Source organism: Streptomyces sp. SJL17-4 (assembly GCF_036826855.1).
Classification (GTDB): domain Bacteria; phylum Actinomycetota; class Actinomycetes; order Streptomycetales; family Streptomycetaceae; genus Streptomyces.
In genome coordinates this window covers 4,752,523-4,978,326 of record NZ_CP104578.1, presented here as the reverse complement: position 1 = coordinate 4,978,326, position 225,804 = coordinate 4,752,523, and the positions used below count along the sequence as shown (strand labels likewise).

General features: G+C 70.7%; 208 protein-coding genes and 6 rRNA genes (2 of these 214 cut by a window edge). 86 read left to right on the top strand and 128 right to left on the bottom strand.

The genetic code is table 11. The features are described 5' to 3' along the window. The 3 genes from N5875_RS22455 to N5875_RS22445 form a co-directional block, all read left to right on the top strand. Positions 1-42: the 3' portion of a hypothetical protein gene (locus N5875_RS22455; RefSeq protein WP_338495565.1), read on the top strand. It extends 435 nt beyond the left edge of the window; 42 of the gene's 477 nt are visible here — the last part of the coding sequence; its start codon lies off the left edge, out of view; its stop codon occupies positions 40-42. A gap of 478 nt (positions 43-520) precedes the next feature. Then, positions 521-1,606 (top strand): DUF262 domain-containing protein, encoded by a 1,086-nt coding sequence (locus N5875_RS22450; protein ID WP_338495564.1) that lies wholly within the window; start codon positions 521-523, stop codon positions 1,604-1,606. A gap of 2 nt (positions 1,607-1,608) precedes the next feature. Beyond that, positions 1,609-2,256, top strand: a complete 648-nt coding sequence (locus tag N5875_RS22445; protein ID WP_338495563.1) for an MAE_28990/MAE_18760 family HEPN-like nuclease — start codon at positions 1,609-1,611, stop codon at positions 2,254-2,256. Between the two features lie 112 nt (positions 2,257-2,368). Here the strand turns inward: N5875_RS22445 and N5875_RS22440 are convergent, their stop codons facing one another. The 4 genes from N5875_RS22440 to N5875_RS22425 all read right to left on the bottom strand — a co-directional run bounded on the left by N5875_RS22440 (position 2,369) and on the right by N5875_RS22425 (position 4,377). Next, the gene (locus N5875_RS22440) at positions 2,369-2,713 is read right to left on the bottom strand and encodes a hypothetical protein (RefSeq protein ID WP_338495562.1); all 345 of its coding nucleotides are present in this window, start codon (positions 2,711-2,713) and stop codon (positions 2,369-2,371) included. Further along, positions 2,710-3,381, bottom strand: a complete 672-nt coding sequence (locus N5875_RS22435) for a GntR family transcriptional regulator (RefSeq protein ID WP_338495561.1) — start codon at positions 3,379-3,381, stop codon at positions 2,710-2,712. The genes N5875_RS22440 and N5875_RS22435 overlap by 4 nt, the downstream gene beginning before the upstream one ends. An 8-nt stretch (positions 3,382-3,389) precedes the next feature. Next, on the bottom strand, positions 3,390-3,614 hold the full coding sequence (locus tag N5875_RS22430; protein ID WP_338499234.1) for a hypothetical protein: 225 nt from the start codon (positions 3,612-3,614) through the stop codon (positions 3,390-3,392). 484 nt (positions 3,615-4,098) lie between these two features. After that, positions 4,099-4,377 (bottom strand): hypothetical protein, encoded by a 279-nt coding sequence (locus tag N5875_RS22425; protein WP_338499232.1) that lies wholly within the window; start codon positions 4,375-4,377, stop codon positions 4,099-4,101. Between the two features lie 78 nt (positions 4,378-4,455). Here N5875_RS22425 and N5875_RS22420 point away from each other — a divergent pair, with 78 nt between their 5' ends. Continuing rightward, positions 4,456-5,208, top strand: a complete 753-nt coding sequence (locus tag N5875_RS22420) for a GntR family transcriptional regulator (RefSeq protein WP_338495560.1) — start codon at positions 4,456-4,458, stop codon at positions 5,206-5,208. Between the two features lie 299 nt (positions 5,209-5,507). After that, positions 5,508-5,930 carry a DUF6578 domain-containing protein gene (locus tag N5875_RS22415; protein WP_338495559.1) on the top strand — a complete coding sequence of 141 codons (423 nt, stop codon included), beginning with the start codon at positions 5,508-5,510 and terminating at the stop codon, positions 5,928-5,930. A gap of 6 nt (positions 5,931-5,936) precedes the next feature. On the opposite strand, the gene N5875_RS22410 is transcribed toward N5875_RS22415, so the two are convergent. Next, entirely contained in the window at positions 5,937-6,404 is a 468-nt protein-coding gene (locus N5875_RS22410) for a DUF4240 domain-containing protein (protein WP_338499231.1), read from the bottom strand. Positions 6,405-6,702: 298 nt separating this feature from the next. On the opposite strand from N5875_RS22410, the gene N5875_RS22405 reads away from it, so the two are divergent. Next, positions 6,703-7,140 carry a hypothetical protein gene (locus N5875_RS22405; protein WP_338495558.1) on the top strand — a complete coding sequence of 146 codons (438 nt, stop codon included), beginning with the start codon at positions 6,703-6,705 and terminating at the stop codon, positions 7,138-7,140. Positions 7,141-7,214: 74 nt separating this feature from the next. Here the strand turns inward: N5875_RS22405 and N5875_RS22400 are convergent, their stop codons facing one another. Further along, a complete protein-coding gene (locus N5875_RS22400) occupies positions 7,215-8,900 on the bottom strand; it encodes an MFS transporter (RefSeq protein WP_318210946.1) in 1,686 nt (561 codons plus the stop codon). Between the two features lie 363 nt (positions 8,901-9,263). Further along, complete coding sequence (locus N5875_RS22395; RefSeq protein WP_338495557.1) at positions 9,264-11,552, bottom strand: serine hydrolase; 2,289 nt, start codon at positions 11,550-11,552, stop codon at positions 9,264-9,266. A 194-nt stretch (positions 11,553-11,746) separates the two neighbouring features. On the opposite strand from N5875_RS22395, the gene N5875_RS22390 reads away from it, so the two are divergent. From N5875_RS22390 to N5875_RS22380, 3 genes are all read left to right on the top strand, one after another. Continuing rightward, on the top strand, positions 11,747-12,445 hold the full coding sequence (locus tag N5875_RS22390; RefSeq protein WP_318210787.1) for a GPP34 family phosphoprotein: 699 nt from the start codon (positions 11,747-11,749) through the stop codon (positions 12,443-12,445). A 245-nt stretch (positions 12,446-12,690) separates the two neighbouring features. Continuing rightward, on the top strand, positions 12,691-13,551 hold the full coding sequence (locus N5875_RS22385) for a helix-turn-helix transcriptional regulator (RefSeq protein WP_318210786.1): 861 nt from the start codon (positions 12,691-12,693) through the stop codon (positions 13,549-13,551). Positions 13,552-13,714: 163 nt separating this feature from the next. Then, positions 13,715-13,915: a DUF397 domain-containing protein gene (locus N5875_RS22380; RefSeq protein WP_266892984.1), complete on the top strand. Its 201-nt coding sequence runs from the start codon at positions 13,715-13,717 to the stop codon at positions 13,913-13,915. 113 nt (positions 13,916-14,028) lie between these two features. Here the strand turns inward: N5875_RS22380 and N5875_RS22375 are convergent, their stop codons facing one another. Continuing rightward, a complete protein-coding gene (locus N5875_RS22375; protein ID WP_338495556.1) occupies positions 14,029-14,856 on the bottom strand; it encodes a hypothetical protein in 828 nt (275 codons plus the stop codon). 92 nt (positions 14,857-14,948) lie between these two features. Here N5875_RS22375 and N5875_RS22370 point away from each other — a divergent pair, with 92 nt between their 5' ends. Both N5875_RS22370 and N5875_RS22365 read left to right on the top strand, forming a co-directional pair. After that, positions 14,949-15,731, top strand: a complete 783-nt coding sequence (locus N5875_RS22370) for an SDR family oxidoreductase (RefSeq protein ID WP_318210784.1) — start codon at positions 14,949-14,951, stop codon at positions 15,729-15,731. Between the two features lie 174 nt (positions 15,732-15,905). Then, positions 15,906-17,450: a sodium:solute symporter family protein gene (locus tag N5875_RS22365; RefSeq protein ID WP_338495555.1), complete on the top strand. Its 1,545-nt coding sequence runs from the start codon at positions 15,906-15,908 to the stop codon at positions 17,448-17,450. Between the two features lie 32 nt (positions 17,451-17,482). Here N5875_RS22365 and N5875_RS22360 read toward each other — a convergent pair whose 3' ends face one another. The 5 genes from N5875_RS22360 to N5875_RS22340 form a co-directional block, all read right to left on the bottom strand. Continuing rightward, the gene (locus tag N5875_RS22360) at positions 17,483-18,601 is read right to left on the bottom strand and encodes an ADP-ribosylglycohydrolase family protein (protein ID WP_338495554.1); all 1,119 of its coding nucleotides are present in this window, start codon (positions 18,599-18,601) and stop codon (positions 17,483-17,485) included. A gap of 125 nt (positions 18,602-18,726) precedes the next feature. Next, positions 18,727-21,312: a bifunctional FO biosynthesis protein CofGH gene (locus tag N5875_RS22355; RefSeq protein WP_338495553.1), complete on the bottom strand. Its 2,586-nt coding sequence runs from the start codon at positions 21,310-21,312 to the stop codon at positions 18,727-18,729. Between the two features lie 42 nt (positions 21,313-21,354). Continuing rightward, the gene (locus N5875_RS22350) at positions 21,355-21,750 is read right to left on the bottom strand and encodes a DNA-binding protein (protein WP_338495551.1); all 396 of its coding nucleotides are present in this window, start codon (positions 21,748-21,750) and stop codon (positions 21,355-21,357) included. Further along, positions 21,747-22,043 carry a hypothetical protein gene (locus tag N5875_RS22345; protein ID WP_318210779.1) on the bottom strand — a complete coding sequence of 99 codons (297 nt, stop codon included), beginning with the start codon at positions 22,041-22,043 and terminating at the stop codon, positions 21,747-21,749. The genes N5875_RS22350 and N5875_RS22345 overlap by 4 nt, the downstream gene beginning before the upstream one ends. Before the next feature lie 40 nt (positions 22,044-22,083). Next, positions 22,084-22,914 carry an LLM class F420-dependent oxidoreductase gene (locus tag N5875_RS22340; RefSeq protein ID WP_318210778.1) on the bottom strand — a complete coding sequence of 277 codons (831 nt, stop codon included), beginning with the start codon at positions 22,912-22,914 and terminating at the stop codon, positions 22,084-22,086. A 99-nt stretch (positions 22,915-23,013) separates the two neighbouring features. On the opposite strand from N5875_RS22340, the gene N5875_RS22335 reads away from it, so the two are divergent. Next, entirely contained in the window at positions 23,014-24,492 is a 1,479-nt protein-coding gene (locus N5875_RS22335) for a CehA/McbA family metallohydrolase (protein ID WP_338495549.1), read from the top strand. A 22-nt stretch (positions 24,493-24,514) separates the two neighbouring features. On the opposite strand, the gene N5875_RS22330 is transcribed toward N5875_RS22335, so the two are convergent. Beyond that, complete coding sequence (locus N5875_RS22330) at positions 24,515-25,183, bottom strand: hypothetical protein (RefSeq protein WP_318210776.1); 669 nt, start codon at positions 25,181-25,183, stop codon at positions 24,515-24,517. 114 nt (positions 25,184-25,297) lie between these two features. On the opposite strand from N5875_RS22330, the gene N5875_RS22325 reads away from it, so the two are divergent. After that, positions 25,298-26,038: a GNAT family N-acetyltransferase gene (locus tag N5875_RS22325; protein ID WP_318210775.1), complete on the top strand. Its 741-nt coding sequence runs from the start codon at positions 25,298-25,300 to the stop codon at positions 26,036-26,038. Here N5875_RS22325 and N5875_RS22320 read toward each other — a convergent pair. Continuing rightward, complete coding sequence (locus tag N5875_RS22320; RefSeq protein WP_318210774.1) at positions 26,022-26,513, bottom strand: GNAT family N-acetyltransferase; 492 nt, start codon at positions 26,511-26,513, stop codon at positions 26,022-26,024. The two genes, N5875_RS22325 and N5875_RS22320, sit on opposite strands and share 17 nt — an antisense overlap. A gap of 68 nt (positions 26,514-26,581) precedes the next feature. On the opposite strand from N5875_RS22320, the gene N5875_RS22315 reads away from it, so the two are divergent. After that, the gene (locus N5875_RS22315; protein WP_318210773.1) at positions 26,582-26,797 is read left to right on the top strand and encodes a hypothetical protein; all 216 of its coding nucleotides are present in this window, start codon (positions 26,582-26,584) and stop codon (positions 26,795-26,797) included. Positions 26,798-26,885: 88 nt separating this feature from the next. On the opposite strand, the gene N5875_RS22310 is transcribed toward N5875_RS22315, so the two are convergent. From N5875_RS22310 to N5875_RS22275, 8 genes are all read right to left on the bottom strand, one after another. After that, the gene (locus N5875_RS22310; protein WP_318210772.1) at positions 26,886-28,451 is read right to left on the bottom strand and encodes an APC family permease; all 1,566 of its coding nucleotides are present in this window, start codon (positions 28,449-28,451) and stop codon (positions 26,886-26,888) included. 239 nt (positions 28,452-28,690) lie between these two features. Continuing rightward, a complete protein-coding gene (locus tag N5875_RS22305; RefSeq protein WP_318210771.1) occupies positions 28,691-30,142 on the bottom strand; it encodes an aldehyde dehydrogenase family protein in 1,452 nt (483 codons plus the stop codon). Next, the gene (locus N5875_RS22300) at positions 30,139-31,878 is read right to left on the bottom strand and encodes a D-aminoacylase (RefSeq protein ID WP_338495548.1); all 1,740 of its coding nucleotides are present in this window, start codon (positions 31,876-31,878) and stop codon (positions 30,139-30,141) included. The genes N5875_RS22305 and N5875_RS22300 overlap by 4 nt, the downstream gene beginning before the upstream one ends. 503 nt (positions 31,879-32,381) lie before the next feature. Continuing rightward, positions 32,382-33,506, bottom strand: coding sequence for an LLM class flavin-dependent oxidoreductase (locus N5875_RS22295; protein WP_318210769.1), 1,125 nt, complete (start codon positions 33,504-33,506; stop codon positions 32,382-32,384). Between the two features lie 106 nt (positions 33,507-33,612). Then, the gene (locus N5875_RS22290) at positions 33,613-34,374 is read right to left on the bottom strand and encodes a glucose 1-dehydrogenase (protein ID WP_318210768.1); all 762 of its coding nucleotides are present in this window, start codon (positions 34,372-34,374) and stop codon (positions 33,613-33,615) included. 11 nt (positions 34,375-34,385) lie between these two features. Continuing rightward, a complete protein-coding gene (locus N5875_RS22285; protein WP_338495546.1) occupies positions 34,386-35,303 on the bottom strand; it encodes an LLM class F420-dependent oxidoreductase in 918 nt (305 codons plus the stop codon). A 221-nt stretch (positions 35,304-35,524) separates the two neighbouring features. Further along, a complete protein-coding gene (locus N5875_RS22280; RefSeq protein WP_318210766.1) occupies positions 35,525-36,508 on the bottom strand; it encodes a hypothetical protein in 984 nt (327 codons plus the stop codon). Between the two features lie 441 nt (positions 36,509-36,949). Beyond that, entirely contained in the window at positions 36,950-38,167 is a 1,218-nt protein-coding gene (locus tag N5875_RS22275) for an amidohydrolase family protein (protein ID WP_318210765.1), read from the bottom strand. A gap of 232 nt (positions 38,168-38,399) precedes the next feature. Here N5875_RS22275 and N5875_RS22270 point away from each other — a divergent pair, with 232 nt between their 5' ends. Beyond that, on the top strand, positions 38,400-41,645 hold the full coding sequence (locus tag N5875_RS22270) for a BTAD domain-containing putative transcriptional regulator (RefSeq protein ID WP_338495545.1): 3,246 nt from the start codon (positions 38,400-38,402) through the stop codon (positions 41,643-41,645). A gap of 217 nt (positions 41,646-41,862) precedes the next feature. Then, positions 41,863-42,105: a hypothetical protein gene (locus tag N5875_RS22265; RefSeq protein ID WP_318210763.1), complete on the top strand. Its 243-nt coding sequence runs from the start codon at positions 41,863-41,865 to the stop codon at positions 42,103-42,105. A gap of 239 nt (positions 42,106-42,344) precedes the next feature. Here the strand turns inward: N5875_RS22265 and N5875_RS22260 are convergent, their stop codons facing one another. Both N5875_RS22260 and N5875_RS22255 read right to left on the bottom strand, forming a co-directional pair. Beyond that, entirely contained in the window at positions 42,345-43,013 is a 669-nt protein-coding gene (locus tag N5875_RS22260; protein WP_338495544.1) for a hypothetical protein, read from the bottom strand. A gap of 149 nt (positions 43,014-43,162) precedes the next feature. Continuing rightward, positions 43,163-44,719: a FadD3 family acyl-CoA ligase gene (locus N5875_RS22255; RefSeq protein ID WP_338499230.1), complete on the bottom strand. Its 1,557-nt coding sequence runs from the start codon at positions 44,717-44,719 to the stop codon at positions 43,163-43,165. Between the two features lie 90 nt (positions 44,720-44,809). On the opposite strand from N5875_RS22255, the gene N5875_RS22250 reads away from it, so the two are divergent. From N5875_RS22250 to N5875_RS22235, 4 genes are all read left to right on the top strand, one after another. Continuing rightward, positions 44,810-45,952 carry a lipid-transfer protein gene (locus N5875_RS22250; RefSeq protein ID WP_318210761.1) on the top strand — a complete coding sequence of 381 codons (1,143 nt, stop codon included), beginning with the start codon at positions 44,810-44,812 and terminating at the stop codon, positions 45,950-45,952. A gap of 13 nt (positions 45,953-45,965) precedes the next feature. Then, entirely contained in the window at positions 45,966-46,391 is a 426-nt protein-coding gene (locus tag N5875_RS22245; protein ID WP_318210760.1) for an OB-fold domain-containing protein, read from the top strand. After that, positions 46,388-47,173 carry an enoyl-CoA hydratase/isomerase family protein gene (locus tag N5875_RS22240; protein WP_318210759.1) on the top strand — a complete coding sequence of 262 codons (786 nt, stop codon included), beginning with the start codon at positions 46,388-46,390 and terminating at the stop codon, positions 47,171-47,173. Before N5875_RS22245 ends, N5875_RS22240 begins: the two co-directional genes overlap by 4 nt. A 72-nt stretch (positions 47,174-47,245) precedes the next feature. After that, entirely contained in the window at positions 47,246-47,890 is a 645-nt protein-coding gene (locus tag N5875_RS22235) for a hypothetical protein (RefSeq protein ID WP_338495543.1), read from the top strand. Between the two features lie 49 nt (positions 47,891-47,939). Here N5875_RS22235 and N5875_RS22230 read toward each other — a convergent pair whose 3' ends face one another. Next, positions 47,940-50,408 carry a PQQ-binding-like beta-propeller repeat protein gene (locus N5875_RS22230; RefSeq protein ID WP_338495542.1) on the bottom strand — a complete coding sequence of 823 codons (2,469 nt, stop codon included), beginning with the start codon at positions 50,406-50,408 and terminating at the stop codon, positions 47,940-47,942. A gap of 138 nt (positions 50,409-50,546) precedes the next feature. Further along, positions 50,547-51,332 carry a VOC family protein gene (locus N5875_RS22225; RefSeq protein WP_318210756.1) on the bottom strand — a complete coding sequence of 262 codons (786 nt, stop codon included), beginning with the start codon at positions 51,330-51,332 and terminating at the stop codon, positions 50,547-50,549. A gap of 341 nt (positions 51,333-51,673) precedes the next feature. Between N5875_RS22225 and N5875_RS22220 the strand changes: the two genes are divergently transcribed. After that, on the top strand, positions 51,674-52,321 hold the full coding sequence (locus N5875_RS22220; RefSeq protein WP_030315615.1) for a TetR family transcriptional regulator: 648 nt from the start codon (positions 51,674-51,676) through the stop codon (positions 52,319-52,321). 145 nt (positions 52,322-52,466) lie between these two features. On the opposite strand, the gene N5875_RS22215 is transcribed toward N5875_RS22220, so the two are convergent. Continuing rightward, a complete protein-coding gene (locus N5875_RS22215; protein WP_338495540.1) occupies positions 52,467-52,937 on the bottom strand; it encodes a nitroreductase family deazaflavin-dependent oxidoreductase in 471 nt (156 codons plus the stop codon). Beyond that, positions 52,938-54,140 (bottom strand): acyl-CoA dehydrogenase family protein, encoded by a 1,203-nt coding sequence (locus N5875_RS22210; protein WP_338495539.1) that lies wholly within the window; start codon positions 54,138-54,140, stop codon positions 52,938-52,940. Between the two features lie 105 nt (positions 54,141-54,245). On the opposite strand from N5875_RS22210, the gene N5875_RS22205 reads away from it, so the two are divergent. The 4 genes from N5875_RS22205 (at position 54,246) to N5875_RS22190 (ending at position 57,866) form a co-directional block, all read left to right on the top strand. After that, complete coding sequence (locus N5875_RS22205; RefSeq protein WP_338495538.1) at positions 54,246-55,493, top strand: acetyl-CoA acetyltransferase; 1,248 nt, start codon at positions 54,246-54,248, stop codon at positions 55,491-55,493. A gap of 146 nt (positions 55,494-55,639) precedes the next feature. Next, positions 55,640-56,920, top strand: coding sequence for an FAD-dependent monooxygenase (locus tag N5875_RS22200; protein WP_338495537.1), 1,281 nt, complete (start codon positions 55,640-55,642; stop codon positions 56,918-56,920). Further along, positions 56,917-57,582 (top strand): pyridoxal 5'-phosphate synthase, encoded by a 666-nt coding sequence (locus N5875_RS22195; RefSeq protein WP_338495536.1) that lies wholly within the window; start codon positions 56,917-56,919, stop codon positions 57,580-57,582. Before N5875_RS22200 ends, N5875_RS22195 begins: the two co-directional genes overlap by 4 nt. Positions 57,583-57,617: 35 nt before the next feature. Continuing rightward, a complete protein-coding gene (locus N5875_RS22190; protein WP_318210750.1) occupies positions 57,618-57,866 on the top strand; it encodes an SCO4226 family nickel-binding protein in 249 nt (82 codons plus the stop codon). Between the two features lie 24 nt (positions 57,867-57,890). Here N5875_RS22190 and N5875_RS22185 read toward each other — a convergent pair whose 3' ends face one another. The 4 genes from N5875_RS22185 to N5875_RS22170 form a co-directional block, all read right to left on the bottom strand. Next, on the bottom strand, positions 57,891-59,756 hold the full coding sequence (locus N5875_RS22185) for an AMP-dependent synthetase/ligase (protein WP_318210944.1): 1,866 nt from the start codon (positions 59,754-59,756) through the stop codon (positions 57,891-57,893). A 136-nt stretch (positions 59,757-59,892) separates the two neighbouring features. After that, positions 59,893-60,537, bottom strand: coding sequence for a TetR/AcrR family transcriptional regulator (locus N5875_RS22180; protein ID WP_318210749.1), 645 nt, complete (start codon positions 60,535-60,537; stop codon positions 59,893-59,895). Positions 60,538-60,641: 104 nt separating this feature from the next. Next, a complete protein-coding gene (locus tag N5875_RS22175; protein ID WP_338495535.1) occupies positions 60,642-61,979 on the bottom strand; it encodes a dicarboxylate/amino acid:cation symporter in 1,338 nt (445 codons plus the stop codon). Between the two features lie 391 nt (positions 61,980-62,370). After that, positions 62,371-62,631, bottom strand: a complete 261-nt coding sequence (locus N5875_RS22170; protein ID WP_318210747.1) for a DUF4229 domain-containing protein — start codon at positions 62,629-62,631, stop codon at positions 62,371-62,373. 144 nt (positions 62,632-62,775) lie between these two features. Between N5875_RS22170 and N5875_RS22165 the strand changes: the two genes are divergently transcribed. Both N5875_RS22165 and N5875_RS22160 read left to right on the top strand, forming a co-directional pair. Further along, positions 62,776-63,309 carry a GNAT family N-acetyltransferase gene (locus tag N5875_RS22165; protein WP_338495534.1) on the top strand — a complete coding sequence of 178 codons (534 nt, stop codon included), beginning with the start codon at positions 62,776-62,778 and terminating at the stop codon, positions 63,307-63,309. Positions 63,310-63,399: 90 nt separating this feature from the next. Beyond that, a complete protein-coding gene (locus N5875_RS22160; protein ID WP_338495533.1) occupies positions 63,400-64,278 on the top strand; it encodes an AraC family transcriptional regulator in 879 nt (292 codons plus the stop codon). Between the two features lie 58 nt (positions 64,279-64,336). Here N5875_RS22160 and mqnE read toward each other — a convergent pair whose 3' ends face one another. Further along, a complete protein-coding gene (mqnE, locus tag N5875_RS22155) occupies positions 64,337-65,500 on the bottom strand; it encodes an aminofutalosine synthase MqnE (RefSeq protein ID WP_030324380.1) in 1,164 nt (387 codons plus the stop codon). 48 nt (positions 65,501-65,548) lie between these two features. Then, entirely contained in the window at positions 65,549-66,004 is a 456-nt protein-coding gene (locus N5875_RS22150; protein WP_030324379.1) for an Lrp/AsnC family transcriptional regulator, read from the bottom strand. Between the two features lie 113 nt (positions 66,005-66,117). Between N5875_RS22150 and N5875_RS22145 the strand changes: the two genes are divergently transcribed. Further along, on the top strand, positions 66,118-66,255 hold the full coding sequence (locus N5875_RS22145) for a hypothetical protein (RefSeq protein ID WP_318210744.1): 138 nt from the start codon (positions 66,118-66,120) through the stop codon (positions 66,253-66,255). On the opposite strand, the gene N5875_RS22140 is transcribed toward N5875_RS22145, so the two are convergent. The 5 genes from N5875_RS22140 to N5875_RS22120 all read right to left on the bottom strand — a co-directional run bounded on the left by N5875_RS22140 (position 66,252) and on the right by N5875_RS22120 (position 70,435). Beyond that, a complete protein-coding gene (locus N5875_RS22140; RefSeq protein WP_318210943.1) occupies positions 66,252-66,923 on the bottom strand; it encodes a UbiX family flavin prenyltransferase in 672 nt (223 codons plus the stop codon). The two genes, N5875_RS22145 and N5875_RS22140, sit on opposite strands and share 4 nt — an antisense overlap. A 64-nt stretch (positions 66,924-66,987) precedes the next feature. Next, positions 66,988-67,293 (bottom strand): GNAT family N-acetyltransferase, encoded by a 306-nt coding sequence (locus tag N5875_RS22135; protein WP_318210942.1) that lies wholly within the window; start codon positions 67,291-67,293, stop codon positions 66,988-66,990. A gap of 369 nt (positions 67,294-67,662) precedes the next feature. After that, positions 67,663-68,586: a menaquinone biosynthesis prenyltransferase MqnP gene (gene mqnP / locus N5875_RS22130; RefSeq protein ID WP_318210742.1), complete on the bottom strand. Its 924-nt coding sequence runs from the start codon at positions 68,584-68,586 to the stop codon at positions 67,663-67,665. Next, complete coding sequence (locus tag N5875_RS22125) at positions 68,583-68,981, bottom strand: hypothetical protein (RefSeq protein WP_318210741.1); 399 nt, start codon at positions 68,979-68,981, stop codon at positions 68,583-68,585. Before N5875_RS22125 ends, mqnP begins: the two co-directional genes overlap by 4 nt. Then, a complete protein-coding gene (locus N5875_RS22120) occupies positions 68,978-70,435 on the bottom strand; it encodes a menaquinone biosynthesis decarboxylase (protein WP_338495531.1) in 1,458 nt (485 codons plus the stop codon). The genes N5875_RS22125 and N5875_RS22120 overlap by 4 nt, the downstream gene beginning before the upstream one ends. 89 nt (positions 70,436-70,524) lie before the next feature. Here N5875_RS22120 and N5875_RS22115 point away from each other — a divergent pair, with 89 nt between their 5' ends. Next, positions 70,525-70,920 carry a PLD nuclease N-terminal domain-containing protein gene (locus N5875_RS22115; protein WP_338495530.1) on the top strand — a complete coding sequence of 132 codons (396 nt, stop codon included), beginning with the start codon at positions 70,525-70,527 and terminating at the stop codon, positions 70,918-70,920. Position 70,921: 1 nt separating this feature from the next. Continuing rightward, positions 70,922-71,803 carry a LysR family transcriptional regulator gene (locus N5875_RS22110; protein WP_318210738.1) on the top strand — a complete coding sequence of 294 codons (882 nt, stop codon included), beginning with the start codon at positions 70,922-70,924 and terminating at the stop codon, positions 71,801-71,803. Here the strand turns inward: N5875_RS22110 and N5875_RS22105 are convergent. Both N5875_RS22105 and N5875_RS22100 read right to left on the bottom strand, forming a co-directional pair. After that, positions 71,709-72,635 (bottom strand): DMT family transporter, encoded by a 927-nt coding sequence (locus N5875_RS22105; RefSeq protein ID WP_338495529.1) that lies wholly within the window; start codon positions 72,633-72,635, stop codon positions 71,709-71,711. The genes N5875_RS22110 and N5875_RS22105 overlap by 95 nt on opposite strands. A gap of 162 nt (positions 72,636-72,797) precedes the next feature. Then, complete coding sequence (locus N5875_RS22100; RefSeq protein WP_338495528.1) at positions 72,798-75,038, bottom strand: hypothetical protein; 2,241 nt, start codon at positions 75,036-75,038, stop codon at positions 72,798-72,800. A 271-nt stretch (positions 75,039-75,309) separates the two neighbouring features. On the opposite strand from N5875_RS22100, the gene N5875_RS22095 reads away from it, so the two are divergent. Continuing rightward, the gene (locus tag N5875_RS22095) at positions 75,310-75,804 is read left to right on the top strand and encodes a class I SAM-dependent methyltransferase (RefSeq protein ID WP_338495527.1); all 495 of its coding nucleotides are present in this window, start codon (positions 75,310-75,312) and stop codon (positions 75,802-75,804) included. A gap of 137 nt (positions 75,805-75,941) precedes the next feature. On the opposite strand, the gene N5875_RS22090 is transcribed toward N5875_RS22095, so the two are convergent. From N5875_RS22090 to N5875_RS22080, 3 genes are all read right to left on the bottom strand, one after another. Continuing rightward, a complete protein-coding gene (locus N5875_RS22090; RefSeq protein WP_318210734.1) occupies positions 75,942-76,373 on the bottom strand; it encodes a hypothetical protein in 432 nt (143 codons plus the stop codon). Positions 76,374-76,918: 545 nt separating this feature from the next. Beyond that, entirely contained in the window at positions 76,919-77,269 is a 351-nt protein-coding gene (locus tag N5875_RS22085; RefSeq protein ID WP_338495525.1) for a hypothetical protein, read from the bottom strand. A 470-nt stretch (positions 77,270-77,739) separates the two neighbouring features. Further along, positions 77,740-78,018, bottom strand: a complete 279-nt coding sequence (locus tag N5875_RS22080) for a hypothetical protein (RefSeq protein WP_338495524.1) — start codon at positions 78,016-78,018, stop codon at positions 77,740-77,742. Between the two features lie 197 nt (positions 78,019-78,215). Here N5875_RS22080 and N5875_RS22075 point away from each other — a divergent pair, with 197 nt between their 5' ends. From N5875_RS22075 to N5875_RS22050, 6 genes are all read left to right on the top strand, one after another. Then, positions 78,216-78,491 (top strand): GntR family transcriptional regulator, encoded by a 276-nt coding sequence (locus N5875_RS22075; protein WP_338495523.1) that lies wholly within the window; start codon positions 78,216-78,218, stop codon positions 78,489-78,491. Further along, positions 78,488-78,772 (top strand): winged helix-turn-helix domain-containing protein, encoded by a 285-nt coding sequence (locus tag N5875_RS22070; protein WP_338495522.1) that lies wholly within the window; start codon positions 78,488-78,490, stop codon positions 78,770-78,772. Before N5875_RS22075 ends, N5875_RS22070 begins: the two co-directional genes overlap by 4 nt. Before the next feature lie 31 nt (positions 78,773-78,803). Then, positions 78,804-79,256: a nucleoside deaminase gene (locus N5875_RS22065; protein WP_318210727.1), complete on the top strand. Its 453-nt coding sequence runs from the start codon at positions 78,804-78,806 to the stop codon at positions 79,254-79,256. Next, on the top strand, positions 79,249-80,169 hold the full coding sequence (locus N5875_RS22060; protein ID WP_338495521.1) for a 2-oxoglutarate and iron-dependent oxygenase domain-containing protein: 921 nt from the start codon (positions 79,249-79,251) through the stop codon (positions 80,167-80,169). The genes N5875_RS22065 and N5875_RS22060 overlap by 8 nt, the downstream gene beginning before the upstream one ends. A 119-nt stretch (positions 80,170-80,288) precedes the next feature. After that, a complete protein-coding gene (locus N5875_RS22055) occupies positions 80,289-82,382 on the top strand; it encodes a hypothetical protein (RefSeq protein WP_318210725.1) in 2,094 nt (697 codons plus the stop codon). 4 nt (positions 82,383-82,386) lie between these two features. Then, positions 82,387-83,958 carry a hypothetical protein gene (locus tag N5875_RS22050; protein ID WP_338495519.1) on the top strand — a complete coding sequence of 524 codons (1,572 nt, stop codon included), beginning with the start codon at positions 82,387-82,389 and terminating at the stop codon, positions 83,956-83,958. 6 nt (positions 83,959-83,964) lie between these two features. Here the strand turns inward: N5875_RS22050 and N5875_RS22045 are convergent, their stop codons facing one another. From N5875_RS22045 to hemL, 8 genes are all read right to left on the bottom strand, one after another. After that, positions 83,965-84,498 carry an SRPBCC domain-containing protein gene (locus N5875_RS22045; RefSeq protein WP_338495518.1) on the bottom strand — a complete coding sequence of 178 codons (534 nt, stop codon included), beginning with the start codon at positions 84,496-84,498 and terminating at the stop codon, positions 83,965-83,967. Between the two features lie 46 nt (positions 84,499-84,544). After that, a complete protein-coding gene (gene ccsB, locus N5875_RS22040; protein ID WP_318210722.1) occupies positions 84,545-85,627 on the bottom strand; it encodes a c-type cytochrome biogenesis protein CcsB in 1,083 nt (360 codons plus the stop codon). After that, positions 85,624-87,426, bottom strand: a complete 1,803-nt coding sequence (locus N5875_RS22035; protein WP_338495517.1) for a cytochrome c biogenesis protein ResB — start codon at positions 87,424-87,426, stop codon at positions 85,624-85,626. Before N5875_RS22035 ends, ccsB begins: the two co-directional genes overlap by 4 nt. A 5-nt stretch (positions 87,427-87,431) precedes the next feature. After that, a complete protein-coding gene (locus N5875_RS22030; RefSeq protein ID WP_030324331.1) occupies positions 87,432-88,169 on the bottom strand; it encodes a cytochrome c biogenesis protein CcdA in 738 nt (245 codons plus the stop codon). Positions 88,170-88,173: 4 nt separating this feature from the next. Beyond that, complete coding sequence (locus N5875_RS22025; protein ID WP_318210720.1) at positions 88,174-88,779, bottom strand: TlpA disulfide reductase family protein; 606 nt, start codon at positions 88,777-88,779, stop codon at positions 88,174-88,176. Positions 88,780-88,856: 77 nt separating this feature from the next. Next, positions 88,857-90,143, bottom strand: coding sequence for a hypothetical protein (locus tag N5875_RS22020; protein WP_318210941.1), 1,287 nt, complete (start codon positions 90,141-90,143; stop codon positions 88,857-88,859). Between the two features lie 273 nt (positions 90,144-90,416). Further along, entirely contained in the window at positions 90,417-91,118 is a 702-nt protein-coding gene (locus tag N5875_RS22015) for a histidine phosphatase family protein (protein ID WP_318210719.1), read from the bottom strand. Then, complete coding sequence (gene hemL, locus N5875_RS22010; RefSeq protein ID WP_318210718.1) at positions 91,115-92,461, bottom strand: glutamate-1-semialdehyde 2,1-aminomutase; 1,347 nt, start codon at positions 92,459-92,461, stop codon at positions 91,115-91,117. The genes N5875_RS22015 and hemL overlap by 4 nt, the downstream gene beginning before the upstream one ends. Before the next feature lie 230 nt (positions 92,462-92,691). On the opposite strand from hemL, the gene N5875_RS22005 reads away from it, so the two are divergent. After that, positions 92,692-93,396 (top strand): hypothetical protein, encoded by a 705-nt coding sequence (locus tag N5875_RS22005; protein ID WP_318210717.1) that lies wholly within the window; start codon positions 92,692-92,694, stop codon positions 93,394-93,396. A 306-nt stretch (positions 93,397-93,702) separates the two neighbouring features. Then, complete coding sequence (locus tag N5875_RS22000; RefSeq protein ID WP_318210940.1) at positions 93,703-94,122, top strand: MerR family transcriptional regulator; 420 nt, start codon at positions 93,703-93,705, stop codon at positions 94,120-94,122. 240 nt (positions 94,123-94,362) lie between these two features. Here N5875_RS22000 and N5875_RS21995 read toward each other — a convergent pair whose 3' ends face one another. Then, positions 94,363-95,214, bottom strand: coding sequence for an ABC transporter substrate-binding protein (locus tag N5875_RS21995; protein ID WP_318210716.1), 852 nt, complete (start codon positions 95,212-95,214; stop codon positions 94,363-94,365). 283 nt (positions 95,215-95,497) lie between these two features. Here N5875_RS21995 and N5875_RS21990 point away from each other — a divergent pair, with 283 nt between their 5' ends. Next, the gene (locus tag N5875_RS21990; RefSeq protein WP_318210715.1) at positions 95,498-95,716 is read left to right on the top strand and encodes a hypothetical protein; all 219 of its coding nucleotides are present in this window, start codon (positions 95,498-95,500) and stop codon (positions 95,714-95,716) included. Between the two features lie 78 nt (positions 95,717-95,794). On the opposite strand, the gene N5875_RS21985 is transcribed toward N5875_RS21990, so the two are convergent. Beyond that, a complete protein-coding gene (locus N5875_RS21985; RefSeq protein ID WP_318210714.1) occupies positions 95,795-96,397 on the bottom strand; it encodes a TIGR03086 family metal-binding protein in 603 nt (200 codons plus the stop codon). An 84-nt stretch (positions 96,398-96,481) separates the two neighbouring features. Between N5875_RS21985 and N5875_RS21980 the strand changes: the two genes are divergently transcribed. Continuing rightward, complete coding sequence (locus N5875_RS21980; RefSeq protein ID WP_318210713.1) at positions 96,482-97,423, top strand: helix-turn-helix domain-containing protein; 942 nt, start codon at positions 96,482-96,484, stop codon at positions 97,421-97,423. Between the two features lie 25 nt (positions 97,424-97,448). Here N5875_RS21980 and N5875_RS21975 read toward each other — a convergent pair whose 3' ends face one another. Beyond that, on the bottom strand, positions 97,449-97,898 hold the full coding sequence (locus tag N5875_RS21975) for a GNAT family N-acetyltransferase (RefSeq protein ID WP_318210712.1): 450 nt from the start codon (positions 97,896-97,898) through the stop codon (positions 97,449-97,451). Positions 97,899-98,021: 123 nt separating this feature from the next. Here N5875_RS21975 and N5875_RS21970 point away from each other — a divergent pair, with 123 nt between their 5' ends. Together N5875_RS21970 and N5875_RS21965 are read left to right on the top strand one after the other, a co-directional pair. After that, positions 98,022-98,873, top strand: coding sequence for an NAD(P)H-binding protein (locus N5875_RS21970; protein ID WP_338495515.1), 852 nt, complete (start codon positions 98,022-98,024; stop codon positions 98,871-98,873). A 51-nt stretch (positions 98,874-98,924) separates the two neighbouring features. After that, on the top strand, positions 98,925-99,665 hold the full coding sequence (locus N5875_RS21965) for a Mut7-C RNAse domain-containing protein (RefSeq protein WP_318210710.1): 741 nt from the start codon (positions 98,925-98,927) through the stop codon (positions 99,663-99,665). Between the two features lie 74 nt (positions 99,666-99,739). Here the strand turns inward: N5875_RS21965 and N5875_RS21960 are convergent, their stop codons facing one another. Then, a complete protein-coding gene (locus N5875_RS21960; protein ID WP_338495514.1) occupies positions 99,740-100,225 on the bottom strand; it encodes a MarR family winged helix-turn-helix transcriptional regulator in 486 nt (161 codons plus the stop codon). Between the two features lie 64 nt (positions 100,226-100,289). Continuing rightward, positions 100,290-100,850, bottom strand: a complete 561-nt coding sequence (locus N5875_RS21955) for a TetR family transcriptional regulator (protein WP_318210708.1) — start codon at positions 100,848-100,850, stop codon at positions 100,290-100,292. A 115-nt stretch (positions 100,851-100,965) separates the two neighbouring features. Here N5875_RS21955 and N5875_RS21950 point away from each other — a divergent pair, with 115 nt between their 5' ends. After that, positions 100,966-102,417: an FAD-dependent monooxygenase gene (locus N5875_RS21950; RefSeq protein ID WP_338495512.1), complete on the top strand. Its 1,452-nt coding sequence runs from the start codon at positions 100,966-100,968 to the stop codon at positions 102,415-102,417. Between the two features lie 5 nt (positions 102,418-102,422). Here N5875_RS21950 and N5875_RS21945 read toward each other — a convergent pair whose 3' ends face one another. Continuing rightward, on the bottom strand, positions 102,423-102,905 hold the full coding sequence (locus tag N5875_RS21945; RefSeq protein WP_318210706.1) for a hypothetical protein: 483 nt from the start codon (positions 102,903-102,905) through the stop codon (positions 102,423-102,425). A 132-nt stretch (positions 102,906-103,037) separates the two neighbouring features. Between N5875_RS21945 and N5875_RS21940 the strand changes: the two genes are divergently transcribed. Both N5875_RS21940 and N5875_RS21935 read left to right on the top strand, forming a co-directional pair. Next, positions 103,038-103,802: an SDR family NAD(P)-dependent oxidoreductase gene (locus tag N5875_RS21940; protein ID WP_338495510.1), complete on the top strand. Its 765-nt coding sequence runs from the start codon at positions 103,038-103,040 to the stop codon at positions 103,800-103,802. Between the two features lie 153 nt (positions 103,803-103,955). After that, a complete protein-coding gene (locus N5875_RS21935) occupies positions 103,956-104,789 on the top strand; it encodes a hypothetical protein (RefSeq protein ID WP_318210704.1) in 834 nt (277 codons plus the stop codon). A gap of 60 nt (positions 104,790-104,849) precedes the next feature. Here N5875_RS21935 and N5875_RS21930 read toward each other — a convergent pair whose 3' ends face one another. Continuing rightward, positions 104,850-106,043, bottom strand: coding sequence for an RtcB family protein (locus N5875_RS21930; protein ID WP_318210703.1), 1,194 nt, complete (start codon positions 106,041-106,043; stop codon positions 104,850-104,852). Positions 106,044-106,217: 174 nt separating this feature from the next. Between N5875_RS21930 and N5875_RS21925 the strand changes: the two genes are divergently transcribed. From N5875_RS21925 to N5875_RS21915, 3 genes are all read left to right on the top strand, one after another. Next, entirely contained in the window at positions 106,218-107,183 is a 966-nt protein-coding gene (locus tag N5875_RS21925; RefSeq protein ID WP_338495509.1) for a DUF3558 domain-containing protein, read from the top strand. Between the two features lie 87 nt (positions 107,184-107,270). Next, on the top strand, positions 107,271-108,008 hold the full coding sequence (locus tag N5875_RS21920) for a DUF3558 domain-containing protein (protein WP_338495508.1): 738 nt from the start codon (positions 107,271-107,273) through the stop codon (positions 108,006-108,008). Between the two features lie 145 nt (positions 108,009-108,153). After that, on the top strand, positions 108,154-109,398 hold the full coding sequence (locus N5875_RS21915) for a DUF2637 domain-containing protein (protein ID WP_318210700.1): 1,245 nt from the start codon (positions 108,154-108,156) through the stop codon (positions 109,396-109,398). Between the two features lie 82 nt (positions 109,399-109,480). Here the strand turns inward: N5875_RS21915 and lysS are convergent, their stop codons facing one another. Beyond that, a complete protein-coding gene (gene lysS, locus N5875_RS21910) occupies positions 109,481-111,262 on the bottom strand; it encodes a lysine--tRNA ligase (protein ID WP_318210699.1) in 1,782 nt (593 codons plus the stop codon). 161 nt (positions 111,263-111,423) lie between these two features. Here lysS and argS point away from each other — a divergent pair, with 161 nt between their 5' ends. Continuing rightward, positions 111,424-113,199: an arginine--tRNA ligase gene (argS, locus tag N5875_RS21905; RefSeq protein ID WP_318210698.1), complete on the top strand. Its 1,776-nt coding sequence runs from the start codon at positions 111,424-111,426 to the stop codon at positions 113,197-113,199. Between the two features lie 74 nt (positions 113,200-113,273). On the opposite strand, the gene N5875_RS21900 is transcribed toward argS, so the two are convergent. Further along, positions 113,274-113,543 (bottom strand): DUF1876 domain-containing protein, encoded by a 270-nt coding sequence (locus N5875_RS21900; RefSeq protein WP_318210939.1) that lies wholly within the window; start codon positions 113,541-113,543, stop codon positions 113,274-113,276. A 109-nt stretch (positions 113,544-113,652) separates the two neighbouring features. Here N5875_RS21900 and N5875_RS21895 point away from each other — a divergent pair, with 109 nt between their 5' ends. Next, positions 113,653-114,429: a DUF4253 domain-containing protein gene (locus N5875_RS21895; protein ID WP_338495507.1), complete on the top strand. Its 777-nt coding sequence runs from the start codon at positions 113,653-113,655 to the stop codon at positions 114,427-114,429. A 34-nt stretch (positions 114,430-114,463) separates the two neighbouring features. Here N5875_RS21895 and hemB read toward each other — a convergent pair whose 3' ends face one another. The 6 genes from hemB to N5875_RS21865 form a co-directional block, all read right to left on the bottom strand. Continuing rightward, positions 114,464-115,468: a porphobilinogen synthase gene (gene hemB, locus N5875_RS21890; RefSeq protein WP_318210696.1), complete on the bottom strand. Its 1,005-nt coding sequence runs from the start codon at positions 115,466-115,468 to the stop codon at positions 114,464-114,466. Between the two features lie 166 nt (positions 115,469-115,634). Then, entirely contained in the window at positions 115,635-117,305 is a 1,671-nt protein-coding gene (locus N5875_RS21885; protein ID WP_318210695.1) for a uroporphyrinogen-III synthase, read from the bottom strand. After that, complete coding sequence (gene hemC / locus N5875_RS21880) at positions 117,302-118,279, bottom strand: hydroxymethylbilane synthase (protein WP_318210694.1); 978 nt, start codon at positions 118,277-118,279, stop codon at positions 117,302-117,304. Before hemC ends, N5875_RS21885 begins: the two co-directional genes overlap by 4 nt. Continuing rightward, positions 118,276-119,640: a glutamyl-tRNA reductase gene (locus tag N5875_RS21875; RefSeq protein WP_338495506.1), complete on the bottom strand. Its 1,365-nt coding sequence runs from the start codon at positions 119,638-119,640 to the stop codon at positions 118,276-118,278. The genes hemC and N5875_RS21875 overlap by 4 nt, the downstream gene beginning before the upstream one ends. Then, complete coding sequence (locus tag N5875_RS21870; RefSeq protein WP_318210692.1) at positions 119,637-120,434, bottom strand: redox-sensing transcriptional repressor Rex; 798 nt, start codon at positions 120,432-120,434, stop codon at positions 119,637-119,639. Before N5875_RS21870 ends, N5875_RS21875 begins: the two co-directional genes overlap by 4 nt. 272 nt (positions 120,435-120,706) lie before the next feature. After that, on the bottom strand, positions 120,707-120,988 hold the full coding sequence (locus N5875_RS21865) for a glutaredoxin family protein (RefSeq protein WP_318210691.1): 282 nt from the start codon (positions 120,986-120,988) through the stop codon (positions 120,707-120,709). Between the two features lie 93 nt (positions 120,989-121,081). Here N5875_RS21865 and N5875_RS21860 point away from each other — a divergent pair, with 93 nt between their 5' ends. The 3 genes from N5875_RS21860 to N5875_RS21850 all read left to right on the top strand — a co-directional run bounded on the left by N5875_RS21860 (position 121,082) and on the right by N5875_RS21850 (position 124,805). Next, positions 121,082-122,035 (top strand): HAD-IB family hydrolase, encoded by a 954-nt coding sequence (locus tag N5875_RS21860; RefSeq protein ID WP_318210690.1) that lies wholly within the window; start codon positions 121,082-121,084, stop codon positions 122,033-122,035. A 438-nt stretch (positions 122,036-122,473) separates the two neighbouring features. Then, positions 122,474-123,262, top strand: a complete 789-nt coding sequence (locus N5875_RS21855; RefSeq protein WP_318210689.1) for an ECF subfamily RNA polymerase sigma factor, BldN family — start codon at positions 122,474-122,476, stop codon at positions 123,260-123,262. A 298-nt stretch (positions 123,263-123,560) separates the two neighbouring features. Beyond that, a complete protein-coding gene (locus N5875_RS21850; protein ID WP_338495505.1) occupies positions 123,561-124,805 on the top strand; it encodes a DUF5667 domain-containing protein in 1,245 nt (414 codons plus the stop codon). Positions 124,806-124,877: 72 nt separating this feature from the next. Here the strand turns inward: N5875_RS21850 and N5875_RS21845 are convergent, their stop codons facing one another. The 14 genes from N5875_RS21845 to N5875_RS21780 all read right to left on the bottom strand — a co-directional run bounded on the left by N5875_RS21845 (position 124,878) and on the right by N5875_RS21780 (position 142,698). Further along, positions 124,878-125,957: a lysophospholipid acyltransferase family protein gene (locus N5875_RS21845; protein WP_338495504.1), complete on the bottom strand. Its 1,080-nt coding sequence runs from the start codon at positions 125,955-125,957 to the stop codon at positions 124,878-124,880. 15 nt (positions 125,958-125,972) lie between these two features. Next, entirely contained in the window at positions 125,973-127,085 is a 1,113-nt protein-coding gene (locus N5875_RS21840) for an NAD-dependent epimerase/dehydratase family protein (protein WP_318210686.1), read from the bottom strand. 138 nt (positions 127,086-127,223) lie between these two features. After that, a complete protein-coding gene (locus N5875_RS21835) occupies positions 127,224-127,322 on the bottom strand; it encodes an AURKAIP1/COX24 domain-containing protein (protein WP_003948845.1) in 99 nt (32 codons plus the stop codon). A gap of 164 nt (positions 127,323-127,486) precedes the next feature. Beyond that, positions 127,487-127,696: a helix-turn-helix domain-containing protein gene (locus N5875_RS21830; RefSeq protein WP_015034391.1), complete on the bottom strand. Its 210-nt coding sequence runs from the start codon at positions 127,694-127,696 to the stop codon at positions 127,487-127,489. Between the two features lie 127 nt (positions 127,697-127,823). After that, a complete protein-coding gene (locus N5875_RS21825; protein ID WP_318210685.1) occupies positions 127,824-128,639 on the bottom strand; it encodes a phosphatase in 816 nt (271 codons plus the stop codon). Between the two features lie 96 nt (positions 128,640-128,735). Continuing rightward, positions 128,736-129,911 (bottom strand): acetoin utilization protein AcuC, encoded by a 1,176-nt coding sequence (locus tag N5875_RS21820; RefSeq protein ID WP_338495502.1) that lies wholly within the window; start codon positions 129,909-129,911, stop codon positions 128,736-128,738. Next, positions 129,880-131,100 (bottom strand): MFS transporter, encoded by a 1,221-nt coding sequence (locus N5875_RS21815; protein ID WP_338495501.1) that lies wholly within the window; start codon positions 131,098-131,100, stop codon positions 129,880-129,882. Before N5875_RS21815 ends, N5875_RS21820 begins: the two co-directional genes overlap by 32 nt. Before the next feature lie 43 nt (positions 131,101-131,143). Continuing rightward, positions 131,144-131,791, bottom strand: a complete 648-nt coding sequence (locus N5875_RS21810) for an HAD family hydrolase (RefSeq protein WP_338495499.1) — start codon at positions 131,789-131,791, stop codon at positions 131,144-131,146. A 67-nt stretch (positions 131,792-131,858) separates the two neighbouring features. Continuing rightward, positions 131,859-131,975: ribosomal RNA gene (gene rrf, locus N5875_RS21805) — 5S ribosomal RNA — on the bottom strand. Between the two features lie 73 nt (positions 131,976-132,048). Further along, positions 132,049-135,168 (bottom strand): 23S ribosomal RNA (locus tag N5875_RS21800). 288 nt (positions 135,169-135,456) lie between these two features. Further along, positions 135,457-136,982 (bottom strand): 16S ribosomal RNA (locus N5875_RS21795). A gap of 591 nt (positions 136,983-137,573) precedes the next feature. Then, a 5S ribosomal RNA gene (gene rrf / locus N5875_RS21790) occupies positions 137,574-137,690 on the bottom strand. Positions 137,691-137,763: 73 nt separating this feature from the next. Next, positions 137,764-140,883: ribosomal RNA gene (locus N5875_RS21785) — 23S ribosomal RNA — on the bottom strand. Between the two features lie 289 nt (positions 140,884-141,172). Beyond that, a 16S ribosomal RNA gene (locus tag N5875_RS21780) occupies positions 141,173-142,698 on the bottom strand. The 16S, 23S and 5S rRNA genes sit together here, the layout of an rRNA operon. 763 nt (positions 142,699-143,461) lie before the next feature. On the opposite strand from N5875_RS21780, the gene trpS reads away from it, so the two are divergent. Further along, entirely contained in the window at positions 143,462-144,460 is a 999-nt protein-coding gene (trpS, locus tag N5875_RS21775) for a tryptophan--tRNA ligase (protein WP_318210681.1), read from the top strand. On the opposite strand, the gene N5875_RS21770 is transcribed toward trpS, so the two are convergent. Further along, positions 144,427-145,479, bottom strand: a complete 1,053-nt coding sequence (locus N5875_RS21770) for a helix-turn-helix domain-containing protein (protein WP_338495497.1) — start codon at positions 145,477-145,479, stop codon at positions 144,427-144,429. The genes trpS and N5875_RS21770 overlap by 34 nt on opposite strands. Before the next feature lie 45 nt (positions 145,480-145,524). On the opposite strand from N5875_RS21770, the gene N5875_RS21765 reads away from it, so the two are divergent. Beyond that, entirely contained in the window at positions 145,525-146,121 is a 597-nt protein-coding gene (locus N5875_RS21765) for a cysteine hydrolase family protein (protein WP_338495495.1), read from the top strand. A 12-nt stretch (positions 146,122-146,133) separates the two neighbouring features. On the opposite strand, the gene proC is transcribed toward N5875_RS21765, so the two are convergent. The 5 genes from proC to N5875_RS21740 all read right to left on the bottom strand — a co-directional run bounded on the left by proC (position 146,134) and on the right by N5875_RS21740 (position 149,652). Beyond that, positions 146,134-146,943 carry a pyrroline-5-carboxylate reductase gene (gene proC / locus N5875_RS21760; protein ID WP_318210678.1) on the bottom strand — a complete coding sequence of 270 codons (810 nt, stop codon included), beginning with the start codon at positions 146,941-146,943 and terminating at the stop codon, positions 146,134-146,136. An 84-nt stretch (positions 146,944-147,027) separates the two neighbouring features. Beyond that, on the bottom strand, positions 147,028-147,765 hold the full coding sequence (locus tag N5875_RS21755) for an ABC transporter permease (RefSeq protein ID WP_338495494.1): 738 nt from the start codon (positions 147,763-147,765) through the stop codon (positions 147,028-147,030). Further along, positions 147,762-148,595, bottom strand: coding sequence for an ABC transporter ATP-binding protein (locus tag N5875_RS21750; protein ID WP_338495493.1), 834 nt, complete (start codon positions 148,593-148,595; stop codon positions 147,762-147,764). The genes N5875_RS21755 and N5875_RS21750 overlap by 4 nt, the downstream gene beginning before the upstream one ends. A 194-nt stretch (positions 148,596-148,789) precedes the next feature. Next, positions 148,790-149,329 carry a hypothetical protein gene (locus N5875_RS21745; RefSeq protein ID WP_318210675.1) on the bottom strand — a complete coding sequence of 180 codons (540 nt, stop codon included), beginning with the start codon at positions 149,327-149,329 and terminating at the stop codon, positions 148,790-148,792. 35 nt (positions 149,330-149,364) lie between these two features. Continuing rightward, positions 149,365-149,652: an SH3 domain-containing protein gene (locus tag N5875_RS21740; protein ID WP_338495491.1), complete on the bottom strand. Its 288-nt coding sequence runs from the start codon at positions 149,650-149,652 to the stop codon at positions 149,365-149,367. Between the two features lie 157 nt (positions 149,653-149,809). Here N5875_RS21740 and N5875_RS21735 point away from each other — a divergent pair, with 157 nt between their 5' ends. Next, positions 149,810-151,996 carry a PQQ-binding-like beta-propeller repeat protein gene (locus tag N5875_RS21735; protein WP_338495490.1) on the top strand — a complete coding sequence of 729 codons (2,187 nt, stop codon included), beginning with the start codon at positions 149,810-149,812 and terminating at the stop codon, positions 151,994-151,996. Between the two features lie 76 nt (positions 151,997-152,072). Here N5875_RS21735 and ilvD read toward each other — a convergent pair whose 3' ends face one another. From ilvD to N5875_RS21715, 4 genes are all read right to left on the bottom strand, one after another. Beyond that, positions 152,073-153,926 carry a dihydroxy-acid dehydratase gene (ilvD, locus tag N5875_RS21730; RefSeq protein ID WP_318210672.1) on the bottom strand — a complete coding sequence of 618 codons (1,854 nt, stop codon included), beginning with the start codon at positions 153,924-153,926 and terminating at the stop codon, positions 152,073-152,075. 160 nt (positions 153,927-154,086) lie between these two features. Beyond that, positions 154,087-154,698 (bottom strand): TetR family transcriptional regulator, encoded by a 612-nt coding sequence (locus N5875_RS21725; protein WP_318210671.1) that lies wholly within the window; start codon positions 154,696-154,698, stop codon positions 154,087-154,089. Next, positions 154,695-155,531, bottom strand: coding sequence for a sugar phosphate isomerase/epimerase (locus tag N5875_RS21720; protein WP_338495489.1), 837 nt, complete (start codon positions 155,529-155,531; stop codon positions 154,695-154,697). Before N5875_RS21720 ends, N5875_RS21725 begins: the two co-directional genes overlap by 4 nt. 117 nt (positions 155,532-155,648) lie before the next feature. Continuing rightward, positions 155,649-156,581 carry a Ppx/GppA phosphatase family protein gene (locus N5875_RS21715; RefSeq protein ID WP_318210669.1) on the bottom strand — a complete coding sequence of 311 codons (933 nt, stop codon included), beginning with the start codon at positions 156,579-156,581 and terminating at the stop codon, positions 155,649-155,651. An 83-nt stretch (positions 156,582-156,664) separates the two neighbouring features. Here N5875_RS21715 and N5875_RS21710 point away from each other — a divergent pair, with 83 nt between their 5' ends. Beyond that, complete coding sequence (locus N5875_RS21710; protein ID WP_318210668.1) at positions 156,665-157,450, top strand: hypothetical protein; 786 nt, start codon at positions 156,665-156,667, stop codon at positions 157,448-157,450. 68 nt (positions 157,451-157,518) lie between these two features. Here N5875_RS21710 and N5875_RS21705 read toward each other — a convergent pair whose 3' ends face one another. After that, complete coding sequence (locus tag N5875_RS21705; protein WP_338495486.1) at positions 157,519-159,285, bottom strand: hypothetical protein; 1,767 nt, start codon at positions 159,283-159,285, stop codon at positions 157,519-157,521. 161 nt (positions 159,286-159,446) lie between these two features. Between N5875_RS21705 and radA the strand changes: the two genes are divergently transcribed. Together radA and disA are read left to right on the top strand one after the other, a co-directional pair. Next, entirely contained in the window at positions 159,447-160,850 is a 1,404-nt protein-coding gene (radA, locus tag N5875_RS21700; RefSeq protein WP_318210666.1) for a DNA repair protein RadA, read from the top strand. A 510-nt stretch (positions 160,851-161,360) separates the two neighbouring features. After that, positions 161,361-162,485, top strand: a complete 1,125-nt coding sequence (gene disA / locus N5875_RS21695) for a DNA integrity scanning diadenylate cyclase DisA (RefSeq protein WP_209495406.1) — start codon at positions 161,361-161,363, stop codon at positions 162,483-162,485. 111 nt (positions 162,486-162,596) lie between these two features. Here the strand turns inward: disA and N5875_RS21690 are convergent, their stop codons facing one another. Beyond that, complete coding sequence (locus N5875_RS21690) at positions 162,597-163,463, bottom strand: hypothetical protein (protein ID WP_338495484.1); 867 nt, start codon at positions 163,461-163,463, stop codon at positions 162,597-162,599. 247 nt (positions 163,464-163,710) lie between these two features. Between N5875_RS21690 and N5875_RS21685 the strand changes: the two genes are divergently transcribed. The 6 genes from N5875_RS21685 (at position 163,711) to cseC (ending at position 169,237) form a co-directional block, all read left to right on the top strand. Continuing rightward, on the top strand, positions 163,711-164,382 hold the full coding sequence (locus N5875_RS21685) for a phosphatase PAP2 family protein (RefSeq protein ID WP_318210664.1): 672 nt from the start codon (positions 163,711-163,713) through the stop codon (positions 164,380-164,382). A gap of 183 nt (positions 164,383-164,565) precedes the next feature. Beyond that, the gene (locus tag N5875_RS21680) at positions 164,566-165,507 is read left to right on the top strand and encodes an A/G-specific adenine glycosylase (RefSeq protein ID WP_338499229.1); all 942 of its coding nucleotides are present in this window, start codon (positions 164,566-164,568) and stop codon (positions 165,505-165,507) included. 299 nt (positions 165,508-165,806) lie between these two features. After that, positions 165,807-166,379: a SigE family RNA polymerase sigma factor gene (locus N5875_RS21675; RefSeq protein WP_318210663.1), complete on the top strand. Its 573-nt coding sequence runs from the start codon at positions 165,807-165,809 to the stop codon at positions 166,377-166,379. After that, positions 166,367-167,128, top strand: coding sequence for a hypothetical protein (locus N5875_RS21670; RefSeq protein ID WP_338495483.1), 762 nt, complete (start codon positions 166,367-166,369; stop codon positions 167,126-167,128). The genes N5875_RS21675 and N5875_RS21670 overlap by 13 nt, the downstream gene beginning before the upstream one ends. 43 nt (positions 167,129-167,171) lie before the next feature. Next, positions 167,172-167,876 (top strand): two-component system response regulator CseB, encoded by a 705-nt coding sequence (gene cseB, locus N5875_RS21665; RefSeq protein ID WP_055599253.1) that lies wholly within the window; start codon positions 167,172-167,174, stop codon positions 167,874-167,876. 44 nt (positions 167,877-167,920) lie between these two features. Further along, entirely contained in the window at positions 167,921-169,237 is a 1,317-nt protein-coding gene (gene cseC, locus N5875_RS21660) for a two-component system sensor histidine kinase CseC (RefSeq protein WP_318210661.1), read from the top strand. An 85-nt stretch (positions 169,238-169,322) separates the two neighbouring features. Here the strand turns inward: cseC and N5875_RS21655 are convergent, their stop codons facing one another. Beyond that, positions 169,323-170,909, bottom strand: coding sequence for an MDR family MFS transporter (locus N5875_RS21655; protein WP_338495480.1), 1,587 nt, complete (start codon positions 170,907-170,909; stop codon positions 169,323-169,325). Positions 170,910-171,010: 101 nt separating this feature from the next. Between N5875_RS21655 and N5875_RS21650 the strand changes: the two genes are divergently transcribed. Beyond that, positions 171,011-171,568, top strand: coding sequence for a helix-turn-helix domain-containing protein (locus N5875_RS21650; RefSeq protein ID WP_318210659.1), 558 nt, complete (start codon positions 171,011-171,013; stop codon positions 171,566-171,568). Positions 171,569-171,608: 40 nt separating this feature from the next. Here N5875_RS21650 and N5875_RS21645 read toward each other — a convergent pair whose 3' ends face one another. Beyond that, positions 171,609-172,349 carry a M23 family metallopeptidase gene (locus tag N5875_RS21645; protein WP_318210658.1) on the bottom strand — a complete coding sequence of 247 codons (741 nt, stop codon included), beginning with the start codon at positions 172,347-172,349 and terminating at the stop codon, positions 171,609-171,611. 471 nt (positions 172,350-172,820) lie between these two features. Here N5875_RS21645 and N5875_RS21640 point away from each other — a divergent pair, with 471 nt between their 5' ends. Both N5875_RS21640 and N5875_RS21635 read left to right on the top strand, forming a co-directional pair. Continuing rightward, the gene (locus N5875_RS21640; RefSeq protein WP_338495478.1) at positions 172,821-173,252 is read left to right on the top strand and encodes a trypco2 family protein; all 432 of its coding nucleotides are present in this window, start codon (positions 172,821-172,823) and stop codon (positions 173,250-173,252) included. Then, entirely contained in the window at positions 173,249-176,113 is a 2,865-nt protein-coding gene (locus N5875_RS21635) for an NACHT domain-containing protein (RefSeq protein ID WP_338495476.1), read from the top strand. The genes N5875_RS21640 and N5875_RS21635 overlap by 4 nt, the downstream gene beginning before the upstream one ends. A 73-nt stretch (positions 176,114-176,186) precedes the next feature. Here N5875_RS21635 and N5875_RS21630 read toward each other — a convergent pair whose 3' ends face one another. Beyond that, entirely contained in the window at positions 176,187-178,709 is a 2,523-nt protein-coding gene (locus tag N5875_RS21630; RefSeq protein WP_030324202.1) for an ATP-dependent Clp protease ATP-binding subunit, read from the bottom strand. Positions 178,710-179,204: 495 nt separating this feature from the next. Here N5875_RS21630 and N5875_RS21625 point away from each other — a divergent pair, with 495 nt between their 5' ends. Then, a complete protein-coding gene (locus N5875_RS21625; RefSeq protein ID WP_318210655.1) occupies positions 179,205-179,795 on the top strand; it encodes an SCO3374 family protein in 591 nt (196 codons plus the stop codon). On the opposite strand, the gene N5875_RS21620 is transcribed toward N5875_RS21625, so the two are convergent. From N5875_RS21620 to N5875_RS21575, 10 genes are all read right to left on the bottom strand, one after another. After that, the gene (locus N5875_RS21620; RefSeq protein WP_030324199.1) at positions 179,774-180,109 is read right to left on the bottom strand and encodes an Lsr2 family protein; all 336 of its coding nucleotides are present in this window, start codon (positions 180,107-180,109) and stop codon (positions 179,774-179,776) included. The two genes, N5875_RS21625 and N5875_RS21620, sit on opposite strands and share 22 nt — an antisense overlap. 177 nt (positions 180,110-180,286) lie before the next feature. After that, on the bottom strand, positions 180,287-180,832 hold the full coding sequence (locus N5875_RS21615) for an amino-acid N-acetyltransferase (RefSeq protein WP_318210654.1): 546 nt from the start codon (positions 180,830-180,832) through the stop codon (positions 180,287-180,289). A gap of 29 nt (positions 180,833-180,861) precedes the next feature. Next, entirely contained in the window at positions 180,862-181,383 is a 522-nt protein-coding gene (locus tag N5875_RS21610) for a BlaI/MecI/CopY family transcriptional regulator (RefSeq protein ID WP_338495473.1), read from the bottom strand. A 119-nt stretch (positions 181,384-181,502) separates the two neighbouring features. Continuing rightward, positions 181,503-181,685 carry a hypothetical protein gene (locus tag N5875_RS21605; protein ID WP_318210652.1) on the bottom strand — a complete coding sequence of 61 codons (183 nt, stop codon included), beginning with the start codon at positions 181,683-181,685 and terminating at the stop codon, positions 181,503-181,505. A 14-nt stretch (positions 181,686-181,699) separates the two neighbouring features. Continuing rightward, on the bottom strand, positions 181,700-182,278 hold the full coding sequence (locus N5875_RS21600) for a hypothetical protein (protein WP_318210937.1): 579 nt from the start codon (positions 182,276-182,278) through the stop codon (positions 181,700-181,702). Positions 182,279-182,494: 216 nt separating this feature from the next. After that, complete coding sequence (locus tag N5875_RS21595; protein WP_318210651.1) at positions 182,495-183,301, bottom strand: type III pantothenate kinase; 807 nt, start codon at positions 183,299-183,301, stop codon at positions 182,495-182,497. Continuing rightward, positions 183,301-184,323 carry a carboxylating nicotinate-nucleotide diphosphorylase gene (gene nadC / locus N5875_RS21590; protein ID WP_318210650.1) on the bottom strand — a complete coding sequence of 341 codons (1,023 nt, stop codon included), beginning with the start codon at positions 184,321-184,323 and terminating at the stop codon, positions 183,301-183,303. The genes N5875_RS21595 and nadC overlap by 1 nt, the downstream gene beginning before the upstream one ends. After that, on the bottom strand, positions 184,324-186,018 hold the full coding sequence (locus N5875_RS21585; protein ID WP_318210649.1) for an L-aspartate oxidase: 1,695 nt from the start codon (positions 186,016-186,018) through the stop codon (positions 184,324-184,326). Next, the gene (gene panC / locus N5875_RS21580; RefSeq protein ID WP_338495471.1) at positions 186,015-187,109 is read right to left on the bottom strand and encodes a pantoate--beta-alanine ligase; all 1,095 of its coding nucleotides are present in this window, start codon (positions 187,107-187,109) and stop codon (positions 186,015-186,017) included. Before panC ends, N5875_RS21585 begins: the two co-directional genes overlap by 4 nt. Then, positions 187,106-188,053 (bottom strand): DUF2520 domain-containing protein, encoded by a 948-nt coding sequence (locus tag N5875_RS21575; RefSeq protein ID WP_318210647.1) that lies wholly within the window; start codon positions 188,051-188,053, stop codon positions 187,106-187,108. Before N5875_RS21575 ends, panC begins: the two co-directional genes overlap by 4 nt. A 125-nt stretch (positions 188,054-188,178) precedes the next feature. Between N5875_RS21575 and N5875_RS21570 the strand changes: the two genes are divergently transcribed. Further along, positions 188,179-189,393 carry a beta-eliminating lyase-related protein gene (locus N5875_RS21570; protein ID WP_338495470.1) on the top strand — a complete coding sequence of 405 codons (1,215 nt, stop codon included), beginning with the start codon at positions 188,179-188,181 and terminating at the stop codon, positions 189,391-189,393. 60 nt (positions 189,394-189,453) lie between these two features. On the opposite strand, the gene N5875_RS21565 is transcribed toward N5875_RS21570, so the two are convergent. After that, positions 189,454-189,660: a hypothetical protein gene (locus N5875_RS21565; RefSeq protein ID WP_318210645.1), complete on the bottom strand. Its 207-nt coding sequence runs from the start codon at positions 189,658-189,660 to the stop codon at positions 189,454-189,456. Positions 189,661-189,806: 146 nt separating this feature from the next. Between N5875_RS21565 and N5875_RS21560 the strand changes: the two genes are divergently transcribed. Then, a complete protein-coding gene (locus N5875_RS21560) occupies positions 189,807-190,895 on the top strand; it encodes a DUF5937 family protein (protein ID WP_318210644.1) in 1,089 nt (362 codons plus the stop codon). Between the two features lie 46 nt (positions 190,896-190,941). Here N5875_RS21560 and N5875_RS21555 read toward each other — a convergent pair whose 3' ends face one another. From N5875_RS21555 to N5875_RS21545, 3 genes are read right to left on the bottom strand one after another with little or no spacing between them, the layout of a single operon-like run. Then, positions 190,942-191,553: an AAA family ATPase gene (locus tag N5875_RS21555; RefSeq protein ID WP_318210643.1), complete on the bottom strand. Its 612-nt coding sequence runs from the start codon at positions 191,551-191,553 to the stop codon at positions 190,942-190,944. A 17-nt stretch (positions 191,554-191,570) separates the two neighbouring features. After that, complete coding sequence (locus N5875_RS21550; RefSeq protein WP_318210642.1) at positions 191,571-192,248, bottom strand: response regulator transcription factor; 678 nt, start codon at positions 192,246-192,248, stop codon at positions 191,571-191,573. Between the two features lie 18 nt (positions 192,249-192,266). Beyond that, a complete protein-coding gene (locus N5875_RS21545; protein ID WP_318210641.1) occupies positions 192,267-193,475 on the bottom strand; it encodes a sensor histidine kinase in 1,209 nt (402 codons plus the stop codon). 97 nt (positions 193,476-193,572) lie between these two features. On the opposite strand from N5875_RS21545, the gene N5875_RS21540 reads away from it, so the two are divergent. Continuing rightward, positions 193,573-194,682: an SAM-dependent methyltransferase gene (locus N5875_RS21540; RefSeq protein WP_338495469.1), complete on the top strand. Its 1,110-nt coding sequence runs from the start codon at positions 193,573-193,575 to the stop codon at positions 194,680-194,682. 4 nt (positions 194,683-194,686) lie between these two features. Beyond that, complete coding sequence (locus N5875_RS21535) at positions 194,687-195,829, top strand: NADH-quinone oxidoreductase subunit D (RefSeq protein ID WP_073907874.1); 1,143 nt, start codon at positions 194,687-194,689, stop codon at positions 195,827-195,829. Positions 195,830-195,988: 159 nt separating this feature from the next. Here N5875_RS21535 and N5875_RS21530 read toward each other — a convergent pair whose 3' ends face one another. The 4 genes from N5875_RS21530 to N5875_RS21515 all read right to left on the bottom strand — a co-directional run bounded on the left by N5875_RS21530 (position 195,989) and on the right by N5875_RS21515 (position 199,656). Next, a complete protein-coding gene (locus N5875_RS21530) occupies positions 195,989-197,086 on the bottom strand; it encodes a hypothetical protein (RefSeq protein ID WP_318210639.1) in 1,098 nt (365 codons plus the stop codon). Between the two features lie 130 nt (positions 197,087-197,216). Then, on the bottom strand, positions 197,217-198,224 hold the full coding sequence (locus N5875_RS21525; RefSeq protein WP_318210638.1) for an ABC transporter substrate-binding protein: 1,008 nt from the start codon (positions 198,222-198,224) through the stop codon (positions 197,217-197,219). A 6-nt stretch (positions 198,225-198,230) separates the two neighbouring features. After that, on the bottom strand, positions 198,231-198,968 hold the full coding sequence (locus N5875_RS21520; RefSeq protein WP_318210637.1) for an ABC transporter permease: 738 nt from the start codon (positions 198,966-198,968) through the stop codon (positions 198,231-198,233). A 1-nt stretch (position 198,969) separates the two neighbouring features. Next, positions 198,970-199,656, bottom strand: coding sequence for an ABC transporter permease (locus tag N5875_RS21515; protein ID WP_318210636.1), 687 nt, complete (start codon positions 199,654-199,656; stop codon positions 198,970-198,972). A gap of 143 nt (positions 199,657-199,799) precedes the next feature. Here N5875_RS21515 and N5875_RS21510 point away from each other — a divergent pair, with 143 nt between their 5' ends. Next, the gene (locus tag N5875_RS21510) at positions 199,800-200,801 is read left to right on the top strand and encodes an ATP-binding cassette domain-containing protein (RefSeq protein ID WP_318210635.1); all 1,002 of its coding nucleotides are present in this window, start codon (positions 199,800-199,802) and stop codon (positions 200,799-200,801) included. A gap of 7 nt (positions 200,802-200,808) precedes the next feature. Here the strand turns inward: N5875_RS21510 and N5875_RS21505 are convergent, their stop codons facing one another. Beyond that, positions 200,809-201,921 carry an alpha/beta hydrolase-fold protein gene (locus tag N5875_RS21505; protein WP_338495464.1) on the bottom strand — a complete coding sequence of 371 codons (1,113 nt, stop codon included), beginning with the start codon at positions 201,919-201,921 and terminating at the stop codon, positions 200,809-200,811. 165 nt (positions 201,922-202,086) lie between these two features. Here N5875_RS21505 and N5875_RS21500 point away from each other — a divergent pair, with 165 nt between their 5' ends. The 6 genes from N5875_RS21500 (at position 202,087) to N5875_RS21475 (ending at position 206,953) form a co-directional block, all read left to right on the top strand. Then, entirely contained in the window at positions 202,087-203,943 is a 1,857-nt protein-coding gene (locus N5875_RS21500; protein ID WP_338495462.1) for a phosphatidylglycerol lysyltransferase domain-containing protein, read from the top strand. Between the two features lie 28 nt (positions 203,944-203,971). Then, on the top strand, positions 203,972-204,832 hold the full coding sequence (gene folP, locus N5875_RS21495) for a dihydropteroate synthase (protein WP_338495461.1): 861 nt from the start codon (positions 203,972-203,974) through the stop codon (positions 204,830-204,832). Then, positions 204,829-205,296: a nuclear transport factor 2 family protein gene (locus N5875_RS21490; protein ID WP_318210631.1), complete on the top strand. Its 468-nt coding sequence runs from the start codon at positions 204,829-204,831 to the stop codon at positions 205,294-205,296. Before folP ends, N5875_RS21490 begins: the two co-directional genes overlap by 4 nt. A 145-nt stretch (positions 205,297-205,441) precedes the next feature. After that, a complete protein-coding gene (gene folB, locus N5875_RS21485; RefSeq protein WP_056569486.1) occupies positions 205,442-205,801 on the top strand; it encodes a dihydroneopterin aldolase in 360 nt (119 codons plus the stop codon). After that, entirely contained in the window at positions 205,798-206,397 is a 600-nt protein-coding gene (folK, locus tag N5875_RS21480) for a 2-amino-4-hydroxy-6-hydroxymethyldihydropteridine diphosphokinase (protein WP_318210630.1), read from the top strand. The genes folB and folK overlap by 4 nt, the downstream gene beginning before the upstream one ends. 64 nt (positions 206,398-206,461) lie before the next feature. Further along, positions 206,462-206,953 carry a DUF3180 domain-containing protein gene (locus N5875_RS21475; protein WP_318210629.1) on the top strand — a complete coding sequence of 164 codons (492 nt, stop codon included), beginning with the start codon at positions 206,462-206,464 and terminating at the stop codon, positions 206,951-206,953. 31 nt (positions 206,954-206,984) lie between these two features. On the opposite strand, the gene N5875_RS21470 is transcribed toward N5875_RS21475, so the two are convergent. The 8 genes from N5875_RS21470 to dacB all read right to left on the bottom strand — a co-directional run bounded on the left by N5875_RS21470 (position 206,985) and on the right by dacB (position 216,013). After that, on the bottom strand, positions 206,985-207,515 hold the full coding sequence (locus N5875_RS21470) for an SMI1/KNR4 family protein (protein ID WP_318210628.1): 531 nt from the start codon (positions 207,513-207,515) through the stop codon (positions 206,985-206,987). 55 nt (positions 207,516-207,570) lie between these two features. Beyond that, positions 207,571-208,563 (bottom strand): hypothetical protein, encoded by a 993-nt coding sequence (locus N5875_RS21465; protein WP_338495459.1) that lies wholly within the window; start codon positions 208,561-208,563, stop codon positions 207,571-207,573. A gap of 65 nt (positions 208,564-208,628) precedes the next feature. After that, the gene (gene folE, locus N5875_RS21460; protein ID WP_318210625.1) at positions 208,629-209,237 is read right to left on the bottom strand and encodes a GTP cyclohydrolase I FolE; all 609 of its coding nucleotides are present in this window, start codon (positions 209,235-209,237) and stop codon (positions 208,629-208,631) included. 97 nt (positions 209,238-209,334) lie between these two features. After that, positions 209,335-211,353, bottom strand: coding sequence for an ATP-dependent zinc metalloprotease FtsH (ftsH, locus tag N5875_RS21455; protein ID WP_318210624.1), 2,019 nt, complete (start codon positions 211,351-211,353; stop codon positions 209,335-209,337). A 184-nt stretch (positions 211,354-211,537) separates the two neighbouring features. Beyond that, positions 211,538-212,077, bottom strand: coding sequence for a hypoxanthine phosphoribosyltransferase (hpt, locus tag N5875_RS21450; protein WP_030219931.1), 540 nt, complete (start codon positions 212,075-212,077; stop codon positions 211,538-211,540). A 41-nt stretch (positions 212,078-212,118) separates the two neighbouring features. Further along, positions 212,119-213,138 (bottom strand): tRNA lysidine(34) synthetase TilS, encoded by a 1,020-nt coding sequence (tilS, locus tag N5875_RS21445; RefSeq protein WP_266966783.1) that lies wholly within the window; start codon positions 213,136-213,138, stop codon positions 212,119-212,121. Positions 213,139-213,346: 208 nt separating this feature from the next. Beyond that, positions 213,347-214,495, bottom strand: a complete 1,149-nt coding sequence (locus N5875_RS21440) for a zinc-dependent metalloprotease (protein WP_318210623.1) — start codon at positions 214,493-214,495, stop codon at positions 213,347-213,349. Between the two features lie 114 nt (positions 214,496-214,609). After that, a complete protein-coding gene (gene dacB / locus N5875_RS21435) occupies positions 214,610-216,013 on the bottom strand; it encodes a D-alanyl-D-alanine carboxypeptidase/D-alanyl-D-alanine-endopeptidase (protein ID WP_338495457.1) in 1,404 nt (467 codons plus the stop codon). Positions 216,014-216,115: 102 nt separating this feature from the next. Here dacB and N5875_RS21430 point away from each other — a divergent pair, with 102 nt between their 5' ends. Together N5875_RS21430 and N5875_RS21425 are read left to right on the top strand one after the other, a co-directional pair. Next, complete coding sequence (locus N5875_RS21430) at positions 216,116-216,607, top strand: inorganic diphosphatase (RefSeq protein WP_024758444.1); 492 nt, start codon at positions 216,116-216,118, stop codon at positions 216,605-216,607. 115 nt (positions 216,608-216,722) lie between these two features. After that, complete coding sequence (locus tag N5875_RS21425) at positions 216,723-218,405, top strand: threonine/serine exporter family protein (RefSeq protein WP_318210621.1); 1,683 nt, start codon at positions 216,723-216,725, stop codon at positions 218,403-218,405. A gap of 30 nt (positions 218,406-218,435) precedes the next feature. Here N5875_RS21425 and N5875_RS21420 read toward each other — a convergent pair whose 3' ends face one another. Beyond that, entirely contained in the window at positions 218,436-219,146 is a 711-nt protein-coding gene (locus tag N5875_RS21420) for a VTT domain-containing protein (protein ID WP_318210620.1), read from the bottom strand. Positions 219,147-219,296: 150 nt separating this feature from the next. Between N5875_RS21420 and N5875_RS21415 the strand changes: the two genes are divergently transcribed. The 3 genes from N5875_RS21415 (at position 219,297) to N5875_RS21405 (ending at position 222,712) form a co-directional block, all read left to right on the top strand. Continuing rightward, the gene (locus N5875_RS21415) at positions 219,297-219,665 is read left to right on the top strand and encodes a YbjQ family protein (RefSeq protein ID WP_318210619.1); all 369 of its coding nucleotides are present in this window, start codon (positions 219,297-219,299) and stop codon (positions 219,663-219,665) included. Between the two features lie 246 nt (positions 219,666-219,911). After that, the gene (locus N5875_RS21410; protein ID WP_338495451.1) at positions 219,912-221,195 is read left to right on the top strand and encodes an ion channel protein; all 1,284 of its coding nucleotides are present in this window, start codon (positions 219,912-219,914) and stop codon (positions 221,193-221,195) included. Positions 221,196-221,293: 98 nt separating this feature from the next. Beyond that, positions 221,294-222,712, top strand: coding sequence for a glutamate decarboxylase (locus tag N5875_RS21405; protein ID WP_318210617.1), 1,419 nt, complete (start codon positions 221,294-221,296; stop codon positions 222,710-222,712). A gap of 24 nt (positions 222,713-222,736) precedes the next feature. Here N5875_RS21405 and N5875_RS21400 read toward each other — a convergent pair whose 3' ends face one another. From N5875_RS21400 to N5875_RS21390, 3 genes are all read right to left on the bottom strand, one after another. Beyond that, positions 222,737-223,933, bottom strand: a complete 1,197-nt coding sequence (locus tag N5875_RS21400) for an exo-alpha-sialidase (RefSeq protein ID WP_338495449.1) — start codon at positions 223,931-223,933, stop codon at positions 222,737-222,739. A 256-nt stretch (positions 223,934-224,189) separates the two neighbouring features. Continuing rightward, on the bottom strand, positions 224,190-224,954 hold the full coding sequence (locus N5875_RS21395) for an ABC transporter permease (protein WP_318210615.1): 765 nt from the start codon (positions 224,952-224,954) through the stop codon (positions 224,190-224,192). After that, positions 224,951-225,804, bottom strand: partial view of an ATP-binding cassette domain-containing protein gene (locus N5875_RS21390; protein ID WP_338495448.1) — the 3' portion only. Its footprint extends 115 nt past the window's final position; only the last 854 of its 969 coding nucleotides appear in the window; its start codon lies beyond the right edge, outside the window; its stop codon occupies positions 224,951-224,953. Before N5875_RS21390 ends, N5875_RS21395 begins: the two co-directional genes overlap by 4 nt.

Here is a 225,804-nt window from a genome sequence, read left to right as displayed (position 1 = left end):
ATCGCCACGAACGCCGAGACTTTCACGGCCCCCAGCGCGTAGCGACGCGGTAAGAGTTTCCCTACCTCATCAAGGCACCCGCCGCGCACGGCGCGGCGCGCGCGGCCCGTCGCCCGGGCCTGCGCTCCTGTCTCCGCCCCGCTCCAGCCCGACCGCCGGCCGCACGCCTGACAGCTCGGATTGATGGGTGGTGAACCCCTCTGTGGCTGGGGCCGGTCGGCTCCACGGCTTTAGGCAGCCACTTTGGGGCGAGCCTCTAAGATCATGGCCCCAACGTCGTGCTTTACCGGGCAGGTCCACAGACTGCCCGACGCGCCGGAAGCTTACGGGGCCATGATCACTCGCCCCAAAGCAGCTCCAGCCCAAAGCCGCTCCACCGACCTCGGAACCACTCCCGGCACCGCAGTCGTCGATACACTCGCCGCACTTACCGGAAGAGCCTCGGAGTGTACTGGTGAAGCAAAGCCTGCAAGACGAGATCGACGACCGCTCGCGAGAGATTCACACAGATCGATACAGCATGTCGATCAACGAAGTCGCGGCCATGTATCTGGATGGGGACCTTGAAACCCACCCAGAGTTTCAGCGGATTTTCCGTTGGACTCTTGAGCAGCAGTCTCGCTTGGTGGAGAGCGTATTCTTGGGCATCCCCATCCCCCCCATCTTCGTAGCGCAGCGATCAGACGGCGTATGGGATGTGGTCGATGGAGTCCAGCGACTCTCGACGATCTTTCGCTTCATGGGAGTCCTAAAGGACGACAAAGGCGAGATCGACCTTCCACTCCCGCTCACTAGTGGCGAGTATCTGACATCACTCTCCGGGGTCACCTGGGACACCGAGGCCATTTCACCGGACTCAGAAATCGACCCATCGGATATCGTAGAACTCTCGGAAGCGCAACGTCGAGTCTTTAAGCGCGCACGCCTCGATTTCCAAATCGTGCAGAAAGAGAGCGACGATCAGGCAAAATTCGACCTCTTCCAGAGGCTTAACAGCGGCACTCGCCTGTCAGAGCAAGAAGCTCGAAACTGTCTTGCCGTAATGCTTGACCCAAGCTTTTCAAGGTGGCTTGACGACCTCGCGGCACAAGGCTACTACACGAGCGTTGTCGACATTACGGAAAGAAAGGAAAGGGAATCGTACGGAACCGAGAACATTCTACGATACCTCGCCTGCGCCCGCGCAACAATGTCCGAGCTTCGCGAGATGGGAGACTTCGGAGAGTTCCTCACTGATCAGATGAGAGAGTTCGTCGCGGACCCCACCTTTGATAGAGAAAAGGAGGCAGAACGTTTTCGCTTCGTCTTTTCGCTCCTAAAGGAAGCACTAGGAGAGAAGTCATTTCGCCGCTACTACGGAGACGGCGATCGGTTCGCCGGAGCCTTTAGCGTTTCAGCCTTTGAGGCCGTCACCAGCGGGATCGCCCGGAATTACGAGTTCTGGCGGGACGTACCCGAGGAGCATGACCGGCTGCAAATGGTTCGCGACCGAGTTAAGCGCGTCTGGCAGGATTCAGTATTCACCCAACGAAGCGGCGGGGGGAAGCGCACAAACAGGCGTATCCCATACATGGTAGAGGTGGGCGAAAGAATCTTTCAGGGATAGGAATGCGCACACCTGGAGAGCTCGAAGACGCATTGGATGAGGATCTGGCGTGGCGCCGCATCGAGATGCATAGCATCCTCAGCCAAATTCGCGCCGCGCGCGGACCCAGCCGAACTGGTCTATGCCGTGCAGGCGTCGCCCTCCTATACGCACACTGGGAAGGCTACGCAAAGAAATCACTCTCGAACTATCTACAATATGTCGCGCGCCGCAAACTAAAGAACTCTGAGCTTCAAGACTGCTTCGTCGCACTCGCAATAGAGGCGGCCATCGCTAAGGAGCAAAACCTCACAGCCTCCCGGCGGTCCGTCAGGCGCATCACCATGCTGCGCGACACCAGAGACGATCGCCCCTTCATCCCTTCAAGGGATGGAATCGACACACAGTCGAACCTAAATAGCGACGTCCTCTTTGACCTCATGACGTCACTCGGTCTAAGCCCGGCGCCGTTCGAAACAAAGACGATGCTAATCGACCACTCTCTCCTCACCTCCCGCAATAAAATTGCACATGGGGAGTTCCTTGCACTTGACCACGTAGGTTACGAGGAGCTGCACTATGAGGTGATCTCGATAATCGAGACCATCCGTAATCTGGTAGTCGATGCCGTCAGCAATCAGCTCTATAGAAAGAGAAGCGCCAGTCCGTGACCAGGCGAAGGTGGTAACACACTGCGCTTCCGGAGCCGTACGCGCGGTGCGGCAACTGCAGAGAGCCCCGGCCGTCAGGCAGGGGCTCTCTGCAGCATGGTGCTCGTTGCCGCTAGCCGAACGCTGCAGCCGACTGCCGCGGGGCATCCTTGCCTGTGCGATCGGCGAAGCCGGGTGCTTGCAGGCGATAGCCACGGCTCGTCGCTACGCGGAGTGTGTCCCGCAGGGCCTCGACCAGGTCGGCCGACAGGCTACGCAACTCGTCAGACTCCGTCCCCTCGTTGCCGATGACTTCCAGAGCATGCGCCACGAGTTCAGCCGCGTCACAGAGTTGGATCGCTTCGGTGCTATCGGCTAGGCGCGACAGGTGGCTGTCTTCGTCGTCGGTGCTCAGATAGCAGGGCTTGCCGTCGGGGCTCGACCACGGCAGGAGACGGAGTTCGTTGTGGAGCGTCATCCTTCCTGTCCTTTCTCGTTGGTTACGTGGTGCGTGTCGAAGAGCGCATCCGTGCGGTCGCTGGGAAGGACCAGAAGTGCTGCCTCGACCACACGGCCGGTGTTGTCGGTCGACACGCGAGTGATCGAGAGGACGGCCAGCGCCGAGCTGATGCGAAGAGTTGAGGCTTCCTCGGGGGTGGGGAGGCGGGCACTGACCCGGTCTCGGCTTTGGCTCACGCCGGATCGGTGCCAATGGAGCTCCGCGGGCGCCAGGTCGCGAGGGACGTAGATGCGGGCCAGGCTGTGCGGCGACTCCCCCTGATGAGTGACGCAGAAGAACTCCGTCAGCAGCGCCCGCGACGGGACCTTGAGTAGGGGGATCAGGTGTCCGCGCGCTCGGAGGTTGGTCGTGCGGATCGTGACGTGGAGGTCTCCGTCCGGGGTGAGGCGGCCTCCGGTGTACGTGAGTCTGCGGAGGGGGTGGCGGACGAAGTTGCCCTTGCCGTGGATCTTCTCGATCAGGCCCTCGGCCTGGAGGAGTGCCAGGGCATTCCGCAGGGTTGGAGTGCTGACCTTGTAGTGCGTGGCGAGCTGGGGCTCCGAGGGAAGGCGGGTGCCGGCCGTGAGTTCGCCGGTGGTGATCTGGGACCGGAGGTCGTCGGCGATGGTGTGGCGGAGGGACCGCATTGGGTCGATCACCACCTTCTGAGCACGCGTACGGCGATCAAGCGCGTACGGGTGTGCATCGTCAGGAGTTCGCCCGATTCGAAGAGGAGGCGCTTGGCGCCGCCGGGGAGTTGGCGGAGGTCAGCTACTCGGCACGGTTGGCCGCCGATCTGGATGACGTCGCCGCGCTGCACGGTGGCCGTGGTGATCTCGACCGGGGAGGCGAGTGCGCCACCCGGGGGGAAGCCGTTCACGATGTCGCCTCCGGTGACGTGGTCGCGCGGTGGCAGGAGCAGGCGCACGCCTCATAGATGACTGGGATGCCGATTGGCGCCGTCGTCGGAGAGGAGTGTGCGCACTCCTGGTGGGTGCCGATCCGGCACGCGCTGGACTCGTAGGGCGTGGCTGCTGCCAAGGGGACACGGGTCATCCGAGGGTCTCCGCCGGCGCAAAGCAAGTGTGGGCGAGGATGTGGTGCGGGACCGGCGCCGAGCTCTGCCGGGTGCGTTGCTCGACGGCCAGGACGTACGGACGGACGAGAGCCGTCGCCTCTCCCGGGAGGAAGTCCGTGCGATCTCCGAGCCGTCGCAGGAGCAGCGTCAGTTCATCGGACGGGTTGGGCAGGACAAGCGGCGGACGGGTCAGCCTTAACACCTCGCGGTGCCGGGCCTCTTGGGCGTATCGCTCTCTGGTGCGCGTGATGGCGCGGCGGATACGGTTGAGCACGCTGATCAGCTCCTATCGCTGATGGCCAGGTCCCCGGACATCGCCCGTCGCGGGGACCACTTTGTTCACGACGGCCCATAGGGTGCGGCCGCCCAGGCTGGTGGCCAGGAGACCGAATCGGTCTGCCGCCGCCACGACTTCCAAGACCTCCCGCCATGTCTCGGCGGGGAGGGATTCCGGTACCTCCGCTTCGATCGATGTGTGCCAGGGGTGCGCTTCCGTCCGTGTGGTGAGTCCGGCGGCTGACAGCCGGGCAGCCAGGGCCTCCGCGCTTACTTCTGGAGCAGGCACAGGGAAGCCTCCGTCACCGGCGATCACTTTCAGTGAAGCTAGTTAACTAGATTAGAGCTAGTGGACTAGATTTTCCATATGCCTGAGCAGCCGCCTTACCTCCACATCGCCGACGTACTCCGGCGGCGGATCGCGGAGCACGAGTGGACTCCTGGTGACCGGCTGCCCTCTCGGGCCCAGATCGGCCAGGAGTGCGGGGTGGGCGAGAACGTCGTTCGCCGGGCCCAGGAGTTGTTGATCTCCCAGGGCGTGCTGGAGGGGCGGGCCGGGTCTGGGACCTACGTGGCCGAGCCCCGGCAGCGGGTGCGGATGGTTCGGTCTGCGGCGCGCGAGCAGCCCGACGGATCGCCCTTCCGGGCCGACATGAAGGCCGTGGGGCGGAATGGCGGCTGGGAGAGCCGGACCGATGCCAAGGTGCCCGCGCCGGCGGAGATCGCTGCGCGGCTCGGGATCGGTGAGGGCGAGCTGTGTGTCCGGACCGTGTACGAGTTCCTCGCCGACGGGCGGCCCGTGCAGTTGTCGACGAGCTGGGAGCCGTACGACCTCACCGGCGGGACCCTCGTCGTCCTTCCTGAGGGTGGGCCTCATGCCGGGGCCGGCGTCGTGAACCGGATGGCCCAGATCGGCGTCACCATCAGCCACGCCGTCGAGCAGCCCGAGCCGCGGCAGGCGACCGCTGAGGAAGCGTCGCTCCTTGGGATCCAGAAGGCCGCGCTCGTCACGCACATCCGGCGGACCTACTACAGCGACCAAGGACGGCCCGTGGAAACTGCGGACATCGTTGTGCCCGCAGCACTGTGCGAGATCGTCTATGAGATCCCCATCAGCTGACGGACGCTACGACCGACCACTGACAGAACGACTGAGACAGGTTGCACGCAATGGCTGACTGGCCCCTCCGCTGCCCCGAGTGGGATCGGTCCATGGAGTGGAAGGGATACGTCCTCTGCCTGCGCGAAGAGGACGAGAAGCGAGTCTGTCGTTCCCTGTGGCGTTGCCCGGACCGAGTTCTCTGGTGGCACTGGGCCGACCGCCAGGACGAACCGCTGGAGCGCTGCCCCATCCCCAACCTGGTTCGCTGACGCCCACCGTCGACAACAACAGGCCCCGGGGCGACAGACAATGGCGGCATGACGTTGACGATCTGGGTCGATGACTGGCAGATGCAGTGCTGCGGAGAAAGCTTCGCGCCAGGGGATGTCGTCTCGTGGACGCTGCTGGAGGTCGATCCGGAGGACTACGCCGACATCGTCGGTGGCGAACGTGCGGATGAGATCGACTTCCGCGAGGAGCACCACGGCCAGGGGGAGGGGCACACACCCACCTCGGTGGAGGTGGTGTCGATCGTCGAGGTGCACTGCCGCTACGGGGTACCCCCGGGCGCCACGGACAAGGCGAACTACCCCGTTCCGGGCACGACCGTTCTGGTCCCGGTCAAGGCGGCGGACGGGTGGGCGAAGGCCAGGCCGGACGTTGGCTTCGCGGGCTACCTGGTGACCGCACGGCGTGCCTCCGACGAGCCCGAAGATGCCGCTATCCCGATCAGGCGGTAGCTCGTCTCAGCTCCGCAGGTCTGGCCAACCGTCTCGGTTGGAGTAGCTCTCGAAGCAGTACCGGGTTGAGCGGTCCCACTCCTCGCCGGTGGCCAGCTCGTACGCCTTGTCCGGCACGTACAGCAGCCACTCGCCGTCGCACTCGCTGGCGGTGTACGGGGTGAACTTGTCGACGTCGAAGAAGACGCTCTCCCACACAGCTTGCCCCGCGGCCACCACGGCGCAGCGTGCGTACAGGAACACGTCGGCCGACTGCGGGAAGGGACTGCCGTACCGGGCCGTCAGGTCGACCACCGGCAGGGTGCCGAACTTCTCCTGGTCCAAGCGGTACAGAGCCTCGGCGTTACGCTCCGCGAAACCGATGATGTCGGGGACGGAGCGGCGGCTCAGTTCCTCAGCGAGGCGCTGGCAGCTCTCTTCGGTTGCTTCGCCGTTCAGGGTGGCCATCAGTGCCCAGAAGTCGGCCCATGTCATTCTCACGGGCGCAGGATGTCAGGCCGGTCTGACATCCACGGCTGACATCAACGACGGTGGATGGCGACGGTCGTTCCCGGCTGTCCGCAGCAGCCGTCAGTAGCGGTCCATGCCCGGCTACGGGCGTAGGATCGAACTCCTAAAGCGGGTGTCGCAGGTTCGAATCCTGCCGGGGGCACAAGCGAGAAGACCATCTGGTGATGTCACCAGGTGGTCTTTGTCGTCGTACCCCGTCCTGCCTCCTGACGGTCGTCGTAGCATCCCCCTGATGTCCCGCAGCCGACCGAAGGCAGGCTCCGTGAGTGTGTTGCCGTTCGTCGACGAGCATGTCGTCGTCGTGGACGCCGGGGTCGAGGAGTTGTGGCGGCGGTTGCTGGTGGGGGTCGGGCGGTCGCTTTCCACGGGGGGTGGGGCGCGGTACGCGCGGCTCGTTGGGGCCGTTCCCCGGGAGCACGGTGGGGTCCGGCCGCTCGGCGTGGGGTCGGAGTTTCCCGGGTTCCGGGTCGCCGGGCTCGTGGCGGGACGGGAGCTGGCGCTGGAGGGGCGGCACCGGTTCTCCTCGTACAGCCTCGTCTTCCGGGTCGAGGAGCTGACGGACGGGCGCTGCCGGCTGCGCGCCGAGACCCGCGCCGTCTTTCCCGGGGCGGCCGGGCGGGTCTACCGGGCGCTCGTCATCGGGAGCCGTGGGCACGCCTTCGCCATGCGGCGGATGCTGGCCGGGTATCGGTACCCGTGACGGCGACGCCGGATCGGCCGGTCGGATACCGGCGCCCTTAGCGCCGGCTTCGGATCAGCGGAGAGTCACCGGAGTCAGCGGAGTTCTTCCGGGCACGGTGTGCCCCGGGAGAGTTTGTACGGGGCCGCCAGGCGGTAGACGCCGGCCTTCGGGGCGACCAGTTCCGTCCATTCGTCGCCCTCCGCGTCCGCCTCCGTCTTGAAGAGGCAGCCCTCCTCGTTGGCGAAGACCTTCGGGAGCTCGGTGTCCGACTCCTCGCGGGCCAGCTTCGACGCCTCCGTCTCCTGCGGGGATTCGATCTTGCCGCCGTTCTCGTCCACCAGGGCCAGCCACGGGGAGTACGGGACGCGGATGAGGACCCGGCCGGGGGATTCGACGCGGATCACGACCTCGTTCTCCTCCGCGCTCTGCACCACCGCCGGCGGGTTCGCGAGCGGCGTCGGGTTCGCGACCTCGTACAGGCGCCAGTTCTCGTCCGACCAGACCTGCTTCAGGTACGGCAGGCCCTCGTCGACCAGTTCCGCCTCCTGCTCCGCGCCCGAGTCGGGCGCGCCCGTCGGCAGCACCACGAAGTGGACGGCCCAGCGGTGGAGCCAGTCCTCGTAGTTCACGGAGTTCAGCGTGTCGTCGTAGAAGAGCGGGTTGCGCTCCATGTCCGCCTGACGGTTCCAGCCCCGCGCCAGGTTGATGTACGGGCTCAGCGCCGAGGACTCACGGTGGCTCGACGCCGGTACGACCTCCACCCGCGCCTTGCGCGCGTCCCGCACCTGGAGCTGGTTGATCAGCGGCGCGAGCTCGCGCGCCCAGGAGGCGTCCGGGGCGGTACGGATCACGTCGTCGACGCCCTTGAAGCCGATCCAGAAGTTCAGGCCGACGAAGGCCACTACCAGCGCGTACCAGCGGCGTGAGCGCGGCGCCGTGTACGGCAGGGCCGCCAGCAGCACGACGCCCGCGAAGAGCATCGGGAGCCGCGAGATGTTCGAGCCGATCTGCGAGTCGATCAGCCAGGTCAGCAGCGTGCCGATCGTGTACACCGCCGCCGCGGTGCGGACCGTCCGCCAGTCCTTCGGGACGAGGAGGAAGGTCAGCACGCCGAACAGCAGCGGCAGCGCCGTCGAGCCGAAGGCCATCGGCTGCGTGCCCGAGAAGGGGAACAGCCACGAGGACAGCGCCACGACCGCCACCGGCGCCAGGCCCAGCGCGTACGCACCCGGCCGCCGGCGGTTCAGGAAGAGAGCCGCCGCCGCGACCCCCAGGAACAGACCCGCCACCGGGCTGCACGCCGTCGCCAGGCCGGCGAGCGGCGCCGCCACCGCGGCCTTCGCCCAGCGCTTGCGGCGCCAGCGGTGCGGCCAGCAGAACACCGCCGCGACCGCGCCGACCGCGAACATCATGCCGAGACCGAAGGTCACCCGCCCCGACAGGGCATTGCAGAGGAACGCGAAGACGCCCGCGAGCGAGCACGCGAGCGGGTTACGGACCGCCCGCACCCGCACCAGGATCAGCGCGGTCAGCCCCGCCGACAGCGTCCCCGCGACCATCATCGTGCTGCGCACGCCGAGCATCGACATCAGATACGGCGACACGACGCTGTACGAGACCGGGTGCATCCCGCCGTACCAGGCCAGGTTGTACGCCGAGTCCGGGTGCCGGCCGACGAACTCGGCCCATGCGTCCTGCGCCGCCAGGTCGCCGCCGCTGTTCGCGAAGAAGAAGAACCACAGGATGTGGGTGACGGCCGCGAGGCCGGTGGCCGCCATGACCGTGTAGCGGCGCTTCCGCCGCGGGGCCGGGGCCGGGGCGGTGGACGCCGGGGCGGGCCGCTGCGCCGGAAGCACTATTCGCGGGAGCGAATCAGGAGACGCGTCGTCGTCGGTGGCGTCGGTTGCTGTCGCGGTGTCGGCTTGGCCATCGGTACGACCGTCGGCGTGGTCGGAGTCAGGGGCTGAGTCCGCGCGGTCGGCGCGTGTCGGCTCGGCGGTGGTCACTGCGGCCCTTTCCCGTGCTGCCCGTCTCGCATCTCGCATCTCGCGCGGTTGTCACGCGTCGTACTCGTCCCCAGGAAAACGCTAACAGCTGGGCTCCCCGGAGAACTCGGGGAACCCAGCCGAGTGGGTGGCCGCTCAGCCCACGCGGGTCAGCTTCTTGTCGAAGCCCGGCTCCGCCAGGTCCGTCTTCAGCGCGACCGGGGAGCTGACCTTGCCGGCGCCGGTGCCGATCGACACCTGGCCGACGATGTCGCCCGCCTTGCCGGTGTGCGGGACGGCCTTGCCGCCGTCCGTCAGCGCCAGCTTCACCTGGAGGCCCGGCCAGCCGATCGCCTTGAGCTCCTTCGTCGCCACGACCGGCGTCCGGCCGCCGAGGCCGTCGTCCACGTAGCCGAGGACCTGGCCCTTGCGGACGACGGCCGCCGAGGTGACGTCCTTCTGGGCCTGCTGGATCAGCTTGTAGCTGTTGTCGATGGCGAGCTGGAGCTTCTGGCCGAGCTGCTCCGCGTCCTTCGCGCCCATCACGATGCCGAGGATGCGCCGGTTCTTGCCGTCGACGACCGTGTTCGCCGACCAGAGCAGATTGCCGCCCGCCGGGGTCGACGAGCCGGTCTTGATGCCGCTGACACCCGGCTTGAGCAGGATGTTGTTGTTGTTCTCGATCCGGCCGGGGATGCCGTCCACCGTCACGTTCGGCATGTTCACGATCTCGCGGAACACGTCGTACTGCATGACCGCCTTCGCCAGCTTCAGCTGGTCCTGCGGGGTCGACACGGTGCTGTCGAGCAGACCCGACGGGTCGGTGTACGTGGACTGGGTCATGCCCAGGTCCTTCGCGGCGGCGTTCATCTTCTCGACGAACGCGGCTTCCGAACCGGCGTCCCAGCGCGCGAGCAGCCGGGCCACGTTGTTCGCGGAGGGGATCATGAGGAGCTCCAGGAGCTCCTTCTCCGTGTACGTCTGACCCTGCTGGACCGGCGCCGTCGACTCGTGCTCCGCCTTGCCCTGATCGGCGGCCTTCTGGTCGATCTCGATCTCGGGGCCCTTCTGGCTCCCCTTGAGCGGGTGGTCACGGAGGATCACGTACGCCGTCATCGTCTTCGTGACGCTCGCGATCGGGGCCGGCTTCTGCGCCCCGTACGTACCCATCGATCCGACGCCCTCGACCTCGACGGCGCCCTGCCCCTCGGTCGGGAACGGCAGCTTCAGCTCACCGCCGCCGAAGGTGAAGGTCGGCGCGGCCGTGAGCGTCAGCACGGGCGCGGGCAGCGGGCGGACCATCTGCACGATCGCAAAGACGATCAGGATCAGCACGATCAGCGGGGTCCAGATCCGCACCCGACGCACGGTCGTCCGCAGCGGAGTCGGCGGCGGGGGCGGGGTGTTCGTCAGCTCGGCGAGCAGGTCGAGCGGGGGCAGCGGCGGGAGCGGCTGCTGCCGCGTCCGCTCCGGCTCGGAGAGCGCGGGAGCGGGAGCGGATGCGGGGGCGGGCGCGGCTGTGGGCGCCGACGCCGAGGGCGCCTTCGGCTGTACGGGGGCGGAGGCGGCGGGCCGGGGAGCCTCGGGCGCCTTGGGGGCCGCCGCGGCCGCCTGGGCCTTCTGAGCCTTCTGCTCGGCCGGGATGTCCGCCCGCAGCGGCAGGAAGGTGCTGGTGCGCTCGCTGTCCGTATCCCCGGTGCCGTTGCCGTTGCCGTTGCCGGTCAGGGACGACGGGAGCTTCAGGGCGGTCGTGGGCTGGTCCACCGGCAGCCGGACGGCCTTGAACATGGTCGTCGGCTGATCGACCGGCTCGTCGTCGACGCCGTCGCCGGAGTCGGCAGACTCGGCGGATTCGGCGGGGGTGTCGGCGGGCTCCTCGGTCGCGGGCTCCTCGTCCGCCGCCGGCTTCCGCGCCGCGAACCAGGATTCCGCGGAGGACTTCTCCGTGAACGGCTCCGTGGTCGCCTTCGGCTCCACGGACTCCTCGTCCTCCGGCTCCAGCTCGTCCTCAGCGGACTCGTCCGACTCCGCCGCGTCGCCCTCCGGCTCGTCCTCGTCGTCGTCCTCGTCGGACTCCTCGGACTCCTCGGACTCCTCGGGCGCGTCCTCCGCCGTCGCCACCCACGCCGCCACCGCGGCCTTCAGACGGTCGCTCTCGGACTCCGGAGCCTTCTCCGGCTCCGGCTCCGCCTCCGACTGCTCCGACCGCTCCGGCGCAGCCGCCGGTGCGTCGTCCTCCGGGGTCCGCGGCGCCAGGGTCTTGAAGACGGCCGTCGGCTGGTCCACCTGCACCGCCGATGCCGGCGGCGACGAAACCGAAGCCGCCGACGAGGCGTCCGACTTATGGAGCACGGAAAGCCGAGGATCCCTGCCGCCGCCGCCCGAGGCCGTCGTCTCCTGAGACGACCCCTGCTGCTCCGCCTTGTCGGGGGACTCGCCCGCCACCGTGCCTCCTCCATGCGTCGTGCGTACGTACGGACCATGACCGGTCCGTGTACCAGTGTCCTGTGTGAACCCCTTGGCCCCCGTGCTAGACGAGAACGACATACCTACTGGTTCCCGGATGAACCACCCAGGCACTCTCGACAGATGAATGTGAGAGGGGTCACCCTGTCATTCATCCACGCGGGGAGGCATGGATGGGCAGGAGCCGCAGAACCATTCCGGAGGAGCTTCTGCTGCTCGCTCTGGACCCGACCACGGGTACCACAGCGCAGCCGCAGTCGCTCGACCTCGGCCTGGCCGGAGCACAGCTAGTGGAGCTGGCGCTGGCAGGCCGGATAGCCCCTGACGGGGATCGTATCGCCGTGGTGATGCCACGGCCGACCGGAGATCCGACCTTGGACTCCGCACTGGAACTGCTGCGCAGGCGCGGCAGTCCGGTTCGGGCCGTCCACTGGATCGGCGGGCCCCGACTGGGGCTCCGCCAGACGTATCTCTCGCATCTGGAGCGATGCGGCATGGTGCATGCCGTGGAGGGCCAGATGTGCGGGGTGTTGCCGACGACTCGCTACCAGGCGACGGACACGGCGATCAGTCGGGAGATCCGTTCCCGGCTGGACAGTGCGATCCGCACCGGCGTACCGCCGGACCCGCGGACCGCGGCGCTTGCCGCGCTGGCCCACGCGGTCGGTCTCGGGAAGCACCTCTACCCCGGCAACGAAGGACGGTCGTCGCGGTCCCGGCTGCGCGATCTGATCCGGCACGACCCGATGGGCGGACTCGTGGCGCACGCCGTGATGGACGTCCAGAACGGCGCGGCTGCACAGCCGCGCCGGAGCGCCGCGGGTGTCCCGGCGCAGCCTCGCGGCAACATGGCCCGCGCGGCGGCGCACTAGGCATCCCACGCGTAGAACCGAAGAAGAACAGCGCACAACAGCGCACAAGAGAACCATCCCGGGAGCCGCACAAGTGTGCGGGGCGGTCTGGACGGCCGCCCCGCACACGCGCGTCCCGGGCGTCTCCGGCGTTCCGCCGTGCATACGTTGTGGTCATTTTCCAGCGCACGCCTGGCCTTTGGTGGCAGTCTGCCAAGCGGTAGATACCCACAGCTACGCAGCAGACAGCCGGAGGTGCAGTTTCCGTGGCGTCCAACGTCAACCCCACCGTCAGGCGACGCCGATTGGGCCAGGAGCTGCGCAAGCTCCGGGAAGCGAAGAACATGACGGCCGAGCAGGTCGCCGAGCGTCTTCTCGTCTCCCAGTCCAAGATCAGCCGGCTGGAGAACGGCCGCCGTTCCATCAGCCAGCGCGATGTGCGCGACCTGTGCGGCGTGTACGAGGTCGAGGACGAGCGCATGGTCGACTCGCTCATGCAGATGGCCAAGGACTCGCGCCAGCAGGGCTGGTGGCACGCCTTCGGCGACATCCCGTACAGCGTCTACATCGGTCTGGAGACGGACGCGGAGAGCCTGCGGATGTACGAGTCGCAGATCATCCCCGGACTGCTCCAGACCCCCGCGTACGCGGAGGCCGTGATCTCCGGTGCGATGCCGGAGTCGACACCGACCGACATCGACAAGCGGGTCACCGTCCGCACCCGCCGCCAGGAGCGGATCCGGGACGAGGAGCGTCCGCTGCGCCTGTGGGCGGTCATCGACGAGGGTGCGCTGCACCGGATCGTCGGCAGCAGGCAGCTGATGGTGGAGCAGCTGGAGCACCTCATCGAGCAGTCGCACCTGCCGCACGTCACCGTGCAGGTGATCCCGTTCGAGATGGGCGCGCATCCGGGGATCAGCGGGCAGTACTCGATCCTGGAGTTCCCGGACACGTCCGACTCCAGCGTCGTCTACATCGAGGGCGTGACGAGCGATCTGTACCTGGAGAAGGCGCAGGACGTCGGCAAGTACAGCGTCATGTACGAGCACCTCAGGGCGCAGGCGCTGAACGTCGAGCAGACCCGCGACTTCATCTCGGAGATGGTGAAGAAGCACTCCAAGGGCTGAGCACCGTACACCCCGTACTCGCTCCCACGGAAGCTCAGTTGGAATATGCCACTCGGACGTGTGAACGCCGGTCCCGCCGGACGGGGCCGGCGAGTAGCGTCGATCACGCCGGCAAGAACGTTGGCGCGATACACACCCACTGGCAGAACCGGAGCTGAGCAGCATGGCGATTATTCAGGGTGGCACCGACACCTGGACGAAGTCCTCGTACTCCGGAGGGAACGGGGCCTGCGTCGAAGTGAAGTCCCCCCTCGTGGCCGCGATCGCGGTGCGCGACTCCAAGGCCCCCGAGGGTCCCTCCCTCTCTTTCGGACCGGGATCGTGGAACGCCTTCGTCGGCGAGGTGAGCAACGGGGCCCTCTGAGCCCCGCCGCTCGAGCCGTCATCACGAGCAGTACCAGCAGCACGAAAGAGCCCTCTCGACCGGTCCGCCGTCCTGGCCGAGGGGGCTCGGCCTTTTCCGGTACGTCCGGCCCGCTACCGCAGCTCGTCCACGTACCGGTCCGTCCCCGGCACCGTCGGGATGAAGGGCGCCATCAGCTCCACCCGGCCCGCCCCCAGCGACTCCAGGTCCCCGAAGTGCTCCGTCCAGCACTCCCTCGGGTCCCGTTCCAGGAACCACAGCAGGGTCAGCCGGGTGTCGACGCCCTCGACCTGCTTCACGTACGTCATGCGGTCGCCCGGCAGCGGGGTCGGGCGGAAGATCGTGACCATCGCCGCCGGTGAGCCGGTGAGGCGCCGGGGCAGTTCCCTGCTCCGCAGTCGTTCGAGGAGGGCCGCCCGCTCCTCGGGGCCCTCCGTGTCGACGACCTGGAGGATCAGCCCGGCGTAGGGGTGGTCGAGGGCGTGGAAGTCGCGCGGGCCGGCCGCCCCGTCGCGGTAGACGGTCGCCTCGTGGTCCTGGAACGCGGTGAAGACATGGGTCCGTTCCTGGTGGACGCGGGCGTCGCGGTTGAGGCGTTTGTTGATGCCGACGGTCCACTTCATGTGGTCGTCGTAGCGGCCCTCGGTGATCCAGTACGTGGAGAGGTAGCAGCCCGCAGTGACGGGCTGGGCGACCGCCGACTTCTCGGGCCGGCGCAACTGCTGGAGCTCCCGGGTGGCGACCCAGCGGCGGCCCGCGTACATCCAGGGCATGGCCATGGCGCCGGCGTAGTAGTGGTCGTCCTCGTACCAGCGGTTGTACGCGTACTCGTGGCCCGGATGCGGCTCGACCATGGTGATCAGCGCGTGGCCGGGCCGCACCCCGTACGGGCCGACCGCGGCCAGCTCCGCGTACGTCTCGCTCCGCGTCTCCTCGCTCATCCTCGTTCCCCTTCCGTTGTCTTCCCTTGTCGACGGCTCCGCCCTACTCTGACGGACCGTCAGATTCATGAACAGGCCCAGGGAGGACCCGGATGCTGCTCCAGGGGAAGACGGTCGTCGTGTCGGGTGTCGGTGCCGGGCTCGGTCACCGCATCGCCGAGACGGTCGTACGGGACGGGGGCAACGCGGTCCTCGGTGCCCGTACCGAGGCCAACCTCGCCAAGTCCGCCGCCGAGATCGACCCGGCGGGCCGCCGTACCGCGTACCGCGCCACCGACATCACCGACGAGGGGCAGTGCGAGGCCCTCGCCGCTCTCGCGACCGAGCGCTTCGGCGGGATCGACGCGGTGGTGCACGTCGCCGCCCGGGACTCCTGCTTCGGCGGCCTGGAGGACGCCGACTTCGCCACCTGGCAGGGCGTCCTGGACGTCAATCTGCTCGGGACCCTGCGGATGACCCGGGCCTGCCTGCCGGCGCTCAAGGCGCGCGGGGGGTCGGTCGTCCTCATCGGTACGCAGTCGGCCGTGGCCGCGCCCACACAGGTGCGCCAGGCGGCGTACGCGGCCTCGAAGGGGGCACTGACCTCGGCGATGTACTCGCTCGCGCACGAGCTCGGGCCGTATCGCATCCGGGTCAACACCGTCCTGCCGGGATGGATGTGGGGGCCGCCGGTGCAGGCCTTCGTCCAGTTCACCGCGCACACCGAGAAGGTGCCGGAGGCGGAGGTGCTCGCCCGGCTCACCGAGCGGATGGCACTTCCGGAGCTCGCGACGGACGGGGACGTGGCGGAGGCGGCAGCCTTCCTCGCCTCGGACCGGGCGCGGGCGATCACGGGTCAGTCGCTGCTCGTGAACGCCGGGGAGCTGATGCGCTGAAACCCATCGGAACCTTCTGATTCCACCCCGGACAAGTTCATAGACATGAACAAGGGTCAGTAAACAGAACGATTTTACTGTCCCTTGACCCTCCATTGCATTGTCCCTGCCTTGTAACTCGCCACACCATGAACGGCGTTCACAAGGCGGACCGGACCCCTTGGAGGGGGCTCAATGAACAGTCTCGACTGGGCCGTGCTCATCGGCTACTTCGGCGTGATGGTCGCGATCGGCGTCTGGTCCCACAAGCGCGTGGACAACGTCTCCGACTTCTTCACCGCCGGCGGCAAGATGCCCTGGTGGCTCTCCGGCATCTCGCACCACATGTCCGGCTACAGCGCGGTGATGTTCACCGGATACGCCGGCATCGCCTACACCTACGGCGTCACGTCGTACGTCACCTGGTCCTTCCCGATCGCGATCGGGATCGCGATCGGCGCCCATCTCTTCGCGCCCCGCCTCAACCGGCTCCGCTCCCGGCTCCACGTGGCCTCCCCGCTGGAGTACCTGAAGAACCGGTACAACCTCCCCACCCAGCAGGCGCTCGCCTGGTCCGGCGTCCTCCTGAAGATCGTCGACGTCGGCGCCAAGTGGGCCGCGATCGCCACCCTGCTCTCCGTCTTCACCGGGATCTCCCTCAACCAGGGCATCCTCATCACCGGCGTGATCACCGGCATCTACTGCACGGTCGGCGGCCTCTGGGCCGACGCGCTCACCGAACTCGGCCAGTTCATCATCCAGTTCTTCGCCGGCATCGCGATGCTCGTCGCCGTCCTCGCCAAGCTCGGCGGGATCAGCGCGCTGTGGGACGTCTGGGACCGGCCGGAGCTCCAGGGCCACACCGCGCCGACGGCCGGCCCGTACACGCTGACCTTCCTGCTCGCGTACCTCTTCATCAAGACCTTCGAGTACAGCGGCGGCATGTGGAACCAGGCCCAGCGCTACATGGCCACCCCCAACGCCCGCGAGGCCACCCGCTCCGGGCGCCTCTCCGCCGTCCTCTGGTTCGTCTGGCCGCTCGTCCTCTTCTTCCCCATGTGGGTCGCGCCACTGCTCGTCGACCCGAAGAAGCCCGACGCCTCCGACTCGTACGCCCTGATGACCGAACAACTCCTGCCGCACGGCCTCCTCGGTCTGGTCATCGTCGGCTTCTTCTCGCACACCATGGCCATGTGCTCCTCCGACGCCAACGCCATCGCGGCCGTCTTCACCCGGGACATCGCACCCGTCCTCAGCAAGACCGCGCGGAGCTGGACACAGCGGGCCGGTCTGGTGGCCGCGCGCTGGTCGACGATCGCCTTCCTCGCGCTGTCGATGGCCGTCGCCACCCAGGTCAACTCGCCCACCTTCAAGGACATCATCACCGTCGTCATCAAGTGGGTCGCCGGTCTGATGGGCCCGATCGCCATCCCGTTCATGCTGGGTCTCCTGAAGGCCTTCCGGAAGTCCGGCCCGACGGCGGCGCTCGTCTCCTGGGCCGCCGGACTCTTCGTCTTCTGGCTCACCAACTACGGCCTCGACGGCATCGAGCTCCAGATCCAGATCGTCTCGCCGCTCGCCACGTCGCTCGTCCTGTACGTGCTCATCGGCTTCATCAGGCCCGAGGACACCCCGGAACGGGACGCGCTCCTGGACAAGATCGGCACGGACCCGGACGACGAGGGCGGCGCCGCGATCCCCGCTCAGGGCGGCGAGCGCACCGGCCAGCCCCTCGCGTGACGCGACGGTCAGCCCCTCGCGTCACGCGACGGTCAGCCCCTCGGATAGCGCGCGAGCCAGCCCGGCGAGGACTCCGTCGGGCTGTGCAGGGCGGCCCCCTGGGTCATCTCCATCGAGAAGTCGTCCGCGAGCTCCAGGACCGTCGCACGGCCCTCCAGTTCGGCCAGCCAGGCCGGCGGGAGGGCCGTCTCGCCGTGCAGGGCGCCGAGCAGCGCGCCCGTGAGCGCCCCGGTCACCGCCGAAGGACCGTCGTGGTTCACCGCGAGCCGCAGCCCGTGCCGTACGTCCTCGCCGACCAGGGCGCAGTAGACCGCCGCCGCCAGCTGCCCCTCGGCCCGGTCCTCCCCCGCGCCGAGGGCGGCCACCCGCTCCGGGTCGGGAATCCCCTCCCGTACGGCTCCGAGGGCGCGGCCCAGCGCCTCGGTGACCGGCTCGTGGCCGGGGCGCGCCGCCAGCTGCCCGAGCGCCCGGTCGACGGCCGCCTCCACGGAGCCGCCGCGCGCGAGGCCGTGGACGACGACCGCGAAGGCGCCGGCGGCGAGGCCGGCGGCCGGGGCGCCGTGGGTCTGGGCGGCGCACTCCACGGCGAGCTGGCAGACGAGCTGCGGCTCCCAGCCGACGAGCAGCCCGAAGGGGGCGGAGCGGACGAGCGCGCCGGAGTCGGCGGCCTCCGGGTTCTTGGGCTTGTCGAGGGTGCCGAGGATCTCGTCGCCGAGGCCGGTGAGGCAGGCGCGGGACGGGTTGCGGCGGGCGTAGAGCCATTCCTCGCGGGCGAGCCAGCCGTTGTCCTTGCGGCGCTCGTCGGGGCCCCAGTCGCGCTGGGTGGCGGCCCAGCGCAGATGCGCCCGGTGGACGTCGGTGGGCGGGTGCCAGGCGCCGGTGTCGCGGCGGACCTGGGCGCGGATCAGACCGTCGACGGTGAAGAGCCCCATCTGGGTGGCGGCGGTGACGGCGCCACGACGGCCGAACGCGGGCGCGGGCTCGCCGAGTCCGTCAGGTCCGTGGGCGTCCCTGATCTCGGCGAGGGTGAGCCCCTCGACGCCCGCGCCCAGGGCGTCGCCGAGGGCTCCGCCGAGCAGACAGCCCCGTACGCGGGCGCGGAAGTCCTGCTGCTCGGCGCGGCCCCACACGGCCGCGGCTGTCGTGGCCACGACGTGCCCTCCCCCCGTAGACCGGTCTGCGCAGCACTGTAATGGACCGGGTACGTCCGTTCGGGGGCCGGAACGTTATGTGATCCGACGTCCTTCAGGCCACTTTTGACCGCGTTCCACGCCTGCTACTCCTGGGGAAGGACCGGCAGCAGTTCCGGGAGGTGTCCGTCCGACGCCCTCGCCGTGCGCTGCCGTTCCTCCGGTACTTCGCCGTAGAGGGTTGTCCGGGGCTTCGCCGGGCGGCCCGCCGCTTCCGCGATGGCTTCGAGGTCGCGGATGGAGCGGTAGGAGCCGTAGCTGGAGCCGGCCATGCGGGAGATGGTTTCTTCCATGAGGGTGCCGCCGAGGTCGTTGGCGCCGGAGCGGAGCATCTCCGCCGCGCCCTCGGTGCCGAGCTTCACCCAGCTGGTCTGGATGTTGGGGATGTGGGGGTGGAGGAGGAGGCGGGCCATGGCGATGACCGCGCGGTTGTCGCGGGTGGTGGGGCCGGGGCGGGCGATGCCCGCGAGGTAGACGGGGGCGTTGGTGTGGATGAAGGGGAGGGTGACGAACTCGGTGAAACCGCCCGTCTCCTGCTGGATGCGGGCGAGGGTACGGAAGTGGCCGAGCCAGTGGCGGGGCTGGTCGACGTGGCCGTACATCATCGTGGAGGAGGAGCGGATGCCGAGTTCGTGGGCCGTGGTGATGACCTCGATCCACGTCGCCGTCGGCAGCTTGCCCTTCGTCAGTACCCAGCGGACTTCGTCGTCGAGGATCTCGGCGGCGGTGCCGGGGATCGAGTCGAGTCCGGCTTCCTTGGCGGCCGTGAGCCACTCGCGGATCGAAAGGCCGGTGCGGGTGGCGCCGTTGACGACCTCCATCGGTGAGAAGGCGTGGACGTGCATGCCGGGGACGCGTTTCTTCACCGCGCGGGCGATGTCGAAGTAGGCGGTGCCGGGCAGGTCGGGGTGGATGCCGCCTTGCATGCAGACCTCGACGGCGCCGACGTCCCAGGCCTGTTCGGCGCGGTCGGCGACCTGGTCGAGGGAGAGGGTGTAGGCGTCGGCGTCGGTACGGCGCTGGGCGAAGGCGCAGAAACGGCAGCCGGTGTAGCAGACGTTGGTGAAGTTGATGTTCCTGGTGACGATGTACGTCACATCGTCGCCGGAGACGGACTTGCGGACGTCGTCGGCGATGCGGGTCAGGGCGTCGAGGGCGGGGCCGTCGGCGTGCAGCAGGGCGAGGGCCTGGGCGTCGGAGAGCTTCGTGGGGTCGTCGGCTGCGACGGCGAGGGCCTCGCGGACGTCGGTGTCGACCCGCTCGGGGACCATGCCGGGGGCGGCGGCTTCGCGCAGGGCGTCCCAGTCGCCGTACACCTCGTCGAAGTCGTCGCGGCGGTCGTGGGTGCGGCCGGTGGTGTCGATGGTGGCGTGCAGGTCGGTGCGGCCGGTGGCGGTGAACGCCTCGTCGGGCTCCTGCCAGGGCAGGCCGCGGACCGGCGCGTCGGGGTTCGCCAGGCCGGTGGCGGGGTCGGCGAGGGCGCGGACGTGCGGGAGGAGGCGGGGGTCGAGCCAGGGCTCGCCCCGGCGCACGAACTCCGGGTAGACGCAGAGCCGTTCGCGCAGCTCGAAACCGGCCGCCCGGGACTTCTCCGCGAGTTCCTCGATCCTGGGCCAGGGCCGCTCGGGGTTCACGTGGTCGATGGTGAGCGGGGACACGCCGCCCCAGTCGTCGATGCCGGCGGCGATCAGGCGCTCGTACTCGGAGTCGACGAGATTGGGCGGGGCCTGGAGGCAGGCGGAGGGGCCCATGATGTGGCGGGCGACGGCGACGGTGGCGACGAGGTCGTCGAGCTCGGCGTCCGGCATGCCGCGCATGGCCGTGTCCGGCTTGGCGCGGAAGTTCTGGATGATCAGCTCCTGAATGGAGTGGTACGCGCGCGAGACCCGCCGCAGCGCGAACAGTGACTCCGCCCGCTCCTCCAGCGTCTCCCCGATGCCCAGAAGCAGCCCCGAGGTGAAGGGCACGGAGGACCGCCCCGCGTCCTCAAGGACCCTGAGCCGCACCGCCGGCTCCTTGTCGGGGGACCCGTAGTGCGGGCCGCCGGGCTCCGACCACAGCCGGGTCGCGGTCGTCTCCAGCATCATCCCCATAGAGGGGGCGACGGGCTTGAGCCGCTGGAAGTCGGTCCACGACATGACACCGGGGTTCAGGTGCGGCAGCAGCCCGGTCTCTTCGAGGATCCGGATGGCCATGGCCCGTACGTAGGCGATGGTGTCGTCGTAGCCGTGCGCGTCGAGCCATTCGCGGGCCTCGGGCCAGCGGTCCTCGGGCTTGTCCCCGAGGGTGATCAGGGCTTCCTTGCAGCCCAGTTCCGCGCCACGGCGGGCGATGTCGAGGACCTCGTCCGGCGACATGAACATCCCGTGGCCGTCGCGGCGCAGCTTGCCCGGGACGGTGACGAAGGTGCAGTAGTGGCACTTGTCCCGGCAGAGCCGGGTGAGCGGTATGAACACGCTCTTCGAGTACGTGATGACCCCCGGACGCCCGGCCGCCGCCAGGCCCGCGTCCCGCACCCGCCCCGCGGACGCGACCAGATCCGCCAGATCCTCCCCCCGCGCCCGCAACAGCACGGCCGCCTCACCGACATCGAGCGCGACGCCGTCCCTGGCGCGCTTGAGGGCACGGCGCATGGCGTTCGCGGTGGGGCGGGCTGCCTGGTGATCAGTCATGGAAACGAGCATACGAGCGGCCCTGGAAGGTCAGGAGACCCTTCAGACCTTGAGCACGGCGATGTCCGGTCCACAGAGCCGTTCGAGGTCCTCCGGGTCGGAGGTCAGCAGGACGACCGGCGGATGGGCGGCGCGCGCGGTCGCGGCCACGATGGCGTCCAGCGCGTAATTGTGGCCGCCGCCGCTGTCGATGCCGGCCAGAAGGCCGACGGCCGCCGCCGCGATCTCCTTGGTGACCGGCTCGACGGCCGGCCGGGAGAGAGCCCAGGAGATCCGCGCTCGGTGCGCACCGCTCGGGTCGGCCTCGACGATCGTCACCGCACTGACGACGACCCGCATGTCGTCGAGACGCGCAGCCTCCAAGCGCGCCGTCATGGTGCGGTCACCTCGCAGGTACCGGGAGAGCCCTTCGGAGTCGAGTACGAGGGTGCCGCTCACGCGGCCTCCTCCGCTTCCCCGCCCTCCTGGGACGCGCGACGCCGCGCCTCGCGCAGTTCCGCGCGGGCCTCCTCGATGTCCTCGGAGGTCAGCGGGCCGTGGATCTCCTCGTTCGCCATGACCAGTTCGGCGAGGTTGTCCCGCTCGATCTGGCGCTGCACGGCATGCTCCACATAGGCGGAGAAGCCGCGGGACCCGACGCGGGCGTTCACCGCCTCCGTGGTGCCGAGGTGGAAGGAGACGGACTTGGTGTGCGTGGGCCCCTCGCCGGCCGCGTACGTCGATTCACCCATGGCGCGACTCTAACAGAACTTCCATTAGAACGTTTGCGTTCTACAGGTACTGCGCGAAGTCGTCCAGTACCCGCAGAACCTCCGCCTCGTCCCCCGGGGGAAGCTGGAGGACCACCTCCTCGCAGCCCAGTTCCGCGTAGTGCGCGAGCTTGCCCGGGGTCGGGAGGACCGCGTACGGGACGATCTCCAGGGTCTTCGGGTCGCGGCCCGCCTGCTCCCACGCCTCCTTCAGGACCGGGAGGGACTCCGTCAGACCCCGGCCGCCGATCGGCATCCAGCCGTCCGTCTGCGCCGCGATCTGCGCGAAGAGCTTCGGGCCCGCCGCGCCGCCCAGGAGGATGCGGGGCGCGCCGCCCGCCGGCTTCGGCCAGGCCTGGGACGGGCGGACCGAGTGGCCGAACTCGCCTTCGTACGCGGTGGGTTCGGGGGCCCAGAGGGCTCGCATCAGGTTCAGCCGGTCGCGGCCGAGCTCCCGGCGGGTCGGCCAGTCGACGCCGTGGTCGGCGGCCTCCTCCTTGTTCCAGCCGAAGCCGAGGCCGAGGGTGAAGCGGCCACCGGAGAGGTGGTCGAGGGTCGCGATCTGCTTCGCGAGGGCGATCGGGTCGTGCTGGGTGATCAGCGTGATGCCGGTGCCGAGCGCCAGGCGCTCGGTGACCGCCGCGGCCTGGCCGAGGGCCACGAACGGGTCGAGGGTGCGGCCGTACTCGCGGGGCAGTTCGCCGCCCGCCGGGTAGCTCGTGTCCCGTGCGACGGGGATGTGGGTGTGCTCGGGGAGGTAGAGCCCGCCGAAGCCGCGCTGTTCGAGCTCGCGCGCGAGCCGCACGGGGCTGATGGTCTCGTCGGTCAGGAAGATCGTGGTCGAGATCCGCATAGCGGCACGGTAGGGCGTACGGCCCGGATTTCCGAGGGGTGCGACACGAGTGCGTTCCGCGTTGGCCGGGCGTTCACGGGTACGCACCAGGGTGCCTCCATGAGCGAACCGAGCAGACGTGTACTCCTCGCGACAGGCATCACGACAGGCATCGCTTCCGCCCTGACGCTGAGCGGTGTGAGCTTCGCCCACGCCGAGGACGGCGAACGGACGGAGACCGTGACCGGCACCCTGCCGCCCGGCTCCCCCGACTACGTGTACCTCCCCGTCGAGCTGCCCCGCGGGGTCCGCGAGCTCCACGTGGCGTACTCCTACGAGCGGCCCGCCGTCCCCGCCGGCACCCAGGGCAACGCCCTCGACATCGGCCTCTTCGACCAGCGCGGCACCGCACTCGGCGGGAACGGTTTCCGCGGCTGGTCGGGCGGCGCGCGCAAGGAGTTCTTCGTCCGTACGGACGAGGCGACGCCCGGCTACGTCGCCGGGCCGCTGAAGGCCGGGACCTGGTACGTCGTCCTCGCCCCCTACACCGTGGCCCCGCAGGGGCTCCCGTACAGCGTCACGATCACCCTCCGGTTCGGCGCCGCGCCGCCGGCTCCCCGCCCCGTGTACCCGCCGGAGCGGGCCGCGGGCCGCGGCCGCGCCTGGTACCGCGGCGACTGCCACCTCCACACCGTGTACTCGGACGGGCGCCGCACCCCCGCCGAGGTCGCCGCGCTGGCCCGCGCCGCCGGCCTGGACTTCCTCACCGCGACCGAGCACAACACCCATGGCGGGCACGGCGCGTGGGCCGGGCTCGCCGGGGACGACCTGCTGATCCTGCTCGGCGAGGAGGTCACCACCCGCAACGGGCACGTCCTCGCGATCGGCACCGACCCGGGCACCTTCGTCGACTGGCGCTACCGGGCCCGGGAGAACCGTTTCGGGCACTTCGCGCGCGAGATCCGCCGGTCCGGCGGCCTCGTCGTCCCCGCCCACCCGCACGCCACCTGCATCGGCTGCATGTGGAAGTTCGGCTTCGGCGAGGCGGACGCCGTCGAGGTGTGGAACGGCCCCTTCACCCCGGACGACGAGGTGTCCCTGGCCGGCTGGGACGCGGCGCTCGCCGAGGGCCGCTGGACCCCGGCGATGGGCAACAGCGACGCCCACCGCGACCCGGAGCGGGTCGGCACCCCGCAGACCGTGGTCCTCGCCGACGACCTGAGCCGGAAGGCGATCCTCGCGGGGCTGCGCGCGGGCCGCTCGTACGTCGCCGAGTCCTCCGCGGTGTCCCTGGACTTCTCGGTGACGGACGGCCGGGGCCGTACGGCGGGCATCGGCGAGCGGCTGCGGGTGCCCGACGACGAGCCGGTGACGGTACGGCTGAAGGTGACCGGCGCCCCGGAGGGCGGCACGATCCGTTTCGTCACGGACCAGGGTGTGCTGCACACGAAGCCGGCCGCCGAGGGCTTCGCCGAGTGGTCGACGACCGCCGCGTACGCCACGTACGTACGCGCCGAGGTCCGTCACCCGGCTGCTCTGCCCCCGCTGCCGGGCGCCCTGGTGGCCTTCACGAACCCAGTGTTCCTGGAGGCCCGCTGACGGACCGGGGACTTCGCGGCCGTCACGCGTCGAGCGCGGCCACCGCTCGCTGTTCGGCCGCGAGGTCTCCGTAGCCGCCGTGCTCCCAGACCCGTTCGCGGAACTGCTGGAGGGTGAGGGGGGCGCGGTCCTCGCCGGGGACGTCCTCGAAGTGGACCGTGCCGCAGCGGTGGCAGTACCAGCCGCACGACCAGAGTTCCTCGGCGCGGTGGCGGCCGCGCGTCAGCCGGGTGAAGCGGGCCTTGCGCCGGTACATCAGCGTGAACACCAGGACGGCCGCAAGCAGCGCGAACGCCGAGATCCAGCCCAGGAAGTCGAGGTCCGGCGGCGGCCCGGCGGCGCCGAAGGGCGGGTCCGGTGCGACCAGCTGGTAGCCGTTCCGTTCCACGGGTTCCGCCGGTGCCGACTCGTCCTCGAACCACTTTCCGCCGAGGACCCCGCCCAGGAAGGTGCCGACGGCGACGGCCGCGGCGAGAACCCCGAGGCAGCCGACGGCGTACGACGGCGGTTCCGGGATCGGCGCGAGCGCCTTGGAGAGCCCGGTGGTGGCCGTCCGCGTCACGGTCCGCAGGTCGCCGTCCGAGTCCCGCTCCCGGGTCATGACGGAGTCCCGTCCGCCGAGGTACACGGCCGGTACCGCCTGCACCCGGTCGTCGCGCCCGCATCTCGGGCAGGTGTGCGTCCTGCTCATCGCGTCTCCCCCGTTTCGATCGTGCTCAGAGTGACGGGATCATGCCACGCACGGTTCCGGGGCAGAGAGCGAAATCCACAGGCGGTCTCGCGCTCCGCCGCCTACCGTGACCCCGTGCTGAAGCGAATCGAGACGTACTACGACGCCGTTCCCCGTTCCGCCGCCCGCGCCGAGGAGTTCGGGCCGCTGACCCTGTTCGTACGGGAGGGGGCGGGCTGGCCGTACTACGCGCGGCCCGCGCTCGGGTACGACGGGGAGGTGACGGTCGCCGACGTGGACCGGGTCCGGGCCCGGCAGCGGGAGCTGGGGGTGCCCGAGGCGTTCGAGTGGGTGGCGGAGACGACGCCGGGGCTGCGGGCGGCCGTGGAGGCGAGCGGGCTCGCCGTGCACGAGCATCCGCTGATGGTCCTGGAGGGCGAGGGTCTCCCGGTGGCGCGGCCCGAGGACGTCACCGTACGGATGGTCGGCGCCCGCGATCCGTTCCTGGCGAGCGCGGTCGCCGCGCCGTACGCGGCCTTCGGCGCCGAGCCCGCCCCGGACGCGGTCACCGGCGTCGCCGACCGGATCACGGCGGGTCTCACCCATCTCTCGGCCGCCCTGGACGCCACCGGGACCGTGCTCTCGGCCGGGCAGCACCAGCCCGTCGGGGCCGTCTCCGAGGTCGTCGGCGTCGGCACCGTCCCGGCGGCCCGGCGCAGGGGCCTCGGGCTCGCGGTGACGGCGGCCCTGGTGGCCGACGCCCGGTCACGCGGCGTGGAGCTGGTGTTCCTGTCGGCGTCGGACGCGGACGTGGCCCGGCTCTACGGGCGGCTCGGTTTCCGTACGGTCGCCACCGCGCTCATCGCGGAGGCGTAGGGACGCCGTCCGCGGCGGCGGCCCGTGGCTCGCGCACGAGCAGCACGTCCACCGGGTCCTCGTACTCGCAGGTGAAGCCCTCGCGCTCGTAGAGGCGGCGGGCGGCGCTGCCCTGGAGCACCTGGAGCCGGACCGGGAGCTCCGCCTCGTCCGCCTGTGCGAGGAGCTCCCGCAGCACCGCCGTCCCGAGGCCCCTCCCCTGGACCTCGGGGTCCAGGTACAGGTGCTCCAGGTAGAACCCCGCCTCCTCCTCGCGCGGCCGCAGCGTGACGCAGCCCGCGAACGCGCCGTCCACCTCGACGACCGAGGTGTACGCGGTCGAGAAGCCGTCCCGCAGCCGCTGCCGCACCCGGTGCTCGTCGTAGCGCCCGAGCCGCTCCAGGTCGTCCCGCATGACGACCGCCCGCAGCTCGGCCATCGCCTCGATGTCCTCCGCCCGCCCGGGGCGCAGCGACCAGTTCGTCTCCCCATACATGGACGCATCCTAGGGAGCCCCGGGAGGTCCCTCGTAACCGGATCCACACCGTCCGCGTTGGTGCGGGCATGAAGAAGATGCTCACCGCAGTCGCCCTCACCTGTTTCGCCGCGACCGGCGGCCTCGCCGCCGCCGGAACCGCCGCCGCCGACGCCGGCGGGGTGAACCTGCCGTCCGTCGTGCCGCTCAGCGGCGTCCTGACCCCGAAGGCCAAGCCGGCCGGTACGCCCGACCTGCCGCCCGCGAACGCGGCGGTGGAGAAGCTGCTCCCCGGACACCACTGAGCCGTAGGCGGGCAGAGAAGGACGAAGGTGGCGGGCCCCCCACGGGCCCGCCACCTTCGCGTTTCTGTGACTCAGGGGTGTACGGCCGTCAGTCGGCCACCACCAGCGAGGGCGTCTCCTTCGTCAGCACCTCGCCCCGGAAGAAGGCGGGGCTCCGGCGCTGCATGACCAGCATGATCACCACGCCGATGAGCAGCAGCCCGACGCCGATCACGAAGACCGAGCCGACACCGAGGACCGCGGAGCCGGAGCCGTAGGCCGGGTCCCACATGTCGTACAGCGTCTTGCCGAAGACGGCCGTCAGCATCAGTCCGCCGAGCAGTGGCATCAGGCCCTTGTAGGCGAAGTCCCGGCCGGAGCGGAAGAGCTCGCCGCGGAAGTACCAGACGCAGGCGAAGGCCGTGAGCGCGTAGTAGAAGCAGATCATCAGGCCGAGCGCGTAGATGGTGTCGACCAGGACGTTCTCGCTGAGCAGGGTCATCACGGTGTAGAAGACGCCGGTGGCGACACCGGCGACGATCGTCGCCTTGCCGGGGGTCTTGAAGACCGGGTGGACCTTGGTGAAGGACTTCGGCAGGGCCTCGTACGTGGACATCGCGAGCACCGTGCGGGCGACCGGGATGAACGTGGTCTGGAGGCTGGCGGCCGCCGAGGCGAGGACCGCGACGAAGAGCAGGATGCCGAGCGTGGGGCCCATGACCGGGCCGGCGAGGGCGGCGAAGACGTTGTCGGAGGTCTCCGGGTTGGCGAGGCCGAGGCCCTCCTCGCCGGAGCCGACGACCATCTGGGCGGCGATGCCGGTGGCCAGGTAGGAGGCGACCAGGACGACCATCGCGATGAGCGCGGCGCGGCCGGGGGTCTTGGCGCTGCCGGTGGTCTCCTCGTTGGTCGCCATGCAGGCGTCCCAGCCCCAGTACATGAAGATCGAGAGCGAGAGGCCGGCGGTGAAGGCGGCGAAGGACTGGACCGCGAAGGGGTTCATCCAGGACCAGGAGAAGGAGACCGAGGTCTCGAATTCGCCGGCCTTCGACAGCGCCATCGCCACGAAGACGACGAGGACGACGAGCTGGAGGCCGACGAGGGCGTACTGGACGCCCTTGGTGGCGGTCATGCCGCGGTAGCTGATGGCCGTGGCGACGGCGATGAGCGTGAGACAGGTGAGGATGTGGACGGCCTTGTTGTCGTCCAGGGCGGCGATGGATTCGCTGCCGCTGATCTCGCCCGCGAGGAGCCAGAAGTAGGAGGTCGCGACGCCCGCCAGGTTGGAGAGGACGATGATCGTCGCGATGACGAGGCCCCAGCCGCACATCCAGCCGATCTTGGGGCCGAAGGCCTTCACGGTCCACGTGAAGGAGGTGCCGCAGTCCGGCATGACCTTGTTGAGTTCCCGGTACGCGAAGGCGACGAGGAGCATCGGGAGGAATCCCGCGAGGAAGATCGCGGGCATCTGCAGGCCGACCTCGCCGGCCGTGGAGCCGAGCGTCGAGGTCAGGCAGTAGACGGGGGCGACGGTCGAGATGCCGATGACGGCACTGCCCATCAGCCCGACGGAGTTCCCGCCGAGGCCCTTCTTGCGCACGCCGTTCGCGTCGCCGGGGGCGTTGACGCCCCTTACCGTGTCTCCGGCCTGGGGCCGTGCATCCACCTGAGTCATGAACAGGACGTTAAATGCTGCGGTTTCCACATCCGGAAGATCGAACTCCGTAGATCCGACCGATCATCGCCTTACTTTGCGGGGGTCGAAGCGGACGCCCACCAATGATTGAAAGATCGACGACCAGAACGGGCCGACCAACTGGTAGGTCGGTCGGGCCACGTCCGATATGCGGGAACCGCAGCAGTGCCCTAAATGTCCGGTTTCAAATTTTCCGAAGGAAATTTTCGGCCACGCGCTCACCCCGGCCAGACAACGGCCTGCAGCTCGCTGTACGCGTGCAGCGCGTACGAGCCGACGTCCCGTCCGACCCCGCTCCGCTTGAATCCGCCGAACGGCGCCTCCATGTTCCGTCCGATCGTGTTCACGCCCACCCCGCCGGCCCGCAGCCGGGCCGCGATCCGGAAGGCGCGGGCCACGTCGCCCGACCACACGTAGTCGAGAAGGCCGTAGTCGCTGTCGTTGGCGAGCGCGATCCCCTCCTCCTCGTCGTCGAAGGGGACCACCACGACGACCGGCCCGAAGATCTCCTCCCGCACCACCCGCATCTCGTTGGTGCAGTCGGCGAGCAGCGTCGGCGCCACGTAGAAGCCCTTCGGGAGGTCCGGCCGCTCGCCGCCGACGACGACCCGCGCCCCTTCCTTCCGGCCGAGCTCCACGTACGACTCCACCCGGTCGCGGTGGGCCGCCGAGATCACCGGGCCGACGATCGTGCCCTGCTCCGCCGGGTCCCCCACCTTCATGAAGGCCAGATAGCCGGTGAGCTTCTCGATCAGCCGCTCGTAGATCCCGCGCTGGGCGAGCACCCGGGTCGGGGCCGTACAGATCTGTCCGCTGTAGAACGAGAACGTCGTCCCGATCCCCATCACCGCCGAGTCCAGGTCCGCGTCGTCGAAGACGAGCGCGGCGCCCTTGCCGCCCAGCTCCATCAGCTGCCGCTTGAGCGCGCGGCCGCAGACCTCGCCGATCGCCTGCCCGACCGCCGTGGAACCGGTGAACGACACCATGTCGACGTCCGGGGAGTCCACGGCCGCCCGTCCGGCCTCCACCGAGGAGCCGGTGACCACGTTGACGACGCCCGGCGGGACGCCGGCCTCCGCCAGGGCGCGGGTCATCGCGTACACGGAGAGCGGGTCCTGCGGGGCGGGCTTCACCAGGACCGTGTTGCCCATCGCGAGCGCGGGGGCGACCTTGCCGGCCGGGTTGGCCCAGGGGTTGTTGTACGAGGTGATGCAGGTGACGACCCCGACCGGGCGACGCACCGCCACCGCGCCGAACACCCCGGCCTTCCCCATCGGGCCGGCTTCGTTGATCTGCGGGGGCAGCGCCTGCTCGACCGGTTCCATGGCTCCCCGCGCGTACCGCCGGAAGCGGGCGGAGCCGACGGCGACCTGCATGCCGCGCGCGGTGCCGGTGGTGGCACCGGTCTCGGCGCGGGCGAGGAGGGTGTTCGCCTCGGCGTCCCTGGCCATCAGGTCGGCGGCCCGGTCGAGGATCGCCGCCCGCTCCTCGGGTCTCGTCCGGGACCAGGAGACGAAGGCCTCGCGGGCCGCGGCGGCCGCCTCGTACACCTGGGCGCGGGAGGCCTCCGGGGCGAGGCCGACGACTTCCTCGGTGGCCGGGTCGATCACCTCGTAGTGACCGCCGTCGGGCTCGACCCACTCGCCGCCGATGAAGAGCTGCTGGTTCACCTGGTCGCCACCGTCCTCGTGTCACGGCCGGAGCGCAGCACCTTCCCCGGGACCGCGCCGGTCACCTCGTCGTCCCGTACCGTCTCCACGCCGTTGACCCGGACCGACACGATCCCGACCGCCCGCGAGTCCAGCCGCGGGCTGTCTCCCGGCAGGTCGTGCACGAGGGTCGCCGGGCCCGCGTCGATCCGCTCCGGGTCGAAGAGGACCAGGTCGGCGTGGAAGCCCTCGGCGATCCGGCCCCGCTCGCGGAGCCCGAAGAGCCGGGCCGGGTCGTCGGACAGCATCCGAACCGCCCGCTCAAGCGGCACGAGCTTCCGCCCGCGCAGGCAGTCGCCGAGGAACCGGGTCGTGTACGGCGCTCCGCACATCCGGTCCAGGTGGGCGCCCGCGTCGGAGCCGCCGAGCAGCACGTCCTCGTGGTCCCAGGTCTCGCGGCGCAGCGCCCAGGAGGCCGGGTCGTTGTCGCTGGGCATCGGCCACAGGATCGTCCGGAGCTCGTCGTTGGCGCAGATCTCGACGAGGCACTGGAAGGGGTCCTGGCCGCGCTCGGCGGCGATGTCGCCGACGACGCGCCCGGTGAGCCCCTCGTTCTCGCGGCTGTACGTGTCCCCGATGACGTACCGCCCGAAGTGGGCGAGGCGCCGGAAGACCCCGGCCTCCCTGGAGTCGGCGCGCCGCAGCATCTCGGCCCGTACGTCCGGGTCGCGGAGCTTCGCGATCCGCTCGGGAACGGGGAGGGCGAGGATCTCGCCCCAGCCGGGGATGAGGTTGAGCGCGCAGAACGTGCCGAGCGACATGTTCATCGGGGTCAGGATCGGCATGGTGAGGGCGACGATCCGGCCGCCGGACTTCCGGGCCCGCTCGGAGGCGGTGAGCTGGCGCGGGACGCGTTCGGGGACGGCGGCGTCGATGGTGAGGACGTTCCAGTTGAGGGGACGTCCCGCGGCCGCGGTCATCTCGACGAACAGCTCGATCTCGTCGTCGGAGAACTGGTCGAGGCAGCCCGCGAGGATCGCCTCCAGCTGGGTGCCCTCGTGCTCGCCGACCGCCGCGGAGAGGGCGATCAGCTCCTCGGGGCTCGCGTGCCGGGAGGCGACGGGGGCGCCGTCGCCGTCGGAGTGGGTGGACGACTGGGTGGTGGAGAGCCCCCAGGCACCGGCCTCCATGGCCTCCTTGAGAAGGGCGACCATCTGCGCGAGCTGCTCGGGGGTGGGCTGCCCGCCGACGGCGTCGGCGCCCATCACGTACCGGCGCAGGGCGCAGTGGCCCACCATGAAACCGGCGTTGACGGCGATCCGGCCGTCGAGGGCGTCGAGGTACTCGGCGAACGACGACCAGGACCAGTCGACGCCCTCCTCCAGGGCCTTGAGGGCCATCCCCTCGACCTTGGACATCATGCGGCGGGTGTAGTCGGCGTCCTCGGGCCGGTCCGGGTGGAGCGGGGCGAGGGTGAAGCCGCAGTTGCCGCCGGCGACGGTGGTGACGCCGTGGTTCATGGAGGGGGTGGCGTACGGGTCCCAGAACAGCTGGGCGTCGTAGTGGGTGTGCGGGTCGACGAAGCCGGGCGTGAGGACGAGACCGGTGGCGTCCTCGGTCGTACGGGCCTCCTCGCGTACGGTGCCGGGCTCGGCGACCACGGCGATCCGCCCGTCGCGGATGCCGACGTCGGCGACGTGGGCGGGGGCGCCGGTGCCGTCCACGACGGTGGCGCCCTTGATCAGGTGATCGAGCATGACGTTCCCTCTCTGGACGTGGACACGGGTGCGCCCCGGACCGGGGGCCGCCGCGGGGGGCCTCCGGCCGGGGCGGATACGGGGCGACGGTCCGGGAAGACGCCACCCCGCGCTTCGGGTACGGCGCCCGCTCACCCACCCCGTTGTGGGCATCTGTTCCGCTGGGGCGGAACGGGTGGGCACAACGGGACGGCGCCCCTTGCCGGGCCTAGGCTTCCGCGCCCTGACCCGCACCTAGTTGCACGGCGCACTTCTGGTGCGGGCCCAGGCACAAGGGGCGGAGGCGCCGCCAGAGGGCGCCGTCCCGTGTGCCCACCCGTCCCGCCCCGCGGGACGATTGCCCACACGGCGGGGGCGGCGGGCGCGGGCACGGCCCACACGGCGGGGGCGGCGGCACCGCCCGTGCGGGTGGGCACCGCCCGTGCGGGATGGTTGCCCGCACGGCGGTGGGTGGCGGCGCGGGCCCGTGCGGGTGCGCCCGCGCGGCGGCTGGCGGCGGCCCGTCAGGAGGACGCGGACTGGCGGAAGCGGGTCGTGCGGTGGACCGGGTCCGTGTCGATCTTCGGGATCACGTGCTCGCCGATCAGCTTGATCGAGTTCATCGTGTCCTCGTACGAGATCCCGATCGGCAGCCCGAAGGACAGCTGGTCCGCGCCCGCCTGCTCCCAGCGCTTGCACTGGGCGAGCACCTCGCTCGGATCGCCGCAGATCATCAGCTCCTCCTGGATGAGGAGTTCGATGATCTCGGCCGAGTACTCGGGCAGGAGCTCCGGCCACTCCGGGATGCCCTCCGGCCGCGGGAAGGTGTCGTGGTAGCGGAAGAGCAGCGACTGGAGGTAGTTGAGGCCGCCGCCCACCGCGATCTCGACCGCCTTCTCGTGGGTCTCGGCGCAGATCGCGGTCGAGGTCACCATGACGTTGTCGTTGACGAAGTCGCCGATCGCCCTGGCCTCCTTGATCGCGGTCTTGTAGGACTCGACGACCCACTCCATGTCGGAGACCTTCTGCACGCTGAAGCCGAGGACGCCGAGGCCCTTCTTGCCGGCCATGGCGTACGAGGACGGGGACCCGGCGGCGTACCACATGGCGGGGTGGGACTTTCCGTACGGCTTCGGGAGGACCTTGCGGGGCGGCAGCGACCAGTGCTTGCCCTGGAAGCCGACGTACTCGTCCTGGAGCCACATCTTGGGGAACTCGGCGATCGTCTCCTCCCACAGCTCCTTCGTGTGGTTCATGTCGGTGATGCCCGGCATGAACCCGAGGATCTCGTGGGAGCCCGCGCCCCGGCCGGAGCCGAACTCGAAGCGTCCGCCGGAGAGATGGTCGAGCATGGCGACCTTCTCGGCGACCTTCACCGGGTGGTTGACGGGGGCGAGGGGGTTGAAGATGCCGGAGCCGAGGTGGATCCGGTCGGTGGCGTGGGCGAGGTAGCCCAGGTAGACGTCGTTGGCGGAGAGGTGCGAGTACTCCTCCAGGAAGTGGTGCTCCGAGGCCCAGGCGTACTTGAAGCCGGACCTGTCCGCCTGGATGACGTACTCGGTCTCCTCCATGAGGGCCTTGTGTTCGGCTTCGGGATCGGTCTCGGCGCGCTTGCCGACGTATCCCTGTACGAAGATCCCGAATTCCAAGGGGGTTCACCGTCCTCGTGAGTTTCTGACGAGTCGTCAGATTCGTGATGTGCCCGACTGTCGCACCGAGCGCCAGGTGCGTCAATACCTGACGTGTCGTCAGCTGTCAGAACAGACTGACTCCCGCCAGCCAGCCGCCGTCGATCACGAACGGCTGCCCCGTGATGTACGCCGAGTCCTCCCCGGTCAGGAACAGCGCGAGGGCCGCCACCTCGTCCGGCCGCCCGATCCGCCCGAGCGGCACGAGCGAGCGGTACAGCTCGGCCGTGGCGGCCGGGTCCACGCCCTCCGGGTTGCTCATGGCGGTGTCGATGGCGCCCGGGCAGACGGCGTTCACCCGTATCCCCTGCGCGGCCAGCTCCAGGGCGGCCACCCGGGTCAGCCCGAGGACGGCGTGCTTGGAAGCGGCGTAGGCGCCGACTCCGGCCATCCCCGTCAGGCCCGTGTACGAGGCCGTGTTGACGATCGTCCCGCCGCCGGCCGCCGCGATCTCGGGCGCGACGGTACGGATGCCGAGGAAGCAGCCGGTCTGGTTGACGGAGACGATCGCCTGGAACTCTTCAAGAGGGGTGGAGAGCAGCTCGTTGAAGCGGAGGATGCCGGCGTTGTTGACCAGCCCGTCGATCTTCCCGAACCGCTCCTTGGCGAGGGTCACGGCCGTGGCCCAGTCGTCCTCGCTGGTCACGTCCAGATGGACGGGGAGGGCCCGCTCCTCCCCCAGCTCCTTGGCCAGCGCGCCGACGGCGTCGTCGAGGACGTCCGCGAGGACGACCCTGGCCCCCTCCGCGGCGAACAGCCGGGCCTCCTGCTCGCCCTGTCCGCGCGCCGCGCCGGTGACGAGGACGACCCGCCCGTCGAGTGTGCCCATGTCCGTACTCCCTAGAGGTGGGGGGCGACCTCCGTGCCGAAGGCCGCCATCTGGTCGATGAGTTCGGTACGGCTCCGGGAGCGGAACCGGACCTGGATCTGGTGCACGCCCATCTCCCCGTACGCGCGCAGGGAGGCGGCGAGCTCCTCCGGCGGCCCGCTCAGGGTGCGGCGGCCGACGTTCCAGGCGGGGCTGCCGACGTACAGCGGCTCGGGGATCGCGCCGACGGTGATCGGCTCCGCGATCCCGGCGTCGGCGCGGAGCCGCAGCAGCTTCTGGATCTGTACGGCCAGCCGCTCGCGCGGGTCACCCTGCGGGAGCCAGCCGTCGCCCTTGAGCGCGGCGCGGCGCACGGCGGCCGGGGAGGAGCCGCCGACCCAGAGCGGGACGCGCTCCTGCGCGGGCCGGGGCAGCTGCCCGAGGTCCTTGAAGGCGAACCGCTCCCCCAGGTGCTCCGGGTACTCCTCGGGGCCGAGCGCGGCCCGCAGCGCGTCCATGGTCTCGTCGAGCACGGCACCCCGGCGCGCGAAGTCCACGCCGAGCACCTCGAACTCCTCCTGTACGTGCCCGGCGCCGACCCCGAGGACCAGCCGGCCGCCGGAGAGGTGGTCGAGCGTCGCGTACGCCTTGGCGGTGACGAGCGGATGGCGCAGCCCGACGACGGCGACGTGCGAGAGCAGCCGGACGCGTTCGGTGGCGGCGGCGAGGAAGGAGAGCGTGGCGACCGGGTCGTACCAGACGGTGCTCATGGCCTCGGCGAGCCGGCGCGGGATGGCGACGTGGTCACAGCTCGCGAGGTAGTCGAACCCGTGGTCCTCGGCGGCGCGGGCGACGGCGAGCAGATCGGCGGGCCCGGAGTCCGCCTCCCAGGGCTCGGCGTAGATCGCGCTCTGCGACTGGACCGGCAGCTGCATTCCGTAGACGACCATGAGGAACCCCCTTGAGCCCTGGCCTCGCGGCCCTGCCTGACGACCCGTCACTTTCGACGAGCGGGGCCCATGCTCGTACCTGACGGTCCATCAGGCAAGGGTCAGGGGCGCACCGGGAACATGACGGAGCCCCCGCTCGGGCAGCGGTGAGCTGCCCGAGCGGGGGCGGATCTTCGTCCTCGTTCTCCGATACGTCAGACACGCCGGACGCGTCAGGCGCGTCAGGCGCTGTCCGTCGCGCCGGACGCCTTCACGTGGCGCACCAGGGCCGAGGCCGCCAGGCAGACGATGCCCACGGCACTCACGAGCCCCAGCGCCTTCGCCCAGGCGAACGTGACGCCGAGGCTGCCGCTCAGCAGCTCGACGGTGCGCATGCCCGCGACTCCGTGGATCGCGACGACGAAGACGGCGACACCCGCGGCGGCGGCCCAGGCGATCAGGGTGTCCCTGGCCGCGAGCCACACCGCGCACGCCAGACAGAGCACCGTGACGACCACGGACAGCGCTTGCGCGTCGCCGCCCGAGCGCAGACCCCCGAGATCGGTCGGCAGATGGACCAGGCCGCAGGCGAACAGCGCGAGCGCGGCGGGCCAGCGCAGTACCGACCTCAGCGCGGGAGAGGCGACGTGGCTGCCGGGGCCCGCCGCCAGCGCGCCGTCCAGGGGGGACTTCCGCGCGCCGGCGGCGCCCCGCTCGCGCTTCTTCGGGGCGGCCGTGGCCGGCGTGTCCGCCCCGCCGACGCGCGCGTGGCCCCGCCTGCCGGGTTCGGCGTTCCGCGCCGCCGCGGCGCCCCCGCCCGCGGTGGGCCGCCAGTCGCTGCTGTCGGCGCCCAGGATGCCGACGAGCCGGACCACGTCCTCGACCGGCCGACCCACCGCCGCGGCGCGCAGGGTGGTCTCGGCCTGGTCGAGGTCGTATCCGGACGCGTTCAGCAGCGCGAGCAGTTGGCGCACCTCGTCCAGCGGACGGGTGACGGCCGCCGCGCGGAGCGCCACGTCGGCGGGGCTGGAGAGTTCGCCGGTCTCCTGCAGGCGGGCCACCAGGGCGGCGACCTCCTCCACCGGCCGCTCGGTCGCCGCGGTCCGCAGGAGCGTGTGGACCGCTTCGCCGCCGGGCTCCTCGTGGTCCTGCGCCTCGATGTCGGGCCGGGGCCGGGGGGCGCCCGAGGCCTCCGACGGCTGCGGGGTGGCGGGTGGCGCCGTCACGGGCGGAACCGCCGCCGCGCCAGGGGGCTTCGGTGCGACGGGTGACGTCGACCCGGCCGGGGGCTTCGGCCCCACCGGGAACGCCGTCGGCCGGTCGGGGAGCGGAGATGCGCCGAGCGTCGGGGGCGAGGAGACAACCGGCTGGCGGGACGGAACCGGGCGGGGCTCTGCGGTCGGTTCTATGTCGTCGTTCTCCATGTCGTCGTCCGCGGGATGAAGGTGCGGGAGGGGGTCGGGGGTCATGTCACAGGCTCCGTTCGCGGACGCCCCGGGGGATGTCCACTGGCTGTCTCGTGATGTGCAAGGAGCGCACACTTGATTACCATCTGCACTCACGCAACAACACTCCGCCATCAGGGGGCCTCCCCGCTGGGCCATCCGGGCGACAGAACGGCCGGACTCCCCCGTCCTCGGAGGGGGAGCCCGGCCGTGGTCGCGGGACTACGGCCGCCAGAGGCCGTCCGGGGTCAGGCCGAGGAGGTCGATCGCGTTGCCGCGGACGATCCGCTCGACGACGTCCGGGGCCAGGTGCCCCATCTGCGCCTCGCCGACCTCGCGCGACTTGGGCCAGGTGGAGTCCGAGTGCGGGTAGTCCGTCTCGTACAGGACGTTCCCGACCCCGATCGCGTCGAGGTTCCTCAGGCCGAAGGCGTCGTCGAAGAAGCAGCCGAAGACATGCCCGGCGAAGAGCTCGGACGGCGGGCGCAGCACCTTGTCGGCGACCCCGCCCCAGCCGCGGTTCTCCTCCCACACGACGTCGGCGCGCTCCAGGATGTACGGGATCCAGCCGATCTGCCCCTCCGCGTACATGATCCTGAGGTTGGGGAAGCGCTCGAACTTGCCGCTCATCAGCCAGTCGACCATCGAGAAGCAGCAGTTGGCGAAGGTGATGGTCGAGCCCACGGCCGGCGGGGCGTCGGCGGACGTCGACGGCATCCGGCTGGACGAGCCGATGTGCATCGCGATGACGGTGCCCGTCTCGTCGCACGCACGGAAGAAGGGGTCCCAGTGGTCCGTGTGCACCGAGGGGAGCCCGAGGTGCGGCGGGATCTCCGAGAACGCGACCGCCCGCACCCCGCGCGCGGCGTTGCGGCGCACCTCGGCGGCGGCCAGCTCCGGATCCCAGAGCGGGATGAGGGTGAGCGGGATGAGCCGCCCGCGCGCCTCGGGCCCGCACCACTCCTCCACCATCCAGTCGTTGTACGCCCGGACGCAGAGCAGCCCCAGCTCGCGGTCGCTCGCCTCGGTGAAGGTCTGCCCGCAGAAGCGGGGGAAGGTGGGGAAGCAGAGCGCGGACTGGACGTGGTTGACGTCCATGTCGGCGAGCCGCTCGGGCACGGAGTGGGAGCCGGGCCTCATCTGCTCGTACGTGATGACTTCGAGCCGTATCTCGTCGCGGTCGTAGCCGACGGCGGTGTCGAGCCGGGTGAGGGGCCGGTGCAGGTCCTCGTAGACCCACCAGTCGCCGATCGGGCCGTCGTCCCCCTTGGCTCCCATGACGGGGGCGAACTTCCCGCCGAGGAAGGTCATTTCCTTGAGCGGGGCGCGGACGACACGGGGTCCGGTGTCGTGGAAGCGGGACGGGAGCCGGTCCCGCCAGACGTGCGGGGGCTCCACGGTGTGGTCGTCCACCGAGATGATCTTCGGGAAGGTCTCCATGGCTTTCACGGTAGCGTCGATCTGACGGTCCGTCAGCTATCCTGCGGCGAATCGACGGTGTGACGGGCTCACTACGGCCGCATCACGGCCCGGACTACGGTCGACCCGATGCTGACGGACTCCCTCCGGACAAGGCAGACTGTCCAGGGCGAAACCAGCGGTGGCGGTACGGGCAGGGGGAGCGATGGACCGTGAGAACGGACCGCGAGTTCCGGCGCAACGGGCTCCGAGGATGGGCGCGGACGCCGGCACGGGCCTGAACGCCGACGAGGGCGGTCGCCGGCCGGCGGGCACGAAGGAGCACACGGTCACGCACCCGGACGACGCCGGACACCCGGGTACGGGGATGAGTGCGAGGACCGGCTCGGGGACGGGTACGGCGACGACTGCGGGGACGGCGGCGGGTTCGACTGCCGGCACGGCTGCGGGGTCGCGTTCCGGCCACGTCGCCGAGACCGACGCCGTCGGCCGGGCGAAGCCCGAGGGAGGGCCCGAGGCCGGGCCCCACGCCGGTTCCGTCACCAGGCCGCACCCCGGTTCCGACATCGCCGACGGCACGGCCGCGTCCCACGCCGCCGCCCCCGGTCTCCTGCGGTTCGCCGTGCTCGGCCCCGTCCGGGCCTGGCGGGACGGGGAGCCCGTACCCACCGGTTCCCCCCAGCAGCGGGCCCTGCTCGCCGCGCTGCTGCTCCGGGGCGGACGTACCGCCACCGCCTCCGAGCTGATCGACGCGCTCTGGGGCGAGGAGTCGCCCTCGCAGGCCCTCGCGGCCGTACGGACGTACGCCTCCCGGCTCCGCAAGGCGCTCGGCCCCAAGGTCCTCGTCAGCGAGTCCGGCGGCTACGCCCTGCGCACCTCGGCCGCCGCGCTCGACGTCGCCACCGCCCAGGAACTCGGCGCCGAGGCCGAGAAGCTGCGGGCCGCCGGGGACCGGGCGGGCGCCCGCGACCGGCTCGCCGAGGCGCTCGACCTGTGGGACGGCGAGGTGCTGGCCTCCGTACCGGGGCCGTACGCCGAGACGCAGCGGACCCGCCTGGAGGAGTGGCGGCTCACGCTCCTGGAGACCCGGCTCGACATCGATCTGGAGGTCGGCGCGCACGCGGAGGCCGTGTCCGAGCTGACCGCGCTCACCGCCGCGCACCCGCTGCGCGAGCGGCTCCGCGAGCTGCTGATGCTCGCCCTCTACCGGAGCGGGCGGCAGGCCGAGGCACTCGCCGTGTACGCCGACACGCGCCGGCTGCTCGCCGACGAACTCGGCGTCGACCCCACCCCCGAACTCTCCCGGCTCCAGCAGCGGATCCTCCAGGCCGACGCCGAACTGGCGCGCCCGGTCGAGGAGGCCGCCCCGGCCGCCGCGCCCGTCGCCCGTCCCGCGCAACTCCCGGCGACCGTCCCGGACTTCACGGGCCGGTCGGCCTTCGTGCGGGAGCTGGGCGACCGGCTCGCCACCGCCGAGGGCCATGTCATGGCGGTGTCGGCGCTCGCGGGCATCGGCGGCGTCGGCAAGACGACGCTCGCGGTGCACGTGGCCCACGAGGCGAGGCCGCACTTCCCGGACGGCCAGCTGTACGTGGACCTCCAGGGCGCGGGCTCCCGCGCGGCCGCGCCGGAGACGGTCCTGGGCTCCTTCCTCCGCGCCCTGGGCACACCGGATTCGGCCATCCCGGACTCGCTCGACGACCGCGCGGCCCTCTACCGCTCGACGCTGGACGGCCGCCGGGTCCTGGTGCTGCTGGACAACGCGAGGGACGCGGCCCAGATCCGCCCCCTCCTGCCCGGGACGGCGGGCTGCGCGGCCCTCGTCACGAGCCGCATCCGGATGGTCGACCTGGCGGGGGCGCACCTGGTGGACCTGGATGTGATGTCCCCGGAGGAGGCGCTCCAGCTGTTCACGAGGATCGTGGGCGAGGAGCGGGTGCAGTCGGAGCGCGAGGCGGCCCTGGACGTGGTCGCGGCCTGCGGCTTCCTCCCCCTCGCGATCCGTATCGCGGCCTCGCGCCTGGCGGCCCGCCGCACGTGGACGGTCTCGGTCCTGGCGGCGAAGCTGGCGGACTCGCGGCGGCGCCTGGACGAACTCCAGGCGGGCGACCTCGCGGTCAAGGCGACCTTCGAGCTCGGCTACGGGCAGCTGGAACCGGCGCAGGCGCGCGCGTTCCGCCTCCTGGGCCTGGCGGACGGCCCGGACATCTCCCTCGCGGCGGCGGCGGCCGTTCTCGACCTCCCGCTCTGGGACACGGAGGACCTCCTGGAGGCCCTGGTCGACACATCCCTCCTGGAGTCGGCGGCGCCGGGCCGCTACCGCTACCACGACCTGGTCCGGCTCTACGCGCGTGCGTGCGCGGACCGCGACGAGCAGCCCCCGTCGGAGAAGCAGGCGGCGCTCTCGCGTCTCCTGGACTTCTACCTGTCGACGGCGGCGCGGGTGTACGCGATCGAACGCCCCGGCGACCGCCTGGTCGACCACCTGGAGCCGACCCGGTACGAGGGCCTGACCTTCACGGACCGCCACACGGCCCAGGACTGGCTCTACGCGGAGGCGAACTGCCTCCTGGCGTGCGTCCGCCAGTCGGCGTCGACCCCGGAGACCCTCCGCCGCGCGGTGGACCTGCTGTGGGCGTCACTGGACCTCGGGGAGTCGGGGGCGAACTCAAGGGAGTTCGAGGCGACGGGTGTCGTTGTGCGCGATGCCGCCTGCGCGCACGGGGACGCCAGGGCCGAGGGCCGTGCGTTCACGGTCCTCGCGGGTGTCCACCACACGGCGGGCCGCTTCGAGGAGGCGGACCGCGACGCCGAACTCGCCCTGCCCCACGCGGAACGGGCCGGCGACCCGGTGCCCGCCTGCTGGTCCGCGAACGCCCGGGGCATCATCGCGCTGTACCAGAACCGCTTCGTGGAGGGCGAGCAATACCTCACCGAGGCGATCAAGCGGTTCCGCGGCATCGGGGACGAGCCGGGGGAGGCGAGCGCCCTCTGTAACCTGTCGCGGATCCACCTGGCCACGGGCCGCACGTCGAGCGCGATAGCGCTCGCCCGGCAGGGCACGGCCATCTACGACTCGATGGGACACGCCCTCCGGGGCGCGAACGGGCGGTACGCCCTCGGCCTCGCCCTCACGCAGGACAATCAGCTCACCGCAGCGAGTGGACAACTCCGCGAGGCTCTGGCGGTGTTCGCCGACAGCAGGCAGCGGCTGTGGGAGGGCATGACCCTCTTCCGGTTGTCCGAGGTGGACATCGCCGACCGTCGGCACGCCCAGGCGGCGTCGAACGCCGAGATGGCGCTCACGGTGCTCCGGGGCATCGGGGGAGAGTGGCGGCGTGGCAACGTCCTCACCGTCCTGGGCCGGGCCCTGTTCGGCATCGGCCAGCGCGGCCGTGCGTTGGTCTGCTGGCAGGAGGCACTCGACATCTTCGAGGAACTCGGGGCCCCGGAAGCCCACGAGGTTCGCGCTCTGCTGACCCCCGCGAGCGCCGCGTAGACCCCCACGGCCAGTGCGTTCATCGTTCGTTTATCGCCACCCGGCATGCTTTTCTGCATGACGATCCGCCGCGTCGGGGGGCAGACGGGTCGCCGATGAGGGTCACAGCCCCTGAGCACTAGGGTGATCGGCCCCGGAGATTCGTCCAGCTGTCCACGGGGGAACGGCTGGACGAATCTCCCCACATCTCGGACATCACACGCAGGAGTTGACGAGCATGACCGACCCGATCAAGCAGGACCCGATCATCACCACCAAGGACATGCACGCCACGTCCGAGCCGGCGGTCGACGCGATCACCGGCAAGATCACGGGTGGCCGCGACGAGTCCATCGTCACCAAGGACATGCACGCCACGTCCGAGCCGGCGGTCGACGCGATCACCGAGAAGATCACGGGTGGCCGCGACGAGTCCATCGCCACCAAGGACATGCACGCCACCACGGAGCCGGCCAAGTAGACCACTCCCGACGGGGAACGGCCGCGGCGGCGACTTCGGGGGAGCTGCCGGGGCCGACCAGGAAGGTCCGGTCGACGGGGGAGCACACGGGCTTGGGGGACACCTGGCGGAACCAGGGGGATCCGTCCGGACAGGACCCGTGCGCAACGCGATCGGACCACCGCAGAAGAGGGGCCGGGCTGATGCCCGGCCCCTCCGGTGTGCGTACGGCCCCTCGGAGCGCGGCGTCGCGTCCGCGGTCAGCGGGCGTACGAGCCGAGGCCGATCAGGCAGTAGACGTACTGGCTGACGACGGCGCCGTTCATCGTGTAGCGGTGCGAGAAGGCGTACTGCGTCTTGGGGTTGGCGTCGCAGCGGTTCATGTCCGAGGTGAACGGGAACGTCTGGATCACCTTGTAGTGGGCGTCGGACGCCGAGCACGGGACCTCGTCGACGCCGCTGACGGACTGCGCGGTCGTCGAGTCCGGGAGCGAGCCGTTGAGGCAGGTGCCCTTGTCGTACGGGTCGGGTTCCTTCTCCGTGGGGGTGGCGCCGGCGGTGGGGGTGCCGTCCACGTCGAAGGTGGGCGGGGGCGGGTAGGAGAAGGTCGGGATCGGACCCGGGCCCTTCGATCCCGCATTGTCGTCCTTGTCGTCGCTCAGGAGGTACGAGCCGCCGATGATCACGCCGATCACGGCGAGCGGGATCAGGCAGCCGAGGACGCCACCCTTCTTCTGTCCGGCCGCGACGGTGATGCGCAGGTACACCGTGCCCTCGCCCAGCCGCGCGGCGACGAGTTCGCCGTGGCGGCAGGGGCGGACGCTGAGGTGGGCGGGGCCGGTCGGCAGGGTGACGGTGATGATCACGCCCTGGGCCGCCTGCTGCGGGGTCAGGGTGAGGGGGATCTCGGAGGACGCTGGCGAGGACACGGGCTGCTCCAGGGGAGGGGACTGCGGATCGGTTCGCCGAGGACTGCCCCTATGACGTGTACACGGCGGCGGACGGTTGCGTTCCGTTCGATCCCTTCGATCCCTTCGATCCCTTCGATCCGTTCGATCCCTTCGATCCGCGCGCACACTCAGGCCGCGCCTTCGCACCGCGCCCTCAGCTCCCCCTTCACCACCTTCCCGCTCGCGTTCCTCGGGAGTTCCGTCACGAACTCGACCTCCCTCGGGACCTTGTAGTTCGCCATCTCCCGCCGCGACCAGGCGATCAGATCGTCCGCCGTGACCCTCGCCCCCGGCCTGCGGACCGCGAACGCCTTGCCGACCTCGCCCAGCCTCGCGTCCGGGACGCCCACCACCGCCACGTCCGCGATGTCCGGGTGCAGGCCGAGGAGTTGCTCGATCTCGGCCGGGTAGGCGTTGAAGCCGCCCACGATGAACATGTCCTTGAGGCGGTCGGTGATGCGGAGGTTGCCCCGCTCGTCGAGGACGCCGATGTCTCCGGTGTGGAGCCAGCCGTCCTCGTCGATCGCCGCCGCCGTCTCCGCCTCGTCCTCGAAGTAGCCGGCCATCACATGGTGGCCGCGGACCAGGACCTCGCCCGTCGGCGAGACGCGGACCTCCGTGCCGGGGATCGCGCGGCCCGAGGTGGTGGCCACCGTCTCCGCCGGGTCCTCGCGGCGGCACATGGTGACGATGCCGCTCGCCTCGGAGAGGCCGTACGCCGTGAGGACCGTGCCGACGCCCAGCTCGGAGCGGAGGCGCTCGACCAGGCGGAGGGGGACGACGGCCGCGCCCGTCACGACCAGGCGAAGGGTGGAGAGGTCATGGCTCCGGCGGGCCGGGTGGTCCAGGAGGGACTGGTGGAGGGTGGGAGGGCCGGGGAGGACGGTGATGCGTTCGGCCGCGATGTTGGCGAGGACCGTGTCGACGGTGAAGACCGGCTGCGGGACGATCACCGCGCCCCGCATCAGACAGGCGAGGATCCCGGCCTTGTAGCCGAAGGTGTGGAAGAAGGGGTTGACCACGAGATAGCGGTCGCCCTCACGCAGCCCCGCCAGCTCGGACCAGATCGCGTAGCAGCGCAGGCTCTGGGCGTGGCTGATGACGGCGCCCTTGGGGCGGCCCGTGGTGCCGGAGGTGTAGATGATGTCCGAGGGGGCCGCGGGGTCGATGGCGGCGGCCCGCGCGTGGACCTGGGCCGCCGGGACGGTGTCGCCCTCCGCCAGGAACTCCTTCCAGGTCGTCCACTCCTCGGGCGCGGTGTCGCCGAGGACCACGACCCTCTCCAGGTCCGGGAGCGCGACCCCGGAGCGGCGCAGGGAGGCCACGTACGAGGTGCCGAGGAAGGTGCCGGTGACGAAGAGCAGCCGGGCGCGGGAGCGCTGGAGGACGTATGCCGCCTCGGTGCCCTTGAAGCGGGTGTTCAGCGGGACGAGGACGGCGCCGGCGGTGACGGCGCCGAGCGCGGAGACGATCCAGTCGAGGGTGTTGGGGGCCCAGATCGCGACCCGGTCCCCCGTCCGTATGCCGGTGGCGAGGCAGGCGGCCGCGGCCCGTTCGACGCGTTCACCGAGTTCGGCGTAGCTGACGCGGTGACGGCCGTCGACGACGGCCTCCCGTGCGCCGTACCGCTCGGCGGCCGCCCGTACGAGACCGGGGATCGTGCCCCACTCCAGGTCGCCGCGCATGTCCATACCCAACCTCCCTGTAGCTGACTATCCGTCAGATTAGTTGTAGCCTGACGCGCTGTCAGCAGTGCTGCCCCATGAGGAGGTTCGGTGCTCAAGGACGCCACGGCCATCGTCGGCATAGGTCAGACCGCCTTCGCGAAACAGCTCCCCGAGACGGAGAAGACACTCGCCTGCCGGGCGATCCTCGCCGCCCTCGACGACGCCGGGATCGCCCCCTCCGAGGTCGACGGCTTCGCCTCGTACACGATGGAGGAGACCGACGAGGTCGAGGTCGCCAAGGCCATCGGCGCCGGCGACGTCACCTTCTTCTCCAAGGTCGGCTACGGCGGCGGCGGCTCCTGCGCCACCGTCGGCCATCTCGCCGCCGCCGTCGCCACCGGACAGGCGAGCGTCGGCGTCGCCTGGCGGTCCCGGAAGCGGGGCAGCGGCCCCCGCCCCTGGAAGAACACCGCCGTCCAGCTGCCCACCCCCGGCCAGTGGACCCGCCCCTTCGGGCTGCTCCGCCCCGCCGACGAGATCGGCATGCTCGCCCGCCGCTACATGCACGAGTACGGCGCCACCCGCGACCACCTCTTCAACGTGGCCCTGGCCTGCCGCAACCGCGCCAACCAGAACCCGGCCGCGATCATGTACGACCGCCCGCTGACCCGCGAGATGTACATGACCTCCCGCTGGATCAGCGAACCCCTCTGCCTCTTCGACAACTGCCTGGAGACCGATGGGGCGCTGGCCTGCGTCATCGTCTCCGCCGAGCGGGCCCGCGACTGCCGCCGGAAGCCCGTGTACGTCCACTCCGCCGCCCAGGGCCTGCCCGCCCAGCACCACGGCATGGTCAACTACTGGAACGACGACCCGCTCTCGGGACCCGCCTGGACCGCCGCCCGCCACCTGTGGAAGCAGGCCGACTTCGGCCCCCAGGACGTCGACGTCGCCCAGATCTACGACGCCTTCACCCCGCTCGTCCCGCTCTCCCTGGAGGGCTACGGATTCTGCGAGCGCGGCGAGGGCGCTGCCTTCACCGAGGGCGGGGCGCTGGAGATCGGCGGCCGGCTGCCCCTGAACACCGGCGGCGGAGGTCTCAGCGAGGCGTACGTCCACGGCTTCAACCTCATCAACGAGGGCGTGAAGCAACTCCGCGGCACCTCCACCGCCCAGGTCCCCGACGCCGCCACCTGCCTCGTCACGGCCGGTGAGGGCGTCCCCACCTCCGCCATCCTGCTGCGCGCCTGAGGAGCTGATCCCCATGCTGACCCCCGTCACCGACGAGGACGGCGCTCCCTTCTGGGAGTACGCCGCCCAGGGCGAACTGCGCGTCCAGAGCTGCGCCGACTGCGGCGAGCTGCGCTTCCCGCCCCGCCCCTGCTGCCCGCACTGCCAGTCGTTCGCGAGCGAGTGGCGCCCGATGTCCGGCCGCGGCCGCATCTGGTCGTACGTGCTCCCCCACCCGCCCCTGCTGCCCGAGTACGCCGCCCAGGCCCCGTACAACGCGGTGATCGTCGAACTCGCCGACGCCCCCCGCATCCGCCTCGTCGGCAATGTGGTCGCCGCCCCGGACGCGCCCCTGAACTCGGTCGACCCGAGCCGGCTCCGCATCGGCGCCCCGGTGCGGGTGGCCTTCGCCGAGGTCGACGGCGTCGTCGTCCCGCGCTGGCTCCTGGAGCGCGGATGAGCACCCCCGGCATCACGGTCGAGCGGGACAAGGAGACCGGGGTCGCCGTCGTCACCCTCGACCGGCCGGAGAAGCACAACTCGATCACCCTGGACATGGCCCGCGCACTGGGCGCCGTCTGGCGGGGGTTCCGGTACGAGGACGAGATCCGCGCGATCGTCGTCACCGGGGCCGGCGGGCGGGCCTTCTGCACCGGCATCGACCGGGCCGCCGTCGGGAACGTGCCGCAGCCCTCCTCCCCGTACACGATCGACGACCCGCTCCTCACGATCGGCCCCAAGGCGAACGACCTGTGGAAGCCGGTCGTCGCCGCCGTCGAGGGGATGGCCTGCGGCGGGGCGTTCTATCTGCTCGGCGAGTCGGAGTTCCTGGTCGCGGGCGAGGACGCCACCTTCTTCGACCCGCACACCACCTACGGCATGGTCAGCGCCTTCGAGACCGTCCACATGGCCCTGCGGATGCCGTACGGGGAAATCGCCCGGATGGCCCTCATGGGCAGCGCCGAACGGATCTCCGCCCGGCGTGCGTACGCCACGGGCCTCGTCTCCGAGCTGACCCCGCCCGGCGGCGCGCTGGCCGCCGCGCGCGAGGCCGCCGCCGTCATCGCGGGCCACCCGACGGAGGCGGTGCAGGGGACGGTCCGGGCGCTGTGGTCGGTGAAGGAGGCCGCCAGGGCCCAGGCACTGGCGCACGCGCCGCACCTGGTCGCTCTGGGGAACCTCACGGCGGACCGTCAGGCGGAGCTGTTCGGGAAACGGGGGGCGGGGTTCAGGACGAGGTAGGCCGCGTGGCGGGCCCTCCGCGGCGGGCGTAGCGTCGGGAGCGAGAGCCGGACCGTCAAGGAGGCCGCATCGATGATCCGCAACATCGCCGGCTCGGTGCTGGCTCTCGCCGGAGCGACGGCCGCCGTCTGGAGCCCCTTCCGTGCCTGGTACGACGGCCGTCACGGACGTGATTACGCGATCGACGAGCTGTTCACCGGCATCACCGACGCCAAGGGCGAGCTGATCGGCTCGCTCCTCGCGCCGTTCCTCTTCGCCGCCCTCCTGGCCCTCCTCGGCGTGGTGCTGCGCTCCCGGCTGCTCGTCGCGCTCGCCGGGCTCGTCGTCCTCGGCTTCACCGTCCTGTGGATGGTGCGGGTCGGACAGGCGGAGGGCAGCCTGACGGTCGGCGGCGACGGTACGGGGCTCGGCGACGGGGTCGCGAACGCCTTCGGCGGCGGGGTCCTGCTGCTGCTCGGCGCGCTCGTCATGTCGGGCAGGTCCCGCCCGCCGCACCACGTGGACCGGCCGCCGCGGCCCACCCACCCCACGCTCGACGGGCCGCCGCCGGACGAGCCGACCACCCCGGAGTCGCCGCCGACGCACCCGCAGGCCTCGACGCCGTACGCGGCGACGCAGACGTTCGACGTACCGACCCGGGATCCGGAGCAGGAACGGGGAAACCCGCCCGAGACGCCGTACCCGCAGAACCGGCAGAACCCGCCGCCGAAGAGCTGAAGCGCCTCGGGGCGGGTTCTCCGTCGTTACGACGGACCTGGCGGCCCGGCTACCGCGCGGCGGCCCCCCGGCCCGTGGCCGTGCCCTTGACCGCGTCGAGCGCGTACACGCACCGGTCCTTGCTGCAGGCGTACACGACCCCGTTCCTGACCACCGGCGAGCCGGTGATCTCGCCGCCGGTCGCGAGCTTCCAGCGCAGCTGCCCGCCGGTCGCGTCCAGGGTGTAGAGGACGTGGTCGGCCGAGCCGAAGTGGACCCGCCCGTCGGCGACGACGGGCGAGCCGACCAGTTCGCCGCCCGCCGCGAACCGCCACCGGGGCGTGCCGGTGACCGCGTCCAGCGTGTAGAGCGCGCTGCCGCTGCCGACGTGGATGTTGCCGTCGGCGACGAGGACCGGCTCGGTCGACTGGCGCGGCTCGGTCGCGATGCGCCAGCGGTCCTGACCGGTGGTGGCGTCGATGGCGTACACCGTGCCGAGGTGGTCGGAGAGGTACACCCCGCCGCCCGTGACCGCCGGTCCGGGTGCGAACGCCGGCGGAGAGGTGAAGACGGCCGGCGCCTCGAAGTGCCACCGGACGTGACCTGCGGCGATGTCGATCGACAGGACCCGGGTCCCGGCGGAGACGTAGACGCAGCCGTCCTCGGCCGGGGCCACCCGGACGGGCACGCCGGCGCAGGAGGCGGCGTCGCCGACCGGGTACGACCAGCGTTCCACGCCCGTGCGGGCGTCGAGGGCCTGGAGCCGGGCGTCCCGCCACACGTACACGGTGTCGCCGTGCACGGCGGGCCCCGCCTCCGGGGTCTCGAAGTCGGTCTGGGCGCCGCTGATCTCCCACAGCTTGGCGCCATTGGAGGCCTCCCAGCCCTGCACACCGCCGCCGCGCGTCCCGGTGACGACGGTGCCCCGGTCGACCTGGAGCGAGTACACCCAGGCGTCCGTCCGCAGCCGCCAGCGCTCGGTGCCGTCGGTCGCGTCGAGGGCGTAGAGCGTGGGCCCGTCGGAGGCGTGGATACGGCCGGAGGCGACGGCCATGGACCAGGCGACGTCCCGGGTCTTGAACTGGCGCCGGCCGCTGCCGGTGTCCAGGGCGTGTACCTCGAAAGAGGTCACGTACAACAGGTCCCCGTCCACGACCGGCGTACCCCAGACGTCGTTCGACATCCGGAAGCGCCACGGCCGCCAGGGGCCGGGCTCGGCCGGCGGGGCCTGGTCGGAGCCCTGCGGCGGCACGTTCACGGGGCGGGAGCCGGGCGCCGGGCCGGGCTCCCCGGCGTACGAACCGGCGTGCGAACCGTGGTCCGCGCCGTGCGGGCCGCCACCGGGCGGACGGATCCAGCCGGTCGCCGGGCCCGCGTCGGCACTCCGGCCGACGGCGAGCGCCGCACGGGTGTCGGCGACCCGGGGGCCGGGGCCGATCGGCACGGTCGCGCCGCCGAGGCGTACGGGACCGCCCGCGCTCTCGGCGGGCCCCGCGTGCCGGCCACCGCCGACGGGCGCGGGCTCGGCGTGCCGCCCACCGCCGCCGACGGGTGCGGGCTCCGGGAAGCGCGGGTCGCCGCCCCGCTCGGCGGGCTGCCGGGGCGGGCGCGGCGGCATCGGCGGCGCGGTCGACGCCGGAGCCGGGCGGCCGCCGCGGCGGGTCTCGATCATGTCGGTGGCGCTTCGCGGCAGCCAGGCCGAGGCCGTGCCGCTGTCGTCGCTGCCGGGACCGAAGAGATGCGGGGCCAGCTGGGCCTGGAGGTCGGCCGGGGTGGGCCGGCGGCTGACGTCCGTCTGCATGCAGGAGTCGATGAGGGGCCGCAGCTCGTCGGGCAGGCCCTCCAGGTCGGGGCCCTCGCGCAGCAGCATGAAGACGGTCTCGACCGGGTTGGCGCCGTGGAACGGCGCGTGGCCGGTGGCGGCGAAGACCAGCATCGAGCCCAGCGAGAAGACATCGCTCGCGCCGGTGACGCTGCGCGAGTCGCGGGCCTGCTCGGGCGACATGTAGGCCGGGGTGCCGACGGCGACGTTGGTCATGGTCAGGCGCGTGTTGGAGACGCCCGACGCGATGCCGAAGTCGATCACCCGGGGGCCGTCCTCGACGACGAGGACGTTGGAGGGCTTGAGGTCACGGTGGACCAGGCCCGCGCCGTGGATGGACTGCAGGGCCTCGGCGACACCGGCGGCCAGCCAGCGCACGGCCTGGGCCGGAAGCGGTCCGCACTCGTTCACTATCTCTTCGAGCGAGGGCGCGGGGACGTACGCGGTCGCCAGCCAGGGCACGGCGGCCCGCGGGTCGGCGTCCACGACGGCGGCCGTGTAGAAGCCGGAGACCGCCCGCGCGGCCTCGACCTCACGGGTGAAGCGGACCCGGAACAGCTGGTCCTCAGCGAGCTCCGTGCGCACGGTCTTGATCGCCACGCGTCGACCCGAGGCCGAGCGCGCGAGATAGACCAGGCCCATTCCGCCCGCGCCGAGCCGGCCCAGCACCTCGAAGGGCCCGATACGTCTCGGGTCGTGCTGCGTCAGCTGTTCCACTTGCCTGCCACCTCCCCGTACGGGCCATGAGGGTACGGCCCCGTGGCCCCTGATTCTTCCTGTCCGAGGGCCCGGTTGCGAACCCGGGGGCGGATCGGGGTGTCACAGGTCATATCGGAGCCATCCGGAGGGGAAGCCTCACATCGGGTCGGACGGCTCCGAGAGGACCGCGAAGCGCGCGCCCTGGTTGTCGTGGAGGACGGCGATGCGGCCGTGCGGGGTGTCGAAGGCGGGGGTGGCGACCCGGCCGCCGAGCCGGACGGTGGTCTCGCAGGCCTCGTCGCAGTCGGCGACGGCGAAGTAGACGAGGACGTGTCCGGGCATCTCGGCGGGGAAGTCGTCGGTGATGAGGGCGCGCCCGCCGAAGGCGCTGTCGTCGCCGGGCCGGGAGCCGGGGGGCGACCAGACGCGGTAGTCGAAGCCGGCGTCCCTGCCCTCCTCGTCGGCGTCGGCCTGGCGGCCGAGGTAGCCGAAGACGGTGGCGTAGAAGGTGTCGACGGCGTCTGGGCGGCGCGTGTACACCTCCATCCAGCAGAAGGAGCCGGGTTGGTTGGTGACCTCGAATCCGTTGTCGTCGCCGGACTGGCGGAGGCCGAAGACGGCGCCGCCGGGGTCGGCGGCGAGCGCGAGGACGCCGAAGGGGCCGACGGGGTAGGGCTCCATGATCATCTGGCCGCCGGCGGCCTTGATCCGGGCGGCGAGGGTGCCGGCGTTCTCGGTGGCGAGGTAGACGGTCCAGGTGGTGGGCATGCGGCCGTCGCGCTTGGGGAGGAGGCCGGCGACGCGGCGCCCGTCGAGGAGGGCCTCGTCGCGGTCGGGGTCGAAGGTCCAGCCGAAGAGCTCGCCGTAGAAGCGCTTGCCCGCTTCGAGGTCGGGGAGCTGTGCGTCCACCCAGCTGGGGGTGCCCTCAGTACGTACGGCCATGTCCACACGCTAGGTCCGCGGGAACGGCCCCGCACGCCCTGATATGCGAACAAAGTAACGATTTATAGGGCGGGAGCCCTTGCGGTGCTTGGGTTGTCCACCGAAGTTGTCCACAGGCTGTTCATAAGCCTATTCGGGTACGGGGATCCCGCGGCCCGGGTACGAGGATCTCGCCAAGCTCCTGCCCGCCCGTCACGAGTGGCGCGATCCCGCCCCTCCCCTCCGCTGCCACGCCCGCGGAGACACGCGTGCCGACCTCGGAGAACACGAGTGGCCGGGGGGTGCACCCCATTTGCAGTCGGCCGAATCGCGCGTGGACACCCCCTCGGTAAGCTGACGGCATGACAGGACAAGTACGCACCGTCGACGGCCGCGTGGCCGGACGACGCGGCCAGGCGACGCGGCAGAAGCTGCTCGACTGCCTCGGTGAGATGCTCAGCTCCTCGCCCTACCGCGACGTCAAGGTCATCGATGTGGCCCGGAAAGCGGGTACTTCACCCGCGACGTTCTATCAGTACTTCCCGGACGTCGAGGGAGCCGTTCTCGAGATCGCGGAGGAAATGGCCAAGGAGGGCGCCGGGTTGACCGAGCTGGTCTCCGGCCGCTCCTGGGTCGGCAAGGCCGGCTGGCAGACCTCCGAGGAACTCGTCGAAGGCTTCCTGGACTTCTGGCGGAAGCACGACGCCATCCTCCGGGTCGTGGACCTCGGCGCCGCGGAGGGCGACAAGCGGTTCTACAAGATCCGCATGAAGATCCTGAACTCGGTCACCAACTCCCTCACGGACGCGGTGAAGGAGCTCCAGGCCAAGGGCAAGGTCGACAAGGAGGTCAGCCCCGCCGCCATGGCAGGCTCGCTCGTGGCGATGCTGGCCGCGGTCGCCGGTCACCAGAAGGGCTTCACGACCTGGGGCGTGAAGCAGGCCGAACTCAAGCCGAACCTGGCCCTGTTGGTGCATCTGGGCATCACCGGCAAGAAGCCGACCAGATAGCCCCGCCCCCCTCCTCCACCCGTCCTGTCGTCGACGCCGACGGCGGCCCGCCCTCACGGACCGCCGTCGGCGTCGCCGTGTCCGGGGACGAAAGCGCCGACGGGGCGAGCGCTCCTCAGCGCCGCTCACCGTCACTCACCGCCGCTCACCGCCGCGTCAGCCGGAAGAGTCTGATCTCGCGCTCGATCCGCGCCTGGTACGTGGCGTACGGCGGCCAGAACGCGAGCGCCGCCCGCCAGGCCTCCGCGCGCTCCTCCCCCGCGAGCAGCCGTGCCCGTACGGGGATGTCCTCGCCCTTCCAGTTCACCTCGACGTCCGGATGGGCGAGCAGGTTCGCCGTCCACGCCGGGTGGCCGGGGCGTCCGAAGTTGGAGCCGACGAGCAGCCAGCCGCTGTCCGGCTCCGGCATGCAGGCGAGCGGGGTGACCCGGGGCAGCCCGCTCCTCGCGCCCCGAGCGGTGAGCACGACGCCGGGCAGCATCTGGGCGCTGAGCAGCACCTTTCCCCTGGTCAGCCGGTGCACGGCCTTGTCCATGGCGGGCACGACATGCGGGCCGATCCGGGCGAAGGTCCTGGTCGAGGACATCTTCTGCATCAGCGTGCGTCCGACGGGCATCTACGCCGCCACCTCTCCGAAGAGTCCGGTCCGTTCCGCCGCGCGTGCCCGCAGCCGCCGCACGGGCCCGAAGAGCAGTTCGTCGGAGGCGGCCCGCTTGAAGTAGAGGTGCGCCTCGTGTTCCCACGTGAAGCCGATGCCGCCGTGGAGCTGGATGGACTCCCCCGCGGTGGCGCGGAGCGCCTCCAGCGCGTGGGCGAGCGCGAGCGGCCCGCTGTCGGGCCCGTGCCCTGGTTCCCCGGCCGCGCAGGAGGTGAGGGAGGCTGCGGCCTCGACCTGGACGTACAGGTCGGCGAGGCGGTGTTTGACCGCCTGGAAGGAGCCGACGGGCCGGCCGAACTGTTCGCGCGTGCCGACGTGGGCGACGGTCCGGTCGAGGGCCTCCCGGGCCGCGCCGACGGCTTCGGCGGCCAGCATGACGGCGGCGCCGCGGCCGGTGACGGCGAGCGCGCCGAGGACGTCGGCCGGTTCCTCGCCGAGGAGTTCGGCCTCGGTGTCACGGAACTGGACGGTGGCCTGGGTTCGGGTGGAGTCCAGGGTGGTCTGCCGGGTGCGGACCAGTCCGGCGGCCTCCGCGGACCCTGCCCGTACGAGGAAGAGCAGGGTGCGGCTGCGGGCGAAGCCTCCGGCGTGGGCGGCGACGATCAGCAGTCCGGCGCTGTGTCCGTCGAGGACCTGGGCGGCCTCCCCGTACAGCCGCCAGCCTCCGTCGACGGCGCGGGCCTGGACGCCGCCCGCGCGGCCGCCGCCGGACCACTCCTCGGCGGCGTTGTCGCCGGTGAGGCCGAGGGCGAGCGCGAGCGAGCCGCCGGGGACGGCGAGGGCGCAGGTCAGGCTGCCGTCGGCGAGCCCGGGGAGGAGCGCGGCGCGCTGCTCGGGGGTGCCGAGGGCGGCGAGGAGCGGGGCGGCGAGGACGCTGGTGGCGAGGAGCGGGGAGGGGGCGAGGGCGCGGCCGGCCTCCTCGCAGACGAGGGCGAGTTCGGCGGGCCCGCAGCCGACTCCTCCGTACTCCTCGGGGAGGGCGAGCCCGGCGACGCCGAGGGTGCCGGACATCCGGGCCCAGAGGTCGGGGTCGTACCCCTGGGGGGTGGCGGTGGCCGCGCGGTTCTCCTGCGGTCCGGCCCGTTCGGCGAGCAGGTCGCGCAGGGTGCGGCGGATCTCCTGCTGCTCCTCGGTGAGCGGGACGGCGAGCGAGGCGTCCATGAGGCTCCCTCCGTTTCTGACGGTGCGTCATGCTAGGCCTGCGCCGGGCCGGTTGCCAGAGTCGCGCCGGTCCCGATCGAATGAATCTGATGTACCGTCAGATTCATGCCGACCACCGCGCCGACCGACGTGTCCACAACCGCGCCGACCACCGCGCCCGCCACCGTGCCGACCACCGCTCGCACCGCCGCACGCGCCGCCGTCCGCGGCCCCCGTCGCGTCGCCGTCGCCGGCGTCGCCCTCGCCGACTGCGGCCGGGTCGACGAGGCCACCCCCTACGCCCTGCACGCCCAGGCCGCCCGGCGCGCGCTGGCGGACAGCGGCCTGGACCGCTCGCTGATCGACGGCCTCGCCTCGGCGGGCCTCGGCACCCTCGCCCCGGTCGAGGTCGCCGAGTACCTCGGGCTCCGGCCCCGCTGGGTGGACTCGACCGCCGTCGGCGGCGCCACCTGGGAGGTCATGGCCGCGCACGCCGCCGACGCGATCGCCGCGGGCCACGCGAACGCGGTCCTCCTCGTGTACGGCTCCACCGCGCGCGCCGACATCCGCGCCCGGCGCCGCACCGCGAACCTGTCGTTCGGCTCGCGCGGCCCGCTCCAGTTCGAGGTCCCGTACGGGCACACCCTGATCGCCAAGTACGCGATGGCCGCCCGCCGTCACATGCACGAGTACGGGACCACCCTGGAGCAGCTCGCCGAAGTGGCCGTCCAGGCGCGGGCGAACGCGGCCCTGAACCCGGAGGCGATGTTCCGCGACCCGATCACCGTCGACGACGTCCTGTCCGGGCCGATGATCGCGGACCCCTTCACCAAACTGCACTGCTGCCTGCGCTCCGACGGCGGCTGCGCGGTGCTGCTGGTCGCCGAGGAGTACGTCCAGGACTGCCGTACGGCCCCGGTCTGGGTGCTCGGCACCGGCGAGCACGTCTCGCACACCACGATGTCGGAGTGGGAGGACTTCACGGTCTCGCCGGCGGCGGTCAGCGGCCGGCTCGCCTTCGAGCGGGCGGGCGTGACCCCGGCGGACGTGGACCTCGCCGAGGTCTACGACGCCTTCACCTACATGACCCTGGTGACCCTGGAGGACCTGGGCTTCTGCGCGAAGGGCGAGGGAGGGGCGTACCTCCAGGAGAAGGACCGGCTGCCGGTGAACACGGACGGCGGCGGGCTCTCGGCCTGCCATCCGGGGATGCGGGGGCTCTTCCTGCTGGTGGAGGCGGTACGGCAGCTGCGCGGGGAGGCGCCGGGGCTCCAGGTGCGACGGCCGGACGGGAGCCTGCCGGAAGTGGCGGTGGCGTCGGGGACGGGGGGCTGGTTCTGCTCGTCGGGGACGGTGGTGCTGGGGCGGGGCTGAGCCGGCGCGCCGCCCCCACCCAAGACCCCGCCCAAGATCCCCGTCCAAGGATCTATACAAGCGTCATAGACAGTCGTGTAGGACATCCGTATAGTCATGTCCGCGGGCAGGGGAACGGCCCGCAGCCACCGACAAGGAGTCCTGCCATGAGCAGCACCACGCACACCGCCGCGAAGACCGTCCTCATCTCCGGCGCCTCGGTCGCCGGCCCCGCCCTCGCCCTCTGGCTGCACCGCTACGGCTTCACCCCCACCGTCGTCGAGCGCGCCCCCGAGCTCCGCCCCGGCGGCTACAAGGTGGACATCCGCGGGACCGCGATCGAGGTCTGCCGCCGGATGGGGATCCTCGACGAGATCCGCGCCAACTCCACGGACATGCGCGGCGGTTCGTACGTCGACGACCACGGCCGCACCATCGGCGAACTGCCCGCCGACATCTTCGGCGGACGCGTCGAGGAGGACGACGAGCTCATGCGCGGCGACCTCGCCCGCATCCTCTACGACCGGACCCGCGCCGACGTCGAGTACCTCTTCGACGACTCGATCGCCACCCTCGACGAGGACCCCAACGGCGTCACCGTCACCTTCGAGAGCGGCACCGTCCGCCGCTTCGACCTGGTCGTCGGCGCCGACGGACTGCACTCCCACACCCGGCGCCTGGTCTTCGGCGAGGAGAGCCGCTTCAAGCGCCACCTCGGCGCGTACATCTCCATCTTCACCGCCCCCAACCACCTGGGCCTCGACCGCTGGGAGACGTACCACGCGCTCCCCGGGAAGCTGGTCTGCGTCTACAGCTCGGCCGGCGAGACCGACGCGAAGAACCTCTTCGTCTTCTCCTCGCCCGAGGAACTCCCCTACCACCACCGGGACATCACCGCCCAGCGACGCCACCTCACCGAGACCTTCACCGGCGGCGGCTGGGAGATTCCCCGGCTCCTCGGCCACGCCGCCGACGCCGACGACCTCTACTTCGACTCCATCGCCCTCATCGAGATGGACCGCTGGTCCAAGGGGCGCGTCGTCCTCCTCGGCGACGCCGCCCACTGCTCCTCCCCCGCCTCCGGCCAGGGCACCGGCCTCGCCCTCACCGGCGCGTACGTCCTGGCGGGCGAACTGGCCCGGGCCGGCGGCGACCACCGCGTCGCCTTCGAACGCTACGAGGCCCACATGCGGCCCGGCGTGGAGCGCAACCAGAAGATGGCCGAGGGCTTCGTCAAGGAGATGACCGTCGGCTCGAAGTGGAAGATCAAGCTGCGCATGCTCATGGTGCGCACCCTCCCGAAGACCCCCTGGAAGAACCTCATCGCGAAGAAGATCCGCGACGAGATCCAGGCGGCGGCGAACGCGGTCCCGCTGGTCGACTACGCCGCGCCGACGACCCCCGGCCCCACCGCCGGCCCCACCGCACGCCCTACCGTGACCGCATGACCGACTTCCACCACGCCCTCCACTCCCTCCGGGTCTGGGACACCGAGCTGCCCGCCTTCGACCCGGCGGGCGCCCCGCCCGAGCCGCTCCCCCTCTTCCACGACTGGTTCACGGCGGCGGTCGCCGCCGGCCAGACCGAGCCCCACACCCTCTCCCTGGCCACCGTGGACCAGAACGGCAGGCCCGACGTCCGTACGGTGATGCTGCACGACGCCGACGCACGCGGCTGGCACTTCGCCTCGCACGCCACAAGCGCCAAGGGACGCCAGCTCGCCGCCCGCCCCGAGGCCGCCCTCGGCTTCTACTGGCCGGTCCAGGGCCGCCAGGTCCGGATCCGGGGCCACGTCACCACCGGGACGCCGGAGGAGGCGTACGAGGACCTCCACGCCCGCACCACCGGCGCCCTCGCCTCGGCGCTGGTCGGCCGGCAGAGCGAGATCCTCGACTCCCCGGAGGCCCTCGCTGAGGCGAGCGCGCGGGCCTGGCGCCGGGCCCAGGCGGAACCGGACGCCCCCGCCCCCACCTGGACGCTCTACGTCGTCGAGCCGACCGAGGTCGAGTTCTTCCAGGGCGACGAACAGCGCCGCCACCTCCGCCTCCGCTACCGCCGCGACGCCACGGCCACGGACGGCGGCTGGGTCCGCGAGCTGCTCTGGCCCTGAAGGCGGCGCACCATGGAAGTGGAGGTGTGAGAACCATGGCCACTTACATGGACGTCCACCACGGCATGGTGGGCATCACCGAGGACCAGCTGCGCGAGGCCCACCGGGCCGACCTCGCCATCGAGAAGGACGAAGGGGTCCACTTCGAGCGGGCCTGGGCGGATCCCGCGTCGGGAACGGTCTACTGCCTGTCGACGGGTCCGTCGGCCGAGGCCGTGCAGCGGATCCACGAACGGACCGGCCACTCCGCCGACGAGATCCACGAGGTCCCCCTCTCGGTGTGAGAAGGCCCCGGGCCGCGGCGCCCCTCACCGGGCGCCCGGCTCCTCGTACATCTCCTCGATCTCCCGGGCGAAGTCCCGCAGCACCGCCCGCCGTCTGAGCTTGAGGGACGGGGTCAGATGGCCGGAGCTCTCCGAGAACTCCGCGGTCAGGACCCGGAAGTCGCGGATCGACTCCGCCCGCGAGACGAGCCGGTTGGCATCGTCGACCGCACGCCCGAGGGCGGCGAGCAGCTCCTCGTCCCTGGCCAGCTCCCAGAGCGCCAGGTGGCCCTTGTGCCGCATCCGCCGCCAGTGCGTCAGGCCCTCGTGGTCGAGGGTGATCAGGGCCGTGACGTACGGGCGGTTGTCGCCGAGGACCACGCACTGGGCGACCAGCGGATGGGCGCGCAGCCAGTCCTCCAGCGGGGCCGGAGCGACGTTCTTCCCCGCCGAGGTGATGAGGATGTCCTTCGTGCGGCCGGTGATCCGCAGATAGCCGTCGGCGTCGAGGGAGCCCAGGTCCCCGGTGGGGAACCAGCCGTCGTCGGTGTACGGCACGGCCGCCCCGCGCTGGGCGTCCCAGTACCCGGCGAAGACATGACCGCCCTTGAGCCAGACCTCGCCGTCGTCGGCGATCCGGACGGCCGTACCGGGCAGCGGCCAGCCGACGGTGCCGGTGCGGGGCCGCCGGGGTGGGGTGACCGTCGACGCGGCGGTGGTCTCCGTCAGGCCGTACCCCTCGAAGACCTCGACGCCCGCCCCGGCGAAGAACTCGGCGAGCCGCGCGCCGAGCGGGGAGCCGCCGGAGATCACGTACTTCACCCGTCCGCCGAGCGCGGCCCGGATGCGCCGGTAGACGAGCGGGTCGTAGAGCGCCCGCGCGGCCCGCAGCGAGAGCGAGGGGGCGGCCTCCTGGCCGTACCGGCGGGCGACCCGGGCGGCGCGGTCGAAGGAGGCGGCCCTGCCGCCGCGTTCGGCGGTGGCGCGGGCGGTGTTGAAGACCTTCTCCAGGACGTACGGGATGGCGAGGAGGAACGTGGGGCGGAACCCGGCGAGATCGTCGAGGAGTTCCTGGCCCTCCACCGAGGGGGCGTGCCCGACGCGGACCCGGGCCCGCACGCAGCCGATGGCCACCATCCGGCCGAAGACATGGGCGAGCGGCAGGAACAGCAGGGTGGCGGCCGGGTCCTTGCTCTCGGAGACGAAGACGGGGTGGAGGAGCCGGACGGCGTTGTCGACCTCGGCGAAGAAGTTGGCGTGGGTGAGGGCGCAGCCCTTGGGGCGGCCGGTGGTGCCCGAGGTGTAGATGAGAGTGGCGAGGGTCTCCGGGGTGAGCAGTCCGCGCCGGGCGGTGACGGCCTCGTCGGCGACCCGGGCGCCCGCCGTACGGAGCTGGTCGACGGCGCCGGTGTCCAGGACCCAGAGATGGGCGAGGCCGGGCAGCTGCCGCCGCTCGGCGGAGACCAGCCGGGCCTGGGCGGGGTCCTCGACGACACAGGCGGCGGCGCCGGAATCCTGGAGGATCCAGCGGGTCTGGAACGCGGAGGAGGTCGGGTAGACGGGGACGGTGACGAGCCCGGCGGCCCAGGCGGCGAAGTCGAGCAGCGTCCACTCGTAGGTGGTCCGCGCCATGAGGGCGAGCCGGTCACCGGGCCGCAGGCCGTGCGCGATGAGGCCCTTGGCCACGGAGTGGACCTGGGCGGCGAAGGCGGAGGCGGTGACATCCGCCCACTCCCCGTCGGCGCCCTTCCGGGAGAAGAGCACCGCCTCGGGATCCTGCCGGGCGTTGTCGTACGGCAGGTCGGCGAGCGAACCGCGGCGGATCACGGGGACGAGCGCGGGCACGGAGACCTCCCGCACCACCCCGTCCACCAGGGTCTTGTGCGGCTCGACCGGTTCGCTCTCGGACAGTGCGGTGACGACGGACACGTGCGGCTCCTCGGTCTGCGCGATGAACTGAGGTCGTGCGTCGGTACGTTGTGCCCTGCGACTGCCCTGTCTGCCTCAACTGGCGTGACTAGCCGGTAACGTTACTGCGAAGTAAGCGTCAGCGGGGAGACCAGCGCTCGCTTTTCATGAGGTTCCCGAGACCGGACCACGCGAAGTTCATCAGCGTCGCGGCCGCCTCCTTCGCCGTCACCCCCGGCGTCTCGTTGGCCCAGCTCGCCAGCGACTCGGCGGACCCGACGAGCGCCTGCGCGAGCGCGTCGACGTCCCGCCCGGTGATGTCGGCACCACCCGGCGCCTCCAGCGCCGCCTCACCGATCAGCCCCGCGACGAACGCCGTGATCTCGTCCCGCATCCGCGCCGCCTCCCCGGCGAACGGCTCCCCCTGCGTCCGCGCCTGCCGGCTGAGCACCGCCCAGGAGTCCGGATGCTCGGCGGCGAACCCGAAGAAGGCCATCAGCCCCGCCCACAACCGCTCGTCGGGCGGCGCACTCCGGTCGACGACCGCCTCTGCCACCACCCCGAGCAGGGCCTGCGCCTCCCGCCGGATCACGGCGGTGAACAAGTCCTCCTTGGAGTTCAGATACAGATAGACGAGCGGCTTCGACACCCCGGCCGACTCGGCGATCTCATCCATGGAAGCCGCCTGGTACCCACTCCGCGCGAAGCACCGCACGGCCGCGTCCACCATCTGCCGCTCCCGCACGGCCCGCGGCAACCGCCGCGCCCTGGCACCGTCGGCCATGGCGACCCACCCCTGCTTCCAAGATCCGCTGGATGCCCCGCGAAAGCCTACGTGCCCCCTGCCCGGACGGGGGCAGGGGGCACGGAGGGTGTGTGCGACGAGGGTCAGGCCGCGACCGCGACCTTCTCCCGGGGCTCGCTGTCGACCAGGTCGTCGATCGGGGACGACGAGGCGTTCTCGTACGCCGTCAGGTCGAGGATCTTCTCGCGGGCGGAGACGATCACCGGGACGAGCGCCTGCCCGGCGACGTTCGTGGCCGTCCTGATCATGTCCAGGATCGGGTCGATCGCCATGAGGAGGCCGACGCCCTCCAGGGGGAGGCCCAGGGTGGAGAGGGTGAGGGTCAGCATGACCGTCGCGCCCGTCAGGCCGGCGGTGGCCGCCGAGCCGATGACCGAGACGAAGGCGATCAGCAGGTAGTCGCCGATGCCGAGCTGCACGTCGAAGATCTGCGCGATGAAGATCGCGGCGAGCGCCGGGTAGATCGCGGCGCAGCCGTCCATCTTGGTCGTCGCGCCGAACGGGACGGCGAAGGAGGCGTACTCCTTCGGGACGCCGAGGCGCTCGGTGACCTTCTGGGTGACCGGCATCGTGCCGACCGAGGAGCGGGAGACGAAGGCCAGCTGGATGGCCGGCCAGGCGCCCTTGTAGAACTGGATCGGGTTGACCTTGGCGACCGTCGCGAGCAGCAGCGGGTAGACGCCGAACATGACCAGGGCGCAGCCGATGTAGACGTCGGCGGTGAATGTCGCGTACTTGCCGATGAGGTCCCAGCCGTAGTCGGCGATGGCGAAGCCGATGAGGCCGACGGTGCCGATCGGGGCGAGGCGGATGACCCACCAGAGGGCCTTCTGGAGCAGCTCCAGGACCGACTCGGAGAGCGTGAGGATCGGCTTGGCCTTGTCGCCGAGCTTGAGGGCGGCGATGCCGGCGACGGCGGCCATGAAGACGATCTGGAGGACGTTCAGCTCGGTGAAGGGCGTGATGACGTCCGTCGGGATGATGCCGGTCAGGAAGTCGATCCAGGAGCCCTCGCGCTTCGGCAGCTTGCCGTCCTGCGGGGTGAGGCCGGTGCCGGCGCCCGGGTTGGTGATCAGGCCGATGGCGAGGCCGATGGCCACCGCGATCAGCGAGGTGATCATGAACCAGAGCAGGGTGCGGGTGGCGAGCCTGGCGGCGTTGTTCACCTTCCGCAGGTTGGTGATCGAGACCAGGATCGCGAAGAAGACGAGCGGGGCGACGGCCAGCTTCAGCAGCTGGACGAAGATGTCGCCGACCTGACCGAGGGTCTCCTTCAGCCAGGAGACGTCCTGGCTGCGGGCGATCCAGCCGAGCAGGGCGCCGAGGACCAGACCGGCGATGATCTGGGCCCAGAAGGGGACCTTGGGTATCCGGGACGAGGGCTTGGTCTCGTTCTCGGGCGTGGTCGCGGACGCGGACACAGACACACTCCACAGGTGCGTATCGGGCAATACGGGGACGGGGGTGCGGCACACACGCGTTTTCACGCGGGCCGCTGCATGATGCCGGGTCAGAGCTCGCGGCAACAGACCGCGGACATACAGCGGCACAGATCGACGTGCAGGCGCGCCACGAGCGCGGGGGTGCCCGCGGCGTGGGGAAGGCGCACTGGTGTCGTCATGTCGCACACGTTAACACTTGAACTTTGAGAACCTCAAAGCCCTTCTTTGGGGTGCGGGGACACCCTTTCGCCTCCGAAACGCAGAACGCCCCAGGCGGGAGCCTTGGAAGCTCCCGCCCGGGGCGGATGATCTGTGAGCAAGCTTACGCAGCCTTTACAGGCGGCGTGCGGGGGAGGACGTGCGGGGTCGGCTAGTCCTCCTGGGACCGGTTCGCCGCCAGGCGGCCCTTCGCGCGGTCGACCTTCGCCACCACCTCGGCGCTCGCCTCGTCGCGCACCTTGCGCAGCAGGACGAAGCTCAGCGGGGCGGAGATGACGATGGAGAGGACGAGGACCCAGAGCAGGTTCGAGTCGCCGAGGCCGCGCGGCAGCACCTCGATGTAGACGAGACCCCACAGGGCGAGGAAGCATCCGGCGAAGATGCCGAGACGCATCAGCGTGTAGCGGAGCATGTCAGCCCACTCTTCCGTTCCGACGTTCCGAAAAGTTCCCAAGATCCCATACGGGACAAGAGCCCCTCCAGTGAAGCACGCCCCCTTGGGCACTCCCGGGCCGGGCCTCTTGAGCCCTTCAGCCGTAATAGCTAGACTCCCGCTATGACCCTTACCTTCGAGGTGGATCCGACGATCGACCCCGCCTTGCGCGACGGCGTGCTCTCCCTCTGGGCCGACGTCTCCAACGCCGGCGGCGCGGTCGGCTTCGTCCCGCCCGTCACTCCCGACGAGATCCGCCCCTCGCTGCTCAAGCACCTCGTCGCGATGAGCGAGGGCGGTACGCGGCTGCTCGTCGGCCGCGACGAGAGCGGCGCGGTCGCCGCCACCGCGTTCTTCACCTTCAACTCCCACCCCCTGATGAAGCACTGGGTGTGGCTCTACACGGTGATGGTCGACCCCCGGCACCAGGGCAGGGGATACGGCCGCGACCTCATGGCGGCGGTCGAGCACACCGCCCGTACCGCCGAGGGCTTCGGGGGCATCGAGGCGGTCCGGCTGACCTGCCGGGGCGGCACCGGCGTCGACGGCTTCTACGCCAAGTGTGGCTACAAGGAGGTCGGCCGCGTCCCCGACGCGATCCGGGTCGCCCCCGGAGACGACCGCGACGACATCATCATGCTGCTGCCGCTGACCTGACCGGACCCGACCGGAACGGGCACAGGATGTCGGGTCCCCGACCGCCCGGCGTTCCTACGGTGAGGACAGGAAAAGGGAAGGACGGACCACGTGCTGGAGCGACTGAACCGGGCACTCGACCTCATCGAGGAGCACCTCGCCACCGAGCTCGGCGGCGACCTCGACCCGGCGGAGCTCGCCCGGATCGCCGCGACCTCGGAGTACCACTTCCGGCGGATGTTCTCGGCGCTCGCGGGGATGCCCCTGTCGGAGTACGTACGCCGCCGGCGGCTCACCTTCGCGGGCGCCGAGGTGCTCGCGGGGAAGCGGACGCTCCTGGAGATCGCGGTCCGGTACGGCTACGGCTCCGGGGAGGCCTTCGCCCGCGCGTTCCGCGCGGTGCACGGGGTCGGCCCCGGCGAGGCCCGCCGTACGGGCGCGGCGCTCAGCACCCAGCCGCGGATGTCCTTCCGTCTCGTCGTCGAAGGGAACAGCAGCATGCGGTACAGGCTCGTGGAGAAGAAGGACCTCCGGGTCGTCGGGCGGAAGGCCCGGGTCCCGCTGGTCCACGAGGGGGAGAACCCGGCGATCGCCGCGCACATCCGGTCCCTCGGCCAGGAGACGATCGAACGGCTCGGGCGGCTCTCGGACCAGGAGCCCCGGGGTGTGGTCTCGGCGGTCGTGCACCTCACCGACAGCCGGGAGGAGGGCGCCGAACTCGACTACTGGCACGCGGTGGTGAGTGACGCCGCGGCCCCGGCGGAGTTCGAGGTGCTTGACGTGCCGGCCGGCACCTGGGCGGTCTTCGAGAACGAGGGCCCGCTGCCGGAGGCCGTGCAGTACCTGTGGCGGGACATCTTCACCCAGTGGTTCCCGTCCAACCCGTACGCGATCAGGCCGGGCCCCGAGATCATGAGCATCGTGCCGTCGGAGGACTGGAAGACGGCACGGGCGGAGCTGTGGATCCCGGTGGAACACACGGCGGGATGAGGGGATGGGCGAAGGGCCGGTGGGTGATCCCACCGGCCCTTCTCTCGTCACGAGCGGATCAGAACCGCATCGCCTGCGGCGTCTCGCGCCGCTCCGCGTCCGGACCCGGGTACTCGCGGATGATCTCGTACCGGGTGTTCCGCTCGACCGGGCGGAAGCCGGCGTCGCGGATCAGTTCGAGCAGGTCCTCGCGGCCCAGCTTGTTCGGCGTGCCGTAGTTGTCGGCGTCGTGCGTGATCTTGTACTCGACGACCGAGCCGTCCATGTCGTCGGCGCCGTGCTGGAGCGCGAGCTGCGCCGTCTGGACGCCGTGCATGACCCAGAAGACCTTGACGTGCGGCACGTTGTCGAAGAGGAGCCGGGAGACCGCGAAGGTCTTCAGGGCCTCGGCTCCGGTCGCCATGGTGGTGCGCGCCTGGAGCTTGTTGCGGACCTTGCCGTCCTGCATGTCGACGAAGTCGTGCTGGTAGCGCAGCGGGATGAAGACCTGGAAGCCACCGGTCTCGTCCTGGAGTTCACGCAGCCGCAGCACGTGGTCCACGCGGTGCCGGGGCTCCTCGATGTGCCCGTACAGCATCGTGCTGGGGGTCTTGAGCCCCTTCTCGTGCGCGAGGCGGTGGATCCGGGACCAGTCCTCCCAGTGGGTGCGGTGGTCCACGATGTGCTGCCGGACCTCCCAGTCGAAGATCTCGGCGCCGCCGCCGGTCAGAGACTCCAGACCGGCCTCGATGAGCTCGTCGAGGATGTCGGAGGCGGACATGCCCGAGATGGTCTCGAAGTGGTGGATCTCGGTGGCGGTGAACGCCTTGAGGGAGACGTTCGGCAGGGCCTTCTTGAGCTCGGAGAGGGAGCGCGGGTAGTACCGCCAGGGCAGGTTGGGGTGCAGCCCGTTGACGATGTGCAGCTCGGTGAGGTTCTCGTTCTCCATCGCCTTCGCGAGGCGCACGGCCTCCTCGATGCGCATGGTGTACGCGTCCTTCTCGCCCGGCTTGCGCTGGAACGAGCAGTAGGCGCAGGAGGCGGTGCAGACGTTGGTCATGTTCAGATGCCGGTTGACATTGAAATGCACCACGTCGCCGTTCTTGCGGGTCCGGACCTCGTGGGCCAGACCGCCGAGCCAGGCGAGGTCGTCGGACTCGTACAGGGCGATGCCGTCCTCACGGCTCAGCCGCTCACCGTCCCGGACCTTCTGCTCAAGTTCGCGCTTGAGGCCCACATCCATGTACGGCCGCCTCCCTTTTCTCCGAATTACGCCGTGCCAACCGTACTCTCAGCCCTCTTCGGGCAGTTCTCCGACCCGGTTCTCCCACTTGGTGGAGAGCACGATCGTCGTACGGGTGCGGGAGACGCCCTTGGTGCCGCTGAGGCGGCGGATCGTCTTCTCCAGGCCGTCGACGTCGCTGACGCGCACCTTGAGCATGAACGAGTCGTCGCCTGCGATGAACCAGCAGTCCTCGATCTCGGCGAGGTCCTTGAGCCGGCGGGCCACGTCCTCGTGGTCGGCGGCGTCGGAGAGGGAGATGCCGATGAGGGCGGTCACGCCGAGGCCGAGCGAGGCGGCGTCGACGGTGGCGCGGTAGCCGGTGATGACTCCGGCCGCCTCAAGACGGTTGATGCGGTCGGTGACAGAGGGGCCGGAGAGCCCGACGAGCCGGCCGAGCTCGGCGTACGAGGCACGACCGTTCTCGCGCAGAGCCTGGATGAGCTGCCTGTCCACGGCGTCCATAGGTATGAAGCCTTCCATTGTCCAGCGATACCGCGAGTTTGGGTATAGAATCTAAGGTACACAGGGGAGACGCCCTGTGAATCTTTCAGATGATCAAAGACGATCTTTCAGGAGTGGTGTTCACCGTGTACACGATCGAGATGGCCTACGCACGCATGCGCGAGCTGCAGGAGCTGGCCAACCGCTCGCGTGCCCACCAGCCGACCGCCGCCTCGAAGCGTGCCGAGAAGAAGCACGCCAAGAAGCGCTAATCCGACCGGGGGGTCGCTCCACCGAGCTCTCCCTCCCACCGGCGGTACAGCCGATGCGGCACCCCTGCCGCGTCGAGCACCCGCCCGGCGACGAAGTCCACCAGATCCTGGATGTGCGTCGCCCCCGCGTAGAACGCCGGAGAGGCGGGCAGCACCACGGCGCCCGCCTCGTCCAGCGCCACCATGTGCTTGAGCGTCTGTCCGTTCAGCGGGGTCTCCCGCACGGCGACGACCAGCGGACGCCGTTCCTTCAGCGTCACGCTCGCGGTCCGCTGGAGCAGGTCCTTCGAGAGTCCCAGCGCCACTCCCGCCACCGCCGCGGTCGAGGCCGGCACGACCAGCATCCCCTTCGCCGGGTACGACCCCGAGGACGGCCCCGCGGCCAGATCGCCGGCCGCCCAGTACCGCACGTCGTCGAGGGCGTCCGACACGTCGAAGGTGCCCGGCTTCCCGTCCGCGCCCCGCGCCAGCCAGGCCGCCAGGTCCTCGCGCCAGTGCGCGTCGCGGAAGGAGATCCCCGTCTCGTCGAGGAGCGTGAGCCGCGAGGCCCGCGACACGACGAGGTCGACGCTCTCCCCCGCGGCGAGGAGGCCCCGCAGCACGGCGGCGGCGTACGGCGTACCCGACGCCCCGGAAACCCCCACCACCCAGGGCCGACGACTCTTCATCTCCTGCGACTCCACGACAGAGAGCCTATCCGGCCGGGAAAAGCCAGGCCTGGGCACGGCTCACTCAGGCGTCCCGGAAGCACAGCAGCCGTTTGGCCGTGGCCCTCATCGCGAGCCGCTGGAGCAGGAAGTTCGCCCGCACCGGATGGGCCAGGTCCCGGTCCATCGCGCTCCGCCAGTACGTGGCCCGGTCCCCGTAGGACAGCACCACCGTGCCGGCGGCCGGCTCCCCGCCGACCCGGGCCAGGTAGACGGCGCAGGAGGCGCCGAAGCGTTCGGCGACCGCCTCCAGGTACCGCCGTGGAAACGCCCGGGTCCGGCGCAGCCGGGCGAGCGCCCTCGGCTCGTGCCGCTGCCCGGCCCATCGCAGCCGTCGTCAGGGCCTCGGCGGCGAAGTCCGGGGGCGCGGCGGACGCCCACACCGGGTCGGCGTCCGGCCCGAACCGCAGGCCGACCCGCAGCGCCGGGCGCCGGACGAGGGGGAGCGAGTCCGCCCAGTCGATCACCCCGGACAGGGTTCCGCTCGCCTCGTTCACCAGGATGTTCCCGGGGTGGTAGTCGCCGTGGGTCCGGGCGGCGGTCAGGGTGCGCCCGGACAGGCCGCCGGTGAGGCGTTCCCGCAGGGCGCGTACGGCGGCCGCGGCGCGGCGGCCCCGCGGGCCTGGCCGCCGGCCTCGACGCACTCCTGGACCGCTTCGCCCCCGGGGCGGGGGTTACGGGGTGAGCCCGCGGGGCGGGGTTACGGGGTGAGCCCCCGGACCAGCAGGTCGAGGAGGGCGCACACGAACAGCGCCATGCCGATGAAACCGTTCACCGTGAAGAACGCCCGGTTCAGCCGCGACAGGTCGTGCGGCTTCACGATCGAGTGCTCGTAGCAGAAGGCGGCCACCACGATCACCAGGCCGACCCAGAAGAACGGACCGGCGTCGGTGAGGAGCGCGTACCAGACGAGCAGGCCCGTGGTGACGACCGCGGAGGCGCGGGCGCCCCAGAGGGCCGCCGGGATCCCGAAGCGCGCGGGTACGGACATGACGCCGTGCGCCCGGTCCGCCTGGACGTCCTGGCAGGCGAAGATCAGGTCGAAGCCGCCGATCCAGACGCCCACCGCGAGGCCCAGGACGACCGCGTCCCAGGACCACTCGCCGGTCACCGCGAGCCAGGCGCCGATGGGCCCGATGGCCTGGGCGAGGCCCAGGATCGCGTGCGGGAAGTTGGTGAACCGCTTGCCGTACGGATAGACGACCATCGGGATGACGGCGAGCGGAGCGAGGGCCAGACAGAGCGGGTTGAGCAGGGCGGCGGCGCCGAGGAAGACGACGACGGCGATGCCGGCCCCGGTCCACGCCGACCGCACGGACACGGCACCGGTCACCAGCTCGCGCCCGGCCGTCCGGGGATTACGCGCGTCGATCTCGCGGTCGATGATCCGGTTGCAGGCCATGGCGAAGGTCCGCAGCCCCACCATGCAGACGGTGACGAGGAACAGCGTCCACCAGTGGATGTTCTTGTCCACCTGGTACATCGCGGTGAGCGCCGCGGTGTACGCGAAGGGCAGCGCGAAGACCGAGTGCTCGATCATCACGAGGCGCAGGAAGGACTTCACCTTCCCCCGGGACTCGGGCGCGGGCCCCTGGCCGAGGACGCCTTCGGCGGCCGATGTCATACGAGGGACCTCCGGAACTCTTCGATGCGACCGCGCAGCTCGGCCCGGTCCATCGGGTCGATCTCCAGGTCGAGGTGCACGACCGCGTCGTGCCCGTTGGGCGTGAGCCGGACCACGAAGGCGAGACGGTCGCCCGCCGGGACCGACTGGAGGAGCAGCGGGTTGTTCCGGCCCTTCGTGACGTCCAGGCGGAACGATCCCCCGCCGTCGACCCCGGCCAGGAGGGCGTCCGTGAAGGCTGCGGCCTCCTGGGTCTCCAGGTAGGTCTCGAAGTCGGCCGTGAAGGCGCCCACCCAGTCGGCGGTCACCCGCCACTGTTCCGGGTCCTCCGGGTCCGGTGCCAGCTCGACCCAGGCCTGGTCGTCCCCGAGGCGGAGCCCGACGGCCGTGGTCACAGCCCGTACTCCTTCCAGCGGCGGTCCACGAGGGCCGCCGTGGCCGGGTCCGACTCGACCATGTCCGGCCAGCCGCCGTCCCGGGTGTAGCCCTCCTCGGGCAGCTTCTTGGTGGCGTCGATACCGGCCTTGCCGCCCCAGAACTGCTGGTAGGAGGCGTGGTCGAGGTGGTCGACCGGCCCCTCGACGACGGTCAGGTCGCGGGAGTAGTCGGTGTTGCCGAGGGCCCGCCAGGACACCTCGTGCAGATCGTGCACGTCGCAGTCCTTGTCGACCACGATGATCAGCTTGGTCAGCGACATCATGTGCGCGCCCCAGATGGCGTGCATGACCTTCTGCGCGTGCTTCGGGTACTTCTTGTCGATCGAGACGATCGCGCAGTTGTGGAAGCCGCCCGACTCCGGCAGGTGGTAGTCGACGATGTCCGGCACGATGATCTTCAGCAGCGGCAGGAAGAAACGCTCCGTCGCCCGTCCCAGCGGCCCGTCCTCGGTCGGCGGCCGGCCGACGACGATCGACTGGAGCAGCGGGCGCTTCCGCATCGTGATGCAGTCGATCTTCAGCGCGGGGAACGGCTCCTGCGGCGTGTAGAAGCCGGTGTGGTCGCCGAACGGCCCCTCGGGCAGCATCTCGCCCGGCTCCAGCCAGCCCTCGACGACGACCTCGGCGTTGGCGGGGACCTGGAGCGGGACGGTCTTGCAGTCGACCATCTCGATCCGCTTGCCCTGCACGAAACCGGCGAAGAGGTACTCGTCGATGTCACCGGGCAGCGGGGCGGTGGAGGCGTACGTGACGGCGGGCGGGCAGCCGAACGCGATGGCGACGGGCAGCCGCTCGCCCTTCGCGGCGGCGACCGCGTAGTGGTTGCGGCTGTCCTTGTGGATCTGCCAGTGCATGCCGATGGTGCGCTTGTCGTGCCGCTGGAGGCGGTAGAGCCCGAGGTTCCGGATGCCGGTCTCGGGGTGCTTGGTGTGCGTGAGCCCGAGGTTGAAGAAGGAGCCGCCGTCCTTGGGCCAGGTGAAGAGCGCGGGAAGCAGATCGAGATCGACGTCGTCCCCGGTGAGCACGACCTCCTGCACGGGCGCGTCGTCCGACTTCACCTTCTTCGGCGGCACGTGGACCATCGAGCCGAGCTTGCCGAAGGCCTCGCGGACACCGATGAAACCCTGCGGAAGCTCGGGCTTGAGCAACCCGCCGATCTTGTCGCTGATCTCGCTGTACGACTTCAGGCCGAGGGCCTTGAGCAGCCGGCGGTCGGTCCCGAAGACGTTCATCGCGAGCGGCATCGAGGAGCCCTTGACGTTCTCGAAGAGAAGCGCCGGACCCCCCGCCTTGTTCACCCGGTCGACGATCTCCCCGACCTCCAGGTACGGGTCGACTTCGGCCTTGATGCGCTTGAGGTCGCCTTCGCGCTCGAGGGCCCTGAGCAGCGAGCGGAGATCGTCGTAAGCCATAGGGGCCAGTATCCGCCACGGGCTACGCTGGACCTGTCACCGGGGCGGTCGAAACGAGCCCCATCACTGCTTCCAGGGGGCTGTCCCACATGCTCAGGGCACTGATGTACATCCTGCCGCTGGCACTGACGATCTACGCCTTCATCGACTGCCTGAACACCCCCGAGGACGAGGCCAAGCACCTGCCCAAGGTGGTCTGGGTCATCATCATCCTGCTGTTCTGGATCGTCGGCCCGATCGTCTGGTTCGCCGCCGGAAAGATGCGCAAGCCCCCCGTCGGCGGCCGTACGCCCTCCGAGTGGCACCGCAACCACCGCCAGGAGTGGGTGGCACCGGACGACAACCCCGAGTTCCTGAAGTCCCTCAAGGACGAGAACGAGAAGGACGAGGCGGTCCTCAAGGACTGGGAGGCGGACCTGCGCCGCCGCGAGGAGGAGCTGAAGAAGCGCGAGCAGGACGGCGGCGAATCCCCCGAGAAGTCCTGACGTGGAGCTGCGCCTCCTCGCCACCTTCGAGAAGGTGGCGACGGTCCTCTCCTTCACCAGGGCGGCCACGGAACTGGGCTACGCACAGTCGAGCGTCACGGCCCAGATCAAATCCCTGGAGACGTCCCTGGGGGTGGAGCTCTTCGAACGCCTGGGCAGCCGCATCCGCCTGACGGAGTCCGGTGAGCGCCTCCTTCCCTACGCCCGAGGAATGGCGGAGCTGGCGGAGGAGGCCCGTACGGCGGTGGCGGCGACGGCGGACCCCACGGGCACGATCGCGGTGGGCACGATGGAGTCCCTGACCTCCTACCGGCTGCCGCCGCTCCTGGAGTACTTCCACCACCGCTACCCGGGTGTACGCCTCACCCTGCGCCCCACCCTCGGCGACGAGACCCGCCAGGCACTGCGCCAGGGCACGTACGACGTGGGCTTCCTGATGGAGCCGGAGACGGAGCACGAGGGCCTGGAGTCGGAGGTCCTGGCCCCGGAACCGCTGGTCCTGGTGGCGGGCCCGGCCCACCCCCTGGCCGGGCGTACGGAGCTGACCGCCGCCGAGGTGGCGGGGGCGCAGCTGGTGGGCACGGAACCGGGTTGCCCGTACCGCGACCTGTTCGAGCGGGAGCTCAGGGAATGGTCCCCGCCGTTCATGGAGTTCGGCACGATCGAGGCGACGAAGCGCGGGGTGGCGGCCGGCCTCGGAGTCGCCCTGCTCCCCCGGGTGACGGTCACGGCGGAACTGGCGACGGGGACGCTGGTCGAACTCCCCTGGAAGGCCCCGTTCACCCTCTTCACCCAACTCGCGTGGCGACGGGGGAAGCGGCTTCCGGCGCACGTCCGGCTGTTCGTGGAGCAGGCGCGGCGGCTCGTGCGCGAGCAAGCGTGACCTTCAGGCCGGCCAGCACGATGAGGGGAACGCCGAGCGCCTGGACGAGCCCGATGTGATGCCCGTACACCGCCCAGTCGACGCCCATGGCGACGGCGGGGTAGGTGAAGGCGAGGACGGCGATCTTGGCGGTGGGCAGCTTGGCGTAGGCGGCGTACATCAGCACGTACATGAGCCCGGTGTGCACGACCCCGAGCCCGACGAGCCAGCCCCAGTCGGCGCCGAGCTCCGACGCGGCGCCGAAGTCGGCGAAGGGGAGCAGCAGCGGAAGCCCGACGAGCACCTGCACGAGGGCGATCAGATGCGGCCGTACGCCGGTGATCCGCTTGGTGACGATCGTCGACAGCGCGTAGAGGACGGCGGCGCCGAGCGCGAGCCCGAGGCCCTTGAGCGAGGCGGTGTCGCCGGGCCGTATCCCGGAGACGAGCACGAGCCCGGCGAACGCGACGGCGAGCCAGCCGAACGTCGCGGCGGTGATCCGCTCCCGGAACAGCACGGCGCCGAACACCACCAGGAAGAACGGCTGCGTGTGGTAGACGACGGTGGCGAAGGAGATCGAGGTGGCCTCGTACGCCTCGAAGAGCAGCACCCAGTTGAAGACGATGAACACCCCGCCGAGCGCGGCCAGTCCGAACTTCCTGGGGGTGAGTCCGTGCCCGGTGAAGTAGCCGCGGACCAGGCTGTACGCGCCGAGGGCGGCGGCCCCGAAGAGGCACCGGAAGAACACCACGTTGAAGGGGGACGCCCCGGACTCCACGACGAAGATGCCGAGGGTGCCGGAGAGCACCATGGCGAGGGTGAGTTCGACGGTTCCCCTGGTCTCGTTTCTCATGCCGACGACGCTACGAGCGCCTCGGGAACGGGTCCACGAGCCAGCAGGGAGACCTCCCGATGGGGCCGATCGGCGGAACCGATGGGGGCGCTGTCTCCCGAACGAGCTGTGGGCGTGGCGTCTCTACGCCACGCCCACAGGCCTCACGACAGCCGTTCAGGGCTAGGCGATGCTGTTGAACTTGCTGCCCTCGCCCGCGTACAGCGAGGTCGTCTGCCGGGTGAAGACGCCGGTCAGGGTGCCGTTCGAGCGGTAGACGTACGTGCCGCCGGGGCCGTACGCGATCAGGTCCGGGCGGCCGTCGCCCGTGACGTCACCCGCGCCGACGAACTGGGTGAAGCCGCCCCAGCCGCCGCCGACGCGGACGCGGGTGTCGTAGACGTAGCCCTTGGACGGGTAGAGCCACAGGACGCCGTCCTTGTCGCGGGCGATGAGGTCGCCGCCCGCGTCGCCGGCGATGTTGCCGACGGCGGTGAGCTGGTTGTAGACGCCCCAGCCGGCGCCCATCCGGATCCGGGGGAGGTACGGCTTCACCGGGTCGCCCGTGCCCGGGTAGAACCACAGGACACCGGCCGTGTCGGTGGCGAACAGGTCCGCCTTACCGTCCGCGCCGAGGTCCGAGCCGCCCGCGAGCTTGGTGTAGCCGCCCCAGCCGCCACCGACGCGGACCCGGGTCGCGAACGTGCCGTCGCCCTTGCCGACGTACTGCCAGAGCACGCCGGTGGTGTCGAGGGCGATCAGGTCGCCGTGGGCGCCGCCGCCGATGTTCCCGACGGCCTCGATCTGCTTGTACGTGTTCCAGCCGGGGCCGATCTTCGTCCGCTTGGCCGGCTTGGCCTGCCCGCCGACGGGCCAGTCGTACAGGTCGTCCCGCCACAGCACACCGGCGGAGTCGCGGGCGAGGAGGTCCGTGGAGCCGTTGTCGTTGAAGTCGTGCGGGTTGGCCGTACGGGACACGGTGAGGGAGCCGGTGGCCGTGGCGTAGGCGCCGCCGCCGAGGGTCCTGGCGGTGGCCTGCCAGGTGTAGGCGCCGTTCGGGGCGCTGATCCCGTCGAGGATGCCGTCCCACGTGTACGAGAACCGGTTCCCGGACGGGGGCTGCGGCAGCCGCACGGTGAGCTTCTTGCCGGTGCGGGTGTGCGTGAGCGTCACGTCCACGGTCGCGTCCGGACGGGTCAGGTCGAACGTCATGGGGACGCTCGTACCGGCCTTCTCCAGGTTCACCGAAGCCGGCACGGACCAGCCGGTCACCTTCAGCGCCACGACCTTGCCGGTGTCGGCGACGAGCGACGGCGTCACCGTCCCGTCCTTGCCGATGCTGAACAGGCCGTCGGCCGCGCTCGTCGCCCCGCGCACCATCAGGCTGCCGTCGCCCGCGTGGGCCACGGAGGAGAAGTTCTCCATGACCTTGTACGGGGCTCCGCCGGTCGCCACGTTCCGTGCGTACAGCGGCGTCAGGACCGAGGGGTCGCCGAACGGGTCGCGCTGGGCCGCGTACAGGGCCGTGTCGCCGATGACCCCGGCGAGGACGGCCTTCCCGGGGATGTCGGTGAGCGCGATGTCCTTCGCGATGCCGGGGCCGAACAGCGTGATCTGCTGTCCGCCGCCCGCCCTGTTCGTGATCCAGGCGCGGTACTTGGAGGTCAGCGCGCCCGTGGCCGCGGCGTCCCAGTCGCCGCCGGCGTTCTCCCACTCCGGGAGGATGGCCGTCCCCGAGGGGATGGGGACCACGGCGGACTTGAAGTAGGGGGTCTTCTGCCCCCCGACGCCGGTCTGCTCACCCCGGATGAGGATGATCACGGCGGGCCGGCCGTTCGCGTCCCGGCCGCCCGCGACCACCTTGTACGCGGTCTCGACGCGGTTGCTGCTCTGGTTGGCGAACGTGTGGGTCAGCTTCGTCTTGTTGACGACGCCGTTGTCGTTCCGCAGCTGCCACAGCTCGCGGCCCTCGCCGCTCTCCGCCGGCCGGCTCTCGTAGGCGACGTTGTAGGCCACGCCGACCAGCTCGCCGCTGAGGGTGTGGTTGCTGTACGTCCCCGTCACCGGGTTGTGGGCGCTGATGGTGCCCTGGTTGTTGGTCACGATCCAGTCGGAGAAGGCGTCGTAGACGTCCGACACGTAGTTGCCGAAGGTCGAGACGGTGCCGTCCGGCTTGTGCAACTCCCGGACCGTCTCGCCGTTCTCGTCCTTGCAGGCGGTGATGTACCCGAACGCCCCGGCGGAGACGATCTCCGCCCCGACGGGCAGCAGCCCCGGTGCGCCCGGCAGGCACCGCCCCTCGGCGGTGGTGCCGGTGGTGGCGGCCGTGGCCGGGACGGTGACGAGCGTGCCCGTCACGGCGGTGACCGTGGCGAGGGTGAGGACGGCGGCGGCGAGCCGGCGCCCGGAGATGCGGTGGTTCACGTGTCTCCCGTGAGGGTGTCAAGAACGGTGATGAGCCGAGCGGCCTCCGGGGGCGCCGCGCCGGTGGGCACGATTCGTGATTCGTGCCGCGCCCGTTCAGACTCGCGACCACTTCGAGTGGTTGTACGAACGGCCAGGGTTTCCCTCACCCAACCTCCCGCCAACACCCGCCCACCCCACAGAGGTTGCCCGGTCGCCGCCCTCCATGCGGCAGGCTTCGACGTGGACCCGCGGATCGGCGGGCGGGCTCTCACCATGTGGAAGGACGAGGGTGCGCGAACAGGACGCCGGTGCGTGGGACGTGTGGGGCGCGGCCAGGCCGGGACGCAAGGAGAGGAACGCGGCCGGGGCCTCGACGTGGTTCAACTGGACGCAGTGGCCCGACCACGGGCCCGACGAGAAGGTCCTCGGCGACGTCTCCGGCGCCCGGGTCCTCGACCTGGGCTGCGGCAACGGTGGAAATCTCGCCCACCTGGTCGCGCTGGGCGCCGAAGCGACCGGCGTGGACATCTCGCCCGTCCAGGTGGCCAAGGCGCGTGAACACCGGCTGCACCTCGATGTGCGGCAGCAGACGGCCGAGGAGTTCCTCGCGGCGGGCACGCACGAGTTCACGGCGCCTACTCGGTCTTCGGCGCCGCCGTACTCCGGCACTCCCCAAGTACCCTCGCCGCTGCCATCGTCCAGCAGGCCGGCCGACGACGCAGCACGCGGCGACCGGAACTCCGCTGCGGGCGTGACCTACCTCCAAGAACGCGGGCGCCCTTAAGGGCGCCGACACACCGCTCGAACGGGCGACGCTGAGGGTGCGCCCCCTGGGGGATCCCGCCGACGCCAGGCCGCGCGGAATTGGGGCGGCGCCCGGCACGGATGTTCTCGTGCCGGGCGCCGCCTGCTCGCTGTGCGTCAGATCGAGAAGTCGCCGAGGGGCTTGACCAGGATGTCGGTGCCCTCCTGCTGGATGTGCAGCTCCACGTCGTTGAAGGTGACGTGGAGCAGGTGCACCCGCCAGTTCGCGTTCGGGCAGACGTCAGCCGCGGAGGGGGCTTCCGGTACGGGGAGCGTCACGTTCCGGAAGGTGATCTGGCCGTTGCGGGGGTTGATGTTCTGGACCGGGCCGACCACGTTCTGGGTCTCGGTCCCCTGGCCGGGGGCCACGTTGCCACCCCGGTTGGTGCACACGTACTCGGCGTCGATGGAGGACGCAGTGAGGAAGGCGGCCGTGGGGTCGTTGCCGAGGCCGGCGGCCTTGCCGCTGCACTGGAGGCCCGCGGTGATGGATGTCGTACAGGTGACCTGACCGATGAAATGCGGGCTCTGGGCCGTGGCTGTGGACATGCCGGTGAGGGTGGCTGCGAGTGTCATGGCAGCAGCGGCGAAAGCGCGTCGCATGGGGATCTCCGTGTCTTCGCTGGTACGGGAGTGGCGGATGCCCGTCGGAAGCCGGGGGGGGAGGCGAGCCGACCTTCCAGGTATCGCACGCCCCGGGCCGAAGTATGCACGCACTGCGACCAATGGAGTACAGAGTGTAACCTCCCGCAGGTCATCAGGCCCACGATCATCCGGCACCTGCAGCACTCCCGCGACAACAGTCGGACGCCGAGCCCCTGAACCGAACTCATTCTGAAATGATCAGTTAGAGGTAGATCACCTGGAGGACGTATACGCATTCGTAGCGCGGGATATGAAGGAAGACGAACATCCCGCCAGGAACGCGCACATGCTCGCTCTTGGGGTTCCCCCCTGGAACAGCGTGCCGTCGAGGTAACGGGCTTCCGCTGCTCTGACCAGCTCATCAGCCGTCTTCTCCACTTCGGCGACGAACACCGGCGGGGCGCCTCCGATGACGTGCTCCTCGCTGGGGTCGCACTCCCACCTCCAGCTCACCCGCCCACCGCCTTGTGCGCGGCACGGATGATGTCCCCGGCCGCCCGTACGTACCGGCGGCTCTCCTCCGGGTCCTCGGCGATCTGCGCCATGTATTCGGCACGGCGCAGTTCGCGGGCGGTGTCGGGGAACCGCTCGATCTCGATGGTCGCGGCCCACTGGATCAGGAACATGCGCAGCGGGGTGATGCCGCTCTGCTCGATGGCCTCCGTCACGGCCGCACGCCGGCCGGCGTCCATCTCGGGCAGCCGCTCGGGAGCGACGACCGCGAGGGCCGCCCGCAGAGCAGCGGGGGTCTGCTCGGGGCGCGGGATGAGTCCTCCGACGTGGTCAGGTCGTGTCGTCACGATGTCCTCCAAGGGGTGCCCCGGCCAGCGTATCCAGCCGGAGCGCGGCCCACGCCTACCGGCGACGGCGGTACGGGCGAGGCGTCGGGGGCCTCGCCCGTCGTGCGACGTCCGCTACGGTCGGGCAGCCATCAGGGCGTTGGGCGCCGCATGGCAAACGCACCCGCACACGAGGTGACGGACCCCTTGTACGCCGCTGTCGCGGGGGACGTGGTCCCGGCAGCGGTCGTGACGGCCGACGATGCAGCGCGGTGACCTGAACTCCGGCTCGGGCGGCGCGGCCGTAAGGGCGTGTGCCAGCAGGGAGACCGTCACCGCGTCGGCGATCTCCGGCGTCACCCACCAGCCGTCGCCCGCACGGCCCCGGTGCGAACCCTCGTGCCCCACGGCCAGCACACAGACGGAACCGCCCCACACCGGCCGCACCACCTCCGCGACCGCGAACACGGACCGCCGCGCCCCACACCGGCTCATCGGGCCGCCCCCGCGTGGATGTTCCGGTTGTCGACGTCCACCCCGACCGTGGCCAGCCACAACGCCCGCCGGCGCCGCCGTTGCACCGCCGCCAGGTAGGGGCGTTCCAGGGGGGATCGGGCGCCGTCGAGGAGCGTCGCCTGCTCCCGGGCGTAGGGAGACCGCCGGGCGGGAGCGCGGTGGCGTGGGCCCGAGGGCGGGGAGGCGGGGCGGGGCCGGTGCCTGCCGGTGGGCGGCAGGGTCAGCATGAGCAGCCAGAGGAGGACGAGAATCAAGACCCGTCCGGGCGCACGCGAGATAGGGTTTCGCACGTCATCAACTCCTGTTAGTTGGTGGCCATGCCCCGGGGCCGATTCCAGCGGCCGCCGGGGTCTTGCTTGCCCGAGAAACCTAACTTCCTCATAGTCCTCTGTATACAAGTACAGACAGATCCACCCGATCGTGTAGATGCCTATCGCTCTACGTTGGACACATGAGCGATACCTCCACGCCGAACGGACCCCTGGACCCGCAGAGCGCCACGCCGCTCTACATCCAGCTGGCCGAGATCATCGGCAAGCAGATCGCGTCCGGCGCTCTCGCCCCAGACCGCCCCATTCCCTCCGAGAACCGGATGGCCGAGGAGTACGGCGTGGCCCGGCTCACCGCTCGGCGCGCCACACAGGAGCTTCGGGATCGGGGACTCGTGATCACCGTCCGCGGCAAGGGCTCCTACGTCACCCCCACCGCCGGAAACGGCACCGGGTGACCGACCCCGACCAGATCCCCCAGTTCGACCCGCAAGGCCCCCAGCTCGCGTACGTCGCGGTGGCCGACCACATCGCCGCCCGCATCGCGGGCGGCGAACTGACACCCGGCGCCCGCCTGCCCGCCGAGCGGGACCTCGCCGAGGAGTACGGGGTCGCCTACCTGACGGTCCGCCGCGCGGCCCGCGTCCTGCGCGAGCGAGGACTGATCCTCACTGTTCACGGCAAGGGCACGTTCGTCGCCGATCCACTGCCGACGGACGAGGGTCCACAGCACGTGTGACGTCGGCGGTCCGGCGGGGAAGAGTCCCGGCATGGACCAGGAACAGGCCCGCCGATGGCTCGCCACCGCCCTCGACGAGGCCCGCGCCGGGCTCGGCGAGGGCGGGATCCCCATCGGCGCCGCGCTCTACGGACCCGACGGCACGCTGCTCGGGCGGGGGCACAACCGGCGCGTGCAGGACGGGGACCCGTCCGCGCACGCCGAGACCGCCGCCTTCCGGGCCGCCGGCCGGCAGCGCTCGTACCGGGGGACGACCATGGTCACGACCCTCTCCCCCTGCTGGTACTGCTCCGGCCTCGTCCGGCAGTTCGGGATCTCGCGGGTGGTCGTCGGGGAGGCGGAGACCTTCCACGGCGGACACGACTGGCTCGCCGAACACGGCGTCGAGGTCCTCGTGCTCGACGACCCCGCATGCGCCGCTCTGATGCGGGAGTTCATCGACAAGCATCCCGCGCTCTGGAACGAGGACATCGGCGATGAGTGAACCCGTCCGTGAGGCGAGCCTTCCCACCATCGACCTCCGCCTCAACCCCGCCCCCCAGCTCCCCGCCGTCGACCGCGCCCTCCGCGACGCCGGGTTCCTGCTGGTGACCGGGCACGGGGTGGACCCCGGGCTGCGGGCCGCCATCCGCGAGACGGCCCGTCGCTTCTTCCGCCTCCCGCCCGCCCTCAAGGAGCCGTACGCCGTGCGGGTCGGCGGCCGGGGCTGGCTCGGGCCCGGCGCGGAGGCCAACGGGTACGCGGAGGGGACGGCGACGCCGCCCGACCTGAAGGAGTCGCTCTCCTTCGCGGCGGACGAGCCGACCGGCGACCCGGCCGTGGACGCGGAATGGTTCCTGCCGAACACCTGGCCCGCCGAAATCCCCGAGCTGAAGCCGCTGGTGGAGACGTACCTGGCGCAGATGAAGGCGCTCTCGGACCGGGTCCTGGACCTGCTCGGCGTGGCCCTCGGCGAGGAGCGGGACTTCTTCACCCGGCACACCGGGCACCCCACCTTCGGCTTCAACATCAACTGGTACCCGGGGCGGGAGCGGACGGGCGAGCCGGAGCCGGGCCAGTTCCGCATCGGCCCGCACACGGACTTCGGCACGGTCACCGTCCTGGACCGGGAGGCGGGCAAGGGCGGGCTGCAGGTCTTCACCGACGCCGGGGGCTGGCAGGACGCTCCGTACGACCCGGCCGCCTTCACCGTCAACATCGGCGATCTGATGGCGAGTTGGACCGGCGGGCGGTGGCGTTCGGGACGGCACCGGGTGCTGCCGCCACCGGCCGACGTCCCCACGGAGGAGCTGATGTCGCTCGTGTACTTCTACGAGTGCACGCCCGGGACGACGATCCACGGCATCGAGTCGCACGGATACCTGCGGGCCCAGCTCGACGCGATCGCCACGGACTGACAACGGACTGACAACAGTGGACAGGAAGAGTCGATAAGCCGACCGCTTTCCCAACATGCCGTCGATATCCTTGAGTTGACTGTGACGGGGGTAGTCGGGGGCTACGGGGGTGGCGGGTCGTGGACAGAGAGCTGTACGGCCGCGAGGCGGCCTTGCACGATGCGGGACTGGTCGCGCGCCTCAGCGGCCTCACGAAACACGGCGCCTCCCGGGTGCCGTTCGAGCACGGTGACGATCCGCCGGTCACCGTCTTCACCGGCGGGCGCGGTACGGGCAAGACCGCCCTGCTCAAGGAGGTCCGCAACCGCTACAAGGGGTACACGCCGCTGGCGCTCCTCGACTGCGCGCACATCGAGCCGCCCGCCGACCACGGCCCCGGCTGGACCCCGCTCACCGGGGCCCTCGCCGAGCTCGCCGTACAGATGTCGCCGAAGGTGCTCGGCGCACGGCCGGTGAAGTTCCCCCGGGTGTCGCTCGGGCTCGTCGCGGTCGCCTCGATCGGCTGGTCGCAGGAGGACGACGAGCGGGCCCGGCGCGACCTCCAGCGGCTCGGGCCGCTGCTCGCGACCGTCGACCCGACCCGGGGCGCGGCCACCCACTGGGTCGGCAAGGTCCTCGCCAAGCTGGCCGCGACCTTCGCCGAGGCCACCGTCCCGCTCGCCGGGCTGCTTGCCGAGGCGACCGTGGAGACCGTCCTGGAGGAGGTGTTCGGCCGCCTCCAGCGCACCTCGGAGAGCTGGTACGGCACCTATCGCAACGCCGGCGGACGCGGCAAGGCCGGGCTCCAGCAGCTCGCGATCGACTTCGAGCAGGGCGGCCGGCGCCGCGCCGAGGCCGAGGGCTTCCTCGTCGGCGCGCTGACCGAGGACCTCCTCCACCCGTACGTGGGGATCCGGCGCGGCGGCCGGATCGGCCGCCCGCTCGTCCTCCTCGACAACGCCCACGAGCCGCTCGGCCGGCAGCTCGTCGAACCGATTCTGCGCGCCCGTACGGAAGGCCGCCGCGACCGGGTCGTCGTCCTCGCCGCCTCCCGGGTCCGCGAGCACGAGGGGCTGCGGAACGCCACCAGGACCCGGCTGCCGGAGACCGCGCACCGGGCGCCCAGCCCGCGCGACGCCCGCGTCGGCTCCGGCATCCTCGCGGTGGAGCTCACGCCGCTGTCCCCCTCCCAGACCCGCTCCGCCTTCGACCGCCACGACCCGGCCGGCCGGACACCCACCGAACTCGCGGGCGCCGTGCACCGGTTGACCGGCGGCCGCCCCCTCGGCGTCGCCCTCCTCGGCCGGGCCGCCGGAGAGGCCCCGGAGCACCTGCGGGCCGGTCTCACCCCCGCCGCGCTGCTCGACCTGACGGTGGAACTGCGCGAGGACACCCCGCCGGTGCCCGTCGCCGCCACCCTCCTCGCCGAACTCCTCCCGGTGCGGCGGCCCGGCCCGTACGCCGTGCTCGCCGCCGCCCACGACGAGGAGTCCGCCCGGATGCTCGCCCACGCCCGGCTCCAGGGCGAGTCCCTGGACGGGGACGTGGCGCTGCGCGTCCGCGACCAGCTGCGCTCCGAGGACTGGGCCGCCGCCGAACCGGGCTCCGGCCACTTCGTCGCCGACCCCCTCCTGCGCGCCCTGCTCCTGCACCGCCTCCGCTTCGAGGACGACGACCATCCCCGGTACGCGGCCTGGCACGCCGTCCACGAGACCCTGCACCGGCACTACGGCCCCGAGCCCGGCCCGTACCGCCTCCATCACGACCTGGCCCTCGGCCGCACCGAGGAGGCCGTCACCCAGCTGCGGCTCACCTTCCCCGAGCGGGACGTCCTCGGCTGGCTTGAGCGGCTGCGGTTCATCGGCTCCGCCCCGTACCCCCGTGAGCGCGACCTGACCGGGCCGGACCCGCGCCGGGCGATCGCCCTCGGCCGGCGGCCGGCGGGAGGAACGAGCGGCGGCACGGCCGACGACCTCCCTCCGGGCCTCGACCACGACACCACCGAACTCCACCTGTCCGTACGGCGACTGCTGCACGCCGTATGGCTGCTGACCGATCCGCTCGCACTGCCCGACGACGAGGTGGCCGACCGCCTCGCGCACGAACTGCGCCGGCTCTCCGGCCGTCATCTGACGGGCAGCGGTTCGCTCTGGGACGCGGCCACCCACTGGCCGCGCGACATCCGTGCCCGGCGGGAGCTGTCGCTGCCGCCGGGCCGCGAGGACGGAGTCTGACGCCATGCCCGACCGCCCGACCGACCCGCGCAGCGGCCGACCGCTCGACCGGCTGCGGCGCCGCGTCCGCACCCCCCGCCAGAAGCTCGTCGCGTCCGTCGTCACCGCCGCCGTCGTCCTCGGCCTGGGCGGGTACGGCATCGCCCGGCTCACCACCCCGGAGGACCGTTCCTGCGCCGCGGGGGTCGAGAGACCGGAGGGCAGCACCGAGTGCGTCGGCGTCAACGGCGACGGCCACGCCTTCGGCATACCCGAACTCGCCGAGGTCGCCCGGGCCATCGGCGCCGAGAACGCCGCGCTCAAGCCCGGCGAGTACGCCACCGTCGCCCTCCTCCTGCCGCTGACCTCCACCGACAGCGGCATGCGGGTCAAGGTGCTGCACGAGGTCCAGGGCGCGTACGCCTACCAGTACCGGGCCAACCACCAGTCCAACAGCGAGACCCCGAAGATCCGCCTCGTCCTCGCCAACACCGGCAAGGGCAACGCCCACTGGCGCGGCACCGTCGACCGGCTGATCGCCATGACCGGCGCCCCCGACCGGCTGCGGGCCGTCTCCGGCGTCGCCACCTCCTCCACCGAGATACGCGAGTCGGTGACCGCCCTCACCGGCGCCGGGATCGCCGTCGTCGGCACCACCATCACCGCCGACGACATCGCCAACGGTCCGGGCCCGGGACACAACCGCTACCCCGGCCTCGCCCGCGTCTCCCCCACCAACAACGACGAGGCCAAGGCCCTCGCGCACTTCGGCCGCGTCGACGCCGCCAAGGCCCTCCTCGTCCAGGACACCCGCAGCGGCGACCACTACACCGACACCCTCAAGGCCGCGTTCGCCGCGTCCCTGAAGGGCGCGCCCCACGAGCCGCAGCTCTTCACCTCGCCCGCCGACCCCACCGACGAGGGCACCACCGCCAACACCTTCCGCCAGATCACCCATCTGATCTGCGACACCCGCGCCGAGACGGTCTTCTTCGCGGGCCGCCACACCCAGCTGCGCCAGTTCATCAACGCGCTCGGCTCGCGCGGCTGCCTCGACCGCGCCTTCACGATCCTGACCGGCGACGAGGGCTCGTACCTGGGCGCGGACAAGCAGCTCGACCGGAACGCGCTGAAGGCGAAGCTGACCGTGCGGTACGCGGCGCTCGCCCACCCGGACGCGTGGCAGCCGACGGCCGGGCGGAAGGTCCCGGCGACGGGCGGTTCGGTGGCGGCGTACACGACCTTCCTGACGGACATCGCCCGCGCCTCGAAGGAGCCGGTGGCGCTCGCGGACGGCCAGGCGATCGTCGCGTACGACGCGATGGCGACGGCGGTGCACGCGATCCGCCAGGCGACCCCGCCGGGCTCCCAGTACCCGGAACTCGCCGACGTGGTCACCCAGTGGCCGCAGGTCAAGGGCTCGCTGCGGGTGCGGGGCGCGAGCGGCTGGATCTGCCTGGACAACTACGGGAACCCGTACAACAAGGCGGTCCCGATCGTGGAACTGGCCCAGGACGGCACCCAGCGCTTCGTCCAGATCGCCTGGCCGGAGGGCACACCGCCGGCAGCATCCTGCCTCCCGCCGAAGCGGGGGTAGCGGGTCCTACGGCACCCACTTGGGCCAGGTGGCCTCATCCCGCTCGTACAGCGCACGCAGGTGCTGCCACCGCTCGGGCGACCAGGCGCCCCAGTCGGTCCGCGCACCACCCAGCGCCGCCACCAGCCGCTCGAAGTGGTCGTGCCACCCCGCGAGACAGTCCAGCCGGTACTCCCGGTCCGCCCGCAGTTCGTTCGTGAAACGCAGCACGGTCGACCCGCCGCCCCCGGCCGCCCCGGGTTCCAGATGGAACCGGATGCGGCCGTGCGTCGGATCGACCGTGTACTCGGCCACGTACTCGGGGTCCCAGGCGGTCACCCACCCCGACACCACCGTGTCGCCGTTCAGCCAGCGGAGGGTGACCCGGCCGCCGAGCCGGGGTTCCAGCGGGTCCGCCGCGCAGAGCCAGCCCTCCAGGCCCTCGGGGGTGGCGACGGCCTCCCAGACCTCGGACGGCGGATGGGACAGCTCGACGGCGAACCGCAGCAGGTGCGTGTCGCCGTCGTGGGTCTCGCACCTGCCCCGGGGTATCTCGCTCATGCCTCCAGCGTCACCCCGGGGCAGGCCCGGTGCCAGCCGTGCCGGCTCAGACGCCCGCGTACGAGTGCATGCTGTTCACGAAGATGTTCACGCCGTAGTAGTTGAACAGGAAGCAGGCGAAGGCGACGAGCGCGATGTACGCGGCCTTCCGCCCCTTCCAGCCGGCCGTGGCGCGCGCGTGCAGGTACGCGGCGTAACCGACCCAGGTGATGAACGCCCAGACCTCCTTGGCGTCCCAGCCCCAGTAGCGGCCCCACGCGTCGCCGGCCCAGATCGCGCCCGCGATGATCGTGAAGGTCCAGAGCGGGAAGGTCGCCGCGTTGACCCGGTAGGCGAACTTGTCCAGGGTCGCCGCGGACGGCAGCCGCTCCATGATCGAGCGGGCGAAGGCGCCGGGCTTGGCGCCGTTCGCGAGCTTGTTCTCGTAGGAGTCGCGGAACAGGTAGAGCAGGGTGCCGACGGCCCCGAGGTACAGGACCGAGCCGCAGAAGATCGCGGTCGAGACGTGGATCCACATCCAGTACGAGTCGAGCGCCGGGACCAGCTGGTCGCTCTCGGTGTACAGCACGGTCGTGGCGACGCCCAGGTCGAGCAGGACCGTGGTCACCAGCGGAAGACCGATCCAGCGCACGTTCTTCTTCGCGAGCAGGAACGCGACGTACACGCCGACCGCCACCGTGGAGAAGGTGGTCGAGAACTCGTACATGTTGCCCCAGGGGGCACGCTGCACGGCGACCGCGCGGGCCACCACGGCCGCCGCCTCGATCACGAAGGCGAGGACGGTGAGGGAGACGGCGATCCGGCCGTACAGATCGCCCTTGACCGTGCCGCCGGCCGCGCCGGGGCCGTCCGGTACGTCACGGGTGCCGGCCGCGGACCGGGTGACGACCTTCGGCTTCTCCAGGACGGCGGTGCCGCCGGCCTGCTTGACCTGGACGGTCACGGCCGAGGTGGCGGCCGGGGCGCGCGAGGTGAGCGCGGCGGCGGTACGGCCGACCTTGCTGCGCGAACCGAACACCCACTCGGCGATGTGGGCCAGGAAGGCCAGCGTGTAGACGGCCATCGAGGAGTAGATGAGCGTGTTGCTCATCTGTGCCAGGCTCTCGTTGGTCGTGGCGGCGAGGATCACTTGTCGGCCTCTCCAGAAGGGGCAGGGTCTTCTGCGGGTGCTTCCGCGGGTTCTTCCGCAGGCTCTTCCGCGGGTTCCGGTACGTCTTCCGGATCGGCGTGGGGTGTGGGTTCCGGATCGGCATCCGAAGTGGCGTCCGCCGTCGGCGGCGCGTCCGCCGTGAGCGCGACCGCGAGGTCGCCCAGCTCCTCCGGCAGCTTCGCGGACTCGCTCCGGCCCAGGCCCGCCATCTCGACGACGGTCACGCCGTCCGCACCGCGCACGGCCCGGACCCAGACCCGGCGCCGCTGGATGAAGAGCGAACCGGTCAGACCGGCGATGGCGGCGATCGCGCCCGCGAGGGCGAGCCCGTTGCCGGGCTGCTGCGAGATCTGGAAGCTCGCCCACTCCTTGACGTCCTTCTCGAAGGTGATCGAGCCGGCGCCTCCGGGGAGCGTCATGGTCTGACCGGGCAGCAGCCGCTGGGCGAGCGCGTTGCCGGACGCGTCCTCGAACTGCTCCATCTTGGACTTGTCGAGCTGGTACACGTTCTGCGGAAGCCCGGAGTTGACCCGCAGGTCGCCGTGGAAGCCGGTGAGCGCCATGGCGGGGTTCTCCAGCGCCGGGAACTGCGAGAACATCGTGCCCGCGCCCTCGCCCGCGAAGGTCGGCACGAAGAAGGCCTGGAAGCCCAGCTGCTCCTTCTTGCCGTTCTTGTCGCGGTAGCCGTCCATCACCTTGATGGCGCCGGTGGACGTGATGTTGTTGTCGATGGGGAGCATGGGCACGGCGCCGTGGAAGACGGTCTTGCCGCGGCCGTCCTTGACGGTGACGACGGGGGCGTAGCCGTGGGCGATCAGATAGACCTTGGAGTCGCCCACCTCGAGCGGCTCGTTGACCCGGATGACGGCCTTCTTGTCGGTACCGCCCTGCGAGTAGGAGACCTTCGCCTCGAAGGTGCGGGGCGTGCCGCGCTGGGGGCCGTTCTTCTCGTACGTGCCGTCGAAGGCGTCGAGCTTGAAGCTGAACGGTTCCAGCTCGTCCATGCCGAACTGGGAGCCGGACTCGAAGTCGTCGTACTGGGTGAGCGTGTTGGAGAAGCCGTCGCCCTCGACGATCAGCTTGCCGCCCTCGGACTTGAAGAGCTGGCCCCAGGCGAAGGCGACGAGCATGACGATCAGGGCGACGTGGAAGGCCAGGTTCCCGGCCTCGCGCAGGTAGCCCTTCTCGGCCGCGATCGCGTTTCCGGCGGTGTGGGCGCGGAAGCGGCGTCCCTTGAGGAGGGTGAGCGCGGCCTCGTGGACCTGCTCGGGCTCGGCCCCGGTGCGCCAGGTGGTGTAGGCGGGGAGCCGGTCGAGGCGCTTGGGGGCGGCCGGCGGGCGGCTGCGGAGCTGGCCGACGAACTGCCAGCTGCGGGGCACGATGCAGCCGATGAGGGAGACGAACAGCAGTATGTAGATCGCGGAGAACCACACGGAGCTGTAGACGTCGAAGAACTGAAGCTTCTCGTACAGCGGCGTCAGCGTCTTGTGGGCGTCCTTGAAGGCCTGCGCCTTCAGCTCGTCCACGCTCGTCTGCGGGATGAGGGAGCCGGGGACGGCGCCGAGGGAGAGCAGGAAGAGCAGGATCAGCGCGACCCGCATCGAGGTCAGCTGCCGCCAGAACCAGCGGATCCAGCCGATGACACCGAGGGTGGGGCCGCCGAGGACGGGCATCTCGGCGCGGTCCTCGACGGGAGCGGTGGACAGCTGGGCCCCGGCCGCCTCGTCGACGGCGGTGCTCTCGGTCTCCGTCGTACCGGAAGTGTCGGTCTTGCTCATGGAACTCAGATCCCCACCGTGAAACCGCTGGACCAGCCCTGCATCGTGGCGACCATGCTGTCCCACGCGCCTGTGAGGAGCAGGACACCGGTGACGAGCATCATGCCGCCGCCGATCCGCATGACCCACACATAGTGCTTCTTGACCCACCCGAACGCCCCGAGCGCCTTGCGGAAGGCTATGGCGGCGAGCACGAAGGGCACGCCGAGGCCGAGGCAGTACGCGAAGGCGAGCAGCGCGCCGCGGCCGGCGCTGGCCTGCTCCAGGGCGAGCGCGTTGACCGAGGCGAGCGTCGGGCCGATGCACGGGGTCCAGCCGATGCCGAAGAGCGCGCCGAGCAGCGGCGCGCCGACCAGGCCGGCGACGGGCTTCTTGTGGAAGCGGAACTCGCGCTGGGTGAACCAGGGCATCAGGCCGAGGAAGAACACGCCCATGAGGATCATGAGCACGCCGAGGATCGTGGTGAGCGTCTCGCGGTACTCCTGGAGGGTCGACCCGAAGTAGCCGAAGAGCGCCCCGCCGGAGACGAACACGGCGGTGAAGCCGAGGACGAAGAGGACGGCGCCCGCGGTCATCCGGCCGCGGCGGCTCTCGGCGAGGTCGGTGCCGGAGACGCCGGTCACGTACGACAGGTAGCCGGGGACGAGCGGCAGGACGCAGGGTGAGAAGAAGGAGACCAGGCCGGCGAGGAGGGCGACGGGGAGGGCGAGGAGCAGGGCTCCGCTGGTGACGGTCTCGTTCACCGGCTCACTTCTCCTTGAGGAGGGGGTCGATCATCGACCGCAGCTTCTCCTCGTTGAGCGCCATGAGCGAGCGGGCCGCGATCCGGCCCTCCTTGTCGAGGACGACGGTGGAGGGGATGGACTGCGGGGAGAGCGTGCCCTTGGGGAAGCCGAAGAGGATCAGCTTCCCCTGCGGGTCGTAGAGGCTCGGGTAGGTGACCCCGTAGTCCTCCTCGAAGGCGAGGGCGGGCTGCTTGTTGGGGTCGCGGGTGTTGAGTCCGACGAACTCGACGCCCTCACCCTTGAGGTCCTTGGCGACCTTCGCGAAGTGCGGGGCCTCGGCGCGGCAGGGGGCGCACCAGGAGCCCCACACGTTGAGGACGACGACCTTGCCCTTGAGGTCGGCGACGTCGAGCTGCTTGCCGTCGAGGGTTTCGCCCGCGAGCTTGCCGGTGGCCGCGCGCTCGCCCTTGGCCGCGGTGGCGATGCCGCCCGTGTTCGTCACGAAGTTGGTGTTGCCACCGCCGCCGGACTTGCCGTTGCTGTCGTCGCCGCAGGCCGAGAGCGTGAGGGCGGCGGACAGCACTCCGACGGCGAGCAGGGTGCGTCGAGGGGCACGGCTAAGGCTCATGTGAAAAGTTTCGCATGGGCGTTTGGGGGATCTTGGGCACCCCCCTACGTGCCCGTAAAGCCCCTTGTCAAGATCGTCTAAGCGGAAGGCGTGGAAGTCGCCGTCGAAGCGTTCGGCGCGGGCTTGAGGAAGGTGTTCCAGCCACCGGCCGGCTTCTGTCCCACTTCCAGCGAGCGCAGCTTCTGGAGGATCTTCGGGTCCTGGACGTCGAGCCAGTCGACGAACTGCCTGAAGGAGACGAGCCGGACGTCCTTCTTGCCGGCCATGCCCTTGAGCGCGGCCTCGACGGCGTCCATGTAGATGCCGCCGTTCCACTGCTCGAAGTGGTTGCCGATGAAGAAGGGCGCCCGGTTCGACTCGTACGCGCGCGTGAAGCCGCCGAGGAGCGCTTCGGTGGCCTGCTTGCGCCAGCCTGGGTAGCGCGAGGGCATGCCCTTCGTGGTGTTCTTCGACTGGTTGGCGAGCATGTTGTAGTCCATCGACAGGACCTCGAAGGAGTGCCCGGGGAAGGGCACGGCCTGCAGCGGGAGGTCCCAGATGCCCTGGCGCTTGGTGGGCCACATCTGCCGGCCGCCGGGCGAGCTCGCGTCGTAGCGCCAGTTGAGCCGCTTGGCGGTGGGGAGCAGGTTGTCCTGCCCGAGGAGGCAGGGCGTACGGCCGCCGACGAGCTCCTTGGAGTAGTCGAAGGGCAGCGGGTCGAGGTCGGTCCAGCCGCTGTTCGTCTTCCATTCGGTGACGAACTTCATGGCCTGGTCGATCTCGCTCTGCCACTGGGCCGGGGTCCAGTTGCCGACGGAGCCGGAGCCGCCGCAGAAGTGCCCGTTGAAGTGGGTGCCGATCTCGTGGCCTTCGAGCCAGGCCTGCCGGACGTACTTCAGGGTGTCCTTGATGTGGTCGTCGGTGAGGTAGCCGATGTCCGAGGCGCCGACGCGGTTGTTCGGCGGGCGGTAGAGGTTCTTCTTCGACTCGGGCAGGAGGTAGACGCCGGAGAGGAAGAAGGTCATCGCCGCGTCGTGGTTCTTGGCGAGCTCGAGGAAGCGCGGGAAGAGGCCGTTGCCGACCTCGCCGGCGCCGTCCCAGGAGAAGATCACGAACTGGGGCGGGGTCTGGCCGGGTTCGAGCGGGACGGGGGTGTCGGGCTGGTGCGGCTGCTTGCCGGTGTCGGCGGTGGAACCGTCGCCGATGAGCTTGACGTCGTCCTTGGTCGGGGCGTTCGTGCTCGGCTCCGCCGAGACGTCACCCCCCTTTCCTGGCCCGGAACGTCCGGACTTGTCCTGATTGCCACTGCTGCACGCGGCGATGCCCATCGCCGCCGCGGCGCCAACGCCCGCTCCGAGCAGCCCCCTTCGACTGATCCCGCTGATCCCGCGCATGACATCCCCATTCGCGCTGACGTATTAACGAAACGTCATCCAAACCGACAATGAGTGAGATGCCGGGAGGAACACGGAGGTTCCGGGGAATCGCACAAAAATTTCAGGGCGGTCGGTTGGCATGAACACCACCCGACCGCCCTGAACTGTGGACCGTGCGCTCCCGCGCTGTCCAGCGGGGCCGTAATCCTTCACCGAAGGACTACAGACGACCGACCTTTACGCGCTGTACGTGCTCTACGTGCTCTACGTGCTCTACGTGCTTTACGCGCCGAAAGCCTTCGACGCCCCCTTGACCGGCTTCGCACCGGCGAGGAGATGCGCCGGAACGAGATCCCGGGCCGGCTCGCTGTACCCGACCGAGACGATCTTGTCGCCCTTGTACGTGAACGAGGTCAGCGAGGCGAGCGTGCACTGACGCCGCCGCGGATCGTGCCAGAGCCGGCGCTTCTCCACGAAGCTGCGGACGATCCAGATCGGCAGCTGGTGACTGACCAGCACCGCCTCGTGCCCCCGGGCCGCGTCCTTCGCCGCGTCGAGCGCCCCCATCATGCGGACGACCTGCTCGACGTACGGCTCGCCCCAGGACGGCTGGAACGGATTGGTCAGGTGCCTCCAGTTCGCCGGCTTGCGCAGCGCCCCGTCACCGACACCGAACGTCTTGCCCTCGAAGACGTTCGCCGCCTCGATGAGCCGCTCGTCCGTGGCCAGATCCAGACCGTGCGCCTTGGCGACCGGCGTCGCCGTCTCCTGCGCCCGCTCCAGCGGGGAGGAGACGACGTACGTGATGTCCCGGTCGGCGAGGGCCTCGGCGACCCGGTCCGCCATCTGCCGGCCGAGCTCGGAGAGGTGGTAGCCGGCGCGGCGCCCGTAGAGGACACCGTCGGGGTTGTGCACCTCGCCGTGCCGCATCAGATGGACGACGGTGATGTCCTGCTCACGGGTGTTCTTGTCGCTCTCGCTCATGCCGTCGCCTCCGCGGCGGCGCGGGCGGCGGCCGGCAGGGCGGCGGCGATCCGCTCGATCGCCCGCTCGTCGTGCGCGGCCGACACGAACCAGGACTCGAAGGCGGACGGCGGCAGGTACACGCCGTCGGCCAGCATCGAGTGGAAGAAGGCGTTGAAGCGGAACGCCTCCTGCTGCTTCGCCTCGTCGTAGTTCCGCACCTCGTCGGCGGTGAAGAAGACCGAGAACATGTTGGACGCGGTCTGCAGCCGGTGCGCGACGCCCTCCTTGGCGAGCGCGCCGGTGACGAGCCCCTGGATCTCCTTCGAGACCGCGTCGACCTTCTCGTACGCCGCGTCGTCGAGCAGCCGCAGCTGCGCGAGCCCGGCGGCCGTCGCGATCGGGTTACCGGACAGGGTGCCCGCCTGGTAGACCGGCCCGGCCGGGGCGAGGTGCCCCATCACGTCGGCGCGGCCACCGAACGCGGCGGCCGGGAAGCCACCGCCCATGACCTTGCCGAAGGTCAGCAGGTCGGCCTTGACGCCGTCGACGCCGTACCAGCCGGCCTTCGACGTACGGAAACCGGTCATCACCTCGTCGGAGATGTACAGCGCGCCGTTCTCCCGGCACAGGTCCGCGAGGCCCTGGTTGAAGCCCTCGGCGGGCGGCACGACGCCCATGTTGCCGGGCGAGGCCTCGGTGATGACACAGGCGATCTCGCCCGGGTGCGCGGCGAACGCGGCCCGGACGGCCTCCAGGTCGTTGTAGGGGAGCACGATCGTGTCCCCGGCCTGGGCGCCGGTCACGCCGGGCGTGTCGGGAAGCCCCAGGGTGGCGACACCGGAACCGGCCGCGGCGAGCAGCGCGTCCACGTGGCCGTGGTAGCAGCCGGCGAACTTGACGACCTTGGCGCGCCCGGTGAACCCGCGGGCGAGCCGGATCGCGGACATCGTGGCCTCGGTGCCCGAGGAGACGAGCCGCACCTGCTCGACGGGCTCGACGCGCGCCACGATCTCCTCGGCGAGCGCGACCTCGCCCTCGCCCGGCGTACCGAAGGAGGTGCCGCGGGCGACGGCCTGCTGCACCGCGGCGGTGACCTCGGGGTGCGCGTGGCCGAGGATCATCGGCCCCCACGAGCACACCAGGTCGACGTACTCACGACCGTCCGCGTCGGTGAGGTAGGGACCGGAACCGGACACCATGAACCGGGGCGTTCCGCCCACGGCCCGGAAGGCACGCACCGGTGAGTTCACGCCGCCGGGCGTCACGAGGGAAGCGCGGTCGAAAAGCGTCTGTGAGACTGGGGCTTCGTATGAATACGGCACTGTGATCCTGACCTGCGAGAACGACTTCGGGCACGACATCGGGAACGGAGGGAGGGTGTGAACATCCTGAGTATTACGCCGGGGCGTTCGCCCTCCGCGTCTGCGAAACTGGGGCGTCATAGGGATGGCTCACGGAATCCATGGTGTCAGAGGCCACGGCGTTCTTGCGGACAGGTGTTTCACCGTACGAACGCGGGGGAGGTCACTGACACGATGATCGGGTTGCGCGGCGGGGTCGTGTTGCCGAGAAAAAGCAGTCGGGTGGAGATATGCATCGCGGTGGCGGACCGGGCGAGGGGACGGACGACCTGGGTCCGGAGTCTGCCCGCCGGGGCAGGCACCGGCGCCGGCGGAGCGAGGATCCGACCTCGGGAACCCCGAGCACCCCGAGTGCTCAGAGCCCTCCGAGCACCCCTAGCACTCCAGGAATTTCCGGCATCCCGGGCACCCCGAGCACTCCAGGAATTTCCGGCATCCCGGGTACATCGGGCTCTCCGGGAGGTCCGGTCAACGGAAGCGCGAGCGGGAGTGGCCGGTTGGGGGTGACGTACAAGTACTTCGGCGCGCCCGACGGCGCCACGGCGGCCCGCGTCCCGATCTCGATGCGCCCGGAGGAACTCGGCGGCGACGAGCTCGGCATGGGCGGCATGTTCACCAAGATCAAGCCGGAGACCATAGCGGCCATGGTGTTGACCGGCATCCAGGGCATGCCCCTGAACAAGGTGCCGCCCCTGGAGCTGGTGGTGCTCCACCCGGACTACGCGGTGGTCAAGCTGCCGATGACCGTGGTCGACCCGCTGCGCGCGATCGGCGAGGAGTCGGTCGGCGCGGCCGCCTTCATCTGGTCCACGGTCCCGGACCGCGGCGGCCCGCGCGACGCCTTCGACGTCTACCAGCTGCTCCACGAGTGGCAGGACTTCTCGGTCCGCCTCCACGAGGCGGGCCACCAGCCCTACTGCCTGGTGTGGCCGTAAGGATCCGGTCCGCCGCCCGCGCGCGCTCCGCGGCGAACTCGCGCACGGAGGACGATCGAGCGGTACGGGGCTGAGCACCCGCAGCGGTACGTCGATGCCGTGCCCCTCCCAGGTCGCGCGGAGCACCGCTGTCCAACGGACGACCGACGAGCAGGCGTTTCGCCGCACTTCCAGCTCTCATAAGTGCTGAAGTTAGGACGAATGGTATGTAATGCGCGGAAGCCGCGCCCTGTGGGGACCCGTACGCCCGGTGGGAGCCCCTGATGAGGAAGGACCTGACGCGTGAGCGGAGTACGAGGAGTGCGGATGGCCGGCGAGCCCATGCAGATCGGCGAGGTCGCCGCACGGACCGAGCTGTCCCTGCGCACGATCCGGCAGTACGAGGACAGCGGCCTGGTCGTCCCGTCCGCGGCCTCCCCGGGCGGCTTCCCGCTCTACACGGACGCGGACGTGTCCCGGCTGATGGTCGTCCGCCGGATGAAGCCGCTCGGCTTCACCCTCGACGAGACGCGCGAACTCCTCGCGGCGGTGGACCTGCTGGCCGCCGAGCGCGCGGGCACGGACAGCGAGCTCGACCCGGACGAGCGGGCCGCGCTCGTGGCCCGCGTCCGCGGCTACGAGCAGGCCGCCGCGGAGCGCGTCGCCGAGCTGCGGGCCCAGCTCTCCCGAGCGGAGGAGTTCGCCGACTCCCTCCGCCGAACCCGCCTCACATCGACCCCGGCCTGACGCCACCGCCGGCCTGACACCGACCGTGGCCTGACGCCGACCCGGGCCTCACGGCGACCCGGGCCTGACGCCGACCCGGGCCTCACGCCGACCCGGGCCTCACGCCGACCCGGGCCTGACGCCGATCCGGGCCTCATGGCGACCCGGGCCTCATGGCGACGACACCCGCATCGGTTCAGCCGACTGGTGCCGCGGCCCGCGGCGGTTCAGCCGGCGAGAGCCGCGGCGGCCCGCGGCGGTTCAGCCGGCGAGAGCCGCGGCCAGCGTGCGGAAGAAGCGTGCGTACGCGGCCGGGCTGGGCGGGGTCTCCGGGTTCCACGGCGTGAAACGGACGCCGGACAGGGCTGCCGCCTCCGGCGCCGTGGCGTGCGCCCGGCTGTCGAAGAGGACCAGGTCCGGCCGGAGCTCGGAGGCCCGGCCCCAGTCACCGGTGAGCCAGTTGGCCCCGGGCCCCGGGCCCGGGTCGACGAGCCGGACGCCGAGCTCGGCGAGCCTCGCCAGCTCGGGCCAGGCGAGCGGCCGGGCCAGATGCACCTGGTCGGGGCCGGCCCCGGAGAGGGCGAGCACCCCGAGCCCGGTCCGCGCGGCGACCTCACGGAGCTCGTCCTCGGCGGCCCGGAGCCCGGCCGGGGAACCCTCGGCGGTCGTCCCGTCGTCCGGCGCCGCCCCCAGGCTCACCGCCAGCGCACCGAATCGGTCGAGGATGGCCGGCAGGGTCAGCTCGTTGCCGACGGAGAGCGCGACGAGCGGCACCCCGAGCCGTTCGGCGACGGCCTCGTCGAGCGCGTAGGGGCTCTTCCCGTCGTAGGTCACGTCGACGATCGCGTCCGGCCGCAGCTCCCGCAGCAGCCCCTCGTCGAGAACCCGGCCCGGCCCGAGATACGTCACCGCGGCCGCCGTCAGCCCGCCCTCCTTCGCCGGGTCGAGGACGTCCCCGTCGTGCCCGGAGCCGTACACCGCGACCGGCGTCACACCCAGGTCGCACAGGGCGGCCCCGGCCCGCACGTACGCGATCACCCGCCGCGGTACCCGGGCCGCCCCCAGCTCCGTACCTCTGTCGTCCGTGAATCCCCATGCCTGCGTCCCGGACATACGGCTGCTCCCTCCCCGGCCGGAAATGTGCCTCTGCCGAGCACCTTGGAGCGGTTCCCCGGCCCGCACAAGAGGGCCTGCCCGGTCCCGGTCCGGGACCAAGGTCCCGTACCCCCCTGCCGAAAGTCCCCCAGGTTGGTGTTAACTGAACAGGTCGGGAGGAAGCAGTAGGAATCGTCGGCCCCTCGTGCCCGCGCGCCACCTGCCGGGGCGCGCGGCGTCGGGCGGCCCGCATGCCCTGGAGTGAGTCATGTCCTTGCCCGGCCCGTTCTCCGATCCCCGTGTGATCACACTCTTCGGCCTGCTCGCCGTCTCGACGGTGGTGTGGGTGTCGCTCGGCCTGCGCGCCCGCGCTCGTGACCGCCGTGACCGGGCGGCGCGCACCCCGCTGGAGCGGGTCTGGCATCCGCAGGAGTCGATAGCGCTGACGCCCGCGGAGGAGCACGCCTTCGGCCAGGTCGTGTCGCGGCTCTCCCCGGGCTCGGCGGGCCGCCTGCGCTGAGCGGCGGCCTTCCGGGCAGCTGCCGCCGGACCTGAGGCCGATCCGGCGGCCCTCAGGGCAGCTGCCGCCGGACCGGTCTCAGGCCTCCCACGCGTGCGGATCGCGGCCGGTCGTCGCGAGCAGCCGCTCGAAGGCGGTGGCATCGCCGGGCAGGTCGACGGCCTCCCCGAAGACACCCATCTTCCGGGCCATGGGCGCCATCCGCTCCACCTCCTCGACGAGCCCGTCGACCACACCCGGGTCGGGTGTGAAACTCCGCCCGGTGGCGCGGGCCAGGTCCCAGGCGTGCACGGTGAGGTCGAGCAGCACCATGGACCCGACGGTCCTCGCGGGCATCGCCATGCCCCCGGTGGTGCCCTCCTCGGCACCGGGCGCCGACCAGGCCTCGACGAGCTTCCCGGTCTCGGCCTCGAAGCGGTCCCGCCAGTCGGCGTCGGCGAGCCGGTCCGTGGTGGCGGAGAGCTCGGCGGGTTGCTTGGCGGCGAGGGCCTGGAAGTGCACGACGACGCCGAGAAGGTGGTTCAGCAGGGCGCGCACGTCGTACTCGGCGCAGGGCGTGGGCGCGCCGAGCAAGGCGTCGTCGATGCCCTTGACCAGGGGCGTGGCCTGCGCGGCGGCGCTTCGGAGCAGGTCGCCGATGCGGGGCGGGGCACCGGTGCGGAGCGGGTCCTCGTTCGTCATGGGGGCGACGTTAGGAGAGGTTGCCCACCCCCGTCTTGAAGAAACACGCCAGGACGGAATCTCGTCCCGACCTAGCATCGGAGCATGTCCGACTCCGCTCCCCGCAAGGACACCCGGGGCATCGTCGACCCCGCCGAACTGCTCTCCCGCGTCCGCTTCCGCCGCCACACCCCGGCGCCGGAGCTGCGGCCCTATCTGGAGCACTACTGGCTGATCGACTGGGAGCTGCCGGAGCCGTACGCGACCCATGTCGTCCCGCACCCGTCGATGAACATCGTCTTCCAGCGGTACGGGGCACTCGGCGCCCCGCCGGCGGAGGCGCGCGCGTCCGCCGAGGTCTCCGGGATCGGGCTCGGCCTGTTCACCAGGAAGCTGACGGAGGCGGGCCGGGTCTGCGGGATCCAGTTCCGCCCCGGCGGCTTCCGCCCCTTCGCGCCCGCGTGGCCGGTGTCGACCTGGACGGGCCGCCGGCTCCCCCTGACGGAGGTCTTCCCGGACGCGGGCGCCGGGACGGGCACGGACCCGGACGCCGGGGCGAGCACGGACCAGGACGGGACGGGCACGGACGCGGGCGCAAGGACGGGCACGGACGCGGACCTCCTGTCCGCCGTCCTCTCCCCCCGCACCGACCACGCGCGCGTGGCGGCGCTTGATGCCTTCCTGCTGGCCCACGGCCCCGCCCCCGATCCGGCCGCCGACCGGGCCATGGAGCTGGTGGACCTGATCCGAGGGGACCGTACGGTCCGCAAGGTGGCTCAACTGGTCGCGGCGACGGGTCTGTCGGCGCGCTCGCTCCAGCGCCTCTTCGCGACCCACGTCGGCGTCGGCCCGAAGTGGGTGATCCTGCGCTACCGCATCCACGAGGCCCTGGAGCGCGCCGAGGCCGCGGGCGCGGCGGGCGGCCCGGACTGGGCGGCCCTGGCGGTGGAGCTGGGCTACAGCGACCAGGCCCACCTCGTACGGGACTTCACGGCGACGATCGGGGTGCCGCCGACGGCGTACGCCCGGGGGGTGTCGGCGCCCTGACACCTGGAGGAAGTCTGCGGTCGGCCTAGGAGGCGTCTTCCGGTGCGGTGAGCGGCCGGGTGAAGTGGAAGGCCACGATGTCGAAGCGTTCGCGCAGGTAGAAGCGGTGGGCTCCGGTGCGGTGGGTGCCGGAGTCCAGGTTGAGCTCGTGGCAGCCGACGGCGCGGGCATGGGCCTCCAGGTGGGCGATGAGCGCGTGGCCGACCCCGGTGGAGCGGTTGGTGGCGGCGGTCACGAGGTCGTCGACGTAGAGCTTGCGCAGGGAGCTGGTGTTGATGACGATCCGCCAGCCGGCCGCGCCGACGCAGCGGCCCTCGTCGGTGTAGGCGGCGCTGAAGCGCAGTCCCTGGGAGTGCCCGGTTTCGTACACCTCGCGGAAGAGTTCCGGGGTGAGGTGGGGACGGAGTTCGGAGAGGACGGGCAGGAGGTCGTTCTCCAGCCGGGGATCGCCGGGCTCAAGGTCGATGATCTTCATGCGGGGACGGTACCTCAGGGTTTTATCCGGGTTGACGCGCAGGACACCACCCTGGATATTTATCTGCGTGACACAGACGATGTGTCACGCAGAGACCTGCCTCCACCCCTGGAAGGACCCCTCATGACCGTTCTCGTCACCGGCAGCCGCGGCCGCGTCGCCTCCACCCTGCTCGGACTCCTCGACGCCGCCGGCATCAAGGCGAAAGCCGCCTCCAAGAACCCCGCGGACCTCTCCCCACCGCCCGGGGTCGAGACCGTGCGCTGCGATCTCACCGACCCGGCCACCTTCGACACCGCCCTGACCGGCGTCGACTCCGTCTTCCTGTACGCCGAGGCCGGCCACGCCGAGGCCTTCGCCGACCGGGCCCGCGCCGCCGGCGTCGAGCACGTCGTCCTGCTCTCCTCCAGCTCCGTCCTCGCCCCGGACGCCGCCGAGAACCCGATCGCCGCCTCCCACCTCGCGGCCGAGCGCGCCTTCTCGGACGCCGCGGACGCCGGGGCCTTCGAGGCCACCCACCTCCAGCCGGGCGCCTTCGCCACCAACGCCCTGCAGTGGGCCGGGACCCTCCGGGCAGGGCGGGGCCCCACGCTCCCCTACCCGAGCGCGTACGGCGATCCGATCCATGAGCGCGATGTCGCCGAGGCGGCCTTCGCGGTCCTCACCGAGCCCCGGCTGCGCGGCTCCTCGTACCTCCTGACGGGCCCCGAGTCGCTGACCTTCGTCGAGCAGCTGGCGATACTCGCCGAGGTGACGGGACGGCCCGCACCGCACACCGTGGTGACCCCCGAGGGGTGGAAGGAGTCGGTCGCCGGCTTCATGCCGGAGCTCTTCGCCGACGCCCTGCTCTCGTACTGGGCCACGCACGACGGCCGACCGACACCGCTGACCCGCACGGTCGAGGAACTGACCGGCCACCCGGCCCGCACCTTCGCCACCTGGGTCACCGACCACGCGCAGGCCTTCCGCCCCTGACCGCGACGAATTCCCTGGCAGCCCGTCCGGCCCCGGTGCGATCCTGTCCCCGTGAACGGACCGGAGATCCACATCAGCTTCGCCCCCGACCTGGGGCTCTTCGTCTCGGCCGACCGCCGCTCGGGGCGCACGCCCGTGACCACCGACGGCGCCTCCTCGCTCGGCCATGTCGTGGAGTCGCTCGGCGTACCGCTCACCGAGGCCGGCCGGCTACTGGTCGACGGACGGCCCGTCGACGTCTCGTACGTCCCCGCGGCGGGCGAGACCGTCGAGGTGGAGGGCGTCGCCCGCCCGCAGCCGGTGCGACCGGGCGCACCCCTCCGGTTCCTGCTCGACGTGCACCTCGGCACGCTGGCCCGGCGGCTGCGACTGCTCGGGGTGGACGCGGCCTACGAGAGCGAGGACATCGGCGATCCCGCCCTGGCCTCGCTGTCCGCGCGCGAGCGGCGCGTCATGCTCTCGCGCGACCGCGGCCTGCTCCGCCGCCGCGAACTGTGGGCGGGGGCCTACATCTACAGCGACCGTCCGGACGACCAGCTCCGGGACGTCCTGGAGCGCTTCGCGCCACCCCTCGCGCCCTGGACGCGGTGCACGGCGTGCAACGGGCGGCTGAGCGACGCCGACAAGGACACGGTGCGCGAGCGCCTGGAGCACGGCACGGAGAAGTCGTACGACGTGTTCGCCCAGTGCGTGGAGTGCGGCCGGGTCTACTGGCGCGGCGCCCACCACGCCCGCCTGGAGGCGATCGTCTCCGACGCGGTACGCGAGTTCGGCGGCGCGACGGCCGGCTGAGCCACCGGGCGCCAACCCGACCCTGGCCCCCGCCCCCGTCCCGACCCAGGCCCCGGCCCCGGCCCCGGCCCCGGTCAGTCCAGGCCGCCGCCGCGCAGCCGCTCGACCTGGGCGGCGCTGATCTCGACGGTGCGCCGCATATGGGCGATGAGCAGGGCGAGCTCGGCGTCGCTGTAGACGTCGAACATCGTGCCCCAGGTGCTGTTGAGCTTGCGCCACAGGGCGCCGAGTTCGGCGATCCGCTCGGGCACGAGGGCCACCAGGACCCGACGCCGGTCCTCGGTGTCCCGTTCGCGCGTGACGTACCCGGACCGCTCGAGCCGGTCGACGAGCCGGGTCGCGGAGCCCGTGGTGAGCCCGGTCAGCTCGGCGACCCGCCCGGTGGTCACCGGGCCCTCCTCCAGACTCAGCAGGTTCAGACACTGCACGTCGGTCGGGTGGAGCCCCAGACGGTCGGCGACGGCCTGGTTGAACAGGGCGTACGCCGCCATGTAGCGGCGGGCCTCCCCGTACAGCTCGGTCATCAGCGCCCCGCGCCGGCCTGAACTCTTCTGCGTCATGCAGAGATTGTACGAACCAGACACCGCCCCGCACCGGCCGTACCCGCCCGCACCGCGGCCACCCTCAGGGCGCCTCGGCGGTCAGATAGCGCTGCACGGTCGGGCCCAGCCAGGCCACGACCTCCTCGGGCGTCATCTCGACGACCGGGGGCAGCCGCAGCACATAGCGGGTGAGCGCCATGCCGAGGATCTGGGACGCGACGAGCCCTGCCCGCCGCGGCGCCTCCGCCGGATCGGGACACACACCCCGGGTGACAGGCCCGAGCTGCTGGGCGAAGATCGCCCGCATCCGTTCCGCCCCGGCCGCGTTGGTGACCCCCACCCGCAGGAGCCCGGTGAGGACGTCGTCCCGCTCCCAGCGCTCCAGGAAGTGGGTGACCAGGACGGCACCGATGTGCCGCGCGGGCATGCCGCCCAGCTCGGGCAGGTTCAGTTCGATCTCCGAGGCGGCGGCGAACAGGCCCTCCTTGTTGCCGTAGTAGCGCATGACCATCGACGGATCGATCCCGGCGTCCCGGGCGATGGCCCGGATGGTGGCGCGGTCGTAGCCGTCGGAGGCGAAGCGCTCGCGGGCGGCCTCCAGGATCGCGGCTCTGGTGGCGTCGGAACGGCGGGCGGTCGTCATACCAACGACTGTAGGCCAACAGGCGTTGACATTCCATCGGAGCCACCCCTACAGTTGCCAACAAGCGTTGACCAACAGACGTTGGCAAACGGTCGTGGGCACCCTGGAGGCAGCCATGAGCACCACGGAGACACCGAAGACCGCTCAGACCAACGATCCGACGGACACCCAGGTCCTCGTCATCGGCGCCGGCCCCACCGGCCTGCTCCTCGCCGGTGATCTCGCCACCGCCGGCATCGACGTCACCCTCGTCGAGCGCCGCCCGCACGGCCTCGCCAACATGACCCGCGCCTTCGGCGTCCACGCCCGCACCCTGGAGCAGCTCGACGCCCGCGGCCTCGCGGACGAGCTCGTCGCCACCGGCACGACCCTCGGCCGCGCACGGATCTTCGGGCAGTTCGACCTCGACCTCACCCGACTGCCCAGCCGCTTCAACCACCTGCTCGTCACCCCGCAGTACGAGGTCGAGCACCTCCTGGAGCGCCGAGCGGTGGCCGCCGGGGTCACCTTCCGGTACGGCACGGAGCTGCGCGGACTGCGCCAGGACGCCGACACGGTGACGGCGGAGTTCACCGACCCCGACGGAACCCCGCTCACCCTCACCGCCCGCCACCTGGTCGGCACGGACGGCGTCCGCAGCGCCGTCCGCACCGCCCTGGGCCTGCCCTTTCCCGGCGGATCCGTGATCCGCTCCATCGTCCTCGCCGACGTCCGTCTCACGGAGGACCCCTCCCACCCGTTCAGCGTCACCGGCTCCGACGACGCCTTCGCCTTCCTCGCCCCCTTCGGCGACGGCTGGTACCGCGTGATGGGCTGGAGCCGCACCCGCCAGGTCCCCGACACCGAACCCGTCGACCTGGACGAGGTCCGCGAGATCACCCGCCGCGCCCTCGGCACCGACCTCGGCATGCACGACGCCCGCTGGATCTCCCGCTTCCACAGCGACGAGCGCCAGGTCCCCTCGTACCGCGCGGGCCGGGTCTTCCTCGCCGGCGACGCCGCCCACGTCCACTCCCCCGCCGGCGGCCAGGGCATGAACACCGGCCTCCAGGACGCCGCCAACCTCTCCTGGAAGCTCACCGCCGTCCTGCGCGGCGACGCACCCGCCCCCGAAGCCCTCCTCGACAGCTACCAGTCCGAGCGCCACCCCGTCGGCGCCGCCGTACTCCGCAGCAGCGGCGCGCTCGTACGCCTCGCGATGGCCCACACCCCACTCACCCGCGCCGCCCGCTCCCTCACCGCCCGGCTTCTGAGCGCCGTACGACCCGCCTCCGCCCGCGCCATGGGCATGATCAGCGGACTCGGCATCGCGTACGCGCCCCCGGCGGGCTCCAAGCGCCCCGCGGGCCGCCGCGCGCCCGACACGCGACTGCGCGAAGGCCGCCTCTACGAGCTGCTGCGAGCGGGCGAGTTCGTGCTGATCACCCCGGAGGGCGGACTCCCGGCCCTGCCCGAGACCGCCTCGGCCTCCCCCGAGCGCCTCATACGGGCCACCTGGACGGACCCGACGCGAAGGACCGCGGTACTGGTCCGCCCCGACGGCTACGTCCACTGGACGAGCAACTGAACCCTTCAGAAGACGTAAGGATCTCCGGTGGCGAGCACAAGCACCCGATGCCGGTCGTTCCGCGGATTCCGGTCGGCCACCCCGTCCCGCCAGGCGGTGCCGATGTCCACGGTCAGCTCGTCCGGAAGACCCGCGGTCCGCAGGTCGAGCGCCAGCTCACCGGCACCCCCCGCGGCCGGCAGCTCGCCCGTCCGGCACGAGACCACCCGGTCACTGCTCCACAGACAGGCCTCCGGCAGCTCCTGGTCACCCGCCATCGGCACGGAGAACGCGATCCGGACCGTCGCCTGGGAGAGATCGGTGGGACCGAAGTTCTCACTGACCAGCCAGACCCCGACCCGCCCGTCCCAGAGGGAGACATGACCGTGATGGGCCAGATCCGCCTCGGCCCCTGCCACCGGCCCCACGGCACCGGCACTCGCGCCCGCACCCATCACCACCGCGGCCGCGAGAGCGACCCCGAGCACACCCTTCCGCAATCCATGCATAAGCCCAAAATACCCACAGATCATCCGTTTTTCTGACAACCCATCAGCCAGCGTGTCCCCTCCGGAATCGGCGCCGCCTATCCTGACCGGGCGATCGACGTAATCGACCATCTGCGCGAGGAGCACGACGTCATGACTGCCCCCGGTACCCCCATCGCCGTCATCACCGGAGCGAGCAGCGGAATCGGCGCCGCCACGGCCAGGCAGCTCGCCGCCGCCGGCTACCGCGTGGTCCTCACCGCCCGGCGCAAGGACCGCATCGAGGAACTGGCCGCCGAGATCAACGAGGCCGGCCACCAGGCCACCGCCTACACCCTCGACGTCACCGACCGCGCCGCCGTCGACGAGTTCGCCACGGCCTTCCAGACCCTCGCCGTCCTCGTCAACAACGCGGGCGGCGCCCTCGGCGCCGACCCCGTCGCCACCGGCGACCCGGCCGACTGGCGCCAGATGTACGAGGTCAACGTCATCGGCACGCTGAACATGACCCAGGCCCTGCTCCCGGCCCTCACCGCGAGCGGCGACGGCACGGTCGTCGTCCTCTCCTCGACCGCCGGCCACTCCACCTACGAGGGCGGCGCCGGCTACGTCGTCGCGAAGAACGGCGCCCGCGTCCTCGCCGAGACCCTCCGCCTGGAGATCGTCGGCACCCCGGTCCGCGTCATCGAGATCGCCCCCGGCATGGTCAAGACGGACGAGTTCGCCACCACCCGCTTCCGCGGCGACACCGAGAAGGCCGCCAAGGTCTACGCCGGCGTGGCCGAACCCCTGACGGCGGACGACGTGGCCGACACCATCGCCTGGGCCTGCACCCGCCCCCCTCACGTCAACATCGACCTCCTGGTAGTCCGCCCCCGAGCCCAGGCCTCCAACACCAAGGTCCACCGCGAACTCTGACAACACGACGACACGTTCGGGTGAACCACCTAAATCACCTGCGCGGCGCCCGCACTCACGCCCTAGCGTCGAAGACAACTCCATACAGAACGGCCCTCGGCAGGGATTGGCGTCCCGGCCGAGGGCCTCACCAGAAGGAAGGCACAACTTCCCATGGCTGAACAGGACCCTAGCGCCCACGTGCGCTTCATGGACCTCGAAGACCCCCGCTACGCGTACATGTTCGGCTTCATTCAGGCCGACGGGCATCTCGCACGCGGGGCGGGCCAGAAAGGCCGGTTGACCGTCGAGATCAACGCGCGGGACATCCACATCCTCCACGCGTTCCAGCGCCTGACCCCGTACTACAGCTCCGTCACGGAACGGGCCCGCACCACCAACTTCGCCGAACGGCACCATTCCGCGACGTGGTCTCTGTACGCACTCGAGGCGAGGACCATCGTCAACGAGCTCGGGATCCCCTACGGCAAGAAGTCGCGAATCATCCGGCCACCCCGTGTCGAGTTCTCCCGGCTGGACTACATCCGCGGGTGCATTGATGCCGACGGGTCGCTCGGCTGGACCGCATGGGGCATCCCGTTCCTCGCGTTCACATCGGCCAGCACGGCCATGACCGCGTACCTGTGCCATTACGCAAAGAAGATCACGGGCGTGGAACGGATCGCCGGCCGCAACATGCGCGACCAGGTCTACAACATCACGTACTACAAGGAGCAAGCGCAGCAGCTCGCCGAGCATCTTTACTACCCCGGCTGCCTCGCTCTGGAGCACAAGAAGGCCAACGCGGCCGCGATCCAGACCTGGGTGCGTCCAGCGGACATGAGGGTCGCGCCACCTCGTCGACGCTGGACCGAGGCAGACGACCGCGCACTACTGCGACTCAACGACCCCGCCGCCGCAGCCATCACGCTCGACCGCACCGAGCAGAGCTGCTCCATGCGACTGTGGCGGCTCCGCACCGGCCAGACACCCACACCCACCCAGTAGCCCTACACAAGAACTCATGACGGGGTGCCGCCAACGCGGCACCCCGTTCCCGTTCCGCTCTCAGCCCTTTACACAGATGACCTGCTTCAGCTTCGCAACGACCTCCACCAGGTCCCGCTGCTGCTCGATCACCTTCTCGATCGGCTTGTAGGCACCCGGGATCTCGTCCACGACGCCGGAGTCCTTGCGGCACTCCACACCCCGCGTCTGCTCCTCCAGGTCCCGCGCCGTGAAGCGCCGCTTGGCCGCGCTCCGGCTCATCTTCCGGCCCGCTCCGTGGGAGGCCGAGTTGAAGGACGCCGTGTTGCCCAGGCCCTTCACGATGTACGAACCGGTGCCCATAGAGCCCGGGATGATCCCGAACTCCCCGGAGCCGGCCCGGATCGCGCCCTTCCGCGTGACGAGCAGATCCATTCCCTCGTACCGCTCCTCCGCCACGTAGTTGTGGTGGCAGGAGATCACCTGGTCGAAGGTCACCCGGGCCTTGCGGAACTCCCGGCGGACAACCTCCTGGAAGAGCGCCATCATGATCGCGCGGTTGTACTTCGCATACTCCTGCGCCCAGAAGAGGTCGTGCCGGTAAGCCGCCATCTGGGGGGTATCCGCGACGAACACCGCCAGATCGCGATCGACGAGCCCCTGATTGTGCGGCAGCTTTTGGGCTTCCCCGATGTGAAACTCTGCAAGCTCCTTGCCGATGTTCCGCGAGCCTGAGTGCAGCATGAGCCACACCGAATCGGACATATCGACACAAAGTTCCACAAAGTGGTTGCCCGACCCGAGGGTCCCCATCTGCAAAGCCGCCCTCTCCCTGCGGAACTTCACCGCATCAGCGACCCCATCGAACCGCGACCAGAAGTCGTCCCACCCCGCCGTCGGGAACTGGTAGAGCCGCCCCGGGTCCACCTCCGACCGGTGCAGGCCCCGGCCCACCGGGATCGCCTGCTCGATCTTCGACCGGAGCCTCGACAGGTCACCCGGCAGATCGTTCGCCGTCAGGGACGTCTTGACCGCCGACATGCCGCAGCCGATGTCCACCCCGACCGCCGCAGGACACACCGCCCCCTGCATCGCGATCACCGAACCGACCGTCGCGCCCTTGCCGTAATGCACGTCCGGCATCACGGCGAGGCCCTTGATCCACGGCAGCGTCGCCACGTTCTGCAGCTGCTGCATGGCACCGCCCTCCACCGTGGCGGGGTCGGCCCACATGCGGATGGGAACTTTCGCGCCAGGTACCTCTACGTACGACATACTTCCTCGATTCCCCCGAAAAGTCTGATAACGCAAAAACCGGCGCCAAAGCCCGTACAGGTGACAGCGGACCGGCATCAACAGCTGCGTGTGCGATAGACATTGTGTCCATCGGCCGGGTTCGCGCGGCAAACAGTTTTCGGAAAAGACCTCGGGAGAAGGGAGCCTGGGAGCGTGCAGCGAAAGAGGTACACCCCCGGCCACACCGGGTCCACGGCTCGCAGTACCGCCGTCGTCCTCACACTCGGCCTCGGCCTCGGAATCGGCCTCACCGGCTGCTCGGCCGGCACCCCGGCCGACGACATCGCCGTCGACGCCAAGGCCGGCCCCGCCGCGCCCGTCGCGCCCCCGGGCCGCTACCGCACACTCTTCGAGCCCTGCGGCGCCGTCCCCCAGGCGACGCTCAAGGACCTGCTCCCCGGCGCCGCCGCCCTCGCCGACGCCGAACGCGACAAGGCGTACCGCGGCACCGCCTCCGTGACGTACGACACCGACCGGCGGGTCGGCTGCACCTGGAAGGCCGACACCCCGGACATCTCGCACCGGCTGATGCTCGACATCGAGCGGGTGGTCTCGTACGACACCGCCGTCAGCGACGACGACCGGGCGCAGGAGGTGTACGTCCGCAAGCAGCTCGCGGCGGGCATCCCGCTGCCCCCGACCGCGCCGCCGACCACCGTTCCGCCCGCGACGACCCCGCCCTCGGCCACGGCGACACCCACGGCGAGTGGCCGGCCCCAGGACGCGGCACCGGGCGCGACCTCGCCGGGCGCCCAGGCTGCCGGTGCCACCAAGCCCGGCGACACCGCGGTCGCCCCGTCGGGCAAGCCCCCGGCGGGCACCACCGCGCCCACCGCGCCCTCCTCCGGGGCCACCCCCTCGAACCCCTCCCCCACCGGCCTCGAACCCCGTGTCCTCGAAGGCCTCGGGAACGTCGCGTTCCTCGACGACGCCCTGAGCACGGTCGGTGCGAACGGCCATCAGCGTGCTGTCAGCGTGGTGTTCCGCACATCCAACGTCATCGTGACCGTCTCCTACCGGGAGCAGACGACCGGTTCCGCCGAGGCCCCCGACAGCACGGAGCTGCAGGAAAAGGCCCGGAACCTGGCCCGATTGCTCGCCGAACGGCTGGAGGAGTAGCCGTTCGCATCCGCTCCGTGAGCGGACGGACACCACGTAACGTGTCGGCGTACCGGCCGGACCGTACGACAAGCGACTGAAGGAACCATGCAGCGAACAGCTCCGCGACTCACCCGCATACTTGCCTGCGCCGCCGTCCCGGTGATGCTCGTCGTCGCCGGCTGCTCCTCGGATTCCGGTGACAGTGGCTCCGGCGCGACGGGGTCGAAGGACAAGGCGGCCGCGTCGGGGTCCGCCACCCCGTCGCCCTCGCAGACGACGAAGGCGGTCGAGCCGGCGAAGTTCGCGAAGCTGCCGGAGGCCTGCAAGGCGATCGTCGCGAAGACGACGTCGTCGCTCGTGCCCAAGGCGAAGACCAAGAACGGCACGCCGGCCGTCTCCAGCGATCTCGGCAGCCGTAGCGGCTGCTCGTGGAACGGTCTGGACGACAAGGGCGTGAAGGGTTCGCAGTACCGCTGGCTCGACGTGTCCTTCTACCGGTACGAGTCGGACGCCTCGCTCGGCAGCGGCCAGGAGCGTGCGCGGGAGAACCTGGCGAAGGAGCTCGCCAAGATCGAGGAGACTCCGGGCGCGAAGAAGCTCCGTACCGCCTCGGTCACGGGTGTCGGTGACGAGGCGAAGTCCGTCGCGTACGAGCTGCGCAAGACGAACGAGGACTTCGTGTACGGCTCCATCGTGGCGCGTACGGGCAATGTGCTGGTGCTGCTCTCGTACAACGGCGCCGGGTACGCGGGTGCGTCCACTCCGTCGGAGAAGACGGTGATGAGCGGTGCGGTGAAGGCGGCCAAGGAGGCCGTGGCGGCGGTCGCCGCTGCCAACAAGTAGGCGCGAGTGAATCTCGACAACTGGTCGTAAACCAGCGCAGAGTGGCACGTCGATGCGGAGCCCGTCCCTCCCCCGGGGGCCGGGCTTCGCGCACATGTGCCAGTCTGTGCGCGCGAGATGTCGATTGACGGGGAGGGGATCGCGGGTGGCCGCGATGCAGCTGACACGCACACACCGGATACTCATCGGCCTCGTCATCGCCGGTGCGTTGATCATCGCGGGGATCGGTTTCGCGGGTTCGTACGCCGCTGTGCGTGAGCTCGCCGTGCAGAAGGGCTTCGGCACCTTCTCGTACTTCTTCCCGATCGGTATCGACGCGGGCATCTGTGTGCTGCTCGCCCTGGATCTGCTGCTGACGTGGCTGCGGATCCCGTTCCCGCTGCTGCGGCAGACCGCGTGGGTGCTGACCGCGGCGACGATCGCGTTCAACGGCGCGGCCGCCTGGCCGGACCCGCTGGGTGTCGGGATGCACGCGGTGATCCCGGTCCTGTTCGTGGTGGCCGTCGAGGCCGCCCGGCACGCGGTGGGCCGGATCGCGGACATCACCGCGGACAAGCACATGGAGGGCGTCCGGCTGACTCGCTGGCTGCTGTCCCCGGTGCCGACGTTCCGGCTGTGGCGCCGGATGAAGCTGTGGGAGCTCCGCTCGTACGAGCAGGTGATCAAGCTGGAGCAGGAGCGGATGATCTACCAGGCGCGTCTGCAGGCCCGTTTCGGCCGGAGCTGGCGCCGGAAGGCGCCGGTGGAGGCGCTGATGCCGCTGCGTCTGGCGCGGTACGGGGTGCCGCTCGCGGAGACGGCGGCGGCGGGTCTCGCGGCGGCCGGGATCGAGCCGGCCGTGCTGTCGGCGCAGCCGCAGGGCACGTCGCCGCTGTTGCCCCAGCAGCCCCAGCCGCTTCAGCAGCCGCAGCCGCTTCAGTCGGGGCAGCAGTCCCAGCCGGTGCAGCTCGCGCCCGCGCCGCAGCCGCTCCCCGATGTGCCGGAGAACGCCGAGGAGAGCCCCTGGTTCGCGGGGCAGGCCCGGCCGGACGGTTACCAGGGCTCGTACAACCCTCAGATTGTGGACGGCTTGGAGCCGACCCCGGTGCCGGTGCCGCTCGGGCCGGAGGACGTTCCCCCGCCGGGGCCGGAGCAGTTCGTCGAGTACCCCGAGTACGTGGAGGAGCAGCCGGATCCGCAGGAGGTCGAGGAGTTCCGCGAGGTCGTCTACAAGCAGACCTGGGCGTATGCCGTGGAGAACGACCGCTTCCCGGAGACGCAGGAGCTGGAGCGGCTTGTGGCGGATCACTACGGCGTCGAGCAACTCCGCAACCCCGAGCTGCTCCACCGGATGATCCCCGAGGTCCAGCAGCGGATCCAGCAGGACATGCAGGAGTACCGCACCCCCTGACCCGTGCGGAGAGTGTGTGAAAGGGCCGCCACCCGGATGCCGGGTGGCGGCCCTTTCACGTACTCAGCTCATCTGCGCGCGCTCACGCGCCGAGCAGCTTCCTCACCCGGTCCGCGCCCACGGCGAGCAGCAGTGTGGGCAGTCGCGGCCCGGTCTCGCGGGAGACGAGGAGCTTGTAGAGCAGGGCGAAGAACGCGCGCTGCGCGAGCTTCAGCTCGGGTGTCGGCTTGGCCTCGGGGTCGAGACCGGCCATGACCTTCGGGACGCCGTAGACGAGGGTGGTGAGCCCGTCGAGCGACCAGTGGCTGTCGAGGCCCTCCAGGAGCCGGCGGAGCGACTCGCGGCCCTCGTCGTCCAGGGAGCCGAGGAGTTCGGTGTCGGGCTCCTCGCGGACGATGGTGCGCTGGTCGGCCGGGACCTGGCTGGTGATCCAGTTCTCGGCGCGGTCGAGGCGCGGCCGGACCTCGTCGAGGGAGGCGACCGGGTTCTCGGGGTCGAGCTCGGTCAGGATGCGCAGGGTCTGCTCGTCGTGGCCGGCGGTGATGTCCATGACCGAGGCGAGCGTGCGGTACGGGAGCGGGCGCGGGGTGCGCGGGAGCTCACCGGCGGCCGTGCGGGCGGCGCGGGTGTGGGCGGCGGCGTCGGCGGGGAGCACGGTGCCGTCGGCGACCTTGGCCTCCAGCTTGTCCCACTCGTCGTAGAGCCGCTGGATCTCCTGGTCGAAGGCGATCTTGAAGGACTGGTTGGGGCGGCGGCGGGCGTACAGCCAGCGCAGCAGGGGCGCTTCCATGATCTTCAGCGCGTCGGCGGCGGTCGGGACGCCTCCGCGCGAGGAGGACATCTTGGCCATGCCGCTGATGCCGACGAAGGCGTACATCGGGCCGATCGGCTGGACGCCGTCGAAGATCTCGCGGACGATCTGGCCGCCGACGACGAAGGACGAGCCGGGCGAGGAGTGGTCGACGCCGGAGGGCTCGAAGATGACGCCCTCGTACGCCCAGCGCATCGGCCAGTCCACCTTCCAGACCAGCTTGCCGCGGTTGAACTCGCTGAGCTTCACGGTCTCGGAGAAGCCGCAGTTGGTGCAGGTGTAGGCGAGCTCGGTGGTGTCGTCGTCGTACGAGGTGACCGTGGTCAGGTCCTTCTCGCACTGCCCGCAGTACGGCTTGTACGGGAAGTAGCCCGAGGAGCCGCCGGAGCCGTCGTCCTCGCTGGCCGCGCCGGAGCCCTCCTCGGCCTCCAGTTCGGCCTCGTCGAGGGGCTTCTGCGACTGCTTCTTCGGTGCCTTCTTCGTCCGGTACTGGTCGAGGATGGCGTCGATGTCGCCGCGGTGCTTCATGGCGTGCAGGATCTGCTCGCGGTAGGTGCCCGCGGTGTACTGCTCGGTCTGGCTGATCGGGTCGTACTCGACGCCGAGCTCGGCCAGCGACTCGACCATGGCGGCCTTGAAGTGCTCGGCCCAGTTGGGGTGGGGCGAGCCGGCGGGGGCCGGGACCGAGGTCAGCGGCTTGCCGATGTGCTCGGCCCAGGACTCGTCGATGCCCTCGATGCCGTTCGGCACCTTGCGGTAGCGGTCGTAGTCGTCCCAGGAGATCAGGTGCCTGACCTCGTGCCCGCGGCGGCGGATCTCGTCGGCGACCAGGTGCGGGGTCATGACCTCGCGGAGGTTGCCCAGGTGGATGGGGCCGGACGGGGAGAGGCCGGAGGCGACGACGACCGGTTTGCCAGGCGCACGTCGCTCCGACTCGGCGATGACCTCGTCCGCGAAACGGGAGACCCAGTCGGTCTCGGTGCTGCTCTGAGCCACGGTCGGTACGTCCTTCTTCCTGGGTGGGGTTCTGCCTGAGGGCCCTACGTGAGCCATTCTCCCAGACGGAAGAGTGCTCCCTGAGGTTGTCCACAGGCGGAGATGGGTCGCCTCCTGCGGTTGTCCACAGGCGGGGAAATCACGTTGCGCTCCCATGGGACACTTGACAAGCAATTTAGACGCACAGAACTCACCGAACTCAACAGGAACGGAAGCTCATGGCCTCGGTCCCTTCCCTCGCTTCGACCGTGCAGCAGCGCCTCGCGGACGGCCTCTCGGCAGCTCTGCCGGACGCCGCGTCCGCCGACCCGCTGCTGCGACGAAGCGACCGGGCCGACTTCCAGGCCAACGGCATCCTGGCGCTCGCCAAGCAGCTCAAGGGCAATCCGCGTGAGCTGGCCACCCAGGTCGTCGCCGCGATCCCGGAGAACGACGTCCTGAAGGAGATCGAGGTCTCGGGCCCCGGTTTCCTGAACATCACGGTGACGGACGCGGCGATCGTGCGGACCCTCGCGGCCCGCGCGGCCGACGCCCGGCTCGGGGTTCCGTTCAACGAGTCGGCGGGCACGACGGTCATCGACTACGCCCAGCCGAACGTGGCGAAGGAGATGCACGTCGGGCACCTGCGGTCCGCCGTGATCGGCGCCGCGATGGTCGAGATCCTGGAGTTCACCGGCGAGAGCGTGGTCCGCCGCCACCACATCGGCGACTGGGGCACCCAGTTCGGCATGCTCATCCAGTATCTGATCGAGCACCCGCACGAGCTGGACCACAAGGCCGAGGACGGCGCCGAGGTCTCCGGTGAGGAGGCCATGTCGAACCTGAACCGGCTGTACAAGGCCTCGCGTGCGCTCTTCGACTCCGACGAGGAGTTCAAGACGAGGGCCCGTGCGCGCGTCGTCGACCTCCAGGCCGGCGACGAGGAGACCCTCGCGCTCTGGCAGCGGTTCGTCGACGAGTCGAAGATCTACTTCTACTCGGTCTTCGACAAGCTCGACATGGACATCCGGGACGGCGACGTCGTCGGCGAGTCCGGCTACAACGACATGCTGGTCGAGACCTGCCGCATCCTCGAGGAGTCGGGCGTCGCCGTCCGCTCCGAGGGCGCGCTGTGTGTCTTCTTCGACGACGTGAAGGGCCCGGACGGCAACCCGACGCCGCTGATCGTCCAGAAGTCCGACGGCGGCTTCGGCTACGCGGCGACGGACCTGTCGGCGATCCGCGACCGCGTCCGGAACCTGAAGGCGACGACCCTGCTGTACGTGGTCGACGCCCGTCAGTCGCTGCACTTCAAGATGGTCTTCGAGACGGCCCGCCGGGCCGGCTGGCTGAACGAGGACGTGAAGGCCGTCCAGCTGGCCTTCGGCACGGTCCTCGGCAAGGACGGCAAGCCGTTCAAGACCCGTGAGGGCGAGACGGTCAGGCTGGTGGACCTGCTGGACGAGGCCGTGGACCGGGCGACGTCGGTGGTGCGCGAGAAGGCCGAGAAGGTGGGCCTGACCGAGTCGGAGATCGTCGAGAACGGCCAGTACGTGGGCATCGGTGCGGTGAAGTACGCCGACCTGTCGACGTCCGCCGCGCGCGACTACAAGTTCGACCTGGACCAGATGGTCTCGCTGAACGGCGACACCTCGGTGTACCTGCAGTACGCGTACGCGCGTATCAAGTCGATCTTCGGGAAGGCGGGCGACCGCACGCCGCTGGCCCACCCGGAGCTGGAGCTGGCCCCGGCGGAGCGCGCGCTCGGTCTGCACCTGGACCAGTTCGCCGAGACGGTGTCCGACGCGGCCGGCGAGTACGCGCCGCACAAGCTCACCGCGTACCTGTACCAGCTGGCGTCGCTGTACACGACGTTCTACGACCAGTGCCCGGTCATCAAGCCGGAGCCGGCGCAGGAGGTCGCGGAGAACCGCCTCTTCCTCTGCGACCTGACCGCCCGCACCCTGCACCAGGGCATGGCGCTGCTGGGCATCAGGACGCCCGAGCGTCTCTGACGGTCCCGAAGCGGCATCCGAAAGCTCCGAAAGCGAAGCCCCCGGCACGGATCACCGTGCCGGGGGCTTCGTCGTCAACGGATGCTGTGCGAGGTCCGGCCCGAGACCTCGTCGATCTCCGTATGGGCCTTCTGGAGCAGCTGGGAGGCGAGGTCCATCAGCGCGCGTGCGCCGGCGATCTCCTCGCCCACCCTGAGCTGGTCCGGGTCGGAGGGGTGACGGTTGGCGGTGCCGTGGGCCCGGAACTCGGTGCCGTCGGTGAGCCGGACCATGGCCGCGGCCCGCGTCCGGTCACCCTCCTCCTGGAACTCCATCTCCACATGCCATCCGACAAGCGTGTGCATCATGAGGACCACCTCCGCGAGGTACCTGTCGGCTACCTCTCCAGGGTGCGCCGACGCGTGCCGCATCACCACTCGCTCCGTTGTCAGTGGTGCCCCGTACGTTCTCCGCATGGCGATGATCCCGAACCAGCTGCCCCGGCTCGCGGCCGATCCGACCGGCCGTTCCCTCGGCCTCGACCTGCCGCCCGGCGCCCTCACCGGCCCGGCGGACGCCCCGTACCTCTGGTCGGGACACGGCGCGGCGGGGCCCGCCGCCTGGAGCGCGCTGCGCCCGGCGGCCCGCACGGCGGGGCTGCTGCCGGTGCTGCTGGGCGGTGACTGGAGCCTGGACCGGTGGGAGCTGATGCCGGAGCGGATGAGCGACCCGGCCGACCACGAGGCCGACGGGGTCCTCGCCGGGTTCTGGGACGCGAACGCGTCCGACGAGATACCCGGGAGCGCCGACTGGCCGGGCCTGGCCCCGGCGCAGCCGTGCGACGCGGACCCCGACAGGACGGCGGCCACCGTCGCCGAGATGCTGACGGAGCCGGGCTTCTGGCTGGCGGACGCCCGCCCGGCTCTCGTCCCGGCGCGGCGCAGCGCGGACATACCGGCGGTGATCGGCTGGACCGGGCCGCTGAACCACGAGAACGACGTGGCCCGGCTGTGTGCGGTGCTGCGGTCCTGGGAGGACCGCTTCGGGGCCCGTGTCGTCGCGCTCACCTTCGACCAGCTGGTGGTCTCGGTGGCGTCCCCGCCGCAGACGGTGGCGGAGGCGGAGGCGCTGGCGGCGGAGCACTTCGCGTTCTGCCCGGACAACATCACGCAGGGCCGGCACGCAGGCCTGCGCGAGTACGCCCGGAAGGGGCTGCTGGACAGCCCCCTCTGGACCTTCTGGTGGGACTAGCCGCCAGGCCGAGGCCCCGGGTCCTGCCCCCGCGCTACCGGCGCGCGGCGGACAGCTTCTGGGCGACCTCGGTGGCCCAGTAGGTGAGGATCATCTGCGCGCCGGCGCGCCGGATGCCGGTCAGGGTCTCGAGGATCGCCCTGTCGCGGTCGATCCAGCCCTTCTCGGCGGCGGCCTCGACCATCGCGTACTCACCGCTGATCTGGTACGCGGCGACGGGCACGTCCACGGACTCGGCGACCTTGGCGAGCACGTCGAGGTACGGCCCCGCGGGCTTGACCATCACCATGTCGGCGCCCTCCTCCAGGTCGAGGGCGAGCTCGCGCATCGACTCACGGAGGTTGGCGGGGTCCTGCTGGTAGGTCTTGCGGTCACCGCGCAGGGAGGAGCCGACGGCCTCACGGAAGGGACCGTAGAAGGCGGAGGAGTACTTCACGGTGTACGCGAGGATCGACACGTCCTCCTTGCCGATGGTGTCCAGGGCGTCCCGGACGACCCCGACCTGCCCGTCCATCATCCCGGACGGACCGACCACGTGAACGCCGGCGTCGGCCTGCACCTGGGCCATCTCGGCGTAACGTTCCAGCGTGGCGTCGTTGTCGACCCGGCCGTCGGCGTCGAGGACGCCGCAGTGACCGTGGTCGGTGAACTCGTCGAGACAGAGATCGGACATGATCACGAGCTCGTCGCCGACCTCGGCCTTCACATCGCGAATGGCGACCTGAAGGATCCCGTCGGGGTCGGTCCCGGCCGTCCCCGCCGCGTCCTTCTTCTCGTCCTCGGGCACACCGAAGAGCATGATCCCGGAGACCCCGGCCTCCAGGGCCTCGGCCGCGGCCTTCCGCAGGGTGTCGCGCGTGTGCTGGACGACGCCGGGCATGGCCTGGATCGGCACGGGCTCGGTGATCCCCTCGCGCACGAACGCGGGGAGGATCAGATCGGCGGGATGCAGCCGCGTCTCGGCCACCATCCGCCGCATGACAGGTGTCGTCCGCAGCCGCCGCGGCCGCGCCCCGGGAAAGGATCCGTACGAGTTCATAACCCCGAGGCTACGCCCGCCCAAACCCTGCTCTTACCGACACGATGTTGCCTCACGAGCGCCCAGAGCAACACCGAGCCCCGTGTGGGCAATCGTCCCGCAGGGCGTGGGGGTCCCCCAACGCAAAGGGTGCGGGCCCCATCAAGGACCCGCACCCAAGAAACCGCTACGTCGTACGACGCCTCCGCGCCCCCGGCCGCCGCTCCGAAGGCCGAGTAACCGGATCCCCCGCCTCAAGCGCAGCCTCCCGCCGCCGCAGCCCGAAGTCCGCCAGCGCCTCCGCCAGCTTGTGCACCGACGGCTCGGGCGACAGCACGTCCACCCGCAGCCCGTGCTCCTCGGCGGTCTTCGCCGTGGCGGGACCGATGCACGCGATGACGGTCACGTTGTGCGGCTTCCCGGCGATACCGACCAGGTTCCGCACCGTCGACGACGACGTGAACAGCACGGCGTCGAAGCCACCGCCCTTGATCGCCTCGCGCGTGTCCGCCGGCGGCGGCGAAGCCCGTACGGTCCGGTAGGCGGTGACGTCGTCGACCTCCCACCCGAGCTCGATCAGGCCCGCGACCAGCGTCTCCGTCGCGATGTCGGCCCGCGGCAGGAAGACCCGGTCGATCGGGTCGAAAACAGGATCGTACGGCGGCCAGTCCTCCAGCAGCCCCGCCGCGGACTGCTCACCACTCGGCACGAGATCCGGCTTCACACCGAAGTCCACCAGCGCCGCGGCCGTCTGCTCGCCCACCGCCGCGACCTTGATCCCGGCGAAGGCACGCGCGTCGAGCCCGTACTCCTCGAACTTCTCCCGTACGGCCTTCACCGCGTTGACCGACGTGAAGGCGATCCACTCGTAGCGCCCGGTCACGAGCCCCTTGACCGCACGCTCCATCTGCTGGGGCGTGCGCGGCGGCTCGACGGCGATGGTCGGCACCTCGTGCGGCACCGCGCCGTACGAACGCAGCTGGTCGGAGAGCGACGCGGCCTGCTCCTTGGTACGCGGCACGAGCACCCGCCAGCCGAAGAGCGGCTTCGACTCGAACCACGCCAGCTGGTCCCGCTGCGCCGGGGCGCTGCGCTCGCCGACCACGGCTATGACCGGCCGGTGGCCCTCGGGCGAGGGGAGGACCTTGCCCTGCTTGAAGACCTGGGCGATCGTCCCGAGGGTCGCGTTCCAGGTCCGCTGCCTCGTCGTCGTACCCGCGATGGTCACGGTGAGGGGGGTGTCCGGCTTACGGCCTGCCGCCACCAGTTCACCGGCGGCCGCCGCCACCGAGTCGAGCGAGGTGGACACGACGACGGTGCCGTCGGAGGCACCGACCTCGGTCCAGCACCGCTCGTCGGCGGTGCGGGCGTCGACGAAACGCACGTCGGTGCCCTGGGCGTCGCGGAGCGGGACACCGGCGTACGCGGGTACGCCGACGGCCGTGGCGACGCCGGGGACGACCTCGAAGGGGATGCCCTCGGTGGCGCAGGCGAGCATCTCGGCCCCTGCGTTGCCGTCGAGGCCGGGGTCGCCGGTCACCGCACGGACGACCCGCCTGCCGCCCCTCGCGGCCTCCATGACAAGATTGGCGGCGTCCCTCAACACGGGGACACCGGCGGTTGTTGACGCCTCGTCAATGACCGTCAGCTCCGGCGTGCTCACCCCCGCGCGCGCGTGGCCGCGGACTACCTCGAGCACCTCCGGCTCGGCGATCAGGACATCCGCTCCGGCGAGGGCCTCCACGGCCCTGAGGGTCAGGAGTCCGGGGTCACCGGGGCCTGCGCCGAGGAATGTGACGTGTCCATGGCCTACGAAGGCCGGGGACAGCGGGCTGGTGGTCGGGCTGGTGGGGTTCAAAGTGCTCGCTCCCCCATAAGACCGGCCGCACCCTTGGCGAGCATCTCGTCCGCGAGTTCGCGTCCGAGATCCACAGCCGCGCGGTTCGACGCGGGTACGGGACCGGTGGTGGACAGCTGCACCAGCGTGGATCCGTCGGTGGTACCGACGACACCGCGCAAGCGCATTTCGGTGATGACGGGCTTCCCGTCGTCCAGGAGGTCGGCCAGCGCACCCACGGGTGCGGAGCAGCCGGCCTCGAGGGCGGCGAGCAAGGATCGCTCGGCGGTCACGGCGGCCCGGGTGAGGGGGTCGTCGAGTTCGGCGAGCATGGCGATGAGGTCCCCGGACGCGGCCGCGCACTCGATCGCCAGGGCCCCCTGGCCGGGGGCGGGCAGGACGGAGTCGACCGACAGGTGGTCGAGCGACAGGGAGCCGGTGAGCTCCTCCGTACCGCCGATGCGGTTGAGGCCTGCCGCGGCGAGGACCACCGCGTCCAGTTCTCCCTTGCGTACGTAGCCGATCCGGGTGTCGATGTTGCCCCGGATCGGGACGCAGGTGATCTCCAGGCCGTGGCTGCGCGCGTACGCGTGGAGCTGGGCCATGCGCCGCGGCGAGCCGGTGCCGACCCGGGCGCCCTTGGGTAGCCGGTCCAGCGTCAGTCCGTCGCGGGCGATCAGCACGTCGCGCGGGTCCTCGCGCTTCGGGATCGCGGCCAGCACCAGCTCGGGGTGCTGCGTGGTCGGCAGGTCCTTCAGCGAGTGGACGGCGAAGTCCACCTCGTCGGCGAGCAGCGCGTCACGCAGGGCGGCGACGAAGACGCCGGTGCCGCCGATCTGCGCGAGGTGCTCCCGGGAGGTGTCCCCGTACGTCGTGATCTCCACGAGCTCGACGGGCCGGCCGGTCAGCTGCCGTACGGCGTCGGCCACGTGCCCGGACTGGGCCATGGCGAGCTTGCTGCGCCTGGTCCCGAGCCTCAGTGCCCTCTCGGTCATACTCGCCCTCGGTTCTTGACGTCGGCGTCATTCAGGTCGGCCCGGCTGACAGAAGCCACCGTCTCCGGGTCGAGGTCGAAGAGTGTCCGCAGCGCGTCGGCGTACCCGGCGCCGCCGGGCTCGCTCGCCAGCTGCTTGACCCGCACGGTCGGAGCGTGCAGGAGCTTGTCGACCACGCGGCGCACGGTCTGGGTGATCTCGGCGCGCTGCTTGTCGTCGAGGTCGGGCAGCCGGCCCTCGAGCCGGGCGATCTCGCCGGCCACCACGTCGGCGGCCATGGTGCGCAGGGCGACGACGGTGGGGGTGATGTGGGCGGCGCGCTGGGCGGCGCCGAAGGCGGCGACCTCGTCGGAGACGATGCCGCGCACCTGGTCGACGTCGGCGGCCATGGGCGCGTCGGCGGAGGCTTCGGCGAGCGACTCGATGTCGACGAGCCGGACACCGGGGATCCGGTGGGCGGCGGCGTCGATGTCGCGGGGCATCGCGAGGTCGAGCAGGGCGAGCGGGGTGCGACGGCCCTGGACGGCGGTCTCGATGTCGTCCCCGGTGAGGACGAGTCCGGTGGCGCCGGTGCAGGAGACGACGACGTCGGCACGTGTCAGTTCGTCGCCGACGGCAACCATCTCGGCCGCGTGCGCGACGACACCCGTGCCTCCGGGCTCGTTCAGGATCTGCGCGAGCCGCTCGGCACGGGCCAGGGTCCGGTTGGCGATGACGATCTCGGAGACGCCGGAACGCGCGAGCGTGGCGGCGGCGAGCGAGGACATCGAGCCGGCGCCGATGACGAGCGCCTTCTTGCCCTTGGCCCAGGTGTCGACGTCGGTGCCGTCCGTGCCGTCGACGAGTCGCTCGAGACCGAAGGTGACGAGCGACTGCCCGGCCCGGTCGATCCCGGTCTCGCTGTGGGCGCGCTTGCCGACCCTCAGGGCCTGCTGGAACAGGTCGTTGAGGAGGCGGCCCGCGGTGTGCAGTTCCTGGCCGAGGGCGAGGGTGTCCTTGATCTGGCCGAGGATCTGGCCTTCGCCGACGACCATCGAGTCGAGCCCGCAGGCCACCGAGAAGAGGTGGTGGACGGCCCGGTCCTCGTAGTGCACGTAGAGATAGGGGGTGAGCTCGTCCAGGCCGACGCCGCTGTGCTGCGCGAGCAGCGTGGACAGCTCGGCGACACCGGCGTGGAACTTGTCCACGTCGGCGTAGAGCTCGATGCGGTTGCAGGTGGCCAGGACGGTGGCCTCGGCGGCCGGTTCGGCGGCGAGGGTGTCCTGGAGGAGCTTGGCCTGGGTGTCCGCCGGGAGTGCCGCCCGCTCCAGGATGGAGACGGGTGCGCTGCGGTGGCTGAGGCCGACGACGAGGAGGCTCATGCCGGCATCACGGCGGGGACGTCCCCGTCGGGTCCCTTGCGGCTGCCGCCCGTGGTGCCACGGGGGGCCGGCGGGGCGGTGGGCGCGGCGGTCTCCGCCTCGACGGCCGCGTCGGCCTCGGCGTTCGACTCCTCGCCGGCCTTGCGCTGCTCGTGGAAGGCGAGGATCTGCAGCTCGATGGAGAGGTCGACCTTGCGTACGTCCACGCCGTCGGGCACGGAGAGCACGGTCGGGGCGAAGTTCAGGATGGAGGTGACTCCGGCGGCCACGAGCCGGTCGCAGACCTGCTGGGCGACGCCGGCCGGGGTCGCGATGACGCCGATGGAGACGCCGTCCTCTTCGATGATCTTCTCGAGGTCGTCGCTGTGCTGGACGGGGATCCCGGCGACCGGCTTGCCGGTCATGGCGGGGTCGGCGTCGATCAGCGCGGCGACCCGGAAGCCACGGGAGGCGAAACCGCCGTAGCCGGCGAGCGCGGCACCGAGGTTACCGATACCGACGATGACGACCGGCCAGTCCTGGGTGAGCCCCAGCTCACGGGAGATCTGGTAGACGAGGTACTCGACGTCGTAGCCGACCCCGCGGGTGCCGTAGGAACCCAGGTAGCTGAAGTCCTTGCGCAGCTTCGCGGAGTTGACCCCCGCCGCGGCGGCGAGCTCTTCGGAGGAGACCGTGGGTACGGAGCGCTCCGAGAGCGCGGTGAGTGCGCGCAGATACAGCGGAAGCCGGGCGACGGTGGCCTCGGGAATTCCTCGGCTACGGGTCGCCGGTCGGTGAGTTCGGCCAGTTGCCACGGTGCTCCTGCGGGATGAGCGGGGCTGCAGGCGGCCATATGTCCCAAGACCGCCCCGTCGAATGCAGGCTATGTCTTTGTGAACGCGTGCACAAAGATGGTGTCCGTTTTGTCTGGCCAAAGTGACCGGGGTCACGCGGCTGGTTCGTGTCGTCACGGAACCGCGCGGCGTGTCAGCGCGTTGAGAACCCGAAGGGGGCAAAACCGCACACACTCCTCACGACACCGCCCCCGAAGCCCAACAAAACGTCCATGATGGTAGCCGTCTTTCGGTCAGGCACCCAGTTCGCGCCGGAGCCGCCCGGCGTCGACGCGCCAGAAGGTGTGCTGCTCGCCGTCGATCAGGACGACGGGAATCTGCTCCCAGTACGCCCGGTGGAGCTCCTCGTCCCGGGTGATGTCCTTCTCCTCCCAGCGTGCACCCGTCTCCGCGCACACGGCCTCGATCACCGCGCGCGCGTCGTCGCAGAGGTGACAGCCCGGCTTGCCGATCAGCGTCACGGTGCGCGACCCGGCGTCCGCCTTCTTCTTCGTCCGTCCGAACATGACGTCCATTCTGTCCCTGATTAACAGGGGAACCCCACAGTGTTCACGCCGCGGCATCGTCACAAGTCGGGAAGTACCGAACAGACTGGCTATGCTCACGACATGGCCGCTCTGGGATGGCTCACCCCTCGTAGGCGCTCCGCCACCGCGCGCAGCGTGCTCGCAGGCGAGGCCGCTGCCGAGGCAGCGCGCAAGTCCTCGCTCCAGCTGGAACGGGAGCGGGAGGAGGCGGCGGCCCAGGAACTCGCGGAGGCCCCCGCCGAGCCCGAGTTCCCGGTCGTCGGCGACGTACGGGCGGCCGCCTTCTTCGACCTCGACAACACCGTGATGCAGGGCGCCGCGATCTTCCACTTCGGTCGCGGCCTGTACAAGCGGAAGTTCTTCCAACGCCGCGAACTCACCCGCTTCGCCTGGCAGCAGGCCTGGTTCCGGCTCGCGGGCGTCGAAGACCCCGAGCACATGCAGGACGCCCGCGACAGCGCCCTGTCCATCGTCAAGGGCCATCGCGTCTCCGAACTGATGTCGATCGGTGAGGAGATCTACGACGAGTACATGGCCGACCGCATCTGGCCCGGCACCCGCGGCCTCGCCCAGGCACACCTGGACGCGGGCCAGAAGGTCTGGCTGGTCACGGCCGCCCCGGTCGAGACGGCCACGATCATCGCCCGCAGGCTCGGCCTGACCGGCGCGCTCGGCACGGTCGCCGAGTCCGTCGACGGCGTCTACACGGGCAAGCTGGTCGGCGAGCCCCTGCACGGCCCTGCGAAAGCCGAGGCGGTACGGGCCCTCGCCGCCGCCGAGGGCCTCGACCTGAGCCGCTGCGCCGCCTACAGCGACTCGCACAACGACATCCCGATGCTCTCGCTCGTCGGCCACCCGTACGCGATCAACCCGGACACCAAGCTCCGCAAGTACGCGAAGGCCCGGGACTGGCGACTGCGCGACTACCGGACCGGCCGCAAGGCCGCCAAGGTCGGCATCCCCGCCGCCGCGGGCCTGGGCGCCCTGGCCGGCGGTACGGCGGCCGCGGTCGCCCTGCATCGCCGTCGCCACTGAGCCCCTGCTCCACACGTCTCTCCCGGTACGCCGGAACGGTCTGCCGATACGTTTCGGCTGCGATCATCTGCGACAACCCCGGACCAGAGGCCCTCACCCGTCCGTGGTCGAACACCACCGCACAGGTCGACTCCCAGGCATTCGGGGCTCCTTACCCCGCAGCGGCCCCGATCACTCACCGGTCCCGCACTTGAGCACAACGCAACGCCCGCGCAGTCACACTCGGAAGCAAACCGATCAACAACCGGTCACCAATCGCACCTTGATCCGACTGCAAGCAGTAACAGAATCGACGGAACCGGTGATTTGAGCAACTGGGTGTAGTGCTGCCTGTACGAAGCGTTATTCTCCTGGGACGCACAAAGGACCCCTCACGTCGCCACGACGGGTGAACGGTCCCGCACTGCACGTGATGGAAGCTCTGCCTCTGGGAGTCCCGTGTACCCACACGTCGGGGTTGACACCTCGGGCCTGGCTACGCTGCGCGCAACGGTCCTCGACCGTTTGCGCGGCTTCGTCCCCACCGCGTACGCCGGCCCTGTCCCCGCCTTCGCCTTCGCCGCACCGGCACCCGCCGGCCCTTGTTATGCCCTGGCCGACGGCGGCGCCGCCGTGGGCAGACGCAGCGCCCGCTCCGGTACCTCGACCACCACCCCCCGCCGCCCCACCGCCGACAGCGACAGCGCCCGCATGATGGACCTGGTCGAGCGCGCCCAGGCGGGCGAGGCCGAGGCCTTCGGCCGCCTGTACGACCAGTACAGCGACACCGTCTACCGCTACATCTACTACCGCGTCGGCGGGAAGGCGACGGCGGAGGACCTCACCAGTGAGACGTTCCTGCGCGCCCTGCGCCGGATCTCCACCTTCACCTGGCAGGGCCGCGACTTCGGCGCCTGGCTCGTCACCATCGCCAGGAACCTGGTCGCCGACCACTTCAAGTCCAGCCGCTTCCGCCTGGAAGTGACCACCGGCGAGATGCTCGACGCCAACGAGGTCGAGCGCAGCCCCGAGGACTCCGTCCTGGAGTCCCTCTCCAACGCCGCACTCCTCGACGCGGTCCGCCGCCTCAACCCCCAGCAGCAGGAGTGCGTGACCCTGCGCTTCCTCCAGGGCCTCTCGGTCGCCGAGACCGCCCGGGTCATGGGGAAGAACGAGGGAGCGATCAAGACCCTCCAGTACCGGGCCGTCCGCACCCTGGCCCGCCTTCTCCCGGACGACGCCCGCTGACCGGCTCGCGCCCCCCACACACGCCCCCGCGGACCGGCCCGCGCCCGCACCCCCGCCCCTCCCCCCACATCCCCACGACCCCCGCTCAACTCACAGTCGGTGACGCCTCGATGACGCACTGGTCCGATCATCTTTCGCGCGTAACCCAAGTGCCGCGCCGCTCGTTGTGCGGGATGCAGGCTCCCTGTGGACACGCCATGTCCGCAGCCACTCACTCTTTCGTGTGGATGCGTTCAAGGTGTGCAACCTTCCGGACCCCCCGGGGAGTCGACCGTCATGACGAGAGGAGGTGCCGCCAGTGATCGCGAACGTATCGGCGCACCGGCGGGCGAACGCCTTCGCCCAGGCCCTGGAGGACCGGGAGTCCGAGGGCGCGGCGGCCGAGCAGCCGGAGACTCCGGCAGAACCGGCTGAACAGGGGCGGCTGTTGGCCTTGGCGAGCGGCCTCGGCGAACTGCCGAAGCCGCAGCTGGATCCCGAGGTCAAGGTGGTGCAGCGAGCCCAGCTCGTCGCCGCCATGGAAGCGATGCTCATGGAGGGGAGCGCGGCCGGGACCCCCACGGTGCCCGAGCAGCGCACCGCCGGCGGCAAGGGCGCCCACCGGGCGTCCCCACTCAGGAAGCTACGGCCCCGCTCCCGCTGGTCCAAGGGCCTCGCCGCCGGCGGCCTCACGGTCGGTGTGGCGGCGGGCGCCTTCGGCGGCGTGGCGGCCGCCAGCTCCGACGCGCTTCCCGGTGACTCGCTCTACGGGCTCAAGCGAGGCATGGAGGACATCAAACTGAACATGGCGGATGACGACGCGGACCGCGGCGGCATCTACCTCGACCAGGCGTCCACCCGGCTCAGCGAGGCTCGCAGACTCATGGAGCGCGGCCGCTCCGGCGACCTCGACCACGAGTCCCTCACCGAGATCCGCCGGGTCCTGGGCGGAATGAAGCACGACGCCAGCGAGGGCCACCGGCTGCTCCGCCAGGCGTACGACCGGGACGGACAGATCGCCCCGATGGCCCGTCTCAACTCCTTCGCCCAGGCCCACCGGGACACCTGGAACGGCCTCCGCGACCGACTCCCCGTCCAGTTGTCGGACGTGGGCAGCGAGGTCACGCACGTCTTCGACGCCATGGACGAGGAGGTCGAGCCCCTCCAGTCGGTGCTTCCCCGCACCCCCGAGAAGGGCGCGATCGGCACGGAGAGCCCCAGCGGCCGCCCGAGCACTCCGCAGACCTCCCAGGGCACGGACACCCAACGTCCACCGTCCACCCACGAGGCCCCGCCCTCGGGCAGCCACTCCGCACAGCCCCGCCCGTCGGGCACCAGCACGGGCACCAGCCCGAGCGCCGAGAGTGGCACCGCATCACCGGAGGACGACGGTCTTCTCGGCGGCAGCACCGGCGGACTGCTCAAGCCCCCGGCCTCCCCGACCGGCACCCCGACCGCCCCCGCGGACGGTCAGGCGCCGACCGAGATGCCGGACGTCACCATTCCGCCCATCCTGCCGGGCCTGCTTCCAGGCCTCGGCATCGACAGCGAGGACGCTCGCTAGCAAGAAGAAGGGGCGCCCCCACGGACGGGGGGCGCCCCTTTTTCCTTGCTCCGAACCGCAGGGCTCGCCGGGTCAGAAGAAGACCGACCGCCGCTGCACCAGCAGCTTGTAGAGCGTGTGCTGGATCTGCTCCCGCACCTGATCCGTCAGGTTGAACATCAGCATCGGATCCTCCGCAGCCTCCGGCGCGTACGAGTCCGTCGGGATCGGCTCGCCGAACTGGATCGTCCACTTCGTCGGCAGCGGCAGCGCCCCGAGCGGCCCCAGCCACGGGAAGGTCGGGGTGAGCGGGAAGTACGGGAAGCCGAGCACCCGCGCCAGCGTCTTGGCGTTCCCGAGCATCGGGTATATCTCCTCGGCCCCGACGATCGAGCAGGGCACGATCGGCACCCCGGCCCGCAGCGCGGTGGACACGAAGCCGCCCCGCCCGAACCGCTGGAGCTTGTACCGCTCCCCGAAGGGCTTCCCGATCCCCTTGAAGCCCTCCGGCATCACGCCGACGATCTCGCCGGAGCGCAGCAGCCGCTCCGCGTCCTCCGCACAGGCCAGGGTGTGCCCCGCCTTGCGGGCCAGCTCGTTGACGACCGGCAGCACGAAGACCAGATCGGCGGCGAGGAGCCGCAGGTGCCGCCCGGCCGGATGGTGGTCGTGGACGGCCACCTGCATCATCAGCCCGTCCAGCGGCAAGGTCCCCGAGTGGTTGGCGACGATGAGCGCCCCGCCCTCGGCCGGGATGTTCTCGACGCCCTTCACCTCGACCCGGAAGTACTTCTCGTACAGCGGGCGGAGCAGCGACATCAGGACCTGGTCGGTGAGCTCCTCGTCGTAGCCGAACTCGTCGACCTCGTAGTCGCCGGTGACCCGGCGCCGCAGGAACGCGAGCCCGCCCGCGAGCCGCCGCTCCCAGCCACCGGCCGCAGCCCTCGCCTCGGCCTCAGCCCCGGTCTCGCCGCCGGCCCCTGCGTCGACACCAGGGGCCTCCCCGGCCGTGCCGGGAGCGGAGCCCTCCTGGTCCCCCTCCGGCTCCTGGGGGCCCTGCTGCGGCCCCGGCAGGGCCCGTACGGCCGCCGCCTCGCCGTCGGCGCGGCCGCCGGGCCGTCGCCGGGCCCGCGACCGGTCGTCGTCGAACGGAATGACCTTGGCGTCCGCCATCGCTGTCCGGTCTCCTCAGGCGCCGTCGTGAACAGAGTGAACAGAGCGCGCATCGTGCGCAGGGGGTACGGCGGGCACGCGGTCGTCCGGCCGCGCGGTCGACGAGCCCAGCCGCCCCGCGATCCGGTCCACCGCCCCCGCCAGCATCTCCGGGGGCAGCAGCCCCGGCCCCCGGCCCCGGGCGAAGTCCGCGAGGGCCTCCGCCGTGGTGTAGCGCGGCGAGAAGCCGAGGACCTCACGCGTCTGCGCCGTCGACACGACCCGGCCATGGGTGAGCAGCCGGATCTGCTCCGGAGCGAAGTCGGTGATCCCGACGGTGCGCAGCGCCGTCCCCACCCAGGTCACGGCCGGCAGGAGCACCGGCACGGTGGGCCGCCCGAGCCGCCGCGCGCACTGGGAGAGCAGCAGCACCCCGTCGCCGGCGATATTGAAGGTGCCGCTGTTCAGGGTGGCCCTGCGGGGCTCGTGCGCCGCCAGGCGCAGCACGTCGATGACGTCGTCCTCGTGGACGAACTGCAGCCGCGGGTCGTAGCCGAGGACGGTCGGCAGCACCGGCAGCGCGAGGTACTCGGCGAGCGGCGAGTCGATCCGGGGCCCGAGGATGTTCGCGAACCGCAGCACGCACACGGCCACATCCGGGCGGCGCCGGGCGAACCCCCGTACGTACCCCTCGACCTCGACGGCGTCCTTCGCGAAGCCCCCGCTGGGCAGCGACTTGGCGGAGGTCGTCTCGGTGAAGACGGCCGGGTCACGGGGAGCGGAGCCGTAGACACTGGTACTGGACTTGATCACGAGCCGGCTGATCCGCGGCGACTTCTGGCAGGCGCCGAGCAGCTGCATCGTGCCGATGACGTTGGTCTCCTTGACCGACGTACGGCCGCCGCCGCCGAGCGCCGTACCGGTGACGTCCAGATGGACCACCGTGTCGACGTCGTGCTCGGCGAGAACCTTCGCGATCTCCGGCCGACGGATGTCCGCCCGGACGAACTCGGCGTCGCCGAGCTGGTGCGCCGGGTCGACCGCGTCCACCGCGATCACCCGGTCCACCTCCGGATCCCGCTGGATCCGCCGCACGAAGCGGCCCCCGAGATGCCGGGCGGCACCGGTGACGAGCACGACCTTGCCCAAGATCAGCGCCTTCCGTCCGTCTTCCGTTGGTCGCCACCGTAGCGCCTCAAGATTTCCGCGCAAATAAAACGTGGCCCTCCACCGCGAACGGTGAAGGGCCACGTCTGACGCACAGAACGCTGCGAAGCAGCTGTCGCCTTACTTCTTGTTGCGACGCTGAACGCGCGTGCGCTTGAGCAGCTTGCGGTGCTTCTTCTTGGCCATCCGCTTACGCCGCTTCTTGATAACAGAGCCCACGACTACCCTCGCTCACTTCTCGGAACATCCCCGCCTCCCGGCGGGGATCGGTGCGGGGCGTCTGGGCCCACACGACCTACGTCGGCCTAGCCTACCGTCCCGAGCACCGCGCTTGTAATCCGAGGGACATACGGAGCTTTCCCGGCGTTGTCGCCGCGCTCGCGCTACGCGGTCCCCACCCCCACGAAGGACTCCCGCAGGTACTCGTGAACCGCCTGTTCCGGCACCCGGAAGGACCTGCCCACCCGGATCGCCGGCAGATGACCGCTGTGCACCAAGCGGTACACGGTCATCTTGGACACGCGCATCACCGAGGCGACTTCCGCCACGGTCAGAAACTTGACCTCGTTGAGAGGTCGTTCGCCAGCAGCCATGACCCACCTGTACCTTCCGCCGCGACGCCCACCGGCTTCCCCTCCGGTGACTCTTCGTCGCCGAGCGCTCACGCTCCAGACTAGGGGCGGGTGGTACGAGTGGGGAAGAGGAGCTACCACCTGCCGTTTACCGTGACAGACACGCTCGATTGAGTACATAGCGCGTCAGCGGACGGTAGTAGTCGGAGCGCACGCCGTCATCAAGCGGAACGGCCACCGACACCTGCCCCTCCGCCTCACCGACGAACAGCGCCGGATCATCCGTATCGGCGAGACCGATGGCCTCAATACCCAGCTGACCAGCCCCGCAGACCCAGCCGTGGTCCCCGACGACGAGCTCCGGCAGCGGCCCGCCGGCCTCGGCCGCACTCTCCAGAGCCGCCCTAACCGGCAGCGGAGAGTGGGAGTGCGCCCCCGGCTCGCGCCCGCCCCCCGACGGCCCCGGCTCTCGCACCAGTGCGACCCCCCGTACGTAGTCGAGGAGGTACGTACGTAGGCCGAACCGGGTCGTTATGTCGACACATCGCCCCTGCGCCGGTGTGAGGACAAGACATCCCGCCGCCGACAAGGCGTCTGCGAGAGCGACGTAGAAACCGAGCAGCCGGTGCGGATGACCCGTCCCGAGGAGCACCGGAACCCGCCGCGCGGCCGCCGCACCCAACCGCGCGGCGAAGGCGTCGAGCCCCCGCAGCGTCCGCTCGGGATCGATGACGTCGGGCCCCGACCGATGCGCCGGATCGTCCGACACCCCGCATTTGTCGGCCATCAACCGCAGCAGATCGGCCTCTCCCCACCCCCAGGTGGGATCGAGCCCCAGCAGCACCCGCGGATCCCGCGCCGCGAAGAGTCGATAGCTCCGCAGACTCTCCTCACGCGGCGTCGCCACCGTTCCCGCCAACCCCGCCGCCAACAGATGCGCCCGCAACGCCCCGGTACTCAACACCCTCCCGATGCTGCCGGAACACCCCCTCCGCAGAGCCCAAACCCCCGGGACACCCCACAGTCGGCGTAACGCCCGCAGGACCGTTCCGGGCGATACCTACGCGAGCATCCCCCGCAGCGGAAAAACCGCCTTCCGGGTCGCGAGCACCGCCTGGTCCAGCCGGTCCGCCGGGTCGTACCCCTCGGACCAGTCCCGGAAGCCCACCGGCCACAGCCCGTCCGTCATCCGCCCGGGCCCCAGCTGCCGGGTCCGCGCATACACCTCGTCCCGCCAGGACGACGGGATCACCGACTCCGGATCCACCGGGGCATGCGCGGCGATCCCCACCAGATGCGTCCACGACCGCGGTACGACGTCGACCACCGCGTATCCGCCACCGCCCAGGGCGAGCCAGCGCCCCTCCGCGTACTCGTGCGCCAGCCCGTGACAGGCCTCCTGCACCGCCCGCTGCGCGTCCAGCGACACCGCCAGATGGGCCAGCGGATCCTCGAAGTGCGTGTCCGCCCCGTGCTGGGTGACGAGGACCTGCGGCCGGAAGCCCGCGAGCAGCTCCGGTACGACCGCGTGGAACGCCCGCAGCCACCCCGCGTCCCCCGTCCCGGCCGGCAGCGCCACGTTCACGGCCCCACCCTCGCCGGGCCCGGCCGCCCCGGTCTCCTCCGGCCAGCCCGTCTGCGGGAACAGCGTCCGCGGATGCTCGTGCAGCGACACGGTCAGCACCCTGGGGTCCTCCCAGAACGCCGCCTGCACCCCGTCCCCGTGATGCACGTCCACATCCACGTACGCGACCCGCTCCGCACCCAGCTCCAACAGCCGCGCGATCGCCAGCGAGGCGTCGTTGTAGATACAGAACCCCGACGCGGCCCCCGGCATCGCGTGGTGCAGACCGCCCGCGAAGTTCACCGCGTGCGCGGCCTCCCCGCGCCACACCGCCTCCGCCGCGCCCACCGACTGCCCGGCGATCAGCGCCGACGCCTCGTGCATCCCGGCGAACGCCGGATCGTCGACCGTACCGAGCCCGTACGCCTGGTCGGCGTGCCGCGGATCGGCCGACGCCGCCCGCACCGCCGCCACATAGTCCTCACGGTGGACGAGACGCAGCGTCGAGTCCCCGGCCGGCTTCGCCGCGACCACGTCCACGGCCCGATCGAGCCCGTACGCCCGCACCAACGACATCGTCAGCGCGAGCCGTACCGGATCCATCGGATGCTCGGACCCGAAGTCGTACTGCGTGACAGCTTCATCCCACATCAACAGTGCGCGGCCGCTCATGCCCGCCACCGTATCGGGCAGCTCGCGGACCGAACGACGTGGCATACACCACCGTCACGAGGACGAGCACCATCGGCACCAGCATGGCGCCCCGATAGCTCCACGCGTCACCCAGCGCCCCCACGAGCGGGGACCCGATGAGAAACCCGACGTAGTTGAAGACGTTGAGCCGCGCGACCGCCGCGTCACTCTGTCCCGGGAACAACCGCCCTGCCGCCGCGAACGTCTGCGGCACGATCACACTCAGCCCGAGCCCCAGCACAGTGAACCCCGCGATCCCCACCCAGGCCCCCGGCGAGGCCGCCACCACCGCGAACCCCAGCGCCGCCAGCACGGCACCGGCCCGCACGACCGTCGCGGCCCCGAACCGCCGCACCCCGAAGTCCCCCACGGCCCGCCCGAGCAGCGTCGTCACCATGTACGCGTTGTACGGCACGGTCGCCAGCTCCTCCGAGCTGCCCAGCACGTCCTGGAGGTACTTGGCACTCCAGTTGGAGACGGTCGAATCCCCGATGTACGCGAAGGTCATCACCAGACAGAGCGGCAGCAACAGCTTGAAGGCAACACCACTCCCCTTACTGTCCCCCGTCCCGGCCCCGGCCCCCGCCACAACGTCACCGGCCCCGTCGCCCCCGGTCACGTACCACCGGCTCCCGATGAACGCGAGGGGCAACAGCACCGCCACCACGGGCAGGTAGGACGCGAGGAGCGACAGATGCCAGTGCGCCCCCACCCATGCCAGCGAGGCTCCCGCGATCCCTCCGAGGCTGTACGAGGCGTGGAAGCCGAGCATGATGCTCCGCTCGTACGCCCGCTGGAGGCTGACCCCCAGCATGTTCATGGAGGCGTCGAGCGCACCGACCGCGAGCCCGAAGAGCCCCAGGGCGAGGGCCGCGTGCCACAGCTCGTCCCCCACTCCCACGGCAAGCAGCGCGAGGAGCACGAACGGCTGGGACCATCGCAACACCGTCGCGGGCCCCACGCGGGCGACGACCTTCTCGGTCATCACACTGGCCACACCGGCCAGGATCGGCACGGCGGCGAGAAAGGCCGGCAGCAGCGCGTCCGAGATCCCGTACCGGTCCTGGATCGCCGGTATTCGGGTCACGAGCAGGGCGAAGGTCACCCCTTGCACAAAGAAACTGACCGCCAGGGATCCCCGCCCACGCCGCAACCGCGCATCCGTCATGGCGGCACAGCGTAAGGCCGGAACCTACCGGGGGGTAGATGGATCACAGCCCCAATATCGCCGGCAGTTCATCCATGGCCCCGAAGAACCCCTTGGCACCGGCGAGCTTCTCCTCGGGCGTCATCGCGGTGAACCCGTAGACGTCCATCCCGGCCGCCACCGCCGCCTGCACCCCGAGCCGACTGTCCTCGACCACGACGCACCGCTGGGGTTCCACCCCCATCCTCGATGCGGCGTGCAGAAACAGATCGGGCGCCGGCTTCCCCCGGCCGACGTCCTCGGCGCTGAAGACGAGCTCGTCCGGGAACCAGGCGTCGAGCCCGGTCTTCCGGTGCCCCACCCGGATCCGCTCATGACTCCCCGAGGAGGCCACACAGTACGGAACCCCCGCCTCGGCCAGCCGCTTGAGCACCTCCCGAGCCCCGGAAACAGCCTCGAGCTCGGCCTGGAAGGCAGCAAAGACCCGCCCGTGGAACGTCTCGTCGAACCCGGCCGGCAACCGCTGCCCACTCCGCTCCTCGATGAGCTCGTGAATGCGGTGCATGGCGGACCCCATGTAGTCGCGTACGGATTCCTCGTACGTGGTGGGATGCCCGAGCTCCGTCAGATAGCCGGCCAACAGCGTGTTGGAAATCGGCTCGCTGTCCACGAGCACACCGTCGTTGTCGAAGATCACCAGGTCGTAGCGCATGAGCCCAGCTTAGAACGCAAAAATGCCTCAACCCCCGGACAGAGTCCGGGGGTTGAGGCTAAAAATTGTTCGGCGGCGTCCTACTCTCCCACAGGGTCCCCCCTGCAGTACCATCGGCGCTGAAAGGCTTAGCTTCCGGGTTCGGAATGTAACCGGGCGTTTCCCTAACGCTATGACCACCGAAACTCTATGAAGTTAACCAACCGGTATCGGCACAGTTCGTTACTTCAGAACTAACACAGTGGACGCGAGCAACTGAGGACAAGCCCTCGGCCTATTAGTACCGGTCAGCTCCACCCATTACTGGGCTTCCACATCCGGCCTATCAACCCAGTCGTCTACTGGGAGCCTTACCCTCTCAAGGAGGTGGGAATACTCATCTCGAAGCAGGCTTCCCGCTTAGATGCTTTCAGCGGTTATCCCTCCCGAACGTAGCCAACCAGCCATGCCCTTGGCAGGACAACTGGCACACCAGAGGTTCGTCCGTCCCGGTCCTCTCGTACTAGGGACAGCCCTTCTCAATATTCCTACGCGCACAGCGGATAGGGACCGAACTGTCTCACGACGTTCTAAACCCAGCTCGCGTACCGCTTTAATGGGCGAACAGCCCAACCCTTGGGACCGACTCCAGCCCCAGGATGCGACGAGCCGACATCGAGGTGCCAAACCATCCCGTCGATATGGACTCTTGGGGAAGATCAGCCTGTTATCCCCGGGGTACCTTTTATCCGTTGAGCGACGGCGCTTCCACAAGCCACCGCCGGATCACTAGTCCCGACTTTCGTCCCTGCTCGACCCGTCGGTCTCACAGTCAAGCTCCCTTGTGCACTTACACTCAACACCTGATTGCCAACCAGGCTGAGGGAACCTTTGGGCGCCTCCGTTACCCTTTGGGAGGCAACCGCCCCAGTTAAACTACCCATCAGACACTGTCCCTGATCCGGATCACGGACCGAGGTTAGACATCCAGCACGACCAGAGTGGTATTTCAACGGCGACTCCACCATGACTGGCGTCACGGCTTCAAAGTCTCCCACCTATCCTACACAAGCCGAACCGAACACCAATATCAAACTGTAGTAAAGGTCCCGGGGTCTTTCCGTCCTGCTGCGCGAAACGAGCATCTTTACTCGTAGTGCAATTTCACCGGGCCTATGGTTGAGACAGTCGAGAAGTCGTTACGCCATTCGTGCAGGTCGGAACTTACCCGACAAGGAATTTCGCTACCTTAGGATGGTTATAGTTACCACCGCCGTTTACTGGCGCTTAAGTTCTCAGCTTCGCCACACCGAAATGTGACTAACCGGTCCCCTTAACGTTCCAGCACCGGGCAGGCGTCAGTCCGTATACATCGCCTTACGGCTTCGCACGGACCTGTGTTTTTAGTAAACAGTCGCTTCTCGCTGGTCTCTGCGGCCACCCCCAGCTCACGGAGTAAATCCGATCACCAGACGTGGCCCCCCTTCTCCCGAAGTTACGGGGGCATTTTGCCGAGTTCCTTAACCATAGTTCACCCGAACGCCTCGGTATTCTCTACCTGACCACCTGAGTCGGTTTAGGGTACGGGCCGCCATGAAACTCGCTAGAGGCTTTTCTCGACAGCATAGGATCATCCACTTCACCACAATCGGCTCGGCATCAGGTCTCAGGCTATGTGCTGTCCGGATTTACCTGGACAACGCCCTACACCCTTACCCCGGGACTACCACCGCCCGGGCTGGACTACCTTCCTGCGTCACCCCATCGCTTACCTACTACCACCTTGGGTCAGCGGCTCCACCACTTTCCTTTCCCCGAAGGGTCCGGAACGGCTTCACGGCCTTAGCATTAACGGGCTCGATATTGGGCGTTTCAAAGCGGGTACCGGAATATCAACCGGTTGTCCATCGACTACGCCTGTCGGCCTCGCCTTAGGTCCCGACTTACCCTGGGCAGATCAGCTTGACCCAGGAACCCTTAGTCAATCGGCGCACACGTTTCTCACGTGTGTATCGCTACTCATGCCTGCATTCTCACTCGTGAACCGTCCACAACTCGCTTCCGCGGCTGCTTCACCCGGCACACGACGCTCCCCTACCCATCACAGCACCCGTTGGGGCTTATTGCTGCAATGACACGACTTCGGCGGTACGCTTGAGCCCCGCTACATTGTCGGCGCGGAATCACTTGACCAGTGAGCTATTACGCACTCTTTCAAGGGTGGCTGCTTCTAAGCCAACCTCCTGGTTGTCTCTGCGACTCCACATCCTTTCCCACTTAGCGTACGCTTAGGGGCCTTAGTCGATGCTCTGGGCTGTTTCCCTCTCGACCATGGAGCTTATCCCCCACAGTCTCACTGCCGTGCTCTCACTTACCGGCATTCGGAGTTTGGCTAAGGTCAGTAACCCGGTAGGGCCCATCGCCTATCCAGTGCTCTACCTCCGGCAAGAAACACACGACGCTGCACCTAAATGCATTTCGGGGAGAACCAGCTATCACGGAGTTTGATTGGCCTTTCACCCCTAACCACAGGTCATCCCCCAGGTTTTCAACCCTGGTGGGTTCGGTCCTCCACGAAGTCTTACCTCCGCTTCAACCTGCCCATGGCTAGATCACTCCGCTTCGGGTCTTGAGCGCGCTACTGAATCGCCCTATTCGGACTCGCTTTCGCTACGGCTTCCCCACACGGGTTAACCTCGCAACGCACCGCAAACTCGCAGGCTCATTCTTCAAAAGGCACGCAGTCACGAGATACAGCAAGCTGTATCCGACGCTCCCACGGCTTGTAGGCACACGGTTTCAGGTACTATTTCACTCCGCTCCCGCGGTACTTTTCACCATTCCCTCACGGTACTATCCGCTATCGGTCACCAGGGAATATTTAGGCTTAGCGGGTGGTCCCGCCAGATTCACACGGGATTTCTCGGGCCCCGTGCTACTTGGGTGTCTCTCAAACGAGCCGTCAATGTTTCAGCTACGGGGGTCTTACCCTCTACGCCGGACCTTTCGCATGTCCTTCGCCTACATCAACGGTTTCTGACTCGTCTCACAGCCGGCAGACTGTGAAAGAGAGATCCCACAACCCCGCATGCGCAACCCCTGCCGGGTATCACACGCATACGGTTTGGCCTCATCCGGTTTCGCTCGCCACTACTCCCGGAATCACGGTTGTTTTCTCTTCCTGAGGGTACTGAGATGTTTCACTTCCCCTCGTTCCCTCCACATGCCCTATGTGTTCAGGCATGGGTGACAGCCCATGACGACTGCCGGGTTTCCCCATTCGGAAACCCCCGGATCAAAGCCTGGTTGACGGCTCCCCGGGGACTATCGTGGCCTCCCACGTCCTTCATCGGTTCCTGGTGCCAAGGCATCCACCGTGCGCCCTTAAAAACTTGGCCACAGATGCTCGCGTCCACTGTGTAGTTCTCAAGCAACGACCAGCCACCCATCACCCTGACTCCGAAGAATCAAGTTCACTGGGGCCGGCATCGCGAAGATACAAACCTTACGGCCGTACCCTCAGACACCCAACAACGTGCCAAGCGTGAGCCACCGTCCGTGTTCTTCTTTCCACGCCGAAGCAGTACTCGAAGAACCATCAGGTTCACTCACGCCAACTAATCAACGTTCCACCCATGAGCTGACCGTGCAGAACGTTTGTCTGCAATCGGTACTGTGCTCCTTAGAAAGGAGGTGATCCAGCCGCACCTTCCGGTACGGCTACCTTGTTACGACTTCGTCCCAATCGCCAGTCCCACCTTCGACAGCTCCCTCCCACAAGGGGTTGGGCCACCGGCTTCGGGTGTTACCGACTTTCGTGACGTGACGGGCGGTGTGTACAAGGCCCGGGAACGTATTCACCGCAGCAATGCTGATCTGCGATTACTAGCAACTCCGACTTCATGGGGTCGAGTTGCAGACCCCAATCCGAACTGAGACCGGCTTTTTGAGATTCGCTCCGCCTCACGGCATCGCAGCTCTTTGTACCGGCCATTGTAGCACGTGTGCAGCCCAAGACATAAGGGGCATGATGACTTGACGTCGTCCCCACCTTCCTCCGAGTTGACCCCGGCGGTCTCCTGTGAGTCCCCATCACCCCGAAGGGCATGCTGGCAACACAGGACAAGGGTTGCGCTCGTTGCGGGACTTAACCCAACATCTCACGACACGAGCTGACGACAGCCATGCACCACCTGTATACCGACCACAAGGGGGGCACTATCTCTAATGCTTTCCGGTATATGTCAAGCCTTGGTAAGGTTCTTCGCGTTGCGTCGAATTAAGCCACATGCTCCGCTGCTTGTGCGGGCCCCCGTCAATTCCTTTGAGTTTTAGCCTTGCGGCCGTACTCCCCAGGCGGGGAACTTAATGCGTTAGCTGCGGCACCGACGACGTGGAATGTCGCCAACACCTAGTTCCCAACGTTTACGGCGTGGACTACCAGGGTATCTAATCCTGTTCGCTCCCCACGCTTTCGCTCCTCAGCGTCAGTAATGGCCCAGAGATCCGCCTTCGCCACCGGTGTTCCTCCTGATATCTGCGCATTTCACCGCTACACCAGGAATTCCGATCTCCCCTACCACACTCTAGCCTGCCCGTATCGGATGCAGACCCGGGGTTAAGCCCCGGGCTTTCACACCCGACGTGACAAGCCGCCTACGAGCTCTTTACGCCCAATAATTCCGGACAACGCTTGCGCCCTACGTATTACCGCGGCTGCTGGCACGTAGTTAGCCGGCGCTTCTTCTGCAGGTACCGTCACTTTCGCTTCTTCCCTGCTGAAAGAGGTTTACAACCCGAAGGCCGTCATCCCTCACGCGGCGTCGCTGCATCAGGCTTTCGCCCATTGTGCAATATTCCCCACTGCTGCCTCCCGTAGGAGTCTGGGCCGTGTCTCAGTCCCAGTGTGGCCGGTCGCCCTCTCAGGCCGGCTACCCGTCGTCGCCTTGGTAGGCCATTACCCCACCAACAAGCTGATAGGCCGCGGGCTCATCCTTCACCGCCGGAGCTTTCAACCAGCTCCCATGCGGAAGCCGGTGTTATCCGGTATTAGACCCCGTTTCCAGGGCTTGTCCCAGAGTGAAGGGCAGATTGCCCACGTGTTACTCACCCGTTCGCCACTAATCCACCCCGAAGGGCTTCATCGTTCGACTTGCATGTGTTAAGCACGCCGCCAGCGTTCGTCCTGAGCCAGGATCAAACTCTCCGTGAATGTTTACCCGTAATCGGGTGACACTCGCGTTGAGCGGGACAGTCAGGCCGGAATAAGGCCGACTGTCCACAGCGTCCTCGCTGTGTATGTTGCCTACCCACCACAAGGGCCGGCAGGACTTTCAAAGGAACCTCGCCATCCGAAGATGGACGGGGTATCAACTAATCTGGCGTTGATTTTTGGCACGCTGTTGAGTTCTCAAGGAACGGACGCTTCCTTTGTACTCACCCTCTCGGGCTTTCCTCCGGGCTTCCCTTCGGTCTTGCGTTTCCGACTCTATCAGATCTTTCCGATCCGATTTCCTCGGTGCTTTCCGGTCCCTTTTGCTTTCGCTCCGGGCCCTTCCGGCGGTTCCGACTCTATCAGATCTTTTCGGCCTGATTTCCTCGGTGCTTTCCAGTCCCTTCGCTTTCGCGTCGGTCCCTTCCTGCGTCTCCGACTCTATCAGATGTTTGGGGTCCGGATTGCCACTGCCGACGGCACCCAGGAGGGCCCGCCGGCCGACGCGAGACCATGGCGCCGGCCGGGTAGTTGGTCCTGAACGCAGAAAAGCCCCGCACCATGAAGGTGCGGGGCTTTCCCACAATGATTGTTCGGCGGCGTCCTACTCTCCCACAGGGTCCCCCCTGCAGTACCATCGGCGCTGAAAGGCTTAGCTTCCGGGTTCGGAATGTAACCGGGCGTTTCCCTAACGCTATGACCACCGAAACTCTATGAAGTTGACCAACCGGATGACAACACGGTCGTTACTTCAGAACTAACACAGTGGACGCGAGCAACTGAGGACAAGCCCTCGGCCTATTAGTACCGGTCAGCTCCACCCATTACTGGGCTTCCACATCCGGCCTATCAACCCAGTCGTCTACTGGGAGCCTTACCCTCTCAAGGAGGTGGGAATACTCATCTCGAAGCAGGCTTCCCGCTTAGATGCTTTCAGCGGTTATCCCTCCCGAACGTAGCCAACCAGCCATGCCCTTGGCAGGACAACTGGCACACCAGAGGTTCGTCCGTCCCGGTCCTCTCGTACTAGGGACAGCCCTTCTCAATATTCCTACGCGCACAGCGGATAGGGACCGAACTGTCTCACGACGTTCTAAACCCAGCTCGCGTACCGCTTTAATGGGCGAACAGCCCAACCCTTGGGACCGACTCCAGCCCCAGGATGCGACGAGCCGACATCGAGGTGCCAAACCATCCCGTCGATATGGACTCTTGGGGAAGATCAGCCTGTTATCCCCGGGGTACCTTTTATCCGTTGAGCGACGGCGCTTCCACAAGCCACCGCCGGATCACTAGTCCCGACTTTCGTCCCTGCTCGACCCGTCGGTCTCACAGTCAAGCTCCCTTGTGCACTTACACTCAACACCTGATTGCCAACCAGGCTGAGGGAACCTTTGGGCGCCTCCGTTACCCTTTGGGAGGCAACCGCCCCAGTTAAACTACCCATCAGACACTGTCCCTGATCCGGATCACGGACCGAGGTTAGACATCCAGCACGACCAGAGTGGTATTTCAACGGCGACTCCACCATGACTGGCGTCACGGCTTCAAAGTCTCCCACCTATCCTACACAAGCCGAACCGAACACCAATATCAAACTGTAGTAAAGGTCCCGGGGTCTTTCCGTCCTGCTGCGCGAAACGAGCATCTTTACTCGTAGTGCAATTTCACCGGGCCTATGGTTGAGACAGTCGAGAAGTCGTTACGCCATTCGTGCAGGTCGGAACTTACCCGACAAGGAATTTCGCTACCTTAGGATGGTTATAGTTACCACCGCCGTTTACTGGCGCTTAAGTTCTCAGCTTCGCCACACCGAAATGTGACTAACCGGTCCCCTTAACGTTCCAGCACCGGGCAGGCGTCAGTCCGTATACATCGCCTTACGGCTTCGCACGGACCTGTGTTTTTAGTAAACAGTCGCTTCTCGCTGGTCTCTGCGGCCACCCCCAGCTCACGGAGTAAATCCGATCACCAGACGTGGCCCCCCTTCTCCCGAAGTTACGGGGGCATTTTGCCGAGTTCCTTAACCATAGTTCACCCGAACGCCTCGGTATTCTCTACCTGACCACCTGAGTCGGTTTAGGGTACGGGCCGCCATGAAACTCGCTAGAGGCTTTTCTCGACAGCATAGGATCATCCACTTCACCACAATCGGCTCGGCATCAGGTCTCAGGCTATGTGCTGTCCGGATTTACCTGGACAACGCCCTACACCCTTACCCCGGGACTACCACCGCCCGGGCTGGACTACCTTCCTGCGTCACCCCATCGCTTACCTACTACCACCTTGGGTCAGCGGCTCCACCACTTTCCTTTCCCCGAAGGGTCCGGAACGGCTTCACGGCCTTAGCATTAACGGGCTCGATATTGGGCGTTTCAAAGCGGGTACCGGAATATCAACCGGTTGTCCATCGACTACGCCTGTCGGCCTCGCCTTAGGTCCCGACTTACCCTGGGCAGATCAGCTTGACCCAGGAACCCTTAGTCAATCGGCGCACACGTTTCTCACGTGTGTATCGCTACTCATGCCTGCATTCTCACTCGTGAACCGTCCACAACTCGCTTCCGCGGCTGCTTCACCCGGCACACGACGCTCCCCTACCCATCACAGCACCCGTTGGGGCTTATTGCTGCAATGACACGACTTCGGCGGTACGCTTGAGCCCCGCTACATTGTCGGCGCGGAATCACTTGACCAGTGAGCTATTACGCACTCTTTCAAGGGTGGCTGCTTCTAAGCCAACCTCCTGGTTGTCTCTGCGACTCCACATCCTTTCCCACTTAGCGTACGCTTAGGGGCCTTAGTCGATGCTCTGGGCTGTTTCCCTCTCGACCATGGAGCTTATCCCCCACAGTCTCACTGCCGTGCTCTCACTTACCGGCATTCGGAGTTTGGCTAAGGTCAGTAACCCGGTAGGGCCCATCGCCTATCCAGTGCTCTACCTCCGGCAAGAAACACACGACGCTGCACCTAAATGCATTTCGGGGAGAACCAGCTATCACGGAGTTTGATTGGCCTTTCACCCCTAACCACAGGTCATCCCCCAGGTTTTCAACCCTGGTGGGTTCGGTCCTCCACGAAGTCTTACCTCCGCTTCAACCTGCCCATGGCTAGATCACTCCGCTTCGGGTCTTGAGCGCGCTACTGAATCGCCCTATTCGGACTCGCTTTCGCTACGGCTTCCCCACACGGGTTAACCTCGCAACGCACCGCAAACTCGCAGGCTCATTCTTCAAAAGGCACGCAGTCACGAGATACAGCAAGCTGTATCCGACGCTCCCACGGCTTGTAGGCACACGGTTTCAGGTACTATTTCACTCCGCTCCCGCGGTACTTTTCACCATTCCCTCACGGTACTATCCGCTATCGGTCACCAGGGAATATTTAGGCTTAGCGGGTGGTCCCGCCAGATTCACACGGGATTTCTCGGGCCCCGTGCTACTTGGGTGTCTCTCAAACGAGCCGTCAATGTTTCAGCTACGGGGGTCTTACCCTCTACGCCGGACCTTTCGCATGTCCTTCGCCTACATCAACGGTTTCTGACTCGTCTCACAGCCGGCAGACTGTGAAAGAGAGATCCCACAACCCCGCATGCGCAACCCCTGCCGGGTATCACACGCATACGGTTTGGCCTCATCCGGTTTCGCTCGCCACTACTCCCGGAATCACGGTTGTTTTCTCTTCCTGAGGGTACTGAGATGTTTCACTTCCCCTCGTTCCCTCCACATGCCCTATGTGTTCAGGCATGGGTGACAGCCCATGACGACTGCCGGGTTTCCCCATTCGGAAACCCCCGGATCAAAGCCTGGTTGACGGCTCCCCGGGGACTATCGTGGCCTCCCACGTCCTTCATCGGTTCCTGGTGCCAAGGCATCCACCGTGCGCCCTTAAAAACTTGGCCACAGATGCTCGCGTCCACTGTGTAGTTCTCAAGCAACGACCAGCCACCCATCACCCCACCCGACAAGCAGGTGAGTTCACTGGGGCCGGCATCGCGAAGATACAAACCTTACGGCCGTACCCTCAGACACCCAACAACGTGCCAAGCGTGAGCCACCGTCCGTGTTCTTCTTTCCACGCCGAAGCAGTACTCGAAGAACCATCAGGTTCACTCACGCCAACTAATCAACGTTCCACCCATGAGCTGACCGTGCAGAACGTTTGTCTGCAATCGGTACTGTGCTCCTTAGAAAGGAGGTGATCCAGCCGCACCTTCCGGTACGGCTACCTTGTTACGACTTCGTCCCAATCGCCAGTCCCACCTTCGACAGCTCCCTCCCACAAGGGGTTGGGCCACCGGCTTCGGGTGTTACCGACTTTCGTGACGTGACGGGCGGTGTGTACAAGGCCCGGGAACGTATTCACCGCAGCAATGCTGATCTGCGATTACTAGCAACTCCGACTTCATGGGGTCGAGTTGCAGACCCCAATCCGAACTGAGACCGGCTTTTTGAGATTCGCTCCGCCTCACGGCATCGCAGCTCTTTGTACCGGCCATTGTAGCACGTGTGCAGCCCAAGACATAAGGGGCATGATGACTTGACGTCGTCCCCACCTTCCTCCGAGTTGACCCCGGCGGTCTCCTGTGAGTCCCCATCACCCCGAAGGGCATGCTGGCAACACAGGACAAGGGTTGCGCTCGTTGCGGGACTTAACCCAACATCTCACGACACGAGCTGACGACAGCCATGCACCACCTGTATACCGACCACAAGGGGGGCACTATCTCTAATGCTTTCCGGTATATGTCAAGCCTTGGTAAGGTTCTTCGCGTTGCGTCGAATTAAGCCACATGCTCCGCTGCTTGTGCGGGCCCCCGTCAATTCCTTTGAGTTTTAGCCTTGCGGCCGTACTCCCCAGGCGGGGAACTTAATGCGTTAGCTGCGGCACCGACGACGTGGAATGTCGCCAACACCTAGTTCCCAACGTTTACGGCGTGGACTACCAGGGTATCTAATCCTGTTCGCTCCCCACGCTTTCGCTCCTCAGCGTCAGTAATGGCCCAGAGATCCGCCTTCGCCACCGGTGTTCCTCCTGATATCTGCGCATTTCACCGCTACACCAGGAATTCCGATCTCCCCTACCACACTCTAGCCTGCCCGTATCGGATGCAGACCCGGGGTTAAGCCCCGGGCTTTCACACCCGACGTGACAAGCCGCCTACGAGCTCTTTACGCCCAATAATTCCGGACAACGCTTGCGCCCTACGTATTACCGCGGCTGCTGGCACGTAGTTAGCCGGCGCTTCTTCTGCAGGTACCGTCACTTTCGCTTCTTCCCTGCTGAAAGAGGTTTACAACCCGAAGGCCGTCATCCCTCACGCGGCGTCGCTGCATCAGGCTTTCGCCCATTGTGCAATATTCCCCACTGCTGCCTCCCGTAGGAGTCTGGGCCGTGTCTCAGTCCCAGTGTGGCCGGTCGCCCTCTCAGGCCGGCTACCCGTCGTCGCCTTGGTAGGCCATTACCCCACCAACAAGCTGATAGGCCGCGGGCTCATCCTTCACCGCCGGAGCTTTCAACCAGCTCCCATGCGGAAGCCGGTGTTATCCGGTATTAGACCCCGTTTCCAGGGCTTGTCCCAGAGTGAAGGGCAGATTGCCCACGTGTTACTCACCCGTTCGCCACTAATCCACCCCGAAGGGCTTCATCGTTCGACTTGCATGTGTTAAGCACGCCGCCAGCGTTCGTCCTGAGCCAGGATCAAACTCTCCGTGAATGTTTACCGGATATCCGGTTGCACACTCGCGTTGAGCGGGACAGTCAGGCCGGAATAAGGCCGACTGTCCACAGCGTCCTCGCTGTGTATGTTGCCTACCCGCCACAAGGGCCGGCAGGACTTTCAAAGGAACCTCGCCATCCGAAGATGGACGGGGTATCAACTAATCTGGCGTTGATTTTTGGCACGCTGTTGAGTTCTCAAGGAACGGTCGCTTCCTTTGTACTCACCCTCTCGGGCTTTCCTCCGGGCTTCCCTTCGGTCTTGCGTTTCCGACTCTATCAGATCCTTTCGGCGTCTGATTCCCAGTCAGCGGGATTTGTCTTTCCGGCTGTTGGGCCGTTCCGACGAGTGAGACTTTAGCGGATTCCCTGCCTCCGACGCTAATCGGGCGGCTGCGTCCAAACTTCGAACGCGGATTCCTCATTTCGCAAAAACGCACGGAAAGCAGAACGGCGCGGCAAAGCGCCATCGGCTTCTGTGGATCTTGCGGGATGGCTGTCCGGGGCCGACCGGGGTCGGTGCTCACGTCGGACAACTCGGAGAACCTTACGGATCCGTTAATCCCGTGTCAACCCCGGTCCTCGGGCGTACGCTCTGCGTATGACTACGCGTGCGCACACCACCCAGTGGTGGGCCGCCTGACGGCGGCCCACCACTCGCGCATGCAGCAAGCGGCCGCCGACTCGGCGGCCGTTCGCGTATCCCCCTCCGGGAGCCGGCCGTCCGGTCGGCGCTCAGGAGAAGAGGGAGAACGAACGCGATGACGAGGATCTTCAGCGGGGTCAAGCCGACCGGGCATCTGACGCTGGGCAACTACCTCGGGGCCGTACGACGGTGGGTCGAGGTCGATCAGCACCGGGCGGAGGCGCTGTTCAGCGTCGTCGACCTGCACGCGCTGACCGTGGAGCACGATCCGGCGCGGGTGCGGCGGCTCAGTCGGCAGGCGGCCACGCTGTTGCTGGCCGCTGGGCTCGATCCGAAGCTGTGCACCCTGTTCGTACAGAGTCATGTGGACGAGCACGCGCGGCTGTCGTACCTGCTCGAGTGCACCGCCACGGACGGCGAGCTGCGGCGGATGATCCAGTACAAGGAGAAGAGCGTCCAGGCGCGGGCCGCGGGCCAGAGTGTGCGGCTGTCCCTGCTGACGTATCCGGTGCTGATGGCGGCGGACATCCTGGCCTACGGGGCCGATGAGGTGCCGGTGGGTGAGGACCAGACGCAGCATGTGGAGCTCACTCGGGACCTGGCGGTGCGGTTCAACCAGCGCTACGGGCACACGTTCACGGTGCCGCGGGCGACGCGGCCCGAGGTGGCGGCGCGGGTCATGGACCTTCAGGACCCCACGTCGAAGATGGGGAAGTCGCACGCGAACGGGGCCGGGATCGTCTATCTGCTCGACGATGCGGAGACCGTGCGCCGGAAGATCATGCGGGCCGTCACCGACAGCGGGCGGGACGTGGAGTACGACCGGGAGGGCAGGCCGGGCGTCGCGAATCTCCTCGATCTGATGGCCGCCGCGACGGGTGGGAACCCCGAGGCGCTGGCCGGTGTATATGAGACGTACGGATCGTTGAAGAAGGACACGGCGGACGCGGTCGTCGAGCTGCTGAGGCCCCTGCGGGAGCGGCATGCCGAGCTCGCGGCGGACCCCGGATATGTGGATCAGGTGCTACGGGACGGGGCCCTGCGGGCCCGGGAGACGGCGCGGCCCTTGGTGGATCGGGCCTATCGGGCGATCGGGCTGTTGCCCGCGGGGTGACGGAAGGCGTTGCGGTAGTCGCGTGGGCTGGTGGCGAGGTGCGAGGCGAAGTGCTGACGCATCGTCACCTCGCTGCCGAAGCCCGCGCGGCGGGCCACCTCGGGGAGGGGGTGGTCGGTGAGTTCGAGGAGTTTCTGAGCGGCGGCGACGCGCTGGGTGATGAGCCAGTGCAGGGGGGTGGTTCCGGTGGTGGCTTGGAAGTGGCGGGCGAAGGAGCGGGGCGACATGCCGGCGCGGGCGGCCAGGGTCGCGACGGTGTGGGGCTCGTCGAGGTGGGCGAGGGCGTGGGCCCGGATGTCGGCGAGGGTGTCGGCGTCGCGGTCGGCGCGGGGGGTGGGGTGTTCGATGAACTGGGCCTGGGTGCCGGTGCGGAAGGGCGCGGTGACCATCGCGCGGGCGATGGCGGCGGCTGCTTCGGCTCCGTGGGCGGTGCGGACGAGGTGGAGGCAGAGGTCGATACCGGCGGCGGTGCCGGCGGAGGTCCAGATGCCGGTGTCCTCGACGAAGAGGGCGTCGGGTTCGACCTGGATCGCGGGATGGCGGGCGGCGAGGGTCGTGGCCAGGTGCCAGTGGGTGACGGCGCGGCGGCCGTCGAGGAGTCCGGCGCGGGCGAGTACGAACGCGCCGGCGCAGAGCGAGGCGACCGGGATGCCCGTGGTGTGGGCGCGGCGGAGGGAGTCGAGGACCGGGGCCGGGATGTCGGAGTCGGGGTCCTCGATGCCGGGGACGAGGACCAGGTCGGTGGGGGTGAGGCCGTCGAGCCAGGTGAGGGGGCGGTCGGGGGTGAGGGAGAGACCGCCGCGCAGCGGGATGGGGGTGTTCGGGTCGGCGGCTGTCCTGCGGAGTTCGAAGGGTGGGATGCCGCGGAGGGTGCGGTCGCTGCCCCAGACCTCGGTGATGACGGAGACGTCGAAGGCGCGGATGCCCGGGAAGGAGAGGAGGGCGATGCGCTGGGGGCGGGGTGCGGGGGTCTGCGGCACGGGCTGCACAAGTGGCAGTAAACCATCGATCGCTGTCATTCGCCCCTCTGGGAGAGGGCCCCGGGCGGCGGCAGGATCGTGGGTATGGAGATCACGGAGAACGCAGCGCTGGTTGTCGTCGACGTACAGAAGGGCTTCGAGGAGGAGTTCTGGGGGAAGCGGAACAATCCGGCCGCCGAGGAGAACATCGCGGCTCTGATCGACCTGTGGCAGGAGACGGGGCGGCCGGTCGTGTTCGTGCGGCACGACTCGGTGGAGGGGTCGCGTTCGCCGCTGCGGGTGGGGTACGAGGGGAACGCGTTCAAGGACTTCGTGGAGGAGCGGCGTGGGAAGGGCAGGGGTCCGGAGCTGCTGGTGACGAAGAGCGTGAACTCGGCCTTCTACGGGGAGCCGTCGCTGGACGGGTGGCTGTCCGGGCAGGAGATCGCGCAGATCGTGATCGTCGGGATCCAGACGAACATGTGCAACGAGACCACGGCGCGTATGGGCGGGAACCTCGGGTACGAGGTGGTGTTCCCGCTGGACGCGATGCACACGTTCGATCTGGAGGGGCCGTTCGGCTGGTCGCGGAGCGCGGATGAGCTGACGCAGGCGACGGCCGTGTCCCTGCACGGGGGACGGTTCGCGAAGGTCGTGACGACGGAGGAGGTCGTGAAGGGGGCGTCGGTCGGGGTTCGGTGACCTCGGAGCGGGTCAGCTGTTGCCGGAGGCGAGTTCGCGGCTGCGGTCGCGGGCGGCTTCGAGGGCGGCGATGAGGGCGGCGCGGACGCCGTGGTTCTCGAGCTCGCGGATGGCGCTGATGGTGGTGCCTGCCGGGGAGGTGACGGCCTCGCGGAGCTTGACGGGGTGTTCGCCGCTGTCGCGGAGCATCACGGCGGCGCCGATGGCGGCCTGGACGATCAGGTCGTGGGCCTGGGCGCGGGGCAGGCCGAGGAGGATGCCGGCGTCGGTCATGGCCTCGACGAGGAAGTAGAAGTACGCGGGGCCGGAGCCGGAGAGGGCGGTGGCCGCGTCCTGCTGGGACTCGGGGACGCGGAGGGTCTTGCCGACGCCGCCGAAGATCTCCTCGGTGTGGGCGAGGTGCGCGGGGGTGGCGTGGCTGCCGGCCGAGATGACGGACATGCCTTCGTCGACCAGGACGGGGGTGTTGGGCATGACGCGGACGACGGGGGTGCCGGTGGTGAGGCGGTCCTCGATGAAGGAGGTGGGGATGCCGGCGGCGGCGCTGATGATCAGGCGGTCGGCGGCGACGTGGGGGGCCAGTTCGTCGAGGAGCCGGCCCATGTCCTGGGGCTTGACGGCCAGGATGAGGGTGTCGGCGCGCTTGGCGGCCTCGGCGTTGGTGACGGTCTCGACGCCGTAGCGGTCGCGGAGCTCCTCGGCGCGTTCGGAGCGGCGGGTGGTGACGAGGAGGTTCGCGGGGCGCCAGCCGGCACGGATCATGCCGCTGAGGAGCGCTTCACCGATCTTGCCGGTGCCGAGGACTGCGACGGTCTGGGTCATGGCTCTGTTCACCTCGCCGGAGGGGGTACGTGTCGTCATCCTCGCATCGGCGGGCCGGATGGGGTGCGGGTGTCCGAGGGGCGGTCATGCGGTGCGGCGGCGGAGGGTGGCCGCGCCGAGGGCGAGGACGAGGAGGGCGCAGCCTGCGACGACGAGGGCATCGCGGACGAAGTCGGGGGTGATGTCGGGGTGCCGGAGGACTTCGTTCATGCCGTCGACGGCGTACGACATCGGGAGGACGTTCGAGATCGCTTCGAGGGCGGGGGCCATGTTCTCGCGTGGGGTGAAGAGGCCGCAGAGGAGGAGCTGGGGGAAGATCACGGCCGGCATGAACTGGACGGCCTGGAACTCGGAGGCGGCGAAGGCGGAGACGAAGAGGCCGAGGGCGGTGCCGAGGAGGGCGTCGAGGAGGGCGACCAGGAGGAGGAGCCAGGGGGAGCCGATGACGTCGAGGCCGAGGAACCAGACGGCGAGGCCGGTGGCGAGGGCGGACTGGACGACGGCGAGGAGTCCGAAGGCGAGGGCGTAGCCGGCGAGGAGGTCGGCCTTGCCGAGGGGCATGGCGAGGAGGCGTTCGAGAGTGCCGGAGGTGCGTTCGCGGAGGGTCGCGATGGAGGTCACCAGGAACATCGTGATGAGGGGGAAGATGCCGAGGAGTGAGGCGCCGATGTTGTCGAAGGTGCCGGGGCTTCCGTCGAAGACGTAGCGGAGCAGGAAGAGCATCACGCACGGGACGAGGAGCATCAGGGCGATCGAGCGGGGGTCGTGGCGCAGCTGACGCAGGACGCGGGCGGCGGTGGCGAGGGTGCGGGCCGGGTTCACGGTCGGGGCTCCTCTTGGGCGGCTCGGATGTTCGCGGAGTCGACGAGGTGGAGGAAGGCCTCTTCGACGGTGGCGGTGTCGTTGCGTCGGCGGAGGGCCTCGGGGGTGTCGTCGGCGAGGATCTCGCCCTCGCGCATGAGGAGGAGGCGGTGGCAGCGTTCGGCCTCGTCCATGACGTGGGAGGAGACGAGGAGGGTCGTGCCGCGGTCGGCGGCGATCTGGTGGAAGAGGTTCCACAGGTCGCGGCGGAGGACGGGGTCGAGGCCGACGGTGGGTTCGTCGAGGACGAGGAGTTCGGGGGTGCCGAGGAGGGCGACGGCGAGGGAGACGCGGCTGCGCTGGCCTCCGGAGAGGCGGCCGGCGAGGGAGTCGGCGTGCGAGGCGAGGTCGACGTCGTCGATGGCCCGGTCGACGGTGGCGCGGCGTTCCTGGCGGTGGGTGCGGCCGGGGAGCAGGACGGCGGCGAAGTAGTCGAGGTTCTGGCGGACGGTGAGGTCGTCGTAGATGGAGGGGGCCTGGGTGACGTAGCCGATGCGGGAGCGGAGGGTGGGGTCGCCGGCGGGGTGGCCGAGGACCTGGAGGGTGCCGTCGACCTTGGCCTGGGTGCCGACGATCGCGCGCATCAGGGTGGTCTTTCCGCAGCCCGAGGGGCCGAGGAGGCCGGTGATGCGGCCGGCCTGGACGGTGAAGTCGAGGCCGCGGAGGACGGTGCGGGGGCCTCGGACGGCGGTGAGGTGGTGCGCGGCGATGGCGACGGCTGCGGGCGCGGGCTCGGCCGCGGAGTCGGGGGGCGCGGGGTCGGCGAGCTCACCCGCCGCGTAATTCATCATGCGATGAATAGTGCTCCTGGGGGTGCCGGGGGTCAAGCATCCGGGCGGAGGCCGTGGGAGCGGGGAGGGCCGGGGTGGGCTGCCGCGGTTCGGTTGCGGGCCGGTGGGTGGGTTGTGCCCGCCCGTTCCGCCCCTGGGGGTCCCCCGGACGAAGTCTGGGGAGGAACGGGTGCCCACAACGGGGCAGGGAGGCCCTAGCGGCGCTTGGGCTTCTTGCGGGCGGCCGGGTTGCCCGTGCGGGTGCCGCGGCGCTTCTCGTACTGGGCGCGGGCCGTGTCGTACTCGGCGCGGCGGAGCTTCTCGCCCGGGGCCTCGACGAAGCAGCGGGCACAGTAGGCGAGCAGCGAGCCGATGAAGCCGATCGCCTTCAGGCTGCGCAGGGACTCCTCGCGGGCCGGGTCGGTGGGCCTGCGGACGAAGCCCTCCCAGGTCTTGCGGAAGGCGATGGCGCTGCAGACCGCGAACATGACGACGACCAGCATGTTGACGATGCCGCCGACGTCCGCGATCTCCAGGCCCTCGTACGCGAAGCGCAGCACGAAGCAGGCCGCGACGGCGGCGGCCAGCGAGCCGACGGCCAGGCCGACGCGGCGCAGCGTGTAGTTGCCGCTGTGGTCGACCCAGCTCGTGCCGAAGAAACGGATCTCCTCGGGCTGAGGCCCGGCAGGGGTCCCGCCGGTCGGGCCGCCGGCGGGGCCACTGGTGGTGCTGGGGGTCTGCTCGTCGTCGCTCACAATGTCGATTATCCCCGGGGCGACGACGGAGGGTCTCAGGCGCAGCGCGGTGCGACGAACCCGTCGCTGCCCGTGCGGACGTAGGCGTCGGAGATGTACTCGCCCGGCGCGATGTTGTCCCAGATCCTCGTGGTGCCGTACGGGCCGCTGATCCACTCGCCGTACTTCTGGCAGGAGATCGTGACCGTGGCGCCGAGCGGCAGCGTCCTGACGATCGGGTACTGGGTGCTCGGGCCCGAGCGCACATTGACCCGGTAGCCGGGCGCGACCGTGTAGCGGGTGACCGTGGTCGCCATCGTCGTGTTGTTCTCGTCCGTGCTCATGGTGTCCTCCCCCTTGGCGCAAAAGCGCTCCGCCGAGTTTCACTCTCCGCGACGCGCAGGCTAGCAAGCCCCGCCGACATCGTGGGGGCCATGGACTAGGCTCCGTCGGGTTCGCGCGGGTGCGCGCGAGTGACGGGGAACCACACGGGGGTGGGCGATGCCGCCGTTGCGCAACACCGGTGCCGACCGGAATGCGGAGCAGCCCGAGTACGCGGGCGACTACCGCCTCCAGGCATGTCTGGGCGCCGGCGGCATGGGCGTCGTGCACCTCGCGGCCTCCGCCTCCGGGCTGCGGCTCGCGGTCAAGGTCGTGCACGCACGGTACGCGGAGGACCCCGAGTTCAGGGCGCGTTTCCGCCAGGAGGTCGCGGCCGCCCGCCGGGTCAGCGGGGCCTTCACCGCGCCGGTCGTCGACGCCGACCCCGATGCCGTACGCCCCTGGATGGCCACCCTCTACGTCCCCGGGCCGACCCTCGCCGACCAGGTGAAGCGGAACGGCCCGCTGGCCCCGGCCGAGCTGCGCCGGCTCACGGCCGGCCTCGCCGAGGCCCTGCGCGACATCCACCGCGCCGGGGTCGTCCACCGCGACCTCAAGCCCAGCAACGTCCTGCTCACCGATACCGGCCCCAAGGTCATCGACTTCGGTATCTCCCGGCCCGTCGACAGCGATCTGCACACCGAGACGGGCAAGCTCATCGGCTCGCCGCCGTTCATGGCGCCCGAGCAGTTCCAGCGGCCGCGCGAGGTCGGGCCCGCCGCGGACGTCTTCGCACTCGGCTCGGTGCTCGTGCATGCGGCCACCGGGCACGGCCCGTTCGACTCCGACAGCCCGTACATCGTGGCGTACCAGGTCGTCCACGACGAGCCCGATCTGACGGGCGTTCCGGCGGAGCTGGCGCCGCTCGTCGCGCGCTGCCTCGCCAAGGAACCCACCGAGCGCCCGACTCCGGCCCAGATCATGTCGGCGCTGCTGCCGCCCTCGTACGCGGCGGAGGCCTTCATACCGGCCCAACGGCGCCGGCCCGCCCTGCCGCACGGCGACGAACGGGCCCACGGCGAGCCGGGCCCCGCGCCCGCGTGGGACGCGGACACACCCGTACGGGCCACCGCGCCGGCTCCGCCCCGACGCGGCCCGCGCCTCGGCCGGGTGCGCCTCAGGCCGCGCCTCACGCTCGCCGTCGCCGCCGCGCTCGCGCTCACCGGGGCCGGTCTGTACGCGGCCATGAGCCCCCCGGCCGACGGCGGAACCGAGCCGCCCGCCCGGCCCGACGAGGTGGCCACCGCCTTCGCCGGCTGGCACACCACCCTCCAGATGCACGGCCCCACCGCCGCGCCCGCGTGCGCCCACGGCGGCGGCGCGCTGTTCTGCGCGGCCCGGGGCGTCGGCCTCGCCCGGCTCGACCCCGTCACGGGGAAGGTCGCCTGGTCGCGCACCGCGCCCGTCGAGGCGGAGTCCCCGGTCGCGCCCTTCCTCCTCGCGGAGGGCCTGGTCGGCGCCGCCGCCCCGGCGGACCCGCTGCGGGCGTACGCGGCCGCCGACGGCGCCCCCGGCTGGACCGCCGGACCGGCGAAGCCCCCCGAGGCGTACGCGTCGGCCGGGTCCACCGTCGTCCTGACCGACGGACGGGGCGGCGTCCGTGCCGTCGGAAGCCGCGACGGGAAGGAACTCTGGCGGCACGGCCTGGCCGGCTTCGGGGTCCCGCGCCCGGGACCGTACGACGCGCCCTCCGGTCTGCTGACCGTCTCCGAGACCTCGGCCGACGGGACGCACACGCGCGTGGCCGAGATCCGACCCGGGACCGGCGAGCAGGCCTGGCAGCGGAACCTGGCGGGCGACCTCGACCCGCTGGGCCGCACCGGCGACGGCGCGCTGCTGCTCGCCTCCCGCTACCAGGCCTCGCTCTTCGACCACCTGGTCGTGCTCGACCCCGGCAGCGGCTCCGTACGCGAGCTGCCCCTGCCCCACCGGATCGACGTCCGGGGCGTCGCCGTGCGCGGCGCGGTCGTCCACCTCCTCGACGCCGACGGGCACCTCACCGCCTTCGACACCGCGGCGCCCAAGGGGCGGGTGCTGTGGGAGCTGGAGACCGGCGCGGGGAACGTGTCCACACCGGTCATGGGCCCCGGCGACCGGCTCTACTTCTCCGTCCAGGACGGGCGGCTGCTCGCCGTCGACACCGTGCGCGGGGCGCTGATCGGCCAGACCCGGCCGCGGCTGCTCAACGGCCGGCTCGAGTACGCGCCCCTGGTGCCGCCGCCGGTGGTCGCCGGTGACCGGGTGTTCGGGACGGCCCCGGACGGATCGGTCTTCGCGGTGGACGCGCGCGATCCCGCCTCCTGGTGAACGGCCGCTGAGACGAACGGCGGGGAGCGGGCGTCTCCGCCCGCTCCCCGCCGTTCCAGTGCCTACCGCGCCGGGCTCAGCCCAGCTTCGACACGTCGCGGACCGCGCCCTTGTCGGCGCTCGTCGCCATCGCCGCGTACGCGCGCAGGGCGGCCGACACCTTGCGCTGCCGGTTCTTCGGCTCGTACACGCCGTTCAGCGCCGCACGACGGGCGGCCAGGGTGGCCTCGTCGACGAGGAGCTCGATGGAACGGTTCGGGATGTCGATACGGATCCGGTCGCCGTCCTCGACGAGGGCGATCGTGCCGCCCGAGGCCGCCTCCGGCGACGCGTGGCCGATGGACAGGCCCGACGTGCCGCCCGAGAAGCGTCCGTCCGTGACCAGCGCGCAGGTCTTGCCCAGGCCCCGGCCCTTGAGGAAGGAGGTCGGGTAGAGCATCTCCTGCATGCCGGGGCCGCCGCGCGGGCCCTCGTAGCGGATGACGACCACGTCGCCGTCCGTGACCTGCTTGTTGAGGATCTTCTCGACGGCCTCGTCCTGCGACTCGCAGACCACGGCCGGGCCCTCGAAGGTCCAGATCGACTCGTCGACGCCGGCCGTCTTCACGACGCAGCCGTCGGCGGCGAGGTTGCCGTGCAGGACGGCGAGGCCGCCGTCCTTGGAGTACGCGTGGGCCGCGTCGCGGATGCAGCCGCCGGCCGCGTCCACGTCGAGCGCCTCCCAGCGCTCGGACTGCGAGAAGGCGGTCGCCGAGCGGACACAGCCGGGGGCCGCGTGCCACATCTCGACGGACTCGTCGGTCGGGGAGCCGCCGCGCACGTCCCAGGCGCCCAGCCACTCCTTGATGGAGCGGGAGTGGACGGAGTGGACGTCCTCGTTGAGGAGGCCGGCGCGGTAGAGCTCGCCGAGGATGGCCGGGATGCCGCCCGCCCGGTGCACGTCCTCCATGTAGTACGTACGGTCCTTGGCGACGTTCGGGGCGACCTTGGCCAGGCAGGGCACCCGGCGCGAGACCTCGTCCATGTCCGGCAGGCCGTAGTCGAGCTCGGCCTCCTGGGCGGCGGCGAGCAGGTGCAGGATCGTGTTGGTCGAGCCGCCCATGGCGATGTCGAGGGCCATGGCGTTCTCGAAGGCCGCGCGGGTCGCGATCGAGCGCGGCAGGACGGAGGCGTCGTCCTCGTCGTAGTAGCGCCGGGTGATCTCGACGACCGTGCGGGCCGCGTTCTCGTACAGGTCCTTGCGGGCCGTGTGCGTGGCGAGCAGCGAGCCGTTGCCCGGGAGGGAGAGGCCGATGGCCTCGGTCAGGCAGTTCATGGAGTTGGCGGTGAACATGCCGGAACAGGAGCCGCAGGTCGGACAGGCGTTCTCCTCGATCCGGAGCATGTCCTCGTCCGAGATCTTCGGGTTCACGGCGTCGGACATGGCGTCGACCAGGTCGAGCGTGCGGACCGTGCCGTCGACCAGGGTCGCGCGTCCGGCCTCCATCGGGCCGCCGGAGACGAAGACCGTCGGGATGTTGAGGCGCAGCGCGGCCATCAGCATGCCGGGGGTGATCTTGTCGCAGTTGGAGATGCAGATCAGGGCGTCGGCGCAGTGCGCCTCGACCATGTACTCCACGCTGTCCGCGATCAGGTCGCGGGAGGGCAGGGAGTAGAGCATGCCGCCGTGGCCCATCGCGATGCCGTCGTCGACGGCGATCGTGTTGAACTCGCGCGGGATGGCACCGGCGGCCGTGATGGCCTCGGAGACGATCCGGCCGACGGGCTGCAGGTGGGTGTGGCCCGGGACGAACTCCGTGAAGGAGTTGGCGACCGCGATGATCGGCTTCCGGCCGATGTCCGCGCCGGGTACACCGGAGGCGCGCATAAGGGCGCGTGCGCCCGCCATGTTGCGGCCGTGGGTGACTGTGCGGGACCTCAGCTCGGGCATCGTCGCTCGCTCCTCGTGATGGGGGTGCTTGCATTCGAGCGTACGCCGACGGACCAAGATCTGGACAGCGCGTCCGCATGGCGGACGGGCTGTTCAGCTTTCGGTCAGCTGCCGCCCGGTGGGCTCAGGCCTCTTTCGGTCGGCTGCCGCCCGGTGGGGCTCAGGCCTCGGTCAGATAGCGCTGGAGGGTCGGGGCCACCATGGCCACGATCTCCTCCGGGTCCACCGAGGCCATCGGCTCGACCTGGATCACGTACCGCAGGATCGCGATCCCGATCATGTGGGAGGCGGCCAGCTCCGCGCGGAACTTGGGATCCGGTACGTCGAGCTCGTCCGCGATCCGCTCCAGGAGCCGCCGCAGCACGAAGGTCCTGAGCACCTTGGCGGCCGCCTCGTGGGTGAGCGCGGAGCGGACGATCGCGAGGAGGGGGGCGCGGCTGACCGGGTTCTCCCAGACGCCGATGAAGAACCGGGCGAGCCGCTCTCCGATGGTCTCGCGCGGGCCGCCGACGATCGCCGGGACGACCGTGGCGGGCTCGAAGGAGACCTCGATCGCCGCGGCGAAGACCTCGTCCTTCGTGCCGAAGTAGTGGTGGACGAGGGCCGCGTCGACGCCGGCCGCCTTGGCGATGCCGCGTACCGAGGTCTTGTCGTAGCCGCGCTCCGCGAACTGGGCGCGGGCCGCCTCCAGGATCCTTTCCCGCGCGCCCGGTCCGCTCTCGTCCTCGGTACGGGACGGGCGGCCGCGCCTGCGGGGGGCCGGGTCGGTCACGGGCGCGGGACCCGGGAGGGGCGGGTGGCCGCGGAGGCGAGGTGGAGCCGGGTGAAGGCCAGGGCCTCGGCGAGGTCGGCCTCGCGTTCGGCGGCTGACATCGCGCGGCGGGTGTTGACCTCGATGACGACATGACCGTCGAAGCCGGTGCGCGCGAGGCGCTCCAGGAGCTCGGCGCAGGGCTGTGTGCCGCGCCCGGGGACCAGGTGCTCGTCCTTGGCGGAGCCCTTGCCGTCGGCGAGGTGGACGTGTCCGAGCCGGTCGCCCATGCGGTCGATCATCGCGAGGGCGTCCGTGCGGGCGGTCGCGGTGTGCGAGAGGTCGACGGTGAAGTGCCGGTAGTCGTCCTTGGTGACGTCCCACTCGGGGGCGTACGCGAGCATCTCGCGGTCCTTGTACCGCCACGGGTACATGTTCTCGACGGCGAACCGGACGTCGGTCTCGTCCGCCATCCGCCAGATGCCGGTGACGAAGTCCTTGGCGTACTGGCGCTGCCAGCGGAACGGCGGGTGCACGACGACCGTCGACGCGCCGAGGCGCTCGGCCGCGGCCTGGGCGCGCTGGAGCTTGACCCAGGGGTCGGTGGACCAGACGCGCTGGGTGATCAGGAGGCAGGGGGCGTGCACGGCCAGGATCGGCACCTGGTGGTAGTCGGAGAGGCGGCGCAGCGCCTCGACGTCCTGGCTGACCGGATCGGTCCACACCATGACCTCGACACCGTCGTAACCGAGGCGCGCGGCGATCTCGAAGGCCGTCGCCGTCGACTCCGGATAGACCGAGGCCGTCGACAGGGCGACCTTCGCATCCGGGATGCGCACCGCTGGTTCTGCCACGGAGACAGGGTACGGGGCCCGCCGGGGGGCCGGGGGGTGGTTCCGGTCACGCCATGGCCTTCCGGTCACGCCGTGGCCGACGCCCCACGCGCGCGGGGGCCGGATCTCCCGTACGCCCTACTCCTCCGGCAGGTGGTCCAGGCGGCGCAGGATGACGCCCTCGCGCAGGGCCCAGGGACAGATCTCCAGCTCCTCCACGCCCAGGAGGTCCATCGCGCCCTCCGCGACCATCGCGCCCGCGAGGAGCTGTCCGGCGCGGCCCTCCGATACGCCGGGCAGCGCGGCGCGCTCGGGAACGGTCATGCCGGCGAGGCGCGGGACCCACTCCTCCAGGGACGCGCGGGTCAGGACCCGCTCGACGTAGAGGCCCTCGCCCGAGCCGGGGGCGCCCGCGATCCTCGCCAGCTGCTTGAAGGTCTTGGAGGTGGCCACGACGTGGTCGGGGCGGCCGGAGCGGCTGAAATCGTGGACCGTGCGGGCGATCTGCGCGCGCACATGGCGGCGGAGCGCCTTCACGTCGGCGGCGTCGGCCGGGTCGCCCGGCAGCCAGCCGGCGGTCAGCCGGCCCGCGCCGAGCGGCAGGGAGACCGCCGTGTCGGGGTCCTCGTCGATGCCGTACGCGACTTCGAGGGAGCCGCCGCCGATGTCGAGGAGGAGCAGCTTGCCCGCGGACCAGCCGAACCAGCGGCGGGCCGCGAGGAAGGTGAGCCGGGCCTCCTCCTCGCCGGTGAGGACCTGGAGTTCGACGCCCGTCTCGTCCTTCACGCGCGCGAGGACGTCGTCCGCGTTGCTCGCCTCACGGATCGCGGAGGTCGCGAACGGGAGCACCTCCTCGCAGCCCTTGTCCTCGGCTGCGAGCAGCGCGTCCCGGACGGTCGCGATGAGCCGCTCGACGCCGAAGGGCGCGATCGCGCCCCGTTCGTCGAGAAGTTCGGCGAGCCGGAGCTCCGCCTTGTGGGAATGGGCGGGCAGCGGCCGGGCGCCGGGGTGGGCGTCCACCACCAGGAAGTGCACTGTGTTCGAACCGACGTCGAGGACTCCGAGTCTCATGGGCGGAACGCTACTGCGCGGACCCGCATACGCTTGGACCTGTGCCAAAGACGAAAAAGGCGAAACCGGGCAAAGACATTGCCGTGAAGAGCGCCAAGAAGCGGGGCAAGGCCGTGGAGCCGGACGAGAAGGGCCTCGACTTCGCGCGCGCGTGGGTCGAGTTTCCCGACCCCGCCGACGAGGAGCAGGTCTTCCGCTGCGACCTGACCTGGCTGACCTCGCGCTGGTCGTGCATCTTCGGCAGCGGCTGCCAGGGGATCCAGGCGGGCCGGGCCGACGACGGCTGCTGCACGCTGGGCGCGCACTTCTCCGACGAGGACGACGAGAAGCGGGTCGCGACGCACGTGGCACGCCTCACGCCGGAGCTGTGGCAGTTCCACGACGTCGGTACGGAATCGGGCTGGACCCAGCTCGATGAGGACGGCGACCGGCAGACCCGCCGCTGGGAGGGTTCCTGCATCTTCCAGAACCGTCCGGGGTTCGCGGGCGGCGCGGGCTGCTCCCTGCACATCCTGGCCCTGAAGGAGGGCAAGGAGCCGCTGGAGACCAAGCCGGACGTCTGCTGGCAGCTGCCGGTGCGGCGCACGTACGACTGGATCGAGCGGCCCGACGACACGAAGGTGCTCCAGGTGTCGATCGGTGAGTACGACCGGCGGGGCTGGGGTCCGGGCGGTCACGACCTGCACTGGTGGTGCACGTCGGCGACGTCGGCGCACGGGGCCGGGGAGCCGGTCTACGTCACGTACCGGCCCGAGCTCACCGAGATGATGGGCGAGGAGGCGTACGAGGTCCTGGCCGGGCTGTGCGAGGCGCGGCTCTCCTCGCAGCTGCCGCTGGTGGCCCCGCACCCGGCCGACCCGAAGCGCTAGCGCCGGGGCCGAAGGGCTTCGCCGGGCCGAAGGGCTGGCGTCGGGCCGGGCTCAGGGCCTGGCCGGGCTCAGGAGGACGACGGCGGAGGGGGTTCGTCCGTCGTCGGGGGCGGCGTCGTCGGGTCCGTCGGGCCCGGGTCCGTCGTGGTCGGAGGCGGTTCCTCCGTCGTCGGCGGCGGCGTGGTCGGCTCCGTGGTCGGCGGGCTCGTGGGCGGGTCGGTCGGCTCGGTCGTCGGGGGCGGTTCCTCCGTCGTCGGCGGCGGGGTGGTCGGCTCGGTGGTCGTCGGCGGGGGTGTCACCGGATCGACGACGACCGGCGGCGGCGCGGTCTGTCCGCGTCCGTCGATCCTGACCACCGCGCCGGAGGGGTTCACCCCGATCCGGGCGCTCCACGCGCCCTGCGGTTCGCGGCCGTGGTCGACGCGGACGGTGACGGTGATCTTCTCGCCCGGCCGGAGGGTTCCGGAGGCCCGGCTCACGTACAGCCAGGGCGCGTCCGTCCACAGCGACCAGTCGACGGGGGAACCCCCGGAGGCGGTGAGCGTGAGCAGCGTCAGGTCCCCGTGGCCGCGCGCGTCGACCGTGATCCAGCCGGCGGCGGGCTCGCCCGGTGCGGCGGGGCCCGCGGGGCCGGTGGGGCCGCCGGGGCTGAGTACCTCGACGGAGACGTCGGGGGCGCGGCTGCCTTGGGTGAAGCGGGCTTCGGGGGTGGTGCGGGCGTTGCCCGCGTTCTCGTAGCGGTCGTACGGGCGTCCGTCGGGGCCGGTCGGTTCGTCCGCCTCGCGCGCGCTGATCCGGGAGCCGTCGCGGGCGCTCGTGTCGGCGACCGGGGTGCCCCGGTAGGAGGTCCACAGGGCGAGGACGGGCGCGGCGACCACGGCGGCGACGACGGTGGTCGTCACCGCGCGGGCCCGCAGCCGGTCGCGGCGGGCCACATGGTCCTTCGGGTCCATGGGGAAACCGGTCGGCGAGAAGCGCGGGGCACCGGCACGCGCGCGGGGGACGTGCAGCATCGCCATGTACGCGGCGGCCCGGGGCGCCTCGACGAGCGGCAGTCGCGCCTGCGGCAGCGATCCGGCGCCGGGCCAGGGACCGGCGGCGCCGACGCGCTCGGCGGCCTTCCGGCAGCGGGGGCAGTCGTCGACGTGCCGGACGAGCTCGGCGCGGAGGGTGGCCGAGAGCAGCACCTGGTGGTCGCCGGTGAGCCGGGCGACGGTGGGGCAGCTGCCGGTCTCGACGACGGCGAGGGCGGCGCGGGTGCGCTCGACCTCGCAGCCGGCGGTGGCGAGGAGCTCGCGGGCGGCGAGCGGGTCGAGGGAGAGCACGGCGGCGACCTGACGGTGGCTGAGACCGTGCCGTACGGCCAGCTCCAGGGCCTCGCGCTGCTCGGGGGTGGTGCCGGCGGCCTCGGGCCAGGCGAGCCGGGCGAGTTCGCCGCGGCGCCGCTCGGCGGTCTCCTCGGGGACCCGGGGCGGCTCGGGGGCGGTGACGGCGGGACGCCCCGTGTGGGCGCCCTGGCGGCGGCGCCGCTGCTCGCCGAGGCTGCGCAGACAGGCCCAGCGGGCGAGGGCGTACAGCCAGGCCGTACGGCCGTCCTCGTCCGAGGGGCAGCGGCCGTGGTGGCGCTCCGCGACGGCGAGGACGTCGCCGAGGACGGCGGTGGCCGTGTCGTGGTCGCACAGCACGGAGAGGCAGTACGTGAAGAGCCCGTCGAGGGCGGCCTCGTAACGGGCGGGGGGCCTCCGGCCGAGCGTGCGCGGTCCCTGGTCCGTGGCGCGGTGCGCCCGGTGTGCGCCGGTGGTGCGTGCGGGGGAATCCAGCCTGCTGCTCGTCACCGGTCGACCGTAGGCAGCAGAGGGGGCGCTTTTCGTACCGGTTGCGTTCTTCTCATTCTTACGGGTGAAGGTATCGCTCGAAAGGGGACAGGAATCCAACATTCCGGGGGCCTGGGGAGACTCGGCGTCCGCTGTCGGTGGGGGCCGCTACGGTGGGCCGCATGGCTGCCCGTACGAAATCGACCAAGGACCGGCCGTCCTACCGCTGCACCGAGTGCGGCTGGCAGACGGCCAAGTGGCTCGGCCGCTGCCCCGAGTGCCAGGCCTGGGGGACGGTCGAGGAGTACGGCGCGCCCGCCGTCCGGACGACCGCGGCGGGCCGGGTCTCCACCGCCGCGGTCCCCATCGGGCAGGTCGACGGCCGCCAGGCGACCGCCCGCTCGACCGGCGTCGACGAGCTGGACCGGGTCCTCGGCGGGGGTCTGGTGCCCGGTGCCGTCGTGCTGCTCGCGGGCGAGCCGGGCGTCGGCAAGTCCACGCTCCTGCTCGACGTGGCGGCCAAGGCGGCCAGCGACGAGCACCGCACGCTCTACGTCACCGGCGAGGAGTCCGCGAGCCAGGTCCGGCTGCGCGCCGACCGGATCAACGCCCTCAGCGACCATCTGTACCTCGCCGCCGAGACCGACCTGTCGGCCGTCCTCGGGCACCTCGATGCCGTGAAGCCCGCGCTGCTGATCATGGACTCGGTGCAGACCGTCGCCTCCCCCGAGATCGACGGCGCGCCCGGCGGCATGGCCCAGGTCCGCGAGGTCGCCGGCGCGCTCATCCGGGCCTCCAAGGAGCGCGGCATGTCCACGCTCCTCGTCGGCCATGTCACCAAGGACGGGGCGATCGCCGGCCCCCGGCTCCTGGAGCACCTGGTCGACGTCGTGCTGAGCTTCGAGGGCGACCGGCACGCGCGCCTGCGGCTGGTCCGGGGCGTGAAGAACCGGTACGGGGCGACCGACGAGGTCGGCTGCTTCGAACTGCACGACGAGGGCATCACGGGTCTGGCCGACCCCTCCGGGCTCTTCCTGACCCGGCGTGACGTGGCCGTGCCGGGCACCTGTCTGACGGTCACCCTGGAGGGCCGCCGCCCGCTGGTCGCCGAGGTCCAGTCGCTGACCGTGGACAGCCAGATCCCGTCCCCGCGCCGGACCGTGTCGGGTCTTGAGACCTCCCGGGTCTCGATGATGCTGGCGGTCCTGGAGCAGCGCGGCCGGATCAGCGCGCTGGGCAAGCGGGACATCTACAGCGCGACCGTGGGCGGCGTGAAGCTCACCGAGCCCGCCGCCGACCTGGCGATCGCGCTCGCGCTCGCCTCCGCGGCGAGCGACACCCCGCTGCCGAAGAACCTGGTGGCGATCGGCGAGGTCGGGCTCGCGGGCGAGGTCCGGCGGGTGACGGGCGTCCAGCGCCGGCTCGCCGAGGCGCACCGGCTGGGCTTCACGCACGCGCTGGTCCCCTCGGACCCGGGCAGGGTGCCGCCCGGCATGAAGGTGACGGAGGTCGCGGACATGGGCGACGCGCTGCGGGTGCTTCCGCGCAGCCGACGCGCGAAGGCGCCGGAGGGGGCGGAGAAGTAGCGGGGCGTGGCCCCTGCCCGCGCGGGGCGTGGCCCCTGCCCGCGCGGGGCGTGGCCCCTGCCCGCGCGGGCAGGGGGCGACCGGCCCACGCCGGGGCGCGGTGGCGGACCGCGCACGCCGGGCCCCGGCCCCGCCGGGGCGAGGCCGGCCGGTCCACGCCGGGCCCCAGCACACCCCGGGGCAGGGCGGAGCAGCCCTCGTCGGGCGGGGTGGCGGTCCGCGTCGGAAGGGTGTGCGGGGCGGCGTGATCCGGTCGTGGGGAGGCTTGGGCGGGCCGCTCGACCCGGCTCCGATGGGTCCGGGCCGGAAGGGCTCGGACGGTCGACTCCGAATGTTCACACCGTGCGGACGGTTCGCTCCGTACGCTTCGCAAAGGCGCGGAGGGTTGGATCCGCGTCGGGGCGGGGACCCCTTTCGGACCACCGTGATCGGTCGGGGGCGGAGGGCGGCGGGGTGGTGTCGCTAGACTTTGCCCTGGTCTCGCCCATCCGTACGAGCCGGAGGAGAGCAGTGGCAGCCAAGGACGGGGCAGCAGCTCCTGGAAAGTCCGGCGCGGGCTCCGGCAACGAAGCGCTGATGCGCGCCGCCCTGAGCGCCGTCGCGCCGGGCACCGCGCTGCGTGACGGCCTGGAGCGGATCCTCCGCGGCAACACGGGCGGTCTCATCGTGCTCGGCCTCGACAAGACGGTCGATTCGATGTGCACCGGCGGTTTCGTGCTGGACGTCGAGTTCGCCGCCACACGCCTGCGTGAGCTGTGCAAACTCGACGGCGCGCTCGTCCTCGACAAGGACATCACCAAGATCCACCGCGCGGGCGTGCAGCTGGTTCCGGACGCCTCCATCCCCACCGAGGAGACCGGCACCCGGCACCGCACGGCGGACCGGGTCTCCAAGCAGTGCAACTTCCCGGTCGTCTCCGTCTCCCAGTCGATGCGGCTGATCGCGCTGTACGTGGACGGTGAGCGCCGGGTCCTGGAGGAGTCGGCGGCGATCCTGTCCCGCGCCAACCAGGCGCTCGCGACCCTGGAGCGGTACAAGCTCCGGCTCGACGAGGTGGCCGGCACGCTCTCCGCGCTGGAGATCGAGGACCTGGTCACGGTCCGGGACGTCACCGCCGTCGCCCAGCGGCTCGAGATGGTCCGCCGGATCGCCACCGAGATCGCCGAGTACGTGGTCGAGCTCGGCACGGACGGTCGGCTCCTCTCGCTCCAGCTGGACGAGTTGATCGCGGGCGTGGAGCCGGAGCGGGAGCTGGTCGTCCGGGACTACGTGCCGGAACCGACCGCCAAGCGCTCGCGGACGGTCGCGGAGGCGCTCACCGAGCTGGACGCGCTGACCCACACCGAGCTGCTCGAACTGCCGGTCGTGGCACGGGCGCTGGGCTACAGCGGTTCGCCCGAGACCCTCGACTCCGCAGTCTCGCCGCGCGGCTACCGGCTCCTCGCCAAGGTGCCGCGGCTGCCGGGCGCGATCATCGAGCGGCTCGTGGAGCACTTCGGCGGGCTGCAGAAGCTGCTCGCCGCCAGTGTGGACGACCTCCAGACCGTGGACGGCGTCGGCGAGGCCCGCGCCCGCAGCGTGCGCGAGGGCCTGTCCCGGCTGGCGGAGTCCTCGATCCTGGAGCGGTACGTCTAGGACGTACCGCTGGTCCCGGGGCCGTACCGCCGGACGTACGCGGGTCCCGGGGCCGTACCGCCGGAACCCGCTCCCCGGACGGGGCTCAGTCGTGCGGCTCAGTCGTGCGGCTCAGTCCTTGGCGAGCGTGAACGAGGCCGGGAGCACCTTCGTGCCCGGCATCGTCGCCTCCACGAGGTAGGTGCCGGGGGCGGCCTGGCCCGCCGGGGCGGTGGCGCACTGCGGGGCGCTGCGCCCGCGGTCCCACTCCACGGTGTGGGTGACGGTGGCGCCCGCGGGGACGCTCAGCACGATCGGGTTTCCGGGGCGCGGGCAGTCCGCGGAGGACCAGACCTCGTCGTCCTGGTTGTCGCTGATCGTCAGAACCGCCGTGCGGGGCCCGAAGTCGGCCTTGCAGTGGGTCTTCGAGGTGTTCTTGGCGACGAGGTGGAAGCGGGGCTTCTCCCCTGCCTCATAGCTGACCTTGGCGCTGCGGAGCGTCAACTGCAGCGCTCCGGCAGGACAGTTCGGGAGCGGGGAATCGACCGGGACCTGCTGTCCCGCACCGGTGCCCGCGCCTCCGTCGCCGCCCGCGCCGTCGGTGTCACCGTTCTTGCCGCCGCCGTCGGTTCCGGCGGCCGTGCCCGCGTCCGTACCGGCGTCGGCGCCCGACCCCGGATCCGTACCGGAGTCGCCCGAGCCGCCGCCGTCGCCGCCGGTCGTGGTGTCGCCGGAGTCGCCGGAGTCGCCCGACTCGTCGCGTCCGCCCGGCTGTTGGCTGATCGCCTCCCCGGTGCCGGAGGGGCCCGGGGTGATGGAGGGAGGGGTGGGAGAGGAGCCGTTGGCCCCGTCGTTCGTCTTCCTCCCGCCCCCGTCAGCGGAGGTGACGGCCCATACGGCGAGGAGTGCGAGAAGCGCCACCAGGCACGCCGCCACCGCCCTCCGTCGCCAGTAGATGGTGGAGGGAAGCGGCCCGACCGGATTGCGCAAAGATCCCACGACCCGAACCTTACGAGAGATCCGGGCCAACTCCCGCCCCACCCGCCGCCCGAGGCATCAAGTTTTGCCGATGATCACATCCATCGGTTCCGGGAACTTTCCCGGAACCGCGCTCCGGCGACCGCGCAACCCCGCCCGAAACCGGCGGGAACCGGACCGAATCGCGAGCACCCCCACTTTCGTCGGGGGTCGTTCTGGCCGTTGGCCCGGGGCGGCGGACTCCGGATTCCGGTTAGCGTCATTCACCATGAACACCCTCCTCGACCTCTCCGACCGGCTCTATCTCGATGTCGCCGACTTCGCCCATGCGACCCCCCACTGGTTCCAGTGGCTCGCCGAGGTCTGGACCGAGGCCGGACTGCTGTTGTTCGGCGCGCTGTTCCTGGCCGGCTGGTGGCGCTCCCGCGAAGGTTCGAGCCGGGCGATGGCGCTCGCGCTGCTCGCCCCGCTCGCCACGGCCTTCGGGTACGTGGTGAGCGAATCGCTGAAGTCGCTGGTCGACGAGGACCGTCCGTGCCGTGCCGTCCTCGGGGCGCCCGACCCGCTCGTCACCTGCCCGCCGTACGGCGACTGGTCCTTCCCAAGCAACCACTCGGCCATCGCCGGAGCGGCCGCGATCGCGCTCGCCCTGTCCTGGCGCGGAATCGTCTGGCTGACCGTGCCGATGGCGCTGCTCATGGCGTTCTCCCGGGTCTTCGTCGGCGTCCACTACCCGCACGACGTGACCGTCGGTCTGTTCCTCGGCGGCCTGGTCGCCTTCCTCGTGATGCGGGCGGCGGTCCGGCCGGTGGGCGCTCTGGTGGAGACGGCCCGGTCGAGCAGGAGCTCGGTCGTGGTGTGGTGCGCGGGGCGCGGGCCCCGGGCTCACGCCCCCGCGCGCGCCGAGGACCTCCCGCGCGCCCGCCACGGCGCGTACTGATCGCGTCGGGGACGTGCCAGGATCGGTGGTGCCATGACTTCCATCGACGCTCCCCTCACGCCTGCCGCCGCCCCTGCCACCCCCGCCGCCGCCGGAGCCCGCGGGGCCTTCGAGGACGCCGAGGCCCTCGCGGCCTCCGCGGCCTCCAGGCCCTCCGCGGACTCCATCGCCTCCGCCGCCTCCATGCCCTCCGCGGACTCCGTGGCCTCCGCGGCCTCCGCGGCCTGCGAGGTCCCCAGCCTCCCGACGCCCCCCGCCGAGCTGCACGGGCCCGTCCTCGCCTGGTTCGACCGGCACGCCCGCGACCTGCCCTGGCGCCACCCCGAGGCCGGCGCGTGGGGCGTGATGGTCAGCGAGTTCATGCTCCAGCAGACGCCCGTCGTCCGGGTCCTCCCGGTGTACGAGCAGTGGCTCGCGCGCTGGCCGCGCCCGGCCGATCTGGCCGCCGACGCCCCCGGCGAGGCGGTCCGCGCCTGGGGCCGGCTCGGCTACCCGCGCCGGGCCCTGCGGCTGCACGCGGCGGCCGTGGCCATAAAGGAACGGCACGGCGGCGACGTACCCAGCGATCACGGGCAGCTGCTCGCACTGCCCGGCATCGGCGAGTACACGGCGGCCGCGGTGGCCTCCTTCGCGTACGGGCAGCGGCACGCCGTCCTGGACACCAATGTGCGCCGGGTCTTCGCACGGGCGGCGACGGGCGTCCAGTACCCGCCGAACGCGACGACGGCCGCGGAACGCCGGCTCGCCCGCGCGCTGCTGCCGGCGGACGAGGCGACGGCCTCCCGCTGGGCCGCCGCCTCGATGGAACTGGGCGCGCTCGTCTGCACGGCGAAGAACGAGGACTGCGGGCGCTGCCCGATCTCCGGGCAGTGCGCCTGGCGGCTCTCGGGGAAGCCCGCGCACGACGGCCCGCCGCGGCGCGGGCAGACGTACGCGGGGACCGACCGGCAGGTCCGGGGCCGGCTCCTCGCGGTGCTGCGGGAGTCGACCGACCCGGTGGCGCAGGCGGCCCTGGACAAGGTCTGGGACGAGCCGGTGCAGCGGGCCAGGGCCCTGGACGGCCTGGTCGCCGACGGCCTGGTCGAACCGCTGGACGACGGGCGCTACCGGCTGCCGCTGGCCTGACGCCGGCCGCGGGCACTATCGGCGGCGGCCCTTGGCCCGAGCCGACGGCCACGGGCACGACCTGCTGCCCCTGGCCCGGGACATCGGCACGACCTGCCGCCCGGGGCCAGGGACGGCACGACCTGCCGTCCCTGGCCCGCGCCGGGCGCTGCCCACTCGCCCCCACCTCGCTGTTACACAACCGATGGGTAGCCGTGCGTCCACCGACGGCTGCCCCGCACAGCCCCGTGACAACCGCTCCGTAGCGTCATCGACGACACGAGGAACGAAGCAGGTCACGGGGTTCGGAGGCGGTTCGGATGAGGCATGGCGAGGTGCTCGATTTCGAGGAGTACGTACGCACGCGGCAGGACGCGCTGCTGCGCAGTGCACGTCGTCTCGTCGCCGACCCCGTCGACGCCCAGGACCTCCTGCAGACGGCTCTCGCCCGTACGTACGGCCGCTGGGACGGCATCGCCGACAAGTCCCTGGCCGACGCCTACCTCCGCCGGGTCATGATCAACACCCGGACCGAGTGGTGGCGCTCCCGCAAGCTCGAAGAGGTGCCCACCGAGCAGCTGCCCGATGCCCGCGTCGAAGACCCGACCGAGCAGCACGCCGACCGGGCCCTCCTCATGGACATCCTGAAGGTCCTCGCGCCGAAGCAGCGCAGCGTCGTCGTCCTGCGGCACTGGGAACAGATGAGCACCGAGGAGACGGCGGCGGCGCTCGGCATGTCGACCGGTACGGTGAAGTCGACGCTCCACCGGGCGCTCGCCCGGCTCCGCCAGGAGCTGGAGAGCCGTGATCTCGACGCCCGCGCCCTGGGGCGGACCGGAGAGCGGACGAGCGTACGAGGCGACGAACGGGGGCGGGAGCGGTGCGCGGCCTAGACGGCGAAGCCGACGGCAGAAGACACGACGGCGAAGGCGACATCGACAGCGGTGGCGGCCCCGGCGGCGACGACCGGTACGGAACCGGGCGGCGCCGCCACGCCCGTACCGCCAAGGCGGCGAGCATCACGGCGGCGGCCGGGCTCGTCGCCGTCGGGCTGTCCATGGCCGCCTGCTCCACCGGCGGCACCGGCTCCCGGGACGAGGGCGCGGCCGCCACCAAGGACGTGGCCGCGGCGGCGCCCACCCCCTCGCCTCCGGCCGACGGCGGGCAGCGGTCCGCCGAGCGGGTGGATCCGATCGAGCTGCTGAAGGCCGACCCGAAGATCGGGGAGCGGTTCAAGGCCGATCTGAAACCCTGCGTCGCGGACGCGTACCCGGTGGACGCCTCGTACGGAAACCTCACGGACGCGCCCTCGCCCGACGTCGTCGTCAACGTGATGACCTGCGGTGACGCCGTCGGCATCGGCACGTATGTGTACCGGAAGCAGAGCGACACGTACGAGAACGTGTTCATGGCGGAGGACGCCGCCGTCTACGCCACGATCGACCGGGGCGAGCTCGTCGTCACCAAGCAGGTCTACGCGAAGGGCGACCCGGTCGCGTACCCCTCGGGCGAGGACGTGATCACGTACCGCTGGGCGGGGAACAGGTTCACCCAGCACGACTGGGTGCACAACGACTACAGCCGGGCCGTCGGCGACGGCGAGGTCACCGAGCCCGCGCCGAGCGAGCTCCCCGTCGGCTGAGCCGTACACCCCCACCCGCAGAGAGATCCGAAGGACACGCACGATGGCCGAGACCCATGTTCTGTTCGTCGAGGACGACGACGTCATCCGTGAAGCCACCCAGCTCGCCCTCGAGCGGGACGGCTTCCGGGTCACGGCCATGCCCGACGGGCTCTCCGGCCTGGACGCCTTCCGGGCGCAGCGGCCGGACATCGCCCTGCTCGACGTGATGCTGCCGGGCATGGACGGGGTCAGCCTCTGCCGCCGGATCCGCGACGAGTCGACCGTGCCGGTGATCATGCTGTCGGCGCGCGCCGACTCGATCGACGTCGTCCTCGGTCTGGAGGCCGGGGCCGACGACTACGTCACCAAGCCCTTCGACGGCTCCGTGCTCATGGCCCGGATCCGCGCCGTCCTCCGTCGCTTCGGGCACGCGGGCGGTCCCGGCGCCGGTGAGCGCGGGGAGGAGGGGCCGGACGGCGGCGGGCTCCTCGCCTTCGGCGATCTGGAGGTCGACACCGACGGCATGGAGGTCCGCAAGGGCGGGACGCCGGTCGCGCTGACGCCGACCGAGATGCGGCTGCTCCTGGAGTTCTCGTCGGCGCCGGGCACCGTGCTGTCCCGGGACAAGCTCCTGGAGCGGGTCTGGGACTACGGCTGGGGCGGCGACACCCGGGTCGTGGACGTCCACGTCCAGCGGCTGCGCGCCAAGATCGGCCAGGACAGGATCGAGACGGTCCGCGGCTTCGGCTACAAGCTCAAGAGCTAGGGCGGCATGATCCACACGACACCCCCCGAGACGGGCACGTACCGGTGAGGCCGTTCCCCCTCCGTACCGGCGTCCGCTGGAAGATCGCCGTCGCCATCGCGGCGGTCGGCGCGCTGATCGCGGTCACCCTGAGCGTGGTCGTGCACAACGCCGCGCGCATCTCGATGCTCGACAACGCGCGCGAGGTGCAGATGGAGCGGCTGCTCTTCGCGCAGCGGATGTACGAGACGGCGAAGCCCAAGGAACCGCGCTTCGGCACGAAGATCAACGACCCGTCGCTGCCCAGCCAGCTCGACCAGCTGATGCGGGACAGGCGGCGCGGTACGTACGTGCAGGAGCACCGGCACGGCGGGCCGCCCGACGTGTGGGCGGCGGTGCCGCTCGCCAATGGTGACGTGCTCTCGCTGCACATCCCCTTCGCCGACCGCAGCGCGACGATCATGAACGATCTGGACCGGGCCCTCGTCATCGGCTCGGTCTCGGTGGTCTTCGGCGGCTGCGCCCTCGGCGTGCTCATCGGCGGCCAGCTCTCGCGGCGGCTGCGGAAGGCCGCCGTCGCGGCCGGCCGGGTCGCCCAGGGGAACACGGACGTACGGGTCAGGGAGGCCGTCGGCGGTGTCGTACGGGACGAGACCGACGATCTGGCGTGGGCGGTCGACGCCCTGACCGACGCCCTCAACGAGCGGATCGAGGCCGAACGGCGGGTCACCGCGGACATCGCGCACGAGCTGCGCACCCCGGTGACCGGGCTGCTCACGGCAGCCGAGCTGCTGCCGCCGGGCCGTCCGACCGAGCTCGTACGGGACCGCGCGCAGGCGATGCGGACGCTGGTCGAGGACGTACTGGAGGTCGCCCGGCTCGACAGCGCGTCGGAGCGGGCGGAGCTCCAGGAGATCGCGCTCGGCGAGTTCGTGGAGCGGCGGGTGCGGGCCCTCGACCCCGAGGTGGTCGTCCGGGTCGTCCACGACTCCTGGGTGAACACCGACCCGCGGCGCCTGGAGCGCGTCCTCGGCAATCTCCTCGCCAACGCCGCCAAACACGGCAAACCGCCGGTGGAGGTCACCGTCGAGGGCCGGGTCGTGCGCGTCCGCGACCACGGTCCCGGTTTCCCGGAGGCGCTGCTGAAGGAGGGCCCGAGCCGGTTCCGTACGGGGACGAGCGACCGCGCGGGCCAGGGCCACGGCCTGGGCCTGACGATCGCGTCCGGCCAGGCGCGGGTCCTGGGGGCCCGGCTGACCTTCCGGAACGTGGCATCCGAGACGGCGCCGAACGGGGTGGGCGGGGCCATCGCGGTGCTGTGGCTGCCGGACCACGCGCCGACGAACACGGGCAGCTTCCCGATCCTGCGGCCGGCCGACTGAGCGTGGCCGGTGGTACGGCGGTGGGGCCGGGTCCTCGAACAGGCCCCGGCCCCACCGCCGTACGCACGCACCTCTCGCGAGGTGATCAGACCGTCTCGGCGACCTTCACCGTGGCGTCGCCCTCGGGCGCCTTCGGGGCCGTCGTCGGGCCGGCGCCGCGGAGCGCCACCTCCTTGACGAAGAAGGCGAGGGCGAGGCCGAGGACGGAGACCGCGGCGGCGACCAGGAAGGCGCCGTGCGTACCCGTCGCGACCGCGTGCTGGTAGGCCTCGCGGAGCGCGTCCGGCAGCTTGGCCAGGCCGGCCGCGTCGAGCTGGGCCGTCCCCTCGGTGAGGCCGGATCCGCCGCGCGACGCCATCTCGTCCTGGACGCGGCTCGTGAAGAGCGCGCCCATGATCGCGACTCCGAAGGAGGAGCCGAGCGTCCGGAAGAGGGTGGTGGAAGAGGAGGCGACGCCCATGTCCTTCATCTCGACGCTGTTCTGGGCGACCAACATGGTGATCTGCATCAGGAAGCCCATGCCGGCGCCGAGGACCGCCATGTGGACGCCGGAGACCAGCCGCGAGGTGTCGGTGTCCATCGTGGAGAGCAGGAAGAGGCCGACCGTCATGAGCGCGCCGCCCGCGATCGGGAACGCCTTGTACTTGCCGGTGCTGGTGGTGAGGCGGCCGACGACCAGCGAGACGACCATCATCGCCAGCAGCATCGGCAGGAGCAGCAGGCCGGAGTTGGTCGCCGAGGCGCCCTGGACGGACTGCTGGAAGATCGGCAGGTAGAGGACCGCGCCGAACATCACGAAGCCGGTGATGAAGCCGATCAGGGACATCAGGGTGAAGTTGCGGCTGCGGAAGATGTGCAGCGGCACGATCGGGTCGCTCGCGCGGGTCTCCACCCACAGGAAGGCGGCGAGCGAGAGCGCTCCGCCGACGGCGAGGCCGACGATGAGGGCCGAGCCCCAGGCGTACTCCGTGCCGCCCCAGGTGGTGAGCAGGACGATCGCGGTGATGCCGACGGTCAGCAGCGCGGCGCCGAGGAAGTCGATCCGGGTGCCCGTGGCGCGCTTCTTCTTCGGCAGGTGCAGAACGCTGGTGACCATGGCGAGGGCGACGGCGCCGAGCGGCAGGTTGATGTAGAAGGACCAGCGCCAGCCCCAGTGGTCGGTGATGGTGCCGCCGACCAGCGGTCCGCCGATCATGGCGAGGGCCATCACGCCGGCCATCAGGCCCTGGTACTTGCCGCGCTCCCGGGGCGGGATGAGGTCGCCGATGATCGCCATCACGCCGACCATGAGGCCGCCGGCGCCGAGGCCCTGGATCGTACGGAAGCCGATGAGCTGGCCCATGTCCTGGGCCATGCCGCTGAGCACCGATCCGATCAGGAAGATCACGATCGAGGTGAGGAAGACGCCCTTGCGGCCGAACATGTCGCCGAGCTTGCCCCAGAGGGGGGTCGAGGCGGCGGTGGCCAGGGTGTAGGCGGTGACGACCCAGGAGAGGTGCTCCAGGCCGCCGAGCTCGCCGACGATGGTCGGCATCGCGGTGCCGATGATCATGTTGTCCAGCATCGCGAGGAGCATCGCGATCATCAGGGCGAGCAGGACGACGCGGACGCTGCGTGGCTGCGGTTCCGTCTCCCCCTGTGCCGCCGGTTTCACTGTCGCCTGCGTGGCCACGTCATCCCCTTACTTGCCGCCCGGCTAGTTACTACACTGGGGACGGTAGACCCGTAACTTGCCGGTCGTCAAGTAAGTTCTTTGGAAAATGGAGGGCACTCATGGCCCGAGGCAACACCCGCCAGCGCATCCAGGACGTGGCCCTGGATCTCTTCGCGGAGCAGGGCTACGAGAAGACCTCCCTGCGCGAGATCGCGGAACGCCTCGACGTCACCAAAGCGGCGCTCTACTACCACTTCAAGACCAAGGAAGACATCCTCATCGGGATCTTCGAGGACCTGACCCGACCCATGGACGAGCTGATCGCCTGGGCCCAGGAGCAGCCCCGAACCCTGGAGACCCGGCAGGAGGTGCTGCGCGGCTACCAGGTGGCGCTGCGCGCGGCGGCCCCGCTCTACCGCTTCATGCAGGAGAACCAGGGGACGGTCCGCGAGCTGAGCGTCGGCCTCACCTTCAAGGAGCGGATGCTCACGCTGACCGGGCTGATCCAGGAGCCGGACTTCGCGATGGTGGACCAGGTGCGCTGCGTCAGCGCGATCTTCACCCTGCACGCGGGCACGTTCTTCATGCAGAACATCGAGGGCGACCCCGAGGAGAAGCACAGGGCCACCCTCGAGGTCGCCCTCGATCTGCTCGATCAGGCCCACCGGGCCTCGTGAGGTCTGTCCGTACGGCTCAGCTCACGGTTCTGCTCACGGCTCAGATGGAGACGCCGTGGGACCGCAGGAAGGCGGCCGGGTTCACGGCGGAGCCGTAGTTCGGGGTCGTACGGATCTCGAAGTGCAGGTGGGGGCCGGAGGAGTTGCCGGTGTTGCCCGAGAGGGCGATCTGCTGGCCGGCGAGGACCTTCTGACCGGCGTACACCTTGATCTTCGACAGGTGCGCGTACTGCGAGTACGTGCCGTTGGCGTGCTTGACGACGATCGCGTTGCCGTACGCGGGGCCGTCGCCGCCGCCGTTCGGGCCGGCCTTCACGACGGTGCCGGAGCCCGCGGCCTTGACCGGGGTGCCGACCGGAACGGCGAAGTCCTGGCCGGAGTGCTTGTGGGCCCACATGGCGCCGCCCTGGTTGTAGCTGGCGGTCAGCGTGTACGAGGAGACCGGCTTGACCCAGGACGGGGCCTTCTTGGCGGCGACCGGCTTCACGGTGACGGCCTTCTTGACCGCGGCGGCCTTCTTGGCGGCCGTGACCTTGGCGGCGGCGGCCTGCTTGGCGGCCGCGGCCTTCGCGGCGGCGGCCTTCGCCTGGGCGGCGACGTGCGCCTGGGCGTCGGCCTGGGCGGCGACGGCGGCGGACGCGGTGACCACGACCGGGGCGGCGGCGGCCTTGCCCTCGGCGGCGAAGGCGGACCCTGCTCCGGTCACCATCGTCGCTCCCAGGCCGGCGGCGGCGAGAGCGACGACGGTGACACGGGCGGCGGGGTTCATGCGCTTCGACATACGGGGGAAACCTCCGGGGAAGTACGGGACCCGACGCGAACGGTGCTCTGCGTCGGGCTTGCTCATCCTTGGTAACCCGGACCCCCACTCAGCCCAAAACACCCCATCTACGACATCAGCTCGTAGCGATCTCCGGGGAAGTTCACCCCTTGACGACCCCGGAGGCCACCTTCGAAATCGGACATACCAGCACAAGAGAACCGGTTTATCCGCATGTCACGGAGAGCCGAACCCCGCAAAACCCCGCCTGGCGTCCGGTTCGGGACCCTCCGGGACCAAAGTCCCGGCGGTTCACTCCTGAACGTCCCGAATCAGCACCAAAGGTCGCCACTATTCCGGTTAGTACCCTTCAAAACGCCTGTGCGCCTTGTCACCAGGCACCGGCCGCCAATGGGACCTGGGTCACGCGACAGAGCCGGAAATCCGCATATGAGCTGACCGCGCGGTCCCTCCCCCGCTACGTTCACCGTCATGACCGACATCGAGCTCGCCGACGCCATCGAGTCCGTACGCGATCAACTCGTCGAGGCGGCCGGCCGCGCCACCGGCAAGCCCGTCGCCTTCGAGGTGGGCGACATCGAGATGGAGTTCACGATCGAGCTCCGCAAGGAGGTGAAGGGCGGGACCAAGGTCAAGGCCTGGGTCGTCGAGGCCGGCGCCGACGCCTCCCGCACGCGGGGCGACACCCACCGCGTCTGCTTCACCCTCAAGCCGCGCAACGCCACGACGAACGGGCCCTGGCTCGTCGGCAACGACGACGCCGGCGACACCTCCGCCTTCGGGGAGACCTCCGCCTTCGGAGACAGCTCCGCCTTCGGAGGCAGCTCCGGATCCGAGTCCGGCTCCGACTCCGTGTCCGGCCCCGGATCCGCGTCCGGCTCCGCCGGTGGGCCCCCGCGTTGACCATCACGACACCGAGTCCCTCCGTACGGCTCCCCGTCGTCGTCCACTCCGAGCAGCACGGACAACAGGGCAGCGGCGTCCTGCTCACCGCCGACACCGTCCTCACCTGCGCACATGTGCTGGGGAACGCCTACACGGCCTGGGTGTCCGTGCCCGGCCGTGCCGAGCGCGTCCTCTGCCAGGTGATCTGGTCGGACCAGCGGCTCGACGCCGCACTGCTCGAAGCCCCGGAGAGCCTGGTCCTGCCCCGCGGCAACCAGTACCGGGCGAAAATCAGCCTGCTCGCCACCGACCGGCCCCTGCCCGACTGCGAGATCCTCGGCTACCCGCGCGTGCAGCGGTACGGCAACGGGCGCCTGGAGAGCGATCAGTACCGGGGCACGCTCCTGCCCCTCGCCGGACTCGTCCGCCGCACGATGGTCGTCGAGCTCGACGCGCCCCCGGCCACCGAACCCGCCGACGGGAGCTCGCCCCTCGCCGGTCTTTCGGGCGGGCCCGTCGTCGCCGGCGACGGGCTGCTCGGCATCGTCCGGGAGATCCCGCGCGGCCGCGGCCACCGACGGGTCACCTGCGTGCCCCTGCGCGCCATCGCCGCCGACGCCGACTTCCTCGTCGCGTTCACCCAGGCCACCGGCCGGGGCTTCCCCTCGCTCACCGCCCTCACCCGGCACAGCTCGACCGACTCCCCCTACGAGCAGGAGTACGGGGAGGCCGTCGGCGCCGCATACCGCAGGACGCGGGTCTTCGGCCTCGACGAACTCGGCAGGCGCGCGGCCGAGTGGGACCTGGACACCGCCTATCTCTCGCTGGAGGCCGCGGCGCGGGAGCACGACACGGCTCCCGTCCCGCAGCGCATCGACGAACTCCTCGCCTCCCGCCCCCGCGTCCTCCTCCGCGGCGACGCGGGCGCGGGCAAGACCACCCTGGTCTGGTGGCTCGCCGCCCACGCCGCCGACGGCACCCTCGGCCCCCAGCTCGCCGAGCTGAACGGCCTCGTCCCCTTCGTCGTCCCGCTCCGGACCCTCCGGGCGCGCGGCACCGGTTTCCCCTCCCCCGCCGAGCTCCCCGGGCTCGCGGGCCTGATGGTCGACTCCCCGCCCGACGGCTGGGCCGGCCGGGTCCTGTCCGGCGGACGGGCGCTGCTCCTCGTCGACGGCCTCGACGAGGTGCCCCAGGAGAGCCGGGAGGCCGCACACGCCTGGCTCTCGGCGCTCCTCGCCCGCTTCCCCCGCACCCGCTGTGTGGCGACCGTGCGGCCGCTCGCCGTGGAGCCGGAGTGGCTGGCCGCCGAGGGCTTCGAGGAGCTGACGCTCCTGCCCATGCGGGACCAGGACATCCAGGCCTTCGTCACCGCCTGGCACGAGGCCGCCCGCCTCGACGGCGACGATCCGGAGGCCCTGACGAGCCTCGAACAGGACCTGCTCCAGCAGTTCCTGAACAACCCGACGCTCTCCGACCTGGCCCGTACCCCGCTCCTCTGCGCGGTCATCTGCGCGCTCCACCGGTTACGGGAGGGCTTCCTGCCGCAGACCCGCTGGGCGCTGTACGACTCCGCCCTGCAGATGCTCCTCGGCACCCGTGACGACCGGCGCCGGATCGACGCCCCCGACGGCATCCGGATGTCGGTCGAGGAACACCGGCAGCTTCTCCAACGGCTCGCGGCCTGGCTGGTCCGGGGCGGCCAGACGGAGTTCACCCGCGAGCAGGCGCTGCACCGGCTGAACCGCACGCTGCCGGGGATGCCACGGGTCGCGGAACAGGGGACGCCCGAAGAGATCCTCACCCACCTCCTCAACCGCAGCGGCCTGCTCCAGGAGCGGACGGACGACGTCTTCCAGTTCGCGCACCGCACGTTCCAGGACTTCCTCGCGGCGAAGGAGTTCGTGGAGGACGACCTCGTACCGGAGCTGCTGCGCCACGCGGGGGAGGAACAGTGGCACGACGTCCTCCTGCTCGCGGCCGGCCACTGCTCACGCCGCGAGCTGCCCGTCCTCGTCGAGGGTCTGCTCACGGCGGGCTCGGCCGAGCGGGACTGGGACCTGAAGGCCACCTTGTACGTACTCGCGGCGCTGGGCGCCCAGCATGCGGCGTGGCTGTCCGAGCCCCTGCATCGCCGTATCCGGGATGCCGTGGCCTCGGTACTGCCCCCACGGACCACCGAGCAGGTGCAGCAGCTGGCCGGGCTCGGCCCGTACGTTCTGCCGCTGCTGCCCGGCCCCCACCCGGACGGACGGTCCGACGAGCACGTGATCGAGGTGATCTGCGCGGTCGGCGGTGCGGAAGCCGTCCCGTACGCCCGCGGTTTCGTGAGCTCGCAGTTCGCCTACCGGCTGGCCTTCCACTGGCGCTCCTTTCCCCTCGCCACCTACGCCCGCGAGATCCTGGTCCGCCTGGACTTCGCCACCACGCCCCTGCCCGTCTCGACCCGGGCGGAACTCGCCCACGTGGACTTGCTCGGCCGCGTCGCGCACGTGGGCTTCTTCGGCGACTTCACCGGCGAGGAACTCGCCCGGGCCATCGCCTGTACGCGCCCCGACCGGGTCGAGATCTTCAGCAACGCCGTTCTGGACGGCGTGGAGTGGCTCCGGGACTGCGCCGTGACACCCCGGAGTCTCACCATCAAGGACTGTCCCCGCGTGACCGATCTGCTCCCGCTCACCGAGCTGCGGGGCCTTGAGGTGATCCAGCTCCAGGATCTGCTCCTTCGCCCCGACGACGTGCGTGCCCTCGCCGCCATGCCCGGACTGCGGCTCCTCAGCCTGCCTCAGGTCATCGCGCTCGGTCCGCTCGACCTCGAGGCCCTGCGGGCGGCCCGGCCCGACCTCGACCTCCGTACCGTCCGAGGCACGCGTACCGTCTGAGGCACGCGCAACAAAGGGGCGGCCCCGGAACCTGATGGTTCCGGGGCCGCCCCTGGTGCTCAGGCGCTGAGCCTTACGCGTCCTTCGACAGGTTCGGGCCCGTGCCGCCCGTCGCCTCGATCGGCGGGGCGTCCGGCAGAGCCGTCTTCTCCTCGCCGCGGAAGGTGAAGGTGCGCTCGTCGCCCTCGCCCTCCGTGTCCACGACCACGATGTGACCGGGGCGCAGCTCGCCGAAGAGGATCTTCTCCGACAGCGAGTCCTCGATCTCGCGCTGGATCGTCCGGCGCAGCGGCCGGGCGCCCATCACGGGGTCGTAGCCCTTCTTGGCGAGCAGCTCCTTCGCGGACTGGGAGAGCTCGATGCCCATGTCCCGGTCCTTGAGGCGCTCGTCGACGCGGCCGATCATCAGGTCGACGATCTGGAGGATGTCCTCCTGCGTCAGCTGCGGGAAGACGATGATGTCGTCCACACGGTTGAGGAACTCCGGGCGGAAGTGCTGCTTCAGCTCGTCGCTGACCTTGGCCTTCATCCGCTCGTAGTTGGACTTCGTGTCGCCCTGGGCGGCGAAGCCCAGGTTGAAGCCCTTCGAGATGTCCCTGGTCCCGAGGTTGGTGGTCATGATGATGACCGTGTTCTTGAAGTCCACGACCCGGCCCTGGGAGTCGGTCAGGCGACCGTCCTCCAGGATCTGGAGAAGGGAATTGAAGATATCGGGGTGGGCCTTCTCGACCTCGTCGAAGAGGACGACGGAGAACGGCTTGCGGCGCACCTTCTCGGTGAGCTGGCCGCCCTCTTCGTAGCCGACGTATCCGGGCGGCGAACCGAAGAGACGGGAAACCGTGTGCTTCTCGCTGAACTCCGACATGTCGAGGGAGATCATCGCGTCCTCGTCGCCGAAGAGGAATTCGGCGAGCGCCTTCGAAAGCTCGGTCTTACCGACACCGGACGGACCGGCGAAGATGAACGAGCCACCGGGGCGCTTCGGGTCCTTCAGACCGGCACGCGTACGGCGGATGGCCCGCGAGAGGCCGATGACGGCGTCCTTCTGCCCGATGACGCGCTTGTGGAGCTCGTCCTCCATGCGGAGCAGGCGGCTGGACTCCTCCTCGGTCAGCTTGAAGACCGGGATGCCCGTGGCGGTCGCGAGGACCTCGGCGATCAGATCGCCGTCGACCTCGGCCACGACGTCCATGTCGCCGGCCTTCCACTCCTTCTCGCGCTTGGCCTTCGCGGCGAGGAGCTGCTTCTCCTTGTCACGGAGAGAGGCGGCCTTCTCGAAGTCCTGCGAGTCGATCGCGGACTCCTTGTCGCGGCGGACGCCGGCGATCTTCTCGTCGAACTCGCGGAGGTCCGGCGGCGCGGTCATCCGGCGGATGCGCATCCGGGAGCCGGCCTCGTCGATCAGGTCGATCGCCTTGTCCGGGAGGAAGCGGTCCGAGATGTACCGGTCGGCCAGGGTCGCGGCCTGGACGAGGGCCTCGTCGGTGATGGAGACCCGGTGGTGGGCCTCGTACCGGTCGCGCAGACCCTTGAGGATCTCGATCGTGTGCGGCAGCGACGGCTCGGCGACCTGGATCGGCTGGAAGCGGCGCTCGAGGGCCGCGTCCTTCTCCAGGTACTTCCGGTACTCGTCCAGCGTGGTCGCACCGATGGTCTGGAGCTCACCGCGGGCCAGCATCGGCTTGAGGATGCTGGCGGCGTCGATCGCGCCCTCGGCGGCACCCGCACCCACGAGGGTGTGGAGCTCGTCGATGAACAGGATGATGTCGCCGCGGGTGCGGATCTCCTTGAGGACCTTCTTCAGGCGCTCCTCGAAGTCACCGCGGTAGCGGGAGCCGGCGACCAGCGCGCCGAGGTCGAGGGTGTAGAGGTGCTTGTCCTTGAGGGTCTCGGGCACCTCGCCCTTGACGATGGCCTGCGCCAGGCCTTCGACGACGGCGGTCTTGCCGACGCCGGGCTCGCCGATCAGCACCGGGTTGTTCTTGGTGCGGCGGGACAGCACCTGCATGACCCGCTCGATCTCCTTCTCGCGCCCGATGACCGGGTCGAGCTTGGATTCGCGGGCCGCCTGGGTGAGGTTGCGCCCGAACTGGTCGAGGACCAGGGACGTCGAGGGGGTGCCCTCGGCAGGACCGCCGGCCGTGGCGGCTTCCTTGCCCTGGTAGCCGGAGAGCAGCTGGATGACCTGCTGCCGCACCCGGTTGAGGTCGGCGCCCAGCTTCACGAGGACCTGGGCGGCGACGCCCTCGCCCTCGCGGATCAGGCCGAGCAGGATGTGCTCGGTGCCGATGTAGTTGTGGCCGAGCTGGAGGGCCTCACGGAGCGAGAGCTCCAGGACCTTCTTGGCGCGAGGGGTGAAGGGGATGTGCCCGGACGGGGCCTGCTGCCCCTGACCGATGATCTCCTCCACCTGCTGGCGGACCGCCTCGAGCGAAATCCCGAGGCTCTCCAGGGCCTTAGCGGCGACACCCTCACCCTCGTGGATAAGGCCCAGAAGGATGTGCTCGGTGCCGATGTAGTTGTGGTTGAGCATCCGGGCTTCTTCCTGAGCCAGGACGACAACCCGCCGCGCGCGGTCGGTGAACCTCTCGAACATCGTTAATCGCTCCTCAGAGCGGTCAGTCAGTTAGGGGTCGATCCCCTCCCTGTCCTTCCGCAGCTTAGTCCCGCAAGCGGGGACCGCTCATTCCAACTGCCGACATCCGTCCGGATCACCCCCTCTTCCGCGGGGAGACCTGCTGCCGAACAGCCGACAAATGCTCCAACCCGATGGTGCGAGACGATGTTCCCGCAGGCCAAGTAGTTACCCGCGTCATCAGTACGCCGATGGCGAACGTGAGACGCCGAAGCCCGCGAAGTCGCCCCTCTCCACTAGGAATGTCTTACCCGTAAGGACTGACACTCCATGCGGCGTACCCCGGTTCCCTCCGCTACCAGCGAACACCCTTGCGCTGCCGAATGCACCCGTACACCCCATCACGGACACCTTGCGCGTTCGGAGCGGGACCGAGCGTCACCGGGAACCGGGAGTCGGGCGGCCGTCGCGCCCTCTCGGGCGTAACCGACGTGCCTCTCCGGTAGTTCCCAGGGCATGCCCTTCACCGTCCCGCTTCCCCGTACGCCGATCGACGGCGCTCTCGCACGGTGGTACGAGGACGAGCTCGGCTGGGCGACGGTGGCCGGCCCGCCGGTGCAGCTGGTCACGGGAGTGCGCTTCGACGTCCTGGAGCTGCCCGCGACGGCCGGCCGCGGTGTACTGCGCAGGATGGGTCCGGCGACGGGTCCGGTGGCCCTGCTGGGGCGCCGGATGCGGTGGCTCGTGGCCGCGGGGAGCGCGGAGGAGCTACCGGGCCTGCTCGACTGGCTCGAGTGGGGCGGGATCTCGCTGGATCTCGCCGCGCTGGGCACCGACGGCCGGATGACCGCGCCCCTTCCCCCGGGGCGGGGCGGTTCCGGCGCGCCGGGCGCCGCCGTGTGGCTGCGGGCCCCGGCACCGGGCCGCGAGGTCGAGTCCTCGCTGCCGGCGCTGCGGTCCGCGCCGTGGGGCGAGGGGACCGCCCCGTGCTTGGTGCGTCTCGTGGCCGCCGCCGCGGCGGAGTGCCACCGGGTGCGGCTGCTGAGTGCCCGGGCCCTGGGGCCGGCGGCTCAGCAGCTGTCGCCTCAGCGGTTCGCGTCCTCGTAGGCAGCCTTGATGTCGGCGGGAACGCGACCGCGGTCGTTCACGTTCATGCCGTTCTCCTTGGCCCACGCGCGGATCTTCGCGGTGTCCTGGCTGCCCGTCGCCACTGCGCGGCCCTTGCCGCGTCCACCGGTGGTGCGACCACCGGTACGACGGCCACTCGTGGTGTACGGCTCGAGCAGGCCACGGAGCTTTTCCGCGTTGGCGGTGGTGAGGTCGATCTCGTAGGTCTTGCCGTCCAGCGCGAACGTCACGGTCTCGTCCGCCTCGACGCCGTCGAGGTCGTCGACAAGAAGGACCTGAACCTTCTGTGCCACCGGATTTCCTTTCATCGAAAATGCAGTACGCGGAAAGGAAACCGCTTTTCCCGGAAAAACACAAACCCCTGGCAGAGGTTCAGAACCTCGGCAACGCGGGAAACGTGCGCGATTCGGACATAGGGTTCCGCCGGGGTTCCGTGTGGGCTTCCGTCCGGCGTTCCTCGGGGTTCCGCCTCACAGGTGCAGAAGCATCCGGCTGTTGCCCAAGGTGTTCGGCTTCACTCGTTCGAGACCGAGGAACTCGGCGACTCCCTCGTCATAGGAACGGAGGAGCTCGCTGTAGACATCTCCGTCGACCGGGGTCTCGCCGATCTCGACGAAGCCGTGCTTCGCGAAGAAGTCGACTTCGAAGGTCAGGCAGAATACCCGCCGCACCCCGAGCCATCGGGCCGTGTGCAACAACTTGTCCAGCACCTGATGTCCTACGCCGGCGCCCTTGAAGTCGGGATCGACGGCGAGAGTACGGACTTCGGCGAGGTCTTCCCACATCACGTGGAGAGCGCCGCAGCCGACGACGGTGGCGTCCTCGTCGCGTTCCGCCACCCAGAACTCCTGGATGGACTCGTAAAGGGTCACGGTCGCCTTGTCGAGCAGGATCCCGCGCTGGACGAAGGGATCGACGAGACGGCGGACCGCGGCGACATCTCCGGTACGGGCCCTGCGTACGGTGACGGCTTTGGCGGAGGCCGCGGAGGCGGCCGGGGAAGCGGACTGCGACATGGGGGGACGCTATCGCCCCCGGGCCGCCGTTATCGCTCCTGGGCTCCGGTTCCCTCGGTTCCCTCGGCGCCCTGGGTGCCCTGGGTGCCCTGGGTGCCCTGGGTGCCCTGGGCGCCCTCGGCTACTTCCTCGGCGCCCTCGGTTACTTCCTCGGGCGCGGCAGAGGTGGGGGCGGGGTCGGGAAGCGGGTTGTCGCGCTGGACGATACGGATGGCGTCGTTCAGGGCCTCGCGCTGGTCCTGCGACATCATCCCGAAGAAGGCGATGAGCGCGGCGGCCGGGTTGTCGCTCTGGGCCCATCCCTCGTTCATCAGCGCGGCCGCGTATGCGGCGCGGGTGGAGACCGCCGTATATCGATAGGCGCGGCCTTCGACTTCTCTGCGGACCCAGCCCTTCTGATGGAGATTGTCCATGACGGTCATGACGGTGGTGTAGGCGATGGACCGTTCCTGCTGAAGGTCCTCGAGAACTTCTCGGACGGTCACCGGACGGTTCCATTGCCAGACGCGCGTCATGACGGCGTCTTCGAGCTCTCCCAAAGGACGGGGCACAACGCCACTTTAGTGCGCATAGAGTCAGTAACAGGCCATTGACGGAAAGAAACGCAACAAAAAGGACGTACGGCCTCGAAGGGTCGCACGTCCCGGGTACCGCGGTGTCCGAGCGGACCTCAGTCCCTGCTGCCGCTGTCCGACGGCTGGCGCACGGCCTCGGCGCGGGCGATCGCGGCGTCCACGATCGCGTCCTCCTTGGCCTTGTTCGGACCACCCTGGCTCTTGATGATGATGGCCACGATGCCAAAGAAGAACACGGCCATCACGACGGGGGGCACGAGCGCGGATACGTAGTCCATGGCGACCAGACTAGCTATCCGGCGACGCGTTCTTCCGGCGGGGGCGGGGGTACGGGCCTTCGGCGTGGCGGGAAGACCTCGGACGGCTTGGGCACCGGGCGCTCGGCCGGGGCCGGCGGCGTCGGCTTGGGCTCGTCGGCCGCCGCGCGCCCGCCGGGGAGGGCGAGCAGCCGGGCCCTGGGGGCGGGGGTGGCCGCCGTGGGGGTGGTGGTGGCCTGGGAGACCCGGGCCAGGCGCGCGCGTACCGAGCGCTCGGCGAGGATCTGGCAGCGGGCGAGCAGCGCGGCGGCCGCGGGGTTGCGGCGCAGCGCGCGCAGGGCGGCGAGGTCGTCGGCCGCGGGGTCGTACCCGGCCGCGAGGGCGTCCTGGAGGAGCTCCAGATAGCCGCTGAGCGACCCCGGCAGCGCCTTGCGGTAGCGGGCCAGGTCGTCGAGGAGGAAGGCGCGCAGTCGGCCGGCCTCGCGCACGGCCTCGTCCACGGATTCGGCCAGGCGCAGCGCGTCCTGGACGTCCTCGTCCTGGAGGGGGGCGGGGTGGAGGGCGACGGCGAGGGCACGGCGGAGCACACGCAGCTCGTCCGCGCTGAACGCCATGCCGCCGCGGGATCCGTATGGCGTGGGCATGGGCCGACGATACGCGCTAATCGGACAATTTTCTCTTAGCGATCATTCCGGCGCGTCGACGACGCCGGACCCGCGCCGGGGGCCGACGGGGCGCCGCCGGGGCTCGTCATCGGGGAGCGCTGGCTGACGGGGGCGGAGACCGGGGCGCGTCGCCGGGGAGTCGGTCGGCGGGGGCGCCCCCGGTTCTCACATGCGGGAGACGTTCCGCTCGTACACCAGGCGCAGGCCGATCAGGGTCAGCCAGGGCTCGTGCTCGTCGATCTCCTTGGAGTCGGCGAGGACCATCGGCGCCAGGCCGCCGGTCGCGATCACGGTGACGTCCGAGGGGTCGCCGCCGGGGCCCACGAGCTCCCGCTTCATGCGGGCGACGACGCCGTCGACCTGGCCCGCGTAGCCGTAGACGATGCCGGACTGCATCGCCTCGACCGTGTTCTTGCCGATGACGCTGCGCGGCCGGGCCAGCTCGATCTTGCGGAGCATCGCGCCCTTGACCCCGAGTGCCTCGACCGAGATCTCGATGCCCGGCGCGATCGCCCCGCCCGCGTACTCCCCGCGCGTGGTGATCGCGTCGTACGTCGTCGCCGTACCGAAGTCGACGACGATCGCCGGGCCGCCGTAGAGCTCGACGGCGGCGACCGCGTTGATCACGCGGTCCGCGCCGACCTCCTTCGGGTTGTCCGTGAGGACCGGGACGCCCGTCTTGACGCCCGGCTCCACCAGGACCGCCGGAACGTCCCCGTAGTAGCGCCGCGTCACCTCGCGCAGCTCGTGCAGCACCGAGGGGACCGTCGCGCAGATGGCGATCCCCTCGATGCCGTCGCTCAGCTCGACGCCGAGCAGCGGGTGCATGCCCATGAGGCCCTGGAGCAGGACCGCCATCTCGTCGGCGGTACGGCTCGGATCGGTGGAGATCCGCCAGTGCTCGACGATCTCGTCACCGTCGAAGAGACCGAGGACCGTGTGCGTGTTGCCGACGTCGATGGTGAGCAGCATCAGGCCCGCACCTCACGCAGGTCGAGGCCGATGTCGAGGATCGGGGAGGAGTGGGTGAGGCCGCCGACCGCCAGGTAGTCCACGCCGGTCGCCGCGTACGCCGCCGCGTTCTCCAGGGTCAGCCGGCCCGAGGACTCCAGGACGGCGCGGCCGGCGACGAGGGCGACGGCCTCCTCGGTCTCTCCCGGGGTGAAGTTGTCGAGCAGGATCAGGTCGGCGCCCGCGTCCAGGACCTCGCGGACCTGGTGCATCGTGTCGACCTCGACCTCGATGGGCAGCTCGGGGAAGAGCTCGCGCACGGCCTTGAAGGCCTCGGCCACGCCGCCGGCCGCCACCACGTGGTTGTCCTTGACCAGGGCCGCGTCGGAGAGCGACATGCGGTGGTTGACGCCGCCGCCGCAGCGGACCGCGTACTTCTCCAGGGCACGCAGGCCCGGCGTCGTCTTGCGGGTGTCGCGGACCTTGGCCTTCGTGCCCTCCAGGACGTCCGCCCACGCGCGCGTGGCGGTGGCGATGCCGGAGAGGCGGCACAGGATGTTGAGCGCGCTGCGCTCGCCGGTGAGCAGGTCGCGGGTGCGGGCGGTGACGCTGAGGAGCACCTGCCCGGCCTCGACGCGCGCGCCGTCCTCGACGTGCCGCTCGACCTCGAACTCGTCGTCGCAGACGATCGACAGCACGGCCTCGGCCACGCGCAGACCGGCCACGACACCGGCCTCGCGGGCGGTGAAGTCGGCGGTGGCGACGGCGTCCTCGGGGACGGTCGCCACGGTCGTCACGTCGACGCCGCCGTCGAGGTCCTCGGCGATCGCGAGGTGGGCGATGTCCTCGACCTGTACGGGGTCGAGACCGGCGGCCGCCAGGAGCTCGGCGAGCGCCGGGTCGAGCCCGCACTCGAACTCCTCGCCGCCGCCGCAGCCACAGCCGTCGCCGCAGCCACCGGCCTCCTCGTCGGAGGAAACCGTGTTGATCTGGATGAGAGGGACGTCCACGGGCTGCGGACGGGCTTCCTCGGGCGTGGTCACTTACGGCTCCCTGGGGGCATCGGAGGTGGGGGGAAGGTCATGCGTGCCGGTCGTCCGGACGTCGAGGGTCCGCTCCGGGGTGAGGCGTACGACGAGATGCCGGCGCCAGTCGGTGTCGTCGCGGTCCGGGTGGTCCTCGCGCCAGTGGCAGCCGCGGGTCTCCTCGCGGCGGCGGGCGGCGGCGACCAGGACCCGGGAGACGCACAGCAGGTTGGTGGTCTCCCAGGCGTCCACGCCCGGCTCGCCGGCCTTGGTGTCGTCGGTGCCGCCCGCGAGGGCGTCGCTGTGCAGCGCGTCGAGGGCCTCCGCGGCCTCCCGCAGGCTGACCTCGGAGCGCAGCACGCCGGCGCCGGCCGTCATGATCCGCTGGATACGGGTCCGGGCGCCGGCCACGGGCAGCGGCAGGGTCACCGGGGTCGCGTGCGGCACGGGAACGCCCGCCGTGCGCGGGGCGGCGGCGGTGATGTCGTCGGCGATCCGCTCGGCGAAGACCAGGCCCTCCAGGAGCGAGTTCGAGGCGAGCCGGTTGGCGCCGTGGACGCCCGTGCAGGCCACCTCACCGCACGCGTACAGGCCCGGCACGGTCGTCCGGCCCCGCAGGTCGGTGCGGACGCCGCCGGAGGCGTAGTGGGCGGCCGGGGCGACCGGGATCGGCTCCGTGACCGGGTCGATGCCGTGGGAGCGGCAGGCCGCGAGGATCGTGGGGAAGCGCTCCTCCCACATCTCGGCGCCGAAGTGGCGGGCGTCGAGGTACATGTTCTCGGTGCCGTGCTCCCGCATGCGGCGCGTGATCGCCTTGGCGACGATGTCCCGGGGCGCCAGCTCGGCCAGCTCGTGCTGCCCGAGCATGAAGCGGACCCCGTCGGCGTCGACCAGGTGGGCGCCCTCGCCCCGTACCGCCTCGGAGACCAGCGGCTGCTGGCCCTCGGAGCCGGCGCCGAGGAAGAGCACCGTGGGGTGGAACTGGACGAACTCCAGGTCGGAGACCTCGGCCCCGGCGCGCAGCGCGAGCGCGACGCCGTCGCCGGTGGAGACCGCCGGGTTCGTGGTGGCGGAGAAGACCTGGCCCATGCCGCCGGTGGCGAGGACCACCGCGGGCGCGTGGACGGCGCCGACGCCGTCGTGCTGGCCCTCTCCCATGACGTGCAGGGTCACACCCGCCGTGCGGCCCTCGGCGTCCGTCAGGAGGTCCAGGACGAGGGCGTGCTCGATGGTGCGCACGCCCCGGTCCCGTATCGCCTCGACCAGGGCGCGGGAGATCTCGGCGCCCGTCGCGTCCCCGCCCGCGTGCGCGATGCGGCGGCGGTGGTGGCCGCCCTCGCGGGTCAGCGCGATCTCGCCGTCGGCGGTCTTGTCGAAGTCGGCGCCGGTCGCGATCAGCCGGCGGACGGCGTCGGGGCCCTCGGTGACGAGGGCGTGCACGGCCCGCTCGTCGCAGAGCCCGGCGCCGGCGACCAGGGTGTCGTCGAGGTGCTGCTCGGGGGTGTCGCCCTCGCCCAGGGCGGCGGCGATGCCGCCCTGGGCCCAGCGGGTGGAGCCGTCGTCGAGCCGGGCCTTGGTGACGACGACCGTACGGAGCCCGGCGGCGGTGCAGCGCAGGGCGGCGGTGAGGCCGGCGACCCCGGAGCCGACCACGACGACGTCGGCGTCGATGGCCCAGCCGGGCGCGGGGGCGTGCAGCCGTATTCCGGTCACTGGGTGGCTCCGAACATGGTGGACATGGTGGCTCCGAGATGGAGGGGGATGTTGTCGATCAGCCGCGTGGCGCCGACGCGCGCGGCGACGGCGAGGATCGCCTCCCCGTCGTGGTCGTCGGCGATCTCGGTGAAGTCGGCCGGGTCGACGAGGGCCAGGTAGTCGAGGACAAGCCGCGGCTCGGCCCTCGACGCGTCGTCGAGCACCGCCCGGGCCGCGGCCCGCACGGCCTCGGCGCCGCGGCCCTCGGCGGCCTGCGCGACCGCGTGGGCGTCGGCGGCGGCCCGTGCCTCACCGAGCCGGGAGAGCGCCTCGGCGCGGTTCTCGCCCCTGTTCTGGGCGCCGGGCAGGGCCTCGGCACGCGCGCGCAGCGCCTCCTGGGCGGCGAGCCGGTCGCGGGCGGCGAACAGCGCGCCGGACAGTGCGAGGGCGGTACGGCGCTCGTCGGCCGACAGGAAGCGGTTGCGGCTGGAGAGGGCGAGGCCGTCGTCCTCGCGGACCGTCGGCACGCCGACGATCTCGACCGGGAAGTTCAGATCGCGGGCCATCCGGCGGATCAGGGCCAGCTGCTGGGCGTCCTTCTGGCCGAAGAAGGCCAGGTCGGGGGCGGTGAGGTGGAGCAGCTTGGCGACGACGGTCAGCATCCCGTCGAAGTGACCGGGCCGGGAGGCGCCTTCGAGGAGCTCGCCCATGGGGCCCGCGGTGATCCGGACCTGGGGCTCTCCGCCCGGGTAGACCTCGTCGACGGAGGGCGCGAAGACGGCGCTCGCGCCCGCGTCGAAGGCCACCTCCAGGTCGGCTTCCAGGGTGCGGGGGTAGCGGTCGAGGTCCTCGCCGGCGCCGAACTGGAGCGGGTTGACGAAGACGGTGACGACGACGAAGCCCTTGTCGCCGACGCGCTCGCGGGCGGCCCGGATCAGGGAGGCGTGGCCTTCGTGGAGGGCGCCCATGGTCATGACCACGGCGTTCCCGCCGGGGGCCCCGAAGTGGGCCGCGGCGTCGTGGAGGTCCTCGACCGTGCGCAGGAGTTCGGCCGGCTGGTGGCGGACGGGCCGGCCGCTCGCGGCGCGGTCACGGGCGAACAGGCTCATCGGTCGTCTCCTTGCGGCCCGTCGGCGGCGGTGGTGTGGTCGGCCGCGAGCACGCCCAGCAGGTCCTCGGCCAGCTCGGGCTTGAGCAGGCCGTGCGCGAGCGCGCGGTCGGCGGTCGTGCGGGCCATCGCCAGATAGCCGGCGACCGTGCCGGGCGCGTGCTTGCGCAGCTCGGCGACGTGGGCGGCGACCGTGCCGGCGTCACCGCGCGCGACGGGGCCGGTGAGGGCCGCGTCACCGGACCGCAGCGCGTTGTCCAGGGCGGCGCCGAGGAGCGGGCCCAGCATCCGGTCCGGGGCGGCGACCCCGGCCTTGTGCAGCAGCTCCATCGACTGGGCCACCAGGGTGACCAGGTGGTTCGCGCCGAGCGCCAGGGCAGCGTGGTAGAGCGGGCGGGCGTCCTCGGCGATCCACTCGGGCTCGCCGCCCATCTCGATCACCAGGGCTTCGGCCGCCAGCCGCAGCTCCTCCGGCGCGGTGACCCCGAAGGAGCAGCCGGCCAGCCGCTGGACGTCGACGGGGGTGCCGGTGAAGGTCATCGCGGGGTGCAGGGCGAGCGGCAGGGCACCCGCGCGCCGGACGGGGTCCAGGACCCGGGCCCCGTACCGCCCGGAGGTGTGCACGATCAGCTGTCCCGGCCGTACGGCTCCGGTGTCGGCGAGGCCCTCGACCAGACCGGGCAGCGCGTCGTCCGGCACGGTCAACAGGACCAGGTCGGCGAGGGCGAGGACGCGCGCGGGCTCCACTACGGGGACATCGGGCAGGAGCTCCGCGGCGCGGCGCCGGGAGGCGTCGGAGACCGCCGAGACGGCGACGGGGCGGTGCCCGGCGAGCCGGAGGGCGGCGGCGAGGGCGGGGCCCACGCGGCCGGCGCCGACGACTCCGACGGTGAGCCGGGCGGGTCGGTCCTCGGCTCGGGGCTCTGGCGCTGCTGGTGCGTTCACGGTGGGGACGGCCTTCCGTTCCAGTCCTCGGCGGGTACCGGACGATTTCTGGTCATGCTACGCCAGCGTTTCGCGGTACTCCGTGGCTGTCCACAGGGTGTGGGCGGTGGTGTGATGATCGGTCCATGGAACCTGTGGACGATGTGGACACCATGGCCCCGGCGGACTCCGCGGACGGGAACGGGGACGCCGACGGGGACGCGGACGGGGAAGCGGCCCGGCTGTACCGGGCGAAGCTCTGGGGCGGTGCCGCACGGAAGCTGTGGCACACCTCGGTGGACGGCACCGTCGGCACGCGCCTGCGTGAGCTCGCCGACTGGGCGGAGGCCACCGGCCGCGCCGAGAGCCCGATCGACACGTACGGGAACGGCACGGTCGAGGAGCTCGAGGAACGCGTCGCCGCGGAGCTCGGTATGCCCTCCGCCGTCTTCTTCCCCACCGGCACGATGGCCCAGCAGGTGGTGCTGCGCTGCTGGGCCGGACGGACCGGCAGCCCCGTCGTCGCCCTCCACCCGCTGGCCCACCCCGAGGTCCACGAGGGCGGGGCGCTCGGGGCCGTCTCCGGGCTCCGTACCGTCCACCCGACCGACGCGCCCCGCCTGCCGACGGCCGAGGAGGTACGGGACCACCCGGAGCCCTTCGGGACGCTGATGCTGGAGCTGCCGCTGCGGGACGCCGGCTTCGTGCTGCCGTCCTGGGAGGAGCTGACCGCGGTGGTGGAGGCGGCCCGCGAGCGGGACGCCGTGGTCCACTTCGACGGGGCGCGGCTCTGGGAGTGCCCGACGCATTTCGGCCGTCCGCTCGCGGAGATCGCGGGGCTCGCCGACAGCGTCTACGTCTCGTTCTACAAGTCGCTCGGCGGCCATTCCGGCGCCGTGCTCGCCGGACCCGAGGACGTCATGGCCGAGGCGCGGGTGTGGCGGCACCGGTACGGGGGCCAGGTCTTCCAGCAGTACCCGGCGGCGCTGTCCGCGCTCCGGGGCCTGGACGAGGAGCTGCCCCGGCTGCCCTCGTACGTGGCCCACGCGCGCGTGGTGGCCGACGCGGTCCGGGAGGCGCTCACGGAGGCGGGCACCGGGTGGTTCCGGGTCCACCCGGAGGTCCCGCACACCCACCAGTTCCAGGTCTGGCTGCCGTACGAGCCCGAGGCCCTGACCGCGGCGTCCGTCGCCCAGGCCGAGGCCACCGACACGGTCCTCTTCCGCCGCTGGTTCACCCCGGGCGCGGGCGGCCCGCCGGGGGTCGCCGTGACGGAACTGACGGTGACGGGAGCGGGCCTGGAGTGGACGGCGGAGGACGTGCGGACGGCGGTACGGGACTTCCTGACCCGGCTCGCGTAGCCACCGGGGGGCGGTGCGGCTACCGGCCGGCAGGCGCGGGCCCAGCCCCCGTCAGCCCCGTCAGCAGGCGCGCGGCCGCAACCACCGGCGCAGGGCGGTCCGGAGGCCGGCCCGCGCCGGGCGCCCCGCCAGGACCCGCTCGAAGCGGCGCCGGTCGCGGACCGACCGCAGGACGGCGACGTCGTGGGTGCCGGGCGCCGGAGGCATCGGCTCACCGAGCCGGGCGGCGCGGTACGTGTCGAAGAGGTACTGATGCAGCGCGTTCATGTCCTCACCGTGCGCCGTGCCCCGGCGCCTCGGCCCGCCGTTTGACGAGGGTCGTCAAACGGCGGCCTGGACCGCCCCGGACGTCGATTGACGGCCCGCGTCAAACGACGCGACAGCCCCGCCGCCCGACCCCGCACCATAGGGGGGTGAGCGTGACCATCGACATCACCGGACTGCCGCACGAGCGGATCACCTTCTGCCCCTCGCCGCTGGCGGAGCTCGGCAACGCCCTGCACGCCCTCGCCGAGCCCGCCCATCACGCCCGGCTGCACGCCTGGACGACCGCCACCTCCGCCGCCATGAAGCCCGAACTCGCGGACCGGCTGCACGAGGCCGACTTCATGTGGCGGTCCGCCCGCTCCGACTTCCTGCTGCCCGCCCGGCCGCGCGAGACCCTCGCCGAGGAGCTGGACGACCTCGACCGCCTGGACGACGAGAAGTACGTCGGCGCGGCCCTGGAGATCTCCTGCAGCAGCCGCTACTCCGAGGGCATCCCGTCCCCGCTGGTCGACGAGCAGTCCCGCCGCCGCGCCCTGGACCTGGCCACCGCGCGGGGGCCGCGCCAGGCGGCGTTCGTGGAGCGGATGCTGGCCGAACCGGCCGCCACGCGCGCGTGGATCCGCCGGCTTCTGGAGGACTGCGACGACGCGTTCTTCGCCGACACCTGGCGCCGGGTCCGCGTCCAGCTCGCCGCCGACGCCCGCCACAAGACCGAGCTGCTGCGCCGCAAGGGCCTGGCCGAGGCCCTGACGGCCGCCTCGCCCGCGCTCGCCCTGGAGGACGGGCCGCACGGCACCCGGATCGTCGTCGACAAGCTGGTGCACGGCCGGACGGAGGCGCAGGGCTCCGCCGTGACGCTGGTGCCGACGGCCTTCGGCTGGCCCCACCTCTTCGCCACGAGTGCCCCCGGCTGGCAGCCGGTCATCCAGTACCCGGCCGCCACCCGTGACGTCGGCGGCGTCGAGCCCGTCGAGACGGTCAAACTCCGCCTGGAGGCCATCGCCCACCCGATGCGGATGCGGCTGTGCCGCAACCTGGCGCGCGGCTCGTACTCCACGAGCGAGCTGGCCGACGCGTACGGCATCACCGCACCCGAGGTCTCCCGCCACCTCTCCGTCCTGAAGAAGGCGGGCCTGCTCACCACGCAGCGGCGTGGCCGGTACGTGCTGCACCAGCTCGACTTCTCCGTCGTCGCCCGCCTCGGCAGCGACTTCCTGGAGAGCGTGCTGCGATAGGTCCCGGTTCGGGGGCGGGCCATTCGGGAGGGGCCCACCCGGCCCCTCAGTCGAAGCGGATGTGGGAGAGGCCCACCCGGAGCCGCCGCAGCCGGTGCCGCAACGGCCCGTCCGTGTTCGGCTCGGGCCGCAGTCCGGCCAGCTCCGCGACCCGGTCGGCCACCTCCGGGACCGTCAACCGGTCCGTCCGGAGGTGGTGGGCGAACTCCGGGGCCGCCAAGCGCTCCAGGCACTCGTCCAGCTTGGCCACGGCGAAGCTCTCCCGCTTCAGTCCCCGTCCGAGGCCCCGCTCGGCCAGCCGCCCCAGGACCGTCTCCCGCTCGGCGAGCAGCGCGACGTGCCGCACCCGGTCCGCGCCGTGGTCCGCGCGCAGCCGGCCGACGATCTCGGCGAAGTACGCCGGGTCGGTGAGCGTCATCGGCACGATCACGGGGCCGTGCCCGTACCGCCGCAGCGCCAGGTCGAGCACCTCGTGCACGCCCTGCCGCCAGGCCCGCAGGTCCTGGAAGTCGCCTCTGAGCGCGGGCGGCAGCGTCCGGTGCAGCCCGAAGCCGATGTGCTCGGGGTCGCACACCACGCTGCCCGGCAGCCGGCGCCGGAGCTCGTACGCGGTCTGCGTCTTGCCCCCGCCGAAGGGACCGTTGACCCACAGCAGCATCGAGGCCTCCTCCCCGCTCAGCCCGCCGCGCCGCCGCCCGCCCGGACCAGGCCCGTCTCGTACGCGAGGACGACGACCTGGACCCGGTCGCGCAGGCCCAGCTTGGTCAGGATGCGGCCCACATGGGTCTTCACCGTCGCCTCGGAGAGGACGAGCCGGGCGGCGATCTCGCCGTTCGACAGGCCCTGCGCGACCAGCATCATCACCTCGCGCTCCCGGTCCGTGAGCCGTCCCAGCTCCTTGTGCTCGGGCTCCCGGCCCGAGGACGGCAGCATCGGCGAGAAGCGGTCGAGGAGCCGCCGGGTGGTCGAGGGCGCCACCACCGCGTCGCCGCTGTGCACCGAACGGATCGCGCCCAGCAGCTCCGCCGGCGGCACGTCCTTCAGCATGAAGCCGCTCGCACCCGCCTTCAGCCCCGAGAACGCGTACTCGTCGAGGTCGAAGGTGGTCAGGATCAGCACCTTCGGCGCGTCCGGCTGGGAGCAGATCCGCCGGGTGGTCTCCACCCCGTCCAGCTTGGGCATGCGCACATCCATCAGCACGACGTCGACCGCCGTCGAGCGCAGCACCTCCAGCGCCTCGACCCCGTCGCCCGCCTCCGCCACGACCTCCATGTCCGGCTGGGCGGCGAGCACCATGCGGAAACCGGTGCGCAGCAGCACCTGGTCGTCGACAAGCATCACGCGGATGGACATCAGATTCCTTCGGGGTCGTCAGTGAGCGGGCTTGAGAGGGAGCAGGGCGCTGATCCGGAAGCCTCCACCGGGACGCGGGCCCGCGTCCAGCGTGCCGCCGACCATGCCGACCCGCTCCCGCATGCCGATCAGACCGTGGCCGCGGCCGTCGGCTCCCCCGTCCTCGTACATCTCCTGCGGCGCGCCCCGGCCGTCGTCCTCGACGAGCAGTCCGAGGCCGTCGTCGAAGTACACCAGCCGGACGCTGGCCCCGACGTCGGGACCGCCGTGCTTGCGCGTGTTGGTGAGGGCCTCCTGCACGATCCGGTACGCGGTGAGCTCCACGCCGCTGGGCAGCGGGCGCGGGCTCCCCTCGATCGCGAAGTCGACGGTCAGACCGGCGCCCCGCACCTGATCGACCAGGTCCTCGATCTGCTTCACGTCGGGCTGCGGCACGTACTCCCCGGCCTCCTGGTGCTCCCCGGTCCGCAGGATGCCGAGCAGCCTGCGCATCTCGGCGAGCGCCTGCCGGCCCGTGGTGGAGATGGTGTCCAGCGCCTGCTTGGCGGTCTCCGGGGAGGAGTCCATGACGTACGCGGCGCCGTCGGCCTGCACCACCATCACCGACACGTTGTGCGCGACGACGTCGTGCAGCTCGCGGGCGATCCGGGCCCGCTCGGCGGCGACCGCGACCTTGGCCTGGGCCTCGCGCTCCTGCTCCAGGCGGGAGGCCCGGTCCTCCAGCTGCGCGAAGTAGGCGCGGCGGGTGCGGAGCGAGTCGCCGAGGACCCAGGCGAGCGCGAACGGCACGGTCATGATGACCGTGAAGAAGACCAGGGCCGCGGTGGACCCCGCCTCCTCCATGGGCCATCTCAGCTGCGAGAGCGTCGCGGCGGAGAGTCCGCCGGCCAGCGCGAGCCGGGACGCCCAGCGGGGGCCGTCGTGCGCGGCGACGGTGTAGATGATCACGAGCATGGCGAAGTCGGCCATGAACGGCGTCAGGCCGAAGCCGAGCTGTGCCACTCCGAGGACGACCGCGAGGACCAGCATCTTCTCGGGGGCGCGTCGGCGCAGGGCCACGACCACGGAGAACAACACGGCGACGAGGCCGTATCCGAGGGGATGGCCCTCCACGGTCCCCGAGCGGGCCGCCACCACCCACAGCATGGAGAACCCCAGGAGGACGACCGCCCAGAAGGTGTCGACGCCCGTCGGGTGTCTGCGGATGAAGTCGTAAAGGCGCTGCACGTCACCCAGAGTAGGGAAGGGAGATAGGTGCAGGGATCAACCGTGGGGTCGATCCTTGGCGCGGGACCCGTACTCCCCGAGGTGGAGACTGGGGCGCGTGACGGATGAGACGTGTCAGTGGCAGGGGTGGCGGCAGGCCACGGAACGGGCGTTGTACGGCCCCGGGGGCTTCTATCTGCGGCCCGAGGGGCCTGCGGGGCACTTCCGCACCTCGGTGCACGCCTCCCCGCTCTTCGCGTCGGCGGTGGCCCGGCTGCTCGCCGAGGTCGCGGAGGAGCTGGGAACGTCCGAGGTCGATCTCGTGGACGTGGGCGCGGGGCGGGGGGAGCTGCTCACGGGCGTCCTCACGGCGCTCGGGCGCGGCGAGGGCTCGCCCGAAGGCCTTACGGACGGTCTCACGGGCGGCTTTACGGGCGGTCTTACGGGCGGCGACGGCTCCCCGAGCGGTCTCACGGTGCGGGCGTACGCCGTCGAGCGTGCGGCGCGGCCCGCCGGGCTCGATCCCCGGATCGAGTGGACCGACCGGCTGCCCCGGGGCGTGCGGGGATTGGTCTTCGCGAACGAGTGGCTCGACAACGTGCCGGTGGACGTCGCCGAGGCGGACGCGGAGGGCACGGCCCGCTACGTGGAGGTCCGCGCGGACGGCGCGGAGCGGCTCGGCGGTCCCGTGTCCGGAGCGGACGCGGAGTGGCTGGCCCACTGGTGGCCCCTGCGGGAGCCGGGCACACGGGCCGAGATCGGCCGGCCGCGCGACGAGGCCTGGGCGTCGACGGTGGCCTCGCTGGCGGCGGGCCGCGCCGTGGCCGTGGACTACGCGCACGTACGGGAGGCCCGACCGCCCTTCGGCTCGCTGACCGGCTTCCGGGCGGGCCGCGAGGTCCCGCCGGTCCCGGACGGCAGCTGCGATGTGACGGCGCATGTGGCGCTGGACGCGTGCGGGGCGGCGGTCGGGGGCGAGGCCGGCCACGGTGGATTGCCGGTGTCCGAGATCGTCACGCAGCGGGAGGCTCTGGGCCGGCTCGGGGTGTCCGGCGGACGGCCGCCGCTCTCGCTCGCCTCGACCGATCCCGTCGCGTACGTCCGTGCCCTCTCCTCCGCCGGGGAGGCCGCCGAGCTCACCGCTCGCGGCGGTCTCGGCGACTTCCTCTGGCTGACCCAGCGGGTTCCGGGCGGGGCTACGAAGCCTCCGGGCCAGGGGGGATACTGACCGCATGACGGAGACGACGGTCGGCATCGGCGGCGCGGCGGAGAGCACCGACATGGTGCTGAACATCGGGCCGCAGCATCCCTCGACCCACGGTGTGCTCCGGCTCCGGCTCGTGCTCGACGGCGAGGTCGTGCGGCAGGCCGAGCCGGTCATCGGCTATATGCACCGCGGTGCCGAGAAGCTCTTCGAGGCGCGGGACTACCGGCAGATCATCATGCTGGCCAACCGTCACGACTGGCTCTCCGCCTTCTCGAACGAGCTCGGCGTGGTCATGGCCGTCGAGCGGATGCTGGGCATGGAGGTCCCGGAGCGCGCGGTGTGGACCCGTACGCTCCTCGCCGAGCTGAACCGGGTCCTCAACCATTTGATGTTCCTCGGCTCGTACCCCCTCGAACTGGGCGGCATCACTCCGGTCTTCCACGCCTTCCGGGAGCGCGAAGAGCTCCAGGCCGTGATGGAGGAGGTCTCCGGCGGCCGGATGCACTACATGTTCAACCGGGTCGGGGGCCTCAAGGAGGACCTGCCCGCCGGCTGGCTGGGCCGGGCCCGCCAGGCCGTCGCCGACGTCCGCTCGCGGATGGACGTGTACGACCGGCTCGTCCTCGGCAACGAGATCTTCCGGGGCCGTACGCGGGGGGTCGGCGTGCTGTCCCCGGCGGCGGTCCACGCGTACGGGGTGTCGGGGCCCATCGCCCGTGCCTCGGGCGTCGACTTCGACCTGCGCCGCGACGAGCCGTACCTGGCCTACGGGGAGCTCCAGGACACCCTGCGGGTCGCGGTGCGCGAGGAGGGCGACTGCCTGGCCCGGTTCGAGTGCCTGCTGGAGCAGACGCACAACTCCCTGGACCTCGCGGACGCGTGCCTGGACCGGATGGCGGAGCTGCCGCCGGGGCCGATCAACCAGCGGCTGCCGAAGGTGCTCAAGGCGCCGGAGGGCCACACGTACGCGTGGACCGAGAATCCGCTGGGCGTCAACGGCTACTACCTGGTGTCCAAGGGGGAGAAGACCCCGTACCGGCTGAAGCTGCGCTCGGCGTCGTTCAACAACATCCAGGCGCTGGTGGAACTGCTGCCGGGGACGCTGGTCGCGGACATGGTGGCGATCCTGGGGTCGCTGTTCTTCGTCGTGGGCGACATCGACAAGTAGCCCCGCCCCGCCCGTTGTGGGCAATCGTCCCGCAGGGCGGGTGGGAGCGGGGCGGCGTGTGCCCACACGGCGGGTGGGAGCGGGGCGCGGCGTGTGCCCACACGGCGGGTGGGAGCGGGGCGCGGCGTGTGCCCACACAGGAGTGGTGTGGGCGGCGGGTCAGGAATTCACCGCGCCCCGGAGTTCCGCCACGTCCAGCTGCTCGGTCTCGTCGTGGGCCGTCAGGTCGATGACCTGGCCGACCGCCTGCGTCTGTGCCGGGGCCAGCGGGTTGCCCGGCGTGCCCGTGGGGCTGATCGGGGTGAGGAGCGGGGCACCGAGCGGGGACTGCGCCGCGAGGGCCTCCTCCAGGACCTCTTCGCCCACGACGTCGGCGAGGTCGGTGTGCTGCACGGCCTCGATCGCCGCCGCCTTCTGCATACCGAAGAAGTCGAAGCCGCCTTCGGGGCGCGGGACGGGCCTGCGGGCCGCGTACGGGACGATCGCGGACGCCGTCGGGACCGCCGGGACCCTCGTGGAGGGGGGCGGGACCGGCGCGGCCGGCGGGAGCGCGAGGGCGGCGGCGGCCGGACGGCTGTGCTCGGTTCCGGCTGCCGCCGCGTGCTTCCCCTGCGGCTCCTCCGTCTCCCGGGCACGCTCGGCGAGGTCACGCGCGCGGGCGGCCTCGATGGTGCGGCGGGCCTGCTGCGCCGCGGCGTTGCGCGGGAGGTCGCGCAGGGCCTGGGCGGCGCGGCGGTAGTCCTCGGGAGTGGGCGTGGAGCCCCCGGCGGTCAGCGCCTTGGGGTCGCCCGCCGTACTGGCCGCCGACTCCAGCGCCAGGACACGGGCGCCCTCCAGCGCGCTGGCCCGCTCGGTCTCGGCCGTGGCGTACCGGCGGAGCAGATCGGCGTGCTCGCCGCGCAGCCCGGCCAGCTCCACGCGCTTGGCGCGGAGCTTCGCGTCGAGCCGGGAGCGGAGCGCGCGGGCCTCTTCGAGGTCGGACTCCAGCTCGGCGACGCGCTCCTCGGCCTTCCACTGGTCGGCGGTGCGCGCCCGGTCGAGCTCGGCGACCCGCAGTCCGGCGCTCCGGTCCCAACTGCGCATGAGGACGGCACCGGTGACGGCGGCGGCCGCCGCGGCGCCCGCGAGCAGCCGTACGACGATCAGGTCACCGGGCAGCCAGGCGGCCGCGGCACACACGACCGCGGCGCCGGCGACCGCGGAGGGCGGCAGCAGCTTGTGCAGAGGCGGGGAATGGCGGTGGCGTCCACGTGGCATGGCCTGAAATTTACCGTGCGTAGGCGGCGCGTGGGGTGTCGGCCCGGCAATCTCTTGGCCACTTCTCGTCACCAGAAGTGGATATCCACCGTTCCGGTTCCGCTTCGGGCCGACGCCCCTCACCCGACGCCTACTTGTTGAGCAGCCCCTTCGTCTCCAGATACTCCTTGGCGACGTCCTCCGGCTTCGCCCGCTCGGCATCGACCTTACGGTTGAGTTCGGCGAGATCCGCTGTGGTCAGCACCTTGGTGATCTTGTCCAGGGCGGCGGCTATGTCGGCGGAACCGGCGTCCTTGGCGTTGACCACGGGCAGCACGTTGTCGGCGTTCTGCAGCTTCTTGTCGTCTTCGAGGAAGACCAGGCCGTAACTGTCGACGGTGGCGTCCGTGGTGGTCGTCAGGACCAGCTGGTCCACCCCGTCCTTCACCGCCTGCTTGGCCTGCGGGGTGCCGACGCCCTTGGGGTCGATCCCGGTCACGTCGATCCCGTACGTCTTCTTCAGGCCGGGCGCGCAGAACGGCCGTACCGCGCATTCGTCACCGGCGGCGATCTTCACCTTCAGCTTCGAGCCGCCGAGATCGGAAAGCGTCTTCAGCTTGTTCTTCTCGGCGAATTCCTTCGTCACCGCGAACGCGTTCTGATCGACCGCCTCACCGACCGCGAGCACCTTCAGGCCGCGCGGTTCGGCGAGCTTCCGCAGCGCCTCGACCGTGGCCGTCGCGTCACCGGAGGCGACCGGCTTCTCCTCGGGCGCCTTCGGCCCGTTCACCTTCGCGTTGAGGAATTCCGCGATGGTCGCCGCGTATTCGGGGACGACGTCGATCTCGCCCTTCTCCAGCGAGGGCTCGTACAGCTCGCGATTCTTCACGGTGGTGATGGATACGGAGTATCCGGCGTCCCGCAGCGCCTGGGCGTACAGCTCGGCGAGCACCTTGGCCTCGGTGAAGGCCGCCGCGCCGACCACCAGGGAGCCCTTCTCCGCGCCGCCGGAGTTCCCGGCGCCCCCGGCGTCTCCCGAGCCCTTCTTCTTGCCCTCCTCCAGGCTGTCACCGCCGCACGCGGCCAGCGCGACGGTCAGCGCCGCCGTCCCCAGCACCGCGCCCGCGATACGCGAGACCCTGTTCACGAGATCACCCATCCCCAGTCAGCGTTTGCTCAGTCGATCGAATCGTTGATCACGTCGTTGGCCGGGCCGTGGCTCGAATCGTTGATCACGTCGTGGCTCGAAGCGTGGAAAGAACAGCCGGTCGGCGCCCACCAGGACGCCCTCCACCAGGAGGGCGAGCAGGGCCACGAGGACCGCGCCCGCGACGACCTGCGCCGTGTCGTAGGTGGCGAAGCCGGCCGTGATGATCCGGCCCAGGCCGCCCTGGCCGACCATCGCCGCGACCGTCGCCGTGGCCACCACCTGCACCGCCGCCGAGCGCACCCCGGTCATCACCACCGGCCGGGCCAGCGGCAGTTCGACCTGACGGAACAGCTGCCCGCCGGTCATCCCCATGCCCCGCGCGGCCCGCACCGCGGCCGGGTCCACCTCCCGCACCCCCACGTACGCGTTGGTGAGGAGCGGGGGTATCGCGAACAGCACGAGGGCCACGACGGTCGGCACGTATCCGGCGTTCCGCAGGGGGGACACCATGAACAGGGCGAGGACCGCGAAGACGGGGATCGCCCGCCCCACGTTCGAGACGTTCACCGCGAGGGCCCCGCCCCGGCCGAGGTGGCCGAGCCAGAGGCCCAGCGGCAGTGCGAGCGCCGCGGCGATCAGCAGCGCCGCCCCGCTCACGTACACATGCTCGGCGAGCCGCTGTCCGACGCCCTCCTCGCCCGTCCAGTGCGCGCCGGTGGTGAGCCAGCCCCAGGCATCCGTCACTACGCCCATCTCACCCACCTCCCGGCGCGGTCCGTATCCGGGTCCACGGCGTGAGCAGCCGCTGGAGTCCCAGGAGCAACAGGTCGGCGACGACGGCGAGCAGCACGCACAGCACCGAGGCGGCGAGCATCTGCGCCTTGAAGAAGGTGGGCAGCGCGTCCTCGATGAGATTGCCGAGGCCGCCGCGGCCGACGACCGAACCGACCGTCGTCAGCGCGATCGTGGAGACCGTCGCCATCCGTATGCCCGCCATCAGCACCGGGAGCGCCAGCGGCAGTTCGACCTGCCACAGCAGGCGCAGCGAGCCGTACCCCATGCCCCGGGCGGCCTCCCGGGTCTCGGCGGGCACGGCGGCGAGTCCCGCGAGCGTGTTCCGTACGAGGATCGTCAGCGCGTACAGCACGAGGCCGGTCACCACGAGCGCCGACGAGAGCCCGAAGAGGGGCAGCAGCAGGGAGAACATGGCGAGCGACGGCACCGTGTAGAGCAGGGTGGTCAGTCCGAGGACGGGTCCCGCGAAGCGCGGATCGGCCCGGACGAGCAGCGCGAGCGGCACCGCGACGGCGAGCGCGATCAGCACGGACACGGCCGTGATTCCCACATGCTGGAGCGTGGCATCGGTCAACTCCTGGGCGCGCGTGCGCAGATACTCACCGCAGATCCAGTCGTTCGTGACCAGACAGTTCGGTGCGCTCATCCGTCCCTCCCCCCGGGTCGCCGATCTCCCGAACGCATGTATGACGACCCTAACCCCCGGCACCGACAATCCCCGAGACCCGCCACAATGCGGCAACACGCCCTTCACACACCCCCGGCATCCAGGGGCCAGAATGGGGAACCATGATCCGGTTCGAGCACGTGACCAAGCGGTATCCGGACGGCACCACCGCCGTCGACGACCTCTCCTTCGAGGTGGCGGAGGGCGAACTCGTCACCCTGGTCGGGCCGTCCGGCTGCGGCAAGACGACCACGATGATGATGGTGAACCGACTGGTCGAGCCGACCTCCGGCCGCGTCCTCGTCGACGGCGAGGACGTCGCCGACGTCGACCCCGTCGCCCTGCGCCGCAAGATCGGCTACGTCATCCAGCAGGTCGGGCTCTTCCCCCACCGCACGGTCCTCGACAACACCGCGACCGTCCCCGCCCTCCTCGGCTGGAAGAAGGCGGCGGCACGCGCGCGCGCGGCCGAACTCCTCGACCTCGTCGGCCTCGACCCGGCCGTCTACGGCTCCCGCTACCCCGCGCAGCTCTCCGGCGGTCAGCGTCAGCGCGTCGGCGTGGCCCGCGCGCTCGCCGCGGACCCGCCGGTCCTCCTCATGGACGAACCCTTCGGCGCCGTCGACCCGGTGGTCCGCGAGCGCCTCCAGAACGAGTTCCTGGCCCTCCAGGCCACCGTCCGCAAGACCGTCCTCCTCGTCACCCACGACATCGAGGAGGCCGTCCGCATGGGCGACCGCATGGCGGTCTACGGGCAGGGCCGCATCGAGCAGTTCGACGCGCCCGCGACCGTCCTCGGCTCCCCCGCCACCCCGTACGTCGCGGACTTCGTCGGCAGCGACCGCGGCCTGAAGCGGCTCGCGGTCACGCCCGTCACGGAGGCCGACCTCGAACCCGTACCGGCGGGAGGTGCCGCGGCGACGGACAAGCCCGGGAGCCGGGACGGCGCCCCCGCCCCCGTCCCGCTCGGGACCTCGCTCAAGGACGCCCTCGCCGTGCTGCTCCAGCACGACACGGGCCGGCTCACGGTCACCGGCGACGACGGCCGGCCGATCGGCGTCCTCACTCCGGAGGGCGTCCACCGTGCCCTGCGCCGGGCATCGGCCCCGGCCCCGGCTTCCTGAGCGGGGCTCAGGTCGCGCTGAGCTTGCCGCTCATCCAGACGAGACCCGGCGGGATCTCGCGGTTCCAGGTGTTGAAGTTGTGGCCGCCGCTCTTCAGCGTGATCGACGAGACCTTCGCCGGGCTCTTCACCTTCTTGATGAAGTCGAGCGTGCCCCGCCGGTTGCCCTCGCCCTGCTTCGACGTCGTCACCAGGAACGACGACGGGCCCTGCGGCCGGTGGTCCAGGCTCCACAGCAGGTCGCCCCGCTTGCGCAGACTGTCGTTCCCGTGGAAGAGGTCGCCGGTCGTCACATCCTCCGCCGCCCGGTAGTACGCGGAGAATCCCGCCCCGGCGGCGAACCGGTCGGGGTGGTGCAGGGCGATCTTCAGCGCGCAGTACCCGCCCGTGGAGTTCCCCATGAAGCCCCAGTTACGGGGCTTCGTGCCCACCCGGTACGTCTCCGAGACCGCCTTCGGCAGGTCCTCCGCGAAGAAGGTCTCCGTCTGCGGGCCGCCCGGCACGTCCACGCACTCGGTGTCCCGCGGCGGCGCCACCGTCGGACGGAGCATCACCAGGATCATCGGCTGCATCCGGCCCTCCTTCGCCTGGAGGTACGCCGTCTTCGGGTACTTCAGCCCTTTGATCAGGTTCTCCGCCGTGCCCGGATACCCCGTCAGGACCACCGAGGCGGGGAAGGTGCGCTGGGCGTACTTGGCCTGGAAGTACTCCGGCGGCAGGTACACATAGGCCGGCGAGACGATTCCGGACCGCTCCCCCGCGACGACGACCTTCTGTATCTGGCCGGCGGTCGTCGGACGGCCGCCGCCCGGTACGTCGAGCCCCTGCGTCCCCACCACCTTGAGGTCCTTCGAACCGGCCGCGTGGTCGACGACCACGCCCATGTCCTGCTCCTGCCCGAACAGATCGGCCCACGAGCCGTAGAAGAGGAAGGAACGATTCGCCGTCAGGCCCACCGCCGCGAACAGCGCCAGCTGCGTCACCAGGAGCAACCCGATCCGCCCCACCACCGCCCGCCAGCCACGACGTGCGAGCCGCGGCCAGAGCCAGACCGTGACGAGGAACAGCGCCACGGCCAGCGCGACCGCCACCACGAGGACTTTGTTGCTGGTGAGACCCATGGGACGACCGAGCCTTCTTTCTGAGAATTTCCTGTGAACCGATGAACCCGACCCCGCACGGCTCCGTCCTAGAAGGCGCACCACCCGGAACGGCCCGCCGAACGCGCCGCAGGGCCCGACCGGAGTCAAGGACCCTTCGCAGGACCACGGGAAGCACGGGAAGCCATGTCTGTCACAGTAGATGGGGACAAATCAGGATTGGTTCCGGTTCGGGTACGCCGGATTCTCCGCGGCCCCCGCCCCGAGAAGGTCCCCGCGCTCGTCGGCACCGCCTGCACCCTGATCGGCCTCATCGACATCGCCGCAGGCGTCTTCCCCCGCTTCCGCGCCAGCCGGATGCACGCCATGGCGGAGGTCCTCCCCGGCACCCTCGGCCCCCTCTCCGCCGCCCTCTCCCTCAGCGCCGGCGTCCTCCTGCTGCTCCTCGCCCACGGCCTCAAGCGGCACAAGCGCCGCGCCTGGCGCGCCGCCGTCGTCCTCCTTCCCCTCGGCGCCGTCGCCCAGTTCGTCTGGCGCCACTCCGTCCTCGGCGCCCTCCTCTCCCTCGTACTCCTCGCGCTCCTCCTGCGCCACCGCGGCGAGTTCGCCGCCCTGCCCGACCCGCGCAGCCGCTGGCGCGCCCTCGCCAACTTCGTCGTCATGGGCGCCGGATCCATCGCCCTCGGCCTCGTCATCGTCAGCGCCCACCCGCGCCGCGTCATCGGCAGCCCCAGCCTCGCCGACCGCCTCGAACACGTCCTCTACGGACTGTTCGGCGTCGAAGGCCCCGTCGGCTACAGCAACGGCGTGGACTGGACCGTCGGCTACTCCCTCGGCGCGCTCGGCATGCTCACCGCCCTCACCACCATCTACCTCGCCTTCCGCCCCGAGCACCCCGCGGCCCGGCTCACCGACGAGGACGAGGTCCGGCTGCGCGCCCTCCTCGACCAGCACGGCAGCCGCGACTCCCTCGGCCACTTCGCGCTCCGCAGCGACAAGGGCGTCGTCTTCTCCCCCAGCGGAAAGGCCGCCGTCTGCTACCGCGTCGTCTCCGGCGTCATGCTCGCCAGCGGCGACCCCATCGGCGACGTCGAGGCCTGGCCCGGCGCCATCGAACGCTTCATGGACGAGGCCAAGGCCCACTCCTGGACCCCCGCCGTCATGGGCTGCTCCGAGACCGGCGGCCAGGTCTGGACCCGCGAGACCGGCCTCGACGCCCTCGAACTCGGCGACGAGGCGGTCGTCGACGTCGCGGATTTCTCCCTCTCCGGACGGGCCATGCGCAACGTCCGCCAGATGGTCAAGCGCATCGAGCGCAACGGCTACACCACCCGGGTCCGCCGCGTCCGTGACCTCGACGACGCCGAACTCGAACAGGTCCGCCGCGCCGCCGCCGACTGGCGCGGCACCGACACCGAACGCGGCTTCTCCATGGCCCTCGGCCGCATCGGCGCCCCCGGCGACGGAGACGCCGTGATAGCGACCGCCCACAAGACCGACGCGGGCGACGACACCGACCACGCCGCCGACTCCGCCTACGGCGACCTCAAGGCGATCATCCACTTCGTCCCCTGGGGACCGGACGGCATGTCCCTCGAACTCATGCGCCGCGACCGCTCCGCCGACCCCGGCATGAACGAGCTCCTCATCGTCGCCGCCCTCCAGGCCTCCCCCGGCCTCGGCATCGCGCGCGTGTCCCTCAACTTCGCCATGTTCCGCGCGGCCCTCGCCCGCGGCGAGAAGATCGGCGCCGGCCCCGTCCTGCGCGTCTGGCGCGGACTCCTCGTCTTCCTCTCCCGCTGGTTCCAGATCGAGTCGCTGTACAAGTTCAACGCCAAGTTCCGACCCCGCTGGGAACCCCGCTTCGTCGTCTACCGCAAGAGCCGCGACCTCCCCCGCATCGGCTTCGCCGCCATGCAGGCCGAGGGCTTCGTGAACCTCGCACTGCCCCGCCCCTTCACCCGCAGGCGCCCCGCCCCCGCCCCGCGCCCCTGCGCCCACATCGTCCCCGCCCCCTCGGAGCGCGAGGTCCGGGCGGCCTGAAGCCGCCTCCGGGCCCTACGCTGGACACATGAGTACGACGATCGACCGGGGTACGGCCCGGGGCCTGCCGGAGTGGGACCGCTGCGCGGTCATGGGCGTGGTCAACGTGACCCCCGACTCCTTCTCCGACGGCGGCCGCTGGTTCGACACCACGGCCGCCGTCAAACACGGCCTCGACCTCGTCGCCGAGGGCGCCGACCTCGTCGACGTCGGCGGCGAGTCCACCCGGCCCGGCGCCAGCCGCGTCGACGAGGAGGAGGAACTCCGCCGCGTCGTCCCCGTCGTCCGCGGCCTCGCCGCCGAAGGCGTCACCGTCTCCGTCGACACCATGCGCGCCCGTGTCGCCGCCCGTGCCGTCGAAGCCGGCGCCCTCCTCGTCAACGACGTCAGCGGCGGCCTCGCCGACCCCGGCATGGTCCCCGCCGTCGCCGCCGCCGAGGTCCCCTTCGTCGTCATGCACTGGCGCGGATTCAGCCAGGACATGAACAGCCTCGCCGTGTACGACGACGTCGTCACCGAGGTCGTCGGCGAACTCCGCACCCGCCTGGAGGCCGTCGTCGACGGCGGCATCGACCCCGAGCGCATCGTCGTCGACCCGGGCCTCGGCTTCGCCAAGCTCGCCCCCCACGACCTCGCCCTCGTGGCCCACCTCCCCGAACTCCGCGCCCTCGGCCGCCCCCTCCTCGTCGCCGCCTCCCGCAAGCGCTTCCTCGGCCACGTCCTCGCCCGCGAGGGCGCCGCACCGCCGCCCGCGCGCGAACGAGACGCCGCCACCGCCGCCGTCTCCGCCCTCGCCGCCCACGCGGGCGCGTGGGCCGTCCGCGTCCACGAGGTCCGGGCCACCGCCGACGCCGTACGGGTCGCCCGCGCCGTCGAGGGAGCCGCGTGAGCCGCGGCACCGACGAGGCGGCCGTCGAAGCCGCCAACACCGCCTTCTACGAGGCGATGGAGACCGGCGACTTCGAAGGCGTCTCGGCGCTCTGGCTCGACGACGGCGCCACCCCCATCACCTGCGTCCACCCCGGCTGGCCCGTCCTCACCGGCCGCGGCGAGGTGCTCCGCTCGTACGCGCTGATCATGGCGAACACCGAGTACATCCAGTTCTTCCTCACCGACCTCAACATCTCCCTCGCCGGCCGCACCGCCGTCGTCACCTGCACCGAGAACATCCTCAGCGGCGGCCCCGCCGAGGACGGCGCCGAACTGGGACCCCTCGTCGGTCAGCTCGTCGTCGCCACCAATGTGTTCCGCCACACACCCGACGGCTGGCGGATCTGGTCCCACCACGCCTCCCCGGTCCTCACGGAGACCGAGGAAACAGCGGACGAGGAGCCCGGCGGCGACACCCCGTAACCGCCCCGCCACCCGCCCTCCGGACCCGCCCACGGCCCCCCGCAGGCAAGCGCTGTCGGTCCCCGCAGGTAGATTCGATGTCGGACACCCGGCCGTCCGCACCCGGCTGCGTGGCCACCGAACTACGACAGCAGGAGTGATTCGCGTGGATCGTGTCGCGCTGCGCGGCCTCAAGGCCCGGGGCCATCACGGCGTCTTCCCCAAGGAGCGCGAGGAGGGCCAGACCTTCATCGTGGACCTGGTCCTCGGCCTGGACACCCGCCCGGCGGCCGCCGACGACGACCTGACGAAGACCGTGCACTACGGGATCGTCGCCGAAGAGGTCGTCGACGTCGTCCAGGGCGAGCCCGTCGACCTCATCGAAACGCTCGCCGAGCGCATCGCCCAGCAATGCCTCAGCCACGCCGGGGTACAAGAGGTGGAGGTCGTCGTCCACAAACCGGACGCGCCCATCACCGTGCCGTTCGACGACGTGACCATCACGATCACCCGGAGCCGACGATGAAGCCGACGCAGAGCGACCCCACCGTCCAGCCCGTACCGGCCTCCGTCGTCGCGACCGTCGACGCCGCCGACACGACGCTGTCCAACCCCCGCTGGGCCGTCGTGGCCCTCGGCGCCAACCTCGGCAACCGCCTGGAGACCCTCCAGGGCGCCGTCGACGCCCTCGCGGACACCCCCGGCCTCCGGGTCAAGGCCGTCTCCCCCGTGTACGAGACGGAGCCCTGGGGCGTCGAGCCCGGCACCCAGCCCGCGTACTTCAACGCCGTCGCGCTCGTGAAGACGACCCTGCCGCCCTCCTCCCTCCTGGAGCGGGCCCACGCCGTCGAGGAGGCCTTCCACCGCGTCCGCGAGGAGCACTGGGGCGCCCGCACCATCGACGTCGACATCGTCGCCTACGCGGACGTGATCTCCGAGGACCCCGTCCTCACCCTCCCGCACCCCCGCGCCCACCAGCGCGCCTTCGTCCTCGCCCCCTGGCACGACGTGGACCCCGAGGCTCAGCTCCCCGGCCACGGCGCCGTCGCCGCGCTGCTCACCTCCCTCGGCGACCAGGGCATCGCCCGCCGCGCCGACCTGGAACTCCGTCTGCCCGAGTAGTCGTTACGCTTCGTGGCAGACCGCCCACGACGACGACCGACGACGACCACGCGAAGGAACCCCGGTGAAACAACTGCGGCTGAAGGTGCTCGCCGGACTGTTCCTCGTCGCCGGCATCCTCTCCTGGGGTGCCGCCCGGCTCTGGGACACGGTCGGCACCCTCCCCAGCGTGCCGATCGCCGCGCCCATCGTCCTGGCCGTGATCGCGGTGGTCCTCACCGCGACCGCCCTCTCGATCCGCGCCCGCCTCAAGGCCCAGCGCGAGCGCCGCCCCGGCGCCAAGGGCGTCGAGCCCCTGATGGCGGCCCGCGCGGTGGTCTTCGGCCAGGCGAGCGCCCTGGTCGCCGCCCTCGTCGCCGGCATGTACGGCGGCACGGGCGTCTTCCTCCTCGGCTCCCTCGACGTCCCGGCCCGCCGCGACCAGGCCCTCTACGCGGCCTTCTCGGTGGCGGCGGGCATCGCCGTCATCGCGGCCGCCCTCTTCCTGGAGCGCGTCTGCAAACTCCCGGAAGACCCCGAGAACGACGACGAGAACCCGGGCAAGGCCCGGGTCTAGCTAGTTCCCTGTCCGGCGAGGTCTCCCGCGCTCAGCGGCAGAGCTCGTCGAGATCCTCGGAGAAACTCGCGAACTCGGCCTGCGCCTCGCTGACGATTTCCCGGGCGGCCCGGCGCGGCGTGGTCGCGTACCGCCCGGCCAGATCGGCCAGGTCCGCATCCGGGCGCGCCTCCCGCTCCACGTACAGAGCGGCCTCCATCGGCCCGAAGCCGTCGGCCAGCACCCACAGGAAGTCGGACACATTCCCGGCGACCACGCCGCGCTCGCCCTCCGACCCCATGAACACCACAGGCTGCTCGACAAGCGGCTGCCCCGGCCGCACACGCCAGATCGCCGCGAGACCGCCGGTCCCGTCCTGCCCGAAGACGCGGTAGTCACCGCCATCGAGCGCGTGGTTGCCGGTCCAGTGCCGTAGCCAGTCGGTGGTCTCCTCGGCGGAGTCGAAGGCGTCGTACGGCTCGAAGTCGACACCCTCGCCCTCTTCGCCGTAGACGAACTCGACCCGGGCGACAGCGGCCAGCGCGTCAGGAAAGTGGCGGTCGCCGCCGAACGTCTCGATCATCCGCGCAGGCTAACCGCCTCCGCTGCCACCTCTGCTCCCGGGCCCGGCTCTGGCCCTACCAGGGCTCGCGCACGAGGTGCCCGTTCACCAGGAAGGTGGGGTACGGGGCGAGCCGGTAGCCGTAGAAGGTGAAGGGCTTGGTACCCAGGGCGGGGCGGGGGCGGACCTCTTGGACCTTGATCCAGGAGGACTCGGGCGGGTCGAGGGGGTGCTCTTCGGGGGCGAAAGTGCCCCGGCCGGCCCAGCCGTCCGTCACGTAGAGCTGTGAGCGCAGCCCTCGCTTCGGCGGTGTGAACCGAGCTCCGATGATCTGTGCCAGCTCCTCCAGGAACGGAACGTTCGCACTGACGACATGGCAGCCTCCCTGACCCTTGGCACGGCATCCGTCCCCCTCGATGTACCCGTCGAGGAACCCGTCGAAGGTATCGATGTCCCGCAGAACCACACGCGGAAACGCCTGGCGCAAGTGATGGGCATCCCCACCCGCGTAGTGCCGCAGCGCGTCGGAGAGGTACGAGGAGACCACTCGCACGCGGAAACCCGGCAGGTCCCGCTTCAGATAGCCGGACGGCCGGGTCACCGCCTCAAGGCGGGCCGGGAGTCCGGTACAGGCCGTCAGCGCGGTCGCGTACCGGGCCGCGAAGTACTCCTCGTTCACGACCAGCGACACGTAGTTCTTGCCCACCGTGCCGTCGGCACACGTGGCGCCGATGAAGTAGCCGAACTCGTACCCGGGCCTGATCGTCAGCCGCTCCCGGCACAGCTTCCGCGCGTGCGTCCAGGCGACCGTCTTCCCCGCCACGTCCGCCGCGTGCGTCCAGCCGTCCGGCGTGGCCAGCAGCAGATCCGGACTGGCGGAGAACGTCATGTGGTCCGTGACCACGTCGACGGCGGCGCGCGCCTTCACCGCCGAGACGTCCACGACCGTGGTCTGCACCGTCCGGTCGCCGTCCAGCGTCCACATCGCGCTGCCCGGCACCACCTTCTTGGCCTGCGTGCAGCCGTCCACCAGATTGACCAGCATCTTGCTGGTCGGTCCGTACCCCATACCGCCCCCTTGATCAGCGATCAACTCCACTGATCCGGACGGTATGGAGCAAGGCGGGCAGTCCGCTACGAGCGGGCCAATATCAGGGACATAGCCTCAGCGCGTGTAGTAGCGTCACGAAGTTGACCTCGTACCGCCGAGGTCGTCGTCTTCGCGCCCGGCTTGCGGACTCCGCGTAGAGACATGCACATGTGCTCGGCCTCGATCACGACGATCGCACCACGCGCCTCCAGGATCTCCATCAGCGAGTCGGCGATCTGCGTCGTCAGACGCTCCTGCACCTGGGGGCGGCGAGCGAAGACGTCAACCAGGCGCGCCAGCTTCGACAGGCCGGTGATTTTGCCTGATTCGGCCGGAATATAGCCAATGTGGGCTACGCCATGGAATACGAGCAAATGATGTTCACACATGGACGTCAGTTCGATGTCCTTCACGAGGACCATCTCGTCGTGACCGAGGTCGAACGTCGTCGTGAGCACTTCCTCGGGTGTCTGCCGCAGCCCCGCGAAAAGCTCCCTGTACGCCCGAGCCACCCGCCCCGGCGTCTCCCGAAGCCCCTCGCGGTCCGGGTCCTCGCCGACCGCGATGAGGAGCTCGCGTACGGCCGCTTCGGCGCGCTTCTCGTCGAAATCGCCGATCGTGCCCTCGCCGTCCAGCGTCACCGGGTCGGTCATCTCTGTGCCTCGTTCCGTCTGACTGATGTGCGCGAAATGCCGCGCCCCCACAGGCTAGAACCTGTGGGGGCGCGGCAGCCATTCCGGGGTGGAGCAGTCAGTCCTCCGGGGTGTCCACCGGGGCGATCTCGATGCCCTTCGTGGTGTCGACCGCGGGGGACGCCGAGCCGTTCGCGCTGTTCGTCAGGGCGAGCTCCTTGGGGGAGAGCACCGGCGGACGCGTGGACGGGGTACGGCGGGAGGAGCCGGTCCAGGCCGGGCGGGCCGGGCGCTTGACGATGGGGGTGAAGATCTCGGCGATCTCCTCCTTGCCCAGCGTCTCCTTCTCCAGGAGGGCGAGGACCAGGTTGTCGAGGACGTCACGGTTCTCGACGAGGATCTCCCAGGCCTCGTTGTGCGCGGTCTCGATGAGCTTCTTGACCTCTTCGTCGACCAGCGCCGCGACCTCTTCCGAGTAGTCGCGCTGGTGCGCCATCTCACGGCCGAGGAAGGGCTCGGTGTTGTCGCCACCGAACTTGATCGCGCCGAGACGCTCGGTCATGCCGTACTGCGTGACCATCGCGCGAGCGGTGGCCGTGGCCTTCTCGATGTCGTTCGCCGCACCCGTCGTCGGGTCGTGGAAGACGAGCTCCTCGGCCGCACGGCCGCCCAGCATGTACGCCAGCTGGTCGAGCATCTCGTTGCGGGTGGTCGAGTACTTGTCCTCGTCCGGCAGGACCATCGTGTAGCCCAGGGCGCGGCCGCGGGACAGGATGGTGATCTTGTGGACGGGGTCGGAGTTCGGCGAGGCCGCCGCGACGAGGGCGTGGCCGCCCTCGTGGTACGCGGTGATCTTCTTCTCCTTGTCCGACATGATCCGGGTCCGCTTCTGCGGGCCCGCGACCACTCGGTCGATCGCCTCGTCCAGTGCCGCGTTGTCGATCAGCTTCTGGTCACTGCGGGCGGTGAGGAGCGCCGCCTCGTTGAGGACGTTGGAGAGGTCCGCGCCGGTGAAGCCGGGGGTGCGTCGGGCGACGGCGCCGAGGTCGACGTCCGGTGCGACCGGCTTGCCCTTCTGGTGGACCTTGAGGATCTCCAGACGGCCCTGCATGTCCGGGCGGTCGACGGCGATCTGCCGGTCGAAGCGTCCGGGGCGCAGGAGGGCGGGGTCGAGGATGTCGGGCCGGTTCGTGGCGGCGATCAGGATGACGCCGCCCTTCACGTCGAAGCCGTCCATCTCGACGAGCAGCTGGTTGAGCGTCTGCTCACGCTCGTCGTGACCGCCGCCGAGGCCGGCACCGCGGTGGCGTCCGACGGCGTCGATCTCGTCGACGAAGACGATGGCGGGCGCGTTGGCCTTGGCCTGCTCGAAGAGGTCACGGACCCGGGAGGCACCGACACCGACGAACATCTCGACGAAGTCGGAGCCGGAGATCGAGTAGAACGGCACCCCGGCCTCGCCGGCGACGGCGCGCGCGAGGAGCGTCTTGCCGGTTCCGGGCGGGCCGTAGAGCAGGACGCCCTTGGGGATCTTGGCGCCGACGGCCTGGAACTTCGCCGGCTCCTGGAGGAATTCCTTGATCTCGTGGAGTTCCTCGACGGCCTCGTCCGAGCCCGCGACGTCGGCGAAGGTGGTCTTCGGCGTGTCCTTGGTGATGAGCTTCGCCTTGGACTTGCCGAACTGCATGACGCGGGAGCCGCCGCCCTGCATCTGGTTCATCAGGAAGAGGAAGACGACCACGATGAGGACGAAGGGGAGGAGGGAGAGCAGGATCGAGACGAAGGGCGACTGCTTCGTCGGGGAGACGGTGTAGCCCTTCTCGATCTGCCCGGCCTCGAACTTCTCCTGCAGCTTGTCCGCGACGTCGACGCCCTGGGAGCCGATGTAGCTGGCCTGGACCTTGCTGCTGTTGTCGATCTTCTGACCGTCGACGAGCTCGATCTTGATGATCTGCTCGTCACCGGTGGTGACCTTTGCCTGCTTGACCTGGTTCTTGTCGATCGCCTGGACGACCTTGCCGGTGTCCACCGTCTTGTAGCCCTCGGACGAGCCGACGACCTGCATCAGCACGACCACGGCGAGGACGGCCAGCACGATCCACATGACCGGCCCACGGAAGTATCGCTTCACGTCCATCCATACGGAGCGAGAACGCCCCGTCCCTCCTGCCCGTAGGAAAATGCTGCTGTGAGAGCTGCTGTGTGAAAAAGCTGTTCTTCGGACGGTACCTCAGCATCGTCGCCCGCGACCGCCTTCCCATGGTTCAACGGGGGGAAGGCGGTGCGGGTTCCCCGTACAGCGGGTCCGTCGCCGGGGGCGGTCAGCCGCCGTAGACGTGCGGGGCGAGCGTGCCGACGAACGGAAGGTTCCGGTACTTCTCGGCGTAGTCGAGGCCGTAGCCCACGACGAACTCGTTGGGGATGTCGAAACCGATCCACTTGACGTCGATCGCGACCTTCGCGGCCTCGGGCTTGCGCAGCAGCGTGCAGACCTCGAGGGAGGCGGGCTCGCGCGAGCCGAGGTTCGACAGGAGCCAGGACAGGGTCAGGCCGGAGTCGATGATGTCCTCGACGATCAGGACGTGCTTGCCCTTGATGTCGGTGTCGAGGTCCTTGAGGATCCTGACGACGCCCGAGGACTGGGTGCCGGCGCCGTAGGAGGACACGGCCATCCAGTCCATGGTGACGGGAGTGGAAAGGGCGCGAGCCAGATCCGCCATCACCATCACCGCGCCCTTGAGGACGCCGACGATGAGCAGGTCCTTGCCCGCGTATTCCGCGTCGATCTTCGCGGCCAGCTCTGCCAGCTTGGCGTCGATCTCTTCCTTGGTGATGAGCACCGACTGGAGGTCGGTGCCCATGTCCTTCTCGTTCACCCGGGTCACTTTCGTTGCAGCGTGCGTCAGCCTTGCCGGATGACCAGTCTGCCACCCTGGCGGCGGGCTTCGACGCGGCCGGGCAGGTTGATGGCCCCTTGGCCGCGCCAGCCGGTGATGAGCCGGTCGACTTCTTCGATGTGGCGGGCGAAGAGGGAGCCGGCGGGTGCGCCCTCGGCGATGACGGCGCGGCGCAGGACGCGGCGGCGTACGGCGGGGGGCAGGCCGTAGAGCTTGGCGCACTCCAGGGCGCCCGCCTCGTCGCGTACGCGGGTCTCGGCGTCGGCGGCCCAGGTGTCGAGGGCGTCGGCGTCGTCGCGGGAGAGCTGGGCCGTTCGGGCGAGGGCTTCGACGACGCCCTTGCCGAGGGCCTTCTCGAGGGCGGGGAGGCCCTCGTGGCGGAGCCTGGAGCGGGTGTAGGCGGGGTCGCTGTTGTGGGGGTCGTCCCAGACGGCGAGTTCCTGTGCGACGCAGGCCTTGCGGACGGTCTGGCGGTCGAGCTGGAGGAAGGGGCGCCGGTAGCGGCCGGAGGCGCCGGAGATCGCGGCCATGCCGGAGAGCGAGCGGATGCCGGAGCCCCGGGCGAGCCCGAGCAGGACGGTTTCCGCTTGGTCGTCGCGGGTGTGGCCGAGGAGGATCGCGGCGGCTCCGTGGCGCTCGGCGGCGGCGTCGAGGGCCGCGTACCGCGCGTCGCGTGCGGCGGCCTCGGGGCCTCCTTCGCGGCCGACGGTGACGGCGACGGCCTCTGAGGGGGTGAGGCCGAGGGCGGTCATGCGGGCGACGACCTCGCCCGCGCGGGTGTCGGAGCCGTCCTGGAGCCCGTGGTCGACGGTGATGCCGCCGGCGCGCACGGGAAGCTTGCGGGCCTCGAAGGCGAGGGCGGAGGCGAGCGCCATGGAGTCGGCGCCTCCGGAGCAGGCGACGAGCACGAGGGGGGTGTGTGCGTCGCGTGCGGGGGCGGGGTCGGTCTGGTGCTCGGTGAGAACGTCGTGGAGTACGCGGCGGACCGCCAGGCGTATCGCCGCGACCGCAGGATGGGGACCCATGTCCGGTGCCCTTCGTGAATGGGGTGGGGTGCCTCGGTCGGAGTCTTAACGGTCGGAAAGGGGGGTTCGGTCACTCAGAGTGCGTCGATGGTGACAGAAACCCGGCCGTTACCCGAGCATTGCACGCCTCACCCCATGCCCAGGGTCCCTCGGATGGGTGATTGGTGGGGCGTTCCGACGTGTTCCTGTGCCGTGTGCCGCTCCTGTCTCAGGAGTCTGCCTTACGGTGCACCCTCGCGATCCAGTCGGCGGGGGCGGCGATCTCGGTCTTGGTGGGGAGCGTGTTGGGCGAGGTCCAGACGCGGTTGAAACCGTCCATGCCGACCTGGTCGACGACGGCGCGGACGAAGCGCTCGCCGTCGCGGTACTGGCGGAGCTTGGCGTCGAGGCCGAGGAGCTTGCGGAGGGCGAGGTCGAGGCGGGAGGCGCCGCGTGCGCGGCGTTGCTGGAACTTCTCGCGGATCTCGGCGACGGAGGGCACGACCTGGGGCCCGACGCCGTCCATGACGTAGTCGGCGTGGCCTTCGAGGAGGGACATGACGGCGGTGAGGCGGCCGAGGATCTCGCGCTGTTCGGGGGTCTGGACGAGCTCGACGAGGGAGGGGGCGGGTTCGCCCTCCTCGGCTTCGGGGCGGCCGCCGGCGAGGGTCTGCGCGGCCTCGCGGAGGCGTTCGACGACGGTGCCGGGGTCGACGTCGGTGGCGGCGAGGAACGACTGGATCTCGCCCTGGAGGTGGTCGCGGAGCCAGGGGACGGCGGTGAACTGGGTGCGGTGGGTCTCCTCGTGGAGGCAGACCCAGAGCCGGAAGTCGTGCGGGGAGACTTCGAGTTCGCGTTCGACGTGGACGATGTTGGGGGCGACGAGGAGGAGTCGTCCGCCGCCGTTGGCCCCGGCGGGGAGCTCTCGGGTGGCGGGGGCGAAGGTCTCGTACTGGCCGAGGATGCGGGAGGCGAGGAACGACAGCAGCATGCCGAGTTCGACGCCGGTGACCTTGCCTCCGACGGCTCCGAGGACGGCGTTGCCGGGGGTGTTGGAGCGGCGGTCCTGCATCTTGCCGAGGAGCGGGGTGAGGAGCTCGCGGAAGCCGGCGACGTTGGCCTTGATCCAACCGGCCCGGTCGACGACGAGGACGGGGGTGTCGGCGATGGTCCGGGTGTCCGTGCCCTCGGGGAACATCCGCGTGTAGGCGCGGACGTGTTCCTCCGAGGCCTTGGCGTGCTTGCGGAGTTCGGCGACGACCTCGCGGGCTTCGTCGCGGCTGACTTCGGGTCCGGGCCGCACGAGGCGGGTCGCGGTCGCGACCGCGAGGTTCCAGTCGACCATCCCGGATGTGCCTGCGCCACCGATGCTCGTCATGCGTCAACCGTACGGTCTCGAAGGCTGTTCGGGGTGGGTTCGGGACGGCTTCCGTGCGGGTCGGGACGGCGTCCGTGCGGGTCGGGGGCGGTGTCGACGCCGGGGCGGGGGTGGTCAGTCCTGTGCGACGAGGGCGGCGGAGAGGCGGTCGAGGGCGGGCTGCGCCTCGTACGGGGAGAGGGTGCTGCCGGCGAGGAACGCGAAGGCGAGGAGGCGTCCGTCGGCGGTGACGACGGTTCCGGCGAGGGTGTTGACGCCCGTCAGGGTGCCGGTCTTGGCGCGGACGAGTCCGGCGCCCTCGGTGGCCGGCGCGGTGTCGAAGCGGCCGGCGAGCGTGCCGGTGAAGCCGCCGACGGGCAGTCCGGTGAGGAGCGGGCGCAGGGCGGGGCGGGCGGGGTCGGCCGCTCGGGTGAGGAGTCCGGTGAGGAGGGCGGCGGAGACGCGGTCGCGGCGGTCGAGTCCGCTGCCGTCGGCGAAGCGGGCTCCGGCGACGGGGAGGCCGAGGCGGGCGAGTTCCTCCCGGACGGCCTGGGCGGCGCCGTCGAAGCTCGCGGGCTTCTTGCGGGCGAGGGCGGTCTGCCGGGCGAGGGCTTCGGCGAGGTCGTTGTCGCTGTGGGTGAGGGTGTGCTCGACGAGGTCGGCGAGGGGGGCGGAGTGGGTACGGGCGAGGGGGGCGGCCTTCGGGGTGCGGCCGGGGGCCGGGTCGCCGGTGACCTTGATGCCGGCGTCGGCGAGGTGGCCGGCGAAGGCGGCGGCGGTGTCGCCCGCGGGGTCGCCGGTGCGGGGAGCGGGGCCGCTCTCGCTGTCGTCGAGGCGCCCTTCGTCGGTCATGAGGGCGACGACGGGGGCGATGTTCTCGTTGGGGCCGATGGGGTGGATCGAGGGGCCCGGGTAGAGGTTCGTGTCGTACGTGAGGCGTACGGAGGTGTGGCCGCGTGCGGTGAGGGCGCGGGCGGTGTCGGTCGCGAGGGCCTTGAGGCGGGCCGGGTCGAGCGTGGGGTCGCCGCCGCCGGTGAGGGTGACGGTCCGTCCGTCGGGGGCGGCGGTGACGGAGGTGGCGATGCGGTGGTCGGGGCCGAGGGCGGAGAGCGCGGCCGCGGCGGTGGCGATCTTGACCGTGGACGCGGGGGTCATGGGGGTGCCGGCGCCCTCGCCGTACAACTGCTTGCCGGTGGCGGTGTCGACGACGGAGGCCGTCCGCAGCGGGCCGAGCCCGGGGTCGGCGAGGAGCGGTACGAGGAGGGCGGCGAGGTCCGCGGGGCGTCCGGCGGGCGCCGGGGCGTGCAGGGCGGTGAGGACGCCGGGGGCGCTCGGGGCGGGCGCGGGGCGCTTCGGCGGGGCGGGGGCGGCGGGCGGGGCGTGATGTGCGCCACCCGCCTTCGGGGCGGCGGCGCGGGCCCGCTCCGCCGTACGCTGACCCGAGTCCCACGGACCGGCCGCGGTCACCGCCACGGCGGCCAGGGCCAGTCCGAGGGCGGCGGAGCCCGCCGTGAGCTGCCACATCCTCGGCTCGGGCATTGCTGACCAGCCCCTTTCGCGATCACACACGTGCGTGAGGGACACTTAATCACCGCGCGTCGTCGCGAGCATTCACTTGTGTTGATTCAGGAGGAGCCACCCGTGGAGTTCGACGTTCTCATCGAGATCCCCAAGGGATCGCGTAACAAGTACGAGGTCGACCACGAGACGGGTCGCATCCGCCTGGACCGTCGTCTGTTCACGTCGACGGCCTACCCGACCGACTACGGCTACGTCGAGAACACCCTCGGTGAGGACGGCGACCCGCTGGACGCGCTCGTCATCCTCGACGAGCCCACGTTCCCGGGCTGCCTGATCAAGTGCCGCGCCATCGGCATGTTCCGTATGACGGACGAGGCGGGCGGCGACGACAAGCTGCTGTGCGTCCCGGCCACGGACCCGCGCATGGAGCACCTGCGGGACATCCACCACGTGGCGGAGTTCGACCGCCTGGAGATCCAGCACTTCTTCGAGGTCTACAAGGACCTGGAGCCGGGCAAGTCGGTCGAGGGCGCCGACTGGGTCGGCCGCGCCGAGGCCGAGGAAGAGATCGAGAAGTCGTACGCGCGCGCCAAGGAGCAGGGCGGCCACTGAGCCGGTTCTGCACTGAAGGCGTGAAGGCGGTGCACCCCTTGGGTGCACCGCCTTTCGCACATCCGTCGCACACTCATACTGGAATTCACGGTTCCCAGGGAGTGAGGCGGACAGAGTGGTGGCGGAGCCGGACGGCTCGAAGAACGGTCCGGGCGGGGATCCCGAGGGAGCTCCGGAGGACCGGAAGCCGCAGTCGGACGAGGCACGGAGCGCGTTCGTGCCGCCGGCCGGTGTGGAGCAGCCCGCGCCGCCCGAGGAGGAGCACCCGACCTCCGAGTTCGCCCTTCCCCCGGGGCTGACGCCGGAGCCGCCGGCCGAGCAGGAGGGTTCGGCGTTCGCGCCGCCCGCCACCTACTCGGCGAAGAACTCGCCGCCCGCCTTCACCCCGGCGTACGGGGTGCCCCTGGTGCGGCTTTCGCAGGACGCGCCGTGGCAGGACCGGATGCGGACGATGCTGCGGCTGCCGGTGGGTGAGCGGCCGGTGCCCGAGGCGACGCGCAAGGAGGACGAGAGCGGTCCCTCGGTACCGCGGGTGCTCGACCTGACCCTGCGTATCGGCGAGCTGCTGCTCGCGGGCGGGGAGGGCGCGGAGGACGTCGAGGCGGCGATGTTCGCGATCTGCCGCTCGTACGGTCTGGACCGGGTCGAGCCGACGGTGACGTTCACCCTGTTGTCCGTCACCTACCAGCCGTCGCTGGTGGACGACCCGATCACGGCGAACCGGACGGTACGGCGCCGGGGCACGGACTACACGCGGCTCGCGGCGGTGTACACGCTGCTCGCCGACATCAACGCGCAGGCGCACGAGGTGACGCCGGAGGAGGCGTACGGGCGGCTCGCGGAGATACGGCGCAACCGGCACCCGTATCCGGGCTGGGTCCTGACGGCGGCGGCGGGCGTACTCGCCGGCGCGGCCTCGGTGCTGCTCGGCGGTGGTCCGACGGTGTTCTTCGTGGCGGCGCTGGGCGCGGTGCTCGGCGACCGGCTGGCGTGGCTGTTCGCCGGGCGCGGTATGCCCGAGTTCTACCAGTTCCTGGTGGCCGCGATGCCGCCGGCGGCGATGGGGGTGCTGCTGACGATGCTGCACGCCGATCTGCGGCCTTCGGCGGTGATCACCGGTGGCCTGTTCGCGCTGATCCCGGGGCGGGCGCTGGTGGCGGCCGTGCAGGACGGGCTGACCGGCTTCTACATCACGGCCTCGGCCCGGCTCCTGGAGGTCGCGTACTTCTTCGTCGCGATCGTGGTGGGCGTGCTGTCGGTGCTGTACATCGCCGTGCAGTTCGACGCGCAGCTGAACCCGGAGGGGAAGCTGGAGGCGGTGGAGCGGCCGGTGACGCAGATCCTGGCGTCGATGGTGCTGTGCGCGACCTTCGCGATCCTGTTGCAGCAGTCACGGGCGACGGTTCTGTTCGCGACGCTGAACGGCGGGGTGGCGTGGGTGATCTACGCGTCGATAGCGGTGACCGCGAACGGGTCGACGGTCATGGCGACAGCGGTGGCGGCGGGCCTGGTGGGCCTCTTCGGGCAGCTGATCGCCCGCTACCAGCACACCTCGTCGCTGCCGTACGTGACGGCGGCGATCGGGCCGCTGCTGCCCGGTTCGGCGACGTACTTCGGAGTGCTCGCGATCGCCCAGAACAACCTGGACCAGGGCTTCGCCTCGCTGGCGAAGGCGGCGGCCCTGGCTCTGGCGATCGCGATCGGGGTGAACCTGGGAGGCGAGCTGGCCCGCCTCTTCATGCAGGCCCCCGGCGCCGCCGCGGCCCGTCGTGCGGCCAAGCGGACCAGGGGCTTCTAGCTGCTGCGGTGATCCCGGTGCCGGTGGGGCTCAGCGCTTGGCGTGGCGGCCGCGGGAGCCCTGCGGGTTCGGGGTGCCGGGGGCGTCGTGCTCGCTGCCGTCGCCCATGGCCTGCGCCTTCTTCGACTGGGAGCGGGCCCGCAGGAACTCGATCACGATCGGGATCACGGAGATCAGGACGATCCCGATGAGGATCATCTCGATGTGCTTGTGCACGAAGTCGATCTTGCCGAGGGAGGCGCCGAGCAGGGTCACGCCCGCGCCCCACAGCACACCGCCGATGATGTTGAACGTGATGAACGAGCGGTAGTTCATGCGGCTGACGCCCGCGATGATCGGCGTGAACGTCCGCACGATCGGGACGAAGCGGGCCAGGATCAGCGACTTCGGGCCGTGCTTCTCGAAGAACTCGTGCGCCTTCGCGACGTTCTCCTGCTTGAAGAGCTTGGAGTCGGGACGCTTGAAGAGGGCCGGGCCCACCTTCCGGCCGAAGAGGTAACCCACCTGGTCGCCGATGACCGCCGCGGCCACGATGAGGGTGCACACCACCCACAGGGGCTTGTCGAGCTTTCCGGTGGTGACGAGCAGGCCGGTGGTGAAGAGAAGCGAGTCACCGGGCAGGAAGAACCCGATGAGGAGTCCGGACTCGGCGAAGACGATGACGAGGACACCGATCAGACCGAACTCTCCGATCAGAAAGTCCGGGTCCAACCAGCTCGGTCCGAGGGCAAGCGTGTTCACGGGTTCCGGGCTCCTGCGATCGGTGGGGGCATGGGGGACGACTGGCCCCAAGCTATCAACGCGAACCGAACGCGACCGGTTCCACCTGGGTCCACAGGATGCGAAGAGGGCCCGCTCCCCCGAGGCTGGGGGGCCAGGAGGTGTATGCCGATGGGCATCGAGGAGTACGGAGGCGGCCAGGGGTCGCACCCCGACGTACTGGTCGTGACGACGAACGACGTGCCGGGCTTCGAGGTCCGGCAGGTGATCGGTGAGGTCTTCGGGCTCACCGTCCGCTCCCGCCATCTGGGCAGCCAGATCGGCGCGGGCCTCAAGTCGATGGTCGGCGGGGAGCTGAAGGGCCTGACGAAGACCCTCGTGCAGACCCGGAACCAGGCCATGGAGCGCCTGGTGGAGCAGGCTCGGGCGCGCGGCGCGAACGCCGTGCTGATGTTCCGCTTCGACGTGACGGACGCGGCGGACGTGGGCACGGAGGTGTGCGCGTACGGCACGGCGGTGGTGATCGCACCGCGCGCCTGAACCCTGCGGCGGGGCCCTCCCCACAAGGTCGGCCCCGAGGTCGGCTGAGGTCTGCCCTGAGGTCGGCTGGGGTCGGCCCTGAGGTCGGCGCGGCGCGGCGCGGCGTCCCAGTGGGCCGTCGCGTCGCGGCCGCAGCGCGGCGTCCCGTGGAGAGCGGCCCGATCGCGTCGCGGGGGCATGGCGTGCACGTCCGTTCGACCCGAATTTCGAGATGTTGTGCGGCATTTGCTCACTTATGGTGGGCCGGTGGCCACCGATCATGCTCCGCCTCCTCTCTCCGCCGCCGAGACCCCGCCACGGATCCTGCTCCCCCAGGTGCTGCCCGCGCTCGTGGTCGGCGTCGCGGCGAGCCTGCTCTTCCTGGGGATCAGCGCCCTCGCGGAGGAGCTCCAGGGCGTCCTCTGGCACGACCTGCCCGACGCCCTCGGGATCGGCGACTACTCCTCCCTCTGGATCATCAGCATGCTCACGGCGGCGGGCATCGCCGTGGGCCTCGTGGTCTGGAAGGTCCCCGGACACGCCGGGCCCGACCCGGCCTCGGAGGGCCTCGGAGGGGCGCCGCTCGCCCCCGGGATCGTCCCTGGCCTCCTCCTCGCGAGCACGCTCACCCTCGCCGGCGGAGTGAGCCTCGGCCCCGAGAACCCGATCATCGCGGCCAACATCGCCCTCGCCTACTGGCTCGGCCGCAAGGCCGCCCCCGCCCTGCCGGGTGCCATCTGGGTCTCCCTCGCCTCGGCCGCCACCATCGGCGCCCTCTTCGGCACCCCGGTGGCCGCCGCCCTCGTCATCTCCGAGGCTCTCGCCGGCACGCCGGGACGCGGCTCGCTCTGGGACCGGCTCTTCGCCCCGCTGGTCGCCGCCGGCGCCGGGTCCATGACCACCCAGCTGCTCGCCGAGCCCAGCTTCGCCATGGGTCTCCCTCCCCTCACCGACCCCGGCTGGGGCGACCTCCTCGCCGCCATGGCGATCGCCTCCGCCGCGGCCGTCTTCGGCCTCGCCGCCTGCTACCTCTTCCCCCATGTCCACGCCGCCTTCCAGCGCCTGCGCCACCCCATGCTGGTGCTGCCCCTCGGTGGACTCGTCCTCGGCCTCCTGGGCGCCCTCGGCGGACACCTGACCCTCTTCAAGGGACTGGAGGAGATCAAGGAACTCACCTCCTCGATCGGCGGCTGGTCCTCCGGCGAGCTCGCCAAGCTGGCCGTGATCAAACTCCTCGCCCTCCTCGTCGCCGCCTCCTGCGGTTTCCGGGGCGGCCGAATCTTCCCCGCCGTCTTCATCGGCGCCGCCTTCGGGCTGCTCGCCCAGGCCCTCGTCCCCGAGGTCCATCCGGCGGTCGCCATCTCCTCCGCCGTCCTCGGCGTCCTGCTCGCCACCACCCGTCAGGGCTGGATCAGCCTCTTCGTCGGCGCCGTCCTCGCCGCCTCACCCGCGATGCTCGCCCTGCTCTGCCTGGCCTCCCTCCCCGCCTGGCTGATCGTCACCGGCCGCCCCCAGCTCGAACTCGACCCTCAGGGCCGCTCCCTGCACTGACCCCGCCCCTCTTCGGAGAGAACCGGCTCCCTGCACCTCCCCCGCTCCCCCTCTCGGAGAGACCCCCCGCCCTCCCCACCGGACAGAAGGAGTCATCCATGCCGCTCCACCAAGGTCCCGCCGCCTCCCCCTCCGAACCCGTGCGCCGGCTCACGCTCAACCCCTTCTTCGGCGAGGCCAACCCGGTCGGCGGTATGACGGAGGCCCCGCCCCACCACCGGCTCCCCGACGGGCCGCTGCCCCCGTCGAGCGCCTATCAGTTCGTCCACGACGAGCTGATGCTCGACGGCAACTCCCGGCTCAACCTCGCCACCTTCGTCACCACCTGGATGGAGCCCCAGGCGGGGGTCCTGATGAGCGAGTGCCGCGACAAGAACATGATCGACAAGGACGAGTACCCGCGCACCGCCGAACTGGAGCGCCGCTGCGTCGCCATGCTCGCCCACCTGTGGAACGCCCCGGACCCGGCCACCGCCGTCGGCTGCTCCACCACCGGCTCCAGCGAGGCTTGCATGCTCGCCGGCATGGCCCTCAAGCGCCGCTGGACCAAGCGGAACGCCGACCGCTACCCGGGCGCCGCCCGCCCCAACCTGGTCATGGGCGTCAACGTCCAGGTCTGCTGGGACAAGTTCTGCAACTTCTGGGAGGTCGAACCCCGTCTCGTCCCCATGGACGGCGACCGCTTCCACCTCGACGCCGAGTCCGCCGCCGCGCTCTGCGACGAGAACACCATCGGCGTCGTCGCCGTCCTCGGCTCGACCTTCGACGGCTCCTACGAACCCGTCGCCGAGATCTGCGCCGCCCTGGACGCCCTCCAGGAACGCACCGGTCTCGACATCCCCGTCCACGTCGACGGCGCCTCCGGCGGCATGGTCGCCCCCTTCCTCGACGACGACCTGGTGTGGGACTTCCGGCTCCCCCGCGTCTCCTCCATCAACACCTCCGGTCACAAGTACGGTCTGGTCTACCCGGGCGTCGGCTGGGCCCTGTGGCGCTCCCCCGCCGAACTCCCCGAGGAACTCGTCTTCCGCGTCAACTACCTGGGCGGCGACATGCCCACCTTCGCCCTCAACTTCTCCCGGCCGGGCGCCCAGGTCGTCGCGCAGTACTACACCTTCCTCAGGCTCGGACGGGAGGGCTACCGGGTGGTGCAGCAGACCTCCCGCGACATCGCCCGCGGCCTCGCCGAACGGATCGAGGCCCTGGGCGACTTCCGCCTCCTCACCCGCGGCGACCAACTACCCGTCTTCGCCTTCACCACCACCCCCGACGTCACCTCCTTCAACGTCTTCGACGTCTCCCGGCGGCTCCGCGAGCACGGCTGGCTGGTCCCCGCCTACACCTTCCCCGCCAACCGCGAGGACCTGTCCGTGCTGCGCGTGGTCTGCCGCAACGGCTTCTCCGCCGACCTCGCCGGACTCCTCGTCGAGGATCTGAGCCGACTGCTGCCCGAACTGCGGAGCCAGTCCCATCCGTTCACCCACGACGAGAGCACGGCGACCTCCTTCCACCACTAGGGCTCCTGCCGCGCCCCGACCCGGTCAGTCACCGACCGGGTCGTCGCAGGCCAGCCGGAACTTCGACCAGCGCACCCCGTCCACGGTCAGCGCGTACTCGCAGCGCGACGCCTCACGCAGCAGGCCCAGCGGGGTGCGGCGGGTGTGGTGCGACCCCTCGTCGAGCCGGGCGAACGTACGCCCGCCGTCCACGCTCCCGTACCCCGAGAGCTCCGCGCCGATCTCCACCCGGCCGCCGGGCCCCGGGACCGGCAGGCCGAGCAGACTGCGGGGCTGTTCGCTCGGCCCCGTCGTCCACATCCGCTGCCAGGTCCTGCCGCCGTCCACCGACCGGTGCAGCGCCCTCATCGGGTTCTTGACGGGCTCACCGCCCACCAACTCCCCCATCTCCGCCGCGTACACCGCGTCCCTGCCCACCGCCACCGCCGTGTGCCATCCGGGGCTCGCGACGGGACTCGGCAGCCGGCTGACCGTCCAGCGACGGCCCCCGTCCCGGGAGACGGCGACCGCCGCCCGCCCGGACAGCGGGTCCGTACCCGAGACCCACCAGGACCCGTCGGGCTCCGGCTGCTCCTGGGGACGGGGATGCGCCCCCAGGAGGGGGACCCGGGCCAGCGCCCGGCGTCGGCCGTCCTGCGGCGAGATCACTACGAGACGCTGCCGCTCGCAGTCGTCCGGCAGGGCCTCGGACGGCGCGGCGCAGTCGGTGCCGAGCACCGCCCCGACGGGTATCTCCGGGATCGTCCCGACCGTACGCCGGTCGCCCGCCCGCCAGTTGCGCCCGCCGTCCTTCGTGAACCAGGTCCGCGAGCCCGGCTCGGCGCCGCCCTCCTCGACGAGCGCCCGGCCGGGGCCGAGGGGCACCAGATCCGCCGATATGCCGTCCGTCCCCGACACCCGCGGCAGCGGGGACCGCCGCAGCACCCATTCCTTCGCCCCCGCGTCCCGCACGGCCACATGCTGCCGGCAGAAGCCGTTCGCCGGGGCCGCCGGGTCACTCACACACGAGGCGAGCAGCGCGAACCCGCTGCCGTCCCGCGCGAAGCCCAGACTGTGCGCCCAGCCGGGCAGCCCCGGCGCCGACGGAATCCGGGGCGGCGCCCCGAACAGTCCCGGATCGGGCCGCGCCACCGGGCCCTTGCCGACCGGACCGTCGCCTCCCGGGCCCTTGCCGACCGGACCGTCGCCTCCCGGCCCCTTGCCGACCGGACCGTCGCCCACCGGACCGTCGCCCACAGGACTCGAAGCGCCCGAAGCGCCCGGAACGCCCGAACCCCCTTCCCCCACAGCCGACTTCGACTCCGTACACCCGCTCAACACCGCCAACACCAGCGCCACGACGGCGCCGGCCACTCCTCCCACCGGCCTGCGCATCGCACGTCCCCCTGTCCTCCCTCGGGCGGTCCGCGGTGAACCGCTGCTTTCAATACACCGCTCACCGCCCCCGGGTTCCCACCTCCGCGCCACTGCTTCCCGGCTACTTCCCCAGCCGTCCGAACTTCCGTACCGCCAGCGGGAAGAAGACCGCGAGCAGCACCAGCGGCCAGACCACCGCCGCCCAGACGTGCCCCGGCTCACCACCCGGATTGCCGAAGAGCTCACGGACCGCCGTCGCGGTCGCCGACATCGGGTTCCACTCCACGAACGTGCCGAGCCAGCCCGGCATCGAGTCCGGCGAGGCGAAGGCGTTGGAGAGGAAACCGACGGGCCAGACCAGGATCTGCACCGCCTGCACCAGCTCGGCCCGCCCCGCGACCAGCGCGAGGAAGATCCCGATCCACAGCATCGCGAACCGCAGCAGGAGCAGCAGCCCCAGCGCGCCCAGGGTGCTCCCCAGGCCCCTGTCGGCCCGCCAGCCGATCGCGTACCCGACGCCGACCATCACGAGCAGCCCCACCGCCGACTGGAGCATGTCGGCGGCCGCCCGCCCCACGAGCACCGCGCCGTCGGTCATCGGCATCGCCCGGAACCGGTCGATCACGCCCTTGTTCAGGTCCTGCGTCACCGCCGTCATGGTGCCTTCGAGCCCGAACACCATGGTCAGCGTGAGCATCCCGGGCACCAGGAAGTCGACGTAGTCGCCGTCGACGCTCCGGCCACCGCCGACGAGGTAGCCGAACATCAGCAGCATCATCACCGGGAACACGAGCCCGATCAGGACCTGGACCGGCTGCCGCGCCCAGTGCGCCAGCTCACGGCGGGTCATCGTCCAGCAGTCGCTCACCACGTACGCGGCACTCATGCCGTCACCTCCTGCCGCAGGGGTTCGTTCCGGTCCGTCAGGTGCAGGAAGACCTCGTCCAGCGTCGGCCGCCGCAGGGCGATGTCCTCCGCCTCGATCCCCGCCGCCGCCAGCACCCGCACGGTCTCGGCGAGCGAGGCCATCCGGTCCGCCACCGGCGCGCTGAGCAGCCGCCGGTCGGCGTCCACGCTCACCTCGGCCCGCGGCACGGGCAGCAGCCCGGCCGCCTCGTCGAGCCGCGCCCCGTCCCGTACGACCACGTCGATGCGGTCCACGCCGACCCGCGCCTTGAGCTCGTCGGCGGTGCCGTCGGCCACGACCCGCCCCTGGTCCACGACCGAGATCCGGTCGGCGAGCTGGTCGGCCTCCTCCAGGTACTGCGTGGTCAGCAGCACCGTGGTGCCCCCGCCGACGAGCGAGCGCACCGACTCCCAGACCTCGCCACGCCCGCGTGGGTCGAGTCCGGTCGTCGGCTCGTCGAGGAAGAGCACCTCGGGCTCCGTGATCAGGGAGGCCGCCAGGTCGAGCCGCCGCCGCATGCCGCCGCTGAACTGCTTGACCGGCTTGCGGCCGGTGTCGGTGAGGCCGAAGCGCTCCAGGAGCTCGTCGGCGCGCGTGCCCGCGCGCCGCGCGCCGAGGTGGTGGAGCCGCCCGAACATCTCCAGGTTCTGCCGACCGCCCAGCTCCTCGTCCAGCGCCGCGTGCTGCCCGAGGAGCCCGATCCGCCGCCGTACCTCCCGGGCCTCGGTCCGTACGTCGTGCCCCGCCACCCGCACCAGGCCCTCGTCGTGGCGGAGCAGCGTGGCCAGGATCCGTACGGTCGTCGTCTTGCCCGCGCCGTTGGGCCCGA

Excerpts from the sequence above, each read along its gene's own strand:
- N5875_RS22310 (WP_318210772.1), bottom strand. The coding sequence starts at position 28,451 with ATGACTCAGGTGGATGCACGGCCCCAGGCCGGAGACACGGTAAGGGGC.
- N5875_RS21510 (WP_318210635.1), top strand. The coding sequence starts at position 199,800 with ATGATCCGGTTCGAGCACGTGACCAAGCGGTATCCGGACGGCACCACC.
- N5875_RS22375 (WP_338495556.1), bottom strand. The coding sequence starts at position 14,856 with ATGAGCGAGGAGACGCGGAGCGAGACGTACGCGGAGCTGGCCGCGGTC.
- N5875_RS21985 (WP_318210714.1), bottom strand. The coding sequence starts at position 96,397 with ATGACGAACGAGGACCCGCTCCGCACCGGTGCCCCGCCCCGCATCGGC.
- N5875_RS22330 (WP_318210776.1), bottom strand. The coding sequence starts at position 25,183 with ATGAGCAGGACGCACACCTGCCCGAGATGCGGGCGCGACGACCGGGTG.
- N5875_RS21625 (WP_318210655.1), top strand. The coding sequence starts at position 179,205 with ATGCCCTTCACCGTCCCGCTTCCCCGTACGCCGATCGACGGCGCTCTC.
- N5875_RS22075 (WP_338495523.1), top strand. The coding sequence starts at position 78,216 with ATGAGCGATACCTCCACGCCGAACGGACCCCTGGACCCGCAGAGCGCC.
- N5875_RS22090 (WP_318210734.1), bottom strand. The coding sequence starts at position 76,373 with ATGTCCACAGCCACGGCCCAGAGCCCGCATTTCATCGGTCAGGTCACC.
- N5875_RS21650 (WP_318210659.1), top strand. The coding sequence starts at position 171,011 with ATGGCCCGAGGCAACACCCGCCAGCGCATCCAGGACGTGGCCCTGGAT.
- N5875_RS22370 (WP_318210784.1), top strand. The coding sequence starts at position 14,949 with ATGCTGCTCCAGGGGAAGACGGTCGTCGTGTCGGGTGTCGGTGCCGGG.
- hemB (WP_318210696.1), bottom strand. The coding sequence starts at position 115,468 with ATGAACTCGTACGGATCCTTTCCCGGGGCGCGGCCGCGGCGGCTGCGG.
- N5875_RS21920 (WP_338495508.1), top strand. The coding sequence starts at position 107,271 with ATGCAGCGAACAGCTCCGCGACTCACCCGCATACTTGCCTGCGCCGCC.
- N5875_RS22025 (WP_318210720.1), bottom strand. The coding sequence starts at position 88,779 with ATGAGCCTTAGCCGTGCCCCTCGACGCACCCTGCTCGCCGTCGGAGTG.
- N5875_RS21735 (WP_338495490.1), top strand. The coding sequence starts at position 149,810 with ATGCCGCCGTTGCGCAACACCGGTGCCGACCGGAATGCGGAGCAGCCC.
- N5875_RS21570 (WP_338495470.1), top strand. The coding sequence starts at position 188,179 with ATGGAACCTGTGGACGATGTGGACACCATGGCCCCGGCGGACTCCGCG.
- lysS (WP_318210699.1), bottom strand. The coding sequence starts at position 111,262 with ATGGCTCACGTAGGGCCCTCAGGCAGAACCCCACCCAGGAAGAAGGAC.
- N5875_RS21765 (WP_338495495.1), top strand. The coding sequence starts at position 145,525 with ATGGAGATCACGGAGAACGCAGCGCTGGTTGTCGTCGACGTACAGAAG.
- N5875_RS22205 (WP_338495538.1), top strand. The coding sequence starts at position 54,246 with ATGCCGACCACCGCGCCGACCGACGTGTCCACAACCGCGCCGACCACC.
- N5875_RS21950 (WP_338495512.1), top strand. The coding sequence starts at position 100,966 with ATGAGCACCACGGAGACACCGAAGACCGCTCAGACCAACGATCCGACG.
- N5875_RS21555 (WP_318210643.1), bottom strand. The coding sequence starts at position 191,553 with ATGCTGCTGTGGGTCAACGGTCCCTTCGGCGGGGGCAAGACGCAGACC.
- N5875_RS21860 (WP_318210690.1), top strand. The coding sequence starts at position 121,082 with ATGGCCGCTCTGGGATGGCTCACCCCTCGTAGGCGCTCCGCCACCGCG.
- N5875_RS22060 (WP_338495521.1), top strand. The coding sequence starts at position 79,249 with ATGAGTGAACCCGTCCGTGAGGCGAGCCTTCCCACCATCGACCTCCGC.
- N5875_RS22240 (WP_318210759.1), top strand. The coding sequence starts at position 46,388 with ATGAGCACCCCCGGCATCACGGTCGAGCGGGACAAGGAGACCGGGGTC.
- panC (WP_338495471.1), bottom strand. The coding sequence starts at position 187,109 with ATGAGCCTGTTCGCCCGTGACCGCGCCGCGAGCGGCCGGCCCGTCCGC.
- hemL (WP_318210718.1), bottom strand. The coding sequence starts at position 92,461 with ATGTCGTGCCCGAAGTCGTTCTCGCAGGTCAGGATCACAGTGCCGTAT.
- N5875_RS21630 (WP_030324202.1), bottom strand. The coding sequence starts at position 178,709 with ATGTTCGAGAGGTTCACCGACCGCGCGCGGCGGGTTGTCGTCCTGGCT.
- N5875_RS21975 (WP_318210712.1), bottom strand. The coding sequence starts at position 97,898 with ATGAAGATCATCGACCTTGAGCCCGGCGATCCCCGGCTGGAGAACGAC.
- N5875_RS22315 (WP_318210773.1), top strand. The coding sequence starts at position 26,582 with ATGAAGAAGATGCTCACCGCAGTCGCCCTCACCTGTTTCGCCGCGACC.
- N5875_RS21405 (WP_318210617.1), top strand. The coding sequence starts at position 221,294 with ATGCCGCTCCACCAAGGTCCCGCCGCCTCCCCCTCCGAACCCGTGCGC.
- N5875_RS21815 (WP_338495501.1), bottom strand. The coding sequence starts at position 131,100 with ATGACGGATGCGCGGTTGCGGCGTGGGCGGGGATCCCTGGCGGTCAGT.
- N5875_RS22270 (WP_338495545.1), top strand. The coding sequence starts at position 38,400 with ATGGGCGCGGACGCCGGCACGGGCCTGAACGCCGACGAGGGCGGTCGC.
- N5875_RS22450 (WP_338495564.1), top strand. The coding sequence starts at position 521 with ATGTCGATCAACGAAGTCGCGGCCATGTATCTGGATGGGGACCTTGAA.
- N5875_RS21810 (WP_338495499.1), bottom strand. The coding sequence starts at position 131,791 with ATGCGCTACGACCTGGTGATCTTCGACAACGACGGTGTGCTCGTGGAC.
- N5875_RS22195 (WP_338495536.1), top strand. The coding sequence starts at position 56,917 with ATGACCGACTTCCACCACGCCCTCCACTCCCTCCGGGTCTGGGACACC.
- N5875_RS22015 (WP_318210719.1), bottom strand. The coding sequence starts at position 91,118 with ATGAGCGAGAGCGACAAGAACACCCGTGAGCAGGACATCACCGTCGTC.
- N5875_RS21685 (WP_318210664.1), top strand. The coding sequence starts at position 163,711 with ATGAACACCCTCCTCGACCTCTCCGACCGGCTCTATCTCGATGTCGCC.
- N5875_RS22365 (WP_338495555.1), top strand. The coding sequence starts at position 15,906 with ATGAACAGTCTCGACTGGGCCGTGCTCATCGGCTACTTCGGCGTGATG.
- N5875_RS21615 (WP_318210654.1), bottom strand. The coding sequence starts at position 180,832 with ATGTCGCAGTCCGCTTCCCCGGCCGCCTCCGCGGCCTCCGCCAAAGCC.
- N5875_RS22445 (WP_338495563.1), top strand. The coding sequence starts at position 1,609 with ATGCGCACACCTGGAGAGCTCGAAGACGCATTGGATGAGGATCTGGCG.
- N5875_RS22335 (WP_338495549.1), top strand. The coding sequence starts at position 23,014 with ATGAGCGAACCGAGCAGACGTGTACTCCTCGCGACAGGCATCACGACA.
- N5875_RS22265 (WP_318210763.1), top strand. The coding sequence starts at position 41,863 with ATGACCGACCCGATCAAGCAGGACCCGATCATCACCACCAAGGACATG.
- N5875_RS21500 (WP_338495462.1), top strand. The coding sequence starts at position 202,087 with ATGTCTGTCACAGTAGATGGGGACAAATCAGGATTGGTTCCGGTTCGG.
- N5875_RS21935 (WP_318210704.1), top strand. The coding sequence starts at position 103,956 with ATGGCTGAACAGGACCCTAGCGCCCACGTGCGCTTCATGGACCTCGAA.
- N5875_RS21675 (WP_318210663.1), top strand. The coding sequence starts at position 165,807 with ATGAGGCATGGCGAGGTGCTCGATTTCGAGGAGTACGTACGCACGCGG.
- radA (WP_318210666.1), top strand. The coding sequence starts at position 159,447 with ATGGCTGCCCGTACGAAATCGACCAAGGACCGGCCGTCCTACCGCTGC.
- proC (WP_318210678.1), bottom strand. The coding sequence starts at position 146,943 with ATGACCCAGACCGTCGCAGTCCTCGGCACCGGCAAGATCGGTGAAGCG.
- N5875_RS22180 (WP_318210749.1), bottom strand. The coding sequence starts at position 60,537 with ATGGCCGACGGTGCCAGGGCGCGGCGGTTGCCGCGGGCCGTGCGGGAG.
- N5875_RS21525 (WP_318210638.1), bottom strand. The coding sequence starts at position 198,224 with ATGGGTGATCTCGTGAACAGGGTCTCGCGTATCGCGGGCGCGGTGCTG.
- N5875_RS21505 (WP_338495464.1), bottom strand. The coding sequence starts at position 201,921 with ATGGGTCTCACCAGCAACAAAGTCCTCGTGGTGGCGGTCGCGCTGGCC.
- N5875_RS21415 (WP_318210619.1), top strand. The coding sequence starts at position 219,297 with ATGGGCATCGAGGAGTACGGAGGCGGCCAGGGGTCGCACCCCGACGTA.
- folP (WP_338495461.1), top strand. The coding sequence starts at position 203,972 with ATGAGTACGACGATCGACCGGGGTACGGCCCGGGGCCTGCCGGAGTGG.
- N5875_RS21535 (WP_073907874.1), top strand. The coding sequence starts at position 194,687 with ATGACGGAGACGACGGTCGGCATCGGCGGCGCGGCGGAGAGCACCGAC.
- N5875_RS21820 (WP_338495502.1), bottom strand. The coding sequence starts at position 129,911 with ATGAGCGGCCGCGCACTGTTGATGTGGGATGAAGCTGTCACGCAGTAC.
- N5875_RS22190 (WP_318210750.1), top strand. The coding sequence starts at position 57,618 with ATGGCCACTTACATGGACGTCCACCACGGCATGGTGGGCATCACCGAG.
- N5875_RS21715 (WP_318210669.1), bottom strand. The coding sequence starts at position 156,581 with ATGAGACTCGGAGTCCTCGACGTCGGTTCGAACACAGTGCACTTCCTG.
- N5875_RS22245 (WP_318210760.1), top strand. The coding sequence starts at position 45,966 with ATGCTGACCCCCGTCACCGACGAGGACGGCGCTCCCTTCTGGGAGTAC.
- N5875_RS21995 (WP_318210716.1), bottom strand. The coding sequence starts at position 95,214 with ATGTCCGGGACGCAGGCATGGGGATTCACGGACGACAGAGGTACGGAG.
- N5875_RS22140 (WP_318210943.1), bottom strand. The coding sequence starts at position 66,923 with ATGAAGAGTCGTCGGCCCTGGGTGGTGGGGGTTTCCGGGGCGTCGGGT.
- N5875_RS21465 (WP_338495459.1), bottom strand. The coding sequence starts at position 208,563 with ATGGGGTACGGACCGACCAGCAAGATGCTGGTCAATCTGGTGGACGGC.
- N5875_RS22345 (WP_318210779.1), bottom strand. The coding sequence starts at position 22,043 with ATGGGTGAATCGACGTACGCGGCCGGCGAGGGGCCCACGCACACCAAG.
- N5875_RS21530 (WP_318210639.1), bottom strand. The coding sequence starts at position 197,086 with ATGCCACGTGGACGCCACCGCCATTCCCCGCCTCTGCACAAGCTGCTG.
- N5875_RS21605 (WP_318210652.1), bottom strand. The coding sequence starts at position 181,685 with ATGGACTACGTATCCGCGCTCGTGCCCCCCGTCGTGATGGCCGTGTTC.
- N5875_RS21740 (WP_338495491.1), bottom strand. The coding sequence starts at position 149,652 with ATGAGCACGGACGAGAACAACACGACGATGGCGACCACGGTCACCCGC.
- hpt (WP_030219931.1), bottom strand. The coding sequence starts at position 212,077 with ATGGGCACCGACCTCCAGTCGGTGCTCATCACCAAGGAAGAGATCGAC.
- N5875_RS21940 (WP_338495510.1), top strand. The coding sequence starts at position 103,038 with ATGACTGCCCCCGGTACCCCCATCGCCGTCATCACCGGAGCGAGCAGC.
- N5875_RS21645 (WP_318210658.1), bottom strand. The coding sequence starts at position 172,349 with ATGTCGAAGCGCATGAACCCCGCCGCCCGTGTCACCGTCGTCGCTCTC.
- N5875_RS21595 (WP_318210651.1), bottom strand. The coding sequence starts at position 183,301 with ATGCTGCTCACCATCGACGTCGGCAACACGCACACGGTCCTCGGTCTC.
- N5875_RS22300 (WP_338495548.1), bottom strand. The coding sequence starts at position 31,878 with ATGCTCGATCACCTGATCAAGGGCGCCACCGTCGTGGACGGCACCGGC.
- N5875_RS21770 (WP_338495497.1), bottom strand. The coding sequence starts at position 145,479 with ATGACAGCGATCGATGGTTTACTGCCACTTGTGCAGCCCGTGCCGCAG.
- N5875_RS22255 (WP_338499230.1), bottom strand. The coding sequence starts at position 44,719 with ATGCGCGGCGACCTGGAGTGGGGCACGATCCCCGGTCTCGTACGGGCG.
- N5875_RS21845 (WP_338495504.1), bottom strand. The coding sequence starts at position 125,957 with ATGGCGGACGCCAAGGTCATTCCGTTCGACGACGACCGGTCGCGGGCC.
- N5875_RS22200 (WP_338495537.1), top strand. The coding sequence starts at position 55,640 with ATGAGCAGCACCACGCACACCGCCGCGAAGACCGTCCTCATCTCCGGC.
- N5875_RS22005 (WP_318210717.1), top strand. The coding sequence starts at position 92,692 with ATGCATCGCGGTGGCGGACCGGGCGAGGGGACGGACGACCTGGGTCCG.
- N5875_RS22410 (WP_338499231.1), bottom strand. The coding sequence starts at position 6,404 with ATGACATGGGCCGACTTCTGGGCACTGATGGCCACCCTGAACGGCGAA.
- N5875_RS22115 (WP_338495530.1), top strand. The coding sequence starts at position 70,525 with ATGCTCAGGGCACTGATGTACATCCTGCCGCTGGCACTGACGATCTAC.
- N5875_RS22440 (WP_338495562.1), bottom strand. The coding sequence starts at position 2,713 with ATGACGCTCCACAACGAACTCCGTCTCCTGCCGTGGTCGAGCCCCGAC.
- N5875_RS22380 (WP_266892984.1), top strand. The coding sequence starts at position 13,715 with ATGGCGATTATTCAGGGTGGCACCGACACCTGGACGAAGTCCTCGTAC.
- N5875_RS22400 (WP_318210946.1), bottom strand. The coding sequence starts at position 8,900 with ATGGCGGCCACCGGCCTCGCGGCCGTCACCCACATCCTGTGGTTCTTC.
- N5875_RS22170 (WP_318210747.1), bottom strand. The coding sequence starts at position 62,631 with ATGCTCCGCTACACGCTGATGCGTCTCGGCATCTTCGCCGGATGCTTC.
- N5875_RS22035 (WP_338495517.1), bottom strand. The coding sequence starts at position 87,426 with ATGAGCAAGACCGACACTTCCGGTACGACGGAGACCGAGAGCACCGCC.
- folK (WP_318210630.1), top strand. The coding sequence starts at position 205,798 with ATGAAGCCGACGCAGAGCGACCCCACCGTCCAGCCCGTACCGGCCTCC.
- cseB (WP_055599253.1), top strand. The coding sequence starts at position 167,172 with ATGGCCGAGACCCATGTTCTGTTCGTCGAGGACGACGACGTCATCCGT.
- N5875_RS22150 (WP_030324379.1), bottom strand. The coding sequence starts at position 66,004 with ATGGACGCCGTGGACAGGCAGCTCATCCAGGCTCTGCGCGAGAACGGT.
- N5875_RS22320 (WP_318210774.1), bottom strand. The coding sequence starts at position 26,513 with ATGTATGGGGAGACGAACTGGTCGCTGCGCCCCGGGCGGGCGGAGGAC.
- N5875_RS22285 (WP_338495546.1), bottom strand. The coding sequence starts at position 35,303 with ATGGTCGTCTACGGAATGCAGCTGCCGGTCCAGTCGCAGAGCGCGATC.
- N5875_RS22165 (WP_338495534.1), top strand. The coding sequence starts at position 62,776 with ATGACCCTTACCTTCGAGGTGGATCCGACGATCGACCCCGCCTTGCGC.
- N5875_RS22210 (WP_338495539.1), bottom strand. The coding sequence starts at position 54,140 with ATGGACGCCTCGCTCGCCGTCCCGCTCACCGAGGAGCAGCAGGAGATC.
- N5875_RS22290 (WP_318210768.1), bottom strand. The coding sequence starts at position 34,374 with ATGGGCACACTCGACGGGCGGGTCGTCCTCGTCACCGGCGCGGCGCGC.
- N5875_RS22220 (WP_030315615.1), top strand. The coding sequence starts at position 51,674 with ATGACAGGACAAGTACGCACCGTCGACGGCCGCGTGGCCGGACGACGC.
- N5875_RS21515 (WP_318210636.1), bottom strand. The coding sequence starts at position 199,656 with ATGAGCGCACCGAACTGTCTGGTCACGAACGACTGGATCTGCGGTGAG.
- N5875_RS22215 (WP_338495540.1), bottom strand. The coding sequence starts at position 52,937 with ATGCCCGTCGGACGCACGCTGATGCAGAAGATGTCCTCGACCAGGACC.
- N5875_RS21550 (WP_318210642.1), bottom strand. The coding sequence starts at position 192,248 with ATGTCCATCCGCGTGATGCTTGTCGACGACCAGGTGCTGCTGCGCACC.
- N5875_RS22045 (WP_338495518.1), bottom strand. The coding sequence starts at position 84,498 with ATGAGCGAGATACCCCGGGGCAGGTGCGAGACCCACGACGGCGACACG.
- N5875_RS21640 (WP_338495478.1), top strand. The coding sequence starts at position 172,821 with ATGACCGACATCGAGCTCGCCGACGCCATCGAGTCCGTACGCGATCAA.
- N5875_RS21955 (WP_318210708.1), bottom strand. The coding sequence starts at position 100,850 with ATGACGACCGCCCGCCGTTCCGACGCCACCAGAGCCGCGATCCTGGAG.
- N5875_RS22390 (WP_318210787.1), top strand. The coding sequence starts at position 11,747 with ATGGGCAGGAGCCGCAGAACCATTCCGGAGGAGCTTCTGCTGCTCGCT.
- N5875_RS21960 (WP_338495514.1), bottom strand. The coding sequence starts at position 100,225 with ATGACGCAGAAGAGTTCAGGCCGGCGCGGGGCGCTGATGACCGAGCTG.
- N5875_RS22420 (WP_338495560.1), top strand. The coding sequence starts at position 4,456 with ATGCCTGAGCAGCCGCCTTACCTCCACATCGCCGACGTACTCCGGCGG.
- trpS (WP_318210681.1), top strand. The coding sequence starts at position 143,462 with ATGACGAGGATCTTCAGCGGGGTCAAGCCGACCGGGCATCTGACGCTG.
- N5875_RS22415 (WP_338495559.1), top strand. The coding sequence starts at position 5,508 with ATGACGTTGACGATCTGGGTCGATGACTGGCAGATGCAGTGCTGCGGA.
- tilS (WP_266966783.1), bottom strand. The coding sequence starts at position 213,138 with ATGGGTCCCCATCCTGCGGTCGCGGCGATACGCCTGGCGGTCCGCCGC.
- N5875_RS21830 (WP_015034391.1), bottom strand. The coding sequence starts at position 127,696 with ATGGCTGCTGGCGAACGACCTCTCAACGAGGTCAAGTTTCTGACCGTG.
- argS (WP_318210698.1), top strand. The coding sequence starts at position 111,424 with ATGGCCTCGGTCCCTTCCCTCGCTTCGACCGTGCAGCAGCGCCTCGCG.
- N5875_RS21680 (WP_338499229.1), top strand. The coding sequence starts at position 164,566 with ATGCCCTCCGCGGACTCCGTGGCCTCCGCGGCCTCCGCGGCCTGCGAG.
- N5875_RS22065 (WP_318210727.1), top strand. The coding sequence starts at position 78,804 with ATGGACCAGGAACAGGCCCGCCGATGGCTCGCCACCGCCCTCGACGAG.
- N5875_RS22340 (WP_318210778.1), bottom strand. The coding sequence starts at position 22,914 with ATGCGGATCTCGACCACGATCTTCCTGACCGACGAGACCATCAGCCCC.
- mqnE (WP_030324380.1), bottom strand. The coding sequence starts at position 65,500 with ATGGATGTGGGCCTCAAGCGCGAACTTGAGCAGAAGGTCCGGGACGGT.
- N5875_RS22275 (WP_318210765.1), bottom strand. The coding sequence starts at position 38,167 with ATGGAGACCTTCCCGAAGATCATCTCGGTGGACGACCACACCGTGGAG.
- folE (WP_318210625.1), bottom strand. The coding sequence starts at position 209,237 with ATGACCGACCCGGTGACGCTGGACGGCGAGGGCACGATCGGCGATTTC.
- N5875_RS21970 (WP_338495515.1), top strand. The coding sequence starts at position 98,022 with ATGACCGTTCTCGTCACCGGCAGCCGCGGCCGCGTCGCCTCCACCCTG.
- mqnP (WP_318210742.1), bottom strand. The coding sequence starts at position 68,586 with ATGACATCGGCCGCCGAAGGCGTCCTCGGCCAGGGGCCCGCGCCCGAG.
- N5875_RS21440 (WP_318210623.1), bottom strand. The coding sequence starts at position 214,495 with ATGACGAGCATCGGTGGCGCAGGCACATCCGGGATGGTCGACTGGAAC.
- N5875_RS21565 (WP_318210645.1), bottom strand. The coding sequence starts at position 189,660 with ATGAACGCGCTGCATCAGTACCTCTTCGACACGTACCGCGCCGCCCGG.
- N5875_RS21750 (WP_338495493.1), bottom strand. The coding sequence starts at position 148,595 with ATGATGAATTACGCGGCGGGTGAGCTCGCCGACCCCGCGCCCCCCGAC.
- ftsH (WP_318210624.1), bottom strand. The coding sequence starts at position 211,353 with ATGGACGTGAAGCGATACTTCCGTGGGCCGGTCATGTGGATCGTGCTG.
- N5875_RS21875 (WP_338495506.1), bottom strand. The coding sequence starts at position 119,640 with ATGAGCCTCCTCGTCGTCGGCCTCAGCCACCGCAGCGCACCCGTCTCC.
- N5875_RS21520 (WP_318210637.1), bottom strand. The coding sequence starts at position 198,968 with ATGGGCGTAGTGACGGATGCCTGGGGCTGGCTCACCACCGGCGCGCAC.
- N5875_RS22235 (WP_338495543.1), top strand. The coding sequence starts at position 47,246 with ATGATCCGCAACATCGCCGGCTCGGTGCTGGCTCTCGCCGGAGCGACG.
- N5875_RS22355 (WP_338495553.1), bottom strand. The coding sequence starts at position 21,312 with ATGACTGATCACCAGGCAGCCCGCCCCACCGCGAACGCCATGCGCCGT.
- N5875_RS21900 (WP_318210939.1), bottom strand. The coding sequence starts at position 113,543 with ATGCACACGCTTGTCGGATGGCATGTGGAGATGGAGTTCCAGGAGGAG.
- N5875_RS21600 (WP_318210937.1), bottom strand. The coding sequence starts at position 182,278 with ATGGCGTTCAGCGCGGACGAGCTGCGTGTGCTCCGCCGTGCCCTCGCC.
- N5875_RS21895 (WP_338495507.1), top strand. The coding sequence starts at position 113,653 with ATGGCGATGATCCCGAACCAGCTGCCCCGGCTCGCGGCCGATCCGACC.
- N5875_RS22050 (WP_338495519.1), top strand. The coding sequence starts at position 82,387 with ATGCCCGACCGCCCGACCGACCCGCGCAGCGGCCGACCGCTCGACCGG.
- dacB (WP_338495457.1), bottom strand. The coding sequence starts at position 216,013 with ATGCCCGAGCCGAGGATGTGGCAGCTCACGGCGGGCTCCGCCGCCCTC.
- ilvD (WP_318210672.1), bottom strand. The coding sequence starts at position 153,926 with ATGCCCGAGCTGAGGTCCCGCACAGTCACCCACGGCCGCAACATGGCG.
- N5875_RS22000 (WP_318210940.1), top strand. The coding sequence starts at position 93,703 with ATGGCCGGCGAGCCCATGCAGATCGGCGAGGTCGCCGCACGGACCGAG.
- N5875_RS21470 (WP_318210628.1), bottom strand. The coding sequence starts at position 207,515 with ATGATCGAGACGTTCGGCGGCGACCGCCACTTTCCTGACGCGCTGGCC.
- N5875_RS22435 (WP_338495561.1), bottom strand. The coding sequence starts at position 3,381 with ATGCGGTCCCTCCGCCACACCATCGCCGACGACCTCCGGTCCCAGATC.
- N5875_RS21945 (WP_318210706.1), bottom strand. The coding sequence starts at position 102,905 with ATGCATGGATTGCGGAAGGGTGTGCTCGGGGTCGCTCTCGCGGCCGCG.
- N5875_RS22105 (WP_338495529.1), bottom strand. The coding sequence starts at position 72,635 with ATGAGAAACGAGACCAGGGGAACCGTCGAACTCACCCTCGCCATGGTG.
- hemC (WP_318210694.1), bottom strand. The coding sequence starts at position 118,279 with ATGACCGAGAGGGCACTGAGGCTCGGGACCAGGCGCAGCAAGCTCGCC.
- N5875_RS22225 (WP_318210756.1), bottom strand. The coding sequence starts at position 51,332 with ATGGCCGTACGTACTGAGGGCACCCCCAGCTGGGTGGACGCACAGCTC.
- N5875_RS21395 (WP_318210615.1), bottom strand. The coding sequence starts at position 224,954 with ATGAGTGCCGCGTACGTGGTGAGCGACTGCTGGACGATGACCCGCCGT.
- N5875_RS22120 (WP_338495531.1), bottom strand. The coding sequence starts at position 70,435 with ATGGCTTACGACGATCTCCGCTCGCTGCTCAGGGCCCTCGAGCGCGAA.
- N5875_RS21930 (WP_318210703.1), bottom strand. The coding sequence starts at position 106,043 with ATGTCGTACGTAGAGGTACCTGGCGCGAAAGTTCCCATCCGCATGTGG.
- N5875_RS21865 (WP_318210691.1), bottom strand. The coding sequence starts at position 120,988 with ATGGACGTCATGTTCGGACGGACGAAGAAGAAGGCGGACGCCGGGTCG.
- N5875_RS21980 (WP_318210713.1), top strand. The coding sequence starts at position 96,482 with ATGTCCGACTCCGCTCCCCGCAAGGACACCCGGGGCATCGTCGACCCC.